General features: G+C 39.2%; 215 protein-coding genes, 4 pseudogenes and 1 other annotated feature (2 of these 220 cut by a window edge). Of the genes and pseudogenes, 176 read left to right on the top strand and 43 right to left on the bottom strand.

The genetic code is table 11. The annotated features are described in order from the left end of the window. Positions 1-384 carry the 5' portion of a prepilin peptidase gene (locus tag IGK70_RS12985; protein ID WP_104855538.1) on the bottom strand. 309 nt of this gene lie to the left of the window's left edge, so 384 of the gene's 693 nt are visible here — the first part of the coding sequence; its start codon is at positions 382-384; the stop codon falls past the left edge of the window. A 108-nt stretch (positions 385-492) separates the two neighbouring features. Between IGK70_RS12985 and IGK70_RS12980 the strand changes: the two genes are divergently transcribed. The 5 genes from IGK70_RS12980 to rpsI all read left to right on the top strand — a co-directional run bounded on the left by IGK70_RS12980 (position 493) and on the right by rpsI (position 4,482). After that, positions 493-2,013, top strand: a complete 1,521-nt coding sequence (locus IGK70_RS12980) for a gluconokinase (protein ID WP_104855539.1) — start codon at positions 493-495, stop codon at positions 2,011-2,013. Positions 2,014-2,096: 83 nt separating this feature from the next. Next, positions 2,097-2,816 (top strand): DUF5105 domain-containing protein, encoded by a 720-nt coding sequence (locus IGK70_RS12975; protein WP_104855540.1) that lies wholly within the window; start codon positions 2,097-2,099, stop codon positions 2,814-2,816. Between the two features lie 127 nt (positions 2,817-2,943). After that, positions 2,944-3,411, top strand: a complete 468-nt coding sequence (locus IGK70_RS12970) for a Dps family protein (RefSeq protein ID WP_002354782.1) — start codon at positions 2,944-2,946, stop codon at positions 3,409-3,411. Positions 3,412-3,647: 236 nt separating this feature from the next. Beyond that, positions 3,648-4,076 carry a 50S ribosomal protein L13 gene (gene rplM / locus IGK70_RS12965; protein WP_048670019.1) on the top strand — a complete coding sequence of 143 codons (429 nt, stop codon included), beginning with the start codon at positions 3,648-3,650 and terminating at the stop codon, positions 4,074-4,076. 13 nt (positions 4,077-4,089) lie between these two features. Next, positions 4,090-4,482, top strand: coding sequence for a 30S ribosomal protein S9 (rpsI, locus tag IGK70_RS12960; RefSeq protein ID WP_002354786.1), 393 nt, complete (start codon positions 4,090-4,092; stop codon positions 4,480-4,482). 56 nt (positions 4,483-4,538) lie between these two features. Here rpsI and IGK70_RS12955 read toward each other — a convergent pair. Continuing rightward, positions 4,539-4,681 (bottom strand): annotated as a pseudogene (locus tag IGK70_RS12955) (site-specific integrase); the annotation flags it as partial. 462 nt (positions 4,682-5,143) lie between these two features. Here IGK70_RS12955 and IGK70_RS12950 point away from each other — a divergent pair. The 5 genes from IGK70_RS12950 (at position 5,144) to IGK70_RS12930 (ending at position 11,215) form a co-directional block, all read left to right on the top strand. Further along, entirely contained in the window at positions 5,144-5,632 is a 489-nt protein-coding gene (locus IGK70_RS12950) for a hypothetical protein (RefSeq protein WP_002383173.1), read from the top strand. Continuing rightward, entirely contained in the window at positions 5,622-6,248 is a 627-nt protein-coding gene (locus tag IGK70_RS12945; RefSeq protein WP_002383174.1) for a hypothetical protein, read from the top strand. Before IGK70_RS12950 ends, IGK70_RS12945 begins: the two co-directional genes overlap by 11 nt. A gap of 15 nt (positions 6,249-6,263) precedes the next feature. Then, the gene (locus IGK70_RS12940) at positions 6,264-7,181 is read left to right on the top strand and encodes a hypothetical protein (RefSeq protein ID WP_002383175.1); all 918 of its coding nucleotides are present in this window, start codon (positions 6,264-6,266) and stop codon (positions 7,179-7,181) included. Positions 7,182-7,929: 748 nt separating this feature from the next. Next, a complete protein-coding gene (locus tag IGK70_RS12935; RefSeq protein WP_002381045.1) occupies positions 7,930-8,346 on the top strand; it encodes a (deoxy)nucleoside triphosphate pyrophosphohydrolase in 417 nt (138 codons plus the stop codon). After that, on the top strand, positions 8,339-11,215 hold the full coding sequence (locus IGK70_RS12930; RefSeq protein WP_162783075.1) for a DUF3427 domain-containing protein: 2,877 nt from the start codon (positions 8,339-8,341) through the stop codon (positions 11,213-11,215). The genes IGK70_RS12935 and IGK70_RS12930 overlap by 8 nt, the downstream gene beginning before the upstream one ends. A 43-nt stretch (positions 11,216-11,258) precedes the next feature. Here IGK70_RS12930 and IGK70_RS12925 read toward each other — a convergent pair whose 3' ends face one another. The 5 genes from IGK70_RS12925 to IGK70_RS12905 form a co-directional block, all read right to left on the bottom strand. After that, on the bottom strand, positions 11,259-13,778 hold the full coding sequence (locus IGK70_RS12925; protein WP_104855542.1) for a sigma 54-interacting transcriptional regulator: 2,520 nt from the start codon (positions 13,776-13,778) through the stop codon (positions 11,259-11,261). A gap of 147 nt (positions 13,779-13,925) precedes the next feature. Continuing rightward, entirely contained in the window at positions 13,926-14,753 is an 828-nt protein-coding gene (locus IGK70_RS12920) for a PTS system mannose/fructose/sorbose family transporter subunit IID (protein ID WP_002360964.1), read from the bottom strand. Next, positions 14,750-15,565 carry a PTS mannose/fructose/sorbose/N-acetylgalactosamine transporter subunit IIC gene (locus IGK70_RS12915; protein WP_002365419.1) on the bottom strand — a complete coding sequence of 272 codons (816 nt, stop codon included), beginning with the start codon at positions 15,563-15,565 and terminating at the stop codon, positions 14,750-14,752. The genes IGK70_RS12920 and IGK70_RS12915 overlap by 4 nt, the downstream gene beginning before the upstream one ends. Before the next feature lie 16 nt (positions 15,566-15,581). Beyond that, positions 15,582-16,073: a PTS system mannose/fructose/N-acetylgalactosamine-transporter subunit IIB gene (locus tag IGK70_RS12910; protein ID WP_002354800.1), complete on the bottom strand. Its 492-nt coding sequence runs from the start codon at positions 16,071-16,073 to the stop codon at positions 15,582-15,584. 12 nt (positions 16,074-16,085) lie between these two features. After that, entirely contained in the window at positions 16,086-16,505 is a 420-nt protein-coding gene (locus IGK70_RS12905; protein ID WP_002354802.1) for a PTS sugar transporter subunit IIA, read from the bottom strand. Positions 16,506-16,762: 257 nt separating this feature from the next. Here IGK70_RS12905 and IGK70_RS12900 point away from each other — a divergent pair, with 257 nt between their 5' ends. The 3 genes from IGK70_RS12900 (at position 16,763) to IGK70_RS12890 (ending at position 19,622) form a co-directional block, all read left to right on the top strand. Further along, positions 16,763-17,698, top strand: coding sequence for an ABC transporter ATP-binding protein (locus IGK70_RS12900; protein WP_002410665.1), 936 nt, complete (start codon positions 16,763-16,765; stop codon positions 17,696-17,698). Beyond that, positions 17,691-18,461 carry an ABC transporter permease gene (locus IGK70_RS12895; protein ID WP_002354811.1) on the top strand — a complete coding sequence of 257 codons (771 nt, stop codon included), beginning with the start codon at positions 17,691-17,693 and terminating at the stop codon, positions 18,459-18,461. Before IGK70_RS12900 ends, IGK70_RS12895 begins: the two co-directional genes overlap by 8 nt. Positions 18,462-18,647: 186 nt before the next feature. Further along, a complete protein-coding gene (locus IGK70_RS12890; RefSeq protein WP_438775308.1) occupies positions 18,648-19,622 on the top strand; it encodes a tRNA dihydrouridine synthase in 975 nt (324 codons plus the stop codon). 57 nt (positions 19,623-19,679) lie between these two features. Here the strand turns inward: IGK70_RS12890 and IGK70_RS12885 are convergent, their stop codons facing one another. From IGK70_RS12885 to rpsN, 5 genes are all read right to left on the bottom strand, one after another. Next, entirely contained in the window at positions 19,680-21,215 is a 1,536-nt protein-coding gene (locus IGK70_RS12885) for a zinc ABC transporter substrate-binding protein AdcA (RefSeq protein WP_010816854.1), read from the bottom strand. Positions 21,216-21,235: 20 nt separating this feature from the next. Beyond that, a complete protein-coding gene (locus IGK70_RS12880; RefSeq protein WP_002383181.1) occupies positions 21,236-21,358 on the bottom strand; it encodes a putative metal homeostasis protein in 123 nt (40 codons plus the stop codon). 34 nt (positions 21,359-21,392) lie between these two features. Beyond that, positions 21,393-22,367, bottom strand: a complete 975-nt coding sequence (locus IGK70_RS12875; protein ID WP_002367488.1) for a CobW family GTP-binding protein — start codon at positions 22,365-22,367, stop codon at positions 21,393-21,395. 15 nt (positions 22,368-22,382) lie between these two features. Further along, positions 22,383-22,532, bottom strand: coding sequence for a 50S ribosomal protein L33 (gene rpmG / locus IGK70_RS12870; RefSeq protein WP_002354818.1), 150 nt, complete (start codon positions 22,530-22,532; stop codon positions 22,383-22,385). 110 nt (positions 22,533-22,642) lie between these two features. Next, the gene (rpsN, locus tag IGK70_RS12865) at positions 22,643-22,912 is read right to left on the bottom strand and encodes a 30S ribosomal protein S14 (RefSeq protein WP_002354822.1); all 270 of its coding nucleotides are present in this window, start codon (positions 22,910-22,912) and stop codon (positions 22,643-22,645) included. 200 nt (positions 22,913-23,112) lie between these two features. Here rpsN and IGK70_RS12860 point away from each other — a divergent pair, with 200 nt between their 5' ends. The 8 genes from IGK70_RS12860 to lrgB all read left to right on the top strand — a co-directional run bounded on the left by IGK70_RS12860 (position 23,113) and on the right by lrgB (position 29,916). Further along, positions 23,113-23,511, top strand: a complete 399-nt coding sequence (locus IGK70_RS12860) for an OsmC family protein (RefSeq protein ID WP_002394733.1) — start codon at positions 23,113-23,115, stop codon at positions 23,509-23,511. 362 nt (positions 23,512-23,873) lie between these two features. Continuing rightward, entirely contained in the window at positions 23,874-24,596 is a 723-nt protein-coding gene (locus IGK70_RS12855; RefSeq protein ID WP_002385155.1) for a methionine ABC transporter ATP-binding protein, read from the top strand. Next, a complete protein-coding gene (locus tag IGK70_RS12850) occupies positions 24,593-25,264 on the top strand; it encodes a methionine ABC transporter permease (RefSeq protein WP_002368484.1) in 672 nt (223 codons plus the stop codon). Before IGK70_RS12855 ends, IGK70_RS12850 begins: the two co-directional genes overlap by 4 nt. A 12-nt stretch (positions 25,265-25,276) precedes the next feature. Beyond that, a complete protein-coding gene (locus tag IGK70_RS12845) occupies positions 25,277-26,095 on the top strand; it encodes a MetQ/NlpA family ABC transporter substrate-binding protein (protein ID WP_002354826.1) in 819 nt (272 codons plus the stop codon). A gap of 91 nt (positions 26,096-26,186) precedes the next feature. Then, positions 26,187-27,956 carry a sensor histidine kinase gene (locus tag IGK70_RS12840; protein WP_104874161.1) on the top strand — a complete coding sequence of 590 codons (1,770 nt, stop codon included), beginning with the start codon at positions 26,187-26,189 and terminating at the stop codon, positions 27,954-27,956. Then, on the top strand, positions 27,937-28,665 hold the full coding sequence (locus IGK70_RS12835; RefSeq protein WP_002380989.1) for a LytR/AlgR family response regulator transcription factor: 729 nt from the start codon (positions 27,937-27,939) through the stop codon (positions 28,663-28,665). The genes IGK70_RS12840 and IGK70_RS12835 overlap by 20 nt, the downstream gene beginning before the upstream one ends. Before the next feature lie 151 nt (positions 28,666-28,816). Continuing rightward, positions 28,817-29,236 carry an antiholin-like murein hydrolase modulator LrgA gene (gene lrgA / locus IGK70_RS12830; protein WP_002354829.1) on the top strand — a complete coding sequence of 140 codons (420 nt, stop codon included), beginning with the start codon at positions 28,817-28,819 and terminating at the stop codon, positions 29,234-29,236. Next, positions 29,233-29,916: an antiholin-like protein LrgB gene (gene lrgB, locus IGK70_RS12825; protein WP_002354830.1), complete on the top strand. Its 684-nt coding sequence runs from the start codon at positions 29,233-29,235 to the stop codon at positions 29,914-29,916. The genes lrgA and lrgB overlap by 4 nt, the downstream gene beginning before the upstream one ends. A 185-nt stretch (positions 29,917-30,101) precedes the next feature. Here lrgB and IGK70_RS12820 read toward each other — a convergent pair whose 3' ends face one another. Further along, positions 30,102-30,647, bottom strand: coding sequence for a cysteine hydrolase family protein (locus IGK70_RS12820; RefSeq protein WP_002375480.1), 546 nt, complete (start codon positions 30,645-30,647; stop codon positions 30,102-30,104). 165 nt (positions 30,648-30,812) lie between these two features. Here IGK70_RS12820 and IGK70_RS12815 point away from each other — a divergent pair, with 165 nt between their 5' ends. The 12 genes from IGK70_RS12815 (at position 30,813) to IGK70_RS12760 (ending at position 45,856) form a co-directional block, all read left to right on the top strand. Further along, complete coding sequence (locus IGK70_RS12815) at positions 30,813-31,826, top strand: alpha/beta hydrolase (protein ID WP_104855659.1); 1,014 nt, start codon at positions 30,813-30,815, stop codon at positions 31,824-31,826. Positions 31,827-32,192: 366 nt separating this feature from the next. Continuing rightward, the gene (locus IGK70_RS12810; protein ID WP_181035532.1) at positions 32,193-37,052 is read left to right on the top strand and encodes a hypothetical protein; all 4,860 of its coding nucleotides are present in this window, start codon (positions 32,193-32,195) and stop codon (positions 37,050-37,052) included. A 19-nt stretch (positions 37,053-37,071) separates the two neighbouring features. Next, positions 37,072-37,461: an LPXTG cell wall anchor domain-containing protein gene (locus IGK70_RS12805; RefSeq protein WP_010713699.1), complete on the top strand. Its 390-nt coding sequence runs from the start codon at positions 37,072-37,074 to the stop codon at positions 37,459-37,461. Further along, entirely contained in the window at positions 37,418-38,152 is a 735-nt protein-coding gene (locus IGK70_RS12800; RefSeq protein WP_104855658.1) for a WxL domain-containing protein, read from the top strand. The genes IGK70_RS12805 and IGK70_RS12800 overlap by 44 nt, the downstream gene beginning before the upstream one ends. Before the next feature lie 4 nt (positions 38,153-38,156). After that, positions 38,157-38,957: a WxL domain-containing protein gene (locus IGK70_RS12795; RefSeq protein ID WP_002385162.1), complete on the top strand. Its 801-nt coding sequence runs from the start codon at positions 38,157-38,159 to the stop codon at positions 38,955-38,957. Continuing rightward, positions 38,958-39,716, top strand: a complete 759-nt coding sequence (locus IGK70_RS12790) for a WxL domain-containing protein (RefSeq protein ID WP_002383195.1) — start codon at positions 38,958-38,960, stop codon at positions 39,714-39,716. It abuts the gene before it with no gap. Between the two features lie 105 nt (positions 39,717-39,821). Beyond that, the gene (locus IGK70_RS12785; protein WP_162783072.1) at positions 39,822-40,904 is read left to right on the top strand and encodes a DUF916 and DUF3324 domain-containing protein; all 1,083 of its coding nucleotides are present in this window, start codon (positions 39,822-39,824) and stop codon (positions 40,902-40,904) included. Positions 40,905-41,005: 101 nt separating this feature from the next. Continuing rightward, positions 41,006-41,491, top strand: coding sequence for a hypothetical protein (locus IGK70_RS12780; protein WP_002415616.1), 486 nt, complete (start codon positions 41,006-41,008; stop codon positions 41,489-41,491). Continuing rightward, positions 41,466-42,947, top strand: coding sequence for a helix-turn-helix domain-containing protein (locus IGK70_RS12775; protein WP_174114872.1), 1,482 nt, complete (start codon positions 41,466-41,468; stop codon positions 42,945-42,947). The genes IGK70_RS12780 and IGK70_RS12775 overlap by 26 nt, the downstream gene beginning before the upstream one ends. A gap of 236 nt (positions 42,948-43,183) precedes the next feature. Beyond that, positions 43,184-43,681, top strand: a complete 498-nt coding sequence (locus IGK70_RS12770; protein ID WP_010820335.1) for an RNA polymerase sigma factor — start codon at positions 43,184-43,186, stop codon at positions 43,679-43,681. Between the two features lie 24 nt (positions 43,682-43,705). Then, positions 43,706-44,590 (top strand): RsiV family protein, encoded by an 885-nt coding sequence (locus IGK70_RS12765; protein ID WP_104855655.1) that lies wholly within the window; start codon positions 43,706-43,708, stop codon positions 44,588-44,590. A gap of 129 nt (positions 44,591-44,719) precedes the next feature. Next, positions 44,720-45,856 (top strand): ArgE/DapE family deacylase, encoded by a 1,137-nt coding sequence (locus IGK70_RS12760; RefSeq protein WP_104855654.1) that lies wholly within the window; start codon positions 44,720-44,722, stop codon positions 45,854-45,856. A gap of 52 nt (positions 45,857-45,908) precedes the next feature. Here the strand turns inward: IGK70_RS12760 and IGK70_RS12755 are convergent, their stop codons facing one another. Further along, positions 45,909-46,700: a hypothetical protein gene (locus IGK70_RS12755; protein WP_002354848.1), complete on the bottom strand. Its 792-nt coding sequence runs from the start codon at positions 46,698-46,700 to the stop codon at positions 45,909-45,911. 163 nt (positions 46,701-46,863) lie between these two features. Here IGK70_RS12755 and IGK70_RS12750 point away from each other — a divergent pair, with 163 nt between their 5' ends. From IGK70_RS12750 to IGK70_RS12740, 3 genes are all read left to right on the top strand, one after another. Next, positions 46,864-47,247: a YccF domain-containing protein gene (locus IGK70_RS12750; protein WP_002358999.1), complete on the top strand. Its 384-nt coding sequence runs from the start codon at positions 46,864-46,866 to the stop codon at positions 47,245-47,247. Between the two features lie 88 nt (positions 47,248-47,335). Next, entirely contained in the window at positions 47,336-47,761 is a 426-nt protein-coding gene (locus IGK70_RS12745; RefSeq protein WP_002383201.1) for an Rrf2 family transcriptional regulator, read from the top strand. Positions 47,762-47,819: 58 nt separating this feature from the next. Next, positions 47,820-48,449, top strand: coding sequence for an NAD(P)-dependent oxidoreductase (locus tag IGK70_RS12740; RefSeq protein ID WP_438775303.1), 630 nt, complete (start codon positions 47,820-47,822; stop codon positions 48,447-48,449). 79 nt (positions 48,450-48,528) lie between these two features. Here the strand turns inward: IGK70_RS12740 and IGK70_RS12735 are convergent, their stop codons facing one another. Further along, the gene (locus tag IGK70_RS12735) at positions 48,529-49,728 is read right to left on the bottom strand and encodes a hypothetical protein (protein WP_438775301.1); all 1,200 of its coding nucleotides are present in this window, start codon (positions 49,726-49,728) and stop codon (positions 48,529-48,531) included. Positions 49,729-49,919: 191 nt separating this feature from the next. Between IGK70_RS12735 and IGK70_RS12730 the strand changes: the two genes are divergently transcribed. The 16 genes from IGK70_RS12730 to pepG1 all read left to right on the top strand — a co-directional run bounded on the left by IGK70_RS12730 (position 49,920) and on the right by pepG1 (position 68,403). Further along, positions 49,920-51,164, top strand: a complete 1,245-nt coding sequence (locus IGK70_RS12730; RefSeq protein WP_104855652.1) for a competence/damage-inducible protein A — start codon at positions 49,920-49,922, stop codon at positions 51,162-51,164. Positions 51,165-51,277: 113 nt separating this feature from the next. Next, entirely contained in the window at positions 51,278-52,324 is a 1,047-nt protein-coding gene (recA, locus tag IGK70_RS12725) for a recombinase RecA (protein WP_002354860.1), read from the top strand. A 159-nt stretch (positions 52,325-52,483) separates the two neighbouring features. Then, positions 52,484-52,789 carry a hypothetical protein gene (locus IGK70_RS12720; RefSeq protein WP_010715477.1) on the top strand — a complete coding sequence of 102 codons (306 nt, stop codon included), beginning with the start codon at positions 52,484-52,486 and terminating at the stop codon, positions 52,787-52,789. Positions 52,790-52,793: 4 nt separating this feature from the next. Further along, a complete protein-coding gene (locus IGK70_RS12715; RefSeq protein WP_002383206.1) occupies positions 52,794-54,044 on the top strand; it encodes a PTS sugar transporter subunit IIC in 1,251 nt (416 codons plus the stop codon). Between the two features lie 19 nt (positions 54,045-54,063). Beyond that, positions 54,064-54,405 (top strand): PTS lactose/cellobiose transporter subunit IIA, encoded by a 342-nt coding sequence (locus IGK70_RS12710; RefSeq protein ID WP_002359005.1) that lies wholly within the window; start codon positions 54,064-54,066, stop codon positions 54,403-54,405. Next, on the top strand, positions 54,387-55,850 hold the full coding sequence (locus tag IGK70_RS12705; protein ID WP_219259713.1) for a glycoside hydrolase family 1 protein: 1,464 nt from the start codon (positions 54,387-54,389) through the stop codon (positions 55,848-55,850). The genes IGK70_RS12710 and IGK70_RS12705 overlap by 19 nt, the downstream gene beginning before the upstream one ends. 68 nt (positions 55,851-55,918) lie before the next feature. Further along, positions 55,919-57,823 (top strand): BglG family transcription antiterminator, encoded by a 1,905-nt coding sequence (locus tag IGK70_RS12700; RefSeq protein ID WP_438775298.1) that lies wholly within the window; start codon positions 55,919-55,921, stop codon positions 57,821-57,823. 195 nt (positions 57,824-58,018) lie between these two features. Next, on the top strand, positions 58,019-59,575 hold the full coding sequence (rny, locus tag IGK70_RS12695; RefSeq protein ID WP_002354863.1) for a ribonuclease Y: 1,557 nt from the start codon (positions 58,019-58,021) through the stop codon (positions 59,573-59,575). 159 nt (positions 59,576-59,734) lie between these two features. Beyond that, entirely contained in the window at positions 59,735-60,532 is a 798-nt protein-coding gene (locus IGK70_RS12690) for a TIGR00282 family metallophosphoesterase (RefSeq protein ID WP_002354864.1), read from the top strand. A gap of 73 nt (positions 60,533-60,605) precedes the next feature. Continuing rightward, positions 60,606-60,992 carry a RicAFT regulatory complex protein RicA family protein gene (locus IGK70_RS12685; protein ID WP_002359008.1) on the top strand — a complete coding sequence of 129 codons (387 nt, stop codon included), beginning with the start codon at positions 60,606-60,608 and terminating at the stop codon, positions 60,990-60,992. Further along, positions 60,993-63,569: a DNA mismatch repair protein MutS gene (gene mutS / locus IGK70_RS12680; RefSeq protein WP_438775296.1), complete on the top strand. Its 2,577-nt coding sequence runs from the start codon at positions 60,993-60,995 to the stop codon at positions 63,567-63,569. It abuts the gene before it with no gap. A 31-nt stretch (positions 63,570-63,600) separates the two neighbouring features. Then, positions 63,601-65,733, top strand: a complete 2,133-nt coding sequence (mutL, locus tag IGK70_RS12675; RefSeq protein ID WP_104855651.1) for a DNA mismatch repair endonuclease MutL — start codon at positions 63,601-63,603, stop codon at positions 65,731-65,733. A gap of 24 nt (positions 65,734-65,757) precedes the next feature. Continuing rightward, positions 65,758-66,312 carry a Maf family protein gene (locus IGK70_RS12670; RefSeq protein WP_002354869.1) on the top strand — a complete coding sequence of 185 codons (555 nt, stop codon included), beginning with the start codon at positions 65,758-65,760 and terminating at the stop codon, positions 66,310-66,312. Between the two features lie 132 nt (positions 66,313-66,444). After that, positions 66,445-66,882 carry a peptide-methionine (R)-S-oxide reductase MsrB gene (msrB, locus tag IGK70_RS12665; RefSeq protein ID WP_002354871.1) on the top strand — a complete coding sequence of 146 codons (438 nt, stop codon included), beginning with the start codon at positions 66,445-66,447 and terminating at the stop codon, positions 66,880-66,882. Positions 66,883-67,056: 174 nt separating this feature from the next. Next, positions 67,057-68,028: a ribose-phosphate diphosphokinase gene (locus tag IGK70_RS12660; RefSeq protein ID WP_002381060.1), complete on the top strand. Its 972-nt coding sequence runs from the start codon at positions 67,057-67,059 to the stop codon at positions 68,026-68,028. Between the two features lie 231 nt (positions 68,029-68,259). Then, positions 68,260-68,403 carry a type I toxin-antitoxin system toxin PepG1 gene (pepG1, locus tag IGK70_RS12655; RefSeq protein ID WP_002392696.1) on the top strand — a complete coding sequence of 48 codons (144 nt, stop codon included), beginning with the start codon at positions 68,260-68,262 and terminating at the stop codon, positions 68,401-68,403. A gap of 367 nt (positions 68,404-68,770) precedes the next feature. Here pepG1 and pgmB read toward each other — a convergent pair whose 3' ends face one another. Together pgmB and IGK70_RS12645 are read right to left on the bottom strand one after the other, a co-directional pair. Further along, a complete protein-coding gene (pgmB, locus tag IGK70_RS12650; protein WP_104855649.1) occupies positions 68,771-69,421 on the bottom strand; it encodes a beta-phosphoglucomutase in 651 nt (216 codons plus the stop codon). A gap of 14 nt (positions 69,422-69,435) precedes the next feature. Next, entirely contained in the window at positions 69,436-72,180 is a 2,745-nt protein-coding gene (locus IGK70_RS12645; RefSeq protein WP_104855648.1) for a glycoside hydrolase family 65 protein, read from the bottom strand. A 260-nt stretch (positions 72,181-72,440) separates the two neighbouring features. Between IGK70_RS12645 and treR the strand changes: the two genes are divergently transcribed. Both treR and IGK70_RS12635 read left to right on the top strand, forming a co-directional pair. Beyond that, positions 72,441-73,154 (top strand): trehalose operon repressor, encoded by a 714-nt coding sequence (gene treR / locus IGK70_RS12640; RefSeq protein WP_002367455.1) that lies wholly within the window; start codon positions 72,441-72,443, stop codon positions 73,152-73,154. 395 nt (positions 73,155-73,549) lie between these two features. Continuing rightward, positions 73,550-74,263, top strand: a complete 714-nt coding sequence (locus IGK70_RS12635) for a WxL domain-containing protein (RefSeq protein WP_104855647.1) — start codon at positions 73,550-73,552, stop codon at positions 74,261-74,263. Positions 74,264-74,303: 40 nt separating this feature from the next. Here the strand turns inward: IGK70_RS12635 and mscL are convergent, their stop codons facing one another. Continuing rightward, positions 74,304-74,753 carry a large conductance mechanosensitive channel protein MscL gene (gene mscL, locus IGK70_RS12630; RefSeq protein ID WP_002354883.1) on the bottom strand — a complete coding sequence of 150 codons (450 nt, stop codon included), beginning with the start codon at positions 74,751-74,753 and terminating at the stop codon, positions 74,304-74,306. Positions 74,754-74,961: 208 nt separating this feature from the next. Here mscL and yfmF point away from each other — a divergent pair, with 208 nt between their 5' ends. From yfmF to IGK70_RS12600, 6 genes are all read left to right on the top strand, one after another. After that, on the top strand, positions 74,962-76,230 hold the full coding sequence (gene yfmF, locus IGK70_RS12625) for an EF-P 5-aminopentanol modification-associated protein YfmF (protein ID WP_002398177.1): 1,269 nt from the start codon (positions 74,962-74,964) through the stop codon (positions 76,228-76,230). Continuing rightward, positions 76,223-77,527: an EF-P 5-aminopentanol modification-associated protein YfmH gene (gene yfmH, locus IGK70_RS12620; protein ID WP_002380969.1), complete on the top strand. Its 1,305-nt coding sequence runs from the start codon at positions 76,223-76,225 to the stop codon at positions 77,525-77,527. The genes yfmF and yfmH overlap by 8 nt, the downstream gene beginning before the upstream one ends. 167 nt (positions 77,528-77,694) lie before the next feature. Continuing rightward, positions 77,695-78,561: a RodZ domain-containing protein gene (locus IGK70_RS12615; protein ID WP_002359020.1), complete on the top strand. Its 867-nt coding sequence runs from the start codon at positions 77,695-77,697 to the stop codon at positions 78,559-78,561. A 126-nt stretch (positions 78,562-78,687) separates the two neighbouring features. Then, positions 78,688-78,900: a hypothetical protein gene (locus IGK70_RS12610; RefSeq protein ID WP_002383222.1), complete on the top strand. Its 213-nt coding sequence runs from the start codon at positions 78,688-78,690 to the stop codon at positions 78,898-78,900. Positions 78,901-78,998: 98 nt separating this feature from the next. Then, positions 78,999-79,577 carry a CDP-diacylglycerol--glycerol-3-phosphate 3-phosphatidyltransferase gene (gene pgsA / locus IGK70_RS12605; protein ID WP_002365382.1) on the top strand — a complete coding sequence of 193 codons (579 nt, stop codon included), beginning with the start codon at positions 78,999-79,001 and terminating at the stop codon, positions 79,575-79,577. A gap of 335 nt (positions 79,578-79,912) precedes the next feature. Continuing rightward, complete coding sequence (locus IGK70_RS12600; protein ID WP_104855646.1) at positions 79,913-80,710, top strand: hypothetical protein; 798 nt, start codon at positions 79,913-79,915, stop codon at positions 80,708-80,710. 479 nt (positions 80,711-81,189) lie between these two features. Here IGK70_RS12600 and IGK70_RS12595 read toward each other — a convergent pair whose 3' ends face one another. Beyond that, complete coding sequence (locus IGK70_RS12595) at positions 81,190-82,077, bottom strand: MurR/RpiR family transcriptional regulator (protein ID WP_002383224.1); 888 nt, start codon at positions 82,075-82,077, stop codon at positions 81,190-81,192. Positions 82,078-82,453: 376 nt separating this feature from the next. Between IGK70_RS12595 and gnd the strand changes: the two genes are divergently transcribed. From gnd to IGK70_RS12530, 13 genes are all read left to right on the top strand, one after another. Further along, entirely contained in the window at positions 82,454-83,389 is a 936-nt protein-coding gene (gene gnd / locus IGK70_RS12590; protein WP_025191044.1) for a phosphogluconate dehydrogenase (NAD(+)-dependent, decarboxylating), read from the top strand. Between the two features lie 12 nt (positions 83,390-83,401). Beyond that, the gene (locus IGK70_RS12585) at positions 83,402-84,403 is read left to right on the top strand and encodes a D-isomer specific 2-hydroxyacid dehydrogenase family protein (RefSeq protein WP_002375530.1); all 1,002 of its coding nucleotides are present in this window, start codon (positions 83,402-83,404) and stop codon (positions 84,401-84,403) included. Between the two features lie 14 nt (positions 84,404-84,417). Then, complete coding sequence (locus IGK70_RS12580) at positions 84,418-85,524, top strand: iron-containing alcohol dehydrogenase family protein (RefSeq protein ID WP_104855644.1); 1,107 nt, start codon at positions 84,418-84,420, stop codon at positions 85,522-85,524. A 12-nt stretch (positions 85,525-85,536) separates the two neighbouring features. Then, positions 85,537-86,373, top strand: a complete 837-nt coding sequence (locus IGK70_RS12575) for a PTS mannose/fructose/sorbose/N-acetylgalactosamine transporter subunit IIC (protein WP_002354902.1) — start codon at positions 85,537-85,539, stop codon at positions 86,371-86,373. Between the two features lie 20 nt (positions 86,374-86,393). After that, a complete protein-coding gene (locus IGK70_RS12570) occupies positions 86,394-87,266 on the top strand; it encodes a PTS system mannose/fructose/sorbose family transporter subunit IID (protein ID WP_002354903.1) in 873 nt (290 codons plus the stop codon). Between the two features lie 21 nt (positions 87,267-87,287). After that, positions 87,288-87,794, top strand: coding sequence for a PTS system mannose/fructose/N-acetylgalactosamine-transporter subunit IIB (locus tag IGK70_RS12565; protein WP_002354904.1), 507 nt, complete (start codon positions 87,288-87,290; stop codon positions 87,792-87,794). Positions 87,795-87,871: 77 nt separating this feature from the next. Beyond that, positions 87,872-88,324 (top strand): PTS sugar transporter subunit IIA, encoded by a 453-nt coding sequence (locus tag IGK70_RS12560; protein ID WP_002354905.1) that lies wholly within the window; start codon positions 87,872-87,874, stop codon positions 88,322-88,324. Between the two features lie 23 nt (positions 88,325-88,347). Further along, the gene (gene uxuA, locus IGK70_RS12555) at positions 88,348-89,421 is read left to right on the top strand and encodes a mannonate dehydratase (protein ID WP_104855660.1); all 1,074 of its coding nucleotides are present in this window, start codon (positions 88,348-88,350) and stop codon (positions 89,419-89,421) included. Between the two features lie 4 nt (positions 89,422-89,425). Next, positions 89,426-90,079: a bifunctional 4-hydroxy-2-oxoglutarate aldolase/2-dehydro-3-deoxy-phosphogluconate aldolase gene (locus tag IGK70_RS12550; RefSeq protein ID WP_002354907.1), complete on the top strand. Its 654-nt coding sequence runs from the start codon at positions 89,426-89,428 to the stop codon at positions 90,077-90,079. Positions 90,080-90,247: 168 nt separating this feature from the next. Continuing rightward, on the top strand, positions 90,248-90,718 hold the full coding sequence (locus IGK70_RS12545; protein WP_002368453.1) for an ASCH domain-containing protein: 471 nt from the start codon (positions 90,248-90,250) through the stop codon (positions 90,716-90,718). Between the two features lie 175 nt (positions 90,719-90,893). After that, positions 90,894-91,112 (top strand): YdbC family protein, encoded by a 219-nt coding sequence (locus tag IGK70_RS12540; RefSeq protein WP_002381076.1) that lies wholly within the window; start codon positions 90,894-90,896, stop codon positions 91,110-91,112. A gap of 16 nt (positions 91,113-91,128) precedes the next feature. After that, a complete protein-coding gene (locus tag IGK70_RS12535) occupies positions 91,129-92,013 on the top strand; it encodes a YicC/YloC family endoribonuclease (protein ID WP_002365374.1) in 885 nt (294 codons plus the stop codon). Between the two features lie 60 nt (positions 92,014-92,073). Beyond that, complete coding sequence (locus IGK70_RS12530; RefSeq protein ID WP_002383233.1) at positions 92,074-92,379, top strand: hypothetical protein; 306 nt, start codon at positions 92,074-92,076, stop codon at positions 92,377-92,379. A 44-nt stretch (positions 92,380-92,423) separates the two neighbouring features. Here IGK70_RS12530 and IGK70_RS12525 read toward each other — a convergent pair whose 3' ends face one another. Further along, the gene (locus IGK70_RS12525; RefSeq protein WP_002389422.1) at positions 92,424-93,905 is read right to left on the bottom strand and encodes a DUF1958 domain-containing protein; all 1,482 of its coding nucleotides are present in this window, start codon (positions 93,903-93,905) and stop codon (positions 92,424-92,426) included. Between the two features lie 222 nt (positions 93,906-94,127). Between IGK70_RS12525 and gmk the strand changes: the two genes are divergently transcribed. The 11 genes from gmk (at position 94,128) to IGK70_RS12470 (ending at position 105,840) form a co-directional block, all read left to right on the top strand. Then, positions 94,128-94,742 (top strand): guanylate kinase, encoded by a 615-nt coding sequence (gene gmk / locus IGK70_RS12520; protein WP_002354915.1) that lies wholly within the window; start codon positions 94,128-94,130, stop codon positions 94,740-94,742. A gap of 4 nt (positions 94,743-94,746) precedes the next feature. Further along, the gene (rpoZ, locus tag IGK70_RS12515; RefSeq protein WP_002354916.1) at positions 94,747-95,049 is read left to right on the top strand and encodes a DNA-directed RNA polymerase subunit omega; all 303 of its coding nucleotides are present in this window, start codon (positions 94,747-94,749) and stop codon (positions 95,047-95,049) included. Between the two features lie 154 nt (positions 95,050-95,203). Beyond that, complete coding sequence (gene priA / locus IGK70_RS12510; RefSeq protein WP_002419612.1) at positions 95,204-97,636, top strand: primosomal protein N'; 2,433 nt, start codon at positions 95,204-95,206, stop codon at positions 97,634-97,636. A gap of 26 nt (positions 97,637-97,662) precedes the next feature. Continuing rightward, entirely contained in the window at positions 97,663-98,157 is a 495-nt protein-coding gene (gene def / locus IGK70_RS12505; protein WP_104855643.1) for a peptide deformylase, read from the top strand. After that, on the top strand, positions 98,150-99,091 hold the full coding sequence (gene fmt, locus IGK70_RS12500) for a methionyl-tRNA formyltransferase (RefSeq protein WP_002368448.1): 942 nt from the start codon (positions 98,150-98,152) through the stop codon (positions 99,089-99,091). The genes def (IGK70_RS12505) and fmt overlap by 8 nt, the downstream gene beginning before the upstream one ends. Positions 99,092-99,096: 5 nt before the next feature. After that, the gene (gene rsmB, locus IGK70_RS12495; RefSeq protein WP_002354921.1) at positions 99,097-100,476 is read left to right on the top strand and encodes a 16S rRNA (cytosine(967)-C(5))-methyltransferase RsmB; all 1,380 of its coding nucleotides are present in this window, start codon (positions 99,097-99,099) and stop codon (positions 100,474-100,476) included. 1 nt (position 100,477) lies between these two features. Further along, the gene (locus IGK70_RS12490) at positions 100,478-101,227 is read left to right on the top strand and encodes a Stp1/IreP family PP2C-type Ser/Thr phosphatase (RefSeq protein ID WP_002354922.1); all 750 of its coding nucleotides are present in this window, start codon (positions 100,478-100,480) and stop codon (positions 101,225-101,227) included. After that, a complete protein-coding gene (gene ireK, locus IGK70_RS12485; RefSeq protein ID WP_010824012.1) occupies positions 101,224-103,380 on the top strand; it encodes a serine/threonine protein kinase IreK in 2,157 nt (718 codons plus the stop codon). Before IGK70_RS12490 ends, ireK begins: the two co-directional genes overlap by 4 nt. A 248-nt stretch (positions 103,381-103,628) precedes the next feature. After that, positions 103,629-104,522 carry a ribosome small subunit-dependent GTPase A gene (gene rsgA, locus IGK70_RS12480; protein WP_002359046.1) on the top strand — a complete coding sequence of 298 codons (894 nt, stop codon included), beginning with the start codon at positions 103,629-103,631 and terminating at the stop codon, positions 104,520-104,522. Between the two features lie 23 nt (positions 104,523-104,545). Further along, positions 104,546-105,199 carry a ribulose-phosphate 3-epimerase gene (gene rpe / locus IGK70_RS12475; protein WP_002354925.1) on the top strand — a complete coding sequence of 218 codons (654 nt, stop codon included), beginning with the start codon at positions 104,546-104,548 and terminating at the stop codon, positions 105,197-105,199. Further along, the gene (locus tag IGK70_RS12470) at positions 105,196-105,840 is read left to right on the top strand and encodes a thiamine diphosphokinase (RefSeq protein WP_002361010.1); all 645 of its coding nucleotides are present in this window, start codon (positions 105,196-105,198) and stop codon (positions 105,838-105,840) included. The genes rpe and IGK70_RS12470 overlap by 4 nt, the downstream gene beginning before the upstream one ends. Before the next feature lie 102 nt (positions 105,841-105,942). Here the strand turns inward: IGK70_RS12470 and rpmB are convergent, their stop codons facing one another. After that, positions 105,943-106,131: a 50S ribosomal protein L28 gene (gene rpmB / locus IGK70_RS12465; protein WP_002354928.1), complete on the bottom strand. Its 189-nt coding sequence runs from the start codon at positions 106,129-106,131 to the stop codon at positions 105,943-105,945. 273 nt (positions 106,132-106,404) lie between these two features. Here rpmB and IGK70_RS12460 point away from each other — a divergent pair, with 273 nt between their 5' ends. From IGK70_RS12460 to IGK70_RS12385, 16 genes are all read left to right on the top strand, one after another. Continuing rightward, positions 106,405-106,767 carry an Asp23/Gls24 family envelope stress response protein gene (locus tag IGK70_RS12460; protein WP_002354933.1) on the top strand — a complete coding sequence of 121 codons (363 nt, stop codon included), beginning with the start codon at positions 106,405-106,407 and terminating at the stop codon, positions 106,765-106,767. Between the two features lie 82 nt (positions 106,768-106,849). Further along, the gene (locus IGK70_RS12455; RefSeq protein ID WP_002354936.1) at positions 106,850-108,526 is read left to right on the top strand and encodes a DAK2 domain-containing protein; all 1,677 of its coding nucleotides are present in this window, start codon (positions 106,850-106,852) and stop codon (positions 108,524-108,526) included. Positions 108,527-108,641: 115 nt separating this feature from the next. Next, complete coding sequence (gene recG / locus IGK70_RS12450) at positions 108,642-110,678, top strand: ATP-dependent DNA helicase RecG (protein WP_002359051.1); 2,037 nt, start codon at positions 108,642-108,644, stop codon at positions 110,676-110,678. Between the two features lie 102 nt (positions 110,679-110,780). Then, the gene (gene plsX, locus IGK70_RS12445) at positions 110,781-111,782 is read left to right on the top strand and encodes a phosphate acyltransferase PlsX (RefSeq protein WP_002395966.1); all 1,002 of its coding nucleotides are present in this window, start codon (positions 110,781-110,783) and stop codon (positions 111,780-111,782) included. A 136-nt stretch (positions 111,783-111,918) separates the two neighbouring features. Then, positions 111,919-112,158 (top strand): acyl carrier protein, encoded by a 240-nt coding sequence (gene acpP / locus IGK70_RS12440; protein WP_002354939.1) that lies wholly within the window; start codon positions 111,919-111,921, stop codon positions 112,156-112,158. A gap of 263 nt (positions 112,159-112,421) precedes the next feature. Continuing rightward, positions 112,422-113,462, top strand: coding sequence for an oligopeptide ABC transporter ATP-binding protein Opp2D (opp2D, locus tag IGK70_RS12435; RefSeq protein WP_002367425.1), 1,041 nt, complete (start codon positions 112,422-112,424; stop codon positions 113,460-113,462). Beyond that, positions 113,462-114,406, top strand: coding sequence for an oligopeptide ABC transporter ATP-binding protein Opp2F (gene opp2F / locus IGK70_RS12430; RefSeq protein ID WP_002354942.1), 945 nt, complete (start codon positions 113,462-113,464; stop codon positions 114,404-114,406). Before opp2D ends, opp2F begins: the two co-directional genes overlap by 1 nt. Then, positions 114,406-115,368 carry an oligopeptide ABC transporter permease Opp2B gene (opp2B, locus tag IGK70_RS12425; protein ID WP_002354943.1) on the top strand — a complete coding sequence of 321 codons (963 nt, stop codon included), beginning with the start codon at positions 114,406-114,408 and terminating at the stop codon, positions 115,366-115,368. Before opp2F ends, opp2B begins: the two co-directional genes overlap by 1 nt. 27 nt (positions 115,369-115,395) lie before the next feature. Then, on the top strand, positions 115,396-116,319 hold the full coding sequence (gene opp2C / locus IGK70_RS12420) for an oligopeptide ABC transporter permease Opp2C (protein ID WP_002365358.1): 924 nt from the start codon (positions 115,396-115,398) through the stop codon (positions 116,317-116,319). Positions 116,320-116,347: 28 nt separating this feature from the next. Beyond that, positions 116,348-118,126 (top strand): oligopeptide ABC transporter substrate-binding protein Opp2A, encoded by a 1,779-nt coding sequence (gene opp2A / locus IGK70_RS12415; RefSeq protein ID WP_002408275.1) that lies wholly within the window; start codon positions 116,348-116,350, stop codon positions 118,124-118,126. A gap of 329 nt (positions 118,127-118,455) precedes the next feature. Further along, entirely contained in the window at positions 118,456-119,148 is a 693-nt protein-coding gene (rnc, locus tag IGK70_RS12410; RefSeq protein WP_002354946.1) for a ribonuclease III, read from the top strand. 20 nt (positions 119,149-119,168) lie between these two features. Beyond that, entirely contained in the window at positions 119,169-122,747 is a 3,579-nt protein-coding gene (smc, locus tag IGK70_RS12405; RefSeq protein ID WP_104874165.1) for a chromosome segregation protein SMC, read from the top strand. 24 nt (positions 122,748-122,771) lie between these two features. After that, positions 122,772-123,599, top strand: coding sequence for a Cof-type HAD-IIB family hydrolase (locus IGK70_RS12400; protein ID WP_002359053.1), 828 nt, complete (start codon positions 122,772-122,774; stop codon positions 123,597-123,599). A 2-nt stretch (positions 123,600-123,601) separates the two neighbouring features. Further along, on the top strand, positions 123,602-124,930 hold the full coding sequence (gene ftsY / locus IGK70_RS12395) for a signal recognition particle-docking protein FtsY (RefSeq protein WP_104855899.1): 1,329 nt from the start codon (positions 123,602-123,604) through the stop codon (positions 124,928-124,930). 160 nt (positions 124,931-125,090) lie between these two features. After that, complete coding sequence (locus tag IGK70_RS12390; protein ID WP_002381091.1) at positions 125,091-125,576, top strand: cupin domain-containing protein; 486 nt, start codon at positions 125,091-125,093, stop codon at positions 125,574-125,576. A 119-nt stretch (positions 125,577-125,695) separates the two neighbouring features. Beyond that, positions 125,696-126,094 carry a VOC family protein gene (locus IGK70_RS12385; RefSeq protein ID WP_002354951.1) on the top strand — a complete coding sequence of 133 codons (399 nt, stop codon included), beginning with the start codon at positions 125,696-125,698 and terminating at the stop codon, positions 126,092-126,094. A 50-nt stretch (positions 126,095-126,144) separates the two neighbouring features. Here the strand turns inward: IGK70_RS12385 and IGK70_RS12380 are convergent, their stop codons facing one another. Beyond that, the gene (locus tag IGK70_RS12380) at positions 126,145-127,041 is read right to left on the bottom strand and encodes a YitT family protein (RefSeq protein ID WP_002368434.1); all 897 of its coding nucleotides are present in this window, start codon (positions 127,039-127,041) and stop codon (positions 126,145-126,147) included. Between the two features lie 798 nt (positions 127,042-127,839). Next, entirely contained in the window at positions 127,840-128,340 is a 501-nt protein-coding gene (locus IGK70_RS12375; protein WP_104855898.1) for a cysteine hydrolase family protein, read from the bottom strand. 170 nt (positions 128,341-128,510) lie between these two features. On the opposite strand from IGK70_RS12375, the gene gshAB reads away from it, so the two are divergent. Then, positions 128,511-130,781, top strand: a complete 2,271-nt coding sequence (gene gshAB, locus IGK70_RS12370) for a bifunctional glutamate--cysteine ligase/glutathione synthetase (protein ID WP_104855897.1) — start codon at positions 128,511-128,513, stop codon at positions 130,779-130,781. Between the two features lie 666 nt (positions 130,782-131,447). Here the strand turns inward: gshAB and IGK70_RS12365 are convergent. Next, the gene (locus IGK70_RS12365; protein WP_010710887.1) at positions 131,448-131,900 is read right to left on the bottom strand and encodes a YueI family protein; all 453 of its coding nucleotides are present in this window, start codon (positions 131,898-131,900) and stop codon (positions 131,448-131,450) included. Between the two features lie 184 nt (positions 131,901-132,084). Between IGK70_RS12365 and IGK70_RS12360 the strand changes: the two genes are divergently transcribed. The 11 genes and pseudogenes from IGK70_RS12360 (at position 132,085) to IGK70_RS12310 (ending at position 144,036) form a co-directional block, all read left to right on the top strand. Then, positions 132,085-133,032: an ABC transporter permease gene (locus IGK70_RS12360; RefSeq protein WP_002354960.1), complete on the top strand. Its 948-nt coding sequence runs from the start codon at positions 132,085-132,087 to the stop codon at positions 133,030-133,032. Continuing rightward, a complete protein-coding gene (locus IGK70_RS12355) occupies positions 133,029-133,994 on the top strand; it encodes an iron chelate uptake ABC transporter family permease subunit (protein ID WP_002371665.1) in 966 nt (321 codons plus the stop codon). Before IGK70_RS12360 ends, IGK70_RS12355 begins: the two co-directional genes overlap by 4 nt. Further along, complete coding sequence (locus tag IGK70_RS12350) at positions 133,991-134,746, top strand: iron ABC transporter ATP-binding protein (RefSeq protein WP_002415456.1); 756 nt, start codon at positions 133,991-133,993, stop codon at positions 134,744-134,746. Before IGK70_RS12355 ends, IGK70_RS12350 begins: the two co-directional genes overlap by 4 nt. A 38-nt stretch (positions 134,747-134,784) precedes the next feature. Further along, positions 134,785-135,738, top strand: a complete 954-nt coding sequence (locus tag IGK70_RS12345) for a siderophore ABC transporter substrate-binding protein (protein ID WP_002370087.1) — start codon at positions 134,785-134,787, stop codon at positions 135,736-135,738. A gap of 147 nt (positions 135,739-135,885) precedes the next feature. Then, positions 135,886-136,131 (top strand) — a binding site (T-box leader). Between the two features lie 49 nt (positions 136,132-136,180). Further along, positions 136,181-137,824, top strand: coding sequence for a peptide ABC transporter substrate-binding protein (locus tag IGK70_RS12340; RefSeq protein WP_002359061.1), 1,644 nt, complete (start codon positions 136,181-136,183; stop codon positions 137,822-137,824). Positions 137,825-137,845: 21 nt separating this feature from the next. Further along, the gene (gene pepT / locus IGK70_RS12335; RefSeq protein WP_002354968.1) at positions 137,846-139,066 is read left to right on the top strand and encodes a peptidase T; all 1,221 of its coding nucleotides are present in this window, start codon (positions 137,846-137,848) and stop codon (positions 139,064-139,066) included. Positions 139,067-139,151: 85 nt separating this feature from the next. Next, complete coding sequence (locus IGK70_RS12330; protein ID WP_002398904.1) at positions 139,152-139,709, top strand: GNAT family N-acetyltransferase; 558 nt, start codon at positions 139,152-139,154, stop codon at positions 139,707-139,709. A 34-nt stretch (positions 139,710-139,743) separates the two neighbouring features. Further along, entirely contained in the window at positions 139,744-140,355 is a 612-nt protein-coding gene (locus tag IGK70_RS12325; protein WP_104855896.1) for a YktB family protein, read from the top strand. Positions 140,356-140,711: 356 nt separating this feature from the next. Continuing rightward, complete coding sequence (locus IGK70_RS12320; RefSeq protein ID WP_002381098.1) at positions 140,712-141,089, top strand: LPXTG cell wall anchor domain-containing protein; 378 nt, start codon at positions 140,712-140,714, stop codon at positions 141,087-141,089. Further along, positions 141,070-141,384, top strand: a complete 315-nt coding sequence (locus IGK70_RS12315) for a hypothetical protein (RefSeq protein ID WP_104855768.1) — start codon at positions 141,070-141,072, stop codon at positions 141,382-141,384. The genes IGK70_RS12320 and IGK70_RS12315 overlap by 20 nt, the downstream gene beginning before the upstream one ends. 138 nt (positions 141,385-141,522) lie before the next feature. Further along, a pseudogene (locus IGK70_RS12310) lies at positions 141,523-144,036 on the top strand (WxL domain-containing protein). A 55-nt stretch (positions 144,037-144,091) separates the two neighbouring features. Here the strand turns inward: IGK70_RS12310 and lepB are convergent. The 3 genes from lepB to rpsD all read right to left on the bottom strand — a co-directional run bounded on the left by lepB (position 144,092) and on the right by rpsD (position 146,009). Continuing rightward, a complete protein-coding gene (gene lepB, locus IGK70_RS12305) occupies positions 144,092-144,628 on the bottom strand; it encodes a signal peptidase I (protein WP_010783619.1) in 537 nt (178 codons plus the stop codon). Between the two features lie 61 nt (positions 144,629-144,689). After that, complete coding sequence (locus IGK70_RS12300; protein ID WP_002354975.1) at positions 144,690-145,238, bottom strand: biotin transporter BioY; 549 nt, start codon at positions 145,236-145,238, stop codon at positions 144,690-144,692. Between the two features lie 159 nt (positions 145,239-145,397). Beyond that, positions 145,398-146,009 (bottom strand): 30S ribosomal protein S4, encoded by a 612-nt coding sequence (rpsD, locus tag IGK70_RS12295; RefSeq protein WP_002365342.1) that lies wholly within the window; start codon positions 146,007-146,009, stop codon positions 145,398-145,400. A gap of 324 nt (positions 146,010-146,333) precedes the next feature. Between rpsD and IGK70_RS12290 the strand changes: the two genes are divergently transcribed. The 3 genes from IGK70_RS12290 to IGK70_RS12280 all read left to right on the top strand — a co-directional run bounded on the left by IGK70_RS12290 (position 146,334) and on the right by IGK70_RS12280 (position 148,649). Then, on the top strand, positions 146,334-147,137 hold the full coding sequence (locus IGK70_RS12290) for a formate/nitrite transporter family protein (protein WP_002365340.1): 804 nt from the start codon (positions 146,334-146,336) through the stop codon (positions 147,135-147,137). Positions 147,138-147,209: 72 nt separating this feature from the next. Next, positions 147,210-147,863, top strand: coding sequence for a DNA alkylation repair protein (locus tag IGK70_RS12285; protein ID WP_002354978.1), 654 nt, complete (start codon positions 147,210-147,212; stop codon positions 147,861-147,863). A 9-nt stretch (positions 147,864-147,872) separates the two neighbouring features. Continuing rightward, a complete protein-coding gene (locus tag IGK70_RS12280; protein ID WP_010783618.1) occupies positions 147,873-148,649 on the top strand; it encodes a Cof-type HAD-IIB family hydrolase in 777 nt (258 codons plus the stop codon). Positions 148,650-148,691: 42 nt separating this feature from the next. Here the strand turns inward: IGK70_RS12280 and def (IGK70_RS12275) are convergent, their stop codons facing one another. Beyond that, entirely contained in the window at positions 148,692-149,255 is a 564-nt protein-coding gene (gene def / locus IGK70_RS12275; RefSeq protein WP_002381104.1) for a peptide deformylase, read from the bottom strand. Between the two features lie 279 nt (positions 149,256-149,534). On the opposite strand from def (IGK70_RS12275), the gene rpsO reads away from it, so the two are divergent. From rpsO to IGK70_RS12235, 8 genes are all read left to right on the top strand, one after another. After that, the gene (rpsO, locus tag IGK70_RS12270; protein ID WP_002354983.1) at positions 149,535-149,804 is read left to right on the top strand and encodes a 30S ribosomal protein S15; all 270 of its coding nucleotides are present in this window, start codon (positions 149,535-149,537) and stop codon (positions 149,802-149,804) included. 186 nt (positions 149,805-149,990) lie between these two features. Next, positions 149,991-152,105, top strand: coding sequence for a polyribonucleotide nucleotidyltransferase (gene pnp, locus IGK70_RS12265; protein ID WP_002367402.1), 2,115 nt, complete (start codon positions 149,991-149,993; stop codon positions 152,103-152,105). A gap of 181 nt (positions 152,106-152,286) precedes the next feature. Then, the gene (gene mreC, locus IGK70_RS12260) at positions 152,287-153,147 is read left to right on the top strand and encodes a rod shape-determining protein MreC (protein WP_002383273.1); all 861 of its coding nucleotides are present in this window, start codon (positions 152,287-152,289) and stop codon (positions 153,145-153,147) included. Continuing rightward, a complete protein-coding gene (mreD, locus tag IGK70_RS12255; RefSeq protein WP_002381106.1) occupies positions 153,144-153,653 on the top strand; it encodes a rod shape-determining protein MreD in 510 nt (169 codons plus the stop codon). The genes mreC and mreD overlap by 4 nt, the downstream gene beginning before the upstream one ends. A 331-nt stretch (positions 153,654-153,984) precedes the next feature. Next, complete coding sequence (locus IGK70_RS12250; RefSeq protein WP_002398899.1) at positions 153,985-155,406, top strand: CHAP domain-containing protein; 1,422 nt, start codon at positions 153,985-153,987, stop codon at positions 155,404-155,406. Between the two features lie 177 nt (positions 155,407-155,583). Continuing rightward, on the top strand, positions 155,584-156,153 hold the full coding sequence (locus IGK70_RS12245; protein ID WP_002354991.1) for a TetR/AcrR family transcriptional regulator: 570 nt from the start codon (positions 155,584-155,586) through the stop codon (positions 156,151-156,153). A gap of 40 nt (positions 156,154-156,193) precedes the next feature. Further along, the gene (locus IGK70_RS12240; RefSeq protein WP_002381108.1) at positions 156,194-156,664 is read left to right on the top strand and encodes a low molecular weight protein-tyrosine-phosphatase; all 471 of its coding nucleotides are present in this window, start codon (positions 156,194-156,196) and stop codon (positions 156,662-156,664) included. Between the two features lie 88 nt (positions 156,665-156,752). Further along, the gene (locus tag IGK70_RS12235; protein ID WP_002385239.1) at positions 156,753-156,983 is read left to right on the top strand and encodes a hypothetical protein; all 231 of its coding nucleotides are present in this window, start codon (positions 156,753-156,755) and stop codon (positions 156,981-156,983) included. Between the two features lie 47 nt (positions 156,984-157,030). Here IGK70_RS12235 and IGK70_RS12230 read toward each other — a convergent pair whose 3' ends face one another. After that, on the bottom strand, positions 157,031-157,765 hold the full coding sequence (locus IGK70_RS12230) for a class A sortase (protein WP_002378798.1): 735 nt from the start codon (positions 157,763-157,765) through the stop codon (positions 157,031-157,033). A gap of 233 nt (positions 157,766-157,998) precedes the next feature. Here IGK70_RS12230 and IGK70_RS12225 point away from each other — a divergent pair, with 233 nt between their 5' ends. From IGK70_RS12225 to IGK70_RS12210, 4 genes are all read left to right on the top strand, one after another. Further along, positions 157,999-158,784, top strand: coding sequence for a hypothetical protein (locus tag IGK70_RS12225; RefSeq protein ID WP_002354996.1), 786 nt, complete (start codon positions 157,999-158,001; stop codon positions 158,782-158,784). A 77-nt stretch (positions 158,785-158,861) separates the two neighbouring features. Further along, the gene (locus IGK70_RS12220; RefSeq protein WP_002385242.1) at positions 158,862-159,515 is read left to right on the top strand and encodes a PepSY domain-containing protein; all 654 of its coding nucleotides are present in this window, start codon (positions 158,862-158,864) and stop codon (positions 159,513-159,515) included. A 162-nt stretch (positions 159,516-159,677) separates the two neighbouring features. Beyond that, a complete protein-coding gene (gene thiT, locus IGK70_RS12215) occupies positions 159,678-160,253 on the top strand; it encodes an energy-coupled thiamine transporter ThiT (protein WP_002354998.1) in 576 nt (191 codons plus the stop codon). Between the two features lie 94 nt (positions 160,254-160,347). Then, positions 160,348-161,484, top strand: coding sequence for a hypothetical protein (locus IGK70_RS12210; RefSeq protein WP_104855798.1), 1,137 nt, complete (start codon positions 160,348-160,350; stop codon positions 161,482-161,484). A gap of 72 nt (positions 161,485-161,556) precedes the next feature. Here IGK70_RS12210 and IGK70_RS12205 read toward each other — a convergent pair whose 3' ends face one another. Continuing rightward, a complete protein-coding gene (locus IGK70_RS12205) occupies positions 161,557-161,919 on the bottom strand; it encodes a hypothetical protein (RefSeq protein ID WP_104855797.1) in 363 nt (120 codons plus the stop codon). 216 nt (positions 161,920-162,135) lie between these two features. Between IGK70_RS12205 and IGK70_RS12200 the strand changes: the two genes are divergently transcribed. Both IGK70_RS12200 and IGK70_RS12195 read left to right on the top strand, forming a co-directional pair. Further along, on the top strand, positions 162,136-162,912 hold the full coding sequence (locus IGK70_RS12200) for a peptidase C39 family protein (RefSeq protein ID WP_220421714.1): 777 nt from the start codon (positions 162,136-162,138) through the stop codon (positions 162,910-162,912). Positions 162,913-162,988: 76 nt separating this feature from the next. Further along, complete coding sequence (locus IGK70_RS12195) at positions 162,989-163,540, top strand: DNA-3-methyladenine glycosylase I (RefSeq protein ID WP_104855796.1); 552 nt, start codon at positions 162,989-162,991, stop codon at positions 163,538-163,540. Between the two features lie 37 nt (positions 163,541-163,577). Here IGK70_RS12195 and IGK70_RS12190 read toward each other — a convergent pair whose 3' ends face one another. Together IGK70_RS12190 and IGK70_RS12185 are read right to left on the bottom strand one after the other, a co-directional pair. Beyond that, positions 163,578-165,233 carry a peptide ABC transporter substrate-binding protein gene (locus tag IGK70_RS12190; protein WP_002355011.1) on the bottom strand — a complete coding sequence of 552 codons (1,656 nt, stop codon included), beginning with the start codon at positions 165,231-165,233 and terminating at the stop codon, positions 163,578-163,580. A gap of 318 nt (positions 165,234-165,551) precedes the next feature. Continuing rightward, the gene (locus IGK70_RS12185) at positions 165,552-165,893 is read right to left on the bottom strand and encodes a PepSY domain-containing protein (RefSeq protein ID WP_002355012.1); all 342 of its coding nucleotides are present in this window, start codon (positions 165,891-165,893) and stop codon (positions 165,552-165,554) included. 306 nt (positions 165,894-166,199) lie between these two features. Between IGK70_RS12185 and pepA the strand changes: the two genes are divergently transcribed. The 4 genes from pepA to ytpR all read left to right on the top strand — a co-directional run bounded on the left by pepA (position 166,200) and on the right by ytpR (position 169,036). Further along, a complete protein-coding gene (gene pepA, locus IGK70_RS12180; RefSeq protein WP_002355013.1) occupies positions 166,200-167,276 on the top strand; it encodes a glutamyl aminopeptidase in 1,077 nt (358 codons plus the stop codon). Between the two features lie 11 nt (positions 167,277-167,287). Beyond that, positions 167,288-167,602, top strand: coding sequence for a thioredoxin family protein (locus IGK70_RS12175; RefSeq protein WP_002355015.1), 315 nt, complete (start codon positions 167,288-167,290; stop codon positions 167,600-167,602). A gap of 147 nt (positions 167,603-167,749) precedes the next feature. Further along, complete coding sequence (locus IGK70_RS12170; protein ID WP_002385249.1) at positions 167,750-168,205, top strand: universal stress protein; 456 nt, start codon at positions 167,750-167,752, stop codon at positions 168,203-168,205. Between the two features lie 210 nt (positions 168,206-168,415). Further along, the gene (gene ytpR, locus IGK70_RS12165) at positions 168,416-169,036 is read left to right on the top strand and encodes a YtpR family tRNA-binding protein (protein WP_104855983.1); all 621 of its coding nucleotides are present in this window, start codon (positions 168,416-168,418) and stop codon (positions 169,034-169,036) included. A gap of 46 nt (positions 169,037-169,082) precedes the next feature. On the opposite strand, the gene IGK70_RS12160 is transcribed toward ytpR, so the two are convergent. Beyond that, positions 169,083-170,381: a S1C family serine protease gene (locus IGK70_RS12160; protein ID WP_010816808.1), complete on the bottom strand. Its 1,299-nt coding sequence runs from the start codon at positions 170,379-170,381 to the stop codon at positions 169,083-169,085. 400 nt (positions 170,382-170,781) lie between these two features. Here IGK70_RS12160 and rlmH point away from each other — a divergent pair, with 400 nt between their 5' ends. Next, positions 170,782-171,261, top strand: a complete 480-nt coding sequence (gene rlmH / locus IGK70_RS12155) for a 23S rRNA (pseudouridine(1915)-N(3))-methyltransferase RlmH (protein ID WP_002355021.1) — start codon at positions 170,782-170,784, stop codon at positions 171,259-171,261. Positions 171,262-171,308: 47 nt separating this feature from the next. Continuing rightward, on the top strand, positions 171,309-172,151 hold the full coding sequence (locus IGK70_RS12150) for an LEM-3-like GIY-YIG domain-containing protein (protein ID WP_002381116.1): 843 nt from the start codon (positions 171,309-171,311) through the stop codon (positions 172,149-172,151). A gap of 97 nt (positions 172,152-172,248) precedes the next feature. Here the strand turns inward: IGK70_RS12150 and IGK70_RS12145 are convergent, their stop codons facing one another. After that, on the bottom strand, positions 172,249-173,652 hold the full coding sequence (locus IGK70_RS12145) for a dicarboxylate/amino acid:cation symporter (RefSeq protein WP_002387350.1): 1,404 nt from the start codon (positions 173,650-173,652) through the stop codon (positions 172,249-172,251). Between the two features lie 332 nt (positions 173,653-173,984). Between IGK70_RS12145 and gst the strand changes: the two are divergent. From gst to IGK70_RS12105, 8 genes and pseudogenes are all read left to right on the top strand, one after another. Continuing rightward, positions 173,985-174,494, top strand: a pseudogene (gene gst, locus IGK70_RS12140) (DinB family glutathione transferase). A gap of 138 nt (positions 174,495-174,632) precedes the next feature. Continuing rightward, positions 174,633-175,097: an RNA polymerase sigma factor gene (locus IGK70_RS12135; protein WP_002383292.1), complete on the top strand. Its 465-nt coding sequence runs from the start codon at positions 174,633-174,635 to the stop codon at positions 175,095-175,097. 2 nt (positions 175,098-175,099) lie between these two features. Next, positions 175,100-176,026 carry an anti-sigma factor gene (locus IGK70_RS12130; RefSeq protein ID WP_033600620.1) on the top strand — a complete coding sequence of 309 codons (927 nt, stop codon included), beginning with the start codon at positions 175,100-175,102 and terminating at the stop codon, positions 176,024-176,026. 151 nt (positions 176,027-176,177) lie between these two features. Next, positions 176,178-177,959 carry a hypothetical protein gene (locus IGK70_RS12125; protein WP_002391386.1) on the top strand — a complete coding sequence of 594 codons (1,782 nt, stop codon included), beginning with the start codon at positions 176,178-176,180 and terminating at the stop codon, positions 177,957-177,959. A gap of 111 nt (positions 177,960-178,070) precedes the next feature. After that, positions 178,071-178,811 (top strand): tRNA pseudouridine(38-40) synthase TruA, encoded by a 741-nt coding sequence (gene truA / locus IGK70_RS12120; RefSeq protein WP_002355033.1) that lies wholly within the window; start codon positions 178,071-178,073, stop codon positions 178,809-178,811. Between the two features lie 102 nt (positions 178,812-178,913). Beyond that, positions 178,914-179,297 carry a potassium channel family protein gene (locus IGK70_RS12115; RefSeq protein WP_002355036.1) on the top strand — a complete coding sequence of 128 codons (384 nt, stop codon included), beginning with the start codon at positions 178,914-178,916 and terminating at the stop codon, positions 179,295-179,297. Between the two features lie 128 nt (positions 179,298-179,425). Beyond that, the gene (gene sstT, locus IGK70_RS12110; RefSeq protein WP_002359106.1) at positions 179,426-180,688 is read left to right on the top strand and encodes a serine/threonine transporter SstT; all 1,263 of its coding nucleotides are present in this window, start codon (positions 179,426-179,428) and stop codon (positions 180,686-180,688) included. A 149-nt stretch (positions 180,689-180,837) separates the two neighbouring features. Continuing rightward, entirely contained in the window at positions 180,838-183,390 is a 2,553-nt protein-coding gene (locus IGK70_RS12105) for a cation-transporting P-type ATPase (protein ID WP_220421712.1), read from the top strand. A gap of 5 nt (positions 183,391-183,395) precedes the next feature. Here IGK70_RS12105 and IGK70_RS12100 read toward each other — a convergent pair whose 3' ends face one another. The 6 genes from IGK70_RS12100 to IGK70_RS12075 all read right to left on the bottom strand — a co-directional run bounded on the left by IGK70_RS12100 (position 183,396) and on the right by IGK70_RS12075 (position 189,974). Next, on the bottom strand, positions 183,396-184,835 hold the full coding sequence (locus IGK70_RS12100; RefSeq protein WP_162783079.1) for a helix-turn-helix domain-containing protein: 1,440 nt from the start codon (positions 184,833-184,835) through the stop codon (positions 183,396-183,398). A gap of 100 nt (positions 184,836-184,935) precedes the next feature. Continuing rightward, the gene (locus IGK70_RS12095) at positions 184,936-186,117 is read right to left on the bottom strand and encodes a hypothetical protein (protein ID WP_002381125.1); all 1,182 of its coding nucleotides are present in this window, start codon (positions 186,115-186,117) and stop codon (positions 184,936-184,938) included. A 43-nt stretch (positions 186,118-186,160) separates the two neighbouring features. After that, positions 186,161-187,585 carry a DUF1116 domain-containing protein gene (locus IGK70_RS12090; RefSeq protein WP_104855946.1) on the bottom strand — a complete coding sequence of 475 codons (1,425 nt, stop codon included), beginning with the start codon at positions 187,583-187,585 and terminating at the stop codon, positions 186,161-186,163. Further along, complete coding sequence (gene fdrA / locus IGK70_RS12085; protein WP_438775283.1) at positions 187,572-189,131, bottom strand: acyl-CoA synthetase FdrA; 1,560 nt, start codon at positions 189,129-189,131, stop codon at positions 187,572-187,574. Before fdrA ends, IGK70_RS12090 begins: the two co-directional genes overlap by 14 nt. Beyond that, positions 189,109-189,537 (bottom strand): DUF2877 domain-containing protein, encoded by a 429-nt coding sequence (locus IGK70_RS12080; RefSeq protein ID WP_227657101.1) that lies wholly within the window; start codon positions 189,535-189,537, stop codon positions 189,109-189,111. The genes fdrA and IGK70_RS12080 overlap by 23 nt, the downstream gene beginning before the upstream one ends. 197 nt (positions 189,538-189,734) lie before the next feature. Then, the gene (locus tag IGK70_RS12075) at positions 189,735-189,974 is read right to left on the bottom strand and encodes a hypothetical protein (RefSeq protein WP_002398887.1); all 240 of its coding nucleotides are present in this window, start codon (positions 189,972-189,974) and stop codon (positions 189,735-189,737) included. 127 nt (positions 189,975-190,101) lie between these two features. Between IGK70_RS12075 and IGK70_RS12070 the strand changes: the two genes are divergently transcribed. The 3 genes from IGK70_RS12070 (at position 190,102) to IGK70_RS12060 (ending at position 194,477) form a co-directional block, all read left to right on the top strand. After that, complete coding sequence (locus tag IGK70_RS12070; protein WP_162783065.1) at positions 190,102-191,760, top strand: PucR family transcriptional regulator; 1,659 nt, start codon at positions 190,102-190,104, stop codon at positions 191,758-191,760. Positions 191,761-192,023: 263 nt separating this feature from the next. Beyond that, on the top strand, positions 192,024-192,695 hold the full coding sequence (locus tag IGK70_RS12065) for a glucose-6-phosphate 1-dehydrogenase family protein (RefSeq protein WP_104855955.1): 672 nt from the start codon (positions 192,024-192,026) through the stop codon (positions 192,693-192,695). Between the two features lie 120 nt (positions 192,696-192,815). Further along, positions 192,816-194,477 (top strand): SulP family inorganic anion transporter, encoded by a 1,662-nt coding sequence (locus tag IGK70_RS12060; RefSeq protein ID WP_220421710.1) that lies wholly within the window; start codon positions 192,816-192,818, stop codon positions 194,475-194,477. Between the two features lie 163 nt (positions 194,478-194,640). Here IGK70_RS12060 and IGK70_RS12055 read toward each other — a convergent pair whose 3' ends face one another. Next, complete coding sequence (locus IGK70_RS12055) at positions 194,641-195,333, bottom strand: hypothetical protein (RefSeq protein ID WP_104855704.1); 693 nt, start codon at positions 195,331-195,333, stop codon at positions 194,641-194,643. A 192-nt stretch (positions 195,334-195,525) separates the two neighbouring features. On the opposite strand from IGK70_RS12055, the gene sylA reads away from it, so the two are divergent. From sylA to allE, 6 genes are all read left to right on the top strand, one after another. Then, complete coding sequence (sylA, locus tag IGK70_RS12050) at positions 195,526-195,978, top strand: transcriptional regulator SylA (RefSeq protein WP_010827802.1); 453 nt, start codon at positions 195,526-195,528, stop codon at positions 195,976-195,978. An 18-nt stretch (positions 195,979-195,996) separates the two neighbouring features. After that, positions 195,997-196,509 (top strand): GNAT family N-acetyltransferase, encoded by a 513-nt coding sequence (locus IGK70_RS12045; RefSeq protein WP_010827801.1) that lies wholly within the window; start codon positions 195,997-195,999, stop codon positions 196,507-196,509. A 595-nt stretch (positions 196,510-197,104) separates the two neighbouring features. Beyond that, on the top strand, positions 197,105-198,601 hold the full coding sequence (gene allW, locus IGK70_RS12040; RefSeq protein WP_104855703.1) for an allantoin permease: 1,497 nt from the start codon (positions 197,105-197,107) through the stop codon (positions 198,599-198,601). Further along, the gene (gene allB, locus IGK70_RS12035) at positions 198,602-199,966 is read left to right on the top strand and encodes an allantoinase AllB (protein WP_010827799.1); all 1,365 of its coding nucleotides are present in this window, start codon (positions 198,602-198,604) and stop codon (positions 199,964-199,966) included. It begins immediately after the preceding gene. A gap of 181 nt (positions 199,967-200,147) precedes the next feature. Next, entirely contained in the window at positions 200,148-201,371 is a 1,224-nt protein-coding gene (gene allC / locus IGK70_RS12030) for an allantoate deiminase (protein ID WP_002383320.1), read from the top strand. A 21-nt stretch (positions 201,372-201,392) separates the two neighbouring features. Next, the gene (allE, locus tag IGK70_RS12025) at positions 201,393-202,178 is read left to right on the top strand and encodes a (S)-ureidoglycine aminohydrolase (RefSeq protein WP_002384779.1); all 786 of its coding nucleotides are present in this window, start codon (positions 201,393-201,395) and stop codon (positions 202,176-202,178) included. A gap of 117 nt (positions 202,179-202,295) precedes the next feature. On the opposite strand, the gene IGK70_RS12020 is transcribed toward allE, so the two are convergent. Continuing rightward, positions 202,296-203,921, bottom strand: coding sequence for a PucR family transcriptional regulator (locus IGK70_RS12020; RefSeq protein ID WP_104855702.1), 1,626 nt, complete (start codon positions 203,919-203,921; stop codon positions 202,296-202,298). Positions 203,922-204,092: 171 nt separating this feature from the next. Between IGK70_RS12020 and IGK70_RS12015 the strand changes: the two genes are divergently transcribed. Next, the gene (locus IGK70_RS12015; protein ID WP_002355061.1) at positions 204,093-205,301 is read left to right on the top strand and encodes a pyridoxal-phosphate-dependent aminotransferase family protein; all 1,209 of its coding nucleotides are present in this window, start codon (positions 204,093-204,095) and stop codon (positions 205,299-205,301) included. A gap of 97 nt (positions 205,302-205,398) precedes the next feature. Then, complete coding sequence (locus IGK70_RS12010; RefSeq protein ID WP_002368361.1) at positions 205,399-206,658, top strand: MFS transporter; 1,260 nt, start codon at positions 205,399-205,401, stop codon at positions 206,656-206,658. Between the two features lie 45 nt (positions 206,659-206,703). On the opposite strand, the gene IGK70_RS12005 is transcribed toward IGK70_RS12010, so the two are convergent. After that, positions 206,704-206,964 (bottom strand): metal-sensitive transcriptional regulator, encoded by a 261-nt coding sequence (locus IGK70_RS12005; RefSeq protein WP_002355063.1) that lies wholly within the window; start codon positions 206,962-206,964, stop codon positions 206,704-206,706. A gap of 168 nt (positions 206,965-207,132) precedes the next feature. Here IGK70_RS12005 and IGK70_RS12000 point away from each other — a divergent pair, with 168 nt between their 5' ends. The 22 genes and pseudogenes from IGK70_RS12000 to IGK70_RS11895 form a co-directional block, all read left to right on the top strand. Beyond that, positions 207,133-207,447, top strand: a complete 315-nt coding sequence (locus IGK70_RS12000; RefSeq protein ID WP_002365287.1) for a rhodanese-like domain-containing protein — start codon at positions 207,133-207,135, stop codon at positions 207,445-207,447. Next, positions 207,448-209,097, top strand: coding sequence for an FAD-dependent oxidoreductase (locus IGK70_RS11995; RefSeq protein WP_033592980.1), 1,650 nt, complete (start codon positions 207,448-207,450; stop codon positions 209,095-209,097). Beyond that, positions 209,090-209,389, top strand: a complete 300-nt coding sequence (locus tag IGK70_RS11990; RefSeq protein ID WP_002355066.1) for a rhodanese-like domain-containing protein — start codon at positions 209,090-209,092, stop codon at positions 209,387-209,389. Before IGK70_RS11995 ends, IGK70_RS11990 begins: the two co-directional genes overlap by 8 nt. A 171-nt stretch (positions 209,390-209,560) precedes the next feature. Beyond that, a complete protein-coding gene (locus tag IGK70_RS11985) occupies positions 209,561-210,727 on the top strand; it encodes an efflux RND transporter periplasmic adaptor subunit (RefSeq protein ID WP_002359132.1) in 1,167 nt (388 codons plus the stop codon). Then, positions 210,720-211,394 carry an ABC transporter ATP-binding protein gene (locus IGK70_RS11980; RefSeq protein WP_002365285.1) on the top strand — a complete coding sequence of 225 codons (675 nt, stop codon included), beginning with the start codon at positions 210,720-210,722 and terminating at the stop codon, positions 211,392-211,394. The genes IGK70_RS11985 and IGK70_RS11980 overlap by 8 nt, the downstream gene beginning before the upstream one ends. Next, on the top strand, positions 211,391-212,599 hold the full coding sequence (locus IGK70_RS11975) for an ABC transporter permease (RefSeq protein WP_002359134.1): 1,209 nt from the start codon (positions 211,391-211,393) through the stop codon (positions 212,597-212,599). The genes IGK70_RS11980 and IGK70_RS11975 overlap by 4 nt, the downstream gene beginning before the upstream one ends. Positions 212,600-212,979: 380 nt before the next feature. Continuing rightward, a complete protein-coding gene (locus IGK70_RS11970) occupies positions 212,980-213,645 on the top strand; it encodes a helix-turn-helix domain-containing protein (RefSeq protein ID WP_002359135.1) in 666 nt (221 codons plus the stop codon). A 96-nt stretch (positions 213,646-213,741) separates the two neighbouring features. Continuing rightward, complete coding sequence (locus tag IGK70_RS11965; RefSeq protein ID WP_438775278.1) at positions 213,742-215,190, top strand: amidase; 1,449 nt, start codon at positions 213,742-213,744, stop codon at positions 215,188-215,190. A 65-nt stretch (positions 215,191-215,255) separates the two neighbouring features. Continuing rightward, the gene (locus IGK70_RS11960) at positions 215,256-215,783 is read left to right on the top strand and encodes a histidine phosphatase family protein (RefSeq protein WP_104855699.1); all 528 of its coding nucleotides are present in this window, start codon (positions 215,256-215,258) and stop codon (positions 215,781-215,783) included. A 121-nt stretch (positions 215,784-215,904) separates the two neighbouring features. Next, positions 215,905-218,718, top strand: coding sequence for a sigma 54-interacting transcriptional regulator (locus tag IGK70_RS11955; protein WP_033592976.1), 2,814 nt, complete (start codon positions 215,905-215,907; stop codon positions 218,716-218,718). Between the two features lie 71 nt (positions 218,719-218,789). Beyond that, positions 218,790-219,191, top strand: a complete 402-nt coding sequence (locus IGK70_RS11950; protein WP_002365282.1) for a PTS sugar transporter subunit IIA — start codon at positions 218,790-218,792, stop codon at positions 219,189-219,191. Between the two features lie 19 nt (positions 219,192-219,210). Beyond that, on the top strand, positions 219,211-219,705 hold the full coding sequence (locus IGK70_RS11945; protein ID WP_002355078.1) for a PTS system mannose/fructose/N-acetylgalactosamine-transporter subunit IIB: 495 nt from the start codon (positions 219,211-219,213) through the stop codon (positions 219,703-219,705). Positions 219,706-219,728: 23 nt separating this feature from the next. Then, positions 219,729-220,478, top strand: coding sequence for a PTS mannose/fructose/sorbose/N-acetylgalactosamine transporter subunit IIC (locus IGK70_RS11940; protein WP_438775275.1), 750 nt, complete (start codon positions 219,729-219,731; stop codon positions 220,476-220,478). Further along, positions 220,478-221,329: a PTS system mannose/fructose/sorbose family transporter subunit IID gene (locus IGK70_RS11935; protein ID WP_010827792.1), complete on the top strand. Its 852-nt coding sequence runs from the start codon at positions 220,478-220,480 to the stop codon at positions 221,327-221,329. Before IGK70_RS11940 ends, IGK70_RS11935 begins: the two co-directional genes overlap by 1 nt. Positions 221,330-221,340: 11 nt before the next feature. Beyond that, complete coding sequence (locus tag IGK70_RS11930) at positions 221,341-222,444, top strand: DgaE family pyridoxal phosphate-dependent ammonia lyase (RefSeq protein WP_220421708.1); 1,104 nt, start codon at positions 221,341-221,343, stop codon at positions 222,442-222,444. A 3-nt stretch (positions 222,445-222,447) separates the two neighbouring features. After that, a complete protein-coding gene (gene dagF, locus IGK70_RS11925; RefSeq protein ID WP_438775273.1) occupies positions 222,448-223,191 on the top strand; it encodes a 2-dehydro-3-deoxy-phosphogluconate aldolase in 744 nt (247 codons plus the stop codon). Positions 223,192-223,537: 346 nt separating this feature from the next. After that, the gene (locus IGK70_RS11920; protein ID WP_406741627.1) at positions 223,538-225,451 is read left to right on the top strand and encodes an endonuclease MutS2; all 1,914 of its coding nucleotides are present in this window, start codon (positions 223,538-223,540) and stop codon (positions 225,449-225,451) included. A gap of 87 nt (positions 225,452-225,538) precedes the next feature. Then, positions 225,539-226,984 carry an alkaline phosphatase gene (locus IGK70_RS11915; protein ID WP_162783062.1) on the top strand — a complete coding sequence of 482 codons (1,446 nt, stop codon included), beginning with the start codon at positions 225,539-225,541 and terminating at the stop codon, positions 226,982-226,984. A 111-nt stretch (positions 226,985-227,095) separates the two neighbouring features. Then, positions 227,096-228,067 (top strand): annotated as a pseudogene (locus tag IGK70_RS11910) (dimethylarginine dimethylaminohydrolase family protein). A gap of 426 nt (positions 228,068-228,493) precedes the next feature. Then, the gene (locus IGK70_RS11905) at positions 228,494-229,183 is read left to right on the top strand and encodes a WxL domain-containing protein (RefSeq protein ID WP_104855605.1); all 690 of its coding nucleotides are present in this window, start codon (positions 228,494-228,496) and stop codon (positions 229,181-229,183) included. Positions 229,184-229,270: 87 nt separating this feature from the next. Beyond that, positions 229,271-230,404 carry a DUF916 and DUF3324 domain-containing protein gene (locus tag IGK70_RS11900; RefSeq protein ID WP_002415867.1) on the top strand — a complete coding sequence of 378 codons (1,134 nt, stop codon included), beginning with the start codon at positions 229,271-229,273 and terminating at the stop codon, positions 230,402-230,404. Further along, positions 230,385-230,686, top strand: the 5' portion of a protein-coding gene (locus IGK70_RS11895) for an LPXTG cell wall anchor domain-containing protein (protein WP_162783061.1). It continues 100 nt past the right edge of the window; only the first 302 of its 402 coding nucleotides appear in the window; the start codon lies at positions 230,385-230,387; its stop codon lies beyond the right edge, outside the window. The genes IGK70_RS11900 and IGK70_RS11895 overlap by 20 nt, the downstream gene beginning before the upstream one ends.

Below are 230,686 nucleotides of genomic sequence, written 5' to 3'. Positions count from 1 at the left end.
AAAACTAGGATAAAGAATCTTCGGTTCAACCACTAAATACCAGTAATCAATCAAGGATAATGTGAAAGCGCTCGTCAGCCACCACCAGAGAATCAAAGCATTAATCGTCAGGCCAGCTGAAAAACAGCTTGCGGTTAAGCCGCCCATGACAAGTTCTGCTAAAAGATAACTCTTAGCTACTGGCTGTTGACACTTTCGACAACGAAAGCGCTGCAGCAAAATCGAAACAACTGGAATTAATTCATAGAGTTGTAGAGGCTGGTGGCAACCTTGACAGTGGGAAGGGGGCCACCACAGAGAACGCCCTACTGGTAAGCGCTCCGCCACTAAGCATAAAAAAGAACCGAAACAGGCACCAATCAAAAAGAGACTCAAGAAAAACATAGGTTACCTCCTTAAAAATAAACTACGCTTTTTTTAAACTTTTTCGTTTGACTAGACAAATCTTTTTTTGTTAGGAATAATAAAAGAAACAAGAAATGAGGGAATCAAATGGGAAAATTAGCGATTGGTGTCGACGTTGGCACCACGCAAGCCAAAGCAGTGGCTTTTCAAGCAAATGGCACAGTCGTAGCTTCTAGCTATGTGCGTTATCCATTAATTCAAGAGACTGAAGGAATGGCGGAGCAAGACCCAGAAACGCTGTTCCAAGCTGTGGTGAACTGTATTCGAACCGTCACACAGCAAGTGAAGAATCAACCAATTGGGCTCATTTCTTTTGCTTCAGCGATGCATGGCTTAATTGCCATGGATGCGCAAGGACGCCCATTGACCCAAGTGATTACTTGGGCTGACACACGAGCATCTGATTATGCGGAAGCGTTAAAAGAAACGCCAGCGGCCCAATTGTTTTATCAATTGACAGGCATGCCAGTTCATCCAATGGCACCTTTGTACAAGATTCGCTGGTTGCAGGAAAATCAGCCAGCCGTTGCGCAGAGCGCGGCCAAGTTTATTGGGATTAAGGACTACATTTTTTACCGTTTCTTTGGCGAATACTGGACAGATTATAGTAGTGCTTCAGGGATGGGTTTATTTAATATTCACACGCGGCAATGGGAATCGTCGATTTTAGCGTATTTATCTATTGAGGAGGAACAGTTGCCAAAAGTTGCCCCGTCAACGTTCATTTTTCCAGCGTTAGCGCCTTCTTGGCAAGAGATGCTTGGTGTTACAGAGGAAACGGTTTTAGTTCTTGGTGGCGCGGATGGCCCGTTGTCTAATTTAGGTTTGGGAGCGCTAGGAACGGGTGTAGCGACTTTGACCGTCGGTACGAGCGGTGCACTTCGGTATATTGTCGAAGAACCTTTTTTGCATCCGCAAGGTGAAACGTTTTGTTTTGCTCTAGATGAACAGCACTGGGTGATTGGTGGCGCAAGTAGTAATGGTGCAGTTGCATTAGATTGGGCGAGCCAAACGATTTTTGCAGAAGAACGTCAGCAAGCTATTCAAAACGGGACCAATATCTATGACCCAATTATGGCCAAAATTGCAACCGTGCCAGCTGGGGCAAATGGCTTACTGTTTCATCCTTATTTGCTTGGTGAACGAGCACCGCTGTGGAATGCAGAGGCGAGCGCAAGTTTTATTGGCTTGCGCAAAAATCACCACGCCGGACATTTAGCTCGAGCGGTGGTGGAAGGAATCTGTTTCAATTTAAAAACTATTTTAGAGGATTTGAAACAACTCGGTGGACCCGTTCAGGAGATTCGGGCGACAGGCGGCTTTGCTGATTCCCCTGTGTTCCGTCAAATCATGGCTGATGTGCTGGGAGAAACGTTATCGTTCACTGATAGCACCGAAGCTTCGGCATTAGGCGCTGTTTTGCTAGGTTGGCAAGGCTTAGGTCAGTTACCAAATTTACAAGCAGCGGCGCAACAGGTGCTGATTCATGAAACGGTCACGCCACGAGCGGATCAATTGCTAGTTTATCAAGAACTGTATCCTGTTTTTCAAGAAACCCAACAAATTTTAGCACAAAGTTATCAAAAATTAGCAGAATTCCGAAAATAATTGATAGTAAATAGCTTTGACAAATGGCTGAGAAGTTGCTTAACTAGAAGAGAGACGAAGACTTGAGGAAATGAGGATGAGGAATGAAGAAACAGCTACTACCACTATTTCTGTTATTCATTGGGGCGTTAGCAAGCTGCAGTGCACCGTCTCGTTCCGGCGAAAAAGCAACGCAACAGTTGGTAGATTACTTTATTTATCAAGAAAAGACAGCGACATTCTCTCAAACTTTTCGTGAACCGAAAGTCTTGGCGGAGCATTTGCAGGCGAGCCGTCAACAGTTCCAGAAGCAATTTTTCAATAGCTTAAAAGAAATGAACGCTGAAGTCACCGAGACTGAAGCCCAGAAGCTTAGCACAGAATTACTGGCTCAAGTGAAGAAAAAAGCGTCATATCAACTAGTAGCCACAAAAGAATTGAATGGGCAAGCGACAATCACTTTTCAGATTAAGGGCTTAGATTTTGTGACGGCGATTGAAGATACAACCACTGCTCTTCTTCAGCAAACGCAACAGGCAACACAAGCGCTAGACATGCAGCACACGTTAGCCGTTTTAAAAAAAGAAATCCAACAAATCAATGTCAGCCATGAGCCAGTTGAACTGCCATTAACGGTTAAGCAAGTAGAAGGGCAATGGTACTTGCCGGCAGCGGAGCAACTGAGACTGAATCAGTTTTTTTTAGCTTTCGTCACAGGAAAAGAAGATACTGACCAGTTGACAGAGGCACTCGACACGATCCTCACTCAAGCGGAACAAAAAGTCGTCACTGCGGATGAAAAAACAGCGATTTCAGGAAATTAATTAAATTCTTAATTGTAATTATTATAATTTGATAATAATTTTAAAAAAGAAAGGTTTTCAGTGTACTTTTTTCACAATTCATATTACACTAAGAGTGTAGAAATAATATTTAGGAGGATGACAAAGAATGAAATTTGAAAAAACAAAAGAAATTTTGAACCAACTCGTTGCAGATTTAAGCCAATTTTCCGTGGTAATTCATCAAACACATTGGTATATGCGTGGACCTGAATTTTTAACACTTCACCCACAAATGGATGAATACATGGATCAAATCAATGAGCAATTAGATGTTGTTTCAGAACGTTTAATCACATTGGACGGCTCTCCATTCTCAACATTGCGTGAATTCGCAGAAAATACAAAAATTGAAGATGAAATTGGTAACTGGGACCGCACCATTCCAGAACGTATGGAAAAATTAGTAGCAGGCTACCGTTACTTAGCAGACCTTTACGCAAAAGGAATCGAAGTTTCTGGTGAAGAAGGCGACGACTGCACACAAGACATTTTCATCGCAAACAAAACAGACATCGAAAAAAATATTTGGATGTTACAAGCCAAACTTGGCAAAGCGCCTGGTATTGACGCATAATTTAAAACAACTCCCAAAGCCGCTGACGTTGACGTTGGCGGTTTTTTTCTGTTTAAAAGGCACAAAAAAATAAGTGAAAATCTATTTTCTGAAAGCGCAGAAAAACATTGACTTTATCAGTGATTGAAGGTAAAATATTAAATGGTATTGTTTGCCCCACAATGAGCCCCGGAAACTCAAGTGTATGTCAAACATCGAAAACAAAATTGGAGGAAAGAAACGTGCGTACAACATATATGGCCAAAGCTGGCGAAGTAGAACGTAAATGGTACGTAGTAGATGCAACAGATGTTCCTTTAGGACGTCTATCAGCAGTTGTTGCTTCTGTACTACGTGGTAAAAATAAACCAACATTCACACCACATGTGGATACTGGAGATTTCGTAATCGTAATTAACGCTGATAAAGTAAAATTAACAGGTAAAAAAGCTACAGACAAAATTTACTACCGTCACTCAATGTATCCTGGAGGATTAAAATCAGTGACAGCTGGTGAATTACGCGACAAAAACTCTCGCCGTCTTATCGAAACTTCTGTAAAAGGTATGCTACCTAAAAACACTTTAGGACGTAAACAATTTACTAAATTGAACGTATACGGTGGAGCTGAGCATCCACATGCTGCACAACAACCAGAAGTATTAGATATCACGAACTTAATTTAAGGAGGGAAATTCATTGGCACAAGTACAATATAGCGGCACAGGCCGTCGTAAAAATGCAGTTGCCCGCGTACGCTTAGTACCAGGTACTGGTAAAATTACTGTAAACAAAAAAGACGTAGAAGAATATATTCCACATGCTGACTTGCGTGAAGTTATCAACCAACCATTTGGCGTAACTGAAACAAAAGGCGCTTACGATGTAATCGTAAACGTAAACGGTGGTGGCTATGCTGGACAATCAGGAGCTATCCGTCACGGAATCGCTCGTGCATTGTTACAAGTAGATCCTGACTTCCGTTCTGCTTTAAAACGCGCTGGGTTACTTACTCGTGACGCACGTATGGTTGAACGTAAAAAACCAGGTCTTAAAAAAGCTCGTAAAGCTTCACAGTTCTCAAAACGTTAATCAACTCCTTGTTGTATCAACGTTTACAAGAGATTTTTGGTTCAAGTTGGTTCAAATCAACTGGACAAAGAATTTAACAAGTTTAAAGCATCAGCATTTTGCTGGTGCTTTTTTTTTGCATTAATTCAAGATAGTAGTTTTGTGTTGTTTGGACATTAATATGACTTAAGCGTTTTGATACAAAGGTATTATCATAATCTACTTGCTTGTCATCTATAGACGATAGAAATTATTTATCATTAGTTGTGCTAATCATCCTAAATTTGAGTAAAGATCGCCATCATATTTAGCAACTTTTTAAATGCATAAATTTCGCTAACAGATGTATCTTTCCTGAAATCTAGAATAACCTCATTTACATAAAATCAAATTTGGGAATTTTTATTAGATTTTAAAAATTCACTTAATATGAATTGTTTCTTAGTTGTTGATGTGTATTATTTTTACATTTCTCCGTTGATGTTTTGAGTACAATTAATTAACAATGTAAGTGCAATAACTATAATTAAACTAAACCTTTTTCATGTTTACCTCTCTTTATTTTTTAGTTACAACGATGTTTTTTCTAAGTAATTTCACTATTTCTTGTGTTAGTATATAAATGTATAATTTTTGTGTTATAATTACTGTGCATTAGGTATAAACTGATGAGAGGAGCTTGATGATGAAATATGGGAAAATATTTAAGAAATTGTATGAACAAAACTATAATTTTAAGTTAGTTCCTTATGATTGTGCTCCCTCTAATTATTCAGAATTGATAAAAAAGCAAAAGCAGGAAGGGTTTAGACAAGTCCTGTTTAATGTAGAGTTAATGCTAGACTTAGTTAAAGCCGTTTATATTTATCCAGATTTGTATTTGCAAAAAATCAAAATGTGTTCAGATGCAGAAGAAAATGTTCAGTCTGAAATTGATGATTTAGTAATAGAATCCCGTTCAAATAGAGAATTAATATTTAGAATAATTGATGAACTCGAATGGTATTCTGATAGAGAATCTATTGATATTTTTGAAATACATTTCTATGATAAAGAAACATCAAGCAAAACAGTTTTAAAGTCCAATGGTATTGTTTATGGCGATGAAATTGATTCGTTATTCAAACAGTTTATATATCCGCAGTTAATGAGGTATTTTGATGAAGGATAATATAAAGAAACAATTAATACAATTGGTTGTTGTTATTAGTTCGGGAATATGTGCGTATTTTTTTCCTATAGCATCTAAGTTTCTAAATATTCAGTCAGATAAGATATTAATAGGATTTGATATTGCTATTTTTAATACCTGTATAAGTATATTACTGGCAGTCATTCAAGACTTTTTTATGAAAAAGAAGATGAATGTAACAGTCTCTGTGAAATCGGGTAGCCAAGAATCGAATAAATTATATATTTCTAATGATGATGTGGATGAAGAAAAAACGATTGATGTTGTAGTAAATATAGATGTAAGTGGGAAAAAGCGGTTTTGTAAAAAGAACATAATGATAAAATGTCCAACATCATATATTCTACAGTTAGAAAAAAGGAAAAATGTTTCTTTTATAAAAGAAATTACGACATCAGAAGAGTATGAGATAGACTTAAATGAAATGTTATCTAAAAGTCCCGAATTTGATATTTCTTTTTCAAGAGAAATTCATTTTTCTCTTTTACTAGAAGAGCATAATCGAGGGAATAAAGATGAACTAAGGTTTGAAAGGGAAAAAAATTGGGGTTTGATCAGCATTAATAGTAATGGGCTTAAATTAATTCAAAAATAGGGTGGTTGAAGCATAATGGCATATTCAAAGTGGGTGGATAATACAGATAATTCTTTAGAAAGTTTGATAGATAAGTTTTTAATAAATAGAGAGGGAACATTGGACCCATTTAGTAATGAAACTCTATTACACAAAGTAGATTTGGCATTTGATGATAACCAAACATTTAAAATTGACGAAAAGGTAGTTACATATAACTATTTAGTTTATCAATATGAGTATATAAGAAAGAATGAGATAACTAACCCAATAAGAGAAAAAAGAGTAGGATTGTATGTTGCAGATATAATAATTTTTAACTATAATTTTAAAAATTACTACATTGTAGATAAAGGATACACTACCCCCACTCTTGGGAATTTAAGAACTTTAGCCGGATATTCGGGTAAGATGGAGATATCGGAGCAACGAATTATTGGTATTAAAACTGATTTGTTTATATGGATGATTCACCATTTACTTGATAATCCCAATTCGTTCCTTAATGATCAAAATAACACAAAAGTAGAGAGTGTTATTGGGTTTAAAGGCTCTACAGCAGATAAATTAGCAGAAATTTCTGGTTCAGGAGAAAAGATAATGAAGATGTTAACGACGCTTTTATTTCTTTTTGAGAATCAAAAAATTTCCAAAGTGGAAACAACTGTTTTTAGAAAAGATGAACGCTTCAAGTTGACGTTAGGTGAAAAGAGCCTGGTAGAGATTGATTTCAATTCTTTTGAAGGTGAGGACTTTTTTGTAGGGAAAGAAGAACTTAAATCAAAAGTCGCAATAAAAGTTTTTGTGGATGTAATACCCAACCTTATTTCAATTTTTTCCGATGAAATAGATTCAAAAAAATGGTCAATGAGAAAAGAAGAGAAGTTTTTTAAAGATATTGGAAGAGACTTGTCGAGAAAAATAAATGAAAAATTACGAACTAAAAACAAATGATTTTTAATAGTATATTTGAGTGATTATTCACAGATATTGTATTCAACTAACATCTATTTTGGTTCAAATTGGTTCAAGTACCATCAATAAACATCCAAATCTGTCCATCTCAATCCATATTCTAAACTAGTAAGTTATTTATATAAAAGGATTCTGATGGATTGGAATTCCTAAATGATAGCAAGTTCTGTTCTCAATACGTTAATTATTTGGAGTCGTTGCGAACGTGTTCGCTTACGAATCAATTACAATGTTTCAAGACACTTTCCATTTTTTGGAAGGTGTCTTTTTTTATGGTAGCGACAGTGTGGGTTCTGTCATAAACCAGTATATAAAAATTCACATACTGACAATATGTTTATCTTTCTTACCAAGAGAATAATTGATTCCGATTTCAGCAAGTATACTCATTACGAATAACGCACTTACGCAGATGATACATTTCTTTTTAGTTGATTTCCTCATTTTGATCGCCGCTATTTCTTTTTTCTTTGAATTCATCATACGTTTTTGGGAGATATTTCTTTATTAACTTTTTCTCTCTTGCGTTTTGGAGGGAGTAAGTTGCGGTTTTTTGAGAGATTAGTATGTTTAAACTGAAGAGTTATTAAATAATTAAAGTATAGTAAATCAAAAAACAAATATAATAAATGAAATTTACGCCACTAATATTGCAACCCTAGCTGATTTATGCGATCCTAAATATAATAAAACTAACAAAATCAATTAGATTAGAGGGTTAAAATATATGAAAAAAGAAATTCACGTAGTAGGAGCAATCATAGTGGAGAACGGGAAAGTTTTGTGTTGTCAAAGAGGACCTGAACGTGCATTAGCAAATCTTTGGGAATTTCCTGGTGGAAAAATCGAGAATGGTGAGACGAAAGTTCAAGCGCTTGAACGTGAATTGCAAGAAGAATTAAAAATAGAAGTAACGATCGTCAAGGAAGAGTATGCTTTTTGTCGATATGAGTATGATTTTGGTTTCGTTAATTTAACTACATTTATCTGTTATTTAGAATCAGGTGAACCTCAGTTGACAGAACATCTACAAATTAAATGGCTAACACCAAATGAATTAAACCAACTTGAGTGGGCGCCTGCTGATATTCCTACTGTGGAAAAATTAGTAGAAAAAGGTGTGGGAACTGAACAAAATGGATAATTTAGAATTGGCGTTACAAAAGGCATTTATTAATAAGGAAGCTCTAGGTGACGAACTTACACCTAAATTTATTGTGAACAATCCCAAAAAACATGATTATTTATTGAATACATTAAGTAAAGATTTGAAAAGCTGTAAGACTTTTTTTATAGCCGTTGCATTTATAACACCTAGTGGTTTAAATGCAATAAAAACACAACTGGCTGATCTGGCTTTGCGTGGAATCTCTGGAAAAATTTTAACATCAACATACTTAAATTTTAATGATCCACACGTATTTCGAGCATTGTTGAATATTCCAAATGTAGAAGTACGAGTTTCTAAAAAAGAAGGTTTTCATTCAAAAGGATATTTGTTTGAGATGGAGGATTATCAAAGCTTTGTTATTGGTAGTTCGAACCTAACAATGTCTGCTTTGAAACTTAACTATGAATGGAATGTTAGATTAACTTCAAGAGAGAATGGCGAGATGGTTTCTTCTATTCAAAAGCATCTCATTCAAGAATGGCATGAGGCACAGTCGCTAACCCTAGAATGGGTCGATGCATTTGAAAAAAATTATCATCCTATTGTTAATAGAAAGATGTTAGTACAAGATGTTTCTGAAAACGAGTGTTTAGATACGCAATATATTTTGCCGAACTCTATGCAGAAAGAAGCGCTTAGAAGTTTAAAATCGCTTAGAGAAACGGGCGCAACTAAGGGAATGATTGTTTCGGCGACTGGTACAGGGAAAACGTATCTAGCAGCATTTGATGTGCAGCAATTCAATCCTAAACGTGTATTATTTATTGTTCATAGTGAGCTAATTTTAATGAAAGCATTAGAATCATTCAAATTGATTTTAGGTGGAAAAGATGATGATTATGGTGTTTTATCAGGGAATTCTAAGAATTTTGATGCAAAATATCTATTTGGAACAATTCAAACAGTATCTAAAAGTGAATATCAAGAGCGTTTAGGAAAAGAAGCGTTTGACTATATTTTGATTGATGAAGTCCATAAAGCTGGAGCGAAATCTTATATTAAAGCCATTGAATTTTTCAATCCCAAGTTTTTATTGGGGATGACGGCTACACCTGAAAGAACAGATAATTTTAATATCTTTGAGCTATTTGATTATAATGTAGCGTATGAAATACGTTTGCAAGCCGCTTTAGAAGCAGAACTGCTTTGTCCATTTTATTATTTTGGCGTAACTGATTATGAAAAAGATGGTGAAATCATTGATGAAACAACCGATTTAAAACGTTTGCTACAGGAAGAGCGAGTTGATTTTTTAATAAAAAAAATTAACTATTATGGTTATTCGGGAGATAGTCCTCGAGGCTTGGTGTTTTGTAGTCGTAAAGACGAAGCAAGGCAGTTAGCAGAGATGTTTAACGATCGTGGAATTCCGAGTGCTTATTTATCTGGTGACCATAATTTTGATAAAAGAGAAAAGGAAATTAAGCGTTTAGATACTGGAGAGATTCATTATATCTTCACGGTTGATATTTTTAATGAAGGCATTGATATCCCTAAAGTAAATCAAGTAATTATGCTGCGAAATACGCAATCTAGTATTATTTTTATTCAGCAATTAGGTCGGGGGCTAAGAAAAGACCCATCAAAAGAATTTGTTACGGTAATTGATTTTATTGGTAATTATAAAAATAACTATATGATTCCTATGGCTTTATCTGGAGATAGTTCTCAAACTAAGAATAGTTTACGTCGCGATACAATTGATGTGACGTATATCAGTGGTTTATCTTCAATTAATTTTGAAAAAGTTGCTCGTGAACGTATCTTTAAATCAATTGATCAAGCTAAATTAGATGCGATGTCAGAACTAAAAGCTAGTTATTTTAAGTTGAAAAATCGGTTGAATAGGGTTCCTTACCTGAATGATTTTCAAGTGTTAGATGGCGTGGATCCATTGTTGATTATAGGTAAAGAAAAAACATACTATAATTTCTTGGAGAGAATTGGGGAAACAGAAGCTAAATTAAGTGAAGAAGAAAACGGTGCACTAAAATTTGTTTCTGTAGAATTGCTATCAGGAATTCGCCCGCATGAACTTTATGTTATTGAAGAATTTTTAATGACAGATAAAGAACAGTTATCTTTAGAGGAAATCACAGCGCTGTTTGATACGTTTAACCTGACGTATACGACAGATACTCTAGCATCTGTTGTTAAAGTCTTAGATTTATCTTTTTACGAGTCAACAATTAGAAAACGTTATTTGTTATCACAAATGTTTAAGATGAAAGAGAATTGTTTACAAATAACAGAAAAATTCAGAGAGTTTAAAAAGAATTCTTATTTTATCAATTTGATGTTAGATGTAATCCATACAGGGATTAACAAATCTATGGAGTATGATTTATCACAACCGTTAAATTTATACAAAAAATATCGTCGTAAAGATGTTTTACGATTATTAAATATGAACTTTAATCAAAATGAACAAAGCATTGGTGGATATACAAACAGTAACAATCATTTTGCTATTTTTGTAACTTTGGATAAAGGCAAAGATTTTAAAGCTGCACGTATTGCTTATGAGGATGAATTTATTGATGAACGAACATTCCATTGGTATACAAAAGCGCCTAGAAATCTACGCTCACCAGAAGTTCAACTTTTGCGGAATCCTGGGGAATATAAATTTCATTTATTTGTGAAACGGAAATATAATCAAAAAGAGAACGAAACAGATTTCTATTATCTAGGCGAAGTAGTCCCTCTTCAAGAAACTATCCAACAAGTCGAAAAACAAGACAAAGAGGGTAAGAAAAAAAGCGTCGTTAAATTAGACTTTACCTTAGAAACACCTGTAGAACCTAATATGTATGAATTTTTAACGCAGAACACAAACTAAAAAAAGCCACTTTCCTCTGGAAAGTGGCTTTTCCCATCCCCCCTCACCGAGAAGACAAAATTTCATAAATCACATAGAGTTCCCAGTTGGAAATTTCTATTCGATAAAACTGTTCTAGAGTATAGAAAATGTTTTTAGCATTTTGGAAAAATGGTTTTTGGTTAATGGTTAGTTCCTCTAGGTTAGCAGGGATTTCATAGTCTTCAACGCCGAGCATTGTCCGCTCTACCATGAGCGCGTTGTGCATCATTAAGTTAAATTTCATTTTGCCGCTGAGTGTGAGATCGAAGCGTTTTTCAATGTTTTTTGTAACGTTTTCGACTTGTTTAATAATGACGTCAGGATTTAGAAATTCTAGTTTTTCTGACAAGCCTTCTTTCGAGAAGAAGTGAACAAATTCGTTAATCATGCTATCAATGTTATTGGGATGCATCAAGTTTTGGAAAGGTTCCATCAACTGGGTTCCTGCATCTTCGTCTAACATGTCTAAGAGATTTACGCTAGCAACATTCGTATGGTTGTCTAAGTAAGACGTCGTCAAAATGAGCGAGGTTTCTTTTAAATAATTTTCTTCGGCGTTGGCAATGTCTAACGTGTTCACCAAATCTTTGTATTTTAGGGTAATGACTTTAATGTCAGTATACAGGTATTTTTGACAGATTTGTTTGATTTGCTTGGCAATATCCAGACCTGAAATACTAGAGACAATGATATTTTTTTCTACTGAAAAGCCTTCAAAGTACTGTACATCGGTTTTAAATTTTTTTTCAGCGGTTTTAGCAATACCATAGAAAAGTTGTTCGTTCATTAATTGATGACCAATTTCCAACGCATAGGCAGTGGTCAGGTTATTGATCACCAAAAGTTCTCCAAGAATTTGCGGTTTCAAACTTTTATAAAGTTGTGTCAGGGAACCCATATCGACGAGCATAATGACGCCTTGTGATGTGTCCCGCTGAGAAAGCCAGTCTTTAACTTCGGCGACGATATCTCGGACGGAGGAGGTTAAGGGCATGTTAATCGCATCGAAAATATAGGTACCACATAATTTGTTGGCAACGGCTTGAATACTTGTGGCAGTCGATTCACCATGCGCCACGAGGAGCGCTTGGTAAGGAATCGTTTCAGAAATTTCTCCGCTAAGTAATATAGATAAGAGTACCTCTGTCAAGAAACGGTATTCTTCTGGCAGCGGACTGACTAAGTTTTTCACGAGGGAAACCGTTCGCGGATAGTGTTCTTTTAATTGTGTTTGGACCGGAAGGAGCACTGTTTCGTTAAATGTTGGCGGTAAAATTTTCAGCAATTTGGCAACATCTTTCATCGGTTTTTCAGTTTGTTCAGGTTGGTTAATAATTAGTTTGTTTTTGGTTTGGACTTCCGTGACTAGGTTTTGTAAAAAGTAATCATTTTCCAAGGTTATTTCATCGTCTAAACAATATTTAATGAATTGTGTCAGTTCAGTTTTTAAGTGGGCCAGTGTTTTTTCTTTTGTAAATAAGGCTTCAAATGTTGCGAAAATATCGGAAGAAAGTGTGTCTTCTTCCAACACTTCTTTGTCTAAAGGAATCGCAATCATTGGTTGAGTCGCATCGCCAATGACGACAGGTTGATTGGGCAAAGTTTTTCGTAATTGCGACGCGCAAAGGAGCTGCACTTTGTTGGATAAACTTCCCACGTTACCAGGTTCGTCATTTTCTAATAATGCCGTAAAGATTTCTTCGTCCACGTTGATGTCTTTGGTCATTCGTTTCGCTTCTCGGTGGAATAAGTTTTTTAAAATCGCAATCCGTTCTCGAATGGGGCGCTCTTTGAAGTTCGGAAGTGAGACGATTACGGAAATTCGGCGATAAAAGGTTGGTAATAAGACTTTTTTCGGGTTTTCGGTGGTCGCAAATAGTAGCCGGACCTTGGAGTGGACCATTTTTCCTTCTTCACCAATGGGGCGGAAGGTCCCTGTATCCATAAACTGAAAGAGTTTTTCTTGGTTTTCATTGGATAATCGATGTACTTCATCTAAAAAGAGTACAGAATTATTGGCTTGGGCCAAGAGTCCTTGCTTTTCTGATTCAGCTCCAGTAAATGCGCCTTTGGTATGGCCGAAGAGAATGGATGATAGCAATTCGGGATTGTTGGCATAATCGGCACAGTTAAAGGTGTAGAATTTTTCCAGGCCAATGATTTGTTCATTTTTCAGATACTCATAAATCAGTTTTGCCAAAAAGCTTTTGCCGACGCCACTGGCTCCATGGATTAATAAAGGCATACCCAATGGGGGATACAACATAGCGGCTTTGCATTGTTCAATGGCTTTTTTGGCGCTGCCTTGGCTACCGATGTATTGTCGAAACACATCGGTCGTGGGGGTTGTTGCACGGGTTAATTGCCAATAAACGGGTTTTTTTCCCGTTTGTTGGACTTCACCTTTTTCCAATAATTTATTTAAGTATAAGCTGGTTACCGAGCGGCTTAATTGAATTTTTGTGGCAATTTCTTGTGTGCTCATCGGGGTATTGCTAGTTTCTAAAATATCAACTAAGTGTTGGTAGGTCTCCAAGCGCATGATTCATCGTCCTTCCAAAAGAGAGGTCGGGACAGGGGTTGCTTCTGTTCCCGCCGTTTATCAGCTTTTAAGCCTGAGATAAAAATCACTTTGGATTTTTGTCTCAGGCTCTAAGTGTTTAATAATTAAATGTTTATTGTTTCAATTTTAACAGATGCCTAGTAATCCTAGCAAGATGCCTAAGAACATGATACCAAACATCACCACGTTAACATTGACTTTTTTGCGTAATAGCCAGAAAGCAAGTAACGTCACGGCTAATGGTACGATACCGACGAATAGTTGATCCAAATAGTCTTGGATTTTAACTACGTCTTCGCTTCCTTTAACGGAAACTTCAAGAATCGTTTTGAATTTTACATTTGAAGCAGTCATACTGCCCATCATCATTAAGCCTAGCATACTTGATACTTTTGTGAGTATCTTCATTCCGCCTGATTCGTACATTTTTTGGATAAAACTTTCACCGATTGAGTAGCCGCTATACAACGCATAATAGTGAATTAAGAACGCAGGAACGTTGTATAAAAGTAAGAAGACAATCGCCCCTAATGGCGAACCAGTGCTGGCTAATGAAATCCCAATACCAGCAGCAATAACACGTAAGATGCCCCAGAAGAAGGAATCACCGATGCCTGAAAGTGGCCCCATTAGTGAGGCTTTAACTGCTGTAATAGAGCTAGCATCAAAATTTTCGTCTTCACTATTTTGTTTTTCCATCGAAGCAACGAGCCCCATGATGAAGTTATTGATATGCATGGTTGCATTGAACCAAGTGGTGTGACGCACCAATGCCTCGGCCCGTTCTTCCTTGGTTTTATAAAAACGATTGATAACTGGGAGTAAAGTGTACATGACACCCACTGCGTGGTATTGTGTAGCTCCTGTCCGGCTAGCATTCATCGTCCAAGAACGCCAGAAAACAGAGCGCATCATTTTTTTCTCTTCTTTAGATAAATTCTCTTTTAACTTCATGCGAAAAAGTCCTCCTCTTCGATTTCTTTCGCGCTGCCTTCAACCGCAGAAGACGCCGCCGGTTTTCTTTTTAGAATGTCGCGAAATTCTACATCCCGTTGGGCACTCACGACACAAATTACTGTCCCGATGACCGCTACCGCAACGGCTGGTAATTGTAGGTACGCGGTTAAAACAAAGCCTAAAATGTAAAAGACGGCTAATTTATTATCCCATAATAGTTTCATTAACATAGCAAACCCAACGGCAGGTAAAAGTCCGCCAGCTGCGCTTAAGCCGTTCATCAAATTTTGTGGAATGCTTTCAACAAACAGATTTACTGGCCCGCTTCCTGCTAAAATTCCGATAAATGAAATCGAAGCGATGATTAAATAATAAATGATCCACGTTCCGTAATGCAGTGTCACAACCATTTTTTGGTTGCCTTCACGTGCTGCTTTGTCAAGAGAAGGAGCAAAGATATTCATAAAGACATTTTTTAAAAACATCACCACGAAAGCGGCTAACATCCCAATTGGTACGGCTAACGTCATGGCGGCTTTTTGTTCGACATTTGAAATAATTGCAAACGTTGTGGCTAAAGTAGTCGCAGTTACAGGTTCCGCGGCGATAACACCACCGATATTAACATTTCCTAAGAAAATTGCTTCCAAAGAGGCCCCCATTAAGACCCCTGTTTTCATGTCGCCCATTAAAATTCCTGTGACTAATCCAACGACTAAGGGACGTTCCATCATACTTTGACCAGTTAAATAATTCCCAGCAAAACAGATAAATACAGCTAAGGCTGCCATTGTTGCATGCATAAGCATTGTTCATTTCCTCCTTTTAATTGACGGCTTGTTTTAGACTTAATTTTGAGTTGGTTGGCAGTACTTGGTTATAGCTTTCCACGTGAGTCAAACTGGCTAATTCTTTGGCAGCTTCTAACTCTTCAGGGTTTAATTGGACACTTGGGAAAACCATTGTTTTGGTGGCTGGATCTGATTTATCAAAGCGGCCAGCGTTGGCAACATTCACACTTTCAATATCTGTCACGTTTTTCGCAATTTTAGTAGCATCCGCTACACTGTTCACAATTACAAAAATTCGTTTGTCTTTGCCACGAGGATCATTGAAGACATCAATCGCATCATCAACTGAGCGAATTAATAGTTTCATGCCATTAGGGACCGCCATTTTTAACGTCATTTGCATTACTTCGTTTTTGGCTGCTTCATCATTCGCTACAACTAATAAGGGGGCATTCAATTCTTTGGTCCAAACTACGGCTACTTGGCCGTGAATTAATCTGTCGTCTACTCGTACTTGTGTAATCATTTTAATTTCCTCCTAAAAAAAATTCTCTTCTTCATTTGATGGGTTTAATTCAACGAATTGAATTTGTGCTTCAGCAATTGCTGCTTGAATATCTTCTTTGGTTAGCTTTTCGCCTTCTTTTAAGAAAATCAGCGACAAGGCAATGGCTAAGTTGGCATTGGAAATGATAAAAACATTGTCTGGTTTTGTCGTCATGACTTCTTGAACAATTTTTTGATTGACACTACCACCATATAAATCTGTTAAAATAATAGCTTGTTCTTCTGCGCCTAGGGACTGAAGAAACGTTTGAATAATTGGCGTGTAGTCCTCAGGAGTCACATAGGCATTGATGACCGCCAGCTCTTTTCCTTTGTCTGCGAGAATATCCAAGGAACTTTGGAAGCCTTTCGCTAAGTTTCCGTGACTAGCAATTAAAAATTTTCTTTTCATTCTTTTCACCTCACTTTTATATAAAGCAAGTTCTATGCCAAAAAAAGAGAACTCTAAATCCTTTATTTGAAAGGGTTTTAACGCTATCGAAACTGTTTAAACAGTTTCAAGTCAAAATAAACACGTTAATCGTTGGCTAGTTTGTTGTTGAAAAATAGCTAAGCAAAACTGTGAAATTTAATCAAAATAACCCCCGTTTTTATCGAGAAGTGTTACAATAATACTCATGAATATTTATACATTAAGGAGAGTTACGAATGACTGATGCTCTTGTGATACAAGATTTACGCAAAGTGTACGCTTCAGGTGTTGAAGCGTTGCGGGGGATTGATTTAACAGTCGAAGAAGGCGATTTTTATGCTCTTTTGGGACCGAATGGCGCAGGAAAATCAACGACGATTGGGATTGTGACCTCGTTAGTTAATAAGACTTCGGGGAAAGTCAAAATTTTTGGGTATGATTTAGATACGGAAATGGTGCGGGCGAAGCAACAGATTGGGTTAGTGCCGCAGGAGTTTAACTTCAATCCGTTTGAAACGGTCCAACAGATTGTGGTTAATCAAGCGGGCTATTATGGGGTGTCTCGTAAAGAAGCCATGAAACGGAGTGAAAAATATTTAAAACAATCCAACTTATGGGAAAAACGGAACGAGCGGGCTCGGATGCTTTCTGGCGGAATGAAACGTCGGTTAATGATTGCTCGCGCGCTGATGCATGAGCCGAAGTTATTGATTTTAGATGAACCAACTGCAGGTGTCGATATTGAATTGCGTCGTGAAATGTGGGCCTTTTTACAAGAGTTAAATGCGCAGGGAACCACGATTATTTTGACGACCCATTACTTAGAAGAAGCTGAGATGTTGTGTCGCAACATTGGGATTATTCAGTCTGGTGAATTGATTGAAAACACCAGCATGAAGCACTTGTTAGCAAAATTACAATTCGAAACGTTTATTTTTGATTTAGCACCTTATACGCAGGCGCCAGTTATTGAAGGCTATCAAAGCATATTTGAGGACGAGTTAACGTTAGCGGTGGAAGTGGAACGAAACCAAGGAGTCAATCACTTGTTTGAACAGCTAAGTCAACAAGGAATCAAAGTATTGTCAATGCGGAATAAGTCCAACCGTTTGGAAGAGCTCTTCTTGAAGATTACCGAGGATACGTACCAAAGGGAGGATCAACATGTTTAGTCTGTATTTTACTGCTTTAAAAAGTTTAGCTGTGAAGGAAACCAACCGTTATTTACGGATTTGGGTCCAAACACTGGTGCCACCAGTGATTACGACGTCCTTATATTTTGTGATTTTTGGGAAAATGATTGGCGGGCGAATTGGCGACATGGGCGGTTTTTCTTATATGGAATTTATCGTGCCAGGTTTAATTATGATGTCAGCCATTACAAGCTCGTACGCCAATGTTTCATCTTCCTTTTTCTCGCAAAAATTCCAGAAAAATATCGAAGAAATTCTCGTGGCGCCAGTTCCAACTCATGTGATTATTTGGGGATTTGTGATTGGTGGCGTTGGTCGTAGTATTTTGGTCGGTGCGTTAGTCACCATCATTTCTCTATTTTTTGTGCCATTGCACGTTGTTTCTTGGCTGATGGTCATCATGACTTTATTGATGACAGCGATTCTCTTTTCTTTAGCTGGTTTGTTAAATGGTATTTTTGCGCAATCCTATGATGATGTATCGATTGTGCCGACCTTTGTGTTACAGCCTTTAACCTATTTGGGTGGGGTTTTCTATGCCATTTCCATGTTGCCGCCATTTTGGCAAGCTGTCTCAAAAGTTAATCCGATTGTTTACATGATTTCTGGGTTCCGCTACGGTTTCCTAGGGGTTCAAGATGTGCCAATTGGTATTTCTATGACCATTTTAATCTTATTTATTGTCGTTTTATATGGCATTTGTTGGTACCTTGTAGAAACAGGGCGTGGCTTACGTAGTTAAGCCGTAAAAAGATTAAACTGTCTGAATCACTCATTCTAGCGAGCAGATTCAGACAGTTTTCTTGTTTCTAAGTATGCTTTTTTGATTCTTCGTGTATTTCCCTGTATAATAGCAATGTTTCGCACCAGAATATGTCGACAATTGTCGTTGAAAATAAAGAAAAAATCAGAAACGGAGTATATGAAGATGAGCAAGAATTTTTGGGCAACATTGCCAAAGCCCTTTTTTGTTTTAGCACCAATGGAAGATGTCACTGATGTGGTCTTTCGTCATGTCGTGAAAGAAGCTGGGGCACCAGATGTGTTTTTTACAGAGTTTACTAATTCGGATAGTTATTGTCATCCTGAAGGGAAAGACAGTGTGCGCGGGCGCCTCGTTTTTACAGAAGATGAACAGCCGATGGTGGCACATATTTGGGGAGATAAACCGGAATTTTTCCGTGAAATGAGTATCGGCGTAGCGGAAATGGGCTTTCAAGGATTAGACATAAATATGGGCTGTCCTGTGCCTAACGTGGCTGAGCGTGGAAAAGGCAGCGGGCTAATTTTGCGCCCAGAAGTCGCAGCTGAATTGATTGACGCCGCCAAAGCAGGTGGCTTACCTGTTAGTGTCAAAACACGTATTGGGTTTACTGAAATGGCGGAAATGGATGCGTGGATCACGCATTTATTAGAGCAAGACATTGCGAATCTATCCATTCATTTGCGAACACGAAAAGAGATGAGTAAAGTGGATGCCCATTGGGAGGTCATTCCGCAAATTATGGCTATTCGGGACCGTGTCGCATCGCAAACGACAATTACGATTAATGGGGATATTCCCGATCGTCAAAAGGGCCTAGAATTAGCAGAACAATATGGTGTAGATGGCATCATGATTGGCCGGGGGATTTTTAAAAATCCTTATGCCTTTGAAAAAGAACCCAAAACACATACGCCACAAGAATTGCTGGGCTTGCTACGTTTACAATTGGATTTGCAAGACAAGTATGCAGAATTGGTGCCTCGCTCCATCGTTGGGCTGCATCGCTTCTTCAAAATTTATGTCAAAGGCTTTCCAGGTGCCAGTGATTTAAGAGCACAATTAATGAATACAAAATCAACGGATGAAGTGCGCCAGTTGTTAGCGACGTTTGAAGCAGAACATGGTGTGCTTGACTAAATAAAAAAAGAGAGGAGGTAGCATTTTAGCTAATGCTATCTCCTCTCTTTTGAATGCTTAATGCGCAATCATTTCTTGGGCAATTTCTTGTTTGCTTAAGTCGCTTGGATAATACGTTGGCCAGTTGTCCATTTCATTGAACAGACTTTCTTGGCTATCGCCGCCGAAGAAGATGTGGAAATGAGCGGCTTTCGTTGGTGCAATGTTGTGGTCGCTAAATTGGACGTATTTAAACCGCCCAGCATTGGCATCGTCTGTTTCAAAAAGGAAACGGACGCCACGGTTGCCTTTTGCATAGTTTAAAATTTTATAACCGGCTGCTTTATAGGTGAATTTTTGTGGTTTGCCATCGACCAGAAACTCGATGGTGGAATCAGTGATGTTGATGTGGTCGACATCGGTTTGATAGCCGGCATCATAGTAGGTTTTGTATTCGGCTGGTGTTTTATCTTTTTTCAGTTTCGCTTTGTAATCAAAGACCTGATCTAATGTGCCATCTTTTAATAAAGGATAGACGGATTGCCAATTTCCAGCGTAATCTGCCAGTGTTCTCTCAGCCACCTCACTGTCTTTGAAATAGCCGTTAGCCACGGTTTTTTCTGTTTTTTCAGAGGTTTCTGGCTGAACCTCTTTCCCAGCTGTATCTGTTGTTTTTTTCAAAGCAGTTAAGTTTTCTTTCATTACAGAAAGATAATCTTCGCCATTGTCCATTTGTTTTTGTGTCAAACTTTCTAGTGGGTTTAGGACTTCCAATTGAACATTCGCTTCGTCAGCTAACGTTTTAGCAATTTTATCGTTGGCATTTTTTTCAAAATAAATATAGCGAATTTGATTGTCTGTGACATATTTTTTCAACTCTGCCAAACGCCCTGCAGTTGGCTCTTGTTCAGGTGTTAAACCAGCTATTGGCACTTGTTTTAAGCCGTAATCTAAGGCAAGATAACCAAATGCAGCATGTTGGGTAACAAAACTTTTTTGCTTAGCGTCTTTCAAAGCTGTTTGGAACTCTTTGTCTAAGGCTGTTAATTTTGTTAAGTATTTTTCTGCGTTTGTTTCAAATGTTTTGGCTTTTTTAGGGTAAAGTTTGACTAATTGTTCTTTGATGTTTGTGACTTCTTGAATGGCACGATGGGGCGAAACCCAAGTATGCGGATCTAATTCATGGTGGTGGCCTTCTTCGCCGTGTTCGTGGTCATGGTCGTGTCCGTCTTCGTCACTGCCAGGAAGTAAGACCATGTTTTCGGTACCTTTAATGACGTTCGGGGCTCCTTTTTTCCAGCCTTTAGCAGCTTTTGGTACCCAAGATTCCATATTTTCATTGTGGTAAACGAAAACATCCGCATCATGGATGGTAGCCATATCTTTGGCGGATGGTTCATAATCGTGGGGTTCAGAACCAGCAGGGATTAACAATTTGACGTCTCCTTCATCGCCTACAATATTTTTAGTGAAATCGTACATAGGATAAAAAGTCGTGACAATGGATAGTTTTTCTTTACCGTCAGCTGTTTTATCAGAGGTGTTTGTTCTGCCGCAAGCGCCGAAAAGGATTAGCGATAAGGCGGCTAACAGGGGAAGAGTAAATTTTTTCATAGGTGTGCTCCTTTAGTGAATTACGCAATTTTCTTTTGTTTATTGCGCTTATGTTCTTTAATAATTTTAAGTGCGCGTTTTCGTGTTTTGATGTTGGGACTTTTCAGTCGACGATAAGCGCTAGATAAGTCAGTTTTTTCCATTATATATAGGACCTCCATTTCGTAAAAAATTAATTTACGGAGTAGCTATTTTGTTGAGGGTTTGAAAGGTTTCTTGGATTTTTTTTGTCTCTAATTCTTTGCCAATCAGAACAATTGTCGTTTCTTGAGGGGGTTGATTCGTCATTTGAAAGGCCACTTGCTGGTTGACGCCTTGCATGGCAATGGCCAAGTCATGCTCCTGTAAGGCGAGAATCCCTTTGAAACGGTATAACTTTTCCTGATGCGTATACATTAACCAATCAAGCCAACGAGTGAAAAGAGGTTCGTTGAGGGCTGAGGACGCCGTTAGCGTGAGGGAGTGAAAGGTATGGTGATGATGCTCGTGGGCGTGCTCATGCGGGGAATGAGTCATTTCGTGTTCTGTAAGTGTTGCCGTAAACTTATTTAATTGAAAAAAGTCACTAGCCAAAAGAGGCTCGTTGGCTTGAAAGGATAAAATATCAGCAAAAGGATTAATGGTACGAAGGGTTTCTTGGAACGTTGGTAGCTGAGTGCTGTCTGCTGGTTCCTTGACAGAAAAAAAGAGGCGATCTGCTAAGGCCAGTTGTTTGATGGCTTCGGCTTCTTGAAGTTGCTGTTGCCAATGATGCCCATCAACGACCGTTAAGAGACTGTCTATATAGAAATGATTTTTGATGTGCGGGGTCGTTAAAATTGTTTGAATGATTGGTTGCGGATCAGCAATGCCCGTTGTTTCTAAAATGACTTGGGCAATGGGTTGTTGTTCTTCTTGGTACACTTCTAAGATTGCTGATAAAGAGGCAAGAAGATCTCCTCGTAAGCTGCAACACATGCAACCATTATTTAATTGAATAATTCGTTCCGTGGTTTGTAAAAGTAATGCGTGGTCAACGCCTGTTTGACCAAATTCATTTTCAATAATAATAATTTCTTCTTTAGGAAACGGTGACTGCGCAAGCGCATGGTTAATTAAGGTTGTTTTTCCTGCGCCTAAAAAGCCAGAAACAATGGTGATTGGAATGCCCATCAAGTTTTCCTCCTGTTATTTGACTTCAGTGAAAAGTGCGCGGCGCCGTAGTTTTGGTGAATATTTTTTCAGCTGTAATTTTTCTGGTGTATTTCGTTTGTTTTTACTTGTTAAGTAAAGGCGCTCGCCAGTTTCAGCGCAAGCTAACGTAATGGTTTGGCGCATAGTGCCGTCCTCCAATTTGATTTTTTTAATTGCGTATAAAAGATAAAGGGGGCTGCGAGGTCAGCCCAAATGCGACTGTCCTCGCTAGTTGTCTTTATCGAAATAATGAGTTACCAGCTTGCTTTTTTGACGCCAGGAATCAAGCCTTGGTGAGCCAATTCACGGAAACGAATCCGAGACATGCCAAATTTACGCATGTAGCCACGTGGGCGCCCATCTGTTTGATCGCGGAGTTTTAAGCGACTTGGATGAGCATCTTTTGGCAATTTGCTAAGACCTTCATAATCGCCAGCTTCTTTTAAGGCTTGGCGAATAGGCGCATATTTTGCAATCATTGCTTGTTGTTTTTTTGCTTTAGCAATTTTTGATTTTTTAGCCATAAGGCACTTCCTTTCTTTTTGGATTTATAAAATATAAATCGTAATGGTTACGATTTGAACGGAAGTATATTATCAGGTGTTGCGTTGTTTGTCAAGTGAGAATTTTGTTTTTTTTAGGACTTGCTAAGTTGAGAAGTTAGAAATGTTTGTTTTAGCGCTGTTTTGTAGTATCTTTTAAGAAAGAGTAAAAAGGAGTGAAGATGGCAATGGTAGAACGTTTGACGATTATTCGTGGTGTGGAAAAATTTGAATTACAAACGAAAACAGCGCGCTGGGTGTTAGCAAAAGAAGAGGGATATTCGCCAGTTCAAATGCTCGTTTCGGCAATTGGCGCTTGTGGGGGATACGTGTATCAATCCGTTTTGGAAAATTCGCACATTCCCTTTGAGTTTGAAAAAATAGAAGTCACGTATTCAAGAGAAGTAGAGAGACGCGCACAACCATTAAAACAGGTGACGATTCTCTTTTATGTGTCTGTTCCAGAAGCCTTTCAAGCACGGGCGACACGGTGTTTGAAGCTTGTCTCCCCAAACTGTCCAGTGATTCAATCATTGGCTGAAAGAATTACTGTCGAAGAAACAGTTGTATTTAAAAAGTAAACTATTAGAGACATTATCGTTACGAGCGCTTTTCCCTTTTTGGATGCCTCGTTTCTGAGAATGTCTTTTTTTAGTAGGAGCGTGGGGAAATAGCTGTAGAAACAGGAAATTTTTAATTCATTTGTACAAAATAATACAGACAAAAAACAGATAGTGTTTTTTTCACAAATAAAAAGGTTGCTTTTTTTTCTGTTTTAGTAGATGATGTAAGTAGTTACATCTCTGATATAACGCTGTTTTTTGAAACGTGTGTTATTTTTTAATTCGTAATAGTTTTTTTAAATCGTTTCACAGAATTACTTTAATTGTTATACAGTTTTTTTAGTTGTTATAGTTTGTTTGTCGGTCTTTAGGAGGTAATCATGATTGAGTTAGTGAATGTGTCGAAAGTCTATCAAGAGACACACGCGTTAAAAAATATTCACTTTTCTGTCCAACCAGGAGAAATCGTTGGGATTGTTGGGAAAAGTGGCTCTGGCAAGTCCACGTTGTTACGTTTGTTGAATTTAATGGAACAACCGAGTGAAGGGGAGATTCGTATTGATGGCAGAAATGTTCAAACCTTCTCTAAAAAAGAAGTTCGCCAGCAGCAACAACAAATGGGGATGGTGTTTCAGCATTACAATTTGTTAGAAAATTTGAAAATTTATGATAATGTTGCGTTGCCTTTGAAACTTTTAAAAGAGAAACAGCCTGAAAAAATTGAGCGTTTATTAACGTTTGTTGATATGGACCATAAGGCAGAAGCGTATCCTGCTCAGCTTTCTGGTGGGGAAAAACAGCGTGTCTCTATTGCTCGAGCGTTGAGCCGTAATCCAAAATGGTTATTATGTGACGAGGCAACGAGTTCATTAGATGAAGAAAATACAGAAAGTGTCGTTCGACTATTACATAAGACGCATCAGGAATTCCGACCGACTATTTTCTTTGTCAGTCACGAATTAGAAACCGTGAAGCGCTTATGTAATCGTATCTTAGTGATGGAAAAAGGTCAGTTAATTGGCGAATTTCTGAATAATCCTCAGCAATATGAGGAAGAACCGCTTTCCTATTTAGAAAAAGTGGAAAGGAGTTTGCGTCCATGACTTTTTCAGAAACCTTTGCCGAATATTGGCCATCTATGCTGGTTGGTTTAAAAGAAACAGGGATTATGATGTCGATTTCGATGGCTATCTGTTTGCTTGTCGGCTTGCCTTTAGGCTTAGGACTATTTTTGGCTAATCCGAAAGTCAAAGGGCATCAACCTTGGCTATACTGGGTTTTAAATTTCATTGTAACTGTTATTCGTTCGTTTCCTTATTTATTATTTGTGATTGCGTTGATTCCAGTTACTCGTTCTGTTTTAGGAAAGGCGTTTGGCCCAATTCCTTCATCTGTGCCATTGAGTATTGTTGCGATCGCGATTTTTGCTCGCTTGGTTGAACAAGTGCTGTTGGATGTTCCAGAAGAAATTTATTTTTTAGCTAATTCGTTAGGTACCTCGAAAGTCCAATACATTTGGCACTTTTTATTGGTGGAAGCACGTAGCGGATTGGTCCTTGCTTACACAACCACGACAGTGAGTATGGTTTCATATTCCACGGTGATGGGTGTTGTTGGTGGCGGCGGGATTGGCGATTTTGCAGTTCGTGTCGGGTATCAACGGTATGAATACGGTATTATGTATGTTGCCATTGTGATTATGATTGCACTGGTCTTCATTTTACAAATGCTTGGGAACTTCATTGCCCAAAAACTAGACAAAAGAAAGTAGGAGGACAAAAGAATGAAGAAGTTTTATTTAGCAACATTCGCTGTTATTGCAACAGTTATTTTAGCTGCCTGTGGGGGAAATAAACAAGCAGACCAGAAAGAAGACAAGGAGATTACCGTTGCCGTGCAATTGGAATCTTCAAAAGATATCTTGGAGATTGCCAAGAAAGAAGCTGAGAAAAAAGGGTACAAAATTAACATTATGGAAGTGAGCGACAATGTTGCCTACAACGATGCCGTGCAACATGACGAAGCGGATGCCAATTTTGCGCAACATCAACCCTTCATGGAAATGTTTAACAAAGAGAAAAAAGCTGATTTAGTGGCTGTGCAACCGATTTATTATTTTGCTGGTGGTTTCTATTCAAAAGAATATCAAGATGCGAAAGATTTACCTGAAAATGCCAAAGTGGGGATTCCTAGCGATCCAACCAATGAAGGTCGTGCTTTAGCAATTTTAAATGCAAACGGCGTGATTAAATTAAAAGAAGGTGTCGGCTTTAACGGCACGGTGGCAGATGTCGTGGAAAATCCTAAAAACATCACTTTTGAAAGCATTGATTTACTGAATTTAGCTAAAGCCTATGATGAAAAAGACATCGCTATGGTGTTCTGCTACCCAGCCTACTTAGAACCTGCTGGTTTAACAACGAAAGATGCGATCTTGTTAGAAGATGAAGAAGCAAGTAAACATTACGCATTGCAAGTTGTGACACGTAAAGGCGAAAAAGATAGCGAAAAGATCAAGGTTTTAAAAGAAGCGATGACAACAAAAGAAGTTGCTGAATACATCAAGAAAAATTCTAAAGGCGCTAATATTCCTGCGTTTTAATGAATAGAAAAAATGAAGCCTCTTTTTTGAGAAGCTTCATTTTTTTCTTTTCCTTGATTTATAGTATAGTTAATAGGAAGGAGGTGCCGGTGTGGTCGAATTATTTATTTTAATGATGGAACGGGTGGGCTTAATTATTTTACTGGCCTTTCTTTTAGTGAATGTGCCTTATTTTAAGCGTGTTTTATTAAGTCGTGAAAAAATGTCTTCAAAAGTCCAATTGATTTTGATTTTTGGTTTATTTGCTATTATTTCTAATTTTACAGGTATCGAAATCGCTAAGAATCAGATTGTTCCCAATAATTTACTAACCTATTTAAGCAGCAATGCTTCCATTGCGAATACGCGTACGTTAGTAATTGGCGTTTCTGGATTAGTGGGTGGTCCGATTGTCGGCAGTGCGGTTGGTTTAATTGCTGGCTTTCATCGGGTTATTCAAGGTGGGGGGCATAGTTTCTTTTATGTGCCTGCTTCTTTAATTGTTGGCTTAATTGCCGGTTTTTTAGGGAGCCGCATGGCAAAGCAAACTGTTTTTCCGTCTGCCGGATTTTCTGCCATTGTCGGAGCGTGCATGGAAATGATTCAGATGATTTTTATTTTCTTTTTCAGCGGTGATCTATCTGATGGAGCCACGTTGGTTCGTTTTATTGCGCTGCCAATGATTTTGTTAAATAGCGTAGGAACGTTTATTTTTATGTCGATTCTAACGACGACATTAAAACAAGAAGAGCAGGCCAAAGCGGTTCAGACGCACGATGTTTTGGAATTAGCAGCGGAAACACTGCCATATTTTCGAGAAGGACTCAATAAAAATTCCAGCAAAAAAGTTGCGGAGATTATTAAGCATTATACAAAAGTCAGTGCGATTAGCATGACAAACAGTCATCAAATTTTAGCTCATGTTGGCGCAGGAAGCGACCATCATATTCCAGAGCTAGAAGTCATCACGGAGCTTTCTCGGGAAGTGTTACGGACGGGCCAAATGACCATCGCGCATGCCAAAGAAGAAGTTGGTTGTTCGGACCCTAATTGTCCGTTGCAAGCGGCGATTGTGATTCCATTATTTTCCCATCAGCAAATTGTTGGCACCTTAAAAATGTATTTTACGGATCCAGCGCAGTTAACGCATGTCGAGGAACAGTTAGCAGAAGGTCTTGGGACAATTTTTTCTTCACAAATTGAATTAGGGGAAGCGGAAGTACAATCAAAATTACTTAAAGAAGCTGAAATTAAATCCTTGCAAGCGCAAGTGAACCCGCATTTCTTCTTTAATGCCATCAATACTATTTCCGCATTAATGCGGAAAGACAGTGAAAAAGCGCGGAAACTATTGCTCCAATTAAGCAAATACTTTCGAGGCAACTTGCAGGGAGCCGTGCAAACTACGATCCCAGTTTCACAAGAACTAGAACAAGTAAAAGCCTATTTGTCATTAGAACAAGCACGGTTTCCGAATCGTTATCAAGTAACATTTGACGTAGAAGAAGCGGTTGCTTCAGAAAAAGTACCGCCGTATGCGATTCAGGTGTTAGTGGAAAATACCATCAAGCATGCATTTGGCAGCCGGAAGGAGAACAATCAAGTTCGGGTAGTGGTCAAAGCAAAACAACATAAATTACATGTGGATGTGTATGACAATGGGCAAGGGATTCCCGAAGAACGCCGCTTGCTATTAGGAAAGACGACAGTGACTTCGGAAAAAGGCACCGGCACGGCACTGGAAAACTTGTCCCGCAGAATGGCGAACCTTTATGTATCAGAAGGTTGTTTTTTAATTGAAAATTTAGAAACAGGCGGGAGCCATGTTCATTTAGAAATCCCGATGGAACAGGAGGAATTAGATGCACGTATTAATCGTTGATGATGAGCCCTTAGCACGAGAAGAATTGAGCTATCTTGTTTCCCAACATCCGCAAGTGACGAGCGTTGCAGAAGCGGATTCTGTGGCGGAGGCAATGGAAGAGATGATGGATCAAAAGCCAGATTTGTTATTTTTAGATATTCATTTGACTGATGAAAGCGGGTTTGATTTAGCGGAAAAATTAACCCATCTTAAAAAAGCGCCCTACTTGGTCTTTGCAACCGCCTATGATCAATATGCGTTAAAGGCCTTTCAAGTGAATGCAAAAGATTATATTTTGAAACCTTTTGAAGAAGAAAAAATAACACAAGTCATTGAAAAAGTATCGAAAGAAATGGCTCAAGCTGTCCCAGAAAACACTGCTGAAAAAGGACCGAAATCTGAAGCAATACCTATTCAAGGGGAAGACCGCATTTATCTTGTGGCGCCAGAAGATATTTACCTCGTTTCTGTCGAAGAACGGCAACTGAGCATTTTTGTGGATCAACAGGTCTACAAGATGACAGGGACCCTCAACAGTATCGAACAAAAATTACCTGCCACGCTCTTTATTAAAACGCATCGAAGTTTCATCTTGAATCGAACAAAAATTCAAGAAATTCAGCCGTGGTTTAATAACACGTTGCAAGTAATTTTAACTAACGGCTCAAAAGTACCTGTTAGCCGTTCATACGTCAAAGAATTTAAAGAAAAACTTGGCTTAAGTTAAAAAATCACCACTTGAAATGTCGAATGCATTTCAAGTGGTGATTTTTGCATTTGGTGAAGAAATTCTGGCATTTCATGAAAAAAAGCCCTTAAAAAAACGTTTTCTTTATATACTTAACCCATAGAAAACATACAAAAGGGAGCGAAGAAGAATGGAAAAGAAAGTATATTCATTTTTACAACAAGCAGCAGTTTTTGCCATTATTATGTTAATCGCCAACGGCTTGGCGTTCATTTCCCCAATACCAATGCCTGCTTCAGTAATTGGCATGGTGTTATTGTTCATTGGTTTATGTACAAAAGTTGTTAAATTGGAGCAAGTGGAAGGGCTAGGTAATAGCTTATCAACGGTTATTACATTTTTATTTGTTCCTTCAGGGATTTCCTTAGTTAATTCTTTAGGGATTATGCAACAATTTGGCGTTCAAATTGTTTTTGTTATTTTAGTAGCAACATTAGCGTTACTAGCAACGACTGGTTGGACGGGCGCCTTTTTATTGCATATGAAAGATGCTCGAAAAGAAAAAGAACCCGCAGCAACGAAGAAAGCGAAAGGAGAGGTTCGCGCATGAATCCGTATGTTGGCATTATTATTTCATTAGCTGTATTTGGCATAGGTACTTGGTTGTTTAAAAAAAGTAAAGGTTTCTTCTTATTTACGCCATTATTCGTTGCGATGATTTTAGGCGTTGTCGTTTTAAAAGTAACAGGAATTAGTTACGAGCAATACAATGAAGGTGGCAAATATATCAGCTTCTTTCTAGAGCCTGCGACAGTAGCGTTTGCGATTCCTTTATATAAAAAGAGAGACGTGTTGAAAAAATATTGGTTAGAAATTTTAACGGCGTTAACAATTGGTTCTTTTGGTTCGCTAGTGGCTGTTTATTTTGCAGGAAAAGTGATTGGCATGGATAATCATTTAGTGGCTTCAATCTTACCACAAGCAGCTACAACAGCGATTGCCGTACCTATTTCTCAAACTGTTGGCGGCATTGCTTCCATTACGGCGTTTACTGTAATCTTCAATGGTGTACTAACCTATGCCTTGGGCCGAATTGCATTGAAATGGTTTAAAATTAACAATCCAATCGCCAAAGGTTTAGCTTTAGGTGCGGCCGGACATGCCCTAGGTGTGGCAGTAGGCATGGAAATGGGCGAAACAGAGGCTGCTATGGCTAGTATTTCTGTCGTAGTGGTTGGCGTAGTTACTGTTTTAGTAGTTCCTTTCTTTGCAACGGTCATTGGTCTATAAAAAAGTGGGCTTTATGAGTAGCTAATTTCTATCAGCTAGCAGTCTCTGCTTATTCTGTTCCCGCCGTTTATCAATTTTTAAGCCTGGGACAAAAATCCAAAGTGATTTTTGTCCCAGGCTCTTTTGTGTTGTTTACACGAATTTTTGAGTATAGATAGGGCGTATGGAAGGATTGACCAGTCTTTTTATAGAATGGTTGCTCCTAAAGTTTGTTTAAAGTGGCGTAACGCCCATTCGTGTCCTTGTTCATCAAAACTAGCAACGGCGCGTTCAGGAATCATTAATTGATAGCCTAAATTATAGGCATCAACAGCCGTATGCAACACGCAAATATCTGTACAAACACCAGTTAAACAAAGCTCTGTAATTCCTCGTTCTCGTAACCGAATGTCCAAATCCGTGCCACTAAAAGCAGAATAGTGCCGTTTGTCCAGCCAATAAACGGTTGCCTCATTTTTGTGAGCTTGATAAAAATCAGCTAGCGAGCCAAACAGATTACGCCCGTCAGTTCCTAAGACATTATGGGGTGGGAAAAGTTTATTTTCAGGATGATAGTGATCTAGGGGGTCATGCCCATCAATGGCAAAAACCACAAAATCGCCATTGTCAAAATAGTGCTTTGTTTGTTGAACAAGGGCCGTTTCAATAGCTTGTCCAGCGGCACCAGTGGTTAGTTTTCCGTCTGTGGCGACAAAATCATTCGTATAATCAATGGAAATCAGAGCTTTCATTTGGCAACCTCCTAAAGTTTAAAGTCATTTTGTTCATTTTACAGCTTTTAAGAGGGCATTTCAAATGATAAAAGTACATCAAATTCTAAAAAAGCTGTTTCAAAATAAACGCTTTGGCTAAAAAACATGCTATAATTTTGCTACAAATTAAAGCAGGTGAATAGAGTGAAAAGAAAAATCGTACGTTTTATCCTTTGGTTGTTAGGAATCATTGTGGTTATTTGCTTAGGTGTGTTTCTCGCCTTTCAATTATCTCCTAAGCCAGGCGCTTGGGTCATCAACCAGTTATTCGCAGGTGAAGTTGAAATAAAAGATTCAGCTTCCTATGATAAAGCATTGCCCAATGTTCAATTGCAAGAAAATCAAACATACCCTTCTTCAAGAAAAAAGAATACCTTTGATTTGTATTATCCCCAAACGTCAAAACAAGCGGTACCAGTCGTTTTATGGGTCCATGGTGGTGGCTATGTGGGAGGAGATAAGTCTGGGATGAAAGAGTTTGCGACACGTTTAGTGGCTGATTCCTCAGTTGCCTTTATTTCAATGAATTATGAATTAGCACCAGACGCACCTTATCCAAGCCAGCTCCAGCAGGTCAATGAACTTGTTCAATTTTTATTAGAAAAGAAACAAGCGTATCCCATGTTAGATTTATCTAAGCTTTTTATTGGCGGGGACAGTGCGGGTGCCCAGATTGCTCTACAATATGCAACAGTTCAAACCAACGCCAACTATGCCAAAGAACTAGGGATGACTGCAGCGTTGCCGGCTAGCCATTTAAAAGGTACACTCTCGTATTGTGGTCCGGTGGATTTGAAACAAATGGCCAACCAACAAAGTGATAATCGTTTTATGAAATTTTTCGTTAAAACAGTGGCTTGGTCCTTGCTCGGCACTAAAGACTGGCAGACGAGCGCGGAACTGCAAGAAGTGAGTTTAGTGGATAAAGTCACCAAAGAATTTCCCCCGACGTATCTAACAGATGGCAATAGCTTTTCATTCCAAGATCAAGGACTAGCCTTGGTTCAGCGGTTAAAAACTTTAAATGTTCCAGTTTCAGCTCTCTTTTTCAAAGATAAGAAAGCAACAATCACCCACGAATATCAATTCGACTATCAAACAAAAGAAGCTAAACAATGTTACCAAGAAACAGTCCAGTTTGTGAATACGTATAAATAAACAGAGGCCTTAGAAATATTTCTAAGGCCTCTGTTTATTTATTTTTGTCATTTTTTTAGCTGAGAAATATGTATAAATTAAACAAAAATGTTTATTTAATGATGTTTACATGAGAAAAAATCCGTGCTATACTACGAACTCGTTTGTTAATTTTAATGTTAAAAACAACGTTTTTGTTATTTTTGTGAACAAATTAACATTTTTATCTTACAAAAACAGCAAAAAATTCGTTTAGTTAACAAAAAGAAAATTAAAAAATAAATTTTTTTTTTGAAATTAAGAAAATATCTTTAAAAAAATCAGAAGAAAACTTCGTATACTTGAGCCATAGGTTGGTTGTGGAAAGTTTACTTCGAGGGAGGAGTGATGAAGTTAATGAAAAAGAAAATCGCTGTTTTATTGGCAACTTGTTTACTTGTACAACCATTTTTATCTGTTTCAGCGTGGGCGATTGAAGGGGAGCAACAAACGGAACGTACGCAGACACAGCCAAAAACAGCAGAAACCAGTACAAGTGAAGCAACAAAAGAAAGCAGCGCACATTCTATAGAACAGTCATCAATGACGGAATCTAGTGCTATCACAGAAAAAGTAACCACCTCTTCCACAGAAACAAAACCAAGCGAAGAGCAGAAGCAAATCACCTTGACCTTTGAAACAACGGATCAAGCTTTGTTTCAAAATGATGCCAAAAGTTATCAAGTGGTAAAAGAAAAAAATCAGCCACTTCGGACAGAAGAATTACCAAAATGGGCGAATAGTGAGGAAAATGCGACTTTCGTTGGCTGGTCTTACCAAGGAAAAACATATACAAATGAAGAACTTCTTCAATTAGAGTTTTCAGAAGATACACAACTTACAGCTGTCTTTAAACAGAAACGGACACGCATGGCCAGAGCTGTTTCAGTTGATCAGTCCATTGCGGACACAATTGCTCCTGCGGATAAAACAAAAGTGATTGTTGTGCCAAGTCCAGCAGGAGATGGAGCAGCGTACAAAGAATATGCATCGACAGAGGCTGGTTTGAAAGAAGCCTTGTTTGATTTGTATCAACAGGGGAACAATGGCGATTTCACTCTTTATATAGGAACTAATATTACAACGGGTACGGCGACCACCGCTAAAGTGATTCCTGACACCGTTACGGCAAGTAATATGACCTTTTACGCCTTGCAAGGCAAGGTCAATCATTTAGTGATTACTGGAAACAGCGCGGATCCGATTAGTATGGATCAAACGGCGCCAACGGGTTCTAAGACGTTAGGATTTAATCAAAATATCTTTTTTGGCTCAAACATCACTTTGAGAAATCTAAACTATACAGGTACGAATATGTATTTAAATGGTTACAGTTTGAACTTGAATGGCGGTTCTAGTGGAAACGGTCTGACCGTATACGGTGGAACGGATACAGGAGATGTTTCAGGAAACCCAACTTTAACAGTAAACAGTACAGGTACAGGGACATGGAATTTCTATGGCGGAAACCAAAATGGTGGTAATTTAGCTGGAAATCCTACGATTGTTATTAACAATACACGGAGCGGACTAAATACATTAAGTGGGGGCGCCAATATTGGGACAGTGACTGGGAATACTTCATTGGTTGTCAATGATTCTGGTGGCAGAATTGCTTCAATTTATGGGGGCGGTTATGGGACCAACGCAACCAACACAGCGAATGTTACTGGTAACGTCTCAACAAAGGTTGCAATTACGAATGCTGCTACAGGTTTCCAACTAAGTACGTATTATGGCGGTGTTCAATACGGAAATATTGGTGGAAAAGTAACAAACGATATTTCTGGATATGGCCGTTGGTATACAGCGGGTCAACGTTTTATTGGTGGCTCTTCCCGCGGCGATATAGGAACGAATCGTGCGACTGATGGAATTACTACAAATTTAAATACACAGTTGTATAGTGCGGGTCGTGCAGATTTTGAAGGAGGCAACCAATATTCTGGAACGATCATCGGAAATATTACGAATGTGGTTACAGCAGGAACGAATACTGCTGGCGGTATTAATGATTTTAACGGCGGTGCTGGTAACAATGTTTCGAAATTTAACAAGAGTCAAATTGGGGCCTCAAATGAAGCAACGTATGATGCTTATACACCACAGCAAAGAGCAGAATTAGCCAAATCGGCAGCAGCTTTTAAAGTTTTTGGAAATATTTCTTCTAAATTAGTCAGCGGTTCGTTTAATAATGGTGCAATTTATTCAACTGCAGCTGGCCGCGGCGGCTATATTGAAGGAAATACAACAATTGAAGTGGGAACAGCGAATGGTGATGGGTCTTTAGGTGGCGATGGTATGGCTTATTCAGGCGCAAAACCGACGAGTTTAGATTATTCAACGACCGATAAAAGTCGTGGGTATAGTTCAGGTTGGGATATTGTTGGTGGCGGCGGCTATCCTGCTAGTAATGATACTTGGGATATCTATATAAAAGGAGATACTAAGACTGTTTTAAATAATACCATTGCTCGCTGGACATATGGTGGCTCTTTTTCAGGTGTCGTTGAAGGAAATACTTCTAACACATTGAATGGCGGGATTGCTGACACATTAGAAGGAACAGGCTATCAAGCAGCTAGAGTTTATGGGAACGGTCAAACAATCGTTAATAATGGTCAAGTCGATTGGTTTCTTTCAGGCGGTGGCTGGAATGATGCCAAAAATGTTGGGAATGTCGGTGTAACGGTTTATGAAGGAGTAATTAATGCTTCAATGGGCGCTTCTTATGGAGCAAGCGGTGGTCATACAATTACTGGTAATTCAGACAACCGCATTTACGGAGGAAATTTCTCAGGAACTCCTCGGACAGGCGCGAACGGTTTTTCAGGTGGGATTACCAATGCGGGCTCACTTCTTGGAAATGCCAAACTCTTAATTGATTTAAGAAACTACAACGGAGAGTTTAAGTTGCCTGGTAATACCTACATTACTGGTGGTCGGCCCTATGGTCAAAATACGACACTAGGAACGGATGAATCAAACACAATTACTTTAAATATTTTCACTAAAACAGGTGTGGAATCTTTAAATGGGGCCAGCATTTACGGTGATGGTGGAACCAATGCTGCGTATACCAAGAACGGCAAGATTACAATGAATATTCAAGCAACGGGTTCTAGTATTGGAAATTTATATGCGACACAGTATTCCAATATCAGTGGCGGAAAAATCTTACGTGATGTTACCGCAAATGTTCAAGGTGCAGTTAGTATTAACGGTTTATCCGGTGGTTCATCAACAGATAATTTTACTAATGCAATTGTGAATGCTAGTTCAAATAAAGTGGCCTTTAACTTTGGGACTAACGTTGACGGCACCAATAACTATCAAACAGAACCACTAAATGCGACAGGCTTAGGCGTTGTCAACTTTACGGAATTAAATGTCACCAATGGCATTAAATTAATGGCTAATGGTGGGAACATCAAAAATGGCGTTTCTGCTACTGCCGCGAATCATAGTACGACTTACAATGAATTCGGATCAATTCATCTATCTAAAAACGCTGGAATTGGGATTACCAACACGGCCAATTTAATTTCAGCTAGCAAACTAACGGTTCAGGATCATGCAACATTAGAAACAATTCCTGGTACAGGTAAAGTAAACATTGCGGATTTTGAAGCTGTCGATCCAACAAAAGATGAACTTTTATGGATTAAACCAACGACAGATACAACTGCTTTGGTGGATAGCACAGGGACTTGGTTTGGAAATGTCAAAGCCTATCAGGTCTTGACGATTAATCCAACGGTCAATAATGCTACAAAACTTACGCCAACAACGTTTCATGGGATTGAAAAAGCGACTGGAAAAACATTTATTGGCGATAACGATGTGACCAAGGGCGCCAATGGCTATGGGATAGCAATTCCTGGCTCTATCATCGATTATGAAGTGGAAACGCCTGGAATTGTGGCAGGTGCAGGTACTATTTCTCATGATGTAAAAGAGGTCAAAGCCGGCAATGCGCCATTAACCTTACAAGCGTGGGGCACCGAAGTAGCTGGACAAAAAGTTCAAAAAGGACGTTTGATGATTCCGACCTCAAGTGCTTTAACACCAACCCTAAGCTTCCTTCCTGACGAAGTAACAGGTTCTTGGTTGCACCAAGGAACGGTTAAGTCTAGTGAAGTTGGGAGCGCGATAGAGCAAATTCCAGAGCAAAAAGATACCACCCCGCTTTCATGGAAAGCGACGAATATGAACTACAGTTATCAGGTGAAAGTTCAATTTTCAAATAAAGTGGAACTTTCAGGGCAATCGGTGATTGTCACAGAAGATGAGGCAGCGCAACTAACGACTGTTGATAAGGTAGTGGAAATGCTCGGTGCAAAAGGTCGGCCGTTTTTCAAGACCTCATTAAAAGAGACGGATTTACCACAAATTCAAGCGCCGTTAGCAGAAAAAACTGTATCGCGGACACATGATATTCAATTAGAAGCAGGGACGTCAGGGGATAATTTGCAAAACAAAACGGTTCATTTAGTTGTTGTGAAAAATGAAAGTGTCCTTGCCAAAGATCGTTCGTTTGCTTTGTATGCGACAAGTGCGCATTTGAAATTAAAAGAAGCAAATGGCTTAACGAATTCAGACGAGTTGGCACAATGGACACAAGCAACGGTGATTTTCGCAGATGGTCGGGCCAATCAAACACCAAGTCTTGATGCCGCAACCTTCCAAGCCATTCAACAAGCGAAACCAGAAGAATTAGCCAAAACGGTGCCAGCCAATTATCAATTTACAGAAGCTGGTGAAATGTTAAATAAAAAAGTCAATGTGTCTATTTCAGGTGAATTAACGTTAGAAAAAGTACCTAAAACAATTGATTTTGGCAAACAAAAAATTTCTGCCAAGCCAGAAGTTTACTGGCCAACTCTTTCAGATGATTTAGTCGTTCAAGACACACGCGGGACAGAAAGTACGCCTTGGAAACTGAATGTTCAGATAACGAATCCCTTAACGAACGGCACAGATCAATTGGAAGATTTGTCATTGGTTACAGACAAAGGAGAATTTTTACTCAATAAGGGAGATACGGTTGTTACAGAAAATGAAGGCTCCGGTTCAGGTAGTTATACAATTAACCAAGGTTGGGGTGCGGCAAACCAACGGGGGCTTAAACTATCTGTGCCAGTCGAGAAACAAAAAGTTGGCGAATTCAAAGGGACATTGTCATGGTCATTAGTCATGGCACCATAACAAGGAGGAGAGAAGTGAGATGAAAAAATACCTTTTGCTTAGTTGTTTTTTAGGTCTTTTCAGCTTCTGTCATTCAGACACTGCGTTTGGGGAAGCAGCTTATGAAAATAGTGGTGTTGTCTCCTTTTATGGAACGTATGAATATCCCACAGAAGAGTCGACAACAGCGACTAGTAATTCTTCCACAACGACCGAACCCACCAAGCCAGCTGACGGAGGCGCTTCATCCGTCCTTTCTTCTGGCGTATATGGGTCGCGACAAGGAAGATTACCAGCGACAGGTACCACCAATCAAGGACCATTTATTTATTTGGGAATCAGCCTTATCACTATAGGCATATTATTTATTAAAAGGAGAAAAGAAGATGAAAAAAACAGTATTAGCAGTAGTAGGGATTGTAGGATTTAGCGGTGTCCTAGCGACACAACAAGCATTTGCGGAAGACATTAACGTGAACTATACAAGTAATGGCGCCATTACATTTGAACCAGATACAGATCCAACGAAGCCAGTTAACCCAACCAATCCAGATGAAAAAGTTGAACCAGAAGATCCAACTGACCCAACTGGACCAAAACCAGGGACTGCAGGCCCCTTATCAATTGACTATGCTTCAAGCTTTCAATTTGGCGCCCAAAAAATCACTTCCGACACGAAAGATTATTACGCACAAATTCAAACATTTAAAGATGGAACAACAGGTCCCAACTATGTTCAGGTAACGGATAAACGTGGGACACAAGAAGGCTGGACGTTAAGCGCTGTACAAAATGCGCAATTCAAAACAGCCCAAAATGAAGAATTAGTTGGGGCCGCTTTATCGATTGCCAATGCAGGTGTGACATCGATTGTTGATGCCGCATACGCGCCAACACCAACAGCAGCACATATCTTTGTTCCTGGAACAGAAGTAGAATTAGTCAAAGCAGAAGATGGCAAAGGAATGGGGACTTGGGTCTATCGTTTTGGGAAAGATGCGACAGAAGGTGCTACTGCCGTGAAATTAAATGTTCCAGGTAAAGCGATTAAATTAGCAAAAGAATATCGTACGACCTTAACATGGACATTGAAATCTGTACCAACGAATGTTGGAGGCTAAGTAAATGAAAAAAACAGTCGTCTACTCCTTGTTATTCGGAACAATGTTGCTTGGCGCCACTGTTCCTGCTGAAGCGGCGACGGTCGTTTTTGATAGCGAACAGTCGATTGTTTTTACCCCAAGCACAGATGGGACGGATCCAGTAAATCCAGAAAATCCCGATCCAGAAAAACCAGTTCGACCAGTCGATCCAACGAATCCTGATGGACCTAATCCAGGCACACCTGGGCCACTTTCCATCGATTATGCCTCAAGTTTGGATTTTGGGAGTAATGAGATATCGAATAAGGATCAAACGTATTTTGCCAGAGCGCAAACCTATAAAAATCCAGATGGTTCAGCAAGTGAATTGGCAACTGCTAATTATGTACAAGTAAGTGATTTACGGGGAACCAATGCTGGCTGGGTTTTAAAAGTGAAACAAAATGGTCAATTTCGTAATGCAGAAACATTACACAAAGAATTAACAGGCGCCACCGTCGCCTTTACTGAGCCCAGTGTTCGCTCAAATGCGACGGACGTATTGCCGCCAACTGCTACCGCAAACATTCAATTAGATGCTGCGGGCGCAGAAACTGTTGTCATGCAAGCCCCAGAAAAGACCGGCGCCGGAACGTGGATCACGCTGTGGGGGCAAGCAGAAAAAGTGACCGAAAAAAATCAACAAGGACAGCAAGTAAATGCCACAATCACACGGGCAATCTCACTAACTGTTCCCGGGAAAACCCCTAAGGATGCAGTACAATATAAAACAACATTGACTTGGCTACTTTCAGATGTACCAGTAAATAATGGAGGGAAATAAATGAAAAAGACAAAAGTAATGACATTGATGGCAACCACAACTTTAGGCGCATTGGCACTTGTACCAATGAGTGCATTAGCAGTCGACGGTGGTGAATACCAAACAAACGGAGCGATTCAATTTGCACCAAATACGAACCCAACGAATCCAGTTGATCCGACGAATCCAGATCCGGATAAACCAATTACGCCAGTTGATCCAACTGATCCAACAGGGCCTAAGCCAGGGACAGCAGGTCCGTTATCCATTGACTATGCATCTAGTTTATCTTTTGGGGAACAAACGATTACCTCAAAAAATATGACCTACTATGCAGAAACACAAAAATACAAAGATAATGCTGGTGCCGATCAAGAAGGCCCGAACTTTGTTCAAGTCTCAGATAATCGTGGGACTGAAACAGGTTGGACGTTAAAAGTAAAACAAAATGGTCAATTCAAAACTGAAGCCAACCAAGAACTAACAGCGGCCAAAGTAACTTTAAGCAACGGACGCGTGGTTTCAGCTTCACAATCTGCAAAACCAACGACAGCGCCAGCTACGATTGAATTAAACCCAACTGGGGCTGAATCAGTGGTCATGGCTGCTGGCGATAAAGAAGGTGCGGGTACGTACTTAATGAGCTGGGGCGATAGTGTAGATGCCGCTAAAACAAGTATTTCATTAGAAGTACCTGGTTCAACCACAAAATATGCGAAAAAATACACGACAACTTTTACTTGGACTTTGACAGATACACCTGCTAACACAGGAAACTAAGAACGACAGCATACACGCAAGATCGGGATATAAGTCAAAAATTTTTGGCTTATCTTTCGGTCTTTTGGTGCTTATAATACAACAAAGAATGACAGACATAGGAGAATGAATATGAACAGATGGAAAGTATATGCAACGGTAATCGCTTGTATGTTATTTGGCTGGATTGGCGTGGAGGCGCACGCTTCTGAATTTAATTTTGCGGTCACACCAACAATTCCCGAAAATCAAGTGGATAAATCAAAAACCTACTTTGACTTAAAAATGGTGCCTGGTGCCAAACAAACCGTAGAAATTCAGTTACGCAATGATACAGATGAAGACATTACCATTGAAAATACGGTGAACTCAGCGACAACAAATTTAAATGGCGTAGTAGAATATGGCCAAAACGGGATCAAACCTGACAAAACTTTACGCTTTAACTTAAAAGATTATGTGGAAGCACCGAAAGAAATCATCTTGCCGAAGCATTCCCAAAAGACATTACCTTTAACCATCACGATGCCTAAAGATTCTTTTGATGGCGTGATGGCTGGCGGCATAACACTCAAAGAGAAAAAGAAAGAAACCACGACTTCTGCGGATCAATCAAAAGGGTTAGCTATTAATAATGAATACTCCTATGTTGTGGCTATTATTCTTCAGCAAAATGAGACAAAGGTTCAACCAGATTTAAAATTACTGGGGGTTAAACCAGGCCAAGTCAACGCGCGAAACGTCATCAATGTTTCTTTACAAAACCCACAAGCGGCCTACTTAAACCAATTACATTTAATCAATACTGTTTCAAAAGGAGGCGAAACGCTTTACCAATCCGATACTGAGGATATGCAAGTGGCGCCAAACTCTAACTTTAGTTACCCAATTTCTTTAAAAGGGGAACGATTAACGCCAGGGAAATATGTCTTGAAATCAACGGCCTATGGTGTAAAAGATGAAAAGGGCACCTATCAAGTCAAAGGTGCCAATGGTGAAGAACGGTACCTGTACAAATGGGAATTTACAAAAGAATTTACTATTTCTGGGGACGTTGCTAAAGAATTAAATGAAAAAGACGTAACCATTAAAGGAACCAATTGGTGGTTGTATCTACTGATTGCATTCATCATTCTAGCGCTGCTCTTATTGATTTTCTTCTTGTATCGTAAAAAGAAAAAAGAGGAAGAACAACAATCTGAGCAATAAAAAGGGCTATCTATTGACAAAAAGGGTTTTCCTTGTAAAAGTAAAGATACTTTTACAAGGAATTGCTTCCCATAAAGTAGAGGTAGAGAGAGTGAGAAGCCATGAGAAAAAAGTATCTTTTTTTATTTAGTTCTTTGCTAATTTTTACGGCTGTCGAAATAGAACCAATTCAAACATTGGCGACACCTATTTATAATCCCTTAGAACCAACGGAAGAAATTCAACCAAAACCAGAATCAATCACCCCTCAGGAAAAGTCAGAACCGGAACAACCTGTGCCAACCCCTCCGGAAGATCAAAAAACAACGGTTCCTTCTGAAGAAAAAAAGCCTTCACCCAAGAAAAAAGACAAACCTGTGGAGAAACCGGCAATGTCAAAAGAAAAAAAGAAACAAACAAAAGAAACAACGGCTCATCCCTTACAAGTGAATAAAGATTTTGTCTTTCCTAACGGACTTGGTGCAGGCGGCGATGAAGAATCTGAAAGCTATTTAGCAGCGGTTGGGTACTTTCTTTCAGGAAATGGATTGTATGGGAAAAAAATGGATGTGAGAGAAGTCTATGATATTGATGATGTTTTTAAATAAAGTGGATAAAAGAAAAATCGCCTTATTTCAGTTACTGGAAAATGCACCGATGTTAACAGAGTCAAAAGAAACCGTAATGCAGGAGTTAGAATTATCTGAATTTATCGTGAACAAAACGGTCGCTGAATTAAATGCCGATTTTATTGAATTTGGTTTATCAGAGGATTTTCAAATTGTGAGCGATGGTATTTTCTTAACTCTTAATGAATCAGGAACGGAAACTTCCGCTACTTTGATTGATTGCTATATTAAAGAGTCGTTACGTTTTGCTATGTTTCAAGATTTCTTTTTTCAGCGTTTTGATTCTGTGAATGAGTTTGCGTTAGAACACTTTGTTAGTCACACATTGGCTTATAAGGAGTTCAAGGAATTAAAGAAAATGCTGGAAAATTATCAAATTACAATTAATAAAGAATTTCACTTGGTGGGAAATGAAACCAATTTACGCGAAGTAACAACACTGGTTTTTTTACAATTATACCAACGTAATTTTTCATTGTACGGTAAAAAAGTTTTAGAGCAGATTCGGAACTTTGAGCTATTTTTTTCTGAGAAGGTTCATCTTAATCAGCGTGCGGGCTATGCACAAGCTAAATGTTTTCATTTTTTGGCGGTTTCTTTAGTACGAACGCAGCAACAATTTTATGTAGAGAAAAAAGTAGATTCGCAAGTGTTAAAACAATTAGCCGGTGACAATCAGCAGAATGTTTTCAATTGGTTAGAGAGTCTTCAAGTCCCAGAACCACAACGAACAAACGAAGGCAATTATTTACTCTTATTTTTAATTGCTGAAGAGTGGCTTCAAGTAGCTTCAGCAGCACTTTGCCAAAGATTTGCAGAAATTCAACAATTGAATCGTGACTTGTTAAGCTATTTAAAAATACAATTTCAGCTTTCCGAGGAAGTCCTGCGAGGTTTTGAACAAAAAGTAACAATCGTTCATTTTAAATTGTTCCATTTTCCAATAGAAGCAAACTATAGTTATCGCAAAATGGATATAACCTACTTTGCAGAAACGTATACAGAGTATTTTTCTGCTAGTCGACAATTTATTCAAGAACAAAAAACGAATCCCGCTGTTTGGGATGCCAGACAGTTTTTATTTTATCGGTATCTGTTGTTAATGGTGGATGCGTTACCATTGAAAAAAGTTTTGGCTCCGATTACATTGTGTGTCGACTTTTCCTTTGGTGAAGCCTATAATCGTATGATACAAAAAAACATTGAAAAAATTACGGAATGGAATATCATTTTCAAAGCACATGTAGATGAAAGTGTACAATTAATTTTATCGGATATTCATTTTGTCGATTGGCCTGAGATTACTCAAATTATTTGGCTAGCGCCACCACGTCCTATTGATTGGTCGCATTTTATTAAAACGCTGAGTGCACTAAGACCGCACTCGGGAGAAGAAAACAAGGTCGGGACAGCACCGCTTAGCTCCGAGAAATAAGAAGAAATTTCCGGAAATTGTTCTTTAATTTTTGGATCATTTCGGCTTATTTCCGAAGGAGCTGGTTCTGTTCCCGCCGTTTATCAGATTTTGAGCGTGAAGCAAAAATCCAAAGTGATTTTTGTACCACGCTTTTTCTTTTAGAATATAAAAATTAAAAATAATAAAAAAGTTGAAACTTTTTATGCTTGTGATTCGTCTATATAAGTGTACAGGAAAGGAGGTTCCAGAAATCGATGGTTTTCGATGGTTGGAAAAGAAAAAAACAAATTCGCGCGTTAGAAACGCTTGTGGATACCAAATATGAAAAAATGTATCGCATTGCCTTTAACTATACACATTCGAAAGAAGATGCCTTGGATGTGATTCAAGAAAGCTTTGAAAAGGCACTGAAGGCCATCCAAAAAGGACCAGATATTAATGATTTTGAAGCGTGGTTCTTTCGAATTCTGCTTTCTGTAGCGACAGATTATTGGCGTAAAAAGAAACGAGAAGCTGTTCATATTGAAAAAGATGAACATGTGTTAGCCCTTTTAAATAATCCCCAACGCAGTTTTTTAGAAATTGAAGAAATTATTAATCAATTAGATAGTCCCAATCGTGAAATTATTCTATTAAAATTTTTTGAAGGATTTACGCTAAAAGAAATTGCCTTGATCCTGGATATTAACGAAAACACGATTAAAACGAAGATGTACCGCAGTTTGAATGAACTCCGAAGTCTATTGAATTAGTAAAAGAAAGGAAGCGAAAAAATAATGGAAGATTTTGTAAAAAGTGTTGTTAAAAACTTTTCAAAAGAATACCGCCAACAACCGTTGCCAACGGATCTACAAGCGGAAGTCAAAGCGCGTTTTCATAAAGAGAAAAAGCGGTACACCTGGCTTCGTTTTAGAAACCGCTCACTGCAAAGTAGTTTAGTGGTGGCTTGTGGCTTTGTCTTATCAGTCAATTTGTTTCCAGGTTTTAGTGAAGCAGCCCGCAACATTCCTGTGTTAGATAAAATTGTTCAATTAGTCACCATCAAAACGTTGACAGCGAAAAAACAGGAAAGTGAAGTAAACATCGATGTCCCTAAAATCCAAACATCCCAAGAATCTTCAGTAGCCGACACGCTCAACAAAAAATACTTGAAAGAAGCCCAAACAGAATTTCAACAAGTCAAAGGGCAATTGTTTGATGGTTCTCGTGTTTCAGTCACTGGAGATTATGAAAAAGTTGTGGACGACCGTCGCTTCCTAGTGGTCAAACGAACCTTCACAGAAATTAAAGGCAGCTCTGCGACGACAACGAAATATGACACCATCGACAAACGAGCCAATGTTGTCGTTTCACTCCCCTTAATTTTTAAAAATGATTTTTACATTGATGTCATTAGTAGTGAAATTAAACAACAAATAGAAGACCAAATGAAGAACGATAGCAATAAAATATACTGGTCCGAAAAAGAGGATGCCCCCAGTGATGTTCAACCCTTCAAAAAAATTAAAAAGGACCAACCTTTCTATATCAATGAAAAACACCAATTAGTGATTGTGTTTCCTCAAGGAGAGATTGCGCCTTACTATATGGGCACCCCTGAATTTGTGATCCCTAATCAAGTCATTGAGAATGAATTGGCAGCGCCTAATTATTTAAAATAAACTCAGCAAAAAACACGCGACAGTTTTAAGAAATGTCGCGTGTTTTTTACTGACCTAACCAAGTCAGTTGCGGTTTTACTGAGAGAAGCGTACACTAGAATTAAGAATAACAAGAAAGGGCGAATGGCAATGGAAAAATCAGAAAAAATTAGTATTTTACAAGATGTGGTTAAAATTAAATCTGTAAATGGAAACGAAGAAGAAGTGGCAATCTATTTACAAAATCTTTTGAAGAAATATGAGATCCCTTCTGAACTTGTTTCTTATGCACCAAATCGTAGTAGTTTGGTTGCTTATTTAGGTGAAAACCGAGAAAAAGTCTTAGGGTTTAGTGGCCACATGGACGTGGTTTCTGAAGGGGACGAAAGTCAATGGACTTTCCCGCCATTTGCGGCCCATATTGAAGGAAATAAATTGTATGGCCGTGGCGCAACGGACATGAAAAGCGGCTTAGTCGCAATGGTTTTAGCAATGATTGAATTAAAAGAAAAGGAAGTTCCATTAAATGGAGCGGTTAAATTTTTAGGTACAGTTGGTGAAGAAGTCGGTGAGCTAGGTGCTGGCCAATTAACTGAAAAAGGCTATGCGGATGATTTAAGTGCCTTAGTCATTGGAGAACCAACCAATTATAACTTGATGTATGCGCACATGGGTTCAATTAACTATTCTGTTGTGTCACACGGAAAAGAAGCCCACAGTTCGATGCCAGAAGAAGGCATTAACGCGATTAATAATTTGAACGAATTTATTACAGAAGCAAACCAACAAATGGCGGAAGTCACAGCAAACTATGAAAATCCTGAATTAGGTCGAACGATTCACAATGTAACCGTCATTAAAGGTGGCACACAAGTGAACAGTATTCCAGGTCAAGCAGCCTTGCAAGGGAATATCCGTTCAATTCCAGAATTTAGCAACGACCAAGTCATTGCGTTATTACAAAAAATTGTCGATGAATTGAACAAAAAAGAAAAACATCAGTTAGAATTAACGATTGATTACAATAAAATTCCTGTAAAAGCTGAGAAAGATTCTACGTTAATTCAAGCCATTCAAGCCCAATTTGATCAACCATTACCATTAGTGACAAGCGCTGGGACCACAGACTTAGCTGAATTTACTAAATCAGACAATACATTTGATTGCGTTGTCTTTGGACCAGGTGTGACCACTACTGCACACCAAGTCGACGAATATGTCGAAATTGATAATTATTTAGATATGATTGATAAGTATCAAGCGATAGCAAAAAGTTATTTAAATTAAAAAAATGTCGCGCCTGAATCGTAAAGTTCAGGCGTGACATTTTTTATAAGGTTTATTCCACCACAGTCCATTCATTTAAGGTTTTGCCGTTCTCATCAACTAGCTCTAACCAGCTGTTTGTTCCAGCAAAATAGAGAAACAAGCCGACTTCATTAACGCTTTTTAAGACGATATCTTCCGTTGTGACAAAGTCTTTAAATTGGCCCTTGCGTTCATCACGAAGTTTTTCACCAAATCTGGCGGAGAAACCGACAGACCCGTCTTTATTTAAAGGGGCTTCGGGCATCATTGTCGCGCCAGCTTTAATAAGCATTTCATTGCGCTTTTGCCAAAAAACAGTTGCTTTGCTTTGTCGAGTATCAATATAAAAAGGAATTTGGCTGACTTCTTTTGTCCATTTGTGGCGTGCTTTGGCTGGTCTGGCTTTCTTCGGCGCCGGTTTTTTAAACAGAGAGTAGCCAAAACGTTCCAAGATAAAGGTGACTGTTTCTTTATAGTTAGTCACTGTCGCTACCGCACTTTTCGGAATTTTGACTGTCGCTGGGGTTGCTTCCAATGTTAAACCACTTTCTTTCGCATCATCTAGGAAAGCTTGCGCTAAATAGGCAAGTTCTGTGTCCCAAGTCGGTTTCAATAAAATCGAGTGATCAAAAGAAACTTCTTTATATGTAGCTTTTTCTTCAGCAAGTCCTAAAGCAACTAGTTGGTTATCTCTTAGCAAGAAAAGAATCGCTGCCTCTTTTTTCGGTAATTTAGTTGTTTGTTCAATGATTAAGTGGGCCTGATCGGCTAAATCAATGAGTGTCTTTGTTTTTTTTAGATCAACGGTTAAATGTAAGTCCATGAAGTCTGCTCCTTTATCGTTAGTTTCTTCATTGTAACATGAAACAGTGTCTTCGTCTTTTAACGAGCCAGCAACCTTACAATATTGTTTGAAACAAAAAGAAGCTTTCATGGTATACTTACTCACATGCATAATTTTTAATGAGGAAAGTAGAGGAACAAGAATGAAAACACTTGGCAATATTTTATGGTTCATCTTTGGCGGCTTTTTTGGTGGCTTATCTTGGCTATTCGCAGGCGTGATTTGGTGCATTACAATCATTGGTATTCCGATTGGTTTACAATGTTTCAAATTAGCGGGATTGAGCTTTTGGCCGTTTAAAAAGCGAGTCGTGTATAGTGATAGCGGCGTATCTTTGGTGGTAAACATTATTTGGCTGATTATCAGTGGACTACCATTAGCAATTGGGCATTGTATTAGTGGCTTGTTGCTTTGTCTGACAATCATCGGTATTCCGTTTGGGCAACAATCCTTTAAATTGGCGAAATTAGCGTTAATGCCGTTTGGGGCCCGTGTTGTTTCAACAAATGATTTTTATTTTGAATAGTCAGAGGTTTCTCATTGACAAATAAAACGAAACAGCGTATTCTGTAAATGTAACAAATAACGTTACATTTAGTTTGGAGTGATTAGACATGGCCATGTCAACGAAATTAAGTGTTGCGATTCATATTTTAAGTTTGATTGAAACAGGTCCTCAAGAACAAGTGACTTCTGAATACATTGCTTCGAGCGTGAATACGAATCCAGTCGTTGTTCGACGACTAATGAGCCAGTTAAAAAAAGCCGGCTTGATTCATTCCATGCGTGGAGCCAATAAAAATACCTTATTAAAGAAACCAGAAGAGATCTCACTGTATGAAATTTATACAGCGGTTGAATTGGAACGAGAGATTTTCAATATTCATCAAAATCCTAATCCAAACTGTTCCGTTGGGGCAAATATCCAATCGGTACTAGAAACTGAATTTACTAAAGTGCAACAAAAAATGGAAGAAGAATTGAAAAGCATCACCTTAGCAGATGTGATTCATGAAATAGAAGTTAAGAGAGATAAGTAATCTCTCTACTTTTAAAGTGTCAAATGTAACTATTTTAGTTCTATTTAAAAATGAAAGGATGATTTACATGAAAGTAGCAGTATTAGGAGCAACAGGAAAAGAAGGACAATTACTTTTAGCAGAAGCTAAACGTCGCGGGATGGACGTGACAGCCATCGTTCGTAATGCCTCAAAAATAACAGATGGCACACCGACCATTGAAAAAGATGTTTATCAATTAACAACAGAAGATATCCAAGCGTTTGATGTATTAATTAGTGCCTTAGGATTCCCTGATGTGCAAGATTTCTCCAAATCTACCCAGCATTTGATTGAGATTTTAACCAATCAAAAAACGCGCTTGTTTGTCGTTGGGGGCGCTGGAACCTTGTATGTGGACCCAGAACACACAACTCAATTAAAAGATACACCATCATTCCCAGCAGAAATTCAGCCATTAGCTTCGGCGATGGGCGAAGCTTTAAACTTATTGAAAGAAGCTCAAAACATTCACTGGAGCTATATTAGTCCTGCAGCCATGTTTGATGCTGATGGTCCTGCGACAGGTCATTATGAAGTCGCTGGCGAAGAATTAACAACCAATAGTCAAGGTGACAGCTACATTAGTTACGCAGACTACGCCGTTGCCATGTTAGATGAAGTGGAAAGTAATGCACACCCAAATCAACGAATCAGTGTGTATCAATAAAAGAAAAAAATCATAAATAAAGAAAGAAGTGAGAGATAAAATGTTTTATCTCTCGCTTCTTTCTTTATTTACACAAAAATTAATAACATTTAGAACAAGGTGTTAAGCCTCTTGCTTGGGCATCTGCCAACGTAGTTGCCGTATAGGTTCCATTTCCACATTTGCGTGCATGGTATTTACTGCCAGTTGGTGTCACAAGAACAGTTGCGCTTGTTTCTGGACCAGCATTTGCAGCAGCCGTCTCGACTTCCGCCGGCGCCTGTGCGGCTTGTTGCGCCTCTGCTTCAGCTTGCGCTTTTGCTGCCGCTTCGGCTTGTTCTTTTTGCGCTTTTTCAGCGGCTAGTTTCTGAGCTTCTGCTTCTTTTCGTTGTTTTTCTTTGTGGGCATCTAATTGAGTTTTAACAACGGCTACCCGTTTTGTTAAAGCTTGATTTGGGGAGTTTAAAGCGTCAATTTGTTTGATCGCTTCATTATAGTAAGCTTCATTGGTTGGTTCTTGTTCAGCTTTTTCAACAGCGGCAGTTGCACTGGCGACTAATTGTTCATTTTTTTCTTTTTCAGCGATAGCGGTTTGAACAGTCGTTAATCGTTGTTGAAATCCTTCTTTGCCAACTGGGGCAGCAGCTACTAATTTTTCAGCTGCTTGATAATCGCTTTTACTTTTAGATTTTTCAGCAGTTGTAACTGCTTCATCAACAGGTACTGCTTCTTTGATTTTTTCAAGGCGATCATTGTATTCCTCGTATTCTTGACTTAATGAAGATACTAAGGTTGCGACTTCATCATAGTTTTTCTGAGAAGGTTGTTTTTCAGCGTAAGCTAAGGCTTTTTCTGTTTTGGCCAATTCTTGTTCAGAATCTGTGATGCTCGCAATAAATTCTTTTGATGGTGTGACTTCGACTGATTTTTCAACTTTGGTATCTTTCTTCTCAGCAACAAAGGTGATTTTTTGCGTTTTTTCATCGGACAGCTTTACTTTGTAAGCAAACGTTTTGTCTTTCGTTTTTACTTCCTTGCCATTGGCCGTTAGTTTGCTGTTGCCGTCGTATTCGCCTTTGATGGTGGCTGAGCCATTGGCATCGGTTTCAACACTCTCTGCATCAAGTGAAAGTGTCGGGGAAGAATCTGTCGTGGCAACCCCACCAATAAATAGAGCGGCACTTGCTAATGCGGCATAGCCATATTGTTTTTTCGGTTGTTTCTTAATTAATGCTTTGATAGTCAGTCCCCCGCTGACAAGTAACCCTAATAGACCCAAAAGTCCTAATACTACACTCATTCATTTCTCTCCTTTCGATATAACGTTATTATACAATGTATTGTGAGAAAATGAACATTTTTTTCGTAATAATTAATAAATTTCCTGATAAAAAAATTATTTCCTGAAGCTCAAATTCTTTTGTAAAAATTTTGTTGTGCTAAAATGGAAAGTGAGTTTAACTACGTATGTTATTAGAGAAGGGGAAATCAATGAAAGCAGAAATCATTGCAGTCGGAACAGAGTTATTACTGGGACAAGTAGTGAATACCAACGCAACCTTTTTATCAGAAGAGTTAGCTGCGCTAGGCATCGATGTTTACTATCAGACCGTTGTTGGTGATAACGGCGGCCGCTTAGAAACGCTACTAACAGAAGCAGAACAAAGAAGTGATTTAATTGTCCTTTGTGGAGGGCTAGGACCTACAGAAGACGATTTAACCAAGCAAGTTGTCGCACAACATCTCCATAAATCATTAGTAGAAGATCAAGAAGGATTGAACCGCTTACACCAGTTTTTCCAACAGTCTAAGCGGCCAATGACGGAAAATAATCTACGACAAGTGTTAGCCATTGAAGGTGGACAAGTTCTTCAAAACCCGACAGGATTAGCGGTTGGTTCTTTCGTAACAGAAGGGACAACAAGCTATTTGCTCTTACCAGGGCCGCCCAATGAATTAATTCCGATGTTCCAACAAGCGGCACGACCTTTATTGATTGATGCGTTTCCACAAGAAGAACAATTGATTTCAAGAGTCTTGCGTTTTTATGGCATTGGTGAATCACAGCTGGTGACCGAGATTCAAACGTTGATTGCGCATCAAACGAATCCAACCATTGCGCCTTATGCTAAGCCTAATGAAGTGACACTTCGTTTAACAGTTAAAACAAAAGACTTAGTAGCTGGCGAAGAATTATTAACAGCGACGGAAGAAAAGGTTTTAGCTAAAGTGGGAGACTATTTTTATGGGTATGGGGATGACAATAGTTTAGCCAAGGTAACAGTGGATTTGTTATTACAAAACGGACAAACCGTCACGGCTGCTGAGAGTCTCACCTCTGGCCTATTCCAAAGTACACTGGGGGAAATTGCGGGTGCTTCGAAGATTTTTAAGGGAGGCTTCGTGACGTATTCGCAAGAAACAAAAGAGAACTTTTTAGGAATTTCTCATGAACTTTTAGAAGAACATGGCACGGTAAGTGAAGCGTGTGCCAAAGAAATGGCAGAGAAAGCGCGTCAGTTAGCTAAATCTAACTATGGTTTATCATTTACTGGGGTCGCTGGTGACCCAATCGAAGGTCAACCGACAGGCACTGTTTGGATTGGGCTGGCGGAAGAAGGCCAACCAACCGTTGCAGAATGTTTCCATTTTAACCGTGACCGAAATTATATTAGACAGAGTGCGGTTATGCGAGGGTTAGATCTTTTGCGGCGCCGAATCATTAATAAAAAATAAATATGCGAATGTTTGTTCGGTTTTTTCTTGCTTTTTTGGTACAAAAGAGATATGATAGACCTACTAACAGGAAATGAAAAATAAGTTTATATAAATTAAAGGAGGATTATCCATTGGCAGATGATCGTAAAGTGGCTTTAGATGCCGCACTGAAAAAAATTGAAAAGAACTTTGGGAAAGGCTCTATTATGAAATTAGGCGAAAAAGCTGATCAAAAAATTTCAACTATCCCTAGTGGTTCTTTAGCGTTAGATGTTGCATTGGGCGTAGGTGGGTATCCACGTGGCCGAATTATTGAAGTATATGGTCCTGAGAGTTCAGGTAAAACAACTGTTTCTTTACACGCAATTGCAGAAGTGCAACGAAATGGTGGAACAGCCGCTTTTATCGATGCTGAGCATGCATTGGATCCTCAATATGCGGAGAAACTAGGCGTTAACATTGATGAATTACTTTTATCTCAACCAGATACGGGTGAGCAAGGCTTAGAGATTGCCGATGCCTTAGTTTCAAGTGGTGCGATTGACATCGTTGTCATCGACTCGGTTGCTGCGTTAGTTCCTCGTGCAGAGATTGATGGTGAGATGGGAGCGAGCCATGTCGGCTTACAAGCTCGACTAATGTCTCAAGCACTACGTAAATTATCAGGCTCAATTAATAAGACAAAAACAATTGCTATTTTCATTAACCAAATTCGTGAAAAAGTTGGCGTGATGTTCGGAAATCCTGAAACAACTCCTGGTGGACGTGCATTGAAATTCTACGCAACGGTTCGTCTAGAAGTCCGTCGTGCAGAGCAGTTAAAACAAGGAACAGACATCGTCGGTAACCGCACAAAAATTAAAGTCGTTAAAAACAAAGTGGCGCCACCATTTAAAGTGGCAGAAGTTGATATCATGTATGGTCAAGGGATTTCCCAAGAAGGCGAATTACTAGATATGGCTGTGGAAAAAGACCTTATCAGTAAAAGTGGTGCTTGGTATGGCTACAAAGAAGAACGAATTGGCCAAGGCCGTGAAAATGCCAAACAATACATGGCGGATCATCCTGAAATGATGGCAGAAGTGTCTAAATTGGTCCGTGATGCATATGGCATCGGTGACGGTTCAACCATTACAGAAGAAGCAGAAGGTCAAGAAGAATTACCCTTAGATGAATAAATAACGAGTGAATACGACTCGTTAAGAAGAAAGACAACACTTACTGAACAGGACAGGTGTTGTCTTTTTTTGTTTCCTAAGGATAGGAAAAATATTTATTTGTAAGCGAATACAAGTTTTTTCTATAATTAAGACACAAAAAAGAAAGTGGTGGAGAAAATGAAAAATATTTTACTAATTTGTGGTTCGGGTGCATCAAGTGGATTCATGGCTGCAGCGATTAGAAAAGCTGCTAAAAAAAGACAGATTGAAGTGACAGTTAAAGCGACAAGTGAATCTCAACTGGATGAACGTATAAATGAAATTGATTGTTTGTTAATTGGACCACATTTAGCTTATATGTTAAATGATATTCAAGAGCAAATGGCTGAGAAAAAAGTGAAGGCTATGATTATTCCACAAGCTATTTATGGAACCTTAGATGGAGAAAAAGCCTTAGACCTAATAATGACAATGGAGGAATGAGTGAATGAAAAAAATTATGGATTTTATGACGAACTCTTTCGCGCCGAAAGTGAATAAAGTAGTTAAAAATCCTTGGATTTCTGCTATACAGGATGCAATTATGGCGGCTCTTCCATTGGTTTTTGTAGGTTCGTTAGTTACAGTGGTCTCTTTGTTAAAAAATCTCTTTCCAAGCATGCCAGATTTTTCAATGATTAGTAATTTTTCTTTTGGAATGTTTGGGTTAATCGTTTCGTTTATGATTCCTTATTATTTGATGGAGAAGAAAGGTCATAGCGGACAAAAATTAATAGCAGGTGCTACTAGCATTGTTTTGTTTATGATGTTGCTCTTTCCAACGTTATCTGAGAAAGGTGAAATTACCTTTATTCTTTCAAGGTTTGGTGCAACAGGGATGTTTTTAGCGATGATTACAGGCCTTTTTGTTAGTCTTGTGATGCATTTGGCTGCCAAAAAATCTTTTTTTGATGAAGATACACCAATTCCCGATTTTGTGGTTGGTTGGTTTAATAGTCTGCTGCCAATTACCTTTATCTTGTTTGTCGGTTGGTTGATCACTATTCAATTTAGGATTGATTTTTTTGATATCGTTATTCTAATTTTCAGTCCATTAGCAAATATTGTGCAATCATATCCGGGGTTTGTTTTATCTGTGTTTATTCCAGTCTTTCTTTATACATTTGGAATCTCTGGTTGGGTGATGATGCCTGTAATCTATCCTGTTTATATGGCTGGTTTAGCTGCAAATGCAGAAGCTGTAGCGAATGGTGGTCATGCAGTGAATATTGCGACACAAGAAACGTGTTACGCTTTTTCATCGATGGGCGGGATTGGTGCAACATTGTCCTTGTCTGTCATGATGGTTTTACTTAGCAAATCTGCACAACTAAAAGCAATTGGCAAAGCCGTGTTGATTCCTTCAATTTTTAATATCAACGAGCCACTAGTTTTCGGTGCGCCAATTGCCTTTAATCCATACTTGATGATTCCTATGTGGATTAATGCACTCGTTGTTCCATCAATTGCCTACGCTACGATGTATTGGGGATTCGTCAATATTCCTACGCAAAGCTTTTTATTATGGTATATGCCATATCCATTTACCTCTTATTTAGCGACACAAGATATTCGAGCGGTTGTTGTTTGCGTGCTTATTTTTGTCATTACATGGCTGGTATTCTTGCCATTTTTCAAAGCATATGATCAATCACTGCTTAAGCAAGAAAAAGAAGTGCAAAAAGAAGTAATTATTTAAGGTTAAAGGAGAGGTTATTATGGAAGAAAATGAGCAGTTAAATCAGTTATCAATGAATATTTTAATTCATGCAGGAAATGCGAGAGACCATCTAGTTCAAGCGTTAGAAAAATTAGAAGAGACTTCGTATGAGCAGGCACAAAAGGAGTTAATAGAGGCACGGAAAGAAGTCGTTTTAGCACATGGCATACAGACAGATACGTTACAATTAGAAGCTTCAGGAGAACAAATTCGTTACTCGACGCTGTTTTGTCATGCACAAGATACCTTAATGACGGCTCAAAGTGAAATTTTAATTGGTGAGCATTTAGTGAAGCTTTTTAAAAAGTTTAGTCAACAATTATGTCAGGAGGAAAAATAATGTTTAAAGATTATCAGATGCCAAAGGATTTTTTATGGGGTGGCGCAATTGCCGCAAATCAAGCAGAAGGAGCGTTTCAAGTAGATGGTAAAGGCATCAGTTTAGCGGATGTACACAAATACTATCCAGATAAAACAAATGCAGAAATCAGCCAAGAACAAATAAAAGGCATGTCTGTAGCAGACATTCAAGCGAATCTAGCAGATACTGATGGCTACTATCCTAAACGTCATGGGATTGATTTTTATCATACTTATCCAGAAGATTTAGCATTGCTTAAAGAATTAGGTTTCAAAACATTCCGAACTTCTATTGATTGGACGCGGATATTTCCAACAGGGGAAGAAGAAACACCAAACGAAGCGGGCTTGGCTTATTATGATCGATTAATCGACAAAATCATTGAATTAGGGATGGAACCAATCATCACTATTCTACATTATGAAACTCCGATTGAAATTTCATTGAAATATGGTGGTTGGAACAATCGAAAAGTTATTGATTTATTTGTAAAATATGGCAAAGTCCTTTTGGAACGTTACAAAGAAAAAGTAAAATATTGGATTGTCATTAATCAAATTAATCTGATTCAATTTGAACCGTTTAACTCAACAGCAATTCCTTATGATACAGTGGATAATTATGAAGAAGCAAGTTTTCAAGCGATTCACCATCAGTTTATCGCAAGTGCACAATTAGTTGCGTACGCTAAAAAAATTAATCCTCAAATGCAAATGGGAACAATGGTTGCCGACTGTACTGCCTACCCTTTTTCGTGTAAGCCAGATGACGTCATTTTAGCCATGAAGCGAAATCGAATGGAATACTTTTATACAGATGTTCAATTTCGTGGTGAGTACCCGCAATATGCGTTGAACTATTTTGAAGAACACGGAATTGAGATAGATATTACACTTGAAGATCAACAAATGCTAAAAGAAAATACAATGGATTATTTAGCAATTTCTTATTATTATTCACAGATGGTTGATTCAGAAAAAAATTCAATGAATCCAGCATCTGTCACGCCAAATCCAACACTGAAAGTCAATCCTTGGGGCTGGGCAGTAGACCCTCAGGGATTATACAACTCACTTTCTCAATATTGGGATCGTTATGGGAAACCGATAATTATAGCGGAAAATGGGTTTGGTATGTATGATAAAGTGACAGATGGTCAAATCCATGATGATTATCGAATTTCTTATTTATCTGAACACATCCAACAAATGAAAAAAGCCATGTATGATGGCGTAGATGTGATTGCTTATTGTGCTTGGGGACCGATTGATATCATTAGTTGTTCTTCAGCGCAAATGGAAAAACGATATGGGTTTGTTTATGTTGATTTAGATAATGAAGGGAAGGGAACAGGAAAACGTATGAAAAAAGATAGCTTTACTTGGTATCAAAAAGTGATTGCAACCAATGGTGAAGAAATCTAGATTAATTGAAGAAGTTGATTATTGTTTTAATAAAAAGCAATCGTCTTCTTCTTTTCTTTTAAAGGGATGTGGGAAGGTTGGAAAGTAAGCAAAGAGAGATAATACTTTTTTTAGAAAGTCAGCAACATCATTGGGTGACAGCCAAAGAGTTAGCAGAATTTTGTGGTTGTACAACAAGAACGATTCGCAACCGTGTCGCAAAAATCAATGAAGCCTACCCAGAAGCTATTTTGTCTAGTCAACGGGGCTATCGTAGAAATGATCAAATTTCGATTTTACAGGAAACGCCCAGTAAGGAACGAAAAGCTAGAATTTTTCTTGAACTATTAAAACATTCCTCTGAAGGAGTGAACCTGTACGATTTAGCTGATTGTTTATACATTTCTGAATCAACCGCCAAAAATGACCTTCAACAATTAAAAGAAGAGTTAGCAAATCAACAAACAACGATTTGTTTTAAAGGAGCGAATATTTGGTTAACAGGAACAGAACGCGCTAAACGGCAATACATGGTTTCATTATTATATGCAGAAAGTGATTTTCAAGAAAAATTGACCCGTAGTGTACGGGAAATGATTGGCTATATTTCGTTAGAAGAGTTAGAGGAAATGATTCAACAAACTTTTTTTAATTATGAAAGAAGGTTAAACCAGTATGTCTTGAACAATATTGTTTTACATTATGCGATTAGCATTGAGCGTATCCGACAAGGCCACACCTTGTTAACGAAACCAAAATTAGCAGAAAATCACTCAGAAGAATATCAAATGGCCAAAGAAATTGCCCTACGTTTAGAAGAAACTTACGACATTCTATTCTCGAAAGAAGAGTTAGCGCAACTTTCGTTATTATTTGTAGGAATTCAAAAAGAACACACAGTGAATAGTGAAAAAACACAATTACAACAGATTGTGAATCCGAAAATTATTGAAGTGTTAGAAGAAGTTTTACAAAAGGTTGAGCAAATCTATTTTATTCAATTGAAAAACAAAGAGTTTTTCAATAAATTAGCAATTCATTTACAGGGACTATATGATCGTTCAAATGTTGAAGCTTTTACAAGGAATAGTCGTTTATGGGACTTAAAGACAGGCTATCCTTTGATTTATGACATTTCTGTTTACATTTCCTTCTTTATTCAAGAACGTTTAAATATTTGGTTTACAGAAGATGAGATTTCTTTTATCGCTTTACATCTTGGCTCATTTTTGGAAAGTCAGCGAACAGAACAGCAACCATTTCTCCTTTTACTAGTGGTGGAAGATTATCATAATATGCGTGAAGTGCTTCAGAAAAAACTTCAAGAACATTTTGGGAACCAAATAAATATAAAAGTCGTTCGTCAGACCAATATTGATCAGAAAAAATTTGATTTGCTAGTCACTACTAATCGTAGGTTAGCCACAAAATATGAAGGAGCAATCTTTATTCATCCCTTTATTACAACAAAAGAACTGCGGAAAATTGAAAATCGAATGTATCTTTTAAAAGGACAAAAGCGAAAGCGGCAGATGGAGATAAGAACAGATCAGTTCATTGCTAAGGAGTTATATTTTAGCCAGATTGATCCAGCAGATTTAACCCCTGAAATGTTACTTGATCAAATGATTCAACGAATGAGAATACAAAAATATTGTTCGAGTGATTTTAAAAAAAGTGTGAAAAAACGAGAACAGCTTTCTCCAACAAGTTTTCCATCAGGTATCGCTGTCCCCCATGCTATTGATCGGACAGCAGAGAAAAGTGGTATTTCAATCATGACCTTACAAGAGCCGATTCGGTGGGCCAATTATGAGGTGAAGTTGGTGGCTTTAGTAGCAATTCGTCAAGAAGACGCACCAATCTTTGATGACTTTTTTGAAAAATTTATTGAAATCATGTCCGAACCCATCCACATCAAGCAGCTTAGTCAAACGGCAGACTATGCGGCGTTTGTTCTAAAATTTAAACAATTCGTGACGGCGGAAACCTAAAAATGTGACGTTGTCTAATATTTGCTGCCCTTTCCAAAAGAAAGGGCTTTTTTAAGTTGACACCTTTCGCGACAAACATTAGAATAAAATTGTGTGTATGCACAAATATGCAAGTAGGCATATTGATAATTGATTTTAGTTTATCAAAAAACTACAAGATATGAATTAACAAAAAGATAGTATGGAGGTGGAAATATGGTTTTAAATATTCTCCTCGCTATCGTCGGTTTGATTGTCGGTCTTGGTTTAGGATTTGTTATTGCAAAGTCACGTCATGATAAAGCAATAAATGGTGCAAAAATTTCAGCGTCGAGTATTCTCGAGAACGCTCGGAAAGAATCAGAAACACTGAAAAAAGAAGCATTGCTAGAAGCTAAGGAAGAGAACCAGAAGTATCGTTCAGAAATTGAAAGTGAGTTGAAAGAAAGCAGATTAGAACTTAAATCTCAAGAAAATCGTTTAATCCAACGGGAACAAACGTTGGATCGTAAAGATGACTCTCTTGAAAAACGTGAAGGCTCACTGGAAGAAAAAGAAGAGAAACTTGGTGCTAGACAGCAATTAATTGATGAGCGAGAAAAAGAAGTAGAAAACTTAATTAATCAGCAACATCAAGAATTAGAACGAATTGCTTCCCTTTCAAAAGAAGAAGCAAAATCGATTATTATGAAGTCAACAGAAGAAGAGTTGAATCATGAACTAACCTTGATGGTCAAGGAGTCAGAACAACGTGCCAAAGAAGAATCTGATCGCAAAGCGAAGAACTTGCTTTCCCTAGCAATTCAACGTTGCGCCGCCGATTCTGTTTCTGAAACAACTGTTTCCGTGGTCACTTTACCAAATGATGAGATGAAAGGTCGCATTATTGGTCGTGAAGGACGTAATATTCGTACATTGGAAACATTAACAGGGATTGACTTAATCATTGATGATACGCCAGAAGCGGTTGTGTTATCCGGATTTGATCCAATCAGACGAGAAATCGCTCGAATGACCTTGGAAAAATTAATCCAAGATGGTCGGATTCATCCCGCTCGTATCGAAGAAATGGTAGAAAAATCACGTAAAGAAATGGATGAACGGATTCGTGAATACGGAGAACAAGCAGCCTTTGAAGTAGGTGCTCATACGTTACATCCTGATTTAATTAAAATTTTAGGCCGTTTACGTTTCAGAACAAGTTATGGTCAAAATGTCTTGAACCACTCAATCGAAGTAGCAAAACTGGCTGGCGTTTTAGCCGCCGAATTAGGCGAAGATGTTCAATTAGCCAAACGTGCAGGGTTACTACATGATATTGGGAAAGCATTAGATCATGAAATTGAAGGCTCTCACGTTGAGATTGGCGCAGAATTAGCTGCGAAATATAAAGAAAATTCAGTAGTTATTAATGCCATTGCCTCGCATCATGGTGATGTGGAAGCAACCTCAGTTATTTCTGTTTTAGTGGCAGCCGCAGATGCGTTATCTGCAGCCCGTCCAGGTGCACGTAGTGAATCGTTAGAAAACTACATTCGCCGCTTAGAAAACTTAGAAAATATTTCTAATAGTTTTGAAGGCGTTGATTCAAGTTTTGCTGTTCAAGCAGGACGTGAAGTTCGTGTCATGGTGAAACCAGAAGAAATTTCTGATTTAGAATCTGTTCGTTTAGTTCGAGACATTCGGAAGAAAATTGAAGATGACTTGGATTATCCAGGACATATCAAAGTAACGGTTATCCGTGAAACACGTGCCGTTGACTATGCGAAATAAAATAAAAAGCGAATAAGTATCGCGTGTAGTGTCTCAACGAACAATTGCAAGGATTGTTCGTTGAGACACTTTTTTTAATCTTTTAAAACCAAAACTTTCTTTTCAAAGCGAAAACAACTATAATAAACAAGAGATGTTAAAAAGAGAAGAGGAACCTTTTTGCGTATATTATTTATAGGAGATGTTGTCGGTTCTTTAGGAAGAGAAGCCTTAGCAACGTATGTCCCTAAATTAAAGAAGAAATATCGTCCACAAGTGACCATTGCCAATGGTGAAAATGCGGCATCTGGTCGGGGAATTACTGGCAAGATTTATAAGAAATTTTTGCAAGATGGTGTCGATGTTGTTACGATGGGTAACCATACGTGGGACAACAAGGATATCTTTGAATTCATTGATGATGCGAAGAAAATGGTTCGTCCAGCGAACTTTCCAGAAGATGTGCCTGGTCAAGGAATGGTTTTTGTGAAAGTCAATCAATTGGAACTAGCGGTGATTAATTTACAGGCCCGCACATTTATGGTGCCATTGGAAGATCCTTTCAAGAAAGCCGCCGAGCTAGTGGCTATCGCTCGCAAACGAACACCGCTCATTTTTGTGGATTTTCATGGCGAAACGACGAGTGAAAAACAAGCCATGAGCTGGTTTTTAGATGGCCAAGTTTCAGCCGTTGTTGGAACACATACGCATGTTCAAACAAATGATGCTCGGATTTTACCGAAAGGGACAGCCTTCTTAAGTGATGTCGGTATGACCGGACCTTATGATGGGATTCTAGGAATGAAGCGTGAACCGATTATTGAGAAGTTTATGACAGCATTGCCGAAGCGCTTTGAGGTAGTCGAAACAGGGCGGACAATTTTATCTGCCTGTATTTTAGAGATTGATGACCAAACGGGCCAAGCGAAGATGATTGAGCCGATTCAGATTAGCGAAGATCGCCCGTTTCAAGAATAATAGAAGAAAAGTTAATCTCGGATCATTAAGAGGTTAACTTTTTCTGCTCTTATAGAAAAAGTGCCGGTGAAAGATGAAGGTGAAAAAAATGGAGCCGTTGAATTTAGATGCACAAAGTAATAAAGAATTAGAAAAATTGTTACATTTAATTGGACAAGATGAAGTCATTCAGCGCTACCAAGCGATTGAAGAAAAGGTAAAGAAAAACAAAAAGCTGACAGAATTAGTGGAAGAAATTAAAGCTGCGCAAAAAGATGCGGTTCAATTTGCTCACTATGGCAAACCAACTGCTGAAAAAGAAGCCATTCAACGAGCTGATGCGAAAACAAAAGAATTTGATGAGCACCCACTCGTTGTAGCCTACCGCGAACAACTGATCGAAGCCAATGACTTAGTCCAACATGTCACGGCGCTCATTCAATACCGCGTGAACGAAGAGCTAGAGAAGGAAGGGAATTAAATGCCACAAAAGACAAAAAATACACCCATGATGGAACAATATTTGTCCATTAAGGCCCAATACAAGGATGCGTTTTTATTTTATCGCTTAGGTGATTTTTATGAATTATTTTATGAAGATGCTATCAATGCAGCGCAAATCTTAGAATTGACGTTAACCAGTCGTAACCGCAATGCGGATGATCCGATTCCTATGTGTGGAGTTCCTTATCATGCCGCGCAAGGCTACATTGATACGTTGATTGAGCAAGGCTATAAAGTAGCGATTTGTGAGCAAGTGGAAGATCCAAAGACTACCAAGGGCATGGTCAAACGAGAAGTGGTCCAGTTGGTAACGCCAGGAACGGTGATGAATAGTAAAGGCTTGGAAGCCAAAGACAATAATTACTTAACCGCTGTGCTAGCAGATGGTAATCAGTTCGGTTTTGCCTATGTAGATTTGAGTACAGGCGAATTAAAAACAGCAGTCTTGGCTGATGAAGAGGGCGTTTTAAACGAAGCTTCTGCGTTGCAAACAAAAGAAATGGTCCTAGGTTCAGGGATTCCTGAATCGTTAAAAGAGAACTTAAGTTTACGTTTAAATATCATCTTTTCGACACAAGAAACGGTGGAAGAAAATGCCGAGTTTAGTTTTTTAACCAATGAACTGATTAATCCATTAGAAATTGAAATTACAGGCAAATTATTATCTTATTTATCCGTTACCCAAAAGCGGAGCTTGTCCCATATTCAGAAAGCTGTGGAATATCAGCCAGATCATTTCTTGAAAATGGATCATTATTCTAAATTCAATTTAGAATTGAGTCAGTCGATTCGAACAGGACAGAAAAAAGGGACTCTATTGTGGCTATTAGATGAAACGAAAACAGCTATGGGCGGCCGTTTGTTGAAACAATGGTTGGATCGTCCGCTAATTCAGGAACGTCAAATTAAGGCGCGTCAAGAAATGGTGCAATCCTTATTAAATGCCTATTTTGAACGCTTAGATTTGCAAGCAGCATTGACGAACGTTTATGATTTAGAGCGGTTAGCAGGACGCGTGGCATTCGGCAGTGTGAATGGGCGTGATTTAATTCAATTACGGACCTCTTTAGAACAAGTACCAACGATTCGACAGTTAATTGTCGGGATCAATCAAGGGGAATGGGATGATTTGTTAGTCGACTTAAACCCTGTTGAAGATTTAGTGGCATTGATTGCGACGGCGATTAATGAAGAAGCCCCTTTACAAATTACTGAAGGAAACGTTATTAAGGACGGCTATAACGACCAATTAGATGAATACCGTGATGCCATGCGCAATGGTAAGCAATGGTTAGCGGAGTTAGAAGCGAAAGAACGCCAAGAAACAGGGATTAAAAACTTGAAGATTGGCTACAATCGGGTCTTTGGTTATTTCATTGAAATCACTAAGTCAAATTTAGCGAATTTAGAAGAAGGAAAATACGAGCGTAAGCAAACATTAGCTAATGCGGAGCGCTTTATTACGCCAGAACTAAAAGAATTAGAGCGTTTAATCTTAGAAGCTGAAGAAAAATCAGTTGAACTAGAATATCAATTGTTCTTGGCCGTGAGAGAACAAGTGAAAACGAACATTGATCGGTTGCAAACACTGGCTAAAACCATTAGTGCGGTTGATGTTTTACAATCTTTTGCAACAATTAGTGAACGGTATCAATACGTTCGACCAACGTTAAGAAGTAACACGAAAAATTTGGCGATTGTCGAAGGACGACACCCAGTCGTGGAAAAAGTTTTAGGGCACCAAGAATACATTCCAAACAGTATCCGCATGAACCCAGAAACAGATATTCTCTTGATTACTGGACCAAACATGTCAGGGAAAAGTACCTACATGCGTCAATTGGCTTTGACGGTGGTCATGGCGCAAATTGGCTGTTTTGTACCAGCGGAAAGTGCTGAAATGCCAATTTTCGATCAAATTTTTACACGGATTGGGGCCTCTGATGATCTAATTGCAGGGCAAAGTACCTTTATGGTAGAAATGATGGAAGCCAACCAAGCACTGCGGCACGCCACGCCTAACAGCCTAATTTTATTTGATGAATTAGGACGCGGCACGGCAACCTATGATGGAATGGCGCTAGCGCAAGCCATCATTGAATATATCCATCGTGAAGTACAAGCTAAAACGCTATTCTCTACACATTATCATGAACTAACTGTTCTAGATGAAACCTTAAAAGGCTTGAAGAATATTCACGTGGGCGCTGTCGAAAAAGATGGCGAAGTGGTCTTTCTTCATAAAATGATGGAAGGACCTGCTGATAAGAGCTATGGGATACATGTTGCTAAAATCGCTGGTTTACCAAGCCCGCTTTTAGAACGAGCAGCCACCATTTTATCCGCTTTAGAAGCGGAAGAAACAACGATTCCAAGTTCAGTTCATCATGAAGAAGTTTCAGAAGTCCATGAAGAAACCGAGCAACTTTCATTATTTAAAGAAGTTTCAACAGAAGAATTAAGTGTCATTGACACATTGAAGAAAATGAATCTATTAGAAATGACACCACTAGATGCGTTAAACATGCTTCATCAATTGCAAAAACGTATCTAATTAGGAACCGAACCGGTTAGGAGGTCGTGAAATGGGGAAAATTCAAGAACTATCCGAACAACTAGCCAACCAGATTGCTGCTGGTGAAGTTGTTGAACGTCCCGCTTCTGTCGTCAAAGAATTGGTGGAAAATGCACTGGATGCAGGAAGCACCCAAATTGATATTTTTATTGAAGAAGCTGGCTTGAAAACCATTCAAATTATTGATAATGGTGAAGGAATTGCCAAAGAAGATGTACTGAATGCCTTCAAACGCCATGCCACAAGCAAAATTCATACAAGAGATGATTTGTTCCGAATTCGCAGCTTGGGGTTCCGAGGCGAAGCCTTACCAAGTATTGCCTCAGTTTCTGAAATGATTGTCGAAACTGCCACAGCTGAGGAAGAAGAAGGCAGCTATGTGATTCTAAAAGGGGGCAAGGTCGAAGAAAACCGACCAGCAGCCCTCCGTAAAGGCACAAAAATGACCGTTTCTAATTTATTTTATAATACGCCCGCTCGTTTGAAATACGTCAAAACGATCCAAACGGAATTGGCCAATATCGGTGACATTGTCAATCGTCTGGCGTTAAGTCACCCTAAAGTCGCTTTTCGCTTAGTTCATGACGGCCACAAAATGATGAGTACAACAGGCAATGGTGATTTAAAACAAACGATTGCCGGGATTTATGGCATTAGCACCGCAAAGAAAATGTTGAAAATTGAAGGAAAAGACCTTGATTTTACTTTGACAGGGTATGTCTCATTGCCGGAAGTCACACGGGCCAGCCGCAACTATTTATCAACGATTATCAATGGTCGCTATATTAAAAATTTCGCGTTAAATAAAGCAATTGTAGCCGGCTATGGTTCGAAACTAATGGTGGGGCGTTTTCCAATTGCTGTGTTAGAAATTGAAATGGATCCGCTGTTAGTCGATGTCAATGTCCATCCTACTAAGCAAGAAGTTCGTTTAAGTAAAGAAAAAGATTTAATGGCATTAATTGAACAGGCGATTCAAGAAGTGTTGAGCCAAGAACAGTTGATTCCCAATGCGGCAGACAATTTGCGTTTTAAAAAGAAACTACCGCCAGAACCTAAAGCCGAACAAATGGAAATTCCTTTATCGACTGAACAACCTGCGGTAAAACAACGACCGGGCAGCTTAAGCTATAATCCCGCAACAGGCCGCTTCTATGCGGAACATGCGACAGACGAAACACCAGCCTCAAGCGCCCCTGAAGCTGTCAACCAGACAGAAAGAGCAGTGGACCCAATGGACGATCCATTTGCGCCGCCAGCACCAGAATCAACGAGTGTAGCGGAAGAAACGTCAGCTTACGAAACCTCTTCGGCAGCTGCTGATTCCGCAAATCATTGGGAAACAGCTAGTAATGAGCAACAGGTAATAGCCGAAGAAACGAAAATAACTGAAGTGCCTGATTCAGAACCTTCTCTGCCTTCATCAGAGGCTGCTGACGAGGTTTTCCAAGAAGAAATGAAACTTCACCCAGAATTCGATGCCAATAGCGCTGCGAGTCAAAGAGAACTGAAACAAGCCCTGAATAAGTTGGAAGAAGAACGACCAACAGAACGTTTTCCTGAGCTAGAATACTTCGGTCAAATGCACGGAACTTATTTATTCGCACAAAGCAAAGATGGCCTGTTTATTATCGACCAACACGCTGCCCAAGAACGAATTAAATACGAGTACTTCCGTGAAAAAATTGGCGAAGTCAGTGATGATTTACAAGAACTATTGGTACCAATCGTTATTGATTATCCAAATAGCGATGCCTTGAAAATTAAAGAGCAGAAAGAAACCCTTGCGGAAGTCGGCATCCATTTGGAAGACTTTGGACAAAATAGTTTCATTGTGCGGGCGCACCCAACTTGGTATCCTGCAGGCGAAGAGGAAAGCATTGTTCGCGAGATGATTGACATGTTGCTAACAACTGGCTCGGTCAGCGTGAAAAAATTCCGTGAAGCAACTGCCATTATGATGAGCTGTAAGCGATCCATCAAAGCCAATCATTACCTCAATGAGCAACAAGCACGCGTGCTATTAAAAGATTTAGCCTTGTGCGAAAATCCGTTTAATTGTCCGCATGGACGTCCGGTGCTGATTCATTTTACGAATTCAGATATGGAACGAATGTTTAAACGCATTCAAGACCCCCATTAAAAAGAAACGAGGCGTCATCAATTTATGCAAATTATTTTAGCATCCCAATCTCCTCGCCGTCAGGAGTTATTAAAGCGTGTGGTTCCAACTTTTACGATTGCACCAGCCGATATCGATGAAACTGTTGGCAAAGACGGCTTACCAGCAGAATATGTGGCGCAAATGGCTGCCCAAAAAGCAGCGGCTATAGCAGAGCAATCCCCCGAAGCACTAGTCATTGGCTGCGATACAATTGTGGCATTGGCGGGAGAAATCCTCGGCAAACCGACTTCTCGGGAAGACGGCTATCGCATGTTGCGCCTCCTAAGTGGCAAAACACATGACGTGTATACAAGTGTGACGTTGAAACAAGGGGAAAAAGAGCGTTCCGCGACAGTTCATTCAACCGTGACGTTTTATCCACTGACAGACACGGAAATCCATGCGTACTTAGATACCGCAGAATATGCCGACAAAGCAGGCGCTTATGGTATCCAAGGACAAGGAGCATTACTAATTGAAGCAATCGCCGGCGATTATTACGCCATTATGGGCTTACCAATTGCCAAAGTAGCCCGACTGCTAAAAGAATTCAACTAATAAAAGATAGTCCTTTTCATTCGTCAAAAAGAGAAAGGACTGTCTTTTACTATGCAAACTATTAGGTGCCTGTTTGGCAAACGTGGTATCATTGAACCCAATAAATTGAACAGAAGAAAAGGAGTGGACAGAATGACAAAACCAACAGAAGAAGAATTAAAACAAACCTTGACGGATCTTCAATATGCCGTCACACAAGAAAACGCAACAGAACGCCCTTTTTCAGGAGAATATGATGACTTTTACCAAGACGGAATCTATGTAGACATTGTTAGTGGCGAACCGTTGTTTAGCTCCCTGGACAAATACGATGCTGGTTGCGGCTGGCCATCCTTTACCAAACCAATTGAAAAACGTGGCGTCAAAGAAAAAGCTGATTTTAGTCACGGCATGCACCGAGTAGAAGTTCGCAGTCAAGAAGCGGATTCACATTTAGGGCATGTTTTCACTGATGGCCCACTCCAAGAAGGCGGCTTGCGTTATTGCATTAATGCGGCAGCTTTGAGATTTGTGCCAGTGGCAGATTTAGAAAAAGAAGGCTATGGCGAGTACCTTTCTTTATTCAAATAATCCTCATTTTTTAGACAAATACGATAAAATAGTTAGAAGAAAGCGACTTTTGATGAATATCTTGTATGAAATACAGAAAATCTCTTGATTTATTTGGCTAGGACTACTATTATTTTAGAAGGAAAGTATTGTTCAGTTTTAACGAATTGGCTGAAATAGAAAGTGGAGGTTCTAATGTCGAAACATTATTTTGATCCAAGATTGAAAATCTTTTCTTTGAACTCTAATCGTCCCTTAGCAGAAAAAATTGCGGATGCTGTGGGTGTGGAGCTAGGAAAGTGCTCTGTAACACAATTTAGTGATGGCGAAATTCAAGTGAATATTGAAGAAAGTATTCGTGGTGCACATGTTTACGTCATTCAATCAACAAGTAGCCCTGTTAACGATAACTTAATGGAACTATTAATCATGATTGATGCGTTAAAACGTGCAAGTGCTAAAACAATTAACGTGGTTATGCCTTATTATGGGTATGCACGTCAAGACCGTAAAGCACGTGCCCGGGAACCAATCACTGCTAAACTTGTTGCAAACATGATTGAAAAAGCTGGTGCAACAAGAATGTTGACATTGGACTTACATGCGGTCCAAATTCAAGGATTCTTTGATATTCCAGTGGATCATTTGATGGGTGCACCATTAATTGCCGATTACTTCATCGAACACGGCATTCAAGGCGATGACGTCGTTGTCGTTTCCCCTGACCATGGTGGTGTAACGCGTGCGCGTAAATTGGCAGAATTCTTAAAAGCACCAATTGCGATCATTGACAAACGTCGTCCAAAAGCGAACGTAGCAGAAGTAATGAATATCATTGGTCATGTGGAAGGCAAAACATGTGTCTTAATTGATGACATGATTGACACAGCGGGGACAATTTCTCTTGCTGCAAACGCATTGAAAGAAGCCGGAGCAAAAGACGTTTACGCTTCTTGTACACATCCCGTTTTATCAGGACCAGCCTTACAACGTATTGAAGATTCAGCAATTGAACGCTTAGTTGTAACAGACTCTATTTACCTATCTGATGATCGTAAAATTGCAAAAATTGACGAAGTCAGCGTTGGTGAATTAATCGGAGATGCGATTAAACGTATCCACGAAAACAAACCAGTTAGTCCGTTATTTGAAACAAAAAATAAATAATTACAAAAACCCGCCCACATCATTTTTCTGATGTGGGCGGGTTTTTCTCTAAATCATTTTATCTAAAAATATATTGTAACCTGAATATTTATTAGGCATTCATGATATACGATAAGTGTAGAGTAGTTAAGGCGGAGGCAAGCGCAAAGGAACATGCGCTTTGCGACGAGCATCGCAACAAAGTGAGAAGCGTAGGAGCAGAGACTTTCCTCTTTCGGTGAGGTGATGCGTATGAGCGTACTTCCAAAATTTACAGAAAGGAGAGGCCTTTTGTCAGCATATGAAACAATTCAGACGATCCTAGGTTTTGGTATGTTTACCATTGCTTTGATTGCACTGATTGTTAAATTGCTTAAAAATGACAATAAAAAATAACCGTCAACTTTGACCGAGTACGGTTATTTTTAAATAATTCAAAAAGTCACCGTCTTAAACGGCTCTGCATCAGAGAGGTATGTTGACGCATATCTCTCTTTTCGTTTTCATTATAGCACATTTTCCCGAAAAGTACGAATAAATTTAGCGTTAATCCGTGAAATCCTAAAAGCTGTTAAAAATGACAATAAAAAATAACCGTCAACTTTGATCGAGTACGGTTATTTTTTGTAACAAAATCGGTCACCGTCTCAAACGGCTCTACAATAGAGAGGTATGTTGAAGCATCTCTCTTTTCATCTACATTCTAGCATAGATACAATGTAGATGAAAAGAGGTGCCTGCTGCTAAAGGTTCTTGTCATTCTTTAGCGATTGAGCAGTGTATCAACGCTTAGTTCAGTCATTTCAGAAACTTGCATGTCGGCTCCGATTAAGGGTTGGTTGGCCGACAAGCCGACGGCATAGATGCCCGCGGCTTTCAAGCCGTCAATGCCTGATTGTGCATCTTCAAAGCCAATGGCTTTTTGCGGTAGCACGCCAATACTGTCAGCGGCGGCTAAAAAGATTTCAGGATCAGGTTTGCCTTTACTTAACGAGTCGGGATCGACAATTGTGGCGAAGTACGCGCGCACGCCTAATTTTTCCAAAATCAGGGGCGCGTTTTTTGATGCCGAAGCCACGGCACAGGGAATGTGACGTGCTTGGGCTTGTTGTAGCAATGGCACGACACCAGGTAAAACATCTTCTGTTGTTAAATGTTCTAATAATTGAACGTAGTGGTCATTTTTTTGCTGAGCTAAGGCTTCTTTTTCTGCTGGAGTAAACGCATTTTCACGGTGGCCGTGGGCTAAAATGCGGTCCAAGGAATCCATCCGACTAATGCCTTTTAATGTTTCGTTGAAGGTTTCGTCAATGGGGATACCTAGCGAATCGGCCAACGCTTTCCAAGCTTGATAATGAAATTTGGCGGTGTCTGTAATGACACCATCCAAATCAAAAATAAATCCAATCGTCATTGTGGTTCGCTCCTTTATTGATAATGTACTTCTTTTGGTCGTTCGGCGGTTAACGGAATCAACGCGCCCTGAACCAATAATTGTGTGTCTTTATCTGCTGTAATCGTGACACTGGTTTGTGTTAATGAAAATTGATATGTCACGCCTTGATGAATAAACTGGAAGGCCAGCGCTTGCCAATGTTCAGGTAAGTTTGGACAAATTGATAACTCGTTCTGGCGCGTGTCAACGCCTGCATACGTCGCTAAAGTAACGTGGATCGTCGCAGCCATGACCCCTGTATGAATCCCTTCAGCGGTCGTGCCACCTTGAATGTCACGATAATCGGAATACAACGCTTCTTGATAAAGTTGCCAAGATAGCTCATGGAATTGCGCCATTTCTGCCAATTGGGCATGAACAATTCGTGACAAAGTCGAACCATGAGACGTCCGTTTTAGATAATATAAAAGATTTTTTTCCAAATAATCCGCAGGCAATTGATACCCTAAATCTTCTAAAATTTGATCCACCCGAGTTTTGTCTAAGTTGTAGAACAACATTAATGTGTCGGCTTGTTTCGCCACTTTGTAATCATCGGGAGATTCTCCTTCGGCTTTTAAAATTCGATCCATGCGGTAAATATTGCCGTATTTCTCTTTCATCGCCGCCCAGTCAATTTCTTTTAAGCCGAAATACCCTTCATATTGCGCAATAATACCGTCAGAATTAACTTCAATTTCCAGTGAATTTTGAATTTGTTGCATGCGGGCTAGATCAGCAGAAGTAGTCTGCGTTTTGGCAAAAAGTTGTGCCTGTTCTTCCTCAGAGAAAAGTGCCAAAATGTTGGTTAATTCTTCGAATAGCCAAACCACCATCAAATTCGTATAGGCGTTGTTTTTCAAGCCGCTTTCCGCTTGGTCTGGATAGCCCTCGTGAAACTCATCAGGTCCCATCACTTTATCAATAAAGAACCGTCCTGTTGCGTCATCTAACGTCGCAGCGCTGTTCCAAAATTGAGCGATTTCTAACAACATTTCGCCGCCATATTGTTTCATAAATTCATGATCCTGTGTACTATGCCAATACAACCAAGCATTGTAAGCAATCGCTAAGGACACATGCCGTTGCAAAATACTATGATCCTCGCCCCAATGTCCATTCAACGGATTTAAGTGAAGTTTTTGCGTGGTTTCACGCCCATCACGCCCTGATTGCCACGGATACATTGCGCCACGATACTGGCTGGCCGCCGCATTCTCCTTCGCCTTCTCTAATCGATGGTAGCGGTACAGCAACAATTGTTTCGCTGTGTCAGGATAATGTTGAATATAAAAAGGTAAAATAAAAATTTCATCCCAGAAAATATGTCCACGATACGCTTCACCATGCAAGCCTCGGGCGGTAATCGAGACGTCCAATGCTTGGGCTTGGTTACTAAAAGGCGAAGCCGAAGCCAGCAAGTGATAACTGTGAATCCGTAAAAGTTTTTGAGACATCAAATCGCCTGTCACGGTAATGTTGGCTTGTTGCCAAAGGGTTTGCCAAGCGCGGGCGCTTTCCTGAGCGGCGGCCGCAAAAGAGTCCTTCGGCGTAAACGGTACCTGCCAACTTTGTTCGGCGTGGCTGGCTTGCACAAAGACTTGTTTTTCTAGCGTATAGCGCGTGCCTTGGTGCGCCATCACGGTCACCACTTGGGCGATTTTTTCCGCTTCTTCTTGAATCATAATGGCTTCTTTTTCAAAAAAATCACCGGTTATCAAGGCCGTTTCTCGGACGCTTAAGTTGGATTGATTGGTACAAACCTCAATCACGGTTTTGTTTTCCTGCGCGCTTAATGCTGTCACCTGAAAATGTTTCGCTGTTAAGTTGCGATACCGCGCCACGTTATAGTTGTAGACACTGCCATCCGTGACGGTTTTCAAAGTAATCGGGGCCGAAAAGTTTAACGGCTCAAACGTATATTGCAGATGATAGTCATTCGGCTGTGCCATATTGGCGATTTTTTTCGTCGTTAATTTAATTTGCTGATTGTGGGCATCTTTCAAAATCATTTCTGCGACAAACAATCCCGTTTTCAAGTTCAATTGACGGTGTAATTGTTGTAGCGTGTCTGGAGAAATCGTTAACCAGTCAGTGGCATCGCCAATTTTTAAAGCGATGTGTTGGTTGTCAGGAGCATTGACGAAATCTTCATTTTCCACTACTTGACCCGCCACTTCCGAAGCCGCTGTATTATAAAGCCCCGCAATGTAGGTCGCTGGATAATGGTCATCAGAAATCGTCATCTCAGGTGTTGTGCCGCGCAAGCCTAAAAAGCCATTGCCGACAGTTAATAGGGACTCCACCCCATATTCATTTTTCCCAGGCACGTAGCCATAATAGTCCAAATGCCAAGCCAAATACTGCCGTTTTTCTTCAAATGCTTCCAGCAGATTCGGTGCCGCCGCTTGTTCAGCTGCTGTTAAAAGTGGCGTGTTCAACTGTTCCGCGAACGCTTGAATCACCGCTTGCGGAACTAGCGCCAACGTTTCCTCTGGCGAAAAGAAGTCCGCTGGGAACTCAGCCACAATCCCTCCCAGAATCGGCGCAGCCTCTGCCAAAATCAATTGGCACAGTTCAGGAACCGTTTCTTCGATAGTCAAAGCTTCAAAAGGGAACGTTTTTTGGTGAAGCGGTTCCAATTTATGGTTAAAAAAAGTCGTCGTTAGTTGGTTCGTTGCGAATGTTAATTCTAAAATGGTCATGTTTGGCGCCTCCTTACAAACTTGTATAGACATGTTGTGTTTGACTACAGTATAGTATGAACGAATCAGAATTACAAGGATTTTCCCTAGATTCTTGGGAAAACTTTTCCAGAAGGGGGCTGTAACAGACTGCGCTGGGTCCGAAAAAAGGCGGTCAAGCAGTGGTTTGGCTGGGGGAGTTTGTGGCGTAAGCAAGGCAGAAAGTGCAGGGGATTTTTCTGACCAGCTCTAGGTTTTTCGGTGGGAATATGCTATGCTTTTAGAAAAGAAATTGTTGGTAGAGGAGGATCGGCATGAACAAGTTTCATGACATATTTTTAGAATTAGAACAACAAATTGTCCAAGGCGACTATCAGCCAGGCGATTTATTACCTAGTGAAAATCAATTAGTGGAAACTTACAATGTTTCCCGTGAAACAATTCGGAAAGCCTTGAATTTACTGATTAACGCTGGCTACATTCAGAAAAAACAAGGCAAAGGCTCGATTGTGCTCAACTTTAAAAAGTTTAATTTTCCTATTTCAGGGGTGACCAGTTACAAGGAGTTACAACAAACGCAGCATATTGAAAGTCATACTCATGTGGTTTCCTTAGAAGAAATTCCTGTGGAGCGTAACTTGGCTCAGTTGACTGGTTGGAGGGAAGGGGCCCCTGTGTGGCGCTTAGTTCGGCAACGGGAGATTGAAGGGGAAGTCGATATTTTAGATATTGATTACTTGATTAAAGAGATTGTCCCTGAACTGCCGAAGCACCGTGCCGAAGATTCGATTTTCGATTATTTGGAAAACGACCTTGGCTTGGCGATTAGTTATGCCCAGAAAGAGATTACCGTGGAACCGCTCACAGAAATGGACAAGCAGCTGATTGGTGAAGTGGAAGGCAATCATGTCGTTGTGGTCCGCAGTATCATGAACTTGGAAGATACCCGCTGTTTTGGCTATACGGAATCCCGTCACCGCTTAAACAAATTTAAGTTTGTGGAATTTGCGCGTCGCCGCAAGTTGTAAGTCTTGGCGACTAGCAAACGCAAAAATGGTTGTCATTAAATGAATTTTGCCGTTTTTTTCGCCGCAACCGCGAATAAATGTATAAGAATTTAGGAGAAAACGTCACAAAGTAGAGGTTCGCCTCTAACATTGTGACGTTTTCTCGTTGTTTATTAAAAGGATTCGCCAAGAAATGCATTAAATAACAGACGTATATATCAAAAAATATTGTAAAAATGGCTTGAAAGTCGGCTGAAACGTTGATTTTAAGAGGGATTTCGGTTTTTGAACAGAGTTGTTAAATATTTAAAATCACAGGAAAATGAAATTCTTGTATAATAAGGCTATAGCTTCAGAAGCGCCGAAGAAACAACTAGCGACTTCTGGCAATTCATACAGTAAAAGGAGACGTACATATGAAAAAGAAAGTTTTAGCAAGTTTATTGGTTGGTAGCGCCGTGGTTGGTGCTAGTTTAGCACCACTGTCGGCACAGGCCGTGACGACAGGGAATACGCCGGTAACGGTGGGTTTTGAAGGGGGAAGTTTACCAGATGGTAATGGAGACCCGAATACAGTAAGACCTGATCCAGATGCTACAAATAGTAATTTTGACTTATTATTTATTCCCAGAGAATTTGATTTTGGAACACTATCCATTTCAGATGATTTAACGGAACCAATTCCTAGTAAATTAGATGAAGGGCGTAATGGGCACTTAGAAGCTGTGGGTGTAGGCGATATACGAGGGACCAAAGAAGGTTGGCATGTGACTGCTCAGTCGGATGGTATGAAGCTCGGCGAGGAGAGTTTGGCAGGCAGTATCACAAAAAGAGTAACTCATTTGTATCTATTAACTTATAATGAGGAAACTAAAGTGTATGATTATCAAGTTATTAGCAATGCAGACCCAGCTACGACACCTACCGCTAGTAATTCAGCGGATTTTTCAATTCCTTTAGGTGGGGATGCGGTGCTCTTTGCTAATGCAACTGCAGGAAGAGGGCAAGGCTTGTGGTTGTTTTCAATGTTTGGGACTGCTTTAAACATCACCACCCCCGCCTACAACATCAAAGCCGGTAACTACACAGGCAACATCACCTGGAACCTCGTCGCAGGACCATCAATCTAAGCTCAAACAAAAAAGTCATCCTGAAGGGATGACTTTTTGCTTATTTCTCTGTGAAGGTGCTGTCTGTTTTGACAGTTTCAGCAGGCGGTGTTTGCGCCGCTAATAAGTCGCGAATTTCTTTTAAGTAATCTTCGCTCGTTGGTACCACTTCTTCTTCTGCCGCTTCTTCTTTTTTGCCACGGTTTTTCATTTTGTTGGCCGCTTTGACAATCAAGAAGAGGACGAAGGCCGTAATTAAAAATGTAATAAGTGCACTAATCACGCTACCAATATTGAATTCAACGCCTTCGACTTTATAAACAAGGGCACCCAATGCATCGTCGGCACTCTTTTTCCCAGTCGTCAAGACAAAAATCAGACTAATTAACGGGGTAATCAAGCCTTCCACCACTTGTGTCACAATCGCTGTAAACGCACTACCAATGACAACACCGACGGCTAGGTCTAAGACACTTCCGCGCATGATAAACTCTTTAAATTCTTTAATCATTCTTTTTTCCCTCCTCACTTTAAAAACAGTATACCGAATCTTCTTGAAAATTTGAACTGAAAAACTCTTATCATTCAGAAAGCACCTGAAGCTGTGTTATAATGGAGCTATTGGAAAAAACATTAAAAAATGCTTTAGAATTTACGCGATACATATATTTCACAGCATTCTTTAGGTAAGATGAAGCAAATGAAGGAGCGATGCGGCAATGTCTGTTCAATTAGTTAAAGGCGTGAATTTACACGTCATTCCGACAGAAAAATATAAAACGGTGCGTCTTTTAGTCCGCTTTAATACACGATTAAATCATGAAACTATTACAAAAAGAACGCTGTTGTCTAGTTTAATGGAAACCAACAGCTTGAATTACCCGAATCAAGTCAAGTTAAGTGAGCGTTTGGCGGAACTTTACGGCGCCAGCTTTGGGATTGGCGTTTCCAAAAAAGGCAATCAACATTGGTTTAATATTTCTATGAACATTGTCAATGATCATTATTTACAGGATAGTCAGGTGCTCGCCGAAGCGGTGGACTTTTTGAAGGAAATTATTTTTGCCCCCAATATTCAAGCGGGCCAATTCGAGGCAGAAACCTTCCAACGGGAGAAAGAGAACTTGAAAGCGTACTTGGAAAGTATTGTGGAGGATAAGCAAACCTATGCTTCTTTGGCGCTTCAAAGTGTCTATTTTAATCAATCGGAGGATCAAAAAATCCCTAGTTTCGGGACCGTTGCGGCGTTAGCTGAGGAAACAGCGGCATCATTAGCAGCGTATTATCAAAAAATGCTGGCGGAAGATCAAGTGGATATTTTTGTCTTAGGCGATGTCAATGAGGCGGAGTTAGTGCCATTATTCAAGCAATTACCGTTTACGCCTCGTGAAGAAGGCAAAGCCGCGATTTTCTACAATCAACCGATTCGCAACGTGATTGAAGAGCGGACCGAGCGTGAGGTGTTAGCCCAATCGAAATTAAACTTGGCTTACAACACGGATATTTATTATGGCGATAGCTATTATTTTGCGTTGCAAGTGTTTAATGGGATTTTTGGCGGTTTCCCGCATTCCAAATTATTTATGAATGTCCGTGAGAAAGAGCATTTAGCGTATTATGCTTCTAGTAGTATCGACACCTTCCGTGGCTTCATGACGGTTCAAACAGGGATCGATGGCAAAAATCGGAATCAGGTCTTGCGTTTGATTTCGACAGAATTGGAAAATATTCGCTTAGGTAAGATTAGCGAATTAGAAATTGAACAAACGAAAGCAATGTTAAAAAATCAGTATATCTTAGCGTTAGATAATGCAGGCGCGTGGCTGGAAAAAGAATACTTGAACGAATTAATGCCGCAGACGATGCTGACGGCGGAGGAATGGATTGCGCGGATCAATGCCGTGACTATTCCAGAAATCCAAGAAGTAGCCAAACGCTTGGAACTTCAAGCGATCTTCTTTTTGGAAGGAGAAACGGAAAATGATTAAAAAAGACTATGCACAAATTAAAGAAACATTGTATACAGAAACACTGGCGAATGGTTTAAAGGTTTACCTATTACCGAAAAATGATTTCCAAAAAACGTATGGCTTGTTTACGACCGATTATGGTTCCATTGACAATACGTTCGTGCCAATTGGTCAAGAGGAAATGATTGAAGTACCTGACGGAATCGCCCACTTTTTAGAACATAAAATGTTTGAAAAAGAAGATGGCGATGTCTTCCAAAAATTTGGGCAACAAGGGGCTTCAGCGAATGCCTTTACCAGTTTTACGAAAACGAGTTATTTGTTTTCAACGACGGATCAAGTGACACAAAATCTAGAAACGTTGCTTGATTTTGTGCAATCGCCGTATTTTACGAAGGAAACGGTCGAAAAAGAAAAAGGCATCATTGGACAAGAAATTCAAATGTATTTAGATGATCCTAACTGGCGCTTGTTCTTTGGTATTTTAGGTAACCTTTATCCGAAGCATCCATTGCATATTGATATTGCCGGCACAGTGGCAAGTATTGCGGAGATTACCGCAGAAGATTTGTATACATGTTACAATACGTTTTATCATCCAAGTAATATGACCTTATTCGTGGTAGGGAAAATGGACCCTGAAGCGTTAATGGCCTTCATTCGTGAAAACCAAGCGGCGAAAGAGTTTCCTGCCGCCCAACCTATTCGTCGGCATTTTCCTGAAGAAACAGCTGCTGACATTGTCAAAGAGAGCGCCATTGAAATGGCAGTCACACGGGCAAAAGTGCTTGTTGGTTTGAAAGGCTTAGATGAAGTGCCAACAACGGGTCGTGACTTAATGAAATATCAAGTCACCGTGAATTTGTTGTTACAATTATTGTTTGGTAATACCTCTCAAAACTATTTGGCTCTTTATGATGAAGGCTTGTTAGATGATAGTTTTAGTTATGACTTTAATTTAGATCGCAGTTTCCATTTTGCGGATATTGGCGGCGATAGTGAGCAACCAGAAGTCTTAGCAGAACGAATTGAAGCTATTTTATTATCTGCCACAACAAGTCCAGAATTAACGGAAGAAAATTTGTCCTTATTGAAGAAAAAAATGATTGGTAAATATTTCCAATCCTTAAACTCTTTAGAGTATATCGCCAACCAATTTTCACAATCATTGTTTGGGGAAACCACGCTGTTTGATAAGATTGAAGTCATTGAAAGCATTCAATTAGCCGACGTCCGCCAAGTAGCAGAGACCTTTATTCGTGAAGAAGGATTGAGCCGTTTCTACATGTATCCTAAAGGAGAAACCGAGCAATAAACCAACTGTTTAAGAAAAAGAAAAATCTTTGAAATCTTTCAATTTTGTTATCCTCAGTTGGCTTCTTTTGTGGTATTCTTAAAGGACGGGAATGTTTTCCTTGGCAATTGAAAAAGACTGATGAGACAATCGATAAATTAACAAAATAGACTGGAGAAGATGGACGAGTGGCCAGCGTAAATATTGGAGAAACACTAAAAGAAGCAAGATTGCAGAAGAACATCTCAATTGATGAACTGCAACAAATGACAAAAATTCAAAAAAGATATTTAGAAATTATTGAACAAAACGATTTTGAGTCCTTACCAGGCACCTTTTATGTGCGGGCGTTTATCCGCCAATATGCAAGTGCGGTCGGCTTAGATGGCAATCAATTGGTAGATATCTATGATGGCAAAGAGCCAGCAATTGTCGAAGAACCCAAGCCAGTGTATGAAGAGCTTGAAGGGTCACGTAAGCAATTGCATGACGAAGAAAAGCAATCCAGTTGGTTACTGCGGAACTTACCAGCCATTGCCTTTTCGTTAATTGGTTTAGCCATTGCGGTCGTGGTGCTGTACATTATGTGGCAAGATCAAAAAGCCGAACCGATTATTCAAACACCGGCAACTAGTGCCAGTGTGGAAAAACCCAAAGAATCAAGTCAAGCCCCAGAAAGTAGCACACAAAGTAGTACACCGCCGTCTTCTTCAAGCGAACCAGAGAAGAAAACAGCTGTGGCTGTGGTGAGTGATGCCAACAATCAAGTAACTGCAACGGTTAAAGATGCGAATAGTCCAATCAACATTACCTTTAAAGGGACTGAAGGCTCTTGCTGGATTGGCGTGATGGTCGATGGCAACTATACGTACCAACACACCCTGCAAGCAGGAGAGACCCAAACAACAGCTTTACCTGCGAATGCCGCCAATGCAACACTGATTCTAGGCGCCTCAAATAACGTCGCCATTCAAGTCGATGGCGCCGATTTAACACTGGAAAAAACGCCAGTTTTAATTCGTAAGGATGTTACATTAGGGATTACGTATCGTTAGAAATGATGTAAGAAGAATCTGGAAAAACTGTCAAACGGCAATTATTCCAGGTTCTTTTCTTTTTATAATTAACAGCGAATAGTTAAAAAAGACGACAATAATAATTCAAGAGAGAAGGGGATATCAATGCTTAAAATAGTTAATAAAAAATTTAATCTTATCACCATATTTTCAATCGCTCTTTTGGTCATAGGCTTCTTGATTGTTGGCTTACAACTGTATTTCTACTTTATCTATGGTTCTAAATTTTTAGACAGTATCACATTGATTGGAATGATTAATTTCGGTTTAGGCTATTACCAGCTCTTTTTAAAAAAAGGCAAGAATATTTCTGAATAAACGGTCAAACGGCAATTATTCCAGATTCTTTTCTTTTTTTCGTGACACTGCCAGCAAGATAACGTAAAATAGAACAGGAGAAGGAAGGGGCAATTGAAGTGAATTTACCAAATAAATTAACAGTTTTAAGAATATTTATGATTCCGATTTTTATTATTATTGTGTCGGTGCCGATGGACTGGGGAACGATTAGTTTTGGCGACACAACGTTAGCCGTTACCCAATTAGTGGGCGCGATTATTTTTGCAGTTGCTAGTTTTACAGACTGGTTGGATGGCAAAATTGCCCGTGCGCAAGGCTTGGTGACGAACTTCGGAAAATTTGCGGACCCATTAGCGGACAAAATGCTAGTGATGACCGCTTTTATCGTCTTAGTTGGTCAAGGCAAAGTACCCGCTTGGATTGTAGCAATTATTGTTTGTCGTGAATTGGCAGTAACTGGTTTACGGTTGTTATTAGTCGAACATGGCGAAGTAATGGCAGCAGCTTGGCCAGGAAAAGTAAAAACAGCTACCCAAATGGTTGCAATTATTTTACTATTCATTAACAACATTCCATTTTCAGCACTCCATCTACCACTAGATCAAATCATGCTATATGCCTGCTTGATTTTCACCATTTACTCTGGTGTTGATTATTTTGCTAAGAATAAAGATGTTTTTAAAGGTTCGATGTAAAGAGAGAATCAAAACGCTTGGCTTGTGCCAAGCGTTTTTTTAGTATTTTCTTTGAACCAATTGATGAGTTGCAAAATAAAGCAGAGCGGGAAAATTTTTATTTAGCGAAATCTAAAGATAAAGAAAAAAAGTAACTAGTAGCGTACAAACAAATTTAGTTAAGAGATCTACAGAAGAGACAATGATTTTTATGTTTTTAAAGAAGTGTTGCAATAGCTCTAATTCGTTTTTATATAAAGTTTTGTGCAACAGTACTTTTAATAGTAAAATTAACATGTAAGATAATTGTAAAAAGGAATCAAGTAAATAAATATGGTAAAGGAGAAGTTGTATTCATGGAAATGACATTTATTTATATCGATGTCCCAGATATTGATCTAAAAAAGTTTAGTCTGGATGATTTTTATACAGTAACAAAGGAGCTGGATGATGATGATTCAATAACAGATATAGCTAGAGATATAGCTAAGAGGTGTACTGAACATAAAATGAGTAATTTTAAAGGAAAGATAATCAATCAATTTGTTTATCTTTCTCTTAATCCAATAAAAGGACAAAATCTTTATGATAGTATGCTTAACTATTATTTTAACGAAAAAAATGAAGTGATATTTCTTGATATTTTTGATAACGTCAAACATAATTGGAAGCTAAAAGAATTAAAGAATTTGAAGGAAAAAGGACATATAAGAAACGATATTTCTGTCGTATATATATATGTACTAAAAGGTATGGGAGCAGCGGCAGGGCCAGGCTCTTTTCTTGAAGTAATAATAAACAATCTTAGTAATATAATGTTTCAAGTTTTTTTAGCATTAGCGGTTGATTATGTAAAAGATAACTTGAAGAATTTACAGTATAAATTAAAATATAAAAATATTCAAAAAATAGCTGAATATTGGGTAAATAAACAAGGAATACGATCTTCAAGGCAACTAAGGGAGTTTATTATAAATAAAGGGAACTGGGAACTTAACGAATTAGCAATCAATTTGAATATTTCTCAGGAGTATGCAATGATCCTTCTGGAGTCTTTAGGATATGAATTAAAGGGTAATCAATTTGCCCCTAGTTATTCTGAAGAAGCGGTTCGAAGAAGGAAGATTTGGGAAGAAAGAGAAAAATTACAATAGTAAATTTAATACCTAGAGATTAATGAGAACGGAGCTTTGTGGAGTTGATACTGTTTAACACTCTTAAAGCTTAAATACATTGAATAATTATACATGTTATCTATTGCTCCATAAATAGTGAACTACTGTTTATCTTAAAATTTAAGGTTATGAAAGTAGTCATGTAAGTTCTTTTTTCTAACTTATTTTTACCCACAAGATAAAAAGCGTGAGACAAAAATCACTTTGGATTTTTGCTCTACGCTCAAAAACTAATAAACGGCGGGAACAGAAGCAACTCCTTCGGAAATAAGCCGAAATTCTCCAAAAATTAAAGAACAATTTTCGGAAATTCCTTCTTATTTCTCGGAGTTAAACACTTCTGTCCCGACCTCTTTAAATACCTCCATGATAGTTCACTTACTTCATAAAATGTAGAGTCACGGTATAAAGCCAATTTGCGAGGACCGATATTACAAAAATAAGCACCATTCAGATCTTTACGACAAGTAATGCGGATCGGTCTTAGTCGTGCTAATGTTGTCGCGGATTTTTTTCAAGGAATCGGCATTTTGATCAAAATTGTGATACATCGTATTTGTATATAAAATATCCATTACCGTTAAGTAACTAATCCGTGAAGCCAAGGATTCCGCACGAAACAAGCCTTCTTCGGTGACGACAATAATTGCTTCGTCGGACAAGCCTGCCAACTCTGAACCGCTGTTACCGGTTAACGTAATCATTTTTGCGTTGGTTTTTTTAACTTGTCGTGCTAGGTTGATTGATTCTTTGGTTTTGCCTGAATGGGAAAAAATAAACACGCAATCTTCACTGGTTAATTTTGTGACAAAGCTTAACTGCATGTGGTAATCAAAAATGTAGTTGCACCGATAGTTGGTCCGAATGAATTTATGGAAACTATCAAAAGCCACAATCGAGGACCCGCCTTGCCCAAAAAAATGAAGCGTTTTGGCAGAGTACATCAAAGCCAACACGTTATCTAACAGCTCCTTTGTTAAGAACTGTGTGGCGTTACTGAGGGAATAAATATTGGCTTGTAAGACTTTTTTAGCAATGGTAATACTATCATCATCTGGTGAAATATCATCGGCGCCATTCACGCTATTGACGTTTTGAAAAGTCGGCTGATAATTAGAATTCCTGGCGATATCAATTTTAAATTCTTGGAACCCAGAATAGCCAATCTTTTTTACAAATTGATATACGGAAGATTGGGAGACGCCAATTTCGTTGGCAAGACTTTCTAACGTCATTTGTGTCAATAATGATTCAGAATGAACAAAGTAATCGGAAATTTTCTTTTCTGTGAGGCTCAAATTCGGTTTTTTGATCCGAATCCGTTGATCCAAATAGTGGTTTTTCATTAACACGTTCCTCCAATCTTATTTTTTTAAAAATAGAATGAATGCCTTTTCATTGTTGGTATAGACTGATTATAGTGGAAAAAGAGGACAAATACAATTTCTCTTTTTCTCCACAAAAAAGAAATTCTTTAAAAAAAGCCAAAAAAAAATAAATAATCTTTTTTCTGAAAAATGAAGGGGTCTTGAAAAGACTTCTCTCAACTAAAGAAAGTAGCCAGTAAAAAGAACGTGATACCAAGAGATTTACTTGTGTTTTTTGTATGAAAGCTCCTTAAAAATAAAAACGTTTTACCTTTTGAGTAGGCAAGATTTTTGCTAAAAAATAAAAAATATTTTTTAATTATTGTAATCGTTTACATTATTTTTTTTATCCTTTATGATTGAAGTATCAAAAGAGGCAGGTGAAAGAAAAATGGATATTGGCTTTATTGGACTTGGGAAAATGGGTTTGAACATGGCGTTAAATGTTCACGAACAAGGCTGGTCCATTATTGGCTTTGATGTGACAAAGGAAGCAAGAGCGACTGCTAGAGAACAAGGTCTTTCCGTTGTAGATTCGTTGCCGGAATTATTGAAAGCGCTTAACAAAAGGAAGGTGATTTTTTTAAGTACTCCCGCTGGTCAGATTACCAATCAATTAGTGGCAGAATTGGTAGAGCAATTAGCACCAGAGGATATCATTGTGGATAGTGGCAATTCAAATTTTCATGATAGTGTCGCGAATGCTCAACTTGCTAAGGAAAAAGGAATTTATTTTATTGATTGTGGTACTTCTGGTGGCATCAAAGGAGCGCGGGAAGGAGCGTGTTTAATGGTTGGCGGTGCGCCTGAAGCTGTCAAGGTGTTAACCCCATTTTTTGAAGATTTAGCTTGTGAACAAGGGTATCTTTATGCTGGGAAATCAGGAGCTGGTCACTATTTGAAAATGGTGCATAACGGGATTGAGTACGTCATGATGCAAGCTATGGGCGAAGGATTCAATTTATTAGAAGCTGCCGAATATGATTTTGCGTTGGAGAAAGTAGCCGATGTGTGGAATCACGGCTCGATTATTGAAGCTCGCTTGATGGGCTTAGCGAAAGAGGTTTTTGCGGAAAATCCTACGTTAGCCAATTTAGAAGGGAAAGTTGCAGCAAATGGCGAAGCCAAATGGATGATTGAAGAAGCATTGCGTTTGGAGATGCCCGTCCCAACTACGGCATTGTCCTTATTTACGCGAAATGAAAGTATGCTAGCAAATCATTTTTCAAACAAAGTGGTCGCTTCTTTGCGACAAGGATTTGGCGGGCATGAAGTCGTAAAAAGTCAGTAAAGGAGTTTAGTCATGTTAAAAAAACAAAAAATTGCCATAGTGAATTCCAGTAGTTTTGGTCAAATTTTTCCTGAACACTTAACGCGCTTAGAAAAGATAGGCACCGTGAAGCATTTTACAGTCGACAGTGAAATTGGTGGCAAAGAGTTAGCGGAACGTTTACAAGGATATACGATTATTATTGCTAGCGTGACGCCATTTTTCACGAAAGAATTTTTTGAACATAAAGATGAATTATTGCTGATTTCTCGCCATGGTATTGGGTATAACAACATCGATTTAGACGCTGCAAAACAGCATGACACAATTGTTTCCATCATCCCAGCTTTAGTAGAACGAGATGCCGTGGCGGAAAACAATGTCACAAATTTACTAGCTGTTTTACGACAAACCGTGGCTGCAGATGCCAGCGTTAAAGCGGATCAATGGGAAAAACGAGCGAATTTTGTCGGTCGGACGTTATTTAACAAAACTGTGGGTGTCATTGGTGTTGGGAACACAGGAAGTTGTGTCGTGGAGACGTTACGAAACGGATTTCGCTGTGACGTGTTAGCATATGATCCCTATAAATCCGCCACTTATCTGCAAAGTTATGGAGCCAAAAAAGTAGACTTAGATACGTTGCTAGCTTCAGCAGACATCATTTGTTTATGTGCCAATTTAACTGAAGAAAGTTATCATATGATTGGCTCGGCGGAAATTGCCAAGATGAAAGACGGCGTCTATCTTTCCAATAGCGCACGAGGCGCCTTGATTGATGAAGAAGCCATGATTGCCGGCTTGCAATCGGGCAAAATTGCTGGGCTTGGGACAGATGTTTTAGAAGAGGAACCAGGTCGGAAAAATCATCCTTATCTTGCGTTTGAAAATGTAGTAATGACGCCGCACACCTCCGCTTATACCATGGAATGCCTGCAAGCGATGGGAGAAAAATGCGTGCAAGATGTGGAAGACGTGGTGCAAGGTATTTTACCTCAACGGGCAGTGCAAGAAGTCAGTCGTTACGTTAGTTAAGAAGGAGGAGGAGCATGTTAACTGATTTAAAAGTGAAAGTTGGACCGCAATTTTATCGTTACCACGAAGGCGCCTTAACTTCGGTGCCGTCACTTTTCAAGGAATATCACGCCCAACGAATTTTGGTGGTGCATGGCACCGTATCCTTTGAAAAAGCTCAGCCATTTTTGCCATTCTTGGCAGATTCAGAGTATCAATTCTTCTATCACACTTACACAGGAGAATGTAGTTATTTTGGCGCCGAACAAATTTCACAGCAAATAAAGGAACACCAGATTGACTTTCTTCTGGGAGTCGGCGGCGGTAAGTTAGCCGATTTAGTGGGCTACAGCGCCCATTTAAACAATCTGAATTTTGGCTTGGTCCCTACTTTGGCTAGTAACTGTGCGCCGTGGACACCGTTAGCTGTGATGTATCAAGAAAATGGCGCGGCCGAAGGCAAAACGGAACATTTCTTTCGCCAAGCTGCGTTTTTAATCACCGATCCTAAGTTGCTTCTTGATGCACCCCGTGATTATTTTGTCGCTGGTTTAGCTGATACGTTAGCGAAATGGTATGAATCAGAGACCATTTTACGCCAAGCCCATTTGCAAGGGGAACCCTTTTTACAATTAGCGGGAGCGACCGCCAAGCTTTCGCAAGAAGCGATTATGCGGGACTCAAAAGCAGCCTTAGCAGCGATGGACGAGGGCAAACTCACGCCTGAATTTGTCCATCTTTCAGAAATTGTTTTCGCCGTTTCCGGATTAGTCGGCGGCTTTGGCGACAAATACGCCCGCAATGCAGCAGCACACGCCATGCATGATGCTATGAGTAAATTTTTACCCAAAAGTCATGACTATTTACACGGCGAAAAAGTAGCTTACGGCATCTTCTATCAATTAGCATTGGAAAAAAGGTGGGCCATCATAGACGCATTAATCCCTTTTTATCAAGAGCTAAACTTGCCCATGTCGTTACGACAAATGGGCCTTTACCCAAAAGAAGAAGCAGTACTCGATGCAATGGTTCAATTTATTGATTCAAAAGAAAAGGTTCATTTAATTCCTATTGAGATTTCGGAAGAACGTTTACGTCAAGGGATTAAAGAGCTAGAAAAGTATATCCAAAACCAAGGATAAGAAGGAGGAACTATGGAAACGTTAAGTGTTTTACAAAGTTTGATAATGGCGCTTTGGGTGGCAGCAATTATGTCCAGATGGCTTGGAGGAGGAGCAACGTTAACGTTGCGTTTCTCGCCCTTAATGACAGGGTTAGTAGCAGGTTTAGTGATGGGCGATGTCCCGAAAGCGATGATTGTCACCGCAGCATTACAAATGATTTACATGGGTGTTTTTTCACCAGGTGGCTCTATGCCAGCAGAACCATCAATTGCGGCAGCGATTGCTGTGCCAGTTGCGTTGCTAGGGAATTTGAAGCCGGAAGCCGCTATCGCCGTAGCGGTTCCTGTCGGTCTTTTAGGAAGTTATTTATATCAATTCCGTTTCTTTATTAACACGTTTTTAGGGAAGTATACCGATCGTGCGGTGGCTGAACTAAATTCAAAAAAAATTGCCCGCTCAATTATCTGGTATCCAACGATTGCCTCATTTATTTTATTCGTTCCATTAGTCTTTTTTGCTCTTTATTTAGGGGCACCAGTCATTGCCGATATTATTAAAGCATTAGAAGGAACCGTTGTGATTCACGTGTTAGAAGTAGTCGGTGGTGGTTTAGCCGCAATTGGGATTGCGACAACGGTCTATGTCATTGGTCGAAAAGATTTCTTGGTTTTCTTTTTCCTTGCATACTTCATGAGTATCGTCTTTAAGTCATTGGAAATTACCATGGTAACGTATGCCATCTTTGGCGTAATTATTGCGTTAATTTTTGTGCAAGTCCAAAAAGGCAAACCTGTAGCAGAAAGTGCTGGTTCCGCCAGTGCCACCACTGATTTTGATGATGATGACGATTACGATGACGGGTTTTAAAAGAAAAAGGAGGAACTGAAATGACGGAAACAACAGAAAAAGTCGTGCCGAAAACAACGAATTTAGCACCAGAAGAAATTACCAATAAAGATGTTACAAAAGCCTATCTCCGTTGGCATTTTGCCAATGAAATTCCCCATTCCTTTGAACGTTACTTGGCGCCTTCGTTATTGTACGCAATGATGCCACTTTTAAAGAAATTATATAAAGACGATGAACAATTAAAAGCCGCTTATATGCGTCAACTGCTGTTTTTCAATACGCAATTAAGTTGGGGCGGCGGGGTCATTACTGGGCTGATGGCTTCCATGGAACAAGAGCGGGCCAAAGAAGAACATGAAGGCCGCGAAATCATGATGCAAGATGATTTAATGTATAACACCAAAGCTGGATTGATGGGCGCGTTAGCGGGGATTGGTGATGCGATTGACTCAGGCACGGTTCAATATATTTTTATTGCGATTGCGGTGCCGTGGGCGCAACAAGGTAGCGCATTAGGTGCGATTTTCCCATTTGTGGCGTTTGCCCTTTATCAAGTACTGTTAGGTGTGTTCTTTGCGAGACAATCCTTCAAAATGGGGCGGAATGCCACAGGCTTAATGCAAAGTGCGGGGATTCAAAAAGCCATTGAAATGTTATCTGTTTTAGGGTTGTTCATGATGGGAATTTTAGCTGGTAATTATGTCAAAGTTTCTTCAACCCTTCAATTTAAACTTTCTGGCCGTGAGTTTGTGGTCCAAGATATTCTTGATCAGATTGTCCCAGGACTCTTACCGCTAGCTGTCGTAATGGGCGTGTATTGGTTCTATACGAAAAAAGGCTTGAAAGTTACGCAAGCATTATTGTGGTTAACAGGTATTTTAATTGTCTTAGCAACAGTCGGTATTTTATAAAAAGAAAAGGACGTGAATCAGATGGGCGTAGTAAATTTAGCAAGAGTAGATGAACGATTAATTCATGGACAAGTGATGGTGACCTTGTCCCAAAAAAGTGGCGTTAATTCCATTTTCGTTGTCGATGAAGTGGTGGCAAAGGATAAATTTATGCGTGATTTATACAAAAGTGCAGGCAGTCGGACAGGACAAAAAACCATTGTCATTACGCCGGAAAAAGCCAAATTTTATTGGGATGAATACCAATTCAAAGAGTACAACTGTATTTTAATCGCTAAAACCGTCTCTGTAATTTATGACTTAGTAAAACACGGAGTCCCTATGAAGGAGTTAAATATCGGCGGTATTGCACAGAAGAATCCAGAAAAAGATTTATTAGTAACCAAATCAGTTTATTTAAACAAAGAAGATGCTGAAAAATTAAAAGAACTACATGAGGTGTATGGCGTAGAAGATATTTATTTCCAAGCAACGCCTTCTGCACCAAAAACTAGTTTAAAAGAGGTTTTAGGCAAATTTAATTTATAAAAAAGGCCAGTCGCTTGAGTCATTGCATGACTGTTTGAAGTAATGACTCAAGCCACTGAATTGAAGGAGGAACTTTTATGTTAGGGATTGTGATTGCTACACACGGTGCACTAAGTGACGGTGCGAAAGACGCAGCTACCGTGATTATGGGCGCAACCGAAAATATCGAAACCGTTAATCTAAATAGTGGCGACGATGTCCAAGCACTAGGCGGACAAATTAAAACAGCGATTGAGAACGTCCAACAAGGGGATGGCGTGTTGGTCATGGTTGACTTATTAAGTGCGAGTCCTTACAATCAGGCAGTTTTGGTGATTAACGAACTCGAACCAGCTCTACAAAAGAAAATCTTTGTGGTGAGTGGTACCAACCTACCAATGGTCTTAGAAGCGATAAACCATCAATTATTGGGCACACCGATTGCTGAAGCGGCGCAAGCGATTGTTGCGCAAGGCAAAGAAAGTGTGCAAGCATGGGATATTTCTATGACTTCCTTTGAGGACGAAGAGGATGAGGACGATGATTTTTAAGAATGTAGTAAAGGGTGAAAGCAATGAAATGGGGATTTAGATGGTACGGAGCGGCAGGCGATGCCATTCCGTTAAAACATATTCGACAGATTCCAGGAATTACTGGTGTTGTCGGTACCTTGTTAAATAAACTACCAGGTGATGTTTGGACAGTAGCCGAAATTCAGGCACTTAAACAATCGGTGGAACAAGAAGGATTAGCACTTTTAGGAATTGAAAGTGTCGCTATTCATGATGCCATTAAAGCGGGGACGGATCAACGAGACCACTATATTGATAATTATCGCCAGACGTTGCGTAACTTGGGGAAATGCGGAATTTCCTTAGTGTGCTACAGTTTCAAACCTATTTTTGGTTGGGCTAAAACGGACTTGGCGTATGAGAATGAAGATGGTAGCTTATCGTTGTTATTTGATCAAGCTGTGGTAGAGAACATGCAGCCAGAAGACATGTATCAATTAATTCACAGTCAGTCAAAAGGATTCCGGTTACCAGGTTGGGAAGAGGAGCGTTTGCAACAATTTCAAGAGTTGAAAGCCATGTATGCCGGCGTAACGGAAGAAGATTTGGTCGAAAATTTGCGCTACTTTTTAGAACGTGTGATTCCTGTCTGTGAAGAAGAAAATATCAAAATGGGGATTCACCCCGATGATCCACCTTGGGAAATTTTTGGTTTGCCAAGAATCACTAAAAATTTAGCGGATTTAAAACGGATCCTTTCCTTGGTGGGCTCACCAGCAAATGGGATTACATTTTGTACAGGTTCCCTCGGTGCGGACCCGACGAATGATTTGCCTACTATGATTCGTGAAATAGGTCACAGAATTAATTTTGTTCATTTCCGCAATGTGAAGTATTTAGGTGAGCATCGTTTTGAAGAAACGGCGCATCCGAGTGTCGCTGGTTCGTTAGATATGGCGGAATTAATGCAAGCACTGGTAGATGTAGGGTATGAAGGTGTTATTCGTCCTGACCATGGGCGGGCAATTTGGGATGAAAAAGCGATGCCTGGTTATGGTTTATACGATCGAGCAATGGGGTTGACCTATATTCAAGGACTGTACGAAGCAACCAAAGCCAAACAAAATAGGAAGTGACAGAATGGAAACAAAAGTTGAAAAAAATCAACTGTATCAACAATTAGCGACATGTAAACTTTTACCACTATACACTGCAACAGATTTACGCTATTTGCCACAAGTAGAATCAGTCTTAGTAGAAAACGAATTACCGTTTATTGAAGTCACTTTTCGGAGTCAGCTGGCCTTGCCTGCCATCAAACAACTTGCTGCTTCAGGGAATTTAATTGTGGGCGCAGGAACTGTTAGAACCTTGAAAGAAGCCCAAGAGGCAGTAGCGAACGGTGCACAGTTCATTGTTTCCCCAGCGATTGTTCCAGAAGTCATTGATTTTTGTCTGGCAAATGAGGTGCCTATTTTTCCAGGAACAGCTACGCCTGGGGAGATTCAGCGAGCGCTGGCGTATGGCTTACGAGTGGTTAAATTTTTCCCAGCCGATATTTACGGCGGGTTAAAAGCCATCAAAAGTTTAAGTGGCCCGTTTTATGATGTTCAATTTTTACCAACTGGTGGGATTGATGAAACAAACTTTATAGAGTATGTGGAAGCCAAAGAAGTATTAGCAGTGGGCGGCTCCTTTATTTTATCAGAAAAGATGCTTCAAGAAGATGAAGCTTCGGCACGCCAGCATGTTCAATCTTTACTCACGAAAATCAAAGAACGACAAGCAAAATAAAAAGATGGGCTAAGTTTTGTTACTTAGTCCTCTTTTTTTTTCTGTCCAAATACTACTGACATTATTTTAGTTTTCATTTTGTAAAAATAGTATAGGAGAAAAGCAATCAGTTATGTATAATTAGTGAAAGAAGGTTGCGTGAAGTAAAAATAAAAAGGAGAGCAAAGGATGTTAAAAAATGTAGAAGTGTTCTGGCAAAACTTTTTAGATAAACATGAATTAGATATGCTGATGCCCGATGTGTGGATGTTTGGTGATGGCTCTTCTGAGATGGGTAATCGTTTGGGTCAATTGGTTGTTTCTGGTCGTAAGACAGCGACATGTTCTTCTTTAGATATTTATAAGATGGAAGGAGAACAACTCCCTAAAGCTGGTCAATACGACATAATTTTAGATGGTCAGTCTCAACCGCTGGCTATTATTCGAACAACCAAAGTTGAAATTATGCCCATGAACAAGGTCTCAGAATCTTTTGCGCAAGCAGAAGGTGAAGGAGATTTGACATTGGATTATTGGTATGAAGAGCATGCGCGGTTCTTTAAAGAAGAACTGGCCCCCTATCAGCTACAATTTTATCCCGACATGCTGTTAGTTTGCCAAAGTTTTGAAGTGGTGGATCTTTATACAGAAAAAGAATAAACAGAGAAGCGGTGACTGACACGATTGAAACGAGCAGTCGTCGCTTTTTTTACTGATTTTTTGAAAAAGTTGCGTATGTTTATATAGACAGGGTGATAGAAAAGAGATGTGTATTTTAAGTGTCGAGGAAAAGATGGTACAATAACCTAAGGAATACTAACAAGGAGTGAATGTTATGAAAGAAGAATTTTCATATGAAATTTTAGAAGAAGTCGCTGTGTTATCTGAGAATGCTCGTGGCTGGCGTAAAGAATTAAATTTAATTAGTTGGAATGGTCGTCCACCAAAATTTGATTTGCGTGAGTGGGCCCCTGATCACGAAAAAATGGGTAAAGGCATCACCTTAACTAACGAAGAATTTGCTGAATTAAGCAAAACAATTAAATCCATGTAAAAGGAGCACCCTGTCAATGAAAAGTATGACTGGATTTGGAAAAAAGACCATTCAAAATGAAAATTATCAATTGGATATCGAAGTCAAAAGTGTTAATCAGCGGTTTTTAGATATTCAATTGCGTATGCCAAAGGAACTGAATGCCTATGAACTGGTGATTCGGCAAGTAATCAAACGCACGTTAAAACGTGGGCGTGTGGAAGTCTATGTAAATCTCCAAAAAATCGGCAACAATCAAAAAGAAGTACGCGTGCAGTGGGACTTAATTGATCAATTATTAACTTCGGTAGATCAACATTTAAAGGAAAACTATCCGGAAGCAACGTTTGATGCAGGGGACACGGTCAACCATTTATTAAAGCAAAATGATTTTGTCGAAATAGTGGAAGCAGAAATCGTTGATCAGACATTTGAACCATTTCTTGTTCAAGCATTTGAAGCAGCCATCGCTAGTCTTGACCAAAGCCGTGTGCAAGAAGGAACGCAAATTAAACAAGTCCTGCTTGACTACGTAGCAGTGTTGACCCAATCAATTCAAGAGCTGCAAGCGTTTGTGGGTGTTTTTGAACAAGAATACCGTCAGCGTTTTGAAGCGAAATTAAACGAATGGTTAGGGAGCCAAGTGGATGAAACACGCTTATTAACAGAAATGGCCATTTTATTGGAAAAAGGCGATATTCATGAAGAATTGGATCGTTTGGATATCCATATTGATAAGTTGCATCAGTTGCTTGATGAAACAGAACCAGTGGGCCGAGAACTAGACTTCTTAATTCAAGAAATGAACCGTGAAGTCAATACGATTGGTTCGAAATCAAGTCCAATTGAAATAAAAAATAGTGTCGTTCAAATGAAAACAACCTTAGAAAAGATTCGTGAACAAATTCAAAATGTCGAATAGAGAAAATGGTTTCGTGTTTTTCCAGAAAACGCTATGCTATAATATAGAAGTAACGAATAAATGACAGAGGTGAAAGCAATGACTAAATTTTATGATGTAACCTTTCAAGAATTAAGTGGTCGTTCTGTGGTAAAAACAGAAGTCGCTTCAGACAGAGAACCATTTGACGTCTGGCAAGATGCTTGTGCAAGCTATTCTGAAACAGAATTAAATATCCAAATTAACGAAGACACGTTTGTTACTTTGAATCGTCACTTTGTTGTGCGCATTGACGTGAAAGAAGTTGACGGCCCTGTCGACAAACAAGTTCGTCGTCGCGATGAATTGATGAACGTGGTCAATACGCTTTCTAATATGGGCTTATAAAAAATACCACCAAGCATTTCACGCTTGGTGGTATTTTTTTAAAATTAGAATAAAAGAAACAAGCCAACGGCGCATAGGAAAGAAAGGACTGCGGCACTTAAAAAGATTGTCCGCATGGCTGCAGTTTTACTGCTTTCTTTGCCGTGTTTTTTTTGACGTTCTAAACGTTTTTGAAGCTGACGGGTAATTACTGAGAAGATTAGCCCGAAAAGGACTAAAACACTTGTGGCAATCGATTTGGGAATAAAATGATTCGGTTCTGCAACGGTGGTATCCCCAGAATGTTCGTTTGATTCTTCCGCAGCTTCAGCTGTTGTTTGTTTTGGCTTAACTTCTTGGTAAGCCACTTTAGGCGCTTGAACAGTACTATTTAACAATGTCAAAGGCGTGTCGACTTGCACCTGCCCTGCTACTAATTTAAAAGTAGGCTGACTGCCTTTGGGAACGACACCGTATAAATCGTTAGCCAAAGTGACTTTTTTGTGATCAATGGTTTGTGGTCCTTTGTCTAAAAGTTTTTTGCGTTCGTATGTCGTATAGGCATAGTCCAGCAAAGCATTCCCAGCCACATGCCGTTCGTATTCACCATCTTGGTTTTGCCAATTACCAACGCCTAAAATGACTTCAATTAAACGGAAATCTCCTTGTTTGACAGTCGCAATATAGTTAAAACCGCCTGTTGGACTAGAGCCTGTTTTTAAACCATCCACGCCTTGGTAGCCATACTTAGCGCCTGGTAAAGAATAATTGTACGCTTCAAAAGTTTCCTCGTAAGGCGTGCCGACCATTGTTTTCACCACTGGTTTATTGGTGATTTCTAAAATTTCTGGATAATTTTTCAGAAAATGATAGGTTAGTGAAGCTAAATCCCTAGCTGTAGAGACGTTATCGCCATTTGGGTCAATTCCTTGCATTTGATACAGGCCGTTAAAGGCACTTGCTTGCGCCCCACTGCAGTTGTAATAGGTAGTATTTGTCATCCCTAATTCAGCCGCTTTTTGGTTCATTAAATGAACAAAGTCAGTAGGCTGGTTCCCTGAAATTAAATTTGCCAACATGAGAGTCGCCACATTAGAAGAGGGGACAGCAATCATTTTTAACAGTTCACGGACTGGATAAGCAACACCTAACGTAATTTTGTTATTACTAATGGCGTATATTTTAGAAATATCGACATCTTTTTGCGTAGCAGTCACAGTCGTATCCATTGTAAATTTTCCTTGCTCCATTGCTTCAAAGGCCAAGTACATGGTCATCACTTTGGCAATACTGGCAGGATTCCACGCTAAATCTGGTTGCTGCGACCAGAGAATTTCTCCAGAATCAGCATCAACAACGATGGCTGCTTTGGGGATGCCATCCGCTTTCAGAGTCGTCCCCATTTTTTTAGCAATCGCGGTAATATCTTCTTCTGCGTGAGTCACAGTAGGTTGGGCAAAAAAGGCCCCACAACTGACAACTAAGCCTAGCAGAAACAATGTAAATGGTTTAATTCGTGCGATGTTTCTCAGTCCTTTCTTATTCACGTTTTTTCATCCTAAAGGAGTCATCACTTCATTTTACTTAAAAAATGGCTGCCTGTATAGGAATTCTAGGTAATTTGTTTAAAAAAAGAACAAGTTATGAAAGCCAAATTAAAGAAGAAATGTTATTTTTTCAGTGAATCTCCAAGAAAGTCTTGAAAATTGCAGAAAAAAAGTGCAAAATAGAACTAATACTGTGAAATTATGTTTTGAAAGGAAGTCGTTATGTCAGAGCGCGGGTTATTAATCGTATTGTCAGGTCCTTCAGGAGTGGGGAAAGGGACTGTAAGAAAGGCTATTTTCGACAGTGAAGAAAATGATTTTCAATATTCAATCTCAATGACCACTCGGAAACAGCGAGAAGGCGAAGTGGATGGAGTAGATTACTATTTCCGTTCAAGAGAAGAATTTGAAGCGATGATTGAAGCTGGAGAAATGTTGGAATATGCGGAATATGTTGGTAACTATTATGGGACACCATTAACGTATGTTAACCAGACGCTAGATGAAGGCAAAGACGTCTTTTTAGAAATCGAAGTCCAAGGGGCTAAACAAGTCAAAGACAAAGTGCCTGATGGCGTATTTATCTTTTTGACACCCCCCGATTTAGCGGAATTAAAATCAAGAATTATTGGCCGCGGAACAGATGAAATGTCTGTGATTGAAGAACGAATGGCTGTGGCCAGAGAAGAAATCGAAATGATGGCGCTGTATGATTATGCGGTAGTGAATGATGAAGTTCCTTTAGCCGTGCAACGAATTAAAGACATTATCGCGAGTGAGCACTTCCGTGTTGACCGTGTAATTGGAAAATATATTAAAATGTTAGAGGAGATGTAGCCTTATGATGTTAAAACCGTCAATTGACTCATTGTTAAAAGAAGTCCCTTCAAAATATTCTTTGGTTATTTTAGCAAGCAAACGTGCGCATGAATTAGATGAAGGCGTTCAACCAACCGTTGAATCCTTTGATTCTGTAAAAAGTGTGGGTCGTGCGTTAGAAGAAATCGAAGCAGGAACAGTGATCAGTGATCCAAATCCTGAAGAAAAACGCGAACGTCTACGCATTGAACGTGAAGAACGCAAACGCCAACGTGAACAAGAACAAAAAGAATTAGAAAACCGTTTACGTGACGAAAAAAATTAATTGAATGATTGTCAACGAATGGAGAAAGCCGTCTGTCTATTTCAGAGGCTTTCTCTTCGTTTATTCTGAAAGGTGCCAGCGAGACACACAAGACAAATCAGTCAATCTTTAGTACAATAGGCAAAGAGAATTTACATAAAAAGGAGGACGCACCATGCAAAAAGTAGCCAAAGTTATTGTGGATGTACCAACGATGCAAACCGATCAACCATTCACTTATTTAGTTCCTGAAAATTTAAATGAGCAATTGGCTGTCGGCATGCGTGTAGAAGTGCCTTTTGGTAACGGTAATCGGCATGTTCAAGGGTTTGTTTTAGCCATTGAACCAATGGCTGCAACGGTTCTTGACGAAGCCAACGTTCAGTTGAAAGAACTAGTGGCGGTATTGGACTTAAAACCTGTCTTAAATACAGAAATGTTGGCTTTAGCTGATTATATGAAGGAAAAAACGTTTGCCTTTAAAATCACTTGTTTGCAAACCATGTTACCTAGCGTAATGCGTGCCGATTACCAAAAATATATTTATTTAACGGATGAGCTTTCTGAAGAATTACAAGATCAGTTATTTTATGGTTTAGAGGAAATTTCGTGGGACCAAGCGCAAGAACGTGGGATTTTGCCTCAACTAATGGCGTTGCGTAAACAGCAAAAAGTCGATATTCGCTACGAAGTTACGACGAGAAATAAAGTCAAAATGGTCCGCTTCATTCAAGCCGCTAAGGAATTTGAACAACTAGAGGAAATTCGTTTGGGTTTACGCAAGGGAGCTAAGAAGAAAGAGCAACTTCTTTACTATTTACAACGCTTGGGCACTGAAAAAATCACCGCTGTGAAGGAAATGAAAGAATTAGGTTTCAGTACCGCGCTTTTAAATGAAGCGGCCAAAAACGGCTGGTTAACGTTCATTGAAAAAGAAGCGTATCGTGATCCGTTTGCTAATCAGACGTTTGAAAAAACGACTGCGTTATCTTTGAACGCAGAACAACAGGTGGCTGTGGAAACAATCTTACAATCGGTCCAAGAACAGCAAAGTCAAACCTATTTATTGGAAGGTATTACAGGAAGCGGGAAAACAGAAGTTTATCTACAGGTCATTGCAGAAGTTCTTAACCAAGGCAAAACAGCCATTATGCTTGTTCCTGAAATTTCTTTAACTCCACAAATGGTGCAACGCTTTAAAAGTCGCTTTGGCGAACATGTTGCTGTAATGCATAGTGGCTTATCGCAAGGTGAAAAATACGATGAGTGGCGGAAGATTGAACGAGGAGAAGCGGAAGTGGTGGTTGGCGCGCGTTCTGCCATTTTTGCGCCAATCGAAAACATCGGTGTGATCATTATTGATGAAGAACACGAGGCAAGTTATAAACAAGAAGAAACCCCCCGCTACCACGCGAGAGATTTAGCGATTTGGCGTTCGGAGTATCATCATTGCCCTGTTGTTTTAGGCAGTGCCACGCCATCCTTGGAATCACGCGCTCGTGCGCAAAAAAACGTTTATCAGCGGTTACGATTAACACAGCGTGCCAATCAAGCGGCAACCTTGCCCACGATTGATGTAGTGGATATGCGTCAAGAAGTAGAAAATGGCAATGTCTCTTCTTTTTCCATGTCGTTGCAAGAAAAACTCCAAGAACGCTTAGAGAAAAACGAACAAAGTGTTCTCCTGCTTAATCGCCGTGGCTATTCGTCATTTGTGATGTGTCGCGATTGTGGCTATGTGTTGCCGTGTCCGAATTGTGATATTTCCTTAACTTTGCATATGGATAGCAAAACAATGAAATGTCATTATTGTGGGCATGAAGAGCGGATTCCTTATCGCTGTCCTAACTGTGGCCAAGATAAAATTCGTTACTACGGAACAGGCACACAAAAAGTAGAAGAAGAATTACAAACGTTGTTACCAGACAGTCGTATTCTCCGAATGGATGTTGATACGACCCGTCGCAAAGGTGCGCATGAAAAGATTTTGCGAACATTTGGTGAAGGACAAGCGGATATCTTATTAGGCACACAAATGATTGCCAAAGGACTGGACTTTCCAAATGTGACGTTAGTCGGTGTCTTAAATGCTGATACCGCCTTGAATTTACCCGATTTTCGTTCCAGTGAACGGACCTTCCAATTATTGACACAGGTCAGCGGCCGCGCTGGTCGCGCTGAAAAACCGGGAGAAGTCATCATTCAATCTTTTAACCCCGAGCATTATGCGATACAATTGGCAAAAGCCCAAGATTATGAAGATTTTTATACAAAAGAAATGTATATTCGTCATCGTGGGAATTATCCGCCGTACTATTTTACGGTCCAAATTACGGCCAGCCATCCTGAAGAAAATGAAGCAGCGAAACAAATGTTTCAAATTGCGACGAAATTAAAACAAGGCTTATCGCCGCAAGCTATTTTGTTGGGACCAACGCCCAACGCAATTATGCGTGTCAATAATCGGTACTTTTATCAAGTGATTATCAAGTATAAACAAGAACCAATGCTTCAACCATTATTGAAAGAAATTTTAACCGATACACAACGAGCAACGGCTCGTGGTTTAAAACTTTCCATTGATGCAGAACCCATGAATTTTATTTAAAAAATACAGCTTTGAAAGGAGCACTTATGCGCTATCCAGTTGTGATTCACCCGAACGAACACTTAAAAATGAAGGCTCAACCTGTGACGATTATTACCGATGAAATTGTGGAGTTACTAGAGGACATGTATGAAACAATGCTGGCCCATGATGGGATTGGCTTAGCAGCCCCGCAAATTGGGAAAAATTTGCAAATGGCAGTGATTGAAATCGATGAAGAATCTGGTCGTTTTGAACTAATTAATCCTGTGATTATTGAAAAAAAAGGAACCAGTATTGATGTGGAAGGCTGTTTAAGTATTCCAGAAACATATGGAACCGTTGAACGAGCAGATGAAGTGACTGTCCGTTATTTTGACCGTGAAGGTGAAGAAATGGAAGTTACGGCTTACGGCTATTTAGCTCGAGCTTTTCAACACGAAATTGATCATTTGAATGGCGAGTTATTTATCGACAAAATGATTGAGAAAATTGCACCAGAAGATTTAGAAGCGTATATGGAGGAACATTTTGATGACTAAAATTGTATTTATGGGCACACCAGCCTTTTCTGTTCCGATTTTAGAAAGTTTAATCGAGGCAGGCTATGACGTTCAAGCGGTTGTCACGCAACCAGATCGACCAGTTGGCCGAAAAAAAGTGATTACCCCAACGCCTGTCAAAGAAGCAGCTTTAAAACATAACTTATTAGTCTTACAACCAGAGAAAATTTCAGGTTCTCCTGAAATGGAAAAAGTGATTGACTTAGCACCAGATTTAATTGTGACAGCAGCCTTTGGACAATTTTTACCAGAGAAAATTTTAAAAGCGCCCAAACTAGGTGCGATTAATGTCCATGCCTCACTTTTACCAAAATATCGTGGCGGCGCACCTGTACATTACTCGATTATTGAAGGAGAAAAAGAAACAGGCGTCACGATTATGGAAATGGTGAAAAAAATGGATGCTGGCGCGATTTTAGCGCAACGTGCAATTCCGATTACGAAACAAGATGATGTAGGCACCATGTTTGAAAAATTAAGCATTCTAGGAAAAGAACTTTTATTAGAAACGTTACCTAAGCTAATTGCTGGCGAAATTACGCCTATTCCACAAGTGGAAGAAGAGGCTACTTTTTCACCCAATATTACCCGAGAACAAGAACGAATTGACTGGCAAAAAACTGCTGAGGCAATTGATAACCAAGTGCGTGGTATGCGTCCTTGGCCAACAGCGTTCACAACCTATCAAGGGACCAACTGGAAAATTTGGGCAGTGACACCACTGACTGAAACAACAACCAGCGCCCCAGGAACGATTATCCAACGTAGTAAAAAAGCGCTATGGATTGCTTGTGGCGAAGGGACAGTTCTTCAAATTGATCGCCTGCAACCAGCAGGTAAAGGTCAATTAACGATTCAAGAATTTTTAAATGGCGTTGGTCAAAATGTCGCAGAAAAAGATAAGGTGGACTAACAAAAATGGCTGAAAAAATCCCCAAGAAATTAAAACGTTCTGTTCGATACGTTGCTTTAGAAACCATCGAACGTGTGGATAAAGGTGGGGCGTACTCCAATCTTTTACTTAATGAAATGATGACAAAATCAGAACTAAGCGAGAAAGATGGCCGCTTGTTTACAGAACTTGTCTACGGCACAATTAGTCGCAAATTATTGTTGGAATACTACTTAACACCATTTGTTAAGAAACCGCAAAAAGTCGATAATTGGGTGAAAAATTTATTGATTTTATCGTTATATCAATTACTTTATTTAGATAAAGTGCCCGATCATGCAGTCATTAATGAAGCGGTTGAAATTGGCAAACGTCGTGGCAATCCTGGGATTGGTAAATTCGTGAATGGCGTGCTGCGGGCGTTCCAACGAAATGGAGCACCTAGTTTGGCCGCAATTAGCGATCCAGTTGATCGTTTAGCAACGGAAATTAGCATGCCACGTTGGTTAACAGAAAAATTACTTGCCCAATTAGGCGAAGAAGAAACACGGCAGTTAGGTTTGTCATTATTTGAAAAAAGCCATGCGAGTGGTCGAGTAAACACACGGTTTATTTCACGAGAAGAAGCGCTGGAAGAATTACAAGAAACAGGGATTGCCGCGAAGGAAAGTCAACTTTCCCCTTATGGTGTTGTCGCTGAAAAAGGCTACTTAGCTGGTAGTGAACTGTTTATTAACGGTTGTTTAACCATTCAAGATGAAAGCTCTATGCTCGTGGCTCCAGCGATGCAAATTGAACCGCATCATCGTGTTTTGGATGCTTGTGCGGCTCCTGGTGGCAAAACGACTCATATCGCAACTTTTTTAGAGGCTGAAGCAGGTGGTCGTGTGACTTCTTTAGATATTCATGCGCACAAAATTAAGCTAATTAATGAAAATGCGCAACGCCTCCATGTGGCGGATGTCGTCCAAGCAGAAAAGCTTGATGCGCGACAAGTGGCCGAAGAATTTCCCGCAGAAACCTTTGATCGGATTTTAGTTGATGCGCCATGTTCAGGCTTAGGGCTAATGCGCCGTAAACCAGACATTAAATACCATAAAACGGCCAATGATTTTCAAAATTTACCTAAAATTCAGTTAGAAATCTTAGAAAGTGTTGCCCCAACACTAAAACAATGGGGTATAATGGTCTATAGCACTTGTACTATTACGCCAGAAGAAAATCAGGAAGTAGTGGCAGCCTTTTTAGCCAAACACCCTGAATTTGAAAAAATTGAAATTGTTGCAAATGAAAACGTCCAAGCAGTAGTAAAAGAGCAAGAACTGGTTCTGTATCCCCATCAATACATGACAGATGGCTTCTTTATTTGCTGTATGCGGAAAGTTAGTTCAAATGAGGTGAAATAATTTGGAAATCAACGTTCAATCAGATGTCGGTCGCAAAAGAAATACGAACCAAGATTATGCCAACGTTTTTGAGAACCAGCAACACATAACCTTTGCTGTTTTAGCAGATGGCATGGGTGGCCACCAAGCAGGTGATGTCGCTAGCCAAATGGCAGTCAATAATTTAGGTGAGAGTTGGTCCAATGCGTCTGTCGACTCAGCTGAAAAATCTGCACAGTGGTTAATTCAAGCAATTCAAAAGGAAAATGAAAAAATTTATGAACGCGGACAATCGAAACCAGAGTATTTAGGAATGGGGACAACCGTGGTTGGTGCCATTCTTTTACCGGATTCATTTGTCTTAGCAAATGTGGGGGACAGTCGTGCTTATTTAGTTCGTGACCAACACATGTTACAATTAACAGAAGATCATTCCTTAGTGAATGAACTAGTAAAATCAGGGGAGATTACTCGTGAGATGGCTGCAAATCATCCACGAAAAAATGTCCTAACACGTTCTTTGGGAATGCCTGGTACTGTCGAAGTCGATGTAACCAATCATGAATGGCTGCCTAATGACTATTTATTGTTATGTTCGGACGGCTTAACCAATATGGTTCCTGAGACAAAAATTTTAGAAATTTTAGAGACGTCAGATCCCTTAGAATCCAAATTGAGCCAACTCGTTGCTCAAGCAAATGAAGCGGGTGGTTTAGATAACATTACCGTGTTAGTGATACACTTTGACGAACAGAAGGAGGAAAACCAATGATAGAAATCGGCAAGAAGCTGAATGGTCGATATCACATTATTGGCAGCATCGGAAGTGGCGGCATGGCCAACGTCTATTTAGCACACGATTTAATTTTAGACCGAGACGTTGCAGTAAAAGTCTTGCGCTTTGACTTCCAAAACGATCAAGCCGCCATCCGACGTTTTCAGCGTGAAGCACTAGCCGCAACTGAGCTGGTTCACCCGAATATCGTCAGTGTGTACGATGTAGGCGAAGAAGATGGACTACAGTATTTAGTCATGGAATATGTGAAAGGAATGGACTTAAAACGTTACATCCAAACGCATTTCCCAATTCCTTATTCCACAGTTGTGGACATTACGCAACAAATTTTATCTGCTGTCGCAATGGCACATGAACATAGAATTATTCACCGGGATTTAAAACCGCAAAACATTCTGATTGACGAACACGGCACAGTCAAAATTACTGACTTTGGGATTGCGATTGCCTTGTCAGAAACGTCAATTACGCAAACGAACACAATGTTAGGTTCGGTGCATTACTTATCGCCAGAACAAGCGCGCGGAAGCATGGCGACCAACCAATCAGATATTTACGCTGTGGGAATTATTCTCTATGAAATGCTAACGGGGAATGTACCGTTTGATGGTGAATCAGCCGTAACGATTGCCTTAAAACATTTTCAAGAAGAAATTCCTTCTGTCAAAATGTTTGATCCAGGGATTCCTCAATCATTGGAAAATGTGGTTCGTCACGCAACCGCAAAAGACCCAAGCGATCGCTACAAAACAGCGAATGAGATGGCAGAAGACTTATACACGTCCTTGTCAGCCAGTCGTTTAAACGAACCTGCGTGGGAACCAACGGCTTTATTAGGAGAAACGAAAGTATTAACTCCGATTCCCGAAGACATCGCTGAACCGGAAGAGACAACGCCTGTCGAAGTTCCAGAAGATATCGCAGATGACATTTTAGCTGAACAACCACCGAAGAAAAACCGCAAAAAATTGTGGATTGGCTTAGCAATTGCGGCATTAATTGCTTTAGCAATAGGTGGCTTAGCCTTTGCAATGTCGGGCGGTAAAGACGTTGAAGTTCCTGATGTTACAAATGAAACGAAAGCGGCCGCTTCACAAGCGCTACAAAGTGCCGGGCTGAAAGTCGATAGTGAAACCAAAAAAATTCCCGACGATAAGATTGAAGAAGGCAAGGTGGTCAAAACAGACCCCGAAGCAAAATCATCTGTGAAAAAAGGCCGATCTGTTACTTTATATATCAGCTCTGGAACAGAAAAAATTGAGATGGCCGATTATACAAAGGAATCGTATGAATCTGCTGTCGAAGCCTTGAAAAAACTAGGGTTTTCAGAAGACCAAATTACAACGAAAAAAGAATACAGTGATTCTGTGTCTACAGATAACATTATTAAACAAAAACCAGCTGCAGGTAAAAAAGTTGATCCGAAAAAAGACAACGTCACTTTAACGGTCAGTGAAGGACCAGAAGCGGTTACTTTGCCTAGTTACGCCGGTTATTCTTACACAAATGCAGTAAATGCACTGGCACAATTAGGTATTTCTGAATCTCAAATTACGCGTGTCGACCAAGCAAGCGATACGGTAGAACCAGGTTTAGTCATTACGCAAGACCCCGCACCAGGGGGCACCGTAGTACCTAAAAATGGTCAAGTGACATTATATGTAAGTAAAGGTAGCGACAAAGTGACACTTTCTGATTATAGCGGAATTTCTTATGATAATGCGGTAAGTCGCTTAATTGCTTTAGGTATCCCAGAATCTCAAATTAAACGAGTGGACGAAGAAAGCGACAAAGTTGAAAAAGATACCGTGATTAGTCAAGAACCAGCTTCTGGTACCGCTGTTGATCCGAAAAATGACACGATTACTTTACATGTCAGCAAAGGCAGCGACTCAGTAACTGTTCCCGATATTTCAGGTTATTCGCCAAAAGCTGCAGAAGACAGCATCAATAACGCTGGCCTTAAAATCAATGAACAAGGATTATCTGGCTCTGGCGATGGCCAAGTCGTTGAACGAACTAGCCCATCCGCTGGCAGCAAAGTCAAAAAAGGCGACGCTGTTACGGTTTATTATTCAAAAGCAAATGATTCAAAAAGCACCACTAGTGAAAGTAGTACGAGTAATTAAGACAAGAGGTTGGGACAGGAGCGTTTAGCTTCAAGAACCAAGTAGGTACTGTTTAACATTTATTTGCTTTTCAAATAGTGTTTCTCAGCAATAAGAAGAAGCTGCTCCTGTCCCGCAGTTTATCTTAAGGTTTAAGTCTAGGAAGGTAAGTCATTTCGACTTATGTCCTAGGCTCTTTTTAATTAATAGAATCGAGAGGCTCCCTTGATTTCTCTGCCACTATCCTGTATATTCGAAAGTAGTTAGGAGTGGTTTATCTGAAAGGTCAAATCAGAAAAGCGTTAAGCGGTTTTTATTATGTATACGCAGATGGAGAAACATATCAAACAAGAGCGCGAGGGAATTTTCGTAATCGAAAAATTACGCCACTCGTGGGAGATGAAGTACTTTTTGAAAGCGATAATTTAACAGATGGTTATGTGTTGGAAATTTTACCAAGACGAAATGAATTAGTGCGCCCGCCTGTTGCAAATGTGGATCTAGGTGTGGTTGTCATGAGTATGGTTTCGCCAAATTTTTCGTTTAATTTGTTGGATCGTTTCTTAGTCAGCTTAGAGTATAAGGATATAGAACCAGTTATTTATTTAACGAAAGTTGATCTATTAGATGAGCCGCAACGTCAAGAAGTCACTGAAATTAAACAGATTTATGAAGCGTTAGGTTATGCGGTGATCGCTTCGGAAGACGTAGAAGCCACCAAAGAATTAGAACGCTTTTTCCCAGAACGGTTGACTGTTTTTATGGGACAATCAGGCGCTGGAAAATCAACATTGTTGAATCAAATTTCACCAGAATTACAACTAGCAACTGCGGAAATTTCCCAATCTTTAGGACGGGGCAAGCATACGACCCGTCACGTGGAATTGATTCCGTTATACGACGGTTTGGTTGCTGATACACCAGGATTTAGTGCCATCGATTTCTTGGAGATGGAAGCAGTGGAATTACCAAAGCAATTTCCTGAATTTGTTGCCGCGGCCTCTCACTGTAAGTTTCGTGAATGTATGCACCACAAAGAACCTGGTTGTGAAGTGAAACGTCAAGTGGAAGCGGGAACCATTGCGACGAGTCGTTACGAAAATTATTTACAGTTTTTAATGGAAATCGAGAATCGACGACCTGTTTATAAGAAAAAATCATAGCAAATATAAAGGGAGCGAGCCAAATGAAACTAGCACCATCCATTTTAAGTGCCGATTTTGCCAATTTAGAAAGAGATATCCGTTTAGTAGAAGAATTAGGAGCAGATTATATTCATGTTGATGTTATGGACGGTCAATTTGTGCCCAACATTACCTTAGGACCGAATATCGTTTCAGCGATTCGTCCAGTGACAAAACTACCATTGGATGTTCATTTGATGATTGTACAACCTGAAAACTATATCAATGCCTTTGCGGAAGCCGGTGCGGATATTATTACCGTCCATCAAGAAGCAACACCCCATATTCATCGTGCCTTACAAATGATTAAAAATGCGGGTGTGAAAGCTGGCGTAACCATCAATCCTGGGACACCACTTTCGATGATTGAAAATGTATTAGACTTAGCAGACCAAGTCTTGGTAATGACTGTCAATCCAGGCTTTGGCGGACAATCATTTATTGAAAACTCACTAGAAAAAATTGCTCAATTAAAAGAATGGAAAGAAACAAAAGGATACACCTATGAAATTGAAGTCGATGGCGGGATTGTTCCTGAAACTGCCGCACGCTGTAAAGAAGCTGGTGCGGAAGTGTTTGTTGCAGGCTCCTACATTTATAATGCTGAAAATCCTCAAGAACGAATCGATGCACTGAGAGCAGTGCTAGACAAATGAGTCGTGTCTTACTGGTAGCTGGCGGCAATCCAAGTGATTGGCCAACCATTGAACCAGCTACGTATGATTATTTCGTAGGTATTGATCGCGGCTGTCTCCATTTATTAGAGGCCGATTTACCGTTACAATTAGCGGTGGGCGATTTTGATTCATTATCACGAGAAGAATACCATTTTGTCCAAGAAACTGCCGAAACACTCATTCAAGCACCTGCTGAAAAAGATGATACAGACACACAATTAGCGCTTCAAGAAGCTTTACAACGATTTCCACAAGCAGAGATGACGATTATCGGTGCGACAGGGGGCAGAATTGACCACCTGTTAGCCAATCTTTGGTTACCCTTTGAACCACGATTTCAAGGCGTACTTCGTCAAATCCGTCTATGCGATCGTCAAAATAGCATCCAGTATTACGCCCCTGGTTCGTATATCGTACCGAAAGAGCCAGATAAAGAATATCTGGCCTACTGCTGTTTGACGCCTGTAGAAAACTTGACGCTACGACGCAGTAAATATTTATTAACCAATCAAGATGTTCCTTACCCAACATCGTATGCAAGTAATGAATTTATCGAAGAAGCCGCTGCTTTTTCCTTCGATGCAGGGATGATTGCGGTTATTCAAAGTAAAGACAAGTAAAAAGAGGTTGGACCTTCATCAATGCGATGAAGGTCCAACCTCTTTTTTTATGCAATAAAAAAAGCCGAACAACGAACGTCCAGCTTTGCTTATTTAAGTTTATTAAACACGTTCGATTTTACCAGATTTCAAAGCACGAGTTGACACCCAAACTTTTTTAGGTTTACCATCGATTAATACGCGAACTTTTTGTAAGTTAGGTTTCACAGTGCGTTTTGTTGAGTTCATCGCATGTGAACGGTTATTACCACTTGAAGTCTTACGACCAGTGAAGTAACATACTTTTGCCATTTTAAGTTTCCTCCTTTGCCTTGATCTTGGAGCGATAATATTCAGCTCATACTAACTTAATTTATCATATTAGGCACTGATTTGCAAGAAGATTTTTTTCTATGATTTGACTTTAGCAATCAAAAAGAGTAAATTAAAATCTTGCTAGAATGTTCACTTAGAAGTGGAAGAATGAAAATATCTGACGAACTTCCTTTTAATTAAAGGCTGGATATGATAAAATGTTATGGAAGAAAATAGGGCGAATGTGCTCTTATAAGGAGGCTTTCATCAATGGCTGTAAAAATTCAAACACCCGCAGGTACCATTGAGATTACCAATGATGTGATCGCTACAGTAGTTGGCGGAGCTGCGACAGATATTTACGGAATTGTCGGAATGGCAAGCAAAAATCAAATTAAAGATAACTTAAACGATATTTTACGTCGTGAGAATTACTCACGTGGTGTCGTTGTTCGTCAAGAAGACAACGGAATCGCAGTGGATGTCTACACGATTGTTAGTTATGGTACAAAAATTTCTGAAGTTTCTCGTAACGTCCAAGAAAAAGTAAAATATAATCTTGAAACATTATTAGGTGTCACTGCGAATTCAGTTAACGTTTTTGTTCAAGGAGTTCGTGTATTACCGGATTAGAGGTAGTGTACTGTCAACGATGCAATTGCACAAGGAAGTCGTGTGTTGCCGTTAGCGGTAAATCTGAAGGAGGATTTTTTAGGTGAATGTAACAGAAATCAGCGCAGGTCAGTTCCAGGAAATGGTCCAGGCAGGTGCGACTCGTCTGCACACAAATGCAGAATATGTCAACTCATTAAACGTTTTCCCTGTACCCGATGGTGATACAGGAACAAATATGAACTTATCAATGACCAGTGGTGCAAAGGCTGTGGCCGATTCTCGCTCTGAAAAAGTAGGAGAATTAGCAGGTGCGTTATCCAAAGGGTTATTAATGGGTGCTCGTGGAAATTCTGGGGTTATTTTATCTCAATTATTCCGCGGCTTCTCAAAACAAATTCCTGAGGTTACAACATTAAATGCCAAAGACTTGGCCGCTGCCTTTACACATGGTGTAGAAACAGCGTATAAAGCAGTGATGAAACCCGTTGAAGGAACAATCTTAACTGTTTCTCGTGAAGCGGCGCGTTCTGGTGAACGTAAAGCGAAAGAAACAGATGACTGTATCGAAGTTATGACAGCTGTTGTAGCAGGTGCTAAACGTGCCTTAGCGAAAACACCTGATTTATTACCTGTCCTAAAAGAAGTCGGCGTTGTAGATAGTGGGGGTCAAGGACTACTATTTATCTATGAAGGATTTTTAGAAGCGCTTAGTGGTGAATTTTTACCAACTGAAACGTATGAACCAAGTCCTGCCGAAATGGACGAAATGGTTAATGCTGAACATCACCGTGGTGTTAGTGGCCACGTTGCGACAGAAGACATTAAATTTGGCTATTGTACAGAAATTATGGTTCGTATCGGCGAAGGCCCAACCGTGGACAGCGCTTTTGATTATGAAACATTCAGAAACTACTTAAATGAACTAGGCGATTCTCTATTAGTCGTTAACGATGACGAAATTATCAAAGTTCACGTACACACTGAGCATCCAGGTGAAGTGATGAACTACGGCCAAAAATTTGGTTCGTTAGTAAAAATAAAAGTAGACAATATGCGTTTACAACATGAAACGTTAGTTGAACGCGATGCTCAGCAAGAAGCGTTGACTGAAAAAGTTCGCGTACCGTTTGCTGTGATTGCTATTGCAGCCGGTGAAGGCGTTCAAGAATTATTCCGAAGTTTAGGTGCAAGCTACATTATTAGTGGTGGCCAAACAATGAACCCAAGTACGGAAGATATTTTAAAAGCAGTCAAAGAAGTGAATGCAGAGCAAGTCATTATTTTACCAAACAATAAAAACATCTTTATGGCGGCTGATCAAGCAGCAGAAGTTGCCGATGTACCAGTAGCGGTTGTTCCATCTAAAACCATTTCTCAAGGAATGACAGCAATGTTAGCTTTCAATGATCAACAATCATTAGAAGAAAACAAAGCAAGTATGACGGAAATGTTAGACAGCGTTGTGAGTGGTCAAGTAACCACAGCTGTTCGTGACACAACCATTGATGACGTTGAAATTAAAAAAGATGACTTCTTAGGAATGATTGATGGTAAAATCGTCGTTTCTGAAGCAGATCGTTTTAATGCATCATTAGACACGTTGAACCGCATGATTGATGAAGACACTGAAATCGTGACAATTATTGTCGGCGAAGATGGCTCGGTTGAAGAAGCTGAAAAGCTAATCGCTATTTTAGTTTCTGAAAACGATGAACTAGAAACAGAACTTCATGAAGGTGGACAACCTGTGTATCCATACTTATTCTCAGCAGAATAGGTTTTCGTGATGAAAAAATAAAAACGAATAGGCTGGTTCATTAGTTAGGGCTAATGAACCAGCCTATTTAATGAATGATCCATTTTTTTGCGTATATTAATGAGGAGGGGATTTTATGGACATCACAGATTTAGTCAGCGTATTGCCCGGTGTTGGCCCAAAACGTGCTGAAAATTTACAAGAACTGGGGATTGCTACAATTGAAGACTTATTGACGTATTATCCCTTCCGCTACGATGATATCCAAGAAAAGGATTTAAGCGAGATTCAGGATCAGGAAAAAGTTACGCTAAAAGGGCTAGTGGTTTCGGAAGCAGTCGTTAGTCGGTACGGTTATAAGAAGAGCCGGTTAACGTTTCGAATGATGCAAGAACATGCGGTCATTAATGTTTCCTTCTTCAATCAACCTTTTTTAAAAGACAAAGTAGTTCTTTCCGAAGAAATTGCTGTTTATGGCAAATGGGATGCCAAGAGAAAATCATTAAATGGCATGAAAATCTTAGCTTCTAAAGGAGACAATGAAGATTTTGCCCCCATTTATCATGTAAATAAAAAAGTCCGCCAAAGCACGTTGGTTCAGTTAATCCGCACTGCTTTTGAAGAGTATGGTTCACTGGTTGAAGAGATTTTACCGAATGATTTATTAGAAAAGTACCGCTTGATGCCTAGAAAAGAAGCAATGTGGGCGATGCATTTTCCCAGTAATCCAGAAGAAAGCCATCAAGCCAAACGGCGAGTAGTCTTTGAAGAGTTTTTCCTTTTCCAACTTAAAATGCAAGGATTGAAGAAACAAGAAAAAGCGGAAAAAAATGGTTTAGCTATTCAATATGACGTGGATCGCTTAAAAACGTTCACCCAAGGACTGCCTTTTGAATTGACAGGCGCCCAAAAAAAAGTGACCAATGAAATTTGTCGAGACTTGCGAAGTCCGAAGCATATGCAACGATTGCTTCAAGGTGACGTGGGGAGTGGGAAAACGGTAGTGGCTGCGATTGCGCTATACGCCACCATGACCGCTGGCTTTCAAGGAGCGTTGATGGTTCCGACTGAAATTTTAGCGCAGCAACACATGGAAAGCTTACAGCAGTTGTTTGATCCATTAGAAGTGCGAACGGCCTTATTAACAGGTTCCACCAAAACGAAAGAACGTCGTCTAATTCTCGAAGAACTGGCCAATGGCGAGATTGACATTGTGGTAGGGACCCATGCTTTGATACAACAAGATGTCAGTTTCCATCAATTAGGTTTGGTAATCACTGATGAGCAACATCGTTTTGGTGTGAATCAGAGAAAAATATTAAGAGAAAAAGGCTTAAAACCAGATGTTCTATTTATGACGGCCACTCCGATTCCTCGAACGCTGGCAATTACAGCCTATGGCGAAATGGATGTATCAATCATTGATGAAATGCCAGCTGGACGGATTCCAATCGAAACACGTTGGATTCGGCCGCCGCAGTTAGATACTGTTTTAGAATGGATGGAAAAAGAGCTGGCTCGAGGACATCAAGCCTATATTATTTGTCCATTGATTGAAGAATCAGAAGCCTTAGATGTGAAAAACGCAACAGAAATTTTTGAACATATGCAAAGCTTTTATTCCCCAAGATATCAAGTGGGATTACTACATGGTAAAATGAAAAACCAAGAAAAAGATGACATTATGCAGGAGTTCAAAGACAATCAGCTGCAATTATTGGTTTCTACCACCGTTATTGAAGTTGGCGTGAATGTACCAAATGCCACGGTGATGTTAATTATGGATGCGGACCGGTTTGGGTTAGCACAGTTACATCAGTTACGGGGCCGTGTTGGGCGTGGCTCCAGTGCTTCTTATTGTATTTTAGTAGCCAATCCGAAAAATGAAATGGGCGTTGAGCGTATGAAAATCATGACAGAAACCACCAATGGTTTTGTCTTGAGTGAGCGTGATTTGGAACTTCGCGGACCTGGGGAAGTGTTCGGTGCACGGCAATCAGGGGTGCCTCAATTTGCGGTAGGAGATATCGTGACGGACTTTAACATTTTAGAAGTTGCGCGCCAAGAAGCAAGTGCCCTATGGCAAGTGAAAGAATGGTGGCAATATCCTGCTTATCAAGGCTTAGCCAATCGAGTGAAACCCCAAGATGAGGCAGCCCAATTTTTCGATTAGAAGAGGTAATTTTTGAAGCCAGAAAGTAAAAGCCAATGCGTATTTCTTTGAAAAAAATATGTTATACTTGTTAGGAAACAAAAAAGTAGGAGGGAATCACTCATGAAAATTGCTGTAGATGCAATGGGTGGAGATAACGCCCCACAAGCAATTGTTGAAGGGGTTATGCTAGCCAAACAAGACTTCCCAGACATTGAATTTCAATTATATGGAAAAGAAGCCGAAATAAAAAAATACATCACCGATGAAAAAAACATTACGATTATTCATACCGATGAAAAAATTGCTAGTGACGATGAGCCAGTTAAAGCAATCCGTCGTAAGAAAACTGCTTCCATGGTTTTAGCAGCGCAAGCAGTTAAAAATGGGGAAGCCGATGCGATTTTTTCTGCAGGCAACACCGGAGCGCTATTAGCAGCGGGTCTGTTCATTGTCGGCCGCATCAAAAATGTGGAACGTCCCGGTTTGATGTCAACTTTACCTGTCATGGGAGAACCAGACAAAGGGTTTGACATGTTAGATTTAGGAGCCAATGCAGACAATAAACCAGAACATTTGGTTCAGTATGCCGTTTTAGGTTCATTCTATGCTGAAAAAGTTCGGAACGTTCAGAATCCTCGTGTCGGTCTATTAAATAACGGAACTGAGGAAACAAAGGGCAGTGAATTAACGAAAAAAGCCTTCGAATTGTTAGCAGCAGATGAAACGATTAATTTTGTCGGAAACGTTGAAGCACGAGAATTATTAAATGGCGTAGCTGACGTGGTGGTGACAGATGGCTTCACAGGAAACGCCGTTTTAAAATCCATCGAAGGCACAGCTATGAACATGATGAGCTTGCTGAAAACAGCGATTCTTTCTGAAGGTGTCAAAGGAAAAATGGGCGCCTTATTATTAAAGAATGCGTTGCGTGGCATGAAAGACGAAATGGACTACTCAAAACATGGGGGAGCGGTTTTATTTGGCTTAAAAGCGCCAGTCATTAAAACGCATGGGGCCACGGGTCCTGATGCCGTCCGCTACACCATTCGTCAAATTCATACAATGTTAGAAACCCAAGTTGTCCCACAATTAGTGGAATATTATGAAGGCAAAGTAGAGTAATTTGCAATTGTCTTGACATCAGTTTGTTACTCAAATGAAAAAAAGATGGACAAATACCCAAATTGTGAGTACAATGTATCTTAGCGTTTTAGTAAAAGAAAGAACCTTTTTTCAAAAGCAGTGGAGGTGAATACAGTTGACTCGTGAAGAAGTACTTCAAAAAGTAGCGAAGATTATCTCAAACCACTTTGATATTGAAGCGGATCAAGTAACAGATCAATTAAACATTAAAGATGATTTGAACGCTGACTCAATTAGCGTAATGGAGTTTGTTTTAGAACTTGAAGATGAATTTGGAACAGAGATTTCAGATGAAGATGCAGAAAAAATTGAAACAGTTGGTGCCGCTGTAGATTATATTGTGAGTAATTCATAAAAAATAGTAAGACAAAGTCGATTGACATTCGTGTTGATCGACTTTTTTTGCGTACATAATGGTTATTTTATTAAGCAATAAGGCTATTTTTACACATATTTTTGTAAAAAAAATCATACATGTAAAAAAATAACTGCGAAAAAAGTTATTTTATCTTGCTTTTTATGGAATAATTCTATAAAATTATGAAAAAACAATGAGCTGTAAATTAACATTGATAAAAATTAGAAAGTGCTATCATTAAATATTAGTTAATTTATATAATGTTTTTGAAAGGACGTAAGGGGTGCGTATGGATGCAAGGAAATGAACAATTACTAGAGGTTTCAGGATTAGAAACAGCATTTAGAATCAAAGATGATTATTATAATGCCGTCGATGATGTTTCATTTGAATTGAAGAAAAATGAGATTCTGGCAATCGTCGGAGAATCTGGTTGTGGAAAAAGTACCTTAGCAACAACGATTATGGGCTTACATGATCCCAATCATACCAAAATTACTGGGGAAATTTTATACAACAATTTAAACTTAACTACGTTTAATGAAACATTGTACAACAAAGTCAGAGGAAACGATATTGGGATGATTTTCCAAGATCCGTTGTCTGCACTGAATCCGCTCATGCGAATTGAAGACCAAATTAAAGAAAGTCTCACGTATCATACCAAAATGACCGCACAACAAAAACAAGCACGGGCCATTGAACTGTTAGATCAAGTGGGGATTCCCAACCCAGAGCGTGTCGGGAAACAGTATCCTCATGAATTGTCTGGCGGCATGCGTCAACGGGTGATTATCGCCATTGCAATCGCGTGTAAACCACCGATTTTAATTGCAGATGAACCAACAACGGCCTTAGACGTTACCATTCAGGCACAAATTCTCGATTTGTTAAAAGATTTACAAGAAGAAACAGGGAGCGGCATTATTTTAATTACCCATGACTTAGGTGTAGTTGCGGAAATGGCTGATCGTGTAGCGGTTATGTATGCGGGTCAGTTTGTAGAAGTAGCCACTGCTGAAGAATTGTTTAGTCATCCGAAACATCCATATACACGTTCCTTACTTCAGTCCATTCCCCAAGAGAATTCAGATGAAGAAGAACTTCATGTGATTGAAGGGATTGTTCCTTCGTTAACCAAATTACCTAGAAAAGGTTGTCGGTTTGCCCCACGAATTCCTTGGATTGATGCATCGGAACATGAAGAAAATCCAACATTACATGAAGTTGCACCGAATCATTATGTTCGTTGTACATGTTATAAACATTTTCATTTTAGAGACGGGGAAGGGGAAGCGTAATGACAGAAATTATTCAAATTAAAGATTTAAAAGTTCATTATCCAATTCGCAGCGGCTTCTTCAATCGAATCACTGATCATGTTTTGGCGGTTGATGGTGTGGATTTCATGATTGAACAAGGTAAAACGTATGGGTTAGTTGGTGAATCGGGTTCTGGAAAATCAACGACAGGAAAAGCAATTATTGGTTTAGAAAAAATTACAAATGGTGAGATTATTTATCAAGGACAAGATGTAACCAAGCCGCGAAGTCGAAAAGCGATTGGATACAACAAAGATGTCCAAATGATTTTCCAAGATTCGATGTCAAGTTTAAACCCTAAAAAACGAGTACTAGATATTATCGCTGAACCAATTCGAAATTTTGAACGGTTAAGTGACCAAGAAGAAAAGAAAAAAGTCAAAAGTTTGTTGGACATTGTGGGGATGCCAGAAGATGCGTTGTACAAATATCCTCATGAATTTTCTGGTGGACAACGCCAACGTTTAGGCGTCGCCCGAGCGGTGGCTACCAGCCCCAAATTAATTATTGCAGATGAACCTGTTTCAGCACTGGACTTATCTGTGCAAGCACAGGTATTGAATTTTATGAAAAACATTCAACAGGAATATGGGTTAAGTTACTTATTTATTTCCCATGATTTGGGCGTAGTTAAACATATGTGTGACAACATTGCCATTATGTACAAAGGCCGTTTTGTAGAAATCGGTACACGCCAAGATATTTACACTAATCCACAACACATTTATACCAAACGCTTACTTTCAGCAATTCCTAAAATTGACGTAGCGAACCGAGAAGCTCACAAAGAAGAACGAAGAAGAGTTGAGCAAGAGTATCGGGAAAATCATAAAGACTATTATGATGAAAATGGGCGGGTTTATAACTTACATGCGATTAGTCCAACCCACCAAGTAGCGTTAAAAAATGGAGGTGCTGAATAATGTGGAAAACAATTTTACGCCGTTTGTTATTGATGATTCCGCAAGTGATTATTTTAAGTGTCTTGATTTTCCTGTTGGCTAAAATGATGCCAGGTGATCCGTTTACAGGATTGATTAATCCGAACCAAGACCCGAAAGTGATTGAAGCCATGCGTGAAGCTGCCGGGTTAAATGATCCTTGGTACGAACAATATTTCCGTTGGATTGGCAATGCCTTACATGGAGATTTTGGGCATAGTTTTATCTTTAAGTTACCTGTGTCCACGCTCATTGCTGGTCGGGTGGGGAATACGATTGCATTGGCCGCTGTGTCAGTTATAATCACGTATTTAATCGCCATTCCTTTCGGTTTAATTGCTGGCCGTTACCAAAATTCATGGTTTGACAAAATGGTGGTTATCTACAACTTCTTCAGTTTTGCCGTGCCATTATTCATCTTTGCCTTGATTATGCTCTTTATTTTTGGGTATCGCTTAGACTGGTTCCCAACGAGTGGAACCGTGACTGTTGGTTTGGCTGAGGGAACATGGCCGTATTATTTAGATAAACTGAAGCATTTAATTTTACCAGGGGTCACTCAAGCGTTGCTAGGGACAGCGGTCACTATTCAATATTTGCGCAGTGAAGTGATTGATGTTAAAAACATGGACTTTGTTCGGACTGCTCGTTCAAAAGGAGTGCCAACGAATAAAATTTTTAATCGACACATTTTTAGAAATGCAGCATTACCAATTGCCTCTCAATTAGGTTATGAAATTACTGCTTTGATTGCCGGATCAGTCGTTATTGAAAAGATTTTTGCTTTCCCAGGAATTGGAAAATTATTTATTGATAGTATCATTCAACGTGACTATTCCGTTATTACCGCTCTCGTGTTGATTTTGGGATTGGCAACCCTTATCGGAACCTTAATTTCTGATATTGTAATGAGTATTGTTGATCCAAGAATTCGAATTCAGTAGAAAAAACACGAAGAAAGGGTGATAAAAATGGAATTGACAGAAGAAAAAAGAGAAGAAGTCTTACAAGAAAGTATTCCACCAATGGGCTTTCGGATGATTGCGCGAGAATTCGTCAAAGAAAAAATGGCGATGTTTTCTTTAATCCTTTTGGTCATTATCTTATTAGCCGTTTTTATCGGTTCGTTAGTGTTAGACCAAAGTGCCGTTATGCATGTAAGTATTTTAGATAAATATGCGGAACCAGGTACCGTTACAATGAATGGCACCAAGTTCATTTTAGGTGCCGATGAAGGGGGTCGTGATGTTTTAGGACAATTGATTATCGGGGCTAGAAACTCTATTTTAATCGGTTTTGCCATTACGATTATTACGTCTATTATCGGGGTCGGTTTAGGGATTATTTCCGGTTATTATGGAGGCATGATTGATAATATTTTGATGCGTATCGTGGATTTTATTATGATTTTGCCAATTATGTTAATTATTATTGTGTTCGTTTCCGTGATTCCTAAATATAGTATCTGGTCCTTTATTTGGATTATGTGTGCGTTTTATTGGGTTGGAAAAGCGCGGTTGTTCCGCAGTAAAACGTTATCTGAAGGGCGCCGAGATTACGTTAGTGCCTCTAAGACAATGGGAACAAGCGATTTTAAAATTATGTTTCGAGAAATTATGCCGAATTTAAGTTCATTAATTATTACGAACTTAACGATTAATTTCGCGGCCAATATCGGGATCGAAACAACGTTAACTTTCTTAGGCTTCGGGTTACCACAAAGTGTCCCAAGTTTAGGAACCTTAATTGGCTACGCCAGCAGTGGGGATGTATTAGTCAATAAACAATGGGTTTGGTTACCTGCATCAATTCTAATTTTAGTCTTGATGTTAAGTATAAACTATGTTGGACAAGCATTTAAGCGCTCAGCAGATGCACGACAACGATTAGGCTAATTAGCCAAAAAATGAGGGAGGAAAAGAGATGAACAAGAAACGGATTTTAGGTGCAATCACGTTAGCTTCTGTGTTAGTATTCGGGTTAGCTGCATGTGGTGGCGGCAATAAAGGCGGGGGCAATAAAGCAACGGAAACAGAAGACATTTCAAAAATGCCAATCGCTGTTAAAAATGATAAAAAAGCAATTGACGGCGGGACATTAGATGTCGCTGTAGTTATGGATACACAATTCCAAGGACTTTTCCAGCAAGAATTTTATCAAGACAACTATGATGCACAATACATGCTTCCAACGGTACAGCCATTATTTAACAATGATGCAGACTTTAAGATTGTCGATGGGGGTCCTGCGGATCTGAAATTAGATGAAGATGCCAATACAGCAACCATTAAATTACGTGACAATTTAAAATGGTCTGACGGTAAAGATGTGACGGCAGATGACGTGATTTTCTCTTATGAAGTCATTGGTCATAAAGACTATACAGGGATTCGTTATGATGATAACTTTACGAATATTGTTGGCATGGAAGACTACCATGATGGTAAATCGCCAACCATTTCTGGCATAGAAAAAGTCAATGATAAAGAAGTTAAAATCACTTATAAAGAAGTTCACCCAGGAATGCAACAATTAGGTGGCGGTGTTTGGGGTTCAGTTTTACCAAAACATGCCTTTGAAGGAATTGCTGTTAAAGACATGGAATCAAGCGATGCAGTTCGTAAAAACCCTGTGACTATTGGACCGTACTATATGAGTAATATTGTGACAGGTGAATCTGTTGAATACCTACCAAATGAGTACTACTACGGTGGCAAACCTAAATTAGATAAATTAGTGTTCAAATCTGTTCCTTCTGCGAGCATTGTAGAAGCAATGAAAGCGAAACAATACGATATTGCATTATCAATGCCAACAGATACGTATCCAACATACAAAGATACAGAAGGGTATCAAATCTTAGGACGTCCCGAACAAGCCTACACGTATATTGGCTTTAAAATGGGTACGTTTGACAAAGAAACAAATACAGTGAAATACAATCCAAAAGCTAAAATGGCAGATAAAAGCTTACGTCAAGCCATGGGCTATGCAATTGACAATGATGCAGTCGGCCAAAAATTCTACAACGGCTTACGAACAGGGGCAACAACGTTAATTCCACCAGTCTTCAAGAGCTTGCATGATAGCGAAGCGAAAGGCTATACGCTTGATTTAGACAAAGCGAAAAAATTATTAGACGATGCTGGTTATAAAGACGTAGACGGCGATGGCATTCGCGAAGACAAAGAAGGCAAACCACTAGAAATCAAGTTTGCTTCAATGTCAGGTGGCGAAACTGCACAACCACTTGCTGATTACTATGTCCAACAATGGAAAGAAATTGGCTTAAACGTAACGTATACAACAGGACGCTTAATTGATTTCCAAGCATTCTATGACAAATTGAAAAATGATGATCCAGAAGTAGATATCTATCAAGGCGCGTGGGGCACAGGTTCAGATCCTTCACCAACCGGCTTATATGGTCCAAACTCAGCCTTTAACTACACACGTTTTGAGTCAGAAGAAAATACTAAATTACTTGATGCGATCGATTCAAAAGCATCATTTGATGAAGAAAAACGTAAAAAAGCCTTCTACGATTGGCAAGAGTATGCCATTGATGAAGCGTTTGTAATCCCAACGCTTTACAGAAATGAAGTCTTGCCTGTCAACGACCGTGTAGTTGACTTTACTTGGGCAGTTGATACGAAAGATAATCCATGGGCAACGGTGGGTGTCACTGCGGAAAAACGTTAAACAACGTTCCGCTGATTTAATAGAGATAGAACGAGGTCGGGACAGAAGTGTTTAACTCCGAGAAATAAGGAGGAGTTGCTTCTGTTCCCGCCGTTTATCAGTTTTTGAGCGTGGCGCAAAAATCCAAAGTGATTTTTGTCCCACGCTCTTTCTATCTCTTACGTAAACAAACGCTTTTATCTCAGTCATAGCCCTATTTATTTATTTTTTTCTAAAAAATAATGAGAACACAGTGAATAACAGGCTTTTTCTGAATAGAACCATTTAAAAAAAGTGAAAAAAAAAGTATAATGAAACAAGGTGTAAATAAATGTAAAGGAATGTGGAGAATGGACAATCAGTTAACAACAGAGTTAAAAGAACGTTACGGCATTGTTTTCCATGATGTCAATCTATTAGAGCAAGCTTTTACTCATTCATCCTATGTGAATGAGCATCGCTATTTAAAATTATCCGATAATGAACGTCTTGAATTTTTAGGAGATGCAGTTTTAGAATTAATTGTTTCACAATATTTGTATTTAAAATTCCCAGAACTTCCAGAAGGGAAATTAACGAAGATGCGCGCAGCCATCGTTCGGGAAGATAGTTTAGCCAAATTTGCGAAAGAATGTCACTTCGACAACTACATTTTATTAGGTAAAGGAGAAGAAGCATCGGGCGGACGAACACGTGCATCATTATTATGTGACTTATTTGAAGCCTTTTTAGGTGCCCTCTACTTAGACCAAAAAGTTGGCGCAGCCAAGAAATTTATTGAAGACGTTATTTTTCCGAAAATTGATGCCGGTGCTTTTTCACATGAGATGGATCACAAAACACAATTACAAGAAGTTTTACAACGCAAAGGCGATGTTTCAATTGAATATCGTTTAATTAAAGAAGAAGGCCCTGCTCATGACCGCACCTTTTTCACTGAAGTTTACATGAATGGTGAACTCATTGGGTTAGGCCAAGGAAAATCGAAGAAGTTAGCTGAACAGGATGCCGCTGAGCGGGCACTGAAAAGTATTCCTCAGTAAGGCTGGAAGGAGCAATATTCGTGTATTTAAAACGAATTGAAATTACAGGATTTAAATCATTTGCAGATAAAACCATTATTGAATTTGAAGATGATGTGACAGCAGTGGTTGGTCCGAATGGAAGTGGGAAAAGTAATATCACGGAAGCCGTTCGCTGGGTATTAGGTGAACAATCTGCGAAAAACCTTCGCGGTGGCAAAATGAACGACATTATCTTTGCCGGTTCGGAAGGTCGTAAGCCGCTAAATATTGCGGAAGTTACCGTGACGTTAGACAACAGCGACCATTATTTAGCATTGGATTATAGTGAGATTAGTGTCACCCGTCGTTTAAAACGAACGGGCGAAAGTGACTTTTTTATTAATAAACAAGCGTGCCGTTTAAAAGATATTCAAGATTTATTTATGGATTCAGGATTAGGCAAAGAATCTTTTTCAATTATTTCACAAGGGAAAGTTGAAGCGATTTTTAATAGTAAACCTGAAGACCGTCGAGGGATTTTTGAAGAAGCAGCGGGCGTTTTAAAATACAAACAACGAAAGAAAAAGGCTGAACAAAAGCTTTTTGAAACTGAGGACAACTTAAGCCGTGTCCAAGATATCATTTACGAGTTGGAAGACCAATTAGTTCCTCTAGCCGCCCAAGCAGATGCGGCTAAAAAGTATTTAGCTTTGAAAGAAGAACTTACCGAAATTGATGTCAATTTAACTGTGACCGAAATTCAAGAAGCAAAAGCTATTTGGGAAACGAAAACGCAAGAATTAACAGCCATTGAAGAAAAGTTAGCTGGCGCAAGTAAGCAAGTCCATGACTTAGAAGGCAAATTGGTACGTTTACGAAGCAAGCGCAATCGTTTAGATGAACAAATTGAAACGGAACAACAACAATTATTACAAGTGACAGAAGCGTTGAAACAAGCAGAAGGACAAAAAAATGTTTTAATTGAACGTTCCAAACACACCTCCCAAACGGCAAGCGAATACGAAGAGACATTGGCAGAAACGGCCGAAAAAATTGTTCGTTATCGAGAAGAATTGCAGTCGCTGGAAACAGCAATCGCAGAAAAAACGGCACAACGTCAGACGTTAAAAGAAGCATTGGCTTTGGCAACGAAAGATGTGGAAAAATATAGTAAGTCTTCTAAAGAATTGATGGAGGAATTGCGCAGTCAGTATGTGGAAGTCATGCAAGAACAAGCCAATACAGCCAATGACTTAAAATATTTAGAACGACAATATCAACAAGAAACAGCTAAAAATCAACAATCGCTAGCAAAACACGAAGCGCTAGAAGAACAGATGGTTGAAGCTCTCGCAATGAAAGAAACGCTAGAAAAAGAGCAAAAAGTCGCAAAACAAGGCTTACAAGAACAACTGGAAGAATACACCGCGTTGAAAGCAACGCTTGAAGCCAAACGTGAACGATTAGCACAGCGTCAAAACGATATGTACCAAGCGATGAATCAAGTGCAACAAGCGAAGGCACGCCAAAAAAGTTTGCAAGAAATTCAAGAAAATTACGCTGGCTTCTATCAAGGCGTGAAAGCTGTATTGCGTCACAAAAACCAATTAACTGGGATTGTTGGCGCAGTGGCTGAGTTAATTGAAGTGCCTAAAGAATATACGTTGGCGATTGAAACGGCCTTAGGTGGTGCGGCGCAACATATTGTTGTGGAAAATGAGAAAGATGGCCGAGCAGGCATTACCTTCTTAAAACAACAACACAGTGGTCGAGCAACCTTTTTACCATTGACCACCATTAAGCCACGCTCTGTATCGGCGATGGTTCAGAATCGTTTGGCTGGTGCACCGGGCTTCGTAGGGATTGCCAGTGAATTAGTTCGTTATCCAGAACAAGTACAAACCGTTATTCAAAATCTCTTAGGCGTCACGATTTTAGCGGCAGATTTAACGAGTGCCAACCAGTTAGCAAAATTAGTCAATTACCAATATCGCGTTGTCTCATTGGAAGGCGATGTGATGAATCCTGGCGGTTCGATGACTGGGGGAGCCAATAAACGTGGCAACCAAGGAAGCCTATTTTCACAAGCGCAAGAACTTCAAACAATTACTGAACAAATGACTCAATTAGAAACACAACTAAGAAGTGTGGAACAAGAAGTCCAAGCGCTCTCGCAAGAAGTGAAAACAGCCACGGAACGTGCAGAAATGTTGCGCTCTGCTGGTGAACAAAATCGCTTAAAACAACAAGAAATTGACAATAAATTAGCCAATCAAACAGAAACGATTACTCGTTTAACAAAAGAAAAACGCTTGTTTGAATATGAATCACGTGAATTGCATCAATTCTTAACCGAATATCAAACGAAAAAAGCCACATTGACAGAGCAACAAGCAAACTTAACGGCAACGAAAGAACGTTTAGATGCTGAAATGAAACAAGTGGAACAAGAAGCTAGCCAAATGGAAACCTTTAAAGCCCAAGCGCAAGAACGCTTGACGACAGTTCAAGCAGAACAAGCAGTAGCGGCGGAACAATGTGCCCATTTTGCTCGTCAAAAGCAAGACAAACAAGAACAATTGGACGAATTGTTGATTCGAGAAACGGCCATCCGTCAACAGCTACAACAATTAAGTAGCCATTCTAGCGATCATCAGTTAACCGAAGAAGGCTTAGCGGCACAAGTCGCGCAATTAGCGGAGAAACAAACAGCGTTGCAAACCTCTTTACAAACGGCACGTAGTCAACGACAAGCGTTGCAAGAAGAAGTAGACGAGTTAGATACAAAATTAGCGGAAGAAAACAAACGCCAACAACAGTATTTAGCAGATAAAACACAAATCGAAGTTCTAAAAAATCGTGCAGAAATGCAATTAGATAGCTCGTTAAGTTACTTACAGGAAGAATACAGCTTAACCTTTGAAGCTGCCTATGAAGCGTATTTCCCAATCGATGATTTGGCGCAAGCGCAGCAAACAGTGAAACGCCTAAAACAAGAAATTGAGCGGTTAGGACCTGTTAACTTAAGTGCCATCGAGCAATTTGAACAAGTCGATGAACGCCATCAATTTCTAGTCAGTCAACGTGATGATTTATTAAATGCGAAAGAACAATTATTTGAAACCATGGATGAAATGGACCAAGAAGTGAAAGAACGGTTTAAAGAAGTCTTTGAAGCAATTCGTGGCCAGTTCAAAGTGGTATTTCCTAATATGTTTGGTGGCGGACGGGCAGAACTGGTGCTAACTAACCCAGAGGATCTCTTGAATACAGGGATTGAGATTGAGGCGCAACCACCAGGGAAAAAATTACAACATTTAAGCTTGTTGTCTGGAGGCGAACGGGCATTAACGGCGATTGCATTACTCTTTTCAATTATTCGTGTTCGACCCGTTCCGTTCTGTATTTTAGATGAAGTAGAAGCAGCTTTAGATGAAGCCAACGTTGCTCGTTTTGGTCATTATTTAAGCGAATTTGAAGATGGCACACAGTTTATTGTGGTGACGCATCGTAAAGGGACAATGGAAGCCGCAGATGTTTTATATGGCGTGACTATGCAAGAATCTGGGGTTTCAAAAATCGTTTCAGTTCGCTTGGAAGAGGTCAAAGAAGGTGGCGCAATTGAAAAAAGCAATTAGCCAGAAGCAAGGAGGAGCGAACGTTTGATAAAATTAGTTGCTATTGATTTAGATGGAACATTATTAAATAGCCAAAAAGAGATTTCTTTACGAAATAAACAAGCACTGATGGCTGCGAAACAAGCAGGCGTGAAAGTTGTTATCTGCACAGGTCGACCTTTGGCAGCTATTGGTCCTTACTTAGAAGAATTAGGTTTACAAGATGAAGGCGATTATAGCATTACTTTTAACGGCGGGTTGGTTCAAAAAAATGATACAGGGGCCATTATTGAGAAAACATTGATGCCCTTGGAAGCGATTCATGAGCTGTACCAATTAGCAACCACACTCAACATGCCGTTTGATGTCTTATCTGATGAGGTCGTGATGCAACTGCCTTCTGCACCTAATTATCCTTCAATTTATAGTTCTCTAAACAAATTATTAACCTTTGAGTCCTACAAATTAGAAGAGTTAACCCCGAATCGAATTTATAACAAAGTTGTTGTTGCGATTGATGAAGCGTATTTAAATGAACGCATCAAGGAAATTCCGGCCTCTTTTTATGAGCGTTTTGAAATTATTAAAACGCGAAATAACTTATTAGAATTTATGCCAAAAGGGATTACGAAAGCCTATGGTATTTCCTTGTTAGCCAAAGATTTAGGAATCCGTGCAGAAGAAATCATGACCTTAGGGGACGAAGAAAATGATTTACCGATGATTGAATACGCTGGCTTAGGTGTCGCCATGGCAAATGCGATTCCATTAGTTAAAGAAGCCGCAGATGTCGTTACAGACACGAATGACCAAGATGGCGTTGCCAAAGCGGTCGAAAAATATATTTTAACGCCGTTGGAAGGAGGCCAATAAGAATGGGATTTTTTGATAAAATTAAAAAAGCTTTTTCCGCTGAAAAAAAGGAAGAAGAAAAACAAGAGATCGTTGAAGAAACAGTAGACGAAACACCAAGTGATGAATCAGCGCCTGCTGAATCAAAAGAAACCGCAGCAGAAGAGGCGCAAACAACGCCAGAAACGGCAGCAGAAGAAGTTGCAGAAACAGCCGATTTAACAGATAACGCTGAAATGGAAAAATTAGCTGGCGTAGAAGAAGCGTTAGAAGAAGAGCCAGAAGAAATCCTGACAGAGGAAACACAAGAAGTTGTTGTGGAAGCGCCTGAGGAAGAAAGTAGTGTCGTGACTCCGTTGGCAGAACCAACAGACACGCAGGTTTCAGAAGAAATTGAAGAGTCGAAAGAAGAGCAAGTCCAAGAAAAATATGAAAAAGGCTTGGAAAAAACGCGTAAAACATTTGGTCAACGGTTGAACGAATTGTTTGCTAATTTCCGGAGCGTTGATGAAGATTTCTTTGAAGAATTAGAAGAAACGTTAATTGGTGCAGACGTAGGCTTTGATACATCCTTAAAAATTACAGAAGCCTTGCGACAAGAAGTGAAACTGCGAAATGTGAAAAAACCAGCTCAAGTTCAAAATACCATCATTGAAAAAATGGTTGATTTGTATGAAGAAGCAGGAATTAATGAAAATAATGCGATTAACTTACAGCCAAATGGCTTAACCGTGATTTTATTTGTTGGTGTTAATGGAGTTGGTAAAACAACCAGCATTGGTAAATTAGCCCATCAATACAAGTTGGAAGGAAAGAAAGTTTTAATGGCCGCTGCCGATACGTTCCGAGCGGGTGCCATTGATCAATTAGTTGTTTGGGGCGAACGGGCTGGCGTTGAAGTTGTACGTGGGAATGCTGGCGGCGATCCAGCAGCGGTCGTTTTCGATGCAGTGGAACGTGCCAAAGCAGAACAGGCTGATGTTTTGCTAGTGGATACAGCAGGTCGTTTACAAAATAAAGTCAACTTAATGAAGGAATTAGAAAAAATCAAACGAGTCATCCAACGAGAAATTCCAGATGCGCCTCACGAAGTACTCTTAGTCGTGGACGCAACTACTGGCCAAAACGCGATGATGCAAGCCAAACAGTTCAAAGAAACAACCGATGTCACTGGCTTAGTTTTAACCAAACTAGACGGAACAGCCAAAGGTGGTATTGTCATTGCTATTCGGAATGAATTACACTTGCCAGTGAAATTAGTTGGTCTAGGTGAAGGCATTAACGATTTAGAACCATTCAATGCCAACGATTTCGCAATGGGCTTATTTAAAGGCTTATTAAAAGATGTTTAGTTGTAGAAAATAAACAGGTTTGGGAAGAACGTGGGACAGGAGTATTTAGCTTCAAGAATGAAGAAGCTACTCCTGTCCCGCCGTTTATTTTAGGATTGGGACGGATGTTCTAAGTTCTTCCTAAATTGTTTCTGAAAAAAATGAAGGAGTGAGGGAGAAGATGACAGAACAAATGTGGATTGAGAAGTTAGGATTAGAAGCGCATCCTGAGGGCGGTTATTTTAAACAAACCAATAAAAGTGAACAATTGATTCCGACCAAACGAGGCGAACGGGCGTTGCATACAGCGATTTTATTTCTATTAAATACAGAAAGTCCGTCACATTTTCATCGTTTAAAAGCGGATGAATTATGGTTTTTTCACGATGGTCAGCCGTTAACCGTTCACTGTATTTTTCCTGATGGAACATATCAAGCTGTTCAGTTAGGGAAAGACTTAGTTCAAGGGCAACAGCTTTCGTTCTCAGTTCCTGCCGGCACAATCTTTGGCTCTACAGTAGCGACAGGATTTGCGTTAGTCAGTTGTGTGGTTACACCAGGCTTTGAGTTTGAAGACTTCGAGTTATTTACTCAAGCGGAATTGTTAAACGATTATCCACAACATAGTGAAATCATTCAGCACTTGGCTTATCGAGAATTACCTTAAGAAAACGTTTTAGTAACATTTCTTTTATGAATATGCTAGTATAAATCAAACAAGCTTGTTGATTTTGTCGCAACGCACACTTAGCTGTCGTAGATGATTAAAAGAAAGGGATGAATCACATGGGCACAATGGTTTTTGTTAACTTCCCAGTAGCGGATGTCCAACGTTCTACAGCATTTTATGAAAAACTTGGATTCAAAAAGAACGAGGAATTTTCAACAGAGGAAGCTAGTTCGATGATGTGGGATGATCAATTTTGGATTATGTTGTTGAACCATGATTTTTATGGAAAATTTATCCAAGAAAAGCAAATTATTGATGCGCAAACAACCAGTGGAGCATTAATTTCCTTTAGTTTAGAGAGTGCCGAAGCCGTAAAACAGTTTGGCGAAACCGCCAAAGCTAACGGAGGCAACTGTTACCGAGTTGATATGGGAATACCGGAAGAGCAAATGTATGGCTTAGAAGTGCAAGATTTGGATGGCAATAGCTTAGAACCTGTCTGGATGAAGATGTAAAAAGAGCCGCAAAATCTCTACAGATTTTGCGGCTCTTTTCCTACAAAAAACTATTGTAAATTATTGGCATTAGTTGCTTCAACACCATAAGAATCAGCTACTTTTTTCAAGCTAAATCCTTTCCCGTAGACTTCACTTGCACTCATTGAAATCAAAAAGGCTTCTTCATCAATATCAAGAATAGCTTCTTTTAAACGGGGAAAATCTTTTTCACGAATGACGGTCATTAAGAGCATGCCTTTCGCGCTTCGATAACCGCCTTCGATTGGCACCAAGGTCACACCTTTATCTAGTTCACGTAATAAGCGTTCTTGAATAGCGACATATTTTGGTGAAATAATCATCACATTCTTCGAGCGAACCAGACCAACTTGAATCATGTCAACGACACGACCAATTGTAAATAAACAAATTAAAGAGAATAACACAATATCTGCATTAAAAGCATACATTGCTGATAAAATGACTAAACCATCGACGAATAAAATAGCAATACCTAAGGAAACTTTGAAGTATTTATTGACAATTTGTGAAATGATTGCTGTGCCACCAGTTGAAGCATTGCCACGGAAAACCAAGCCTAGGCCAGCACCTGTAATAATACCGCCAAATAATGCTGCAAGAAAAATATTATGTGTTAAAACAGGCATCCCCGAAGTAATTCCTACAAAAAATGGATAAATAAGACTGCCATAAATGGTTTTGACACCGACCTCTTTCCCAAGAAGTAAGAAACAAAGCACTAAAAGAGGAATATTGATGGCGTAAAGAACAATGGCGGGACTAATCCCGAAAACATAATTAATAACAATACTAATGCCATTGGCTCCGCCTGCGACAAGTTTATTTGGCAATAAGACCGCATTGATTGAAATGGCCAAAATGAATGCACCGACTGTTACATAGGCGGTGTCTTTTAAACGTTGGGCTGTAAAAAATTTGTTCATAAAATACCTCCAATTATTTATTAGTTTAGTGAATGATGACATAAAAAAAGACAGAACATGAGAGACAAGCCTAATCGACTTATGTCCCATACTCTAAATCTTCAACTAATCAACTGAACACTTTTTCCTTATACTAACATGAAATACGACAAGAAAACATAGTGAACAAACAATTTTTTGAAAAAGAGGTCGGGACAGAACCGTTTAGCTCCGAGAACCAAGTAGGTACTGTTCAACATCTATTTGCTTTGCAAATAGTGTTTCTCAGCAATAAGAAGGAATTTCCGAAAATTGTCATAAAACACAACGAGGAACGAGTTGATGTTGCATGATACACTACACTCCGTTTCGTTCGCATCAATTTCTACGCATGGAACATGCTAGAATTGAAGGACCCGGTGCTCTTTAATTTTTGGAGACCAAGTAGGTATTGTTCATCATCGAATCACTACGTTCTTCGTGATTCTCAACACTTGGAAGGATTAAGATGCGCCGAACACTTGTGTGAGAAAGTCAATTTCGACTTATTGTTTTCTCGCCAAAGGCTCGTCACAGTTTTATCCTTGTAAGTTCCGAAGGACCTTCACCAAGTAGGTACGATGATTTCATCTGTTCATGCTTCACAGTGAAACATCGCAACTCTTAGAGCTGTAGCTCTTTTGAAGGCTGTACTGTGACGAGACGCATGTCGAGAAAACACCTTAGAAGTTGTTGTGATCGAAGCAACGCGTAGTGTTGGTTCTGTTCCCGCCGTTTATCAGGTTTTGAGCCCGGAACAAAAATCCAAAGTGATTTTTGTCACAGGCTCAAAAAAGTCAAAAAGCGGCCAGCCCAAATAGCTTCATGATGTTGGATAATTTGTGCCGCGGTTAAATGTCCATTATCCAAGGTGGAAGTGGTTTTCGGTGTCATCAAACACGCATAGCCTAAACCATGAGCCATCCGAATTGTAGTGTCTACACAAAACTCGGTTTGGACACCAGCGATTTCTAACGTTTGAATGTCTTGTTCCGTCAATAAATCATTTAAACTTGTTTGGTAAAAGGCATTCGCATGTGTTTTGCGGATGAAAAAATCTGTGGGCTGTGCATCCAGCTTTTCAAAAAGTTGCCAAGAATCTGAGCCAAAAGGTAATTCGGTTTCTTCATGTTGAACAAAAATAATGGGCGCATGGTGTTGGCGGTAGACAGCAATACGCTGATTGACTTTATCCAACACTGCTGGCAGACGGTACAATTGCTGCGTCGGACTTTCGATGCCTTTTTGAAAGTCAATTAAAAGTAATGCACGATTTTTCATGAGCAATCCCCACTTTCTATAAACTAGTTGTTTTCAGTATAACGGAAAAAGGCGCTCTCTAAAAGTGTCTCGAAAATTCCCGAGTGAACGTTCAAAAAAACAGCATATTTACTCGTTTTCCTATATAATAGTAAGAGAAACAGATAGTTTGTAGAAAGAAAGGCGACAAGATGAATTATAGAGAATTAATACAAAAGAAAAATGTTCGTCCTTACGTATTGATGGCTCGTTTTGGTTTAGAAAAAGAAAACCAACGTAGTACACGAGAAGGGCTTTTAGCGACAACTGATCATCCAACGGTTTTTGGTAACCGTTCTTATCATCCATATATTCAAACAGATTTTAGTGAAACACAATTAGAACTAATCACGCCTGTAGCAAATAGCGGCACAGAAATGCTTCGTTTTTTAGATGCCATTCACGATGTGGCTCGTCGTTCGATTCCAGAAGATGAAATGCTGTGGCCGTTAAGCATGCCGCCACAATTACCAACAAAAGATGAAGAGATTAAAATTGCTAAATTAGATCAATATGATGCGGTGTTATATCGTCGTTATTTGGCAAAAGAGTATGGCAAACGAAAACAAATGGTCAGCGGAATTCACTTTAATTTTGAATATGACCAAGCCCTGATTCAGCAATTATATGATGAACAATCCGAAGTGACAGATTGCAAACAATTTAAAACGAAAGTGTACATGAAAGTTGCCCGTAACTTTTTACGTTATCGCTGGTTAATTACGTATCTTTTTGGGGCTTCACCAGTTAGTGAAGACGGCTACTTTAGAGTCTATGACGACCAACCGCAAGAACCCATTCGCAGTATTCGGAATAGTACGTATGGCTACAGAAATCATGACAATGTGAAAGTATCTTATGCCTCATTGGAACGCTATTTAGAAGATATTCATCGCATGGTGGAAAATGGTTTACTTTCTGAAGAAAAAGAATTTTATGCGCCTGTGCGCTTACGTGGTGGGAAACAAATGTCTGATCTGCCTAAAACAGGCATTCGCTATATCGAGTTGCGTAATTTAGACTTAAATCCTTTTTCACGTTTAGGCATTGTGGAAGATACCGTGGATTTCTTACATTATTTTATGTTGTATTTATTGTGGACAGATGAAAAAGAAGAAGCGGATGAATGGGTAAAAACTGGCGATATTTTTAATGAACAAGTGGCTCTTGGTCATCCTCATGAAACGATTAAGTTAATTGCAGAAGGCGATCGGATTTTTTCAGAAATGATTGATATGTTAGATGCTCTAGGCATTCGTAAAGGCAAAGAAGTTGTCGGTAAGTATTATCAACAACTGCGGAATCCACAAGACACCGTTTCTGGCAAAATGTGGACGATTATTCAAGAAAACTCCAACAGTGAACTGGGAAATATTTTTGGAAACCAATATCAAAGTATGGCCTTTGAACGCCCTTATCAATTAGCTGGTTTCCGTGAGATGGAATTATCCACACAAATTTTCTTGTTTGATGCGATTCAAAAAGGTTTGGAAATCGAAATTTTAGATGAACAAGAGCAATTTTTGAAACTGCAACATGGCGAGCACATTGAATACGTCAAAAATGCCAACATGACTAGCAAAGATAACTACGTGGTACCATTGATTATGGAAAACAAAACCGTGACAAAGAAAATTTTGTCTGCAGCAGGGTTCCATGTGCCTGGCGGTGAAGAATTTTCATCTTTTATTGAGGCACAAGAAGCACATTTGCGCTATGCCAATAAAGCGTTTGTCGTGAAACCAAAATCAACGAATTACGGTTTAGGAATTACCATTTTTAAAGAAGGCGCTTCGTTGGAAGACTTTACGGAAGCGTTACGGATTGCTTTTAAAGAGGACACAGCAGTTTTAATTGAAGAATTTTTACCTGGAACAGAATATCGGTTCTTTGTGTTAGATAATGATGTAAAAGCCATCATGTTGCGCGTGCCAGCCAATGTTACGGGAGATGGCAAACACACTGTAGAAGAATTGGTGGCCGCTAAAAATAGTGATCCATTGCGGGGGACCAATCACCGTGCACCACTAGAATTAATCCAGTTAAATGATTTAGAAAAACTAATGTTGAAAGAACAAGGTTTAACTATCTATTCTGTGCCAGAAAAAGAGCAAATCGTGTACTTGCGAGAAAATTCTAATGTTAGCACGGGCGGGGATTCGATTGATATGACCGATGTCATTGATGATAGTTATAAACAAATCGCCATTGAGGCCGTAGCTGCTTTAGGAGCCAAAATTTGTGGCATTGATTTAATCATTCCTGACAAAGACGTAAAAGGCACACGTGATAGCTTAACGTACGGGATTATCGAAGCGAACTTTAATCCAGCCATGCACATGCATGTGTATCCTTACGCTGGAAAAGGACGCCGTTTAACAATGGACGTTTTAAAACTTTTATACCCAGAAGTGGTTCAATAAAAAAAAGAATACCGCCAAAAAATTCATAATAGATTTTTTTGCGGTATTCTTTATAAAAACGTTTTCTTGGTGCACCCAATAGGTTATACTAAAACTATTACCAATGAAAGTTGTATGACGGTGGCTCTGAGTTAGAGAGGCAGGTGATGCCTATGTGTATCCGATGCACTTTAACGAAAGGAGCATTTTTTTGTCAATCGAAGCGACATTGGAATTGATGATTAGTTTTGCTCTGAGGCTAAGGCGAAAGCGTTTAGCTCCGAGAACCAAGTAGGTATTATTCATCATCGAATCACTACGTTCTTCGTGATTCTCAACAATTTCGGCTTATTTCCGAAGGACCTTCAACTCTTAGAGCTTTAGCTCTTAGAAGTTGTTGAGATCGAAGCAACGCGTAGTGTTGCTTTTGTTCAGCTGATTAGCGTTTGTTGCGTTACTGATTTTCGGTATCCTTGAAGCAACGAAAAACGATAAAAAATAACCGTTCATAAGCTTAGACGGCTGAACGGTTAAACAGTAATAAAAACTTAACTCAGTAAGCCACCAGTTCTTATAACTGGTGTTGGTATAAAAGGAGAGGTATGTACCCGCATACCTCTCTTTTTCATCTTTATAATAGCATAATTCTATTATAAATGGAAGCGCTCATAACTTTCCTTGAGCTTTTTATGATTGAAATAGTTTTTGCCAAAAGCCTTTTTTAGCTGTTGGCTCTTCTTTTGGCGTTTCTGTTGCTTGAGGATATTTTTCTGTAACGTCAATCACAGGTTCATCGACTGCATGTTTTTCAGCTAACAGTAAGCCGAGAGAGTCAGGGTTGTTCTCCACAAAATTGTTAACAATCTTAAAGTTTGCGCCATGCTGATTTAATAATTTAATATAGGTACTTTGCAGGTCAGAAGAGATTTCGCCATTTAAAAGTACTGTAACTTCAGGATGCTTCGCTAATTCTTCTAATAAATGTTTTTGGTTCTGTGCATCTTTCATTTCAGCGACGGTCATGGAGAGACGGCAGCGTTCACGAAATGTGCCCATGTATTTGTGTTGTTCTTCAGGATTAACGAGGGGCGTACCGTACATTCCTTTATCCAGACGTTGTTGTAAGTCATCATTCGCCATTCAGTAACACTCCTTTCCTAACGTTTCCCTCCATTATAGCATATCTTAGATAAGTCGTTGGTCAGTCGGCTTGAGAAGAAGTTTTTAATAAAGGAAAAAAAGTGGTTGCATTTGTGATGATTTTCTCATACACTGTAATTAAGAATGAGAATCATTCTCAATTAAATAAAAATGGAGTTTTCTCATGAAAAAGATTGGTTTGTTTGTTCTACTATTACTTTTCAGCTTATTGTCATTAGTGATAGGGGTGAAGGACATTGCACTTTCTCAGTTGTTTCAATTAGATGCGCAGCAACAATTTGTTTTATTTACCACCCGTGTTCCCCGCACGTTGAGTTTAATCATTGCTGGTAGTACGATGAGTATTTCTGGATTGATTATGCAGCAACTCACACAAAATAAATTTGTCGCTCCTAGTGTCGCTGGAACAACCGATAGTGCAAGGTTGGGTATTTTAGTCGCAATGTTATTTTTCCCAACAGCTCCGTTTCTCTATCGAACGGCAATTGCTTTTATTTTTGCGCTAAGCGGGACCTTGTTATTCTTAGCGCTCATTCGATTATTACCAAGTAAGAATCAAGTGATGGTCCCTTTGGTGGGCGTGATGTTTGGTAACATTCTAGGTTCAATTGCCACATTTTTTGCCTATCAATACCAATTGGTTCAAAATATGTCTGCTTGGTTACAAGGAAATTTTTCCACAGTTATGAAAGGGAATTATGAATGGTTATTCTTAATGATTCCTTTGTGGTTTGTTATTTATTTATTTGCTTATCATTTCACTGTCGTTGGTATGGGTGAAGCATTTGCAAATAGTCTTGGCGTCCATTACCAGCGAATTCAGTTTTTAGGTTTGACGCTGGTTGCTTTAGCAAGTGCCATCGTTTTATTGATGGTGGGGAATATTCCGTTTTTAGGGGTTGTGATTCCCAATCTCGTGTCTTTACGTTATGGCGATCATATGAAAAATACCTTGTGGTTAACTGGGATTTGCGGGAGTTTGTTCTTGTTAATCTGTGATATTTTAGCACGAGTATTGATTGCCCCCTATGAAATTCCTGTCAGCGTGGTTGTCGGAACATTAGGGAGCATTTTGTTCATTTTATTATTACTAAGGGGGCGCAAACAATGAAACGGCCTTTAAAAAAATGGCTTTCATTACTTTTGCTTTTAGCTGCCGTAGTAATTGTGAGCCTTTGTTATTTAACTTATAACACGTATGGCAATTGGTCCTTTGCTTTGGCGTTACGAGGCAAAAAGTTATTGGCTTTTATTTTTGTTGGAATCGCTGCGGCTTTTTCAACTATTAGTTTTCAAACAGTCACGCAAAATCATTTCCTAACGCCAAACATTTTAGGGATGGATTCTTTGTATGTCTTTGTGCAGACGGTGTTATTTTTTCTTTTAGGAGGCGCACAAGCGTTAGGCCAAGTAAGTCTTGGGTCGTTTTTGATGAACGTCTTTTTAATGGTGTTTTTAAGTACTAGTTTATCGTATTTTCTATTACGCAAAAATCAATCCGATTTATTTTTATTATTGATGATTGGCATGATTTTAGGTACTTTTTTCAGTAGTATTAGTACGTTTTTACAAGTGATTATGGATCCTAACGAATACGACTTACTCCAAGGAAAGTTGTTTGCCAGTTTTGGTAACGTCAATAGTCAGTATCTCGTTTTCGTTGGTGTGGCGGTACTCATGATTTGTGGGATACTTTGGCGGGAAAGTTACCGTTTAGACGTTTTACATTTAGGGAACCATCAAGCACAGAATTTAGGGATTGCTGTGAATCAGTTTCAATTAGTGTTGTTGTGTTTGATCAGTAGTCTGGTCGGCTTATCAACAGCATTAGTGGGACCGATTACATTTTTAGGTTTTATCGTGGCCAATATGAGTTATCAATTCATGAAAACCTATCGCCACCGAGAACTGTTTGTGGCAGGGAGTTTAATAGCAGTCTTTTTACTGGTGTTCGGCCAATTGATGGTTGAACAGGTCTTTCATTTGAATACCCCGCTAAGTGTGGTGATTCAATTTGTTGGGGGCGTTTATTTTATATGGAAAATTATTGCAGAAAGGAAGCAACGCACATGATCCAGATGAGTGATGTATCAAAAAAATATGGCGATAAATTTGTCGTTTCAGACATTGATTTACCTATTTCTGAAGGCAAATTAACGGCCTTTATTGGACCAAATGGCGCTGGGAAAAGCACGCTGCTAGCCATGATGAGTCGCTTAACTCCCAAAGATACCGGGGAAATTTATCTGGACAAGCAAGAAGTAAAAACCTGGAAGCAGTCAGCTCTTTCACAAAAAATTGCCCTTTTAAAACAAGCCAACGGTGTACAACTTAAATTAACTGTGCGAGAACTGGTCAATTTTGGTCGTTTTCCTTATTCCAAAGGTCGCTTAAAAAGCGCTGATCATGAAAAAGTAACAGACGCGTTGGAACAATTGGGCTTAACTGAAATGGCGGAAGAATACATTGATACCCTTTCTGGGGGTCAATTACAACGGGCGTATATTGCCATGATTTTAGCCCAAGATACCGATTATATTTTATTGGATGAGCCCTTAAATAACCTCGACATGAATTATGCGGTTCAAATGATGCAGATTCTTAAACGCTTAGTGGATGAACTAGGAAAAACGATTCTGATTGTTCTACATGATATTAATTTTGCCGCAAGCTATGCAGATGAAATTGTCGCCATGAAAGGCGGAAAGCTCTATGCGCATGGCGCAACAGAAGAAGTTATTCAAACAAGTATTTTAAATGATCTTTATGAAATGAATATCCGGATTTGTGAAATTGAAGGAAAACGCTTTTGTCTTTATCACTAAATCGGGCAATTTAAAAATAACGTTTTTGGAGGAAAAGAATGAAAAAGAAATTTTTAGCAATGATGGCAGTTTCAATGATGGGACTGTTAATGTTAAGTGCTTGTCAAACAAATAAAAAAACAGCAGATTCTGCAACAACAGAAACAACAGCTAAAACGGAAGTCACAGTCAAAGACACCAATGGTCAATTAACCGTTCCCAAAAATCCTAAGAAAGTCGTTGTTTTTGATAATGGTTCCTTGGATACAATGGATGCACTAGGTGTCGGTGACCGCGTGGTAGGTGCGCCAACTAAAAATATCCCTGCGTATTTGAAAAAATACCAAAAAGTTGAATCAGCAGGCGGCATTAAAGAACCAGATTTAGAAAAAATCAATCAACTAAAACCAGACTTAATTATTATTTCTGGTCGTCAACAAGATTATCAAGAACAATTAAAAGCCATTGCGCCAACCATTTACTTAGCTGTAGATGCCAAAAATCCTTGGGCATCAACGAAACAAAATATCGAAACATTAGGCACTATTTTTGATAAAGAAGAGGTAGCTAAAGAAAAAATAACTGGCTTAGAAAAAGAAATTGCTGACGTGAAAAAACAAGCAGAAGCTAGCGCGAATAATGCGCTTGTTGTGTTAGTTAACGAAGGACAACTTTCCGCTTACGGAAAAGGCTCTCGTTTCGGTTTAATTCATGATACATTTGGCTTCAAAGCAGCAGACGATAAGATTGAAGCTTCCACTCATGGGCAAAGTGTTTCTTACGAATATGTTTTAGAAAAAAATCCTGGGATTCTCTTTGTGGTAGATCGCACCAAAGCAATTGGTGGCGACGATTCAAAAGATAACGTCGCTGCAAACGAATTGATTCAAAAAACCGATGCTGGTAAAAATGATAAAGTCATTATGCTTCAACCAGATGTTTGGTATCTAAGCGGTGGTGGATTAGAATCAATGCATTTGATGATAGAAGACGTTAAAAAAGGATTAGAGTAAAATTGTTTTAGAAAAGAGGAATTGAAACCTCTTTTCTTTTTTTAATGAAAAACAAAAAAGTTTTAAATTAAAAATGTGGTTGACGACCTCGAAAATGTTTGCTAAACTATCCGTAAATCAGTATGATTGATGAAACAAATAAAAGAACAAAATGTGATGAGAAGGAAAGTACTTTTTAAAATAGCTTGCAGAGAGCCTCGTTTGGTGAGAAGAGGTAGTGACGTTAAAGGGGAAAATGGCCTTTGAACAGGTTGGTTGAAGCCGTTCGCTTAAACCAATTCAGGTGCGCCTGTTATAGCGCTACAGTATGATTGTACTGGAAACGAGCGGATCTTTTTTAGCGAAGAGATCAACAAAGGTGGTACCGCGATTGCATAAGCATTCGTCCTTTTTAGGACGAATGCTTTTTTTATTTGTTTAAAAAATATGAGGGGGCAACAACATGAAATTGGGGAAAAAAGTAGTAGGTTTGATTGCAACAGGGTTTCTTTTAGCCGCATGTGGCGGAACCAAAGAAGCGGCAGAGAAAGTAGATTCGGGAAATTTAGCAGCTGAACAAAAAATCAGTATTAGTTCACCTGCACCAATCTCAACATTGGATACAACACAAACAACAGATAAAAATACCTTTACAATGGCACAACATTTATTTGAAGGCCTTTATCGGTTTGATGATGATAGTGCCACGGTGCCAGCTCTAGCTAAAGATGTCAAGATTAGTGACGATGGGCGCAAGTACCACTTTACCTTGCGGGAGGGGATTAAGTGGAGCAACGGCGAGCCAATTACGGCCCAAGATTTTGTTTATTCTTGGAAAAAACTGGTGACACCAGCGACGATTGGACCGAATGCCTATTTACTAGACAGTGTTAAAAATAGTTTTGAAATACGCAACGGTGAAAAGTCAGTCGATGAATTAGGGATTTCAGCCCCTAATGACAAAGAATTCATTGTTGAATTAAAACAGGCCCAACCTTCCTTCTTAGCAGTCGTTTCGATTGCTTGGTTAGCGCCACAAAATCAAAAATTTGTCGAAGCGCAAGGCAAAGATTACGCCTTGGATAGTGAACATTTACTTTATAGCGGGCCATTTACGCTAGCCAATTGGGATGCGACTTCAGATACTTGGACATTGAAAAAAAATCCAGAATACTATGATGCGGATCAAGTGAAACTGGAAGAAGTTGCGGTTAGTACAATCAAAGAAGATAATACTGGGATTAACTTATATCAAGCGAATGAACTAGACTTAGTTCGCATTAACGGACAATATGTTCAACAATATCAAGATGATCCAGGCTATGTCAGTCATCCAGATGTGGCCAACTACTTCTTAGATTTCAACAAAAAAGAAGGAACGCCATTAGCGAATGTTCATTTACGAAAAGCGATTGGCCAAGCAATTGATAAAGAAGCCTTAACACAAAGTGTCTTAAACGATGGGTCAAAACCCCTCAACGGATTGATTCCAAGTAAACTTTATGCGAATCCAGAAACAGATGAAGATTTCCGAGCATACAGTGGCGAATATTTGAAAAATGACGTCAAAAAAGCCCAAGCTGAATGGACGAAAGCCCAAGCGGATGTCGGTAAAAAAGTGAAACTTTCCTTGCTGGCGGCAGATACAGATCAAGGAAAACGAATTGCTGAATATGTTCAAAGTCAGTTGCAAGAAAATCTGCCAGGTTTAGAAATTACCATTTCATCGCAACCAAGTAATAATGTGAACCAATCGCGACGTGAAAAAAATTATGAGTTGTCTCTTTCAGGATGGATTGCCGGCAGTAGTGAATTAGACTCTTACTTTAACTTATATGCGGGAGAATCAAGTTACAATTATGGCAATTATCATAATGCCAAATACGACCAACTGGTAGAAGATGCGCGAACGATTAATGCCAATAATCCAGAGAAACAATTTGCAGAATACAAAGAAGCGGAAGACATCTTGTTGAACCAAGATGCTGCCCAAGTACCGCTGTATCAAAGTGCCTCAAATTATCTAATCAATCCTAAATTGAAAGGCATTAGTTATCACTTGTATGGGGATTATTTCCACTTGCGCAATGCCTATTTAACAGAATGATTCAGGAAGAAGGAGTAAAAAATGGAAAAATTAGTCGAACGATTTTTAACTTACGTGAAAGTTAACACCCGTTCAGATGCCAACAGTCAAACCACACCGACGACGGTCGGTCAAGTGGTTTTAGCCAAAATGATTGAAACAGAACTTCATGAATTAGGTTTGGCCGATGTGCATTATAACGAACAAAACGGCTTTTTAACGGCACGGTTGCCTGGTAACCAACCTGCAGCGAAGAGTATTGGGTTGATTGCACATCTGGATACGGCGGATTTTTCAGCAGAAAATATTCGTCCCCAAGTCATCACTAATTATGATGGCCAAGATGTCCTCTTGAATCAAGAACAAGGCATCGTTTTATCGGTTGCTGAATTTCCCAATTTAAAAGAGTATCAAGGGGAAACGTTGATTACTACAGACGGAACCACACTTTTAGGAGCAGATGACAAAGCGGGAATTGTCGAGATTTTAGCTGCTGTTGAGTATTTTTTGGCACATCCAGAAGTAGCGCGGGGCGATGTTTGGCTCGCCTTCGGTCCAGATGAAGAAATTGGACGCGGGGCCGATCAATTTGATGCGCCGAACTTCCCAGTCGCTTTTGCGTATACAATCGACAGTGGCCGCGTGGGGCATTTCGAGTATGAAACGTTTAACGCTGCTCAAGCTGTGATAACAATTGAGGGAACCAGTGTCCATCCGGGAACGGCCTATGGTTCGTTAGTAAATGCCATTAAATTAGGCGAACAACTTGATCAATCACTACCGCAAAAGGAAGTGCCAGAACAAACACGTGGAAATGAAGGATTTTATTTACTCAATAAATTTACAGGAAGTATTGAAAAAGCAGAACTTGTCTATATCATTCGGGATCATGATCAAGAAAACTTTCAAGCGAGAAAGCAATTTTTGGAAAAACAAGTCCAACGTTTAAATGCGCTGGCGGATAAACCCAGACTAACAATTACTTTCCAAGACCAATACTATAATATGAAGGAAATCATCGAAAAAGATTGGACTCCTGTAGAATTGGCCGTCCAAGCAATGGAAAGTTGTGACATTGAACCAATCATCACACCATTTCGTGGCGGGACAGATGGTTCTAAGATTTCTTTCATGGGCATTCCCACGCCTAATCTATTTACAGGTGGCGAGAATTTTCATGGGCAATATGAATTCATTACCGTTGAATCAATGGCCAAAGCTGTTCAGACGATCATTGCCATCATTCGCTTAAACGCTAATTAAAGAAACACGCAAGGGAAATGCCGATTTTCCTTGCGTGTTTCGCTGTTTTTCGGTAAAGTATGTAGAAAAGTAGGGAGTTTTGCTCATGAATTATCCATTGATTTTTGCAGAAAACCAACGAATCGAAACCGAACGCTTGATTTTAAGGCCCGTCACATTAGCCGATGCAGAGGATATGTACGAATATGCTTCAGATGAGGAAACGGTCCGCTATGTGTTTTTGAAAAATCAAACAATCGCTGAAACAAGACAAAACATTGCTAAATTTTTTATGGGGGAACCTTTAGGAAAATATGGGATTGAAGTGAAAGAAACGGGCAAAATGATTGGCACGATTGATTTGCGGGTCAATGAAACCAATAATATTGGAGAATTAGGCTATGTCTTGAACCGTGCCTTTTGGGGCAATGGCTACATGCCTGAAGCCGCGACGGCGTTAGTTGAACTGGGTTTTGCAAAAATGAAACTCATGAGAATCTTTGCTTTACATGATCAAGACAATCCAGCTTCTGGTCGTGTCATGGAGAAAATTGGTTTTACCTACGAAGGAACACTACCCAGTGCTCGAATTAGTAAAGGGAAAATTGTCACAGATGTTTATCGTGGGATGACACTGGAAACATGGCAAAATCGACAAAAATAGAAGCGGAAGACAAGTTAAGAGAGGAATTAGAGAAATGTTGATGTTTACAGAAAAAGAATTCGCAGCCTTTGAAGTTGCTGGATTAGATGAACGAATGGCGGTTATCCGTGCGCAAATTCAACCTATTTTTAAAGAATTAGGCACGTATTTTGCCGAACAACTAGCGCCTGAACTAGGAACGGCGTTGTTTGTCCATATTGCGCAACATCGCCGTCGCACCGTGTATCCGCCAGAAAATACTTGGTCAGCACTTAGTCCGAATAAGCGCGGTTATAAAATGCAGCCGCATTTTCAATTAGGCATTTGGGGCGACTATGTGTTTATGTGGTTGTCATTCATTGATAATCCTAAAAATGAAAAGCAGATTGCGCAAGCCTTTTTAGAGAATCAGCAATTATTCCAAGCATTACCAGAAGATACGTATGTTTCCTTGGATCACACGGTTCCTCAAATTACTCCGCTGATGGAAACGGATTTAGAAAAAGCCTTAACTCGTTTTAGAGATGTAAAAAAAGGTGAGTTTGAAATTGGGCGCATCATTCCCAAAGATAGTGTCTTGTGGCAAACCCCTGAAAAAGCACGAGCTTATATGTTGGAAACCTATCAACAACTCCTGCCATTGTATCAATTAGCTGTTGCCCAATAAGAGAAACAGACAGTTATTTTGTGTTTTAGTGTTATTTTATCGAATTATCCAATCGTCAAAAATGAGAAAAGCTCACAATGTTAGTTTTAATTACTAACATTGTGAGCTTTTCTGTAGTTTGGCCAGTGAAAACTTAAGAAGTTGAAGATGTTTTTCAAGATATAAGTGTATTTTAAGCTTTTTTTTACGTAATCCCTTTAAATAACAATGAAACAAAACTTGGTATATCGCTAACTTTCATAATTTTTATATTGAAAGTGTAAAATTTGTTAATTTCTCATGGGGGTTTCTTTGCTATTATGGAAGTATGTAAAAAAGGTTGTTACACATGATGAGTATTAAAAGGAGGTTTTAAAATGAAAAAAAAGCGTTATTTAATGATTGCGTGCCTACTATTTTTCCCTAGTTTTTTTATAAATGTTGAAGCGTCTGATGGTGGTTCTAGTTCGGTGGGGGTGGAATTTTACAAAAAGGCACCCTCGCAAGTAGCTCCGAAAGAGCCCTCACCGAAAACAGACGCGCCAAGTTCGAGTCCCAAGGGGAAAGTGCAGGGGCAGGCTGGCACTAATCAAGCAGGAGTGGCAAGTGGTCAAGGTGCCACCACTGGCGATAAACAGCTACCGCGCACAGGGAGCAAGAGTCAGGCAAATCTTAGCATTCTTGGCTTAGCCTTAATTGGCTTGGTGGGAATCGTACATAGAAAGAAGGGGCAGCATGAAACAGATCAAATTTAAACAATTAGCAACATTTGGCTTATGTTGTTCATTATTAGTTAATTCATTAACAGGGGTCACAGCTGTTGCGGAGACCATGACGATTGAAAGTAGTCCGACGGCAGAGTCTACGAAAGAAAGTACAGAGAAAAATACTAAGGAAAGTACAAGAGAAACAGAATTACAGACAAATAAAACAGAAGAAGAGACTTCAAAAGTAGAAGTCACCAAGGAAGAAACTACTTCAGAAAAACAAGAGACCACGGAAACGGTTGAAGAAGGAAACTCAAAGGCTACGGAAGAGTTTAACGACTGAGGGAGTCTGTTACAACCAAAGCAAATTTCTCCTAAAGCAGCGAAAGCGGTAGAACAAACTGCGACTATTCCAGCTGTTACATATAGATTCGGCTTTATTAATGAAAAAGGAGCGATGATTGCACCATCTTCTTTTGTGATGCAAACTAATTTAACGACGGTCATGAATGCAACGTCGAAACAAGTCGGCACAGCTACTGGAGTAAATAATGGTAGTTTAAAACACTTGACAATACCAAGCCAAATGTTGACACATACAGCTGGGACTAACCCCGCCTTTTCAGGTGCAACAGATTTTCAACTAACAATTCCAAGATATTATAAGACGCCTACAGTAAAACCAGGAGCACACTATACAGGATCTAGTACGGCTTACCCAATAGCTACAACAAAAGTAAGATATATAAATAATACACATGAGGAACGTCTTGAAGTGAACGGGGAACAGTATCGCTTACATGCAACAACAACTGCCCATTCTTATGGAATGTATCAAAGTTATTGGGTGATAGATTCAACCAAAACAAGGCTGAACGGGGTTTTATCGCGTGCTATTACAGATAATGATGTAGGAAACAGCCAACCAAGCTATTACACCACAGACGATACGATGTATTATTTCTTAGAAAACCGCCGTATTACTGAGAATTTCGTCGATGCCACAGGTGCCAAAATTACACCACCAACTGGCTTCACACAAGGGAAACAAACAGTGATTGATAGTAGCCCGTACACCTTTAAACAAAGTGGCACTTTACCAGATACTTACACAAGTGGCGGTAAAACTTACAAGTTCAAAGGTTGGTACAAAGGCAAAACCAAACCAACAACCTTACAAACAACGAAAACACCAAGCTATGCAGTGACCTTTAATGATAATGATGATTTGAATGTGGTGTATGAGGTGGACACGACTAAAGACTACAATTTCCCAAGTAGAGCTGTAAGCTTCCAATTTGTCAATGAAGCCGGAGCAATTTTATTACCAACGCCTTTTACAATAACAACCGATTTACAACAAGAAATTAATTCCGCTTATACAAAGCTTGGATCAATTACTGGAACTAATTCAGGAAATACCAAACAGGTGACGATTCCTGCTAGAACGATTAGAGCAGATGTATCTTTAGGCGGTGTGAATAACTATGGAACGACTAATACGAGAATTACTATTCCAAAATTTTATGAAAATATCTCTGTCTACACGGGAAGTTCTTATACACAAGCTACGTTGAATCGTTATTCAACTGCAGATAATACATTAATCGGTAACCCAGCCAGTAATGCGCCATTGTATTACGGACTAAACAAAATGACAACAACACAATTTAAAATGGATGAATTTGATTCGACAACTACAATTCCAGAACAATCGAAGTATCTGTATAATTGATTGTATGTATCAGGAGCAACAAATCTATTTAATTCTTATTACACACCAGTAGGGACGATTTACTATCAGTTAACCAATCGCAAGGTTACCGAGAATTTCGTCGATGCCACGGGTGCTAAAATCACGCCGCCTGCTGATTTCACCCAAGGCAAACAAACCGTGATTGACAGTGATAACTTCACGTATACGAGCACCAAAGCCTTGCCAGCTAGCTACACAGCAGATGGTAAATCTTATCAGTTCAAAGGTTGGTACAAAGGTACTGATAAAACTGCGCTGAAAACGACGAAAACGCCAAGTTATGCCGTAACTTACGATGACAAAGATGACATGACGGCAGTCTATGAGGAAGTCCAAGCAACGGCAGAAATGACGGTCAATCGGTTACTAGAAGTTGTCCCCAATGAAGCTTCTATGATTTGGACAGTTAGACTAAAAAACACCAGTGAAGTTCCGTTGACCAATGTTAAACTAGCACCAACGGCCAAATGGGCGGCAGGTATTTCGGCGCCGACTCAATTAGCTGTTCGCATTGGTAGTACATCAAAAATTATCCCAGTGACGGCAGAACAATGGCGCACAGGAGTTAACTTGGGTGTGGAAATTCCGGTGAATGGTGAAGCTTTAGTGACAGTGAACACAGCGAAAATCACTGGAGAACCAAGGCAACTTTTAACCGCAGAAATGACAGCTAGCGGGAACTTTTCTGCAGTGACAGCTAGTAACTTTGTGCGTATTCAAGGCGAAGATCAAACGATTACGCCTGCGCCAGTAGAAGAAGGTTTCATTAGTACACCAACGTTTGATTTTGGGAAAATTACGATTAGCAGTAGTGCCAAACAGTACGGTCTGAAAAAAGCAGCCGATTATTATGGGAATGGTACGCGTAATCCATACTTGCGGATCAAGAAAAGCCAACCCAATTGGCAGTTGACAGCACAATTATCACAGCTCAAAGCATCTACCGATAGTTTGCCAACAAGTACGCGCTTATTATTAGGCAATGCGGATGTTGCAGCAATCGAAAACTATAATCAAGTCACAGAGTTAACGAATAAAGTGGGGGTTACGAAAGCCTTAACTTTGACGAGTGATGGCACCTCTACACCAGTAATTCTTAATAACCAATTTACAGGTAATGATGTCTACCAATTAGATTTTGATTTTGCTAGCGTGAAATTAGACGTCCCAGCCAATCAAGGGAAAATAAATGAGAAATATCAAGGGACGGTGACGTGGAACTTAGTCACTGGACCTTAAAAAAAATAATAAACCACCCTCAAAAAGTCTAACTTTTGAGGGTGGTTTATTATTTTTATGGAAAGCCAATTTTATCTAACGGATAATAACGAAAAGTCAAAACACCTTCCACGCTCGTTTGTTTAACAAAGCCAAAGTAACGACTGTCATCTGAGCGCGGGCGATTATCCCCCAAGACAAAATACATGCCTTCTGGAACGGTCAGGGATTGGGTGGCTTCTAAGGTCTCTAGCGTAAAATCTTGGGTATAATTTTCATTTTTAGAGACATTTCGTTTAGCACTTGCTAAGTAATCTTCACTGAGTGATACACCATTAATATAAAGGGTATCATCGCGATACTCGACTGTTTCGCCAGGTAAACCAATTAAACGTTTGGCTACTCGTTGGCCGTTGCGAGGGCTAGGAAAAGCGATAATATCAAAGCGTTGTGGCTTTTTAATCGAAGTCACCCATAAACGGTCGTTGTTATGAAGTGTTGGTTCCATTGAAGAGCCATTCACCGCAGCAGGGGAGAAAACATAGTGTCGAATCAGCAAGACAGCGCCGACTAACAAAACCAACTGAACCAATCGTTTTAATAATGAGGACATGGACTTCACTCCTTTGTCCTTTTAGTGTACTACAGACAAGGAAAAGAAAAAAGTTTTCCCCTTAAGAAAGGTGTGCTAAAAAACGTTTCATAAAGCGTTGGCGAATTAAAATACCAACATAAGCAGCTGCGACAGCCTTGATGATACCAGGAATAATAAACGGAGCAAACCCGCCAGCAAAAGCGTTTGGCCACGGCAGATTTGCGGAATATTTCAACCAAATCATACCGAAAACTAAGGTAACTAAGGCGCCGGCAATATTTGCGATAATGGCCCAAGTATAGTTAAAGGTTGTTTTTTCTAAAATGTAACCAGTTAATAAGCCGTTAAAGATAAAGCCGATTAAATAGCCGCCAGTGGGTCCAAAGAGTACACCGAACCCGCTGGACATCCCAGCGTAAACGGGTAAACCAATTAATCCTAATAAGAAGTAAATTAAAATAGCGTAGGTCCCCGTTCGCTTGCCCAAAACGGTAGCGGTTAAGCCGATGGCAAACGTTTGTCCAGTTAAGGGGACAATCCCCAATGGAATTGTAAATTGTGAAAGTACAGCAATAATCACAGCGAATTCTGCTGCTAAAATTAAAGAGCGTAACGATGCTTTATTCATAAGAAGCCTCACTTTCTATTGTTAACCAATTATTATTATTCGGTTAACAATAGTTTAGCGGAAGTAAACAATTTTGTAAAGAGGGCAAAGAAAAAAACCTTGCCAAGAAAGGCAAGGTTTTGAAAGAAGGTAAGAACCGTAGTTCGACCTTTTGAAATCTTAAAGTTTTTGGTTGTAGTATTCAACGACAAGTGCTTCGTCGATTTCTGGGTAAAGTTCATCACGTTCTGGTAAACGAGTGAAGCTACCTTCTAATTTTTCAGTGTCAAAGCTTACGAATGCTGGACGTCCAACAGTTGCTTCAACTGCTTCTTTAATTGTTGAGATGTTTTGAGATTTTTCACGAACACCGATCACTTGACCAACTTCAACGTGGTATGATGGAATATCAACACGTTTGCCGTCTACAGTGATGTGGCCATGGTTAACTAATTGACGTGCTTGACGACGAGTAGTTGCAAGACCTAAACGGTAAACAACGTTATCTAAGCGTTGTTCTAGTAAAACCATGAAGTTAACACCGTGTTTACCTTCTTTGATTTTGCTTGCTTTAATGAACAACGTACGGAATTGACGTTCGTTCATGCCATACATATGACGTAATTTTTGTTTTTCAGTTAATTGCATTCCGTATTCAGAAACTTTACCACGGCTGTTAGGTCCGTGTTGTCCTGGTTTGTAAGGGCGACGAGCTAGTTCTTTACCAGTACCTGATAAAGAGATACCTAGACGACGAGATACTTTCCATGATGGTCCAGTATAACGAGACATTAAAAATTCCTCCAATAAATAAATGTTTTTTTGGAGTAAAATAATTAGATGAAAAATTCATATTCGTTCAGTTCATTCTTCAACCTTCGCCTTTGCAGCCGCGGTTACGCAGTTGAACCAAGTTTGGCAATGAACTGTTGACGAGTTATTATTCTTCTGCTGCAATTATTTTACACAAAATCTAGTATACTTAATAGGATAGGAAACGTCAAGGTTTTAAAGTGAAATCTGAAAAAAAAGGTAGACAAAAACACTTTTCCTCATTAGAATAAGAGGAGATGTTTTGAAAATATAAGTTGAAAACGGAATGAAAGGGAGTTTACAATGAAGTCTGGTTCACCATTGTTTGAACAAATTGATAAATCCATCGACAAGAAAGTGAATTTATTCTCAAACAGCTTTTCCCGCTACGCTGTTCGTGCAATGCTTGCTTGTCTATTTTTAACGTTGGGAACAGCCGTTGCTTTTGCAATCGCAATTAAAGGAGAAGGAATTTCTCATGGTTTAGGGAAAATGCTTTACGCCTTCATGTTCAGTTGGTCACTTGTGATGATTTTATATATGAATGCCGAACTTGGTACCTCGAATATGTTGTACATGACTGTTGGCGTCTATCGTAAAAAAGTCAACTTTTCCTTAGCTGCAAAAATTTTATTTACCTGTATCTTATTCAATTTAATTGGTGGTGTCTTATTTGGTTTCTTGGTATCACTTACGGTGCCGTTCCAAGATTTACCAAAAGATAGTTTCTTCTTTACGTCGATTGCTGGAAAATTAGAAAAAACCACCCTGCAAATTTTAGTTGAAGCTATGTTCGCCAATATTGTGGTTAATACAGCCGTATTAGTGAGTATGCGAATGAAAGATGACGCCGGCAAAGTCGCGGCCATTATTTTCATTATCTTTATCTTTGCGTTCCTTGGTTTTGAACACGTGATTGCCAACTTCCCAGCCTTCAGTTTAGCTTACTTTGCTTCGAACGGCGCAATTGAAGCTTTCACAGCTGGTAATGTTGTTCATAATCTGTTCTGGGCCTTTATCGGTAACTTTATCGGTGGTGGCTTAATTATGGGTCTCGGCTATGCCTGGTTAGATAAAGACAACAAAAACTTAACGTATTTTGATTAATTGATCAACCAACTATACTAAAACATGGTACACTGTTTTAGTATAGTTTTTTTTATTATAAGGAGCGAAGGAATGGACACACTTCAATTTCAGAAGAACCCAGAAACAGCAGCAAAAATGTCTGCTTATATGAAACACCAATTTGTTTTTGCAGGCATCCCCGCCCCAGAACGTCAAGCGTTAAGTAAACAACTTTTAAAAGAAAGTCATACGTGGCCAAAGGAAAAATTATGCCAAGAGATTGAGGCTTACTATCAAAAAACAGAACGAGAATATCAGTATGTCGCTATTGATTTAGCTCTTCAAAATGTTCGGAGATTTTCATTAGAAGAGGTCGTAGCGTTTAAAGCCTATGTTCCACAAAAAGCGTGGTGGGATAGTGTGGATGCTTGGCGAAAATTTTTTGGGTCGTGGGTGGCGTTGCATCTGACTGAATTGCCAACGATTTTTGCCCTTTTTTATGGCGCTGAAAATTTCTGGAATCGGCGTGTTGCGCTGAATTTACAGTTGATGTTGAAAGAAAAGACCAATCAGGACCTGTTGAAAAAGGCGATTATTTATGATAGAACTACAGAGGAGTTCTTCATTCAAAAAGCGATTGGCTGGTCATTACGCCAATATAGTAAAACGAATCCGCAATGGGTCGAGGAATTGATGAAAGAATTAGTGTTGAGTCCTTTAGCACAACGAGAAGGCAGTAAATATTTAGCGAAAGCGAGCGAATAAGGAGAAATGATGGAAAGAAAACTTTTTGCATTTGATATTGATGGGACGTTGTTAAATTCGGAGAAGAAAGCATTGGATAGCACGAGAGAAGCGCTAGCAAAATTGCGGGAGCAAGGACACTTAGTTACGCTGGCAACTGGCAGAAGTCGTTATATGGCGCAAGAGGTGATTTGGGATTTAGATTTTACCAATTACGTATTATGTAATGGCGCCGCGGCTTTTGTGGATCATGAGCAATATTATCAAAATTTATTGCATGCTGAAGCGTTGGAACGTTTGGCACAAGACAGTGATCAACGCGGCTTAGGATTTGCTTGTGTGGGCTTAGATGATATTAAGAAGAGCAACCAACACCGTGCTGAAAAAATGGAAATTGCGATGAACTCTTTTCATTTTCATTCACCTGCTTATGATGAACACTTTTACCGTCAAAATGATATTTACCAAGCGTTGGCTTTTTATGACGCAGAAGATCAGTGTACGTTTGAAGAAGAATACCCAGAATTTCGCTTTATTCGCTGGCACCAACATAGCGTAGATGTTGTGCCTAAAGATGGCTCAAAATCAGCTACGTTAACGTATTTAGCCAAACGTGTGGGCATTGATGCAAAAAATATCATTGCCTTTGGGGACGGCGAAAATGACCGAGAAATGCTAAGCCATGCAGGGATTGGCGTCGCAATGGGCAACGCGAGTCCTTCCATTCAAGAAGTGGCCACAATGGTCACAGATACCAATGATAATGATGGCATTTGGAAAGCCTTAAAAAAAATGAAGGCCATTTAAAAAAACTGCACCGTTTGTCTGAAAACAAACGGCGCAGTTTTTTTATTCGATGACTAAAACGCCCTCTTTTAAAGCAAATGGATTTTCTTTGTTAATATGATCGTAGAACATGATGCCATTAATATGATCAATTTCATGTTGAACCACAATCGCTTCGTAGTTTTTTAAACGAACTTTGTGTTTTTCGCCAGCCATGTCAAAATAACTGACGGTAATTTTGTTATGACGAACGACATACCCAGGCACATCCCGATCGACAGATAAACAGCCTTCCCCTTCACCTAAACATACATCTTGCACAGAATGGCTCAAAATTTTAGGGTTGTACATTACCGTACTTAATGAAGGCTTTTCGTTTTCTGGGTCGTTACTAGGAACATGGACAGCAATAATTCGTTTAGAAATATCTAATTGTGGTGCAGCTAAACCAACGCCACCACGTAATTGTAATTCTTCGGCTTTGACTGGATCTTGACTATTTTTTAAGAAAGTCAACATGTCCTCACCTAATTGTCGGTCTTCCTCAGTGATAGGGACAGGCACTTCTTCTGCCACAGCACGAAGTGTGGGATTCCCTTCACGAATAATATCTTTCATTGTAATCATTCAATGGTTCCTCCTTTGAAACATAAAAAAATTCTTCTTTTATTTATTCATGCGCTGAAATAATCAGTTGTTTACCACCATTTAGTGTATCACAAAATCACCAAAAAAGGGGCTAGATTGTTTAAAAAAACTGTCGAATAATAGAGATTAAGCTTGCATTTTAGCGGTGTTTCCTGTAAAGTAAGCTTGTGTGGAAACACACCATCTATCACTTGGTTTAGCGAGTCACCAACGCTTCACTCAGTGATCAGACGAATAATAGAGAAAGAGGTGGAACAAATGGCAATTTCACAAGAAAGAAAAAACGAAATCATTAAAGAATACGCACGTCATGAAGGAGATACTGGTTCTCCAGAAGTACAAATTGCTGTCTTAACTGAAGACATTAACCAATTGAACGAACATGCGCGTACACACAAAAAAGATCACCATTCTTACCGTGGTTTAATGAAAAAAATCGGTCACCGTCGTAACTTGTTAGCTTACTTACGTAAAACTGACATCCAACGTTACCGCGAATTGATCCAACGTTTAGGATTACGTCGTTAATCATTACGTATAAAGCGAGGTTCAATCAGAATCTCGCTTTTTATCTTATTGTCACTATTGAAGGTCCTCTTTGGAAAGTTTTTAGGAACTACTAACCAAATGAAAGAGCAACAACGACTTGTTACTTTTTCATTTGTTTAGTAGCCGTCTGACTTTTCCAAAGAGCAAGAGTAAAGGAGAAGAATTATGACAGAAAAACAAGTCTTTAAAACAACTTGGGGCGGCCGCCCACTAGAAGTAGAAATCGGCCAATTAGCCAAACAAGCCAATGGAGCTGTCTTAGTACGTTACGGCGATACGGTCGTTTTAAGTGCTGCTGTTGCCTCTAAAGAAGCAAAAGATGTAGACTTTTTCCCATTAACTGTAAACTATGAAGAAAAAATGTATGCGGTAGGAAAAATTCCTGGTGGCTTCATTAAACGTGAAGGTCGTCCAAGTGAACGTGCGACATTAACCGCTCGTTTAATCGACCGTCCTATTCGTCCAATGTTCTCAGAAGGCTTCCGTAACGAAGTCCAAATCACAAACATCGTTATGAGTGTGGATCAAGATTGTACACCAGAAATGGCTGCAATGTTTGGGTCTTCCTTAGCGTTAGCAATTTCAGATATTCCGTTTGATGGACCAATTGCTGGTGTTGACGTTGGTCGTATTAATGGCGAATATGTTTTAAACCCAACGGTAGAACAAGCGGAACAAACAGATATTGAATTAACTGTTGCTGGAACAAAAGAAGCCATCAACATGGTTGAAAGTGGTGCTAAAGAAGTATCAGAAGAAGATATGTTAGGTGCCTTACTTTTCGGTTTTGATGCCATTAAAGAACTAGTGGCGTTCCAAGAAGAAATCGTTGCCGCTGTAGGTAAACCAAAAATGGACGTGGACTTATTACAAGTGGACGCTGATCTTAAAAAAGAAATTTTTGATGCGTACTACAATACAATGAAAACAGCCGTAATGACGGAAGAAAAATTAGCACGTGAAGTTGAAATTGACAAAGTAAAAGATACAGTCAAAGAAGTTTACGCTGAAAAATTTGCGGAACACGAAGAAGAAGCGCAACTACTAAAAGAAGTGAAACAAATTGCGGAAGATCTTGAAAAAGATGTCGTACGTGAGTTAATCACGATTGATAAGATTCGCCCGGATGGCCGTAAATTAGACGAAATTCGTCATTTATCATCAGAAGTAAGTATTTTACCACGTGTGCATGGTTCTGGCTTATTTACTCGGGGTCAAACACAAGCTTTATCCGTTTGTACATTAGCGCCTTTAGGGGAACATCAAATTATCGATGGATTGGGTGTCCAAGATAGCAAACGTTTCATCCATCATTATAACTTCCCGCAATTCTCTGTTGGTTCAACAGGACGCGCGGGCTCACCAGGTCGTCGTGAAATCGGTCACGGTGCGTTAGGTGAACGTGCCTTAGCACAAATTATTCCATCAGAAGAAGACTTCCCTTACACAATCCGCTTAGTAGCAGAAGTGTTAGAATCAAATGGTTCTTCTTCACAAGCAAGTATTTGCGCGGGAACATTAGCATTAATGGATGCGGGTGTGCCAATTAAAGCGCCAGTTGCAGGTATTGCAATGGGTCTTGTTAGTGATGGCGAAAACTATACAATCTTAACAGATATTCAAGGTTTAGAAGACCACCTTGGCGATATGGACTTTAAAGTAGCAGGAACGAAAGACGGAATCACTGCTTTACAAATGGACATCAAAATCCAAGGAATTACAGAACAAATTTTAACGGAAGCATTAGACCAAGCGAAGAAAGCACGGATGGAAATTCTAGAAGAATTAACAACAACGATTGCTGCTCCTCGTGAAGAATTAAGTCAATATGCACCGAAAATTGAAATGATTCAAATTAAACCAGCGAAAATTAAAGATGTCATTGGTAAAGGTGGCGAAACAATCAACAGCATCATTGATGAAACTGGTGTTAAGATTGATATCGATCAAGACGGTAACGTAAGTATTGCTTCATCAGATGCTGAAATGATTAAAAAAGCCATCAAGATTATTGAAGAATTAACCAAAGAAGTTGAAGTCGGTCAAGTTTACTTAGCAAAAGTTGTCCGCATTGAAAAATTTGGTGCGTTTGTTAACCTAATTAAAGGCAAAGATGGCTTGATTCATATTTCTCAATTAGCAAACGAACGTGTGAACAACGTTGAAGATGTCGTGAAATTAGGCGACGAAGTCCTTGTCAAAGTAACTGAAATTGACAAACAAGGCCGTGTCAACGTGTCAAGAAAAGCATTATTAAACGAAGAAAACAAAGAAAAATAATTTCTTTTTAAACCAACGAAAACCAAGGAAGTTTCCTTTCTTTTCGTTGGTTTTTTCGTTGAAAATAAGCCCTAAAAAAGAAATGATAAAAAAAGCTAAAGACGATCGCCAACTCTTTTGTTTATAGTCAATTAGTGGTAAAATTAATACTATCAGTCTGAAGAATATCTGGGGTGTCTTTGTGAAAAAATTTAATCCAAATAAAAATATAATCATTACCTTAATTTTAGTCATTATTTTAGTAACCATTATTAGTTTAACTGCTGCGCAACGTTCTGAAAAAGGCAAAACCAATGTCGTTCAAGGTGGCGTCAATAATAGCGTTAGTATGGTGGATCGTGTGATTTCTTTTCCAGCTCGTGTGGTGGAAAACGGCTTGTCTTCAATGGGCAATTTAATTAACACGTTTAAAGAAAATGAACGTCTAAAAGAAAAAATTGATAGCTATAATGAATTAGCTGTCCAAAACAATAACTATAAACGCGAAATTGATAGTTTAAAACAAGAATTGAATCTGAACGAAACGTTAGCTAACTATGAAAAAGTAACTGCGAATGTCATTACGCGTTCGCCGGATACTTGGCAAGACTTATTAATTATCGATAAAGGAACCAATGACGGCATTGAAGCGGGCATGGCGGTCATGGCGCAAAAAGGGTTAGTGGGGCGTGTTATTGAAGTCAATGCAACGACTGCAAAAGTGGAACTACTAACGTCTAAAAATGTTAACTCGAACCATTTCCCTGTGCGAGTAACTTCCGCAAATGGCGAATCGTTTGGTTTACTTAAAAATTACGACAATAAGACAAATGCATTAATTGTGTCACAATTAACTGGCGATGCCACTCTGAAAGAAGGCGATGTCGTTCAGACTTCTGGCTTAGGGGGTAATTCACCAGCCGATTTAGCGGTAGGAACAGTTATTAAAGTGAAACCAGATAGTTTTGGTTTAGATCGTGAAGTCTATGTGAAACCTTATGCGGATGTCTATGGTATCTCCGTTGTGACGGTCGTGAAAAGATCGGCAGGGGAAAGCGAATGATTCGGAAAGAGTATTTAAAATACATCACACCTATTCTCTTGTTTTTCTTAATGTTAATTGATGCTCATTTAACAAAGTCTTTTGAAACGTGGACAAGTAATGTTTACTTCGCCAGTTCTCATCTGCTGTTACTTGCGTTTATGTTCGTCGTTCCTAATTTTTCTAAACGTTATTTATTAATTACTTCGTTAATTTTAGGCTTTATTTGCGATAGCTACTACATTGGCATTATCGGGATTTATACAGTCGCACTGACGATTTCGGTTATGTTGATGTATACATTTAAAGAAGTAATTCAAACAAATTTACTAACTGGTTTTTTTGGGATCGTTATTTTTACCACGTTGTATGAACTGATTGCGGTACTGATTCAAGTGGCCTTTCATTTAGCGGATGTCAGCCCGATTTTATTTATTACGCGTGTGTTGGGCCCTACATTGCTATTGAACATGGTGTGGTATGTTATTTTATCTTATCCGCTGAAAAAACTGTTTTCCGTAAAATAAAAATTGAAAATTTTGTTCGTTTGCGAAAAATGCTCATTTGTTAGCATTTTTCGCTTTTTTTATTTTCTTTAAATAACAAAACAATGAGAAGATTACCCTGGAGCCTTGAAGAAAGTTGTGAAAAAAGTGAAGCTTTTTTTTGTCATTTACAAGAAGAAAATTGAAATATTACTGTAACATCCATATTATCTCAGTGACATACAGCTATGCTACAATTGCTCTATCGTTGAAAAAGAGAAATTTATTCAAATTTTAATAAATAATAAAAAAGCTTAACAAAAAAGGATTTTCGGAGGACAACAGATTGAAGAAAAGTGTATTATCGGCTCTAATGGTATGTTCCATTACATTAACAAGCGTAGCGTTGCCATCCGCAGCATTTGCAGATGAATACGATACAAAGATTCAACAACAAGATCAAAAAATTAATGCGTTAACAAGCCAAATGTCAGATGCAGAAGCAAAAGTTGCCGCGATTGAAAATGATATGGTTGAAACGGCCAAACAAATCGATACATTAACAGCTAAAAAGAACAAGCTATCATCAGAAGTATCTAAATTATATAGTGAAATTTCTGATTTGAATGTCCGTATTCAAAAACGTGAAGTACAAATGACAAAACAAGCACGCGATGTCCAAGTGAATGGTCAAAGTGATTCAATTATTGATGCTGTCTTAGATGCAGATTCAGTAGCAGATGCAATTGGTCGCGTTCAAGCGGTCTCAACAATGATGAGCGCCAACAATGAATTACTAGAACAACAAAAAGAAGACAAAGCGACTGTTGAAAAGAAAACAAAGAATGTTGAAAAACAAATTGCTGAATTAGAAGCAGCAACAAAAGAATTAAATGACAAAACAGAATCATTAAAAACATTGAAGATCCAACAAGAAGTGGCTAAAAATGATTTAGAAGCACAACGTTCTGAAGAACAAGGGAAAAAAGACGGCTTCATTAAACAGAAAAAAGAAGCGGAAAAACGTTTAGCAGAAGAACAAGCACGCCAACGTGCAGCTGCTAAAAAAGCAGAAGAACAAGCGGCAGCGCAAGCACAAGCCGCAGCACAAAAAGCGGCAGCAGAGCAAGCGAAAGCAACAAAAGCAGCCAATGAGGCAGCAGCATCCGCCGCTGAAGAAAAAGCCGCAACACCAGTAGTAGAATCATCAACAACTACTGAAAGTACCACAACGCAAGAAACAACAACTTCAAGTACTGAAACAGAAAGTGTTGTAACAACACCTGTGGCAGCAGCACCTGAAAAAGAAAAAGAAGTTCCTGTAACTAACCCAACGACTCCTGAAAAAGGTAATGAAGCAAAACCAGGGAATGGTGGCGTGACTTCAGGAAAACAAGCCGCAATTAATGCAGCTTTAGCAGATGTTGGTAATTCTTATGCAACAGGTTGGAATCAACCAGGTGAATGTTTAGTATCTGTTCGTCGCTGGTTAGCGGCAGGCGGTATTAACTTCGGTTATGGTGGTCCAAACAGCGGCTATGTTGCTTCTGGCGCAACACAAGTTAGCTGGAGTAACGTGCAACCAGGCGATGTTGTTCAATATGAAAGTGCCTATAGTCCAGATAGCTGGATTGGTGGCGTGCATACTGTCTTAGTTACAGGTGTAAGTGGTGGAAGTGTCCAAATCGTTGAAGCAAACAACCCAGGAGGTTCTGGTTATGTTTCTTCTAACTCTAACTGGTCACCAGCACCACCAGCAGGATTCCGCGCTGTTGTATGGCGTTTTCCAGGCTAAATAGTCATCTATTAATAATTGATAACAAGGAGTGGTAACTAACAAAAATCGTTAGTTGCCGCTTTTTTTATTCATTTAATTTTAAATATATGCATAAAATGTATCTGAAAATATTGTAATCTGGCCATTTTTTTGCAATTATAGAGGTATATACATATTAGGAGCGGAGGAATCAGCATGAGCGGAACGCACGATACAAAACAAGCAATCGCTTCAGCTTTAATAGAATTATGTGAACAAAAGGATTTTCGTAAAATAAGTGTCCAAGATATTACCAAAAAAGTGGGCTTGAATCGCCAAACATTTTATTATCACTTTACAGATAAATATGATTTATTACGTTGGATTTATCGTCACGATGCATTGATTTACTTAGAAACAGATATTTGTTTGGAAAACTGGGAGGAACAAGCCCTGAAGTTATTAAAAGCGATTAAAGAGAAGAGCCATTTCTACTATACAACGGTGACCTCAGATTCAGAAGTTCTTCTTAATGTTTTTTCCGCTTCGACCAATCGCTTATTTATATCATTATTTGAACAAGTCGATGTTGAGAACCATTTAACAGATAAAGACAAACAATTTTATGCGAATTTCTTTTCCTATGGATGTAGTGGCGTCTTAACGAAATGGATTCTTGAGGAATATCCTCAGACTCCTTTGGAAATGGCGACGCAATTATTCCGTTTAGCGAAAGATACAGAATTTATGGCTTATCATTTGTATGAACAAGAAGCCAATGAGTAATGTGTGAAGGATAAAAAGTTTTATGAAGGAGTGAAACGTTGTGGTAACTGTGTTATTTGTTTGTTTAGGCAATATTTGTCGCTCGCCAATGGCAGAAGCGATTTTTCGTCAGAAAGTCCAACAGGCTGGTTTAGAATCGGCTATTCAAGTGTTTTCAGCAGCTACTAGCCACTGGGAAGTTGGCAGTCAGCCACATAAGGGAACCAGAAAAATTTTGGAGCAACAAGGAATTTCCTATCAAGGAATGCAGGCAACACAAATCCAGCCAAGTGATTTTAAAAAATATGACTATATCATTGGGATGGATGCGAATAATTTGGCAGATTTAAAAGCATTAGCTCCTCAAGAAGAGCAACGGCGGATTCATTTATTTATGGAAGTTGTGGCTGGTAAAGAAACCATGGACGTACCTGATCCTTATTATACTGGAGATTTTGAGGAAACTTACCGCTTAGTGGAAGCAGGTACCTCAGAATGGTTGAAAAAAATAAAAGCACAGCTGAAAGATTAGGACTATAGTCCGATAGTACTTTCTGTTTCCCCTTGGTACAATAGTGTTAACAAATTGTTCAGGGAAAAAGAGACAGGAGGGAAGTAAGATGAACAGTAGTTATTTATCCTATGTTTTTGAATTGAGTTTGTATTATTTATTGTTGATAATGAGTCTGCCGCTAGTGTATGCTGTCACGTATCATTTATCTTTTAGTAGTATGTATACAAGTGAATGGTTAATGATCTCTGTTTTCTTATCTCCGTTAGTTTTATTATTTGCAGGTATTCGTTATGGTTTTGCTCGTTTGAAACAGCAAGAACGCCAAGTGATGAAATAAAGCAAAAAATCCTTGAAAAGTTTTGACACTTTTCAAGGATTTTTTTATTAAGCCACCCAATCGGCTAAGGTTTTTTGCTCCAATTGGAAAGCCTTCAACATATCGTCGTTGGCGTCTTTAATAGGCGTCGTTGCTGCTAATGTTCCTTGAACAGCAATTCGCGTCGTTGCTTGTAAATCGCCACAGGTAATTAAGGTAATCATATTTTGACCAGGAACGTCATCAATTAACTCAACACGGGTTGGTTCGATTTTTTCTACAGAAGTTATTTTGTATGTATAAACAGTAGATAAATCAGTGATATAAATGAGTTCGTCTTTTTTGGTTCTTTCTAAAGGTGAAAATAAGGAAACGCCATCTTCCGTTCGATGACTAGCCAAGGCATAATTGTTTTTCCCCATGACTTGATTTTCTTTCATGGTCCCGGCACCAGTTAATAAAGCGACATTGGACAATCCTTTAAAAATGGGCAAATTAATTTCGACACTTGGTATCGCAATGGCACCAATCACAGGTAAGTTTTTGTTTTCAAATTGGGCTTTCATCACCGCTTCTGTGCTCAAGGACTCAACTGAATCAAAGTCAAACGTTGTTTCACGAGCCATATTTTTCTTCACATCAGCTGGTTTCAACTTGCTAACGGCGTACGAGCGGCTATTTTGTTGAACCACCCAACTGCGTATCTGATTGTTAAAAATTAAGGCCAAGCCAATGATAAATAGTAAAACTAATAAGCTGTTGATTAACCAATTTTTTCCTCTTTTTTTCTCTTTTGGGCGCATATTCTCCCTCCTTTTAATGTATCAAGTTTACCACAATTTATTTGAAAAACCTATTTATTTTCTTTGGGGAATAGGTAAGCTGGCCGGACCTTGATTTAATAAAAAACAACTGAATCGATTGATTTTTCAAAAAAATCCTCATTTTGTAATGGAATTTTAAAGTAAAAGAAACAAGCTTTTCTTTTGAAAATATTGTAAAATGGTAAGGAGGCTAGTAGAGGGGAGATGGGAATTTGCTTGATTTAATTTATGTACATATAGATGTAACCAGCAACGCGGTTTTATCTAAAGGAATTACCCATTCCGATTTTGTTCGTTCAATTGTGCATCATCCACAGAACTTACTATTATTAGATCCTTCTGCCGAAGCTGGCGAATACGATATGCATTCAGGCTTGAAAATTATTCGCGGAGAAGAAAGCGTCAATCGCTATTTTCAATCGCTACAACGTCGTTGGATGACTGAAGAAATTAAATGGATTGACTTTTCCGATGTGACGATGCTAAAAGAGCTAACGCCATTAGAAATTTCGGAACTTCTTTATTTTGGACACATGAAGAATAGTTTGCATTCGCCTTTCTTTTATAAGCTACAAAATGATTTTGTCTTTTTTGAATTTGCAGATCAGATGACGCGTGTCTATTATCGTTATATTGATGAATTTTATCGAATCTTTGCTGATAAAATTACACGTGTTGTTTTAGAGAAAGTGAACCAGAAAAAGGCCTTCTTTAAACGAAATACACCTGTCGAAAAATTAAGTCCTGAATTACTTAAAAATATGAAAGGTATCTTGCAAGAAGGTGTTATTTTTTGCTTCCAACAAACGGAAGTGGATAAAGAAGAATATCGGATTCCTATTTACTTAGTGGAAGATTCACTTAGCAAGATGAAAAATACCTCTTACCAAAAAGAAGAAATTTTGGCAACGCTTGTCTATAATAGTGAAAAACGCATTTGGCACATTGAACAAGAGAATGATTTCGGTGAAATTTTTATGTTGGCCCATGAAGGCTGAGAGAGCTCTAACTTTATCAACTAAAGTAGGGCTTTTTTTTGTAGCTATGATTTGGATGAGAAATCAAGTATAATAAAATGATAAAAAGGAAAGAAGGTTGTTTAATGAAAAAAATACTCTATGGCTCTATGACTGGCTTGGCACTCTTTTTGGTAGCTGGCTGTACATCCAAAACACCCACAGCTGTTTCATCAACAAATGAACAAAAAGAAACAGTAATATCAACTACTGAAACAAGTTCATCCGTACAACAAGAAGCAACGACGACATCAGAGAAGACAAGTGCGGTAGCTGTCTCTTTAGAAAAAGTAACGACAGCATTTGAGAAAAAATATCCAGAAGCTAAAATAACAAGTCTGCAGTTAGATACAGATTTTGGACGTTATTTTTATGAAATAGAAGGCGTGGATCAGCAAAAAGAATATCAAGTTGAAGTGAACGCAGAAACAGGCGAATTCACAAAAGAAAAAGTCGAAACCTTGGATGCCGATGAACAAAATGGCGTTAAAATGCAAGAAGAGGCACTTGATTTAACAAATATCATTTCCAGAGAACAAGCCACAACCTTGGCTGAAAAAGAAGCGAAAGTCGGCCAGGCAACAGATTGGAAGTTAGAGAAAGAATTAGGAATCACCTATTGGGAAGTGAAAGTGAAAGAGGGCCAACAAAAAATAGAGGTAAAAATCGATGCTCATTCTGGTAAAATTTTGACAACTGAGCGGGACGATTAATGGATAAAAAGTAGCTGGCATGCGTTTGAGTAGGAGTTGATTCCCTTAAATGCTGATCAGCTATTTTTTTGCTTGTTCGACAAACGTGTTTTTCTAAAGACCCTATGGTAAAATAACGATGTATTAGTGGTTGAGAGCGTCAGAACATAGGAGGAAATTTGTTTGGCTAGAAAAATGGATTTACGTATTTGGGTAGAAGGAACAGTCGTCGCAGCAATGGCAATGGCCCTCTCTTTTTTACCGATTGAATTTGCCAATAGTGGCTTGGACCTATCGTTGGGAATGGTCCCATTAGTTCTTTATTCGTTTCGTCGTGGGTTGCTTCCCGGAGTTGCAGCAGGCTTTGTTTGGGGCATGTTAAATATTATTCTCGGCACAGCCATGAAAAATTTCTTGTCCGTTCCACAGATTATTTTTGAATATCCCTTTGCTTTTGCGTTTGGAGGAATGGGTGGCGTATTCGCTAGAAAAATTCAACTGTATTTTCAAGCGAATCGTTTAAAATCAGCCATTCGTACGATTATTTTAGGAAGTGTTGTCGCAGTCTTCGCCCGCTGGTTTTGGCATTTTTGGGCGGGTGTATTGGTTTGGGGCATGTATGCACCAGAAGGAATGAGCCCATATCTCTATTCCTTTGTTCTAAACGGTACGAGTACCGTCGTCAATTGTTTGTATGTGAGTCTAGTTCTAGGCTTATTGGCAAAAGTAGCACCGCAATTATTTGTTCCTAAGAAATAAGTTGAGTCCTAAGTCAGAAGGTTCCTTTACTTCTAACTTAGGACTTTTTTCTTTTTAAAGCAACTAGCCATTTCGTTGTCGAGTACTGTATAATATGAATAAAAAAAGAAAAAAGGCGGTGGTTTCACTGAGTGAATTGTTAGAAGTCTCTTTTTATCCGAAGGCTTTGCCACAGGTGGCAAAAAGAGCAACCATTTTCGGTCCGTTAAGTGAGCAGGAGCTAGTTGAGCAATGGCAACAAAAACAGTCATTTGCTAGGCTGGACGAAAGAACAATAATGCCAGAAAAGCTGTTACAGCAATCAGCTAGCAAAAGTTATTTAAGCATCCGTTGTTTAGGAGTGACCTTAGACCCGAAGATTTTGCTAGAAAAGTTGCAACACTTGTTTCCTCTCTTTATCTGGACAAAGGGACAAGCCGAAACAAGCGACACAGAGAATTGTTATTTTTGTGAATTTATACCAATCTGTTCCAATGCAGCACAACCTTGCAACCTCGAAGCAAGCTTACAACAAATGAATTATCCAACCACGCAATCATTGGTAGAAATTGTTAACGAGTGGCTAAATAACGTACGACAAATAGAACAAGCATCCGTAACGGGTACATATTATCAACAGGCAAGTTTACCCCAACAAGTGGGCAGACAATCTAAAATAAAAACAAAAGAAGAGCAGCAAATTCAATTTCTACAAGAAAGCTTACGACAAGAAAAAGCGGCTAAAGCGCGCATGAAAGTAGCGAAAGAAAAAGCAGAACAAGAGCTATTGAGATTAGAAAAAGAGTTGTTAGCAAGTAGTTGGGCACACTTCGAGGAGCAACAAACTAAGGAATTAGAGGAAGAGGAATGGTACGATCTTGTTAAAATTGATTTGTTTTACTACGATGAGTTATCAAAAAAAGCTAAATTTCTGAAAGAAGCTTGGGAGATTAATCAACAGTTACTAAAGGTGTTCCCTCAAAAAGAAGGCACTACTTTTTTACCAGAATTGGCTCACCATGGTCGCTGGGCCTCTTTGACAGACCAAGTTTCTGAATTAGAGATAAAAACGCTCTATGAACAAGGCGTGTTAATCAAAGAACGAATGAAGCTTACACAAGGCTCCTGGCTCACCAAACCAAGAGTGAAACTTTATCAAATAGACTTGGAACAATTAGAAAGAATTGGCACACTGTTTGATCTTTTACAAACAGAAAATCGTTTAATTGAGATCGCTTTGGCGCACCCCTAAAATAAAAGAAACCACCAACCTGCAATCGCCAGGGTTGGTGGTTTCTATTTATTTTATAAAGACTTCAATATTCTAGTGAATTTGACGTTGGTGACGATTGGCTAACGTGCTGGCTTTCATGACAGAAGCAACAGGAATCATGCGCAACTGTTGTTCATCCGTTTGTAAACGAACGACGATATTGTCCGAAATATTTTTTGAGACAATCCAGCCGATCACCGTTTCGAATTTATGCGCTGTAGGGACTTCTTTCAATTGTAAGACCACTAAGGATTTTTGGGCGGCAGCGACTTGGAGCTCTTGTAAAAGCGCACTGCGTTCCTTTTCTTTATTCTTTTGATCTTGAGAATCTTCTAAAAATGCCGAAAAGAAATGTTGGGAAGAGAGCGTAATCAGTTTAGAAATGCTCTTGATGGTAGCTTTATGTTGATCCATTCTTCTGCCTCCTTTACGAATAAAATAGAATAAAACTCAAATGACTAATTACCTGTATTTTACCTAATTTTGTGATAAAATTCAAGAAAATATGTTCGCCTTCAATAATTATGAGAATTTACCAACGTTTCTGTTTTTCGAAAAAGAAAGTAGTATAATGTGTGAGCATATAAGAAATACATAAGATTATCGGATGTAGTCAATAGATAGAAAAGGATGAATAGTATGTCAAAAAAACCATCAGGTTACCAAAAAAAAGTTCTCACGGTGTTGTTGGTATCGTTTGGCTTTGGCGGGTTGTTAGCGCAGTTTTCGCCGATGAAATCAGGTGGGTTTTCAAGTTGGTTTGATGATTCATATGTCAAAGCTAGTGCTGAATCAAGTAAAACAAAAGAACCAGCACCAGTTAAAATTGAGAAAAAAGTCAAACCTTTAAGCTATGGACAACAGGTCAATCAAGAAATTGAAAAGAAGCAATATAATGGACATCTGGATTTGCCGTTAGAATTGCAGACAGATGCTAAATGGAAAGACACCGCATACGGATTTGGCAATGTAGATAAGCCGAATACAATCGAAATTAATGGCTGTGCGATTGTGTCGCTTGCAATGGTTGGTTCATACATGGATCACCAAGAAGTTACCCCACTAGATGTGTTAGCGTGGGCAAAAAATGACTTCTTTATGGAAGGACAAGGGACGGCGTGGTCTATTTTTGGTGCGTATGCTGAAATGAAAGGCTATAACTGTCAAGAAATTGGGGCTATTGAAACAGTGGCAGCTTTCTTGAAGGAAGGTCATCCAGTCATTATTTCTGTAAAACCGGGCTATTTCACTACAACTGGTCACATTATGGTGATGAGTGGTGTGGATGAAAAAGGCGATTTTTGGATTAATGATCCAAACGATTCAGAAGAAAAGGGCCATTCAAAACGGACATTTACAGCCGAAGAAGTGATGAATGAAGCGTTAAACTTCTGGGCATTTTATTAGGAATAAGAAAAGGTGTGGAACAACAGGCAGTACCCTTTGTTCGCATCTTTTTTAGCAAATAAAAGGAGGCAGGACAATGGAGCGATGTACTTGGGCAACGAATACAACTGAAGAGATGCAAGCCTATCATGATGATGAATGGGGACGTCCAGTTCATGAAGAGCAACAATTATTTGAGTTATTGACCTTGGAAAGTATGCAAGCGGGCTTAAGCTGGGCGATTATTTTGAATAAACGAGAAACGCTCAGAGCAGCTTATGATGCGTTTGATTATCGGAAAATTGCGCGATATGATGAGGAAAAAATTTTAGCTTTACTAGCAAATCCTGGTGTGATTCGTCATCGTTTAAAAATTCAAGCGACCATCACGAATGCGCAAGTTTTTCAAGAAGTTCAGGCAGAATTTGGGTCCTTTGATCGCTACCTCTGGAACTTTGTCGATCAGCAACCAATCGTTAATCACTGGCAGCACCCAGAAGAGGTTCCAGCCTCCACGGAATTATCGCAACAGATTAGTCGAGCGTTAAAAAAACGAGGATTTAAATTTTTAGGTGCCACGACAGTCTATTCCTTTTTACAGGCGGCGGGATTGGTGAATGATCATTTAGAAACGTGTCATTATAAATAATAAAGGTCTCCTTCCAAAATTGAAGGAGACCTTTACTTTATTCTTTATACGCCCACTTGAAGTCGTATTTAGCACCGGTTGGATGATAAATAATTTCTTTCACGTTTGGTGCACGTAAGTGTGATTCTGCTTTTTGGTAAATTGGCACAACACCCATATCAGCAATTACTGTTTTTTCAGCGTTGATTAGATCTTCCCAGCGTTTTTCAGGGTCGTTAACATCTGTGGTTTTGGACGCAGCAATGAATTTATCGTATTCAGGATTGCTGTAACGTCCACGGTTATTAGAAGTTGAGCTTTCTAATAAATCTAAGAAGTTAATTGGGTCTGAATAGTCGGCACTCCAACCACGAACAGCGATTTGGAAGTCCCCTTTTAAGGTACGATCTAAACGAACGGCCATTGGGACAGGCGTCACAGTTACTTTTAAGCCTTCCAAAGTATCAGATAGTGATCCTTGAAGATATTCGCCCATTTTTTTAGCGCCTTCAGAGTCGTCTACCATTAAATCAACCGTTAAGTTGGAAACACCAAGTTCTTGTTTCGCTTTGTTCCAGTATTCCACAGCTTTTTTCTTGTCGTATTTGACTAATTTGTCGCTACCAGCTTCTTTAACAAAGTCTTCACCCGTTTTTGGTGATTTCGCGACATCCACAGGAACGAAGCCTTGTGAAGGAAGAGAGCCATTGGCTAAAATGTTTTTAGCTAATGAATCGCGATCGATGGCATAAGACATAGCACGACGTAAGTTTGCGTTGGTCAATGGTGATTTTTCATCTGCTTGATTCATTTCTAAATAGAAAGAAGAAGCGGCTTTTAATTGGACCAAGTCAGGCGAGTTTTGCATTTGTTGGGCCAGTTCGCCAGATAAATACGTATCATCCACTTCACCAGTTTCATAAAGATTTAAGGCAGTTGGGGCTTCTTTCACCACGTTGATAGCGACTTTATCTAACTTGACAGTCTCTTTGTCCCAATATTCTTCATTTTTAGTTAGAGACCATTTAGTATCTGTTCCGGGACCATCAAACTCAGTTAGCGTAAACGGACCATTGTAGACTGCTTTATCGCTACTCTTTGTATAATCTTTACCAAAACGTTCAACGATATCTTGACGTTGCGGCAAGAAAGAAGGGAAAGCCAATAAATCGTCAAAATATGGAGTTGCTGTTTCTAGAGTGATTTCTAATTCATGATCATTGATTGCTTTAATGCCCAATTCTTCTTTAGGTAGTTCCCCTTTAGAAATTTTTTCAGCATTTTTTACTGGTTCAAACATGTAGGCATATTCTGAAGCAGTGGCAGGATCCACTGTTCGTTGCCAACCGTAAACGTAATCTGCAGCAGTAACTGGTTTGCCATCAGACCATTTTGATTCTTCACGTAATTTAACTTTGTAAACTAAACCGTCTTCTGAAACAGTCGCTTTTTCGGCTGCACCAGCAGGCGCGGGTTTGTTGTCTTTATCTAAACGATAGATTCCTTCGTAGACATTATTTAAAGTGGTAAAACTCACTTCATCTGTCGCAAGGGACGGATCGGCACTAGGCATTTCTTGGGATTCAACCATTGTGTATACTTGGTTGTCGCTGCCGCCGTTGCTAGCTCCTTTATCGTCACTGCCACCGCCGCAGGCCGCTAAAGCTAAGCTTGATAATACAAGTAATGAAGTAAATAAAACAGATTTCTTCATTTGACACGCTCCTTTTCATTTTTAGCAATACTCTCAGTATAATGTAAAAATGAAAAGGAGAAATTAAAAAATCGTTAGAAATGATTATTCTTTTATCAATTTTTAAAAAATGTCTAATCTTTTTTATGAAAAAAGTGGACAAACGTTGATAAGTAGAGATTTAAGGTGATTTCCATGCAGAAAACATTCGATTTTTGAGTATTTATTCATCATTGATTTGATTTTTTTGACATAAAATAAACATCCCTTTTACAAAAAACAAATGAGAAGAAAAAAAGATTGTTACAAAAGCAAATAAGTGCTTTTGTAACAATCTTTTTAATCTTTTAATCGTTGGATGTCAATGACAGTTCCTGTGTAGGCATCTGCAGTGAATTCGTATTGAACAATGCCGTCGTCTTCAATGCGGCAAATTCCTCCAGTATACGTTTTGGAGTGGATGGCGAATTTCCGCAAGGGCTTTTTCTCAAACTCAATCCACGAACCTTCAATCGGTCCTTCTTTTAAAAAAGCAGCTTTTACATTTTCTAAGACGAGATCAGCGGAGATTGTTTTTTTCTTATGGTAGAACAAGGTTGAGGCAATGCCGCCTACTAAACCAAGACCAACACCTAGCGCTAAGCCGCCTTTAAAGTATGTCAACTCATTTTCTTCGTTCATTTGTATGACCTCCCTTGGTCGGTTTCTGCTTACTATTACTTTTGTCAGTATCACTCTTATTTTACCATAGAGAAGGGGCCGCTGAGAAATAAAAAAAGTTTTTCAATCATTCTTTTAGGGCATTCTCATTGTCACGTTTAAAAAGAGAAAGCGATGTGCATTTTCTAGTATTTGCGTTATAATAAGAGTGAAATCATATGAAAGGAGTACCTATTTTTATCGACAGGATAAAGTGACTTTTTAGAGAAAAAGTGACGCTTGGTTGGCGTAATTTCCAACAAATCAAAAGCAATAGGACATACATCTATGGAAGAAAAAACATTTCAACGAATCAAGGAATTAACTGAATTACAAGGAACCAGCGGATTTGAAGACGATATTCGCGCGTACATGAAAGAACATATCACCCCGTTAGTGGACGATGTTCAATATGATGGTTTAGGTGGTATTTTTGGGATTAAACGTTCAAAAGTGGAAGCAGCGCCACGCGTAATGGTAGCAGCTCACATGGACGAAGTTGGCTTCATGTTAACTCAAATTAACGATAATGGTTTATTCCAAGTGGTTCCTTTAGGTGGCTGGAATCCCTATGTTGTTTCAGCACAACGTTTTACGTTAAAAACAAGTAAAGGGAACTATCCATGTATTTCTTCATCTATTCCGCCACACTTGTTGCGTGGTACGAGTGGTCAAAAACAATTAGAAGTCTCTGATGTGTTATTTGATGCAGGATTCTCTTCAAAAGAAGAAGCTGAAAGCTTTGGTGTTCGTCCAGGGGATTCTATTGTTCCACAAACAGAAACGATTAAAACAGCCAATGGCAAAAATATTATCAGTAAATCATGGGATAACCGCTATGGTTGTACGTTGGTATTAGATGCATTGGAAACGTTACAAAATGAAGAATTAGGCCACACATTAATTGCTGGAGCAAACGTACAAGAAGAAGTCGGTTTACGTGGTTCTAAACCATCTGTTCATAAATTTAATCCAGATATCTTCTTTGCGGTGGATTGTTCAGCGGCAGATGATATTCACACGAAAAAAGGGACATATGGTCATTTAGGTGAAGGAACGTTATTACGGATTTTCGACCCAGGTTTGATCACATTGCCTCGCTTACGTGAATACTTATTAGATACAGCAGCGACACACAATATTCCGTATCAATATTTTGTTTCTAAAGGCGGAACGGATGCTGGGGCTGCGCACACAACTAATAACGGTGTACCAAGTACAGTCATCGGCGTTTGTGGTCGTTACATCCATACGCATCAAACAATGTTTAGTATTGCGGATTATGAAGCAGCGCGGGAAATGTTGTTACAAGCATTACGTGGCTTGGATAAATCAACAGTTAATACAATTGTTTACGGAAAGTAGAGGATGTTTAAATGATTTATCCTAATTCATTAGAAGAACTAGCAACTTATGTTGAAAAAGGTAAAAATGTTTTCTTCTTTACTGCTGATTGGTGCGGAGACTGTCGTTTCATTAAACCAGTCATGCCTGAAATTGAAGAAGCATTTCCAGCGTTTCAATTTATCGAAGTCGACCGTGATCAGTTTATTGACGTGGCTGCCGAGTGGAATATTTTTGGTATTCCGAGTTTTGTCGTAATTGAAAACGGTCAAGAGTTAGGACGCTTAGTAAATAAAGATCGAAAAACAAAAGAAGAAATCAGTGCATTTTTAACTAGCTTAGGCTAATTTTCATGAACCAGAGGAACCATTAAATTAAGAGAGAATCAGCTGGACAAAAGGGCGTTCTGCGCAAGGGTCCTAAATTTATTTTTGACTCTAGTTTCTTAGTCAAAGAAGCCTTTTAGATCAGCCTCCATCGGGAAGGTGACGAAAATGGAAGAACAAATGTATAAAAATATTCTTGTCGGCGTAGACGGTAGTGATCAAGCCAATTTAGCTTATGAACGTGCAATTGAGGTTGCTCGTCGAAACGGAAGCCGAGTCATTGTTGCAAATATTTTAGAAAATCAAGTGTATACAATGATGGGGTATTCGACTTTAAATGATCAATTAATTGATCAAGAAACAGCCGCTGCGGAAGAATTAATGGCCGATTGTAAAAAGTATGCTGAAAGCGTTGATTTTCATAATGTTGAAACAGTTACCATGTTTGGTTCACCCAAAGAAGTCATGAGTCATGAATTACCTGAAAAATACAATGTTGATTTAATTATGGTGGGACAATCAGGATTAAACGCAGTCGAACGTGTGGTCATGGGAAGCGTCAGTAGCTACATTATTCGCCAAGCCCCTTGCGATGTCTTAATTGTTCACTCTGAAGAAAAATAAGTAAAAAAAGTTATTGATTGAATAGAGAGTTGACCCTACGTTTCTTTTGTTTTTTCAAAGGATCAGCGGCTTGTCACTCAAAATTGAGGACTTGGAGAATAAGTCGTAGCGACATATTTTCCAAGTCTTTTAGTTTTTCGACAAAAAAGTATGCACAATGGGTCAATTTTTGATAAGATAAGACAGGAAAACGACAGAGGAGGAACAAAAATGATTTTTGCATATAACAAAGAACACGTTGGCGATGTCTTACTTGTCATCGTTGCGGACGATCAAGGTGCGGAAAACCAAGTAAAACGTGTCGGCGATGTGGCACGTGTAATTTTAGTTGAGGCACCAGAAACAGTGGTAGCTTGGAATATTTTCAATGCTTCAGCGCTTCTAGGTGACATTAATGGTACCGGCCAAGTGACTTTAACAGACGAACAAATCGAAAAAGTCAATACAGCGATTAAAGATGCGGGATTTTCAGAAACTCTTGAAAAAGACGACACCCCTAAAATTGTGGTCGGCTTTGTCAAATCATGTAAAAAACACCCAGATTCAGATCATTTATCTATCACACAAACAGAAGTAGACAACGGCGAAATCTTACAAATTGTTTGTGGCGCACCGAACATCAAAGCAGGACAAAAAGTAGTTGTGGCCAAACCAGGCGCAATGATGCCTGATGGTTTAATGATTTGGCCAGGGGTTTTACGTGGGGAAGAAAGTTTTGGAATGATTTGTTCAGCAAAAGAATTACGTTTACCAAATGCACCAGCTAAAAAAGGAATCTTAGAATTGCCTTTTGATGCAGAAGTTGGTTCTGCATTTGCGGTAGGAGAATAAAAGAAAGAAACGACCTGTTGTTCAAACAACAGGTCGTTTCTTTCTTTTATTGATTGCTGCGATTATTTTGTTGTGTTAAAGCTGATTTATCAATGGTTAAATCGATGGTTGCTTTCATTTCTTTAGAACCACGATAATAAGTCACTTCCATTTTGTCGCCAACTTTTTTCTTGTAAAGCGCGCTTTGTAAATCTGTAGTAGAGCTTACGTCTTGGCCGTCAACTTTCGTGATAACATCGTATTTTTCCAATCCAGCCTTTTCAGCAGGGGTCGCTGCTTCAACACCACGAACCACTACGCCAGTTTTTACAGAAGCTGGAATTTTTAAAATTTGTTCTTGTTTTTGTGAAGAGATACCTGTTAAATCAGACATCGTAATCCCAAGAGCTGGCCGTGTCACTTTACCATCTTTTTCTAATTGGTTGATAATGTTGACTACGTCATTACTTGGAATGGCAAAGCCCATCCCTTCAACGCTCACTTGACTAGTTGATTGCACAATTTTTACTGAGTTAATGCCAATGACTTGTCCTTCAATATTGATTAGTGGACCACCAGAGTTTCCTGGATTGATGGCAGCATCGGTTTGAATGGCATTAATATTGATGGTTTCACCAGACTCGTTTTTATTGGTAATATTTCTATTCACAGAAGAGATGATTCCTTGTGTGACAGAGTTAGCATAATCAGAACCTAGAGGGGAACCAATTGCAATAGCAGGCTCACCGACTGTGATTTTACTAGAATTCCCAAACTCAGCGACTTGATCAACTTTGTCGGAAGAAATTTTAATCACGGCTAAATCCGTGTAAGCATCGGTTCCGACTAATTCGCCTTTCACTTTGGTACCATCAGATAAAACAACTTCCAATCCTTGTGCTTTATCTACGACGTGGTTATTTGTCACGACATAAGCCGTTTTACCATCTTTCTTATAAATAACCCCACTACCTTCACTGGCTGCTTCTAAATCGTTACCATTGTTGCCGGAAGAGTCTTGAGTACCTTCATTCCCACCGAACAATCCCCCAAAAGGATCATCAGCCGAAGAATTGTTGCTAGCACTTTGCATATTAATGACAGAAACCACAGAATTTTGAACTTTTTTCACGGCTTTTGTGACATCGCTAGAAACATTGTAACTCACATTGCTGACTTTTGTATCACCGTGATTAGTGGACGTCGTCGTCGCCGCATTATTTCCGCCGTTGGGTGTGGGAATAATCCCAGAATAAGCGCCTCCTAGAATAAGGGCGCCACCAAGTAAGCCGCCAGCTAAACCAATCCCAAATTTTTGCAATAAACTTTTTTTATCTGAATTAGGTGTAACATCTTTTCGTTGCATAAAATAACCTCCCAATAAGTGCATCTGAATTTTCTATATTAAGTATATCTGTTTCCTACTCCTTTAGTCTATCGAATAGCTTTGAATTTTTTATGAACAACTTAGGGAAAAATTACAGAAAAAATACGAATGAAAAAGTTATACACAGAAAAATGTGAACAAATCGGGAATAACTCTGTGTACAGTTTTCAGGAAAGTTATCCACAGAATGTGGATAATGTGGACAAATCAGTGGCGAATATGTGTTTGTATTGAAAAAGCTGTTAAATAAAGTAATTTTTTAGTTTCTTCTGTGGATAACTCTGTGTATATGTGTATAAGTATGTGGAAACGTTGTGGAAAGTAGCCAAACTTCGTGCTAAAATAAGAAAGAAGAGAAAACGAGAAAGTAGTGGAATAGGTGAAAATTAAACTAGTAACAGTCGGAAAACTGAAAGAAAAATACCTGATTCAAGGCATTAATGAATATCTAAAACGTTTAAATAGCTATGCCAAGATGGAAATCATTGAAGTCCCAGATGAAAAAGCCCCGGAAAAACTCAGTGACGCTGAAATGCTTCAAGTCAAAGAAAAAGAAGGCCAACGTATTTTGGGAAAAATTAATGACAACGAATACGTCTTTGTTTTAGCCATTAATGGCAAACAATTATCTAGTGAAGAATTTTCAAAAGAAATTGAACAATTAGGGATTAGTGGCAAAAGTAACCTAACGTTTGTCATTGGTGGCTCCTTAGGTCTCAGTGATTCAGTCCTTCAGCGAAGTAACCAACAAATTTCTTTTGGCCGCTTGACTTATCCACATCAGTTAATGCGTTTGGTATTAGTGGAACAAATTTATCGCGGTTTTCGGATTATGAAAGGGGAACCTTATCATAAGTAGGGGCGGTGTTTAAGAAGCGGAAATTTAGAAAGAAGGAGTCAAAATAGATGTTAGATAAGTTTTCTGCCCCAACACTAAATAAGTTACAAAAAGATAATCAGCATATTTATTATGTATACTGTTTGGTTGATCCAAGAAACAACCAACCTTTTTATATTGGTAAAGGGAAAGATAATCGTGTTTTTGCTCATCGACAAGCTGCGCTAAATTTGTTGCGACAATCAAATTTATTAAAAAACGATGAAACAGCGGGAACATTAAAAATAAAAACGATTCAAGAGATAAATGCATTGGGGATGCAAGTACTAAGCTATATACTTAGTTATGGATTATCTGAAGCTGAGGCTTTTGCAAGTGAAAATGCGTTGATTAATTATGCACGGCTTATTCAAAGGCTACCGTTGACAAACTTAGTAAAAGGGCATGGTTCTAAAGCTATGTTAGTGGAAGACATTGAAGAATGTTTTGGTTTTCAACCTATGTCAATAAGTGAAATAGCAACAGATGAGTTGATTCTAGCGGTGAAAGTAAGAGATGCTTTTCGCCTTAGTAAGGATGAAACGAAAGAGTATCCATTAGATGATACATTACGTGATGTTAATAACTTGAAATCGCGGACCTTGGGTAACTGGGTAATTGGTCGTGATAAAATACACCGTATTCGCTATATTATTGCCGTTAACACTGGAGCGGACAATGCTGTTGTTGCTGCATACAAAGTTTCTTCAAAGTATTCAGAATCAAAAATATTTGAGAATGGATTGACTCGTTATGCATTCCAAGCTTTATCAAGTAGAAAAGACACATTAAAAGAGCTCAATTTGTATAAAAAATGTTTGCCAGGAATTAAGTTTGGTAGCGGTAGTGCTGTTGCGTATATTAATAACTAGAATTTTTATTTAAAAAAGTTATTTTTTAATGAATATATTCAAAATAACAATAACGAAAAAAGCAGACTTCCATACAAGAAGTCTGCTTTTTCATTAATTACTCCGCTTCCGCATTTTGCAAGTCAGCGACATCAGTCAGATAAGTGGCTTCATCCAACAAATCTTCCGAATGTGCAACATAAATCGCAGTGGCGCTATCACCAACCACGTTTAGGCTAGTAACGAGCATTTCGATTGGACGATTAATGGCTAAAATCAATGAATACGTCGCAATCGCAATCTCATTGTTATAGTTTAAACCAGTTAAAATAGTGAAAAGGATAATCCCGCCAGCACCAGGTGCAGCCGGTGTACCAATGGATGACATTAAAGCTAAAATGGCAATCAAGGCAATATTAGCTGGTGTCACTTCATAACCAGCTACGCCCGCCACAAAAATAGCCGCAATTACTTGCATAATCGCTGTGCCGTTCATATTAATAGTCATTCCTAACGGCAAGACAAAGGCGGCAACATCGCTGTCGACACCTAACTCTTCAACCGTTGTTTTTGTATTTAACGGTAAAGTGGCTGCCGAAGAAGAAGTAGAAAATCCAAAGACCACAACTTTCATAATCTTTTTAATAAAAGGAACAGGATTTAGTTTTGTCGCAAATAAGATAAATAATGGGTAACCGATCATCAAAAAGGCTAAGAGCGTCGCTGTCGTGGTTACGACGTAGACTAACGCTGGTTTTAAATAATCAATCCCGTAAGAAGCAAACGTCCGAACTAACAACATAAAGACGGCAATAGGAGCAAATTTAGTAATTACAAAGGTTAAAAATAACGTGACCATCGCATTGACTTCTTCAATTAATTTTTTGAAAACACGAATTTTATCTCCTAATGCATTAATACATAAACCAGTAATCACTGCCAACACAACAACGGCTAAAATCGCACCATTGTCGCTAAATGCAGAACCGATATTTTTCGTGACAGCATTGACAATCACCATTAATGGGTTGCCGCTCGTACTTACTTCGACAGGAGCTAGCGTTTCAGATAACGACACATTAAAAGCGCCAGTTAAATATACGCTATAGCCCACAATTCCAGCCGTTAATAGAGCAATCAGTGACATCGATAAAAAGCCAAAAATTGTTTTATAAGAAATTCGTCCTAATTTTTGCGTATCGGTAATATGACAAATGGCTAAAGTAATTGAAGTAAAGACCATCGGCACAATCACTAATTGTAGGCCGTTGATAAATAGTTGACCAATAATATAGAAAAGCCCAATCGCAGATTGTCCTTTTTCAGGATCTGAAATATCTTGGAAAAGAATCTGATTGATTGTCTGCCACACAGCGCCTTGATTGCTGCGAATAAGGTGCTCTCTTAAAAATAAAAAGCCGAGCCCAACGATTAATCCTCCCACCAATGAAATCACCATTTTTTTGGTAAATGAGATACCTTTCACTTCACGTTTTTTCTTTTCCACTTTGTTGCCTCCCAAATAAATTGATTAAGCACCGCGCAAAAAAAGCCTTGCACACAAAAAAAGGGCAAGACATCTCGTATCATTCACTATACAAAAATACAGAATTTTACAGAACTTTGCCTTGTTAGCCTCTCGGACTATCTTAAAGGTACTTTTCCACATACTAAGGGAAACTAAGAGAATTGTCAATTCTTTTTTACTTAGGGAAGTGTTATTTTTGAAGAAAGAAAGTGATCTTTACCCTTTCCGCAGATACCGCAGCCAAAAAAGAACTACAACGGATTCTTTTGCAGTATAATAGAAAATAGAAACGAAAGAACAGGCACCAACACAAAGGAGGTATTTTTATGAAAGTCACTCAACTTTCTAGTGAAACCCTTGACCGAGCGCATGAACGTTTTGAAGAAACACTTGCGCAAATGACCGTTGCCGAAGCAAACACGATGCCCGCACCATTAATCAAGTCTGTTACTTAGCTGATGTGGCACACAGCCAGAGAATTAGACCTACAAATTTCCGCACTTAATCATAGTGAACCGTTATGGCTTAGCCAACACTGGACAGAAAAATTTGCCTTGGATTTGCCAGATGAAACAGAAGACTGGCATCACACACCAGAGGAAGCGGCGAAAGTCGTGGTGACAGAAAAGCAATTGCTTAGTGACTATTTGGCTGCCAGTGTGGCACTTACCAAAAGCTATTTAGACCAAATCAAAGAAGAACAATTGTCAGACGTGATTGATAAAAATTGGACCCCACCGGTGACTAGACAAGTGCGTTTAGTTTCAGCGATTGATGATGCAGTGATGCATTCTGGGCAAGCCGTTTATACACGAAGATTAGTCATTGGAAAATGATAAATAAGCAAAAACAAAAATGCTTCTGCTTAAGCAGGAGCATTTTTTATTGAAAGAAAAAATACATAAAAATAATGAGCGAAGGACTGTCCACTTTTTCCCTAGTTGAAACGTTGTATAAGTGAAAGGAGCAATCAGATGAAAAAGGAGGCAAATTTTGACGAAGTACTATTTTCTTTGGGGCAAGAAGTCATCCAAGTCTTGATTCGCCGAGGAGCAAGTCTTGAAGATGCACAAGATGCAGTGTCGCAAACATATACAACGATTTTTTCAATATTACCTGAAATTACATCAGAAAATCTACGCCCGTGGTTTTTCCGAGTAACATTTAATTACTACATTACGATGTATCGAAAAAAGAAACGAGAACGCACTTTTGTGGCAAACAGCCATCCTGTACAATCAATAGAAAAAATGGAAGGGCAAGAGTTATTATTATTGATCGATTCCTTAAAAGATGAGGAACAAGAACTATTACTTTTGAAATATTATTATCAATTATCGTATGCCGAGATTGCGTTGATTTTAGAATTATCTGTTGAAAATGTTCGCAAAAAATTGTATCGCACACGTCAAAAATTAAAAAAAGAACTGGAGGAATAGAAGTGGATTTAAAAAAAAGTATTCGTAAAGCGAAAAGAAAACAATTTATCGTGATTGGTGCCATAACCGTTGTTAGTTTTGCTGTATTGTTTGTCGGTTTTTTTGTGGGAATGGATAAACTTTCGACGAAAAACTATCATACCCTACTAGAAGTAATTAATGATCAAGAAATGATTGCTTCACCAAACACTCAATTAGATTCCCAGGTAATTGCTAATAGTTCGCCTTTTGGGGGCGAAGTTGTGACCAATCGTTCAAAAAATATTGATGGTTACACGGTGGAGTGGAGTAATTTACGTAGCAGATATAGCTTTTTCAGAAATTCGATTGACTGGAATGAAGTCTATCCTGGTAGCTATTATTCTTCTAAGAATTTTTATGAATACAACCGACAAACCAAGCAGAAAGTAGCATCTTTTTATAACCCAGCGATTACCAATTACTATGGTGGTATCAAAAACGAGTTAAGTGAATTAGATAAAATGGAAAACCAAGTAGCGGAAGTGGCGATTTCTTTTGATAAACCTTATCCATATGAAGAAGTCCGCAAAATGTTACCGAGCAATGTCAACTTAGTTTGGCTCTATGTATACTCCGAAACGGTTAATGAAAAAGAAGGTCCTTCTGGTACGCTGCCTTATGGTTTTCAATTAAGCATGGACGATCACAACGAAATATTTGATCCTGAAAACGACAAGCAACACTTTTTTGAAACCTTAGAAAAATCCCCGTTGTTTGCTGACAACCAAGAAGGCCAAAAGTTTATCCAACAAAATAAAAATAAAAAAGTCGAAAAATTACCTATTTGGGGAGTCATGCTCACCGGACAAACCAAAAATTTCAAAGCCTTACAAAATGAACCTTTTGTTCGTGGTGCTTCAATTGGCGTGACCGTACCTATCGTTCCTTATATTCAGCCAGAGAAATAAACGTTCTTCAGAACTCTAAGCCTTCCGACTGATTTTGCTTCAACGATATTGTCAGTAAAAATAGAAAACGTTATAATAGAATGGATCACAGGAAGTGCTTCTACAATGCGTGGGAGCACTTTTTTTACTTATCTATGAGGAGGGCAAGTGAATGTTTTTTAATTTTATTGGGTTAACGTTATTTTTTGGTATCGGGATCTTAGTTGCGAATGGCGCCAAAATTGTAGCGAATAAAGGGAAAAAGAGTAAGGGGACCATTCTATTAATGGCGATTGAATTGCTCTTGTTAGGTATCTTTTTATTTGTGACTTTGCCAAGTAAAAATCTTTCAACCGTGTTATGGATTAATCTGATTGGCGCAGTGATTGCTAGTGGGGTGTTATTAAGTACACGCTTAGCTAGTAAAGTCGAAGTTCCTGGTATCCAAAAGGGCCGCAAAGAAGTAGGGAAGAATACCAACAAAACGGCTAACAAAGACTGGTCTGGCAAAATTTTGGGTGTTGCCGTTTTGGCAATGATTTTGTTGACCATTGTCAGTAGTATTACCAGAATTTCTTCTATTGATGAAATTTATCAAACGATTCCTTTAAAAACGGAAGAAAAAGCTGAAGTTTTAACTTCGGCGAAAGAAACACCCATTGCGATTGCACCACAAACGGCGAAACGAAAAATGTTACAGAAATTTTCTGTCATTCCCAATTCCAATATGTTTACTTTGGATGGTATAACGGCACAAGTTGTCAATGGCGAGTATGTTTATGTAGCAACAGTCGAATTTAATGGCTTCTTTAAATGGCTAAAACTGGGGGAAGTACCTGGCTATTTCATCATTAGTGCAACAGATATCAACGCACAGCCAGAATTTGTAGAAAAACCAATTGTTTATACTCCTTCAGCTTACTTTGGCAAAGATGCCGCACGAAAAATTTATTCCGCTTATCCAGGTTATGCAGCAACTGGCACAATCAATTTAGAGCTGGATGACCAAGGGAATCCTTACTATATTCAAACGCTTTACAAAGAGTATGGGGTTTCTGGTCGCATGCACTATAATGAATTTAAAACGGCAGTATTGAATGCTACAACAGGAGAAGTTAACGTTTATGACAGTCAAAAAGCCCCAAGTTTCGTTGATGCGCCGATTACTAGCTCAGCGGCGAATAGCTTAAATGAATTCTTTGGTCGTTACAGTCAAGGCTGGTGGAACCAGACAATGTTTGGTGCCAAAAAAGATGTTAAAATTCCAACTGAAAATGGTATTTATGCATCAGGACAAATTACGCCGATGATGAACAAGGAAGGGAACCAGTTGCTTTATTTTACGGACTTTACAAGTAGTGAAAAAGACCAAGATTCCGCTTTAGGTTACTCCTTAATCAATGCCCGAACAGGTCAAGTTACGTATTATCGTGATACTAAAGTCGGCATTATGGATAGTGATGGCGCCATTTCTATCGCCTCAAAAATTTATCCAGAAAAGAAATGGAAAGCTAGTATGCCAGTCCTTTATAACATTGATGGCGTGCCAACGTGGATTGTTTCGTTAATGGACAGTAAAGGGATTTTCAAAAAATATGTCTATATAAACGCCGTAGATAATGATATTGTGATTGATGCAGACACGGCACAAGGCGCATTAGACGCTTATCGAATTGAGTTAGTAACCAAAGGAAGTAACAATGAAAATACAGACAAAGCCAACTTGAAAACGATGCAAGGTAAAGTAGCTCGTGTCTCAGTAGTAGCTGGGGAAGCGCAAACGGTAGTTTCATTTTTACTAGAAGATGAAAAAACCATTTTTAGCGTAACGACTAATAACAGTCCGCTGGCGCTATTCTTAAAAGAGGGCGACCAAGTGACATTTAAAGCCGTAGTGACTGAAAATGCTAAAGCAGCGAATGTTGAAGAATTGAAAATTGCAGGATTAAACTAAATAAAACACCTCTTTTCTATGGAAAAGAGGTGTTTTATTCTTGGAAAAGAAGAAAAATCCACCTATTTCTGCTATGATAAGAGAGAAAAAGAATACGAAGGAGCTTCGCCCATGCGCAACATAAAATTAACCATTGAATATGATGGTAAAAGATACTCAGGTTGGCAACGACTAGGCAATTCAGAGAAAACGATTCAAGGGAAAATTGAAAGTATTTTAACACAAATGACAGGTGAACCGATTGAAATTATTGGCTCAGGCAGAACGGATGCCGGCACACATGCACGTGGTCAAGTAGCGAATTTTAAAACGACTAGTTCACTAACAACAACCGAAATGTTATCCTTTTTAAATCGATATTTACCTGGCGATATTGTTGTTAAAGAAGTTACAGAAATGCCTGAACGTTTTCATGCACGTTATAACGCCACAGGCAAACAATACAGCTACTATGTTTGGAATAGCCCAATTCCTAATGCCTTTGAACGGTATCATAGTTTTCACTTTCCCAAAGCGTTGGATCAAGAAAAAATGGAACAAGCTTGCCAAAAATTAATAGGGACCCATGATTTTATTGGTTTTTCAGCATTGAAAAAAACCAAAAAATCGACTACTCGAACGATTGAAAAGATTACGATTGAAAGAAACGGCGAAATGTTACAGTTCACTTTTGTGGGTAATGGTTTCTTGCATAAAATGGTCCGCATCCTCGTTGGGACACTTTTAGAAATTGGTGCAGGCACCAAAGAATTAGCGATAATTGACGAATTATTCGCAACAAAAGTCCGAGAAGGCGCAGGTGAAACGGCTCCTGCACAAGGGTTGTTTTTAGATGAAGTGTATTATAAATAACAAAAAAATAAATTTTCTTTAACCACACCAATTAAAAAGTTGAACTTTATCTAAAAAGTGCTAACGTTAAGAAGAGATTAACAATAGAAAGAGGTCATTTTTTTGCTATCTTTACTTATTTCTGTCAAAAAATTATTTTCATCTTTTTTAGGTATCTTAAAAAAAGAAGACACTCGTGCCTTGTTCTTTTTACTGGCAACCACGTTGTTGAGTGGGACTATTTTTTATTCAACAGTGGAAAAATTGTCGCCATTAGATTCGTTATATTTAAGTTTCATGACGTTAACCACGATTGGTTATGGAGATGTGCATCCAGTTACTGACTTGGGAAAAATTTTCACCATGGTTTATGCTACAGTGGGCTTGGGGATTATGGCTATGTTTATTTCGGTCGTAGCAAAATCCTACTTGTATTCTAAACAAAGTCATCACCACCATCACCATAAAAACAAAGAACATTCAGCGGAAAAGTCTTCAGAAAAATAGACGAAATTGATGAGTTGACCAAGTGTTTCTCGAAAAATGAAAGTTTTTTGAGAAACACTCTTTTTTTATCTTAATAATTATGGTAGTATGTCCCAAACTGTATTTTATTTTAAAGGAGCGTGAAGTGAATGGTCAAAGCGATTCGGAAATTATCGTTAATTCAAAAAATCATGATAGGGATTGTGATTGGAACCACCTTGGGTTTCTTGGTGCCAGAATGGACCTTCATCAGCGTTCTTGGTGAATTGTTTGTGGGCGCCTTAAAAGCAATTGCGCCGATTTTAGTTTTTGTCTTAATTATTGCGTCGCTAGCCCAACAAAAGGCTGGGGCGAAAACATATGTTGGATCAATTTTAGTTGTGTATCTGTTAGCGACATTTTTGGCAGCTGTTGTTGCCGTGACGGCAAGCTATCTGTTTCCCGTTAAGATTGTTTTGGAGGCGGCGCAGGAAGCGCAAGCAGCCCCAACGCAACTTAGTGATGTTTTAAGCAATGTGTTAACAAGCGTTGTCCAAAATCCGATTCAAGCGATGATTGAAGGCAATTATTTATCTGTTTTATTTTGGTCCTCATTAATCGGTATTGGGTTACGTCAAAGTTCGGTCGCTACCAAGGATGTGATTGCCAATCTTTCAACAGGGATTACCACGGTCGTTCAAATGATTATCGGCATTGCACCAATTGGAATTCTAGGTTTGGTGTTTCATTCGGTGGCAACAACAGGCATTGCAGGGTTAGCCAAGTATGGTCAGTTACTATTATTGTTAATTGGTACGATGGCCGTGGTTGCTTTAGTCGTTTATCCAGCGATTGTTTTTTGGAATATTCGGCAAAATCCGTATCCGTTAGTCTTTTTTGTATTAAAGGAAAGTGCGATTCCCGCATTCTTTACACGCAGTTCTGCGGCCAATATTCCCATTAATATGGAATTGGCGAAAGCAATGGATTTAAATGAAGAATCTTATGCGGTCTCTATTCCGCTGGGCGCAACGATTAATATGGGCGGCGCAGCCATTACGATTACCATTATGACATTGGCGGCAGTCCACACATTAGGCATGTCCGTGCCAATCTATTTAGCATTATTGTTGAGTATCATCGCCGCTGTTTCTGCTTGTGGGGCTTCAGGAATTGCTGGTGGTTCCTTGTTGTTAATTCCGCTTGCATGTAGTTTGTTTGGCATTTCCAATGATATTGCCATGCAAGTCGTCGGCGTTGGCTTTATCGTCGGCGTAGTCCAAGATTCCATTGAAACAGCGTTGAACTCTTCTAGTGACTTGTTGTTTACCACCTCAGTTGAGTTAGCAGACCGACGTAAAAATGGTGAAAGTATTGATGTCAAAGCGTTAATTGGTAAAAGTCAATTGGTGGTCGAACAAGAAAATATTTAAAAGAAAGGAACAACCCGCTAAAATGCGGGTTGTTCCTTTCTTTTATAATCTCGGCCCCATTTTTTTCAGGGGCCACTGAAATTATCGACCATTTTGTGAAGAAAATCCTCTCTATAATAAAGGTATCAAGTAAACAGGAGGTACACGAAATGAAATGGTATCAACTTTCCTCAACAAAAGTAATCGAGCAGACTAAGACGAAGCAAACGGGTCTTTCTAGCGAAGAACGTCAGCAACGTTTACAAACGAATGGTCCAAATAAAATTGAAGAAAAACAACAACTGAAAACGTGGCAAAAGCTAGCCAAACATTTTACAGATTTACTAATGGTGGTCTTACTCGCTGCCGCAATTCTAAAATTTGCCACAGGCGAAGTGGTCGAAGGAAGTATCATTTTTCTAGTGGTACTTGTCAATGGCTTTGTCGGTTATTGGCAAGAGCGTAAAGCAGAAGAATCATTAGACGGCCTGAAACAGATGATGGGCCAAGAGGCAGTCGTTCTAATTGATGGACAAAAAACAACCGTTTCTTCTGAAACATTGGTTCTGGGAGATGTAGTCACGTTACAAGCTGGCGATGTAGTCCCAGCAGATTTGCGCTTATTTGATGTTCATAATCTGATGATTGAAGAATCAATTTTGACAGGTGAATCAGAAGCCGTGGAGAAAATTACCAGTTCCTTGAATGAAGAATTACCAACAGGCGATCAAAAGAATTTGGCTTTTTCAGGAACACTTGTCCAAGCAGGTTCGGCCTTAGGTGTTGTAGTAGAAACAGGAGATTCCACTGAAGTTGGAAAAATTAATCACGCGTTGCAGTCAGTAGATCAAAAAACAACGCCGCTCGTACGGAAAATGCACCAATTAAACAAGCAAATTTTCCAAGGGATTATGGTCTTGATCTTGTTTCTGATTTTCTTTACCACTTTTCGTCATGGCATGGAATGGAACCTCTTATTTTCTGCGATGATTGCATTAATTGTAGCAATGATTCCAGAAGGCTTACCTGCTGTGTTAACGATGATTTTATCGATGGGTGTTCATGAGATGGCTAGAGAAAATGCGATTATTAAAGGCATGCCTTCCGTTGAAACATTAGGTTCAATGACAGTTATCTGTTCAGATAAAACAGGAACGCTAACTAAAAATGAAATGACGGTAATGGATGTAGTGACTGAAGAAATGACCATTGTCAAAGAGATTATGGCCAACTGTCAAGAATTGAAATTACAAGACCAACAAAAAATCGCCGACTTACAAGGGAATCCTACCGAGTTAGCTTTACTACAATATGTTGATCAGGATCAACTGTCTTTACGCCCTGTAGAAAAGAAAATTCCGTTTAGTTCAAGTTATAAATACATGGCCACTCGCCATCCGCAAGCAGAAGGTTCAATTATTTATGTCAAAGGTGCGCCAGAAGTATTGTTACAACTTTCTATGTTATCTGATAATCAAAAAGGTGCTTGGCAAGCACAAGCTGCGCAATTAGCGCAAAAAGGACAACGGGTATTAGGTTTCGCTTATAAGACAGTTACGTCACAACAGGAACTGACACATGAAACATTGTCAGGATTGACGTTTGCTGGACTGGCAGGCATCATCGATCCGCCAAAAGAAAGTGCCATTCAAGCCGTCAAAGAATCTCAAGAAGCAGGTATTTCCGTCAAAATGATTACCGGAGACCATAAAGATACAGCGCAAGCCATTGGCGAGCAAGTTGGTTTAAAGCATACGAAAAAAGTTCTTGAAGGATTAGAAATTGATGCTATGTCAGATGAAGAATTAGCCCAGCACGTTCAAAAAGTCGATGTATTTGCACGAACAACGCCAGAACATAAATTACGAATTGTCACGGCGTTACAAAACAATGGTGAAATTGTCGGGATGACCGGTGATGGCGTGAACGATGCGCCAGCACTAAAGAAAGCTGATGTCGGAATTGCCATGGGAATTAAAGGAAGTGAAGTAACCAAACAAGCCGCAGATATGGTTTTGGCAGATGATAATTTCCATACGATTGCTAAAGCTGTGAAAGAAGGACGCCGCATTTTTGATAACTTGAAAAAGACGATTACCTTCTTCTTGCCAACCTCTTTAGCACAAGGTTTAATTGTTGTCTGGGCGCTTTTAATGAATCATCCTCTCCCGTTGACACCTGTCCAGATATTATGGGTAAACATGGTAACTACGATTACTTTGTCTTATGCATTAGGTTTTGAAAAAGCGAGTGCTGATACCATGAAACGACCACCAAGAGATGTCAACGAAGGCATTTTAACAAAGTACAGTATTTTTAGAATCATCTATGTGTCGGTACTCATTATGGTACCAGGTTACCTCATGGCGTTACAATTTGAGGGCCAAGCCTTACAGCAAACGTTCCTCTTACAAAGTATCGTCTTAGCGCAAGCAGCGTATATGATCAACTGTCGTAAGTTGGTTGATCCGTCGTTAAGCACAGGCTTTTTCCAAAATAAAGTGTTGTTTGCTTCATTAGGAATCCTCTTTTTACTACAAGCGCTAGTAGTTTACTGGCCAGTAGCGCAGCAATTAATTGGCACAACTTCTTTAAATGGCCTTCAATTAGCAATGATTTTCGTCCATGTTGTGAGTCTGTTTTTCCTTGTTGAAGGGGAAAAATATATAACCAAACGATTCATGACGAAAGAAAGCCAAAAAACTAGCGAATGTCCTCGCTAGTTCCTTTAAAAATAAGAATGAAGAGTGAGCTCTGCTAGTCGGCGGAGTTCATTTTTTGTTGGAATTAAAGAGAGATAAAAGACAGGAAGATCAAGATGATCCAAGGGGAAATTGGAAATAATTATGTCGGCTTCATTTAACGTCAACTGGCTTAGTTCCACATATTCAATGGCTTGTAATTTCACACGAGTACCTAAATAAGCAGCTAATTCTTGTTGTAAAAAAGCTTTCCAAGCAGGTTCCCCTTGAAAGAGGAAATAGGCAGTCATCGTTTGCGTCTGAATAGAATAACTGGCTTGTTTTTCTAACAAAGAAGCCAAACTAAGAAAATAAGTCGGTTCTTCAATCGTGGTGTAGCGAGATAAAATCTCCAAAAGTTCTTGGTTGCTCTTTGATAACGCAAGGTCCTCTGCGGCTTGTTCGGTCATTAATTCTTGATATTCCAATTGAAATTGCTCAGAAAGTGTTGGGGACTCGGTATATTTAATGAATAACAATAACAGATTATCCAATAAATTTGTTTGGATTAAATCAGGCCGGGCTTCTTCAGTGGACAAATTAGTGACAAACTGCTGTAACGACTTTCGCAGCTGACTGTAATGAGTGTGGAGCGCAGAAGCCAACGTTTCGCCATAGACATTATCGTAATTCCAGCTTTCTAAGAAACAAAAGAAGGCAAAAAAACTTTCCTCTCCTTGCAAATAGATGCCTTCAGAAGCATAAAGTTTTGCCAAGGACGGTTGATAAAGTTGAAATAAGACATCTTTTGAATCAAAAGAAAATTGACTCACTCGGCAATTGGCTTTGTTGCGAATCGTGTTAATAAAAAACCAACAAGCGCCAAAAATTTCTTCCGTTTCCACCGTCAACTCACTACTGTAAACTTGTTTCAAAAATTGAAAATAATGCTCCTCATGAATAGAATAATCGTCAAAAAAATAATTATTATGAGTAAAAGGCACCAACAAACGATGATAAAAAATCCGAATATTGCTTTCTGCCCCGATTAGCTGAATGGTCGTCGTTGTTAGTTGAATCGTTAAATGAAAATCACGTAAGGCCTGATTCATTTTTTTGATATGTCGCTTCAAAGTTTCATAAGAAACACCACTAGTGCTCAAAAAAGAAGTTGTTACTAACTCTTTCGTAAATAGTAGCTCTTTTAATAGTTGAATACTAATGGATTGAGGTAAAAATAATGACCAAAGCTCATTGGTTTGCGCATTCCCCTGATTACGTAACCGAATACCACTGCTATCGGTTTCAATGGACCAGTCGGCGGGTAATTGACTGCGAATATACTGTAAATCCGAAAAAACGGTTCGCTCTGTCGTCTGGATTTGCGTGGCTAAACGCTTGGCTGTCAGCTGAGGAACATTTAACAACTGTTCCAACAAACGAATTTGCCGAAGCAAATCTTTTTCCGTTATCACACGTTTTAACATGGAGTACATGGCAAAACCTCCTTTTGCTTAAGAATACGGATAAAAAGGGGATTGGTCAATTAAAAAAAGAAGCGAATCGTCATTCGCTTCTTTTTATTCACTATACAAAAATATCAAATGTATGCAAAACGGCTGACAATAAAATGGTTACAACAGCCATTCCTGATACAAAGCCGACAGCACCAGGAACAAACGGAGGTAATCGTTTAGCAATATAGCTACCGACAGGGGCCGCACTGATTCCTGCTAAAACGGCGATGGTCAGGGAAAGCCAAAAGCCACCACCCATCATTAAAATCACACCAGGAACAATACTGACCAGTGGCATAAATGTTGGATACCAACCTTCTTCAGCGAAATGTTTTCGATAAAGAAAAACACCCACAGCCGAAGCAATCATTTGTCCCATTAAAATGTCAGGAACCAAGCCAGAACCATTTGTAATATGATTAATATTGACAAACCAATCTGCTAAAACGCCTAGAATTACCAAACCTCCAACTAACTCATTTCCATAAAACCAAGCTTCGGAGAAGTCAGCAAAAGTGCGTCGTATTGACCATTGAAAGGTTTGCGTATTTTCAATTTTAGGTTGTTTTTGCCGCTTCTGAGCGATTGGTGCAACAGAAGGAACCATCCAAGGAAGTTGATGACAGATGGCTGAAACAATCCAGCCAACAAAAGCCATTGTGGTAACGTTGGAAACTGTCCCAGGTACATTTAAAAGGGGCATCAATTGCGCATTCAGCCAATTGGCAAACGGAAAGGTGAAAAGCGCACTCAACAGAGAAATCGTTCCTAATTTTTTCCAGCCAGGACCATAAACGAGCGTTAAAGCTGGCGGCGTGCCGACCACCACAATAAATGTTGGTAACCACAACACTTCTTTTGTAAAAAAGCGTGTAAAATCAAAAACATAAATAGTTAAAAAGAGGGAAAGTAGCTGAGAAGCAAGTACCCAAGGCCAAGCACCAGAGCCACCAGCAATTGCAAATCCCTGCCATTTTGAATTTTTCCGATAAAGTTGCCAAGCAATCAGACCGCCGATTAGTAAGAAAAGCGTTGTAAAAAGTCCACCGTAAAATTCCCCTTCCGTGAAGTTCATAACAAAATAGATAAATTTGTAAAATCCCTGCTGATTCACTTTGGTAACTACGTCATTGTAAGGAAAAAAGTTAGACACATGTCGAAAGCCATTCATGATCCAATACAGGAACATTCCCAAAAAAATTTTTACAACAAGAGCTAAAACGGCTTCGTAATTGATCGATTTATTTTTCATATGATCGCTCCAAAAAAAATGACATTTTACTAAGTTTTTGAAATTAGTTTATTTTAGCTACTAAAGCTTTTAGTGCCTCGTTAAAGACATTTGCTGGCGGATTAGTCAATCCAGCGCCAATCATACCAATCCCCGGTTCTTTATGAGCAATAGCAGTATTAATGACAGGCAGCATCCCTGTTTCTAAGACTTTTAAGACATCGATGCCTGAAGGAATCCCCATAAAATCTAAAACAGGAATCGTGACATTGGGATTTTCTTTCGTAGTAATTTCCAGCATTTCTTTTGAATAATTCAATGCTTCTGCCACTGTTCCGCCAACTAATGGGACAATTGCTGGTGCAGCTGCCATAGCAAATCCGCCAACACCATACGTTTCTGTAATAGCACTATCGCCCATATCCAAACCAGCATCTTCTTGTGTGTAACCAGCAAACATCGGACCAATCACCCGTTGGGCAGGCCCCGTAAACCAGTGATTTCCGCCAATCCCACTGACACGAATCCCAAATTCGACCCCGTTGCGACACATGGTGGTGACAATTGTACTATTCTCCACATTATGCCCAGCATCTAACGCACATTTAGCGGCGCCCATCCAAGTCGGACCAGAAAAATAGTCAGAACTGCCAAGAAATTCAAATACTTCTTTTAATTGTTCACGAGAAAAATCAGTTTGAACCATGTAAGGTGTTAATGCTTGGACTAACAACGTACTTCCAGCTACATTGCGATTATGACACTCATCGCCCATATGCAAGGCTTGCGAAAGCATTAAGCGTAAATCAATGCCTTCTGGACAAAAAGTCATGGCATCATGAAGTAATGGACCTAAAACATCGCGCATCCAAATCAGACGATTCACGACGGATTGATCATTTGCACCAAATCGTAAAACTTTCGCCAATTGTTCACTTAAATTAGTAAAAGCCGTGTTGCCGTACGTTTCATTTTTGATAATATGAACGTACATATTCGGAGAAGTCACGCCAGCCATAGAACCAACGGCATCATGTTCATGACAAGGAGAAAACGTAATCGCGCCAGAACGAGCAACCCGATCGGCATCAGCTAGATCTTTTGCTAATCCTTCAAAAACAAGCGCTCCTTGAACGGCACCTTTCATCGGTCCGCACATATTTTCATAAGTAATGGGTGGCCCAGCATGTAAAATGGTCGTTTCAGTCATATTGGGCATGACATTAATTGCTTTATCAAATCCTACTAAAATAGGTTTTGATTGAATAATGCGGGTAACCGCTTCTTCGTTGGCTTGTTGGATTTTTTCATAAAGTGTTGGATTTTTTAATTGATCCAATAATTTCAATAGCTCTGGGTCACCATTGGCTGGCGGTGCCCAATTTACTTGATGTGAAGGAATCCCTTGTTTTTTCATATCTTCATGAATAAAGTCAATGCCTACATTGATCGTATCTAAAGGCTGTTTAAAAAGATCATTTCTGCTCATGTTCGTTCGCTCCTTTTACAAAAGTTTTGGTGGCTTCGCAAAGTTGATGACTGCTGTCGACAACGAGAACCTCTAAATCTTCTAAAATTTTCCGCTGTTCATGAATATCTTGTGGATCTTCTTCGGTCCCTAAAACATAGCCAATAATGGCTAACTCACGACCATCTGCTTTTGCTATTGCTTTGGCTTCCTTTAACGCCTCCGCTAACACACCAACGGGATTTTCGTGAGAACCATAACCTAATTCAAAATCTAACGCTAAAACTGCCACTTCAGGATCTTTGGCTTCTTGAAGAATGCGAGTAATCCGAGAAGTCGGATCGATCATTGGATGTGGGCGGCCTTCTGTGAAACGATCATCACCGAAATCAATCAATGTATGTGCTTGGCTGTGGTCAGGATTTGCTAATTGTCGTTCAGGAATTTTATGAATATTACTATAAACATCATCAGAGACTTCTGTTAAAGCATATAAAAGTTCATCACAAAGAGTGCCACCACAGAACAACCCACGAACAAATTTTTGAGAAGGGGCTTGTTGCTGTTGGATGGCTGTTAACGTTGCGCCTGTCGGATTTTGATAGAGGCTGGTTTCCGCTTCCTGTGTTTGACTAAATTGAATCACCTTTTGAACTGCATCCAGAGAAGAAGTAGCAAAAATGACGTTGTCTATTTTTCGTTCCGTTTGTTCACTGCCGATAAAATAAATAACAACTGGTTTAGTTGAAACAGCTAATTTTTTTAAAATTTTCTCTGTTACTTTTGGAGCAGGCGGTTTAGAAATAAGCAAAATTGCCTTAGTTTGTTTGTCAGCCATTAAAGCATCCAACCCGTCAAGCATCATCAGCCCACCAATTTCAGCAGACAAATCACGGCCACCAGTACCGATTAATTGTGAAATCCCATAACCATATTTATGGATTTGGACACTAACTTCTTGGCTACCTGTACCAGAAGCGCCGACAATTCCAATATCTCCTGAACGTACCTCGTTAGCAAAACATAACCCAACGCCATTAATAATCGCTGTTCCACAATCAGGGCCCATCACAAACAGTTCTTTTTCGTGTGCTTTTTGTTTTAACGCTAATTCCTCGTCAACCGTCACGTTATCACTAAAGAGCATGACGTGTTTTTGCTGATCTAAAGCTTTATGCGCTTCTCGTGCAGCAAATTTTCCATTGACAGAAATTACAACTAAGTTGGCATCAGGCTCTTCATGAAGGGCTGAATCTAACGTCTTATAGGTTACTTCAGAAGAAGCGGTTTTCTTTTTCTCTGTAAATAACTCGTCGACTTGCTGTAAAATTTCTTCTGAGTTCGCTTGGTCATCAAGATCTAAAACAATTAATAAATCACCTGTTGTAACATGCTCCAAGGCGGGTGTATATAACCCAACATTCCGAATCACTTCAAGATTCATGTCGGTTCCCATCCCAATCATTGCGGTTTTAACTCCAGCCAGTTCATTGGCTCGTGTTGAAATGGTCATTAAAGTAACTGAATCAAAATAGGCGTTCTCTTTAATTACTGTTTGAATTGTCATGATTATTCTCCTCACAAAATAGTTTTAAACCAAAAATAATGCCGCAAAGTATGTCGCTTCCTGAAGTTGAGCCCACCTCCTCTAAAGCTGAAACCGCTTGAGCCATTTCGTTTGTATTTCCACTTTCAATTGATAAAAAAACACGCTGAACTAGTTGAGAAAACCGCTCGTTCACTGCTTCATGGATTTCCGCATAACTGACCGCATTCGTTCGTTCCTTGGCTAGCACAGCCAGCTGTTGGAAATTCGAGGGAAGCTGCTGTAATGCAGAAAAACTAGCAAGTAATCCTGTGATGAAATCATCGCCAGTGGGGGTTAAACCAATCCCCAATCCCAAAATCTTCGTTAAACAATCAAGAGCTATTTTAAAAGATTTTTGCGCCCAAGCTTGTTGAAAATGAACCATTTCTTTTTGAATCTGGGTCCGACTATAAGAATCAAAAAGAAAGGTTAACGGCGAAGCAGGGAAAAGTGCTTGCCAAGGATTGAAACGAGTTTGCTGAATATACGTTAAAAAAATAGCTATCTTTGTTTTACTGGGTGTTAAATAAAGTGGCGTTGGTTGCCAAATTTGGGCATCGGCTAGGGTTAAGTGTCGTCGGCCTAACCGGATAAACAGGGGCTCAATTTGGACAGGTAAATCAGCGAAATGGCTAAGTTTTTTTCATCGAGTATAATCGTGTTAGGTGCTATATGTTCGGGATGCGTTGAAATGGTCAAGAGAATTTCTTGGGTGTCTACATGACCATAATTAATAGCGTGCGTAAAACATTGCAAACTAGTCAATGTTTGATGAGGGAGTTTCGATAAAATCGTTTGGTCATAAGCTAAAATTTTTGTCATTCCAACGACCTCCTTTTTAATAGCGCTTTCACGACTTTATAATAAAAGAATCCAGCACGCTAAACAATTGCTAAAAATGACATTGATTTACAAGTTTGAATGGACAATTTGTACATTGGGAGGATAAATGATGTTAAAAGTGAGTGATTTATTAACGTTAGAAGAATTACCTGGCATTACCTTAGTGGCAGGACATAAAAATCAGGACCAACCGATTTTAAAAGTCAATATTTTAGAAAATCCTGATATTTTAGATTGGCTAACAGCAGGTGAGCTGCTGTTAACGACAGGGTACATATTTAAAGATGATCGGAAATTACAGAAAAATTTTTTGAAAGAACTAGCCAAACACCATTGTGCTGCCTTAGGATTTAAAACCCAACGTTATTTTGAAGAAGTTCCACCAGACCTAATCAAACTAGCAAATGAAATGAATGTACCTATTTTAGCAATTCCTTACAACTACACCTTTTCGCAAATTGCTGACGTGTTGAAAAGTCGTGTCACGTTAGAACAATTTGACATGAATGCGCAAGAAACCGCATTGCATAATAAAATTTATCAAATCTTAGAAACGGGAAGTAGCAGTTTTCATTTGCTGCAGGATCTAGCAGAAACCATTCAAAATCCTGTCTTGTTATTGAATGACCACTTTGAAGGAGTTAATTTTTTTGACTTGCCTAAAAACCCAATTCGTATTTCTAGCATTTTAGAAGATAGACAAGAAACCTCAGAGTTCCAAAAACAATTGCTGGAACAAAGTCATCCATTACTACGCTTTTATCAAGAACCGATTCATTTACAGTTGAAACTCCAGAACCAAGTGGTGCCAATTGAAATTTATCCAATTAAAAAGAAAAATGTTATTTTATATTATTTACTCGTCTGGAACACCTTGGCCCCATTACGACCAGTCGACGTGGCTCATTTTAAAATCACAGCTCATTACTTACTTTTACAATTGCAATTGGAATACTCACGGAAATTTGAAGAATACCAACAACGAAACGAATTATTTTTTAAGCTGATTGCGCATGAAAAGAGGGATCAAGCTGTTTTCCAACAATTTCAACAGTATTATCGCTTGACAATAGATAAGCCCTATGCGATTTTGCTAATTTCATTAACCTTAAATGAACGCCAAAGGCAAGAAAAAATGTCTATTTTAGGTAACCAGTTAAACCAAGTTATCTTAGGGGATAAACAAAAAATTGTTTGTATTGAAATTGGTAGTTCCTTTATTTTATTAGTTGAAGATCCACCTGAAAAAGAAGGCGATTATCTGAAAATGATGCAACGCCTAGCAAAAAGCAGCATAAATCAGTTAATGAAAGTACAAGAAGATGTGGAACTTTTCCTAACAATAGGACCTAAGATTCAAGGTCTGACCCAGATTCATGAATCTTATCAACAAGCGATTGACATTTTAGCCTTTCAACGTCAATTCGTTGCAGAAAAACCTGAAATGAGGATTGCTTCCTACGCGAATTTTCATTTTAGACAGACACTACAACGTTATTTTTTAGAAGAAGGACAAGCAACCCTCAGAAAAAAATATCTTCAACCATTGCAGAAAAGAGATCAACAGCAACATACCGACTTTGTCCATACACTGAATGTCTATTTTCAATCAAAACGAAACTTGTCTCAAACAGCCAAAAAGCTCTTTATTCATCGTAATACTTTGTTACAACGATTGGAGAAAATTGAACAGCTAGTGCTGTTGGATTTTGATAAGGAAGTGGACTTGTTGGCGCTGGAAGTGGCGTTGTTTGTGGAAACTTAAGAAGGAATATAAGTGGCGGTTTTTAATTTAATGGAATATATAAAGCTAAAAGAAACGATTATACAAGAAGAATAATTTAATCAATAAAAAATGGCATCTTTATTGAAAAGATGCCATTTTTTATTGAAAAAGTTAGGGTATTTCATTACACTTACACTGTTCCCAATCGTCTCTATACACTATCTGTTTTATATATCAGCAAAAATTACATCATGATACAATAAATAATTTTAACAAAATACACCCTAGAAAGAAGCCCAAAAATGAACCTAACCCATCAAGACTTCAATCTATTCAACCGAGAAATCTTCACATTCAAACAACTCAAAGAGCAACAAACACCAGCAGAAATCGATGCTTTAAAGCAAACCTACAAGCAACATTGGGAAAAGTGGAAAGCCTTAAACCTCGTCATCGCCCAAAGTTTATCAGCTGAACTCGGCATCACTAAGCCGAAAATCGAAAGCTGGACCAACGGCTGGAATTTACGCAGTCATTTCTGGGCTGCGTATCGCAGTGAGCAACGCCAAGCGGAAAATGCTTGTCTGGCGTTGTTATTAAATAAAAAGCAATTTCAAGTATATTTGATGTTTCAACATTACAAAAGTGAGGAGCGGGCAGGCTCAGTCGTCGCTTACAATCAATTGCTTAATCGTTTAGAAGCTTGGAGTCAAACCATCGACTGCGAAGGCTATTATATTTGGCCGCAGGAGGAGCATGAACTAGTGGACCATTTGCCTTTAAAAGATTATTTAGCAGATGAAAAGCAGCGGAAAATTCTAGAAGAGCGGATAGGCAATCGCTCCTTTCAGATTGGTAAGTTGTGGTTTGCGACAGAAAAGCTTGAAACGATTGAAGAAAAAAGTTGTCAGGCGCTTCAAGAATTAGCACCTCTGTACGTGGCATTACATGAAGAAAAAAACTTCTTTGATTGATTTATTGATCAGAGAAGTTTTTTTCTTCTAGTCATCAACAATTAACTCATTAATAATGGAGAGAAGACGAAAAAAAATTGCGATTTCCTTCACAAAACACCTTATTATCTTTCCGAAAATATGATATCTTTAGAATGGAAATTTCATGAAAAGAGGATGCGAATGTTTAAAAAGTACACACAAATGATAAGGGATGAATTTAAAGGGTATAATCAAAAAAAATTGAAAAAAGATTTCTTGGCAGGTTTGACTGTCGCAGCCGTCGCGTTGCCGTTAGCGTTAGCGTTTGGGGTCTCCAGCGGCGCCACTGCAGCAGCTGGCATGATCACGGCGATTATCGCTGGAATTGTGATTGGAAGCCTTTCGGGTGGGTTTTATCAAATTTCAGGACCAACAGGTGCGATGGCAGCTATTTTAATGTCAATTGCGGCAGTGCATGGTATGCAAGGGATTTTATTGGCCACCTTTTTGGCGGGAATTTTATTGCTTTTGGCAGGGATTTTGCGTTTAGGGAGCTTGACTTCTTTTATTCCGTCACCGGTCATTACCGGGTTTACTTCAGGAATTGCTATTATTATTGCGTTGGGGCAGCTTGATAATTTCTTTGGGGTTCGTTCAGAAGGACACAATTTAATTGAGAAAATCAGCAGTTATCGTTCATTGGGCTTTGATTTAAGTATACCAACGACGGTGATGTCGATTTTAGTGGTGCTTGGATTAGTGTTCTTTCCGAAAAAGTGGAATGCGATGATACCAGCTTCATTGGTGATGATTATTTTAGCTACGTTAGCAACAGTGGTTTTTCAACTGCCAGTGGCCACTGTAGGGAAAATTCCGACAAGTATTTTTAGTGATACACGTTTGGAACTTGGTTCGCTTCAATTAAGTGCGTTTCAGGATATTTTGGTGCCTTCGATTAGCATTGCTATGTTAGGTATGATTGAAAGTTTGCTTTGTGGCGCTTCGGCTGGTCGCATGACAGGGAAACCATTAGACAGTAATCAGGAACTAGTGGCACAAGGAATTGGCAACTTAATTTTGCCATTTTTCGGTGGCGTGCCTGCGACGGCAGCGATTGCCCGCACGAGCGTAGTAATTAAATCTGGTGCGCAAACACGTTTAGCGGGTATTTTTCATGCAGTTTTTTTATTGTTATCGATGTTGCTTTTATCGCCAGTCATGTCTAAAATTCCCATGCCTGCGTTAGCTGGTGTTTTAGTGGTGACAGCGTGGCGAATGAATGAATGGTCGGTGATTAAAGAATTCTTCCAGAAACGTTTCCACACAGCCTTATGTTTATTCTTTTTAACGATGATAGCGACCGTTATTTTTGACTTGAGTTTAGCGATTGTTTTAGGGGTCTTAGCGGGTTGCCTGTTTTTCATTGCGAAAAGTGCCGTGATTACGATTAATGTCGAGGAAGTTGATTGGTCAAGAATGGGGCTAGTACCGACCGATTGTACGGAAAATTGGGTGGTGGTTTATTTGAGTGGCCCGTTATTTTTCATGTCTTCTGAACGATTGAAACAAACGTTACTACAATTGGAAACAAAAAGTGGTGTAGTATTTTCAATGCGAGGAGTTCCTAGCATTGATAGTACGGCGTTAGATATTTTAGAAGAATTTTGTCTCGCAGCAGAAGGTCGCGGACAACAAGTTCAATTTGCCGCTCTGCAACCAGAAGTTGAAAAAATGATTCAAACCATTCAAGGAAATCAAGAGAAAGAATACCATTTCTCAGTCGCAGAATTTTTACAAACGGTGCATATTGCAGAACAATAAGTCATTTTCAAATAAAATGTTCTATTTTCTATTGCGGGCTTAATGGGTGAAGAAATAAGAAAAATAAGTGGGGACTAAAACAAGTTTCTAGAGAAGTTCCTAAAAAATAATAAAGAGAAAACTTCTAAGTATGAAGTTTTCTCTTTATTATTTTTTTGGTTATTTATTGAATTACTTCTAGCATAACGTCTTTTTGATCATCCGTAACATTGCCTGCGTAGTTAGGAGTGATTAAAGATATTGAACCATTTTTATTGTTGAATAAGTATAAAGTGCCCGATCTATTTTGTTCATCGTTTGAAGAAATATTAGTTCCTAAAATTAACTCTGTATTTACTTTAACGGTGCGAATACTGTTATCGCCCGCTGAAAATATTCTAATCTCTTTTGTAGGAATTGTATTTATAGATAGGTCATATTTATTAATGGCTTCTTTCACTTGACCATTTTCAGCCCCAAACAATTTAGTTCGGAAGGTAGCAGTTGGTGTTGAATTTAAGTTCTCTAACGTAATTGAAGTTGGCACATTCATTCCTTTAAAATTAAATACGAGTGGATTGTTTAAACTACTAAGATCGACAGCATAAGGTGTTGCTTCTAAAGAATTTGCTTCTTCGACATTTGTAGATACTTCATTTTTAGACTTTGCCGAAGTTTGAGTGGTGCTGGAACTTTCAGAAGTTTCTTTTAGTTTATTATTAGAGCTTGTTTCTGTGCTAGAACTGTAATGATTAGTACTGCTTTTCATTGATGTTGTATGATTGGTAGAATTTTCTTGTTCTTTAGGTTCATTCGCTTTTTGAGAACTACAACCTGTTAAAAAAATAACTAAAATAACACAAACTAATTTTTTCATACTATTCCTCCTATAGACGCTATAACTAATTTTATCTTACTTGTTAAAATAACAAAAGGAATAATTATTTTACTTTTACGAATGCTCAAATTGTTTAAATCTGTAGTTTTTATACTTATTTTTGTTGCATTTGCAACAAAAATAAGTTAAAGTAATGACAATCATAAAATATTAGCGAAAGGAAGTGTCCTAGTGACAGATATTTTAAGAGAAATTGGCATGATTGCGCGGGCCTTAGATTCAATCAGTAATATCGAATTTAAGGAATTATCTTTAACACGAGGACAATATCTTTATTTGGTCAGGGTCTGTGAAAATCCTGGAATTATCCAAGAAAAGATCGCCGAACTGATTAAAGTTGATCGAACCACAGCGGCGCGGGCGATTAAGCGTTTGGAAGAACAAGGCTTTATTTATCGTCAAGAAGATGCAAGCAACAAAAAAATTAAGCGGATTTATGCCACAGAAAAAGGGAAAAACGTTTATCCAATCATTGTGCGCGAAAATCAACACTCGAATCAAGTGGCTTTGCAAGGCATGTCAGAAGTGGAAATTTCACAATTGGCAGAGTACTTAGTCCGGATGCGTAAAAATGTCAGCGAAGATTGGGAATTTGTCAAAAAAGGGAACACTCGAAATTATTAAGGAAAGGACGACTGATTGATGGGAGAAATAAAACAATTAACAATAGAAGATGCACCAGCGTTACAAGAAATCAGCATTGAAACATATACAGATACTTTTGGACCGTACAATACGCCAGAAAATATGCAAGCCTATTTAGTAGAAGCCTACAATTTAGAAAAATTACAAAAGGAATTAGCTAATCCCCACTCTGACTTTTATTTTATCTTGGTCGATAATCAATTGGCTGGCTACATGAAATTAAATCGTGAGATGGCACAAACGGAACCGATGGGGTCAGAAAAGCTCGAGGTTGAGCGATTGTATATTTTGCCTGCGTTTAAAGGAAAGAAGCTGGGAACACAATTGTTAGAACTGGCGGAAGAAAAAGCTCGTGAATTTGGTAAAAAAGCACTGTGGCTAGGTGTCTGGGAACACAATGATGCGGCGCGGGCATTTTATAAAACGATTGGCTACCGCTATTACAGTCAACATTCATTTTTTATGGGAGACGATGAACAGACGGATTTTATTTTGTTAAAGGAATTATAGCAAGAAAATTTAGAAACAAAGATTTCTGATAAAATCAGAAATCTTTGTTTATTTTTTTGATTAAAATTAAGCATTTTTTTTATTTTCAAAATGTTATTTTTTAAAACGTAAAAATTGAAAAAGAAGATTTTGAATCTGTGAAAAGTTGTCGATCTTGTGAGAAAACTCTTTTGTCAGTGTCTTTTTTCAGGATGGGTCTCTTCCTGAAAATCCACTTCAGTTTATCTGTTTTGTGTGTGTTTGATTAAAAAATGTTGTGTTGGATTTCATTTAAATGTATAATTTATTTATGTCATTTTTAATAATAAGCGTATTTTAGTATTTGAAAAGAGAAGTTGTACATAATATGTGAATAAAAAGATTTGTTTCTTACTTTCTAGAGTGAGAGGGCGATATAAAAAAGGTTGCTATTTTTTCGTTCAAAGTGAACAAAGAATCGTTTGTTATTTAGTTGGGGTAACTAATGATTGTTGTTATAAAAAGCGCTTACAATTCGTGTAATGAGAGTAGTACGCATGTTTGTGCAAAAGTGACAAAAAAGAGAAGGCAGGGTGTTTTAATAGAAAAAAATTTTTAATAAAAAGGAGAGTTTGTCGTGGAGAAAAATGTGTCTCAAGTAACAGCTCAAGAAGAAACAGCGATGAAAGCACGTGGCTACAATGAGGATTTGTTGCCAAGTAGCCCGAAACAACGGACGATGGGCGCGCGCAATTTTTTTACATTATGGATGGGTTCGATTCATAATATCCCGAATTATGCAGCAGTGGGCGGCTTTATTTTCTTAGGTTTATCGCCGCTGCAAGTTATGCTGGCAGTTGTGTTAAGCTCATTCATTGTAGCAACTTTCATGAATTTAAATGGCGGGGCTGGCTCTAAATATGGCATTCCTTTTGCGATGCACTTACAGTCTACTTACGGCAGTCTCGGGGCAAAACTGCCAGGGTTCTTAAGAGGTTGTGTGGCCGCGATTGCTTGGTTTGGTCTGCAAACGTTTACAGGATCGCTCGCTTTATTAATTATTCTCGGGAAATTTTGGCCGAACTTTTTACAAATTGGTGGGTCATTCCAGTTTTTTGGTCTCAGGCTACCTGAATTAATGGCGTTTACTCTTTTCTGGCTCTTAAATGTGGCAATAGGTTTCGGTGGTAGCAAAATTTTGAACCGGTTTACCGCCATTTTAAGTCCGTTGATTTATGTCGTTATTATTGGATTAACGATTTGGGCCATTCGAGCTGGGGGCGGTTTAACACCAATTTTGTCCTATCAAGTTTCTGGTGCGATTCGTTCAGTCAATCCACTTGTGGCGTATCTGATTATTTTTAACTCGGTTGTGGCCGTTTGGTCAGCGCCTGGTGCGAGTGTGGCGGATTTTACTAAGAATGCGCGCTCGACACGTGCTCAGGTTGTGGGGCAAACAGCAGGTTTAGTTGTTGGTTATGGGATTTTCGCTTTTTCCAGTGTGGTTATTCTGTTAGGTGGTTCGCTGTATTTTGGGATTCAAGAATGGAATATTTTAAACATTATTGATCGTTTAGATAATGTGGCGGTGGTGGTCTTAGCCATGTCAGTTTTCTTATTAACGACTATTTCAACGAATGCAACAGGGAACATCATTCCGGCAGGTTATCAATTGGCAGCACTGTTTCCTAAAAAAATGACGTATAAAAAAGGCGTCATGATTGCCAGTGTTATCAGCTTTCTCATTATGCCTTGGAAACTGATGGAAAACGCCGATAGTATTTTTATTTTTCTGAACGCAATTGGAGCTGTTTTAGGACCAGTCGCTGGCGTGATGATTGCGAATTATTATTTTGTTCAAAAGCAACAAATTGATTTAAATGCTTTATACGTAGATAAACACAAAAAAGAGGAAGCCAATCCTTTTTACGGATTAAACAAGCCGGCGTATGTTGCTACTATTCTGGCGTTGGTTCTTTCCTTAAGTGGTCAATTTATTCCACAGGTTAAAATCATTGCTGATATTTCGTGGTTTGTGGGCTTTACCACAGGTTTTGTGCTGTACTTAGTGTTAAAAAAATGGACTTGGGATTCAAAAAAAGTGAAAGAAACAGCTTATCAGGAGGGAAAATAAATGCAAGCAGAGTTAGTGATTAAAAACGGGTTAGTTATTTTAGAAACTGGAGAAGTCATTACGGATGTCGCCGTTCAAGGAGGAAAAATCGTAGCGATTGGGCAAGACTTGTCAGGAGAACGTGTGATTGATGCGACGGGTTTAGTCGTTAGTCCTGGGATGGTGGATGCTCATGTTCATATTACCGATCCTGGTGGTGGTTACCGCGATGAATGGGAAGGGTATGTCACAGGAACGGCCGCTTGTGCCAAAGGGGGCGTGACGACCTTTATGGAAATGCCTTTAAATCAGATTCCAGCAACTGTGGATAAGACCTCTCTTGAGATCAAATACAAGGCAGGAGAAAATAAACTAAAAGTAGATGTAGGGTCATTTGGCGGCGTGGTCCCGACCAACTTGGCTGGTGGGATTCAGGAACTTGATGAAGGAGGCGTTTCCGGCTATAAATGCTTTTTAGGAACGTGCGGCGATCGTTCAATTGAAGGAGATTTTCAAAATGTCGACGATTATTCGCTATATGAAGGAATGAAACAAGTCGCCAAAACTGGCAAAGTGCTAGCAATCCATGCAGAAAATGCGCCAATTACGGATAAATTAGGCGCGTTAGCTTATCAAAATGGCGAAACGACTTTAGCGGCATATGTAGCTACACGTCCTGTGTTTACCGAAGTTGAAGCGATTCAAAAAGCCATTTTATTTGCCAAAGAAACAGGTTGTCGGATTCATATTTGCCATGTGGCTTGTCAAGAAGGAGTGGAAGAAGTTTTGAAAGCCCAAGCAGAAGGGGTAGATGTGACTTGTGAAACATGTACGCATTATTTATATTTTACCACGGATGAACTTGATGCCATTGGTCCAGTTGTCAAATGTTCGCCGCCGATTCGTGACGCGGACCAACAAGCCGCCTTATGGAACCACGTGCAAACAGGCGGAATTGCGTTTGTAACCTCTGACCATTCTCCTTGTACGCCAGACTTAAAAGATACAACCAATGCTTTTGAAGCTTGGGGCGGCATTTCTGGTGTTCAAAATAACGTCGATGTGTTATTCGATGAAGCCGTCCAAAAACGTGGTTTATCCTTGAAACAATTCGCGGATATGATTGCAACAAACCCAGCTGACCGTTATCACTTAGCACAAAAGGGCCGCATCAGCATTGGTAGGGATGCCGATTTTGTACTAATTAAACCTAATGCGCCATATATCTTAAAAGCAGAAGATTTAGAATACCGAAATAAAATTAGTCCTTACATTGGTCGTGAAATTGGGGCCCAAGTGATTCAAACAATTTTAAGAGGCGAAACAATTTACGCACAAGAAACTGGGGTAACCGAGGCGTTTAACGGCGTATTTATCAAAAATTAAACACCTATTTTAGAAATGAAAAGGGACAGAAGTGTGATTGAATTAGCGTCTCTGTCCATGAGTTAGAGAATGTTCATTGGTTGTTTTGCACAAAAAAAGGCTTAATTTTGTTTGATAAGTACAATGAAGATGACTAGGGAAACGTTTACAATCAGAGTGTAATCAGTCAGGAGGTTTTGTGATGGACTTGGAAAAAGTTTTAAAACAAAGAATCGAAGAGTTGTCAGCAATTGGGAGTGATCCTGCTGGAGGGATGACACGCTTACTTTATACAGATTCGTGGTTGGCAGCACAAAAGTATGTGCAAAGCCAAACTGAGGCGTTTGGACTGGAAACGCAATTTGACGAAGTTGGGAATCTGTTTTGTCGAGTGGCAGGAACGGAATTTCCTCAGGAAACGATTTTAACTGGGTCACATATCGACACAGTAGTTAATGGTGGGACCTTAGATGGTCAATATGGTGTCATTGCTTCCATGACAGCTGTTCAATATTTATTAGACAAATATGGGAAACCACGGCGTTCTTTAGAAGTGCTTTCCATGGCTGAAGAAGAAGGGAGTCGTTTTCCAACGGTTTTCTGGGGAAGCAAAAATGTCGTTGGTGAAGCCAAACGTGAAGAAGTAGTCGATATCTCTGACAACGAAGGCAAAAAGTTTGTTGATGAGATGCATCGCCAAGGCTTTGATTTTCGGCAAGAGCAAACTAGACGTGAGGACATTGAAGCATTTGTCGAAATTCATATTGAACAAGGCAATATTTTAGAGAACGAAAAGCTCCAAGTCGGTGTTGTTCATAGTATTGTAGGGCAACGTCGCTACACGGTTAACTTAAAAGGGCAAGCCAATCATGCAGGCACTACGCCAATGAGTTACCGTCATGATGCGGTATATGGCTTTGCTAAAATTTGTGCAGAAGCCATTGATCGTGCGAACGAAATTGGGGATCCGTTAGTTTTAACATTCGGCAAAGTCATTCCGAAACCCAATACAGTCAACGTGGTGCCTGGAGAAGTGGAATTTACAATTGACTGCCGTCATACCGACGCTGCTTTTTTACGACATTTTACAGGTGAATTAGAAGAACGGATGAAGACAATTGCTCAAGAATTAGGCTTGACGATTGCAATTGACCGCTGGATGGATGAAGCCCCTGTACCGATGAATCAAGCAATTGTAGAAGTTATTGAACAAAAAGCCAAAGAAGGCAAGTATCAGTATCGTATGATGCATAGTGGTGCTGGGCATGATTCGCAAATTATTGCGCCCCATTACCCGACAGCGATGATATTTGTGCCAAGTATTGGTGGGATTAGTCATAATCCAGCAGAAGCAACGGCATTTCCAGATTTGGTTGAAGGCGTCAAGCTTTTAGCAGATACCTTATATGAATTAGCGTATAAATAAGATAGAAAAGGAAGAATTGTGATGGGTTATAAAAATAATCGAGTTGGTTACCAAAAAGAATTGTTAACATCAAGAGCTGTGATAAAAAAAGACAATTACGCCATTATTCCCCATGATGGTTTGGTGCAAAATGCAGTACCTGGTTTTGAAAATGTCGATATTTCCATTTTGGGATCGCCTAAATTAGGTGCGACATTTGTGGATTACATTGCTACGTTTCATAAAAATGGTCAACAAACAACTGGTTTTGGTGGCGACGGGATTCAAACGTTGGTTTATGTCATTGACGGTCGTTTGCGTGTTTCAGATGGTCAAGAAACTCATGAACTTGAAGCAGGGGGCTACGCCTACTTTACGCCTGAAATGAAAATGTATTTAGCGAATGCACAGGAAGCGGACACGGAAGTTTTCTTATATAAAAAACGCTATCAGCCGTTGGCGGGCCATCAACCTTATAAAGTGGTTGGGTCAATTCATGACCAACAACCAGAAGAATATGAAGGAATGACAGACGTGTTACTTTGGAGTTTATTACCGAAAGAGTTTGACTTTGATATGAATATGCATATCTTATCTTTTGAACCAGGCGCTAGTCATGCCTACATTGAAACGCATGTCCAAGAGCATGGTGCGTATTTAATTAGTGGCCAAGGGATGTACAATTTGGACAATGAATGGTATCCAGTGGAAAAAGGGGACTATATTTTCATGAGTGCCTATGTGCCACAAGCAGCCTATGCGGTTGGCCGTGAAGAACCGCTAATGTACGTTTATTCCAAAGATGCCAATCGTGAACCAGAATTATAACGAAAAGCCGAATGTAAAGTAATGACCTCGGAACAATAGGATTTGAACACGCAGTGGTGAACGGTAGAGTCCTTTTTCTTGGTAGACGTTACTTTTATTCGGCTATTTTCCTGTTAATTATTTTTCTGAAAGTTCCAACGCTACCCGTAAGAGTAAACTCGTCTCAGGCTCTTGAATAGAGGTGTCTAATAATTTTTCACATTGATTCATGCGATATTTAATGGTGTTTCTGTGAAGGTAGAGAGCGTTGGCCGTTTTAGTAATTTCGCAATTGAAATCTAAAAAAACTTTCAAGGTTTTTCGTAATTCTTGTAACGTCGGTTCCGTCGGATAGGCCAACTCTTTCAATTGTTGCTGGCAAAAGTATTCAACATCTTCAGTGCCAATCTTTTCAAAAAGTCCAGCTAGGCCTTTGGGATGGAACAATTGCACAGTTGCTGGTTTTTGAGCGTGTAAAGAAGCCTCTAATGTCGAGGAAGCTTCAATATAAGAATTAGGCAAATCTTCTAGGTTTTCATAAGCGTTGCCTAAAGCAAAGCGAATGGTAATAGGCAAAGCCTGTTGCAAACGTTCAGCGAGGTTTTGCAAAATCATCAAATGGTCATTTTTCTTAGATTGAAAAATCAAGATACTTTTATTTTGATTTTTTAATTTAAACAAGGCGACATCTGGCAGGATTTCCGGCAATTGTTCTTTGAGCCATTGGAAAATTAGTTGCCCTTCCGCTTGCTGATAACGAATATGGGTTTCATTTTCTGGTTTAGTCACGCCGTAGACAATCGCTAATTGATAATAATCGCTGTTGATTAAACGATAATTTTTCCAAAGTTCCAACCAATTTTGATGTTTACTCAGCACTTCTTGATGTATGTCAAGCAAGCGGTCCAAAAAGTCTGTTTTGAGATGTTCAAAAGATTCAGCAATTTTCTGGTTTTTAAATAACATAAAGGTCAAAACTAAAATGGCCTGATCAATGGCAAATTCAGAAATAGGATAAGGAATCTGTTCAGGAGATAAGACCAATAAATAATAGGGAAAATAATCGTTCACACGAATTGGAAAGCCAGCTACTTGAATGTTTTCTTGTCGCTCATCCTTTAAACGAAAGATTTTCTTTTCTTGTGCCAATTGTTGAAAGTGGTCTTTTGATAATTGTTCGATGAAAAACTCCGCCGATTTTTGATTGCCATAAAAATAATTCGAGTGGGCAATCACCTGTTGCCAAGGACTTAATAAAATAATTGGCGCATTTAAAATTTTCGCAAATTCAGCGATGAAACGCGTAGCATCAACATCTTGCATTAATAATGTTGAAAAACGCTTTTGGATGTCAAATGCCACAGACATCTGTTCGGTTTTGCTATCACGAAGATAGCCTACAATTTCATGCAACAACCCGCCTAGTGGCTGTGTGCTAGGAATTTTAATCAGGGGCAAATCAACGGCACTGGCATAGTCAACAATTTCAGGTGAAATTTCGTCAAGGAACCGCCCAACTTTGATTCCTAAAGCCGTACACTCTGCTTGTTTTAGCGAGTCAATAAAAGGTTTCAATTTTTCTTGATCATCTTTATAAATCATTGCCGTTGTTAAAATCATGACATTTTTAGGGATAAAATCAGCCACATCAGGTGTTTCCGTGATTTCTACACTTTCCAAGGGCTGTGTTAAGTTTGAGTGAGACGATAATAATTGTAAGTCAGAAAATCTTGGTAAAGCCAAGACCTCAGCTAATATTTTCATCACAACAACCTCCTTTTTTTATAGTATAGCGAAGAATAAAAAGGAGTACAAAAGATAGTTATTGAATATGTCTAAAAAACAAAGTCAAAATAGTGCAAATTGAACAATGAATTTCTGAGTTTTTCCAAAGATAATAAAAGAGAAGAATTAAAAATGAAGTGAGGGATTACTATGTATCAACAACCAAATTTTGTACGGCGAACAATCATGACGCCGGGACCAGTCGAAGCCCATCCATCGGTACTTCGTCAAATGGGTCAACCAATTTTAGGGCAATTCGATCCAGAATTTCTACAAATTATGGATGAAGTTCGGGAAATGATTAAAGTACCTTTTGCCACAAAGAATCAACAAGCCTTTGCCATTGATGGCACGTCACGTTCAGGCTTGGAAGCGGGGTTATTTGCATTGATTGAGCCAGGCGACAAAGTGCTTGTGCCTGCGTATGGCCGGTTTGCTTATTTATTAGGTGAAATTTGCGAACGCGCCCGGGCCGAAGTCATTTATTTAGAAAAGGACTGGCTCGCACCGTTTGAACAAACAACGGTGATTGAAGCGATTAAAGAACATCAACCAAAAATTGTTGCGATGGTCCACGGCGAAACGGCGAATGCACAAATGCAACCGCTGGATCAAATTGGCGCCTTTTGTCGGGAAAATGAAATTTTCTTCGTAGTAGATATGGTGGCGACTTACGGCGGTGTCGAAACAAAGGTCGATGATTGGAAGATTGATATTGCGGTAGCAGGCACTCAAAAATGTGTCAGCGTACCTTCAGGCCTTTCTTTGATTACCTACAACCAACGTGTAGCCGATTATCTGGCGGGCCGTTACCAAAAAGAGTTAGGGCTTGGCGCGGATGCGCGGAATGAACGGTTCATTCAAAGTAACTACTTGGATTTATCGCAATTAGAAAAATATTGGGGACCAGAGCGCTTAAATCACCATACAGAAGCGACTACAATGATTTATGGGCTACATGAAGGGCTGCGCTTGTTACTTCAAGAAGGCATGGAAAATGTCTATGCACGTCATCGGAAAAACGATCGTATTTTAGTTGAAAGTCTGCAAAAAATGGGCTTAGAAATTTTCGGGAAGTTAGACACAAAAACACCAACAGTCATTCCTGTGGTCATTCCAGAAGGAATTGATGGTGAAAAGGTGCGGAGCTTATTACTGGATCATTTTAAAGTTGAAATTGCCTCTTCCTTCGGTGATTTAAAAGGAAAAATTTGGCGGGTCGGTAATATGGGGTACAGCAGTCGCGAAGACAATGTGTTGCATTTCTTGAGTGCCTTTGAGACTGTATTGAAACACCAAGGTTATCAATTTGAAGGCGGTAGCGGTAGTACTCATGCATTGGCTGAGTATTTAAACTAAAAAAGAAGGTAGGACAAAGGTCACTACGTAAAAAAGCGTAGTGCTTTTGTTCCTTGTGAAACGTTAACCAAAAAAATGATTGGTGGAGGAAAAGAAAATGACAGACAAGACAAAAAGTTCGTTGGCTTATTGGAAAAAAATCGTTATTTTACTATGTATGGGCTGGGTAACAATCTGGATTTATCGTTCCGCGCTTTCTCCTGTTTATCCGCAAATTCGTGCGTCTCTAAATGGTAACGCTTCCGATACGGCCCTAGGGTCCATTTCTAGCTTTTATTTTCTCGGTTACGTAGTCATGCAGATTCCTGCAGGCTTCTTGGTAGACAAAATTGGGAAAAAACGTGTATTAATTCCAGGCTTTATCTTGTTTGCGCTGGCAGCGTTACTGATTGCCCAAGCCCAAACGATTGGAACAATTTACTTAGGTAGCTTATTGGCAGGCTTAGGATGTGGTTCTTTCTATGGCTCGGCTTACTCGTTGACGTCCCAAAACATTCCTCAAGCCAAAAAAAGTTTTGCAACAGCTATTGTCAACAGTGGTTCAGCAGTTGGTTCAGGTTTAGGAATGATTTTATCTAGTTATTTAGTTGCCCAAAAAGGATTACCTTGGCAAGTGATGATGTACATTTCCGCCTTTATGATTATTTGTATGTTAGTGGCTTTTCAAGTGATTATTCGCAATCATAAAGAAGACATGGCCTTGATTCAGCCAACCGTTGTTGATGAAAAAGATAACGGAGCGGTAAAAGAAAAAGTGCCCTTTAAAAAACTGTTTGCGCCACATATGCTATTTGCGTATATTTTATATTTTGGCACTTGTTATGCATATTATATGATTGTGACTTGGTTACCTAATTTTTTAAGTACCGAACGTGGTTTCCAAGGAGCGGCAATTGGATTGTCCTCTTCGCTGGTCGCATTTGCCTCTATTCCAGGAGCGTTATTTTTTAGTCGGTTGGCGGATAAGTACATGCATAAAAAAGTTCAATTCATCGTTGTTTTAGAATTTTTAGCAACAGCCATGCTTTTGTTAACTGTACAAGTAAGTAATGCAACGTTGTTATTAATTGCTTTAATTATGTATGGGTTCTTAGGGAAATTAGCTGTAGAACCGATTATTATTTCTTGGCTAGGTGAAAATGCACCAAAAATTGGAATTGGCACTACTTTGGGTGTTTTTAACTTTTTCGGCATGATGTCATCTGTGATTGCCCCAGCTTTAACTGGGAAAATTTCAGACACAACGGGTTCGAAAGTCATGGGCTTTTATATCGCCGTCGTGATTTTACTAATTGGCACGATTCTTTTTATGCTTGTTAATTTAAAAAAACGCGGGGCAGATTCGTCTAATAAATAAAAAAACAACGCAAACTTATCTTTCGCTGAATAAGTTTGCGTTGTTTTACTTTTTAACAATCATATTAATCGCTTGTGCTAATCGCTCTTCTTGTTCTTTAGGATCTTTTTCAGGATTTTCAAAGCAATGCTTTAAATTTTCCGCAACAATCATCCCCATTACGCGATCAATACTAGAACGGACCGCACTCAACTGAGTGATAACATCGATACACTCTTTTTCTTCATCAATCATTTTTTGAATTCCGCGAATTTGACCTTCTGTGCGGCGTAAACGATTCAGCACTTTCTTTTTTTCTTCAGTCATTTTGCCCCTCCTTAAGAGTAGTGATTGGTTTAAAATATACCTACACGAGGTATTTTTGTCAACTATCTTTTCTTTGAATCTAAAAATGGCAGAAATCTCTTCAGTTGACAAGTCTAACTTTTTCATGTTAAATATACCCCATAAGGTATATAAGAGAAGGAGAAAAAGATGTTATTTCAATTGTTTAAAAAAACGCCAAGTATTTCAACAAAGGAATTGCAGTCACGTTTATCTAAAGAGATAACGTTATTAGATGTCCGGACACCTAGCGAATACCGCGCAGGGCATATTCCACAAGCGATTAATGTCCCACTTAACAAAATTCCCGCCTACAACAAATCCGCTAACGAAGTCTATGTGATTTGCCAGTCCGGCATGCGCAGCAAAAATGCGGCCAAAATTTTAGCGAGAAAAAACTATCACGTGATTAACGTTCGTGGCGGGATGTCCCAATGGTCTGGTCAAATTAAAGGAGGAAAATAAATGAAAATTGTAATTATCGGAGGCGTGGCTGGTGGTATGTCAGCAGCGACACGTTTACGTCGCTTAATGGAAGATGCTGAAATTGTTGTCATGGAAAAAGGCCCTTTTGTTTCATTTGCAAACTGTGGTTTGCCTTACTACGTTTCTGGCGAAATCGCAGAAAGAGAGCAACTGCTTGTTCAAACACCCGAAGCGTTAAAGGCACGGTTTAATTTAGATGTTCGTCCTCACCATGAAGTCGTGGCGATTGATCCAATAGAAAAAGTGATCACAGTGAAACATGAAACAGAAATTTTAACAGAACACTATGACAAATTAATTTTATCACCAGGGGCGAAACCTTTTGTGCCACCAATTACAGGATTGGCAGAAGCCAAAAATGTTTTTTCATTAAGAAATGTTCCTGATTTAGATCAAATTATGACAGCCTTGACACCAGAAACAAAACGAGCCGTCGTGATTGGCGCAGGCTTCATTGGCTTGGAAATGGCAGAAAACTTGCAAAAACGCGGATTAGAAGTCACTCTCGTGGAAAAAGCGCCTCATGTTTTACCGCCATTAGACGAAGAAATGGCCGCTTTTGTCAAAGCTGAATTAAGCAAAAACAATGTTCAAGTAATTACGGGACAATCTGCGGTTGCTTTTGAAGAAGAAGGGCAAGTGATTCGCTTAGAAGACGGTCAAACATTAGCTTCTGATTTAACCATTTTGTCGGTGGGGGTCCAACCAGAAAATACCTTAGCAGTTGAAGCAGGTGTAGCAACTGGTTTACGTGGCGGTATTGTTGTTGATGAACACTATCAAACGAATCAACCCGATATTTATGCGGTTGGGGATGCTATTGTAGTGAAACAACAAATCACTCAAGAAGATGCGCTGATTTCTTTAGCTTCTCCCGCCAATCGCCAAGGACGTCAAGTAGCGGATGTGATTGCTGGGTTAGAGAGAAAAAATCAAGGAAGCATTGGGACCGCCATTGTGCGAGTCTTTGATTTAACCGCTGCTTCAACTGGTTTAAGCGAACGGGCTGCTAAAGCTGCTGGACTAACAACAGCTGTTGTGCATATCAGTGGAAAAGACCATGCGGGGTATTATCCTGGCGCAACAGATCTTCAGTTAAAATTAGTTTTCCATCCTACGACAGGGGAAATTTATGGCGCACAAGGAATTGGGGCAAAGGGCGTAGATAAGCGGATTGATATTCTTGCGACCGCTATTAAAGGACAGTTAACTATTTTTGATTTGCCTGAATTAGAGTTTACCTATGCGCCGCCGTTTGGTTCAGCGAAAGATCCTGTGAACATGTTAGGCTATGCAGCGATGAACCTTGTAGAAGGATTGAGTGAAAACGTTCAATGGTATGAGTTATCCAACGAATTAGCTAATGGAGCTGTTTTATTAGATGTCCGTAATCCCGCCGAACGAGCCAATGGTCAATTTAAAAATGCTGTGTCTATTCCTTTAAATGAGTTAAGAGAACGTTTGGAGGAATTAGACAAGTCAACGAAGTACATTGTTAGTTGTCACAGCGGTTTGCGTAGTTATATTGCAGAACGGATGCTAAAACAAGCAGGCATCTCAGCCAAAAATTTAGATGGTGCTTTTGCGCTATATCAAATGGTAAAATCGGAGGAACTAGAAAATGTATAACACGATTGGCATGCCTGAATTTTATCAGGAAGCAAAACGAAAAAAATTACCGATTATTGATGTACGAGAAGAAATGGAATACCAACTGGGGCATGTCCCTCAGGCCATCAACTTACCTTTAAGTACTTTAACCGAAAATTATCAGCAATTAGATAAAAACCAACCCTATTATCTGATTTGTCAAATGGGATCGCGCTCCGCACAAGCGTGTGCGTTTCTCAGTCAACAAGGGTATCAAGTAACCAATGTTCTAGGTGGTACATCTGGCTGGTTGGGTCAATTAGAACAATAAAATAACAAAAAACGTTTATCCTTTTACACAGGATAAACGTTTTTTTGTTAGATAAAGATGTGTCAAAACTGTAAGAGGAATGATAGGAAGATGAAGGGACCAGTTTTTTTATTCATTATATACTAAATAAAATGACAAACTCGTCAACAGAAATCAAGGAGGAACAAATAAATGAAAAAGTCAGGCCAGAAGAAGCGAAATAAAAAAGTGTGGTTCGGTATTGGTGCCGCAGTGGTCGTCGTCGGATTTATCGGAGCAAAAACAGTTTTTTCTTCAAAAGAAGTTGAACCTGAATACACAACGTATACCATTACAGAAATGGCCTCATTAAAATTAGATGGTCAAGTGAGTTTTCTAGATACTCGGGATATTTTCTTTGATCCTTCTTTAGGAAAAATTGCCGAAATAAATGTTGAAAATGGTAAAGAAGTCAAGAAAGATAGTCCATTGTTAACGTACAATAACTCAGACATCCAAGCCACAGAAACAGAACAAGCGAATGCCGTTAATCGGAACAATCTTCAAGTTCAACAAGCACAAGAGAACGTTAACTTAGCCACTCAAAAATACAATGAAGCGTTAAACAAAGTTGCTGCAGCCAAGCAAAAATTAAACACCGCAAAAGAGGCTGAAGAGAAAGAAACACTAAATGCGGAAATTCAGCAATTGAATGAAGCCGTTAGTGCTGCGAATAGTGAAGTCGCCCAAGCTAACCAAGCCCTTCAATTAGCCAACAGTGATGCCGTCGGAGCAGCAAACACGCTTGAACAAACACGTGGCAAAGTCAACACAGTCGTTACAGCACCAATTGATGGCCAAGTCACTGTCGATGCTAGTGCCATGAGTAGTACCGACAAACCAGTCATTAAAATTGCAACACAAAAGAAAAATATTCAAGGAAAAGTAACCGAATATGATTACGATAAATTACAGACAGGGGAAGAAGTAACAGTGACGACCGTTGGTTCAGGCAAATCAGCGCCAGGCAAAATTGTTTCCATTGCGCAAACCCCAATAGCTAAAAATGAAGGCAATCCAGTAGTGAGTTATCAATTTACAGTAGAAGGTGATTTTCCTTGGGCAGAAGGCTTGTCTACTAGTATCGCTGTGCCACAAAAGCAAATGATTATACCGACAGCAGCAATCCAAAAAGAAGGCCAAAAAGAATTTGTCTATGTTTACAAAGCGGGCAAAGCGAAAAAAACACCGATTGAAACAGAAACAAATTTAGGTCGTAAAGTTGTCAAAAGTGGCTTGAATTGGAAAGACCAAGTGATTGCCAATCCCAATAAAGAATTAAAAGATAATCAAGATGTTCAGGTAGCTGCCAATGATTAAGCTAGCCCATATTCATAAATATTATTATTCCGAAGAAGAAACACTGCATGTGTTAGATGATATTAACCTCCAAGTAGACGCTGGAGAATTTTTAGCGATTATGGGTCCTTCTGGTTCTGGGAAATCGACTTTGATTAATTTGCTAGGCTTTATTGATAAAAAGTTTGAAGGAACGTATTTATTTGAAGACCGTGAAATTGGCGACTTTTCTGATAAGGAACTATCCCGAATTAGAAATGAAGCAGTCGGCTTTGTCTTTCAGAATTTTAGTTTAATTGAAACACTAACAGTTGAAGAAAACATTGAATTACCTCTTTTATATAGTGGGTTAACCCCAAAAGAAGCCAAAGATCGTGTCCACGAAGTTCTGACAAAAGTCGGCTTGCCAGATAAAGGCAAGAAGCATCCAAAACAACTTTCGGGCGGACAACAACAACGTGTGGCCATTGCGCGTGCGATTGTCAATCGGCCAAGTTTTATTATTGCAGATGAACCAACTGGGGCTTTAGATAGTAAAACATCGGAAGAAATTTTAACGCTCTTTCAGCAATTAAACAATGAAGGTGTCACCATTATTTTAGTGACACATGATGAAGAAACAATTGAATACTGCAATCGTTTGATTAAAGTTCGTGATGGAAAGATTTTAGAGGAGGTGCTGACATGAAACGTTCAATTATTTGGAAAACCGCCTTCCGTTCCATTTTGAAAAATAAGCGACGCAGCTTGTTAACGATGCTAGGGATTGTCATCGGGATCGCTTCGGTGATTACCATCGTGGCTATCGGTAACGGCTTTAAAGAAGACATGGTCGATAAATTATCCGCTGAAAAACAAAAAGAAAATGTGAAAAAGATTTCTTTTTCGGCCTACAACACTTCGGATATGTTTAGTGACCAAGCGATGTTTACCGACAATGATTTAGGGGTCGTGCGCATGGTTCCTGGCGTAGAAAAAATTGATTTTGATCAAAGAGAAGTTGATGGCGCCCAAAAAGGTACACTGAATTTTCAAGCAGGACCGAAAAATCTTTCTGTAACCTATGAACTTGCCGACAAAACCACCAAAGAATTGTTGGCGGGACGCCAACTGAATGATGGAGACAATGCAAAACTGGATAAAACAGTGGTGGTGGATGAACTGGTTGCCAAAGAACTCTACCAAGACCCAACTGCAGCAGTTAATCGAACTTTTCCATATAAAGAGCAACTTTTTACCATTGTTGGCGTGACAACCAATACCAGCGGTGCCATTGGTCCAGGTAATGATGACTCATTGCTTTATTTTCCCAAAAAGACCTATGAACATTATTTCGGCAAGCTAAAAGATACATCTACGTTGAAACTAACAGTAGCACCTGGCTATCAACCAGATCAAGTATTGAAAGAAACAATAAAAACTCTCTCTCAACAAGGAACCATGAAAAACAGTGGGACGTATCAAGAATATAATGTTAAAGATACCATCAAAGAAATGGGCTCTTTATTAAATAATTTAACCTTGTTTATTTCCGCAATTGCGGCCATTTCACTGGTAATTGCTGGGGTCGGCGTTATGAATATGATGTACATTTCGGTCTCAGAACGGATTAAGGAAATTGGTATCCGACGTGCATTGGGCGGGACAGCCAGTGATATTAAAAAGCAATTCTTAACAGAAGGGATTGCCTTGACCTTAATCGGCGGAATTACTGGTTATCTTTTAGGAATGATTATTGCCTACTTAGCCTCAATGGCACTACCGTTTTCTGTTCGTCCAGACTTAATGACGGTTTCATTAGCCATCGGTATTTCTGTCTTTATCGGGGTTGTATTTAGCTATTTCCCTGCCTCGGCAGCTTCAAAAAAAGACTTAATCGATATTATGAAATAAATATAAATAGCAAAGAAACAGCCATTTTTGGCTGTTTTTTTTAGTGAAAGTAGAAAAAAATCCAAAGATTTCAAGAGAAAGTAGCTAACAAACGTCAAAAGGTTGATATTAGCTACCAACCTTTTGACGTTTGTCAGCTAAATAAAAAAGAAAAAAATTAAAAAAATAGCACGTTGAGGATTAAATAACAAACATTTTTTAAATAAGACTATTGGAAATCCTTTATAAATCGGGGATTACAGGAATGACTGTTAATGACTGATTTGCTTGTAAATTTCTAAATTTTAATTCGAAAAAATTCCAGTATACTAAATATATCAAAACAAAACACGAAAATTGAGAAAATTTTGAACCAAAAAAGAATTAAGGAGGAATCAAGAATGAAAATAATGGTCATCACAAAAAATATTTTATCAGAAACTGCTTTTCAAAACCGCTTACAGCATTTAGATCACCAAGTTTTTTGTACGACGTGTCTGATTGGTGAAATTAAGGAAAGTCATTTGTTTTATCGAAAATTTGATGCCATCATTCTCAGCGAAACGATTCCTCGCAAAGAACAATATTTATATCTAAAGGAATTAGCCAGAGTTAAAACGCCGTTGTTTCTTCGCTCGGAAGACATTCCTACCTCGGAAGAATTGAGCATTAGCTATCAATATGGCATTCTCAATTGGTTACGATTGGATGCGACTTTGGATACGTTAAGAGAAAATCTCCTTTTGGCAGAATTAAATAAACCCATCCAACGAGAAGATGAAAAGTTAGATGTAGAGGGGATAAAGCTAACAGCCGCAGAACGTGCACTACTGGCTGTCTTGTATAGTACGCCAAAAGAACACTTACCAATGGAACGCCTTTGTAAATTAATATATGACACAGAAGAAACAGCCAATAATCGAAAAAAAATGACCAAACAGCTGACAAAATTAAATAAAAAAATTCAAGTAGGGGGCTTTAAAAAACAAGGTATCCAAAATACACGGTATAAAGGCTACAAACTGCATCCGCAGTTGCTTCCTTACATTGGCGAATTATTTACTTAAATTAGAGAAGCACTTGACGAATGAAAATCACCATCACAGGATGCCCTCTAAAAACCATGCTATACTAATAAGGAATAGTATAGGAGGTGGGTCTGTATGAAAGACGGACTATATTGGGTACAACAATTAAAAGAACAGAAAGTAAGTCACACAGAACTCTTAAAGGATATTGAGAAAAAAGTCCAAAAGTTAAATCCAAAGATCAATGGCTTTGTAACCTTTGACAGCCAAAAAGCAGAAGCAACTTATCAAAAAAATAAACAGCAGGACACACTATTTGCTGGTTTGCCATTTCCATTGAAAATGTTAGGCCAAGAAAAAGCGGGGTGGTCAGCAACGGCCGGCTCGCAACTTTTTAAAAATAGTACTGCAACAACGACCTCTAACTTTGTCAAACAAGCAGAAACGATTGGTTTGATGCCTTTAGGACAAACCAACGCTCCAGAGTTTGGCTTTAAAAATATTACGGACCCTGCGCTTTACGGGCCAGCCCGCAATCCTTGGAACCTGGAACATTCGCCAGGCGGTTCCAGTGGCGGCGCTGCCGCAGTTGTCGCTAGCGGGATTGTTCCTATCGCCGGCGCTAGTGATGGCGGTGGCTCCATCCGAATTCCCGCCTCTTTTAGTGGCTTAATTGGCTTAAAACCTAGCCGTGGCTCCATGCCTGTCGGCCCAGAAGGCTGGCGAGGCTGGCAAGGTGCCTCGATTGACTTTGCGTTGACTATTTCTATGAGAGACACCAAAGCATTATTTTATGGCCTACGTGGTAGCCACAGTGGCGCCCCCTACCAAGCGCCCTTGGCAGAATGGCAAACACACCCTAAAAAACAACGGCTAAAAATTGCTCTGTGTACCGCTTCGCCTATCGGCTCACTGATTTCGCCAGAAGCAACACAAGCGGCGAAACAAGCGGCTGATTTTCTGGCAGCCGCTGGCCATGAAATCATTGAGATTCCTTATCCAGTCGATGGTGCAGCGCTGATTCGCTCCTATTATCAAATGAACGGCGCAGAAACTACAGCGATGATGAACAGCATTCAACAGGGGTTCGGGCGCCCAATTCGTAAAGAAGAAATCGAACCTTTTTCATGGACCATGCATCAATTTGGCCAAAAGATTCCAGCAGCCACCTATGTTCATTCATTACAGTTGTGGGATCAAGCAGCAGTAACGATGGAAGAACTTTTTCAAAAATTTGATCTGTTTTTATCACCAACAACGGCTTTTTCAGCACCAAAAATTAACGAAGATTTGCAAAGTGAGCACATTCGTCAACGAATGGCGCAAGCAGCAGAATTAACAGAAGCAGAATTAGCTGAATTAATCTATGATTATTTTGATAAAAGTTTACAGCTAACACCGTATACTCAACTAGCGAACTTGACAGGACAACCAGCCATCAGCTTGCCCACACATGTTACAGCAACGGGGTTACCCTTAGGTATTCAATTGTTGGCTGCTCGTGGACGTGAAGATCTCTTGTTCCAAGTAGGTGAACAGTTTGAGCAAGAAGGCAAATTTAAATTACCAGAAAGTTACCGCTAAATAGGGTGTTATTGTGACCAAATTTCAGATAAAATAGACACAAGACAAAAAACTGAGGTGGAAAAATGCTGTACGTAGTGAGACATGGTGAAACAGATTATAATGTGGCCCGTAGAATTTGTGGTCATGCGGAAGCGCAATTGACCGAAAAAGGCTATCAACAAGCGGAATTGGTAGCTGAAAAAATTGCCAAACAAGGAATTCAAATCGACCGTTTACTGGCGTCCCCTTTAAAACGGGCGCAAGAAACAGCACGTAAAATTGCGGAACGAAATCAGTTGACGGTTGAAACAGAACCGCGTTTAATTGAGATGAATTTTGGCATTTATGATGGTGAACCGATTGAAACAACGGCTTTCCAGGAAAATCGTTCTGAGATTTCCTTGCCATTTCCAGAAGGGGAATCAGTCTTAGATGTCGCGGGTCGAATTTATCCCTTGATTGAGGAAGCCTTGGCTTCAGAGGAAACTTACCTATTTGTTTGCCACAATGCGGTCATGCGAGTCATTGATAACTACTTCAATGGCAAAAAAATCCAAGATTTCTTGGACTTTCATTGTGAAAATACACAACTTGTACAATACGGAGAATAAAAATCAAGTCTTTAATCTTTTGGTTAAAGACTTGATTTTTTTTATGGTAAATAAGAAACCGCTTCCGTTTTAATGTATAATAAATTAACTTTTGGATCAAAAAAGAAATGGGGAAAAGACTATGAGAATTGATAATATTCATCAAGCGTTAAAACAGTTTCACGTACAAAATCCAAGTAGCAAAGCAACCTTGTTGCCCGCAACGGCTTCGCAATTAAGTCAGGCCTCTGGCTATACCCGAACCGCTGTTAGTGAAGAGCTTTCAGAATTAGTGAGAAAAGACCAAGTCGTTAAAGTTAAATCTAGACCAGTGTTATTTTTTGATAAAGACTACTTAGAGGAACAGTTTCCTTTTTTTAAAAGTAGCACGTGCTACGATTCCCTCGCTTCGCTGCAAGAGGACATTTATCAACAGACAGAACAGATACATAAGAAAAAGCAGCTACTGAAAATGAATCCATTTGCGAACGTAATTGGTTTTGATGGGAGCTTAGCAGACGCCATCAAGAAGTTGAAAGCCGCTATTTTATATCCGCCTAATGGCTTGAATATTTTACTTACTGGAGAATCTGGGGTGGGGAAAACCTTAATTGCGGAACAATTACACCAATTTTATCAAGTTAAAATGAACCAAGAAGTTCCGTTTATTTATTTTAATTGTGCAGAATATTTCAACAATCCAGAATTATTAACTTCGCATCTGTTTGGCTATAAAAAAGGCAGTTTTACTGGTGCCGTCAATGACCAAAAAGGCTTAGTGGAGTTGGCAGATGGCGGTTTTTTATTTTTAGATGAAGTCCATCGATTAACGAGCGAAGGCCAAGAAAAATTGTTTACAGTTTTGGATAAAGGGTATTTTACACGGATGGGCGAAGCCGAAAAACAAAGAAATGTATCGATAAAATTTATTTTTGCAACAACCGAAGCAGTCAATCAACATTTTTTGAAAACGTTTTTAAGAAGGATCCCTGTGACATTAGCCATTCCAGCTTTAGCCGAGCGCTCTTTGAAAGAAAAAATTCAATTGATTTTGTCCTTTTTCTTAGAAGAAAGTCAACGGATTCAAAAGAATATCCATATTCGTTATGAGGCGTTGAAACAATTAACGTTTACTCATTTTGAAGCCAACGTTGGCGAATTGAAAGCGGCGATTCAATTTATGAGCGCACAAGCCTATTTAGAAGTGTTCGATCAATTAACGGAAACTATTTGCATTGAAGCAAACGAGGGAACAGTCAAAGAGCAACCTGATGTAGAAAGTCTGCTGGCTTTTAATGAGTGGATACCTAACGATGGCCTCACGATTCAATACAACCATTTTTATTTAAGCAGTCAAGAGTTACTCAAATCGGAAAGTCTGAAAAATGATCGTTTTTATAATTTTCTATTGAAAGAATATGCGGATTTGAAAAAATTAACTCTTTCGACAGAGGATGCGCTAGCAATCATGCAAAACAAAGTCGAGCAACTTTATGATATGGATATTTTTGCTCAAGAACCGCTAGCCATAGAGGCCATTGACGAAACATTGCAGCCAAAAATTCAAGAAGCCATTGTCTTTTTTGAACAATTAATCCAAGAAAAATTGACAGAGGATTTCCAGAATATTTTAATTGTCCACCTTTATTCTGCTGTTTTTTATTCTGCACAAATGAATGAAACATTTTATTCAGATACCAAAAATATCTATTCTGGCAAAGTAACCCAGTATCAAGCTGCTAAGACCATGGTGGACTTTCTACAAACGTTGTTTGGGATTTCTTTTGCTGATACGGAAATCCTCTTTTTCGATCTATTTATTCGTAAAGTCACAGCTAAAAAAAGAGCGCACTCAGTTGAAGAAAACTGTGGCGTTATCGTCGTTGCACATGGTGCCGCGACGGCTAGCAGCATGGTTGAGTACACCAACCTTCTGTTCTCAACAACGGTCATGCGTGCAGTTGATATGCCAATTAATCAATCAGTGGAAGAAACATTAGAAAAAGTCCGTACAATTGTGAAGCAAAATCAGTATAAAAAAATTATTTTAATGGTGGACATCGGTTCCTTGGTTTACTTTGGTAATGCTATCAGTCAAACGTTTCAAATGGAAGTGCTGCTAATTAGCAATATCAATCTCTTAACATTGCTAGAAGTGGCCCGAGAAGTCATTTATGAATCGACGGCGTTTGAGTATCTATTACCAGTCTTAAAAGAAAAAAATCATCGCGCCTTGATTTGCAGTAAAGGTCGCTTCAACGAGGCAAAAGTTCTCATTATTTCCTGTCTAACTGGCATGGGGACTGCTATTAAAATTGAACAGTTGTTACTAAAAACTTTTCCCAATGAATTACTAACGAATGTACGCATCATTACTTTAGAGAAAAGAGAAGTGGAAGACATTGATCGCTTGCATTCTTTTGTTCGGAAAGAAGAGAAAATCGTTGGCATCATTGGCACCGTAAAGACAGAAGTGCCAGATATTCCGTTTATTTCTTTACAAGATTTACTATCGAAGCGGGGCATTCAGCTAGTTTTCGAATTATTAGGCCATCATTTAGAAGAAAAACAAAACCAAGAGTTACTAAAAAAAGTTTCAGCTAAATATATTCAAGGATTATCAATCGAAGCTATTACAGACTTACTAACGGTTTTGAATCCTACAACCATTTCGATCGAATTAGCTAAGATTTATTCAGATATTTGCTTACAAACTAAAATAAAAAGTGACGAAAAGATTTTACTTCGTTTTATCATTCATTGTGCCTGTATGTTAGAACGGCAATTGTTGAATCCAGAATATGACCCGACAGCTTATGAAGTGTCATATCGAGAGTTGCCAGAAGCTGTATCTGTCATAAAAATGGCGTTTCGACCGCTTGAAGTGTCCTATAATCTGTTGATTCCACCTTTGGAAGTTCGCTATATTTATGAATTGCTCTTTGAAAAGGCTTAATTCAAACGGAAATGAAAGTTGGCACACTTATTGCTTTTAATAAAATGATTAATTAGCAAAGGAGTTTGTTTATGGAAAATGAACCAATTTTACTTTTAACACATAATGGTTGGGGCTTGGAATTAGTCAAAAGCGTCCAGATGATTGTAGGAGAAGTCACAAATGTACATGAAGTAGCATTACAAGCAGAGGATTCACTGGGGGATTATTTAGAACGAGTCACAGAAAAAATTGACCAATTAACGTGGCACAACCAGTTGCTAATTTTAACAGATGTTAAAGGCGGCACACCTAGTAACGTTGCATTACGTTTATCAAAAGATTATGACCTCCTGATTGTGTCAGGATTATGCACATCGTTATTATTAGAATCCGTCATGAAACAAAGTGGTCCTGGGTTTCGTTTACAAGACGCAGAAATGATTCAACAAGCAGCAGTAGACAGTTGTCAAATTTTAGAAATTCCAAAATAAGAAAGTACAGGTGAACAGAATGTCAAAAATCGTATTAACAAGAGTCGATAGCCGTTTAATCCATGGACAAGTAGTGACTAAATGGTTACAACAATCAGGTGCAAATGAAATTTTGGTAGTGAGTGATGAACTAGAGCAAGATGAATTTTTACAAAGTATTTATTTAATGGCGGCGCCTCCAGGGGTTTCTGTAGTAATTAAAGGGATTGAAAGTGCCAAAGAATATTGGGAATCGCAAGAAAAGGAAGAGAAAAAGGTGTTATTTTTAGTGCCAGATTTAACGACCTTAAAAGCGATGGTGGACCAAGAAATTATTAAAGAGGAGATTCAAGTTGGTGGCTTAGGTGGCGGACCAAATCGGAAAAATGTTTTAAAAAATATCAATTTATCTGAAGAAGATGTTGCAATTTTGACTGAACTTTTAACGAAGGGCATTCATGTTTTCTTCCAAGCGATTCCCGAAGAAAATCCCCTACCAATTCAAAAATTAATTGAAAAATATCAATCACTATAATCAGAGAAAAAGGAGAGAATCATATGGGCGTTTTAGGTGTTTCAATTATTATGGGACTTTATTATTGGTTTGCACGTTTGCGTTTTGGGTATACATTTTCAGGCATGCTGTCTCATCCATTAGGTGCAGCGTTGGTGGCTGGTTTAGCAACAGGAAAACTTAGTGAAGCAATGGTTGTGGGGGCGGGGATTCAACTTGTTTATCTCGGAGTCACCTCCACACCGGGTGGCAATGTGCCTAGTGATCCGGCTTTAGCTTCAGCAATTGCGATTCCAATTGCTTTAGGTGTGGGAATGAATGCCGAGGCGGCTGTTGCACTAGCTGTTCCTTTTGGTGTGTTAGGCGTCTTTATGGATCAATTACGGCGGACCATCAATGCGACGTGGGTGCATATGGCTGATAAATATGCAGAAGAGTTAAATTATGGGGGGATTTACCGAGCTGCGTTTGTTTATCCAGCTTTAGCGGGATTTTTAATTCGCTTTCCGTTGGTTTTTGCGGCGAACTTTTTTGGTCAATCCGTGGTGAATAAAGTCTTAGAAGTTATCCCAGCATGGTTGATGCACGGCTTTGAAGTAATGGGTGGTATTTTACCAGCGTTAGGCTTCGCCTTAACAATTATGGTAATTGGCAAGAAAAATTTGATTCCTTATTTTTTAATCGGTTTTGTTGCAGTAGTATATTTTGGCGCAGAAGTTATGGCCGTCGCTATTTTAGGAATCTGTATTGCCTTTTTAGTTAGAAACAAGGCATTGAGTGAGGAGGCAGCATAATGGAACAAATGACACAAGCAAATGAACAACAATTGGAACAGAAAAAAATTACTAAAAAAGAATTATCCAAAGCCTTTTGGATTTATCAACTAGGCTGTGAATTATCAAATTCTTATGAACGTCTTCAAAGTTTAGTTTTTTGTGCATCGATGATTCCTACAATTAAAAAACTTTACGCAGACGATGAAGAACAACAAAGAGAAGCTCTGAAACGTCATTTGAATTTTTTTAATACTGAAGGAACAGTAGGAGCTTCCATTCAAGGGATTGCAATTGCTATGGAGGAAGAAAAATCCAATGGCGCAGCGATCTCTGATACGGCGATCACATCGATTAAAACTGGGCTGATGGGTCCGCTGGCTGGGATTGGCGATTCGATTATTTGGGCAGCATTAATGCCGTTAATCATTTCCATTTTTATTCCAATGGCTAAAGGAGGTAACGTGATTGGAAGTATCGGTCCGTTGGTTCTGTACACAGCCATTACGTTATACATCAGTTGGACGTTAGTAAATAAGTCCTATACATTAGGGCGTAATTCAATCTTAAGTTTGTTAAAAGACGGCAAAATTAAGCAAGTCATTTATTCAGCAAATGTTTTAGGAATGATGATGATGGGCGCTTTAAGTGCGAGTTATGTTAAAATTGCTAGCCCGATGACGTTTAAAGTTACTGGCGGTGCCACGATTGTTTTACAAGATATCCTAGATCAAATTATGAAAGGGTTACTTCCTTTAGCAGCAGTCATGGCTATTTATTTCTTCATGGTAAAAAAAGGTCCACGTTACGGTATCATTATCGGCACGATTGTCTTAGTTAGTTTGGTCACTTCATTCTTTGGTTTGTTATAAAGGAGAAAATAATGAATAGTTACGAAAAATTCCACTTAAAAGAAGTCATCAATGCTTCTGGGAAAATGACCATTCTAGGTGTCTCCAAAGTTTCGGAGGCAGTCCTAGCAGCTCAACGATTCGGCGGCGAACATTTCTTTGAAATGAGTGAACTTAGTGTGCAAACAGGGGCCTTTTTAGCCAACTTGTTGAAGGTAGAAGATGCCCAAATCGTTTCCTCGGCTTCGGCGGGGATTGCCCAAGCGGTGGCTGCCTTGATTGGAAAAGGCAGCTTGTACCACGCGTATCATCCCTATACAGAAAAAATTGAACAGCGAGAGATTATTTTACCTAAAGGGCACAACGTGGACTACGGCACGCCTGTAGAAGTCATGGTAGCGCAAGGCGGCGGCCAAGTAGTGGAAGCTGGCTACGCCAACATGTGCAGTCCAGAACACGTGGAAATGATGATTTCCGAAAAAACAGCGGCCATTCTATACATCAAAAGCCATCATACCATGCAAAAAAGTATGCTGACGGTGGCCGAAGCGGCCAAAGTGGCGCAACGCCACAAGGTGCCGCTAATTGTTGACGCGGCAGCAGAAGAAGATCTTTTCAAATACACCGAAGCAGGCGCTGATTTGGTGATTTACAGCGGCGCCAAAGCCATTGAAGGGCCAAGTGCCGGTTTAGTGGTCGGGAAAAAAGAATACATTGACTGGGTGCGCCTACAAGGAAAAGGCATTGGTCGAGCAATGAAAATTGGCAAAGACAATATCCTAGGTTTTACGCAAGCAGTGGAAGAATACTTGGCGCATGGCAGTGAATCAGGGTCTTCGATGCAAGAGCGCTTAAAACCGTTTGTTGAAGCCATCAACAACTTGTCAGATTTAACCGCCAAAATCGTCCAAGATGGCGCCGGACGAGACATTTATCGCGCCAGTGTCAAAGTGGACGGCAGAAAAACCGCCAAGGAAGTCATCCAAGCATTAAAAGCAGAAAGTCCGGCCATTTATACGCGAGAATATCAAGCAAACAATGGCATCATTGAATTTGACATTCGTTCTGTCAATCAAGAAGAAATGAACAAAATCGTGCAACGATTACAAGAAATTATGGACACAAAGGAGAAATAAGCCATGTCATTAAAACCTAATTATTTAGAAGAACGCATTTGTTTAAACGTCTTAGCCAATTCAGTAGAAAATGCCCAAGCCTGTTATGAAGCAGCAGAAGGGCATGTTGTGTTAGGCGTCCTTTCAAAAAACTATGAAACCGATGAAGCAGCCATTGACGATATGAAAAAATACCAAGCAACAACCAACAACGCTTTATCTGTCGGCTTAGGGGCTGGCGATCCTAATCAAAGTCAAATGGTGGCTCGCTTATCAGAAGTTCTACAACCGCAACACGTGAACCAAGTCTTCACAGGTGTCGGCGCTTCGCGGGCCTTACTTCGTCAAGACGAAACAGTGATTAATGGCTTGGTTTCACCCACAGGCAAAGTTGGCTATGTCAACATTGCGACAGGTCCGTTAAGCTCTGGTGCGCCAGCGGCGGAAGTACCTATCGAAACCGCCATCAAATTGTTGAAAGACATGGGAGGCAGTTCCATTAAATATTTCCCGATGAAAGGCTTGGCTCACAAAGAAGAATACCAAGCAGTAGCAGCAGCTTGTGCCAAGTATGACTTTTATTTAGAGCCAACAGGGGGCATTGATTTAGAAAACTTTGAAGAAATTGTTCAAATTGCGGTGGATGCCGGCGTTAAAAAAATCATTCCTCATGTCTACAGCTCAATTATCGATCAAGAAACAGGGGACACTAGAACAGAAGACGTGAAAACGTTACTAACCATGATGAAAAACACATTGAATAAGTAAAGGGCCAATCTTTATTTGACTTTCTTCGCCAGATTTGCTACTCTCAAGTGGAGAATAAATAAAAACCAACAAATGAATGTGGGGTATTTTGGTGAGTGTCGTAGGTATCTAATTGATAAGTTGAATAACCAGTGAACCAAGCAAGGTTTATTTGGTGTGCTTAGAAAGTGATACCTGTCAGTCATCTCATTTACTAAATACCTCCTTTAAAAGAGGTTTCTTTAGTAACCTTTATCCAATGATAAAGAGGACAGCGGTAGAACGCTGTCCTCTTTTTTCTATAGAAACTGGTTTTTATTTAAAGGCGCCAGGTATTCTTTTCGCGATAGAAAGGAAGAAAAAACAAATGAATCATGAAACCATTCAAAAATTACAATTTACAACAATTCTTAAAGAAGTTCAAACACGTGCGATTGGCGAGTATAGTAAAGAACGGTTGGCGAAAATGGTCCCTGCAACACGTTTAGAAACAGTGCAGTCCCGCTTAACGGAAACAACCGAGGCCCGCTTAATTATTGATAGCGGACAACACGTCCCTTTCATGGGCTTGAGCCAAATTACCCGCTTGCTTCAACAAGTGAAAAAAGGCTTAATCCTTACACCAAACGAATTGATTGAGGTGGCTGACTTTTTAAGAAGTAGTCAGCGAATCCAGAAGTTTTTTGAAAAAAATCAATACCAAACACCACGCCTATTTAGTTACAGTCAGCACTTAGCTGATTTCAGAGCAATCGAAGAACAAATTTATACGAAAATCCATAATCAAAAAGTTGCCACCGATGCTTCTCGACAACTTCGGAAAATCCGGCGTCAAATCAATGAATGCCAACAAGAAATTGAAACAAAAGTCACCAAATTTTTACGCAATAAAAATAATCAACTGTATATTCAAGAAAATATGATGGTGAAAAAAGGGGAACATTACACGGTACCAATCAAAGCTAGCTATAAAAATAAGGTTTCAGGCACAATCATTGAGCAATCCAATAAAGGACAAACGGTCTTTATTGAACCTGTAGCAATTAGTAAATTAAATGAACAATTGACACTCTTAAAAGCGGAAGAAACAGCGGAAGAATATCAAATTTTGGCGGAACTAACTGGGTTAATCAATGAGCAAGAACGACTTGTCGATCAAGCCGTCGATACAATGACCACCTTAGATATTATTTTTGCACGAGGAAAGTATAGTCGCGAAATTGGTGGGATCACGCCAAAAGTAAACAAAGAAGAACGCTTGCGCATTGTTCAAGGAAAACATCCACTTTTATTAGAACACGCAGTACCATTGACGTTTTCTTTAGGAGCAGAGTATCGAGGACTTGTCATTACAGGTGCCAATGCTGGTGGTAAAACGGTTGTCTTGAAAACAGTTGGCTTATTGACTGTCATGACACAATTTGGGTTGCAAATTCCAGCACAAGCGGGCACAGAGATTCCAGTATTAGATGAAATTTTTGTCGATATTGGTGATCAGCAAAATCTGGAAAATGCGTTAAGCACTTTTTCTGGGCACATGAAAAATATTGCGGAAATGTTGCGTAATGTTAAGCGACACACGCTTGTTTTATTAGATGAAATTGGTAGTGGCACCGAGCCGAACGAAGGAGCGGGCTTAGCGATTGCTATCATGGAAACGATGTATCAAAAGGGAGCCTTGGTAGTTGCAACGACCCATTATGGTGAAATTAAACGTTTTGCCCAAGAGCATGACGATTTTGTGCCCGCCGCAATGGCCTTCGATCGTGAAACATTAACGCCCAAATATCAATTGAAAATTGGTGAAGTTGGCGATAGTCAGGCTCTTTGGATTGCACGTAAAATGAAGATGGAGCCACAGCTCATTGAAAAGGCGGCTCATTATATTCAGCGGAAAGAATACCCTACTAATCGAAGTCTATTTAAACCCCTGAAAGCAAAAGAAACGACCTTTGCCACGTTTGTAGAAGAAACAGACCGTTATCAAAAAGGTGATCGTGTCCTATTGACAGAAACACAACAAATTGGGTTGGTTTTTACAGATGAGGGTGAACAAGAAATCCAAGTATTTGTGAATGATAAAATTGAAAATGTACCACGAAGACGGTTGAAATTACAAGCGAAAGCACAAGATCTATATCCGCAAGACTATGATTTAGAAAGTTTATTTACAGATTTCCATGAACGAAAGAAACTCAAAGATATTGAACGCGGCTCAAAAAAAGCGCAGAAACAATTACGCAAAGAGGCCGAAAAAAGAGCAGCAAGACGCGAAAAATAAGGAACTTAACAGAAGCAATACAACAACTTAACACTTTGTTTACTTGTTATTTATCAGAAATCAACTAAGACTTGTTATAGTCAATGTATGGGTAGATATAAAGGAGGAAACAAGGAAATGAAGAAAAGAGCTTTGCTAGGGGTTACCTTATTAACATTCACAACATTAGCGGGTTGTACAAATTTATCTGAACAAAAAAGCGGCGAAAAACAAACAGAGGTTGCTGAAGCGAAGGCAACTGAATCTGAAAAAGCACCAGTAAAAAATGTTATTTTTATGATTGGAGATGGCATGGGGAATCCGTATACAACGGGCTATCGCTATTTCAAAGCCAATCACTCAGACAAGCGTGTTCCCCAAACAGCTTTTGATACCTATTTGGTCGGACAGCAAGCCACTTATCCAGAAGATGAAGAAGAGAATGTCACCGATTCAGCTTCCGCAGCGACAGCGATGGCTGCCGGAGTAAAAACCTATAATAATGCTATAGCACTCGATAATGACAAGTCCAAAACAGAAACAGTGCTGGAACGTGCGAAAAAAGTGGGGAAATCAACGGGGCTTGTAGCAACATCTGAAATAACACATGCAACCCCTGCTGCATATGGCGCACATAATGTTTCACGCAAAAACATGGCAGAAATCGCCGATGACTATTTTGATGATCAAATCGACGGACAACACAAAGTCGATGTGTTACTTGGCGGCGGCTCCGAATTATTTGCGCGGAAAGATCGTGATTTAGTCAAAGAATTTTCCCAAGCGGGTTATGGTCATGTCACAGATAAAAAGTCGTTAAATGAGAACCAAGACGACAAAATTTTAGGCTTGTTTGCACCAGGCGGGCTACCTAAAATGATTGACCGAACGGAAGAAGTTCCTTCATTAGCTGATATGACAGAAGCGGCTCTTCAACGGTTAGATAAAAATGAAAAAGGCTTCTTTTTAATGGTTGAAGGTAGCCAAATTGATTGGGCCGGGCATAGCAATGATATTGTTGGCGCGATGAGCGAAATGCAAGATTTCGAAGCGGCGTTTGAAAAGGCTATCGATTTTGCAAAAAAAGATGGTGAAACATTGGTGGTTACAACTGCAGATCATTCTACTGGTGGCTTGTCTTTAGGTAAAGGAGATCAATACAATTGGTTGACGGAGCCTTTACATGCGGCAAAACGCACGCCTGATTTCATGGCAGAAGAAATCATTAAAAATGGTAATGTGGAAAAAACAGTGACTGAGTATATTGATTTTCAATTAAGTGAGGCTGAATTGAAAGCAGTGAAAACAGCGGCGGAGTCAAAAGATGTTGAAAAAATTGCTCAGGCATTAAGAAAGATTTTTGATCAACGTTCGAATACTGGTTGGACTACAGGCGGACACACAGGAGAAGATGTAAATGTCTATGCTTATGGACCACAAGCAGAAGCTTTTTCAGGACAAATTGATAATACAGACCAAGCGAAGATTATTTTTGGCTTAGTAGATGGCACCGGGCAAAAAGCTGAGATTAAAGATAAAGGTATTGGTAAATAACAAAATGAAGAAAAAGCAGAACGTATAGAAGTTCTGCTTTTTCTTCATTGAAGGCATAAAAATTTTATCTCTGTTATAATGAAGGTAACCAGATAAAAGTGAGGTCAAATAATGAAAAAAATGCATGTTGAAAGTGAATTTGCACCGTTACGTTCAGTTGTTTTAGCACAATCGCAATTTTGTTTACCAGATAAATTTGATGAAGCGGATACGACTTTTTTAACAGAGGAAAATGCCCGTTTAACACAGAATAATGAAGGGCGCGATTTAGCAGACTTTGCACCAGAACAACAAGTGCGTTGGGAAAAAGAAAAAGAAGTCATGTAAGGAGTATTAGAATCTTATGGCGTAGAAGTATTTCGTCCACGTTTATTGACACCCTATGAAAAAGAACATGGCAAGGAATTGGGCGTAGGATATAGTAACTTCTTTTCACGAGATCCCTTTTTTACAATCGGCAACCTTTTAATAGAAGGAAACTTAAGATTCCAGCACCGTCGACAAGAAATTTTACCAATTCGTCCGATTATTCAGCAGTGGACACAAGAAGCAGAAGGTTATTATTTTGCTGCGCCACAACCTGACACTTCTGAGGGCGTTTTAAGTGAAGCAGGTCCCTTTATTGAAGGCGGTGATGTTTTAGTTCTAGGAAAAACAATTTTTGTGGGCTACTCTGGTTTGGCAAGTAACCTAGCAGGGATTCAATGGTTAGCCAATATGATTGGTCATTTTGGTTATGAAGTGGTGCCGGTTCGGTTACATCCGCATATTCTCCACTTAGATTGTGCGTTAAGCTTGTTGAGAGAAGGCTTGATGATTGTTTGTGAAGAGGCCTTTTTGGATGGAATCCCTGCACAATTAGCCAACTGGGAAAAAATTCACGTTACTTTGCAAGAAGCAGCGTATTTAGTGACAAATGGTCTACCGCTTAACGAAGAAACGTATATAACGGACCAATCGTTTACAACCTTAATTCCTCAAATAGAAGCAAAAGGTATCAAAGTTGAGGCAATTGATTACCATGTTTCTAGAATGTTAGGTGGTTCTTTCCGTTGTACAACGCAAGCGTTGATTAGAGAATAGTCAGCGAGTGATTATCAATTTTCGTAAGAAAAAATGTACGTTTTGTCTATGAAAACGATATAATTTTAGTTTTCACTATTTTTTTTAAAAATATTGAGGAAATTTTGATTTAATAAATGCGAGAAAACGTCAAAATGTCAGTATTTGTTACTGACATTTTGACGTTTTCTCGCTGTTTTTTTATAAAATCACTACTTTATAAGCGGGAGAAAACAGTATCTCATTTGAAAATTACGTTTTCAAAGACGTTAAAAGTCGTTGAAACCTTGCTATTATAATAAATTCAATTTTTTTGCATGAGGTGTTTAAAATTTGAAATCACAAGCAGGCTTTTTTTCGCTATACTTAGTTTACGTTCTACCGAGATAGAAAAGTTTTTCACTTTTTTATTCATTAATCAACCAAGATACTAAAGGAGAGAGTAAAATGAAGAAAAAAACATTGGTAACTTTATTTGCAGGAACAGCTATTTTAGGCGCAAGCATCGCTCCCGCAGCGGCACATGCAACAACGACTGGTACAACGCCAGCAAACGTAGAAATGACAAGTGGTTCATTACCTGATGGAACTGGTGATGGTGATGGAGATACACAAGATCCAGATCCTACAAATCCGAATACTAACTTTGATTTATTATATGTTCCAACAGAATTCAAATTTGCTGCGACAGAAGTTAGTTCTGATTTATCAGCGATTTCATTAGATGCAACTGGTACACAAACAAAACGCTATGGAGTTGGGGATGTTCGTGGAACACAAGCGGGTTGGTCAGTTACTGCCGGCGTTGCTGAAATGAAAAATGGCACTGCTACTTTAGAAGGCTCAATTACCTTTGCACAAACAGGAGCAGTAGCGAAATACGATGAAACAGCAAAAACATACTCCCGTGATGTAGCTGCCTTTGCAGCAGATCCAGGAAGTCCTGAATTTGCTGGAACAACTATTCCAGTAGGTGGAGCAGCTGTATCAATTGCTACAGCAGCAGTTGGTAAAGGTCAAGGTACATGGGATTCTGAATTATCAAATGTAAAATTAAACATTACAACACCTAGTTCACAAATTACAAATGGTGCGTATACAGGTAACGTAACTTGGACATTAGTGGCTGCGCCATAAAAAGTTACTAACGAGAATACTGCATTACTAGAAAAGGAGCTGCGCAGTGGTGCACGGCTCCTTTTCGATACATAGGAGGAACAAATAATGAAGACAATGCGCTGGCTAATCGTCACAGTTTTTATTTGTGTGATGGCATTAAGCATCCCTTCTGCTGTACAAGCAGAAGAAGCGGATGACAACATGAATACAAAATTTACAGTTAAACCCAATATTCCAGAGAATCAAGCGAAAAATACGCAATCCTACTACGATCTCATTGTGAAACCAGGACAAAAACAAGAAGTAGAACTGTCATTAATTAATAAAACAAATGAAGAATTAACGATTGATTTAAATTTGGCAAATGCTACGACGAATGACAATGGTTTAATTGTGTACAATGATTTCGAGAAAAAACCAGATGCAAGTTTGAAAGTACCCTTGACAACATTGATCAAATTGCCTGAGGAACACGTGAAAGTTCCCGCTAAGAAAACCGTAGCAGCCAAAATGACTGTCGAAATTCCAGAAAATGGTTTTCAGGGATTAGTCTTAGGTGGTGTCTACGCTTCGCTTGCAGAAGATGAAAAGGAAGAAAAAGGAAAATCAACGGGGTTAACCAGTCGATATGGGTTTAACGTAGCGATTGCTTTACGAACGTCAGAAGATACACCAATGTATCTAGCAGAGACTCTTCAATTAGTTAAATTAGTTCCGACCATTGCTTTAGGAAATAAATCGGTCCAAGCGGTTATTCAGAATCCGACATCCGCTATTTTTCCTGAAGTACGTTTAGAAGGAAAAGTAACGAAAAAAGGCGAAACGAAAGAATATGCCAAACGGATTTTACCAAGTGTTCGTTTCGCACCGAATTCGACGATGAACTTCCATTTAGATTTTGGGAAAGAAGATGTTCGTCCAGGAACCTATATTTTTGAAGGAAAAGCGGTCTTGAAAGAAGATGAACAACAAGTGTGGCCGTTTAAGCAAGAATTTACCATCAGTAGTCAAGAAGCCAAGAAATTAAACAAAGAAGCAGTAGTGAAATTGGTCCTACCGACTTGGTGGAATCAAGCTTTTTATGGATTGTTAGCTGCAACAATTGTGAGTCTAATTCTAGCTATTTGGCGTTTTACACAACAGAAAGCGATACTAAAACAACAAGCCTATTTACAACAAGAAAAACAGGCAGCCTTGAAAAATAGACAAGGAGTGCGCGATGATGATAGCGAAAAGTAAAGGATCACTTCTGGTGACATTGGGAATACTTTTAACCGTCAGCATTGCGATTCTGACCGCTTCTTCTGAGAGCTTTGCAGAAGAAGCGGGACAAACGAATATCGGTGTGACGTTTTATGGTGGGAAGGCACCCCTAAAAACGGAAGGTGGCACTAAGTCAACAGAACAACCAGTCACTAATAAAGATAAAAAAACGTCACAACAACAAGAAAAAGTGAGCAGAAAAAACACTGCTAAAACGAATCCCACAGCTGCACAGACGTTCTTACCAAGGACAGGTGA

The organism is Enterococcus sp. DIV0358 (assembly GCF_051713465.1).
GTDB classification, from domain to species: domain Bacteria; phylum Bacillota; class Bacilli; order Lactobacillales; family Enterococcaceae; genus Enterococcus; species Enterococcus faecalis.
The sequence above is the reverse complement of the archived record's forward strand: the minus strand, read 5'-3'. Positions and strand labels throughout refer to the sequence as shown.

What these genes read in the sequence shown, in the direction of transcription:
- IGK70_RS12980 (WP_104855539.1), top strand. Translation starts at nt 493, where the DNA reads ATGGGAAAATTAGCGATTGGTGTCGACGTTGGCACCACGCAAGCCAAA.
- IGK70_RS12975 (WP_104855540.1), top strand. Translation starts at nt 2,097, where the DNA reads ATGAAGAAACAGCTACTACCACTATTTCTGTTATTCATTGGGGCGTTA.
- IGK70_RS12970 (WP_002354782.1), top strand. Translation starts at nt 2,944, where the DNA reads ATGAAATTTGAAAAAACAAAAGAAATTTTGAACCAACTCGTTGCAGAT.
- rplM (WP_048670019.1), top strand. Translation starts at nt 3,648, where the DNA reads ATGGCCAAAGCTGGCGAAGTAGAACGTAAATGGTACGTAGTAGATGCA.
- IGK70_RS12950 (WP_002383173.1), top strand. Translation starts at nt 5,144, where the DNA reads ATGATGAAATATGGGAAAATATTTAAGAAATTGTATGAACAAAACTAT.
- IGK70_RS12945 (WP_002383174.1), top strand. Translation starts at nt 5,622, where the DNA reads ATGAAGGATAATATAAAGAAACAATTAATACAATTGGTTGTTGTTATT.
- IGK70_RS12940 (WP_002383175.1), top strand. Translation starts at nt 6,264, where the DNA reads ATGGCATATTCAAAGTGGGTGGATAATACAGATAATTCTTTAGAAAGT.
- IGK70_RS12935 (WP_002381045.1), top strand. Translation starts at nt 7,930, where the DNA reads ATGAAAAAAGAAATTCACGTAGTAGGAGCAATCATAGTGGAGAACGGG.
- IGK70_RS12930 (WP_162783075.1), top strand. Translation starts at nt 8,339, where the DNA reads ATGGATAATTTAGAATTGGCGTTACAAAAGGCATTTATTAATAAGGAA.
- IGK70_RS12925 (WP_104855542.1), bottom strand. Translation starts at nt 13,778, where the DNA reads ATGCGCTTGGAGACCTACCAACACTTAGTTGATATTTTAGAAACTAGC.
- IGK70_RS12920 (WP_002360964.1), bottom strand. Translation starts at nt 14,753, where the DNA reads ATGAAGTTAAAAGAGAATTTATCTAAAGAAGAGAAAAAAATGATGCGC.
- IGK70_RS12915 (WP_002365419.1), bottom strand. Translation starts at nt 15,565, where the DNA reads ATGCTTATGCATGCAACAATGGCAGCCTTAGCTGTATTTATCTGTTTT.
- IGK70_RS12910 (WP_002354800.1), bottom strand. Translation starts at nt 16,073, where the DNA reads ATGATTACACAAGTACGAGTAGACGACAGATTAATTCACGGCCAAGTA.
- IGK70_RS12905 (WP_002354802.1), bottom strand. Translation starts at nt 16,505, where the DNA reads ATGAAAAGAAAATTTTTAATTGCTAGTCACGGAAACTTAGCGAAAGGC.
- IGK70_RS12900 (WP_002410665.1), top strand. Translation starts at nt 16,763, where the DNA reads ATGACTGATGCTCTTGTGATACAAGATTTACGCAAAGTGTACGCTTCA.
- IGK70_RS12895 (WP_002354811.1), top strand. Translation starts at nt 17,691, where the DNA reads ATGTTTAGTCTGTATTTTACTGCTTTAAAAAGTTTAGCTGTGAAGGAA.
- IGK70_RS12890 (WP_438775308.1), top strand. Translation starts at nt 18,648, where the DNA reads ATGAGCAAGAATTTTTGGGCAACATTGCCAAAGCCCTTTTTTGTTTTA.
- IGK70_RS12885 (WP_010816854.1), bottom strand. Translation starts at nt 21,215, where the DNA reads ATGAAAAAATTTACTCTTCCCCTGTTAGCCGCCTTATCGCTAATCCTT.
- IGK70_RS12880 (WP_002383181.1), bottom strand. Translation starts at nt 21,358, where the DNA reads ATGGAAAAAACTGACTTATCTAGCGCTTATCGTCGACTGAAAAGTCCC.
- IGK70_RS12875 (WP_002367488.1), bottom strand. Translation starts at nt 22,367, where the DNA reads ATGGGCATTCCAATCACCATTGTTTCTGGCTTTTTAGGCGCAGGAAAA.
- rpmG (WP_002354818.1), bottom strand. Translation starts at nt 22,532, where the DNA reads ATGCGCCAAACCATTACGTTAGCTTGCGCTGAAACTGGCGAGCGCCTT.
- rpsN (WP_002354822.1), bottom strand. Translation starts at nt 22,912, where the DNA reads ATGGCTAAAAAATCAAAAATTGCTAAAGCAAAAAAACAACAAGCAATG.
- IGK70_RS12860 (WP_002394733.1), top strand. Translation starts at nt 23,113, where the DNA reads ATGGCAATGGTAGAACGTTTGACGATTATTCGTGGTGTGGAAAAATTT.
- IGK70_RS12855 (WP_002385155.1), top strand. Translation starts at nt 23,874, where the DNA reads ATGATTGAGTTAGTGAATGTGTCGAAAGTCTATCAAGAGACACACGCG.
- IGK70_RS12850 (WP_002368484.1), top strand. Translation starts at nt 24,593, where the DNA reads ATGACTTTTTCAGAAACCTTTGCCGAATATTGGCCATCTATGCTGGTT.
- IGK70_RS12845 (WP_002354826.1), top strand. Translation starts at nt 25,277, where the DNA reads ATGAAGAAGTTTTATTTAGCAACATTCGCTGTTATTGCAACAGTTATT.
- IGK70_RS12835 (WP_002380989.1), top strand. Translation starts at nt 27,937, where the DNA reads ATGCACGTATTAATCGTTGATGATGAGCCCTTAGCACGAGAAGAATTG.
- lrgA (WP_002354829.1), top strand. Translation starts at nt 28,817, where the DNA reads ATGGAAAAGAAAGTATATTCATTTTTACAACAAGCAGCAGTTTTTGCC.
- lrgB (WP_002354830.1), top strand. Translation starts at nt 29,233, where the DNA reads ATGAATCCGTATGTTGGCATTATTATTTCATTAGCTGTATTTGGCATA.
- IGK70_RS12820 (WP_002375480.1), bottom strand. Translation starts at nt 30,647, where the DNA reads ATGAAAGCTCTGATTTCCATTGATTATACGAATGATTTTGTCGCCACA.
- IGK70_RS12810 (WP_181035532.1), top strand. Translation starts at nt 32,193, where the DNA reads ATGAAGTTAATGAAAAAGAAAATCGCTGTTTTATTGGCAACTTGTTTA.
- IGK70_RS12805 (WP_010713699.1), top strand. Translation starts at nt 37,072, where the DNA reads ATGAAAAAATACCTTTTGCTTAGTTGTTTTTTAGGTCTTTTCAGCTTC.
- IGK70_RS12800 (WP_104855658.1), top strand. Translation starts at nt 37,418, where the DNA reads ATGAAAAAAACAGTATTAGCAGTAGTAGGGATTGTAGGATTTAGCGGT.
- IGK70_RS12795 (WP_002385162.1), top strand. Translation starts at nt 38,157, where the DNA reads ATGAAAAAAACAGTCGTCTACTCCTTGTTATTCGGAACAATGTTGCTT.
- IGK70_RS12790 (WP_002383195.1), top strand. Translation starts at nt 38,958, where the DNA reads ATGAAAAAGACAAAAGTAATGACATTGATGGCAACCACAACTTTAGGC.
- IGK70_RS12785 (WP_162783072.1), top strand. Translation starts at nt 39,822, where the DNA reads ATGAATATGAACAGATGGAAAGTATATGCAACGGTAATCGCTTGTATG.
- IGK70_RS12780 (WP_002415616.1), top strand. Translation starts at nt 41,006, where the DNA reads ATGAGAAAAAAGTATCTTTTTTTATTTAGTTCTTTGCTAATTTTTACG.
- IGK70_RS12775 (WP_174114872.1), top strand. Translation starts at nt 41,466, where the DNA reads ATGATATTGATGATGTTTTTAAATAAAGTGGATAAAAGAAAAATCGCC.
- IGK70_RS12770 (WP_010820335.1), top strand. Translation starts at nt 43,184, where the DNA reads ATGGTTTTCGATGGTTGGAAAAGAAAAAAACAAATTCGCGCGTTAGAA.
- IGK70_RS12765 (WP_104855655.1), top strand. Translation starts at nt 43,706, where the DNA reads ATGGAAGATTTTGTAAAAAGTGTTGTTAAAAACTTTTCAAAAGAATAC.
- IGK70_RS12760 (WP_104855654.1), top strand. Translation starts at nt 44,720, where the DNA reads ATGGAAAAATCAGAAAAAATTAGTATTTTACAAGATGTGGTTAAAATT.
- IGK70_RS12755 (WP_002354848.1), bottom strand. Translation starts at nt 46,700, where the DNA reads ATGGACTTACATTTAACCGTTGATCTAAAAAAAACAAAGACACTCATT.
- IGK70_RS12750 (WP_002358999.1), top strand. Translation starts at nt 46,864, where the DNA reads ATGAAAACACTTGGCAATATTTTATGGTTCATCTTTGGCGGCTTTTTT.
- IGK70_RS12745 (WP_002383201.1), top strand. Translation starts at nt 47,336, where the DNA reads ATGGCCATGTCAACGAAATTAAGTGTTGCGATTCATATTTTAAGTTTG.
- IGK70_RS12740 (WP_438775303.1), top strand. Translation starts at nt 47,820, where the DNA reads ATGATTTACATGAAAGTAGCAGTATTAGGAGCAACAGGAAAAGAAGGA.
- IGK70_RS12735 (WP_438775301.1), bottom strand. Translation starts at nt 49,728, where the DNA reads ATGAGTGTAGTATTAGGACTTTTGGGTCTATTAGGGTTACTTGTCAGC.
- IGK70_RS12730 (WP_104855652.1), top strand. Translation starts at nt 49,920, where the DNA reads ATGAAAGCAGAAATCATTGCAGTCGGAACAGAGTTATTACTGGGACAA.
- IGK70_RS12720 (WP_010715477.1), top strand. Translation starts at nt 52,484, where the DNA reads ATGAAAAATATTTTACTAATTTGTGGTTCGGGTGCATCAAGTGGATTC.
- IGK70_RS12715 (WP_002383206.1), top strand. Translation starts at nt 52,794, where the DNA reads ATGAAAAAAATTATGGATTTTATGACGAACTCTTTCGCGCCGAAAGTG.
- IGK70_RS12710 (WP_002359005.1), top strand. Translation starts at nt 54,064, where the DNA reads ATGGAAGAAAATGAGCAGTTAAATCAGTTATCAATGAATATTTTAATT.
- IGK70_RS12705 (WP_219259713.1), top strand. Translation starts at nt 54,387, where the DNA reads ATGTCAGGAGGAAAAATAATGTTTAAAGATTATCAGATGCCAAAGGAT.
- rny (WP_002354863.1), top strand. Translation starts at nt 58,019, where the DNA reads ATGGTTTTAAATATTCTCCTCGCTATCGTCGGTTTGATTGTCGGTCTT.
- IGK70_RS12685 (WP_002359008.1), top strand. Translation starts at nt 60,606, where the DNA reads ATGAAGGTGAAAAAAATGGAGCCGTTGAATTTAGATGCACAAAGTAAT.
- mutS (WP_438775296.1), top strand. Translation starts at nt 60,993, where the DNA reads ATGCCACAAAAGACAAAAAATACACCCATGATGGAACAATATTTGTCC.
- mutL (WP_104855651.1), top strand. Translation starts at nt 63,601, where the DNA reads ATGGGGAAAATTCAAGAACTATCCGAACAACTAGCCAACCAGATTGCT.
- IGK70_RS12670 (WP_002354869.1), top strand. Translation starts at nt 65,758, where the DNA reads ATGCAAATTATTTTAGCATCCCAATCTCCTCGCCGTCAGGAGTTATTA.
- msrB (WP_002354871.1), top strand. Translation starts at nt 66,445, where the DNA reads ATGACAAAACCAACAGAAGAAGAATTAAAACAAACCTTGACGGATCTT.
- IGK70_RS12660 (WP_002381060.1), top strand. Translation starts at nt 67,057, where the DNA reads ATGTCGAAACATTATTTTGATCCAAGATTGAAAATCTTTTCTTTGAAC.
- pepG1 (WP_002392696.1), top strand. Translation starts at nt 68,260, where the DNA reads ATGAGCGTACTTCCAAAATTTACAGAAAGGAGAGGCCTTTTGTCAGCA.
- pgmB (WP_104855649.1), bottom strand. Translation starts at nt 69,421, where the DNA reads ATGACGATTGGATTTATTTTTGATTTGGATGGTGTCATTACAGACACC.
- IGK70_RS12645 (WP_104855648.1), bottom strand. Translation starts at nt 72,180, where the DNA reads ATGTCTATACAAGTTTGTAAGGAGGCGCCAAACATGACCATTTTAGAA.
- treR (WP_002367455.1), top strand. Translation starts at nt 72,441, where the DNA reads ATGAACAAGTTTCATGACATATTTTTAGAATTAGAACAACAAATTGTC.
- IGK70_RS12635 (WP_104855647.1), top strand. Translation starts at nt 73,550, where the DNA reads ATGAAAAAGAAAGTTTTAGCAAGTTTATTGGTTGGTAGCGCCGTGGTT.
- mscL (WP_002354883.1), bottom strand. Translation starts at nt 74,753, where the DNA reads ATGATTAAAGAATTTAAAGAGTTTATCATGCGCGGAAGTGTCTTAGAC.
- yfmF (WP_002398177.1), top strand. Translation starts at nt 74,962, where the DNA reads ATGTCTGTTCAATTAGTTAAAGGCGTGAATTTACACGTCATTCCGACA.
- yfmH (WP_002380969.1), top strand. Translation starts at nt 76,223, where the DNA reads ATGATTAAAAAAGACTATGCACAAATTAAAGAAACATTGTATACAGAA.
- IGK70_RS12610 (WP_002383222.1), top strand. Translation starts at nt 78,688, where the DNA reads ATGCTTAAAATAGTTAATAAAAAATTTAATCTTATCACCATATTTTCA.
- IGK70_RS12600 (WP_104855646.1), top strand. Translation starts at nt 79,913, where the DNA reads ATGGAAATGACATTTATTTATATCGATGTCCCAGATATTGATCTAAAA.
- IGK70_RS12595 (WP_002383224.1), bottom strand. Translation starts at nt 82,077, where the DNA reads ATGAAAAACCACTATTTGGATCAACGGATTCGGATCAAAAAACCGAAT.
- gnd (WP_025191044.1), top strand. Translation starts at nt 82,454, where the DNA reads ATGATTGAAGTATCAAAAGAGGCAGGTGAAAGAAAAATGGATATTGGC.
- IGK70_RS12585 (WP_002375530.1), top strand. Translation starts at nt 83,402, where the DNA reads ATGTTAAAAAAACAAAAAATTGCCATAGTGAATTCCAGTAGTTTTGGT.
- IGK70_RS12580 (WP_104855644.1), top strand. Translation starts at nt 84,418, where the DNA reads ATGTTAACTGATTTAAAAGTGAAAGTTGGACCGCAATTTTATCGTTAC.
- IGK70_RS12575 (WP_002354902.1), top strand. Translation starts at nt 85,537, where the DNA reads ATGGAAACGTTAAGTGTTTTACAAAGTTTGATAATGGCGCTTTGGGTG.
- IGK70_RS12570 (WP_002354903.1), top strand. Translation starts at nt 86,394, where the DNA reads ATGACGGAAACAACAGAAAAAGTCGTGCCGAAAACAACGAATTTAGCA.
- IGK70_RS12565 (WP_002354904.1), top strand. Translation starts at nt 87,288, where the DNA reads ATGGGCGTAGTAAATTTAGCAAGAGTAGATGAACGATTAATTCATGGA.
- IGK70_RS12560 (WP_002354905.1), top strand. Translation starts at nt 87,872, where the DNA reads ATGTTAGGGATTGTGATTGCTACACACGGTGCACTAAGTGACGGTGCG.
- uxuA (WP_104855660.1), top strand. Translation starts at nt 88,348, where the DNA reads ATGAAATGGGGATTTAGATGGTACGGAGCGGCAGGCGATGCCATTCCG.
- IGK70_RS12550 (WP_002354907.1), top strand. Translation starts at nt 89,426, where the DNA reads ATGGAAACAAAAGTTGAAAAAAATCAACTGTATCAACAATTAGCGACA.
- IGK70_RS12545 (WP_002368453.1), top strand. Translation starts at nt 90,248, where the DNA reads ATGTTAAAAAATGTAGAAGTGTTCTGGCAAAACTTTTTAGATAAACAT.
- IGK70_RS12540 (WP_002381076.1), top strand. Translation starts at nt 90,894, where the DNA reads ATGAAAGAAGAATTTTCATATGAAATTTTAGAAGAAGTCGCTGTGTTA.
- IGK70_RS12535 (WP_002365374.1), top strand. Translation starts at nt 91,129, where the DNA reads ATGAAAAGTATGACTGGATTTGGAAAAAAGACCATTCAAAATGAAAAT.
- IGK70_RS12530 (WP_002383233.1), top strand. Translation starts at nt 92,074, where the DNA reads ATGACAGAGGTGAAAGCAATGACTAAATTTTATGATGTAACCTTTCAA.
- gmk (WP_002354915.1), top strand. Translation starts at nt 94,128, where the DNA reads ATGTCAGAGCGCGGGTTATTAATCGTATTGTCAGGTCCTTCAGGAGTG.
- rpoZ (WP_002354916.1), top strand. Translation starts at nt 94,747, where the DNA reads ATGATGTTAAAACCGTCAATTGACTCATTGTTAAAAGAAGTCCCTTCA.
- priA (WP_002419612.1), top strand. Translation starts at nt 95,204, where the DNA reads ATGCAAAAAGTAGCCAAAGTTATTGTGGATGTACCAACGATGCAAACC.
- def (WP_104855643.1), top strand. Translation starts at nt 97,663, where the DNA reads ATGCGCTATCCAGTTGTGATTCACCCGAACGAACACTTAAAAATGAAG.
- fmt (WP_002368448.1), top strand. Translation starts at nt 98,150, where the DNA reads ATGACTAAAATTGTATTTATGGGCACACCAGCCTTTTCTGTTCCGATT.
- rsmB (WP_002354921.1), top strand. Translation starts at nt 99,097, where the DNA reads ATGGCTGAAAAAATCCCCAAGAAATTAAAACGTTCTGTTCGATACGTT.
- ireK (WP_010824012.1), top strand. Translation starts at nt 101,224, where the DNA reads ATGATAGAAATCGGCAAGAAGCTGAATGGTCGATATCACATTATTGGC.
- rpe (WP_002354925.1), top strand. Translation starts at nt 104,546, where the DNA reads ATGAAACTAGCACCATCCATTTTAAGTGCCGATTTTGCCAATTTAGAA.
- IGK70_RS12470 (WP_002361010.1), top strand. Translation starts at nt 105,196, where the DNA reads ATGAGTCGTGTCTTACTGGTAGCTGGCGGCAATCCAAGTGATTGGCCA.
- rpmB (WP_002354928.1), bottom strand. Translation starts at nt 106,131, where the DNA reads ATGGCAAAAGTATGTTACTTCACTGGTCGTAAGACTTCAAGTGGTAAT.
- IGK70_RS12460 (WP_002354933.1), top strand. Translation starts at nt 106,405, where the DNA reads ATGGCTGTAAAAATTCAAACACCCGCAGGTACCATTGAGATTACCAAT.
- recG (WP_002359051.1), top strand. Translation starts at nt 108,642, where the DNA reads ATGGACATCACAGATTTAGTCAGCGTATTGCCCGGTGTTGGCCCAAAA.
- plsX (WP_002395966.1), top strand. Translation starts at nt 110,781, where the DNA reads ATGAAAATTGCTGTAGATGCAATGGGTGGAGATAACGCCCCACAAGCA.
- opp2D (WP_002367425.1), top strand. Translation starts at nt 112,422, where the DNA reads ATGTTTTTGAAAGGACGTAAGGGGTGCGTATGGATGCAAGGAAATGAA.
- opp2F (WP_002354942.1), top strand. Translation starts at nt 113,462, where the DNA reads ATGACAGAAATTATTCAAATTAAAGATTTAAAAGTTCATTATCCAATT.
- opp2B (WP_002354943.1), top strand. Translation starts at nt 114,406, where the DNA reads ATGTGGAAAACAATTTTACGCCGTTTGTTATTGATGATTCCGCAAGTG.
- opp2C (WP_002365358.1), top strand. Translation starts at nt 115,396, where the DNA reads ATGGAATTGACAGAAGAAAAAAGAGAAGAAGTCTTACAAGAAAGTATT.
- opp2A (WP_002408275.1), top strand. Translation starts at nt 116,348, where the DNA reads ATGAACAAGAAACGGATTTTAGGTGCAATCACGTTAGCTTCTGTGTTA.
- rnc (WP_002354946.1), top strand. Translation starts at nt 118,456, where the DNA reads ATGGACAATCAGTTAACAACAGAGTTAAAAGAACGTTACGGCATTGTT.
- ftsY (WP_104855899.1), top strand. Translation starts at nt 123,602, where the DNA reads ATGGGATTTTTTGATAAAATTAAAAAAGCTTTTTCCGCTGAAAAAAAG.
- IGK70_RS12390 (WP_002381091.1), top strand. Translation starts at nt 125,091, where the DNA reads ATGACAGAACAAATGTGGATTGAGAAGTTAGGATTAGAAGCGCATCCT.
- IGK70_RS12385 (WP_002354951.1), top strand. Translation starts at nt 125,696, where the DNA reads ATGGGCACAATGGTTTTTGTTAACTTCCCAGTAGCGGATGTCCAACGT.
- IGK70_RS12380 (WP_002368434.1), bottom strand. Translation starts at nt 127,041, where the DNA reads ATGAACAAATTTTTTACAGCCCAACGTTTAAAAGACACCGCCTATGTA.
- IGK70_RS12375 (WP_104855898.1), bottom strand. Translation starts at nt 128,340, where the DNA reads ATGAAAAATCGTGCATTACTTTTAATTGACTTTCAAAAAGGCATCGAA.
- gshAB (WP_104855897.1), top strand. Translation starts at nt 128,511, where the DNA reads ATGAATTATAGAGAATTAATACAAAAGAAAAATGTTCGTCCTTACGTA.
- IGK70_RS12365 (WP_010710887.1), bottom strand. Translation starts at nt 131,900, where the DNA reads ATGGCGAATGATGACTTACAACAACGTCTGGATAAAGGAATGTACGGT.
- IGK70_RS12360 (WP_002354960.1), top strand. Translation starts at nt 132,085, where the DNA reads ATGAAAAAGATTGGTTTGTTTGTTCTACTATTACTTTTCAGCTTATTG.
- IGK70_RS12355 (WP_002371665.1), top strand. Translation starts at nt 133,029, where the DNA reads ATGAAACGGCCTTTAAAAAAATGGCTTTCATTACTTTTGCTTTTAGCT.
- IGK70_RS12350 (WP_002415456.1), top strand. Translation starts at nt 133,991, where the DNA reads ATGATCCAGATGAGTGATGTATCAAAAAAATATGGCGATAAATTTGTC.
- IGK70_RS12345 (WP_002370087.1), top strand. Translation starts at nt 134,785, where the DNA reads ATGAAAAAGAAATTTTTAGCAATGATGGCAGTTTCAATGATGGGACTG.
- IGK70_RS12340 (WP_002359061.1), top strand. Translation starts at nt 136,181, where the DNA reads ATGAAATTGGGGAAAAAAGTAGTAGGTTTGATTGCAACAGGGTTTCTT.
- pepT (WP_002354968.1), top strand. Translation starts at nt 137,846, where the DNA reads ATGGAAAAATTAGTCGAACGATTTTTAACTTACGTGAAAGTTAACACC.
- IGK70_RS12330 (WP_002398904.1), top strand. Translation starts at nt 139,152, where the DNA reads ATGAATTATCCATTGATTTTTGCAGAAAACCAACGAATCGAAACCGAA.
- IGK70_RS12325 (WP_104855896.1), top strand. Translation starts at nt 139,744, where the DNA reads ATGTTGATGTTTACAGAAAAAGAATTCGCAGCCTTTGAAGTTGCTGGA.
- IGK70_RS12320 (WP_002381098.1), top strand. Translation starts at nt 140,712, where the DNA reads ATGAAAAAAAAGCGTTATTTAATGATTGCGTGCCTACTATTTTTCCCT.
- IGK70_RS12315 (WP_104855768.1), top strand. Translation starts at nt 141,070, where the DNA reads ATGAAACAGATCAAATTTAAACAATTAGCAACATTTGGCTTATGTTGT.
- lepB (WP_010783619.1), bottom strand. Translation starts at nt 144,628, where the DNA reads ATGTCCTCATTATTAAAACGATTGGTTCAGTTGGTTTTGTTAGTCGGC.
- IGK70_RS12300 (WP_002354975.1), bottom strand. Translation starts at nt 145,238, where the DNA reads ATGAATAAAGCATCGTTACGCTCTTTAATTTTAGCAGCAGAATTCGCT.
- rpsD (WP_002365342.1), bottom strand. Translation starts at nt 146,009, where the DNA reads ATGTCTCGTTATACTGGACCATCATGGAAAGTATCTCGTCGTCTAGGT.
- IGK70_RS12290 (WP_002365340.1), top strand. Translation starts at nt 146,334, where the DNA reads ATGAAGTCTGGTTCACCATTGTTTGAACAAATTGATAAATCCATCGAC.
- IGK70_RS12285 (WP_002354978.1), top strand. Translation starts at nt 147,210, where the DNA reads ATGGACACACTTCAATTTCAGAAGAACCCAGAAACAGCAGCAAAAATG.
- IGK70_RS12280 (WP_010783618.1), top strand. Translation starts at nt 147,873, where the DNA reads ATGGAAAGAAAACTTTTTGCATTTGATATTGATGGGACGTTGTTAAAT.
- def (WP_002381104.1), bottom strand. Translation starts at nt 149,255, where the DNA reads ATGATTACAATGAAAGATATTATTCGTGAAGGGAATCCCACACTTCGT.
- rpsO (WP_002354983.1), top strand. Translation starts at nt 149,535, where the DNA reads ATGGCAATTTCACAAGAAAGAAAAAACGAAATCATTAAAGAATACGCA.
- pnp (WP_002367402.1), top strand. Translation starts at nt 149,991, where the DNA reads ATGACAGAAAAACAAGTCTTTAAAACAACTTGGGGCGGCCGCCCACTA.
- mreD (WP_002381106.1), top strand. Translation starts at nt 153,144, where the DNA reads ATGATTCGGAAAGAGTATTTAAAATACATCACACCTATTCTCTTGTTT.
- IGK70_RS12250 (WP_002398899.1), top strand. Translation starts at nt 153,985, where the DNA reads ATGGTATGTTCCATTACATTAACAAGCGTAGCGTTGCCATCCGCAGCA.
- IGK70_RS12245 (WP_002354991.1), top strand. Translation starts at nt 155,584, where the DNA reads ATGAGCGGAACGCACGATACAAAACAAGCAATCGCTTCAGCTTTAATA.
- IGK70_RS12235 (WP_002385239.1), top strand. Translation starts at nt 156,753, where the DNA reads ATGAACAGTAGTTATTTATCCTATGTTTTTGAATTGAGTTTGTATTAT.
- IGK70_RS12230 (WP_002378798.1), bottom strand. Translation starts at nt 157,765, where the DNA reads ATGCGCCCAAAAGAGAAAAAAAGAGGAAAAAATTGGTTAATCAACAGC.
- IGK70_RS12220 (WP_002385242.1), top strand. Translation starts at nt 158,862, where the DNA reads ATGATAAAAAGGAAAGAAGGTTGTTTAATGAAAAAAATACTCTATGGC.
- IGK70_RS12210 (WP_104855798.1), top strand. Translation starts at nt 160,348, where the DNA reads ATGAATAAAAAAAGAAAAAAGGCGGTGGTTTCACTGAGTGAATTGTTA.
- IGK70_RS12205 (WP_104855797.1), bottom strand. Translation starts at nt 161,919, where the DNA reads ATGGATCAACATAAAGCTACCATCAAGAGCATTTCTAAACTGATTACG.
- IGK70_RS12200 (WP_220421714.1), top strand. Translation starts at nt 162,136, where the DNA reads ATGAATAGTATGTCAAAAAAACCATCAGGTTACCAAAAAAAAGTTCTC.
- IGK70_RS12195 (WP_104855796.1), top strand. Translation starts at nt 162,989, where the DNA reads ATGGAGCGATGTACTTGGGCAACGAATACAACTGAAGAGATGCAAGCC.
- IGK70_RS12190 (WP_002355011.1), bottom strand. Translation starts at nt 165,233, where the DNA reads ATGAAGAAATCTGTTTTATTTACTTCATTACTTGTATTATCAAGCTTA.
- IGK70_RS12185 (WP_002355012.1), bottom strand. Translation starts at nt 165,893, where the DNA reads ATGAACGAAGAAAATGAGTTGACATACTTTAAAGGCGGCTTAGCGCTA.
- pepA (WP_002355013.1), top strand. Translation starts at nt 166,200, where the DNA reads ATGGAAGAAAAAACATTTCAACGAATCAAGGAATTAACTGAATTACAA.
- IGK70_RS12175 (WP_002355015.1), top strand. Translation starts at nt 167,288, where the DNA reads ATGATTTATCCTAATTCATTAGAAGAACTAGCAACTTATGTTGAAAAA.
- IGK70_RS12170 (WP_002385249.1), top strand. Translation starts at nt 167,750, where the DNA reads ATGGAAGAACAAATGTATAAAAATATTCTTGTCGGCGTAGACGGTAGT.
- ytpR (WP_104855983.1), top strand. Translation starts at nt 168,416, where the DNA reads ATGATTTTTGCATATAACAAAGAACACGTTGGCGATGTCTTACTTGTC.
- IGK70_RS12160 (WP_010816808.1), bottom strand. Translation starts at nt 170,381, where the DNA reads ATGCAACGAAAAGATGTTACACCTAATTCAGATAAAAAAAGTTTATTG.
- IGK70_RS12150 (WP_002381116.1), top strand. Translation starts at nt 171,309, where the DNA reads ATGTTAGATAAGTTTTCTGCCCCAACACTAAATAAGTTACAAAAAGAT.
- IGK70_RS12135 (WP_002383292.1), top strand. Translation starts at nt 174,633, where the DNA reads ATGAAAAAGGAGGCAAATTTTGACGAAGTACTATTTTCTTTGGGGCAA.
- IGK70_RS12125 (WP_002391386.1), top strand. Translation starts at nt 176,178, where the DNA reads ATGTTTTTTAATTTTATTGGGTTAACGTTATTTTTTGGTATCGGGATC.
- truA (WP_002355033.1), top strand. Translation starts at nt 178,071, where the DNA reads ATGCGCAACATAAAATTAACCATTGAATATGATGGTAAAAGATACTCA.
- sstT (WP_002359106.1), top strand. Translation starts at nt 179,426, where the DNA reads ATGGTCAAAGCGATTCGGAAATTATCGTTAATTCAAAAAATCATGATA.
- IGK70_RS12105 (WP_220421712.1), top strand. Translation starts at nt 180,838, where the DNA reads ATGAAATGGTATCAACTTTCCTCAACAAAAGTAATCGAGCAGACTAAG.
- IGK70_RS12100 (WP_162783079.1), bottom strand. Translation starts at nt 184,835, where the DNA reads ATGTTAAAACGTGTGATAACGGAAAAAGATTTGCTTCGGCAAATTCGT.
- IGK70_RS12095 (WP_002381125.1), bottom strand. Translation starts at nt 186,117, where the DNA reads ATGAAAAATAAATCGATCAATTACGAAGCCGTTTTAGCTCTTGTTGTA.
- IGK70_RS12090 (WP_104855946.1), bottom strand. Translation starts at nt 187,585, where the DNA reads ATGAGCAGAAATGATCTTTTTAAACAGCCTTTAGATACGATCAATGTA.
- fdrA (WP_438775283.1), bottom strand. Translation starts at nt 189,131, where the DNA reads ATGACAATTCAAACAGTAATTAAAGAGAACGCCTATTTTGATTCAGTT.
- IGK70_RS12080 (WP_227657101.1), bottom strand. Translation starts at nt 189,537, where the DNA reads ATGGTTCATTTTCAACAAGCTTGGGCGCAAAAATCTTTTAAAATAGCT.
- IGK70_RS12075 (WP_002398887.1), bottom strand. Translation starts at nt 189,974, where the DNA reads ATGACAAAAATTTTAGCTTATGACCAAACGATTTTATCGAAACTCCCT.
- IGK70_RS12070 (WP_162783065.1), top strand. Translation starts at nt 190,102, where the DNA reads ATGATGTTAAAAGTGAGTGATTTATTAACGTTAGAAGAATTACCTGGC.
- IGK70_RS12065 (WP_104855955.1), top strand. Translation starts at nt 192,024, where the DNA reads ATGAACCTAACCCATCAAGACTTCAATCTATTCAACCGAGAAATCTTC.
- IGK70_RS12060 (WP_220421710.1), top strand. Translation starts at nt 192,816, where the DNA reads ATGATATCTTTAGAATGGAAATTTCATGAAAAGAGGATGCGAATGTTT.
- IGK70_RS12055 (WP_104855704.1), bottom strand. Translation starts at nt 195,333, where the DNA reads ATGAAAAAATTAGTTTGTGTTATTTTAGTTATTTTTTTAACAGGTTGT.
- IGK70_RS12045 (WP_010827801.1), top strand. Translation starts at nt 195,997, where the DNA reads ATGGGAGAAATAAAACAATTAACAATAGAAGATGCACCAGCGTTACAA.
- allB (WP_010827799.1), top strand. Translation starts at nt 198,602, where the DNA reads ATGCAAGCAGAGTTAGTGATTAAAAACGGGTTAGTTATTTTAGAAACT.
- allC (WP_002383320.1), top strand. Translation starts at nt 200,148, where the DNA reads ATGGACTTGGAAAAAGTTTTAAAACAAAGAATCGAAGAGTTGTCAGCA.
- allE (WP_002384779.1), top strand. Translation starts at nt 201,393, where the DNA reads ATGGGTTATAAAAATAATCGAGTTGGTTACCAAAAAGAATTGTTAACA.
- IGK70_RS12020 (WP_104855702.1), bottom strand. Translation starts at nt 203,921, where the DNA reads ATGAAAATATTAGCTGAGGTCTTGGCTTTACCAAGATTTTCTGACTTA.
- IGK70_RS12015 (WP_002355061.1), top strand. Translation starts at nt 204,093, where the DNA reads ATGTATCAACAACCAAATTTTGTACGGCGAACAATCATGACGCCGGGA.
- IGK70_RS12010 (WP_002368361.1), top strand. Translation starts at nt 205,399, where the DNA reads ATGACAGACAAGACAAAAAGTTCGTTGGCTTATTGGAAAAAAATCGTT.
- IGK70_RS12005 (WP_002355063.1), bottom strand. Translation starts at nt 206,964, where the DNA reads ATGACTGAAGAAAAAAAGAAAGTGCTGAATCGTTTACGCCGCACAGAA.
- IGK70_RS12000 (WP_002365287.1), top strand. Translation starts at nt 207,133, where the DNA reads ATGTTATTTCAATTGTTTAAAAAAACGCCAAGTATTTCAACAAAGGAA.
- IGK70_RS11995 (WP_033592980.1), top strand. Translation starts at nt 207,448, where the DNA reads ATGAAAATTGTAATTATCGGAGGCGTGGCTGGTGGTATGTCAGCAGCG.
- IGK70_RS11990 (WP_002355066.1), top strand. Translation starts at nt 209,090, where the DNA reads ATGTATAACACGATTGGCATGCCTGAATTTTATCAGGAAGCAAAACGA.
- IGK70_RS11985 (WP_002359132.1), top strand. Translation starts at nt 209,561, where the DNA reads ATGAAAAAGTCAGGCCAGAAGAAGCGAAATAAAAAAGTGTGGTTCGGT.
- IGK70_RS11980 (WP_002365285.1), top strand. Translation starts at nt 210,720, where the DNA reads ATGATTAAGCTAGCCCATATTCATAAATATTATTATTCCGAAGAAGAA.
- IGK70_RS11975 (WP_002359134.1), top strand. Translation starts at nt 211,391, where the DNA reads ATGAAACGTTCAATTATTTGGAAAACCGCCTTCCGTTCCATTTTGAAA.
- IGK70_RS11970 (WP_002359135.1), top strand. Translation starts at nt 212,980, where the DNA reads ATGAAAATAATGGTCATCACAAAAAATATTTTATCAGAAACTGCTTTT.
- IGK70_RS11965 (WP_438775278.1), top strand. Translation starts at nt 213,742, where the DNA reads ATGAAAGACGGACTATATTGGGTACAACAATTAAAAGAACAGAAAGTA.
- IGK70_RS11960 (WP_104855699.1), top strand. Translation starts at nt 215,256, where the DNA reads ATGCTGTACGTAGTGAGACATGGTGAAACAGATTATAATGTGGCCCGT.
- IGK70_RS11955 (WP_033592976.1), top strand. Translation starts at nt 215,905, where the DNA reads ATGAGAATTGATAATATTCATCAAGCGTTAAAACAGTTTCACGTACAA.
- IGK70_RS11950 (WP_002365282.1), top strand. Translation starts at nt 218,790, where the DNA reads ATGGAAAATGAACCAATTTTACTTTTAACACATAATGGTTGGGGCTTG.
- IGK70_RS11945 (WP_002355078.1), top strand. Translation starts at nt 219,211, where the DNA reads ATGTCAAAAATCGTATTAACAAGAGTCGATAGCCGTTTAATCCATGGA.
- IGK70_RS11940 (WP_438775275.1), top strand. Translation starts at nt 219,729, where the DNA reads ATGGGCGTTTTAGGTGTTTCAATTATTATGGGACTTTATTATTGGTTT.
- IGK70_RS11935 (WP_010827792.1), top strand. Translation starts at nt 220,478, where the DNA reads ATGGAACAAATGACACAAGCAAATGAACAACAATTGGAACAGAAAAAA.
- IGK70_RS11930 (WP_220421708.1), top strand. Translation starts at nt 221,341, where the DNA reads ATGAATAGTTACGAAAAATTCCACTTAAAAGAAGTCATCAATGCTTCT.
- dagF (WP_438775273.1), top strand. Translation starts at nt 222,448, where the DNA reads ATGTCATTAAAACCTAATTATTTAGAAGAACGCATTTGTTTAAACGTC.
- IGK70_RS11920 (WP_406741627.1), top strand. Translation starts at nt 223,538, where the DNA reads ATGAATCATGAAACCATTCAAAAATTACAATTTACAACAATTCTTAAA.
- IGK70_RS11915 (WP_162783062.1), top strand. Translation starts at nt 225,539, where the DNA reads ATGGGTAGATATAAAGGAGGAAACAAGGAAATGAAGAAAAGAGCTTTG.
- IGK70_RS11905 (WP_104855605.1), top strand. Translation starts at nt 228,494, where the DNA reads ATGAAGAAAAAAACATTGGTAACTTTATTTGCAGGAACAGCTATTTTA.
- IGK70_RS11900 (WP_002415867.1), top strand. Translation starts at nt 229,271, where the DNA reads ATGAAGACAATGCGCTGGCTAATCGTCACAGTTTTTATTTGTGTGATG.